210 protein-coding genes, 2 tRNA genes, 2 rRNA genes, 1 other RNA gene and 2 pseudogenes (2 of these 217 cut by a window edge) are annotated in these 230,686 nt (G+C 47.6%); 147 read left to right on the top strand and 70 right to left on the bottom strand.

Annotated features, from left to right (window positions below):
- The 5 genes from DESPODRAFT_RS20600 to DESPODRAFT_RS08725 all read right to left on the bottom strand — a co-directional run.
- Window positions 1-719, bottom strand: partial view of a formylglycine-generating enzyme family protein gene (locus DESPODRAFT_RS20600; RefSeq protein ID WP_216594051.1) — the beginning only. 1,921 nt of this gene lie to the left of the window's left edge; 719 of the gene's 2,640 nt are visible here — the first part of the coding sequence; its start codon is at window positions 717-719; its stop codon lies beyond the left edge, outside the window.
- A 188-nt stretch (window positions 720-907) separates the two neighbouring features.
- Entirely contained in the window at window positions 908-1,888 is a 981-nt protein-coding gene (locus DESPODRAFT_RS08740) for an AAA family ATPase (RefSeq protein ID WP_004072919.1), read from the bottom strand.
- A gap of 12 nt (window positions 1,889-1,900) precedes the next feature.
- The gene (locus DESPODRAFT_RS08735) at window positions 1,901-3,355 is read right to left on the bottom strand and encodes a toll/interleukin-1 receptor domain-containing protein (RefSeq protein WP_004072918.1); all 1,455 of its coding nucleotides are present in this window, start codon (window positions 3,353-3,355) and stop codon (window positions 1,901-1,903) included.
- 3 nt (window positions 3,356-3,358) lie between these two features.
- Window positions 3,359-3,847, bottom strand: a complete 489-nt coding sequence (locus DESPODRAFT_RS08730; RefSeq protein WP_004072917.1) for a hypothetical protein — start codon at window positions 3,845-3,847, stop codon at window positions 3,359-3,361.
- 160 nt (window positions 3,848-4,007) lie between these two features.
- The gene (locus DESPODRAFT_RS08725; RefSeq protein ID WP_004072916.1) at window positions 4,008-4,787 is read right to left on the bottom strand and encodes a carbonic anhydrase; all 780 of its coding nucleotides are present in this window, start codon (window positions 4,785-4,787) and stop codon (window positions 4,008-4,010) included.
- A gap of 313 nt (window positions 4,788-5,100) precedes the next feature.
- Here DESPODRAFT_RS08725 and DESPODRAFT_RS08720 point away from each other — a divergent pair, with 313 nt between their 5' ends.
- Complete coding sequence (locus DESPODRAFT_RS08720) at window positions 5,101-6,780, top strand: adenosylcobalamin-dependent ribonucleoside-diphosphate reductase (protein WP_004072915.1); 1,680 nt, start codon at window positions 5,101-5,103, stop codon at window positions 6,778-6,780.
- Window positions 6,781-6,797: 17 nt separating this feature from the next.
- Here the strand turns inward: DESPODRAFT_RS08720 and DESPODRAFT_RS08715 are convergent, their stop codons facing one another.
- From DESPODRAFT_RS08715 to DESPODRAFT_RS08700, 4 genes are all read right to left on the bottom strand, one after another.
- Window positions 6,798-7,625, bottom strand: a complete 828-nt coding sequence (locus DESPODRAFT_RS08715; RefSeq protein ID WP_004072914.1) for a YfiM family protein — start codon at window positions 7,623-7,625, stop codon at window positions 6,798-6,800.
- Between the two features lie 12 nt (window positions 7,626-7,637).
- Window positions 7,638-9,224, bottom strand: coding sequence for a phosphohexomutase domain-containing protein (locus tag DESPODRAFT_RS08710; protein WP_004072913.1), 1,587 nt, complete (start codon window positions 9,222-9,224; stop codon window positions 7,638-7,640).
- Between the two features lie 224 nt (window positions 9,225-9,448).
- The gene (nadB, locus tag DESPODRAFT_RS08705; protein ID WP_004072912.1) at window positions 9,449-11,065 is read right to left on the bottom strand and encodes an L-aspartate oxidase; all 1,617 of its coding nucleotides are present in this window, start codon (window positions 11,063-11,065) and stop codon (window positions 9,449-9,451) included.
- A 52-nt stretch (window positions 11,066-11,117) separates the two neighbouring features.
- The gene (locus DESPODRAFT_RS08700; protein WP_004072911.1) at window positions 11,118-11,729 is read right to left on the bottom strand and encodes a TIGR04211 family SH3 domain-containing protein; all 612 of its coding nucleotides are present in this window, start codon (window positions 11,727-11,729) and stop codon (window positions 11,118-11,120) included.
- A 313-nt stretch (window positions 11,730-12,042) separates the two neighbouring features.
- Here DESPODRAFT_RS08700 and DESPODRAFT_RS08690 point away from each other — a divergent pair, with 313 nt between their 5' ends.
- The 7 genes from DESPODRAFT_RS08690 (at window position 12,043) to aguB (ending at window position 18,637) form a co-directional block, all read left to right on the top strand.
- A complete protein-coding gene (locus tag DESPODRAFT_RS08690; RefSeq protein ID WP_004072910.1) occupies window positions 12,043-12,651 on the top strand; it encodes a TetR/AcrR family transcriptional regulator in 609 nt (202 codons plus the stop codon).
- 88 nt (window positions 12,652-12,739) lie between these two features.
- Window positions 12,740-13,768: an ABC transporter ATP-binding protein gene (locus DESPODRAFT_RS08685; protein ID WP_004072909.1), complete on the top strand. Its 1,029-nt coding sequence runs from the start codon at window positions 12,740-12,742 to the stop codon at window positions 13,766-13,768.
- 46 nt (window positions 13,769-13,814) lie between these two features.
- Window positions 13,815-14,729, top strand: coding sequence for an ABC transporter permease (locus tag DESPODRAFT_RS08680; protein WP_004072908.1), 915 nt, complete (start codon window positions 13,815-13,817; stop codon window positions 14,727-14,729).
- Window positions 14,729-15,523, top strand: coding sequence for an ABC transporter permease (locus DESPODRAFT_RS08675; RefSeq protein WP_004072907.1), 795 nt, complete (start codon window positions 14,729-14,731; stop codon window positions 15,521-15,523). The genes DESPODRAFT_RS08680 and DESPODRAFT_RS08675 overlap by 1 nt, the downstream gene beginning before the upstream one ends.
- Before the next feature lie 19 nt (window positions 15,524-15,542).
- The gene (locus DESPODRAFT_RS08670) at window positions 15,543-16,598 is read left to right on the top strand and encodes a polyamine ABC transporter substrate-binding protein (protein ID WP_004072906.1); all 1,056 of its coding nucleotides are present in this window, start codon (window positions 15,543-15,545) and stop codon (window positions 16,596-16,598) included.
- Window positions 16,599-16,652: 54 nt separating this feature from the next.
- The gene (locus tag DESPODRAFT_RS08665; RefSeq protein WP_004072905.1) at window positions 16,653-17,759 is read left to right on the top strand and encodes an agmatine deiminase family protein; all 1,107 of its coding nucleotides are present in this window, start codon (window positions 16,653-16,655) and stop codon (window positions 17,757-17,759) included.
- 11 nt (window positions 17,760-17,770) lie between these two features.
- Window positions 17,771-18,637, top strand: coding sequence for an N-carbamoylputrescine amidase (aguB, locus tag DESPODRAFT_RS08660; RefSeq protein ID WP_004072904.1), 867 nt, complete (start codon window positions 17,771-17,773; stop codon window positions 18,635-18,637).
- A gap of 43 nt (window positions 18,638-18,680) precedes the next feature.
- Here aguB and DESPODRAFT_RS08655 read toward each other — a convergent pair whose 3' ends face one another.
- The 8 genes from DESPODRAFT_RS08655 to cbiQ all read right to left on the bottom strand — a co-directional run bounded on the left by DESPODRAFT_RS08655 (window position 18,681) and on the right by cbiQ (window position 29,748).
- On the bottom strand, window positions 18,681-19,226 hold the full coding sequence (locus tag DESPODRAFT_RS08655) for a YcbK family protein (protein WP_004072903.1): 546 nt from the start codon (window positions 19,224-19,226) through the stop codon (window positions 18,681-18,683).
- A 248-nt stretch (window positions 19,227-19,474) separates the two neighbouring features.
- Window positions 19,475-21,142 carry a L,D-transpeptidase family protein gene (locus DESPODRAFT_RS08650; protein WP_157488452.1) on the bottom strand — a complete coding sequence of 556 codons (1,668 nt, stop codon included), beginning with the start codon at window positions 21,140-21,142 and terminating at the stop codon, window positions 19,475-19,477.
- 264 nt (window positions 21,143-21,406) lie between these two features.
- Window positions 21,407-24,361, bottom strand: a complete 2,955-nt coding sequence (locus DESPODRAFT_RS08645) for a transglycosylase domain-containing protein (protein ID WP_245532046.1) — start codon at window positions 24,359-24,361, stop codon at window positions 21,407-21,409.
- 102 nt (window positions 24,362-24,463) lie between these two features.
- Window positions 24,464-25,069, bottom strand: a complete 606-nt coding sequence (locus DESPODRAFT_RS18635; protein WP_004072900.1) for a septal ring lytic transglycosylase RlpA family protein — start codon at window positions 25,067-25,069, stop codon at window positions 24,464-24,466.
- A gap of 326 nt (window positions 25,070-25,395) precedes the next feature.
- A complete protein-coding gene (gene serA, locus DESPODRAFT_RS08635) occupies window positions 25,396-26,979 on the bottom strand; it encodes a phosphoglycerate dehydrogenase (protein WP_004072899.1) in 1,584 nt (527 codons plus the stop codon).
- On the bottom strand, window positions 26,979-28,067 hold the full coding sequence (serC, locus tag DESPODRAFT_RS08630) for a 3-phosphoserine/phosphohydroxythreonine transaminase (protein WP_004072898.1): 1,089 nt from the start codon (window positions 28,065-28,067) through the stop codon (window positions 26,979-26,981). Before serC ends, serA begins: the two co-directional genes overlap by 1 nt.
- Window positions 28,068-28,297: 230 nt before the next feature.
- The gene (locus DESPODRAFT_RS08625; RefSeq protein ID WP_004072897.1) at window positions 28,298-29,008 is read right to left on the bottom strand and encodes an energy-coupling factor ABC transporter ATP-binding protein; all 711 of its coding nucleotides are present in this window, start codon (window positions 29,006-29,008) and stop codon (window positions 28,298-28,300) included.
- On the bottom strand, window positions 28,969-29,748 hold the full coding sequence (gene cbiQ, locus DESPODRAFT_RS08620; RefSeq protein ID WP_004072896.1) for a cobalt ECF transporter T component CbiQ: 780 nt from the start codon (window positions 29,746-29,748) through the stop codon (window positions 28,969-28,971). The genes DESPODRAFT_RS08625 and cbiQ overlap by 40 nt, the downstream gene beginning before the upstream one ends.
- A gap of 234 nt (window positions 29,749-29,982) precedes the next feature.
- Here cbiQ and DESPODRAFT_RS08610 point away from each other — a divergent pair, with 234 nt between their 5' ends.
- The 4 genes from DESPODRAFT_RS08610 to DESPODRAFT_RS08600 all read left to right on the top strand — a co-directional run bounded on the left by DESPODRAFT_RS08610 (window position 29,983) and on the right by DESPODRAFT_RS08600 (window position 34,404).
- Window positions 29,983-31,740, top strand: a complete 1,758-nt coding sequence (locus DESPODRAFT_RS08610; protein ID WP_004072895.1) for a long-chain-fatty-acid--CoA ligase — start codon at window positions 29,983-29,985, stop codon at window positions 31,738-31,740.
- Between the two features lie 292 nt (window positions 31,741-32,032).
- On the top strand, window positions 32,033-32,953 hold the full coding sequence (locus DESPODRAFT_RS08605; protein ID WP_004072894.1) for a manganese-dependent inorganic pyrophosphatase: 921 nt from the start codon (window positions 32,033-32,035) through the stop codon (window positions 32,951-32,953).
- 294 nt (window positions 32,954-33,247) lie between these two features.
- Complete coding sequence (locus DESPODRAFT_RS20595; protein ID WP_216594050.1) at window positions 33,248-33,400, top strand: hypothetical protein; 153 nt, start codon at window positions 33,248-33,250, stop codon at window positions 33,398-33,400.
- Window positions 33,401-33,585: 185 nt separating this feature from the next.
- Window positions 33,586-34,404 (top strand): cytidylate kinase family protein, encoded by an 819-nt coding sequence (locus DESPODRAFT_RS08600; RefSeq protein WP_004072893.1) that lies wholly within the window; start codon window positions 33,586-33,588, stop codon window positions 34,402-34,404.
- 73 nt (window positions 34,405-34,477) lie between these two features.
- Here DESPODRAFT_RS08600 and DESPODRAFT_RS08595 read toward each other — a convergent pair.
- Window positions 34,478-34,553 (bottom strand) — tRNA-His (locus tag DESPODRAFT_RS08595).
- A 327-nt stretch (window positions 34,554-34,880) separates the two neighbouring features.
- On the opposite strand from DESPODRAFT_RS08595, the gene DESPODRAFT_RS20310 reads away from it, so the two are divergent.
- Both DESPODRAFT_RS20310 and selB read left to right on the top strand, forming a co-directional pair.
- Window positions 34,881-35,051: a hypothetical protein gene (locus DESPODRAFT_RS20310; RefSeq protein WP_216594066.1), complete on the top strand. Its 171-nt coding sequence runs from the start codon at window positions 34,881-34,883 to the stop codon at window positions 35,049-35,051.
- 13 nt (window positions 35,052-35,064) lie between these two features.
- The gene (gene selB / locus DESPODRAFT_RS08590) at window positions 35,065-36,984 is read left to right on the top strand and encodes a selenocysteine-specific translation elongation factor (protein ID WP_004072891.1); all 1,920 of its coding nucleotides are present in this window, start codon (window positions 35,065-35,067) and stop codon (window positions 36,982-36,984) included.
- A 3-nt stretch (window positions 36,985-36,987) separates the two neighbouring features.
- Here the strand turns inward: selB and hemW are convergent, their stop codons facing one another.
- Together hemW and DESPODRAFT_RS08580 are read right to left on the bottom strand one after the other, a co-directional pair.
- A complete protein-coding gene (gene hemW / locus DESPODRAFT_RS08585) occupies window positions 36,988-38,175 on the bottom strand; it encodes a radical SAM family heme chaperone HemW (RefSeq protein WP_004072890.1) in 1,188 nt (395 codons plus the stop codon).
- Window positions 38,176-38,309: 134 nt separating this feature from the next.
- The gene (locus DESPODRAFT_RS08580) at window positions 38,310-39,473 is read right to left on the bottom strand and encodes a radical SAM protein (RefSeq protein WP_004072889.1); all 1,164 of its coding nucleotides are present in this window, start codon (window positions 39,471-39,473) and stop codon (window positions 38,310-38,312) included.
- Between the two features lie 211 nt (window positions 39,474-39,684).
- On the opposite strand from DESPODRAFT_RS08580, the gene DESPODRAFT_RS08575 reads away from it, so the two are divergent.
- From DESPODRAFT_RS08575 to DESPODRAFT_RS08555, 5 genes are read left to right on the top strand one after another with little or no spacing between them, the layout of a single operon-like run.
- Complete coding sequence (locus tag DESPODRAFT_RS08575) at window positions 39,685-40,869, top strand: DegT/DnrJ/EryC1/StrS family aminotransferase (RefSeq protein WP_004072888.1); 1,185 nt, start codon at window positions 39,685-39,687, stop codon at window positions 40,867-40,869.
- A gap of 18 nt (window positions 40,870-40,887) precedes the next feature.
- Complete coding sequence (locus DESPODRAFT_RS08570) at window positions 40,888-41,955, top strand: iron-containing alcohol dehydrogenase family protein (RefSeq protein WP_004072887.1); 1,068 nt, start codon at window positions 40,888-40,890, stop codon at window positions 41,953-41,955.
- A gap of 2 nt (window positions 41,956-41,957) precedes the next feature.
- Complete coding sequence (gene kdsB / locus DESPODRAFT_RS08565) at window positions 41,958-42,686, top strand: 3-deoxy-manno-octulosonate cytidylyltransferase (RefSeq protein WP_004072886.1); 729 nt, start codon at window positions 41,958-41,960, stop codon at window positions 42,684-42,686.
- A 15-nt stretch (window positions 42,687-42,701) separates the two neighbouring features.
- Complete coding sequence (locus DESPODRAFT_RS08560; protein ID WP_004072885.1) at window positions 42,702-43,847, top strand: glycosyltransferase family 4 protein; 1,146 nt, start codon at window positions 42,702-42,704, stop codon at window positions 43,845-43,847.
- Window positions 43,848-43,865: 18 nt separating this feature from the next.
- Window positions 43,866-44,984, top strand: coding sequence for a glycosyltransferase family 4 protein (locus DESPODRAFT_RS08555; protein ID WP_004072884.1), 1,119 nt, complete (start codon window positions 43,866-43,868; stop codon window positions 44,982-44,984).
- A gap of 11 nt (window positions 44,985-44,995) precedes the next feature.
- On the opposite strand, the gene DESPODRAFT_RS08550 is transcribed toward DESPODRAFT_RS08555, so the two are convergent.
- On the bottom strand, window positions 44,996-45,844 hold the full coding sequence (locus tag DESPODRAFT_RS08550; protein ID WP_004072883.1) for a DUF6625 family protein: 849 nt from the start codon (window positions 45,842-45,844) through the stop codon (window positions 44,996-44,998).
- A gap of 355 nt (window positions 45,845-46,199) precedes the next feature.
- Here DESPODRAFT_RS08550 and DESPODRAFT_RS08545 point away from each other — a divergent pair, with 355 nt between their 5' ends.
- Complete coding sequence (locus tag DESPODRAFT_RS08545) at window positions 46,200-47,294, top strand: glycosyltransferase (RefSeq protein ID WP_004072882.1); 1,095 nt, start codon at window positions 46,200-46,202, stop codon at window positions 47,292-47,294.
- Window positions 47,295-47,439: 145 nt separating this feature from the next.
- Window positions 47,440-48,648 carry an O-antigen ligase family protein gene (locus DESPODRAFT_RS08540; RefSeq protein ID WP_004072881.1) on the top strand — a complete coding sequence of 403 codons (1,209 nt, stop codon included), beginning with the start codon at window positions 47,440-47,442 and terminating at the stop codon, window positions 48,646-48,648.
- A gap of 13 nt (window positions 48,649-48,661) precedes the next feature.
- Here DESPODRAFT_RS08540 and DESPODRAFT_RS08535 read toward each other — a convergent pair whose 3' ends face one another.
- Window positions 48,662-49,582 (bottom strand): glucosamine inositolphosphorylceramide transferase family protein, encoded by a 921-nt coding sequence (locus DESPODRAFT_RS08535; RefSeq protein ID WP_004072880.1) that lies wholly within the window; start codon window positions 49,580-49,582, stop codon window positions 48,662-48,664.
- A 438-nt stretch (window positions 49,583-50,020) separates the two neighbouring features.
- On the opposite strand from DESPODRAFT_RS08535, the gene DESPODRAFT_RS08530 reads away from it, so the two are divergent.
- Window positions 50,021-50,941: a glycosyltransferase family 2 protein gene (locus DESPODRAFT_RS08530; RefSeq protein ID WP_004072879.1), complete on the top strand. Its 921-nt coding sequence runs from the start codon at window positions 50,021-50,023 to the stop codon at window positions 50,939-50,941.
- A gap of 20 nt (window positions 50,942-50,961) precedes the next feature.
- Here DESPODRAFT_RS08530 and DESPODRAFT_RS08525 read toward each other — a convergent pair whose 3' ends face one another.
- From DESPODRAFT_RS08525 to lptF, 8 genes are all read right to left on the bottom strand, one after another.
- A complete protein-coding gene (locus DESPODRAFT_RS08525; protein WP_004072878.1) occupies window positions 50,962-51,768 on the bottom strand; it encodes a glycosyltransferase family 2 protein in 807 nt (268 codons plus the stop codon).
- Window positions 51,765-52,811 carry a glycosyltransferase family 9 protein gene (locus tag DESPODRAFT_RS08520; RefSeq protein WP_004072877.1) on the bottom strand — a complete coding sequence of 349 codons (1,047 nt, stop codon included), beginning with the start codon at window positions 52,809-52,811 and terminating at the stop codon, window positions 51,765-51,767. The genes DESPODRAFT_RS08525 and DESPODRAFT_RS08520 overlap by 4 nt, the downstream gene beginning before the upstream one ends.
- Window positions 52,804-53,871, bottom strand: a complete 1,068-nt coding sequence (gene waaF, locus DESPODRAFT_RS08515) for a lipopolysaccharide heptosyltransferase II (RefSeq protein ID WP_004072876.1) — start codon at window positions 53,869-53,871, stop codon at window positions 52,804-52,806. The genes DESPODRAFT_RS08520 and waaF overlap by 8 nt, the downstream gene beginning before the upstream one ends.
- The gene (locus DESPODRAFT_RS08510; protein WP_004072875.1) at window positions 53,864-54,766 is read right to left on the bottom strand and encodes a lysophospholipid acyltransferase family protein; all 903 of its coding nucleotides are present in this window, start codon (window positions 54,764-54,766) and stop codon (window positions 53,864-53,866) included. The genes waaF and DESPODRAFT_RS08510 overlap by 8 nt, the downstream gene beginning before the upstream one ends.
- A gap of 133 nt (window positions 54,767-54,899) precedes the next feature.
- Entirely contained in the window at window positions 54,900-56,078 is a 1,179-nt protein-coding gene (gene lpxK / locus DESPODRAFT_RS08505; protein ID WP_004072874.1) for a tetraacyldisaccharide 4'-kinase, read from the bottom strand.
- Window positions 56,071-57,369, bottom strand: a complete 1,299-nt coding sequence (locus DESPODRAFT_RS08500; RefSeq protein ID WP_004072873.1) for a 3-deoxy-D-manno-octulosonic acid transferase — start codon at window positions 57,367-57,369, stop codon at window positions 56,071-56,073. The genes lpxK and DESPODRAFT_RS08500 overlap by 8 nt, the downstream gene beginning before the upstream one ends.
- 10 nt (window positions 57,370-57,379) lie before the next feature.
- On the bottom strand, window positions 57,380-58,459 hold the full coding sequence (lptG, locus tag DESPODRAFT_RS08495) for an LPS export ABC transporter permease LptG (RefSeq protein WP_004072872.1): 1,080 nt from the start codon (window positions 58,457-58,459) through the stop codon (window positions 57,380-57,382).
- Window positions 58,456-59,646 carry an LPS export ABC transporter permease LptF gene (gene lptF, locus DESPODRAFT_RS08490; protein WP_004072871.1) on the bottom strand — a complete coding sequence of 397 codons (1,191 nt, stop codon included), beginning with the start codon at window positions 59,644-59,646 and terminating at the stop codon, window positions 58,456-58,458. Before lptF ends, lptG begins: the two co-directional genes overlap by 4 nt.
- A gap of 84 nt (window positions 59,647-59,730) precedes the next feature.
- Here lptF and DESPODRAFT_RS08485 point away from each other — a divergent pair, with 84 nt between their 5' ends.
- Entirely contained in the window at window positions 59,731-60,369 is a 639-nt protein-coding gene (locus DESPODRAFT_RS08485) for a thiamine diphosphokinase (RefSeq protein ID WP_004072870.1), read from the top strand.
- Window positions 60,370-60,380: 11 nt separating this feature from the next.
- Here DESPODRAFT_RS08485 and DESPODRAFT_RS08480 read toward each other — a convergent pair whose 3' ends face one another.
- A complete protein-coding gene (locus tag DESPODRAFT_RS08480) occupies window positions 60,381-61,277 on the bottom strand; it encodes a flagellar basal body-associated FliL family protein (protein ID WP_004072869.1) in 897 nt (298 codons plus the stop codon).
- Window positions 61,278-61,498: 221 nt separating this feature from the next.
- Between DESPODRAFT_RS08480 and DESPODRAFT_RS08475 the strand changes: the two genes are divergently transcribed.
- Complete coding sequence (locus tag DESPODRAFT_RS08475) at window positions 61,499-62,002, top strand: MarR family winged helix-turn-helix transcriptional regulator (RefSeq protein WP_004072868.1); 504 nt, start codon at window positions 61,499-61,501, stop codon at window positions 62,000-62,002.
- Between the two features lie 84 nt (window positions 62,003-62,086).
- Here the strand turns inward: DESPODRAFT_RS08475 and DESPODRAFT_RS22030 are convergent, their stop codons facing one another.
- A complete protein-coding gene (locus DESPODRAFT_RS22030) occupies window positions 62,087-62,284 on the bottom strand; it encodes a hypothetical protein (RefSeq protein ID WP_004072867.1) in 198 nt (65 codons plus the stop codon).
- A gap of 310 nt (window positions 62,285-62,594) precedes the next feature.
- On the opposite strand from DESPODRAFT_RS22030, the gene galE reads away from it, so the two are divergent.
- The 4 genes from galE to cutA all read left to right on the top strand — a co-directional run bounded on the left by galE (window position 62,595) and on the right by cutA (window position 65,098).
- A complete protein-coding gene (gene galE, locus DESPODRAFT_RS08465; protein WP_004072865.1) occupies window positions 62,595-63,611 on the top strand; it encodes a UDP-glucose 4-epimerase GalE in 1,017 nt (338 codons plus the stop codon).
- Window positions 63,612-63,622: 11 nt separating this feature from the next.
- On the top strand, window positions 63,623-64,300 hold the full coding sequence (locus DESPODRAFT_RS08460; protein ID WP_004072864.1) for a HEAT repeat domain-containing protein: 678 nt from the start codon (window positions 63,623-63,625) through the stop codon (window positions 64,298-64,300).
- A 133-nt stretch (window positions 64,301-64,433) separates the two neighbouring features.
- The gene (locus DESPODRAFT_RS08455; protein ID WP_157488451.1) at window positions 64,434-64,652 is read left to right on the top strand and encodes a hypothetical protein; all 219 of its coding nucleotides are present in this window, start codon (window positions 64,434-64,436) and stop codon (window positions 64,650-64,652) included.
- Window positions 64,653-64,741: 89 nt separating this feature from the next.
- Entirely contained in the window at window positions 64,742-65,098 is a 357-nt protein-coding gene (gene cutA, locus DESPODRAFT_RS08450; RefSeq protein WP_004072863.1) for a divalent-cation tolerance protein CutA, read from the top strand.
- Window positions 65,099-65,111: 13 nt separating this feature from the next.
- Here cutA and DESPODRAFT_RS08445 read toward each other — a convergent pair whose 3' ends face one another.
- The 4 genes from DESPODRAFT_RS08445 to DESPODRAFT_RS08430 form a co-directional block, all read right to left on the bottom strand.
- Window positions 65,112-65,654: a hypothetical protein gene (locus tag DESPODRAFT_RS08445; RefSeq protein WP_004072862.1), complete on the bottom strand. Its 543-nt coding sequence runs from the start codon at window positions 65,652-65,654 to the stop codon at window positions 65,112-65,114.
- Window positions 65,655-65,819: 165 nt separating this feature from the next.
- Window positions 65,820-68,381, bottom strand: coding sequence for an ABC transporter permease (locus tag DESPODRAFT_RS08440; RefSeq protein ID WP_004072861.1), 2,562 nt, complete (start codon window positions 68,379-68,381; stop codon window positions 65,820-65,822).
- Window positions 68,381-69,043 (bottom strand): ABC transporter ATP-binding protein, encoded by a 663-nt coding sequence (locus DESPODRAFT_RS08435; protein ID WP_004072860.1) that lies wholly within the window; start codon window positions 69,041-69,043, stop codon window positions 68,381-68,383. Before DESPODRAFT_RS08435 ends, DESPODRAFT_RS08440 begins: the two co-directional genes overlap by 1 nt.
- Complete coding sequence (locus DESPODRAFT_RS08430; protein ID WP_004072859.1) at window positions 69,043-69,687, bottom strand: arylesterase; 645 nt, start codon at window positions 69,685-69,687, stop codon at window positions 69,043-69,045. The genes DESPODRAFT_RS08435 and DESPODRAFT_RS08430 overlap by 1 nt, the downstream gene beginning before the upstream one ends.
- Before the next feature lie 228 nt (window positions 69,688-69,915).
- Between DESPODRAFT_RS08430 and DESPODRAFT_RS08425 the strand changes: the two genes are divergently transcribed.
- From DESPODRAFT_RS08425 to DESPODRAFT_RS08125, 65 genes and pseudogenes are all read left to right on the top strand, one after another.
- Window positions 69,916-70,752 carry a hypothetical protein gene (locus DESPODRAFT_RS08425; protein WP_004072858.1) on the top strand — a complete coding sequence of 279 codons (837 nt, stop codon included), beginning with the start codon at window positions 69,916-69,918 and terminating at the stop codon, window positions 70,750-70,752.
- Between the two features lie 14 nt (window positions 70,753-70,766).
- Window positions 70,767-72,080 (top strand): BREX system ATP-binding domain-containing protein, encoded by a 1,314-nt coding sequence (locus DESPODRAFT_RS08420; RefSeq protein ID WP_004072857.1) that lies wholly within the window; start codon window positions 70,767-70,769, stop codon window positions 72,078-72,080.
- A gap of 16 nt (window positions 72,081-72,096) precedes the next feature.
- Window positions 72,097-73,365, top strand: coding sequence for a BREX system ATP-binding domain-containing protein (locus DESPODRAFT_RS08415; protein WP_004072856.1), 1,269 nt, complete (start codon window positions 72,097-72,099; stop codon window positions 73,363-73,365).
- 5 nt (window positions 73,366-73,370) lie between these two features.
- Complete coding sequence (locus DESPODRAFT_RS08410; RefSeq protein WP_004072855.1) at window positions 73,371-79,199, top strand: DEAD/DEAH box helicase; 5,829 nt, start codon at window positions 73,371-73,373, stop codon at window positions 79,197-79,199.
- 221 nt (window positions 79,200-79,420) lie between these two features.
- The gene (locus DESPODRAFT_RS08400; protein ID WP_004072853.1) at window positions 79,421-80,590 is read left to right on the top strand and encodes a coiled-coil domain-containing protein; all 1,170 of its coding nucleotides are present in this window, start codon (window positions 79,421-79,423) and stop codon (window positions 80,588-80,590) included.
- Window positions 80,591-82,234 carry an AAA family ATPase gene (locus tag DESPODRAFT_RS08395; protein WP_004072852.1) on the top strand — a complete coding sequence of 548 codons (1,644 nt, stop codon included), beginning with the start codon at window positions 80,591-80,593 and terminating at the stop codon, window positions 82,232-82,234.
- Window positions 82,231-82,950 carry a CPBP family glutamic-type intramembrane protease gene (locus DESPODRAFT_RS08390; protein WP_157488450.1) on the top strand — a complete coding sequence of 240 codons (720 nt, stop codon included), beginning with the start codon at window positions 82,231-82,233 and terminating at the stop codon, window positions 82,948-82,950. Before DESPODRAFT_RS08395 ends, DESPODRAFT_RS08390 begins: the two co-directional genes overlap by 4 nt.
- Window positions 82,951-82,997: 47 nt before the next feature.
- Window positions 82,998-84,038, top strand: a complete 1,041-nt coding sequence (locus DESPODRAFT_RS08385; RefSeq protein WP_004072850.1) for an SDR family oxidoreductase — start codon at window positions 82,998-83,000, stop codon at window positions 84,036-84,038.
- A gap of 514 nt (window positions 84,039-84,552) precedes the next feature.
- On the top strand, window positions 84,553-86,181 hold the full coding sequence (locus DESPODRAFT_RS08380) for a GumC family protein (protein ID WP_004072849.1): 1,629 nt from the start codon (window positions 84,553-84,555) through the stop codon (window positions 86,179-86,181).
- Window positions 86,182-86,201: 20 nt separating this feature from the next.
- Window positions 86,202-87,056, top strand: coding sequence for a polysaccharide biosynthesis tyrosine autokinase (locus tag DESPODRAFT_RS08375; RefSeq protein ID WP_004072848.1), 855 nt, complete (start codon window positions 86,202-86,204; stop codon window positions 87,054-87,056).
- 91 nt (window positions 87,057-87,147) lie between these two features.
- On the top strand, window positions 87,148-88,473 hold the full coding sequence (locus DESPODRAFT_RS08370) for a TIGR03013 family XrtA/PEP-CTERM system glycosyltransferase (protein WP_245532045.1): 1,326 nt from the start codon (window positions 87,148-87,150) through the stop codon (window positions 88,471-88,473).
- Between the two features lie 167 nt (window positions 88,474-88,640).
- Window positions 88,641-89,237 carry a polysaccharide biosynthesis/export family protein gene (locus tag DESPODRAFT_RS08365; protein WP_004072846.1) on the top strand — a complete coding sequence of 199 codons (597 nt, stop codon included), beginning with the start codon at window positions 88,641-88,643 and terminating at the stop codon, window positions 89,235-89,237.
- A gap of 38 nt (window positions 89,238-89,275) precedes the next feature.
- Window positions 89,276-90,700 carry an outer membrane beta-barrel protein gene (locus DESPODRAFT_RS08360; protein WP_004072845.1) on the top strand — a complete coding sequence of 475 codons (1,425 nt, stop codon included), beginning with the start codon at window positions 89,276-89,278 and terminating at the stop codon, window positions 90,698-90,700.
- 3 nt (window positions 90,701-90,703) lie between these two features.
- Window positions 90,704-91,339 carry an exosortase C-terminal domain/associated protein EpsI gene (locus tag DESPODRAFT_RS08355; protein ID WP_004072844.1) on the top strand — a complete coding sequence of 212 codons (636 nt, stop codon included), beginning with the start codon at window positions 90,704-90,706 and terminating at the stop codon, window positions 91,337-91,339.
- A gap of 4 nt (window positions 91,340-91,343) precedes the next feature.
- Window positions 91,344-92,189: an exosortase/archaeosortase family protein gene (locus DESPODRAFT_RS08350; protein WP_004072843.1), complete on the top strand. Its 846-nt coding sequence runs from the start codon at window positions 91,344-91,346 to the stop codon at window positions 92,187-92,189.
- Window positions 92,155-93,039 carry an XrtA system polysaccharide deacetylase gene (locus DESPODRAFT_RS08345; RefSeq protein ID WP_004072842.1) on the top strand — a complete coding sequence of 295 codons (885 nt, stop codon included), beginning with the start codon at window positions 92,155-92,157 and terminating at the stop codon, window positions 93,037-93,039. The genes DESPODRAFT_RS08350 and DESPODRAFT_RS08345 overlap by 35 nt, the downstream gene beginning before the upstream one ends.
- The gene (locus DESPODRAFT_RS08340; RefSeq protein WP_004072841.1) at window positions 93,023-94,312 is read left to right on the top strand and encodes a nucleotide sugar dehydrogenase; all 1,290 of its coding nucleotides are present in this window, start codon (window positions 93,023-93,025) and stop codon (window positions 94,310-94,312) included. The genes DESPODRAFT_RS08345 and DESPODRAFT_RS08340 overlap by 17 nt, the downstream gene beginning before the upstream one ends.
- Window positions 94,313-94,322: 10 nt before the next feature.
- Window positions 94,323-95,423 (top strand): non-hydrolyzing UDP-N-acetylglucosamine 2-epimerase, encoded by a 1,101-nt coding sequence (wecB, locus tag DESPODRAFT_RS08335; protein ID WP_004072840.1) that lies wholly within the window; start codon window positions 94,323-94,325, stop codon window positions 95,421-95,423.
- A gap of 50 nt (window positions 95,424-95,473) precedes the next feature.
- A complete protein-coding gene (locus tag DESPODRAFT_RS08330) occupies window positions 95,474-95,770 on the top strand; it encodes a hypothetical protein (protein ID WP_004072839.1) in 297 nt (98 codons plus the stop codon).
- Window positions 95,757-96,137 (top strand): toxin-antitoxin system TumE family protein, encoded by a 381-nt coding sequence (locus tag DESPODRAFT_RS08325; RefSeq protein WP_004072838.1) that lies wholly within the window; start codon window positions 95,757-95,759, stop codon window positions 96,135-96,137. The genes DESPODRAFT_RS08330 and DESPODRAFT_RS08325 overlap by 14 nt, the downstream gene beginning before the upstream one ends.
- A gap of 55 nt (window positions 96,138-96,192) precedes the next feature.
- A pseudogene (locus DESPODRAFT_RS21580) lies at window positions 96,193-96,279 on the top strand (hypothetical protein); the annotation flags it as partial.
- Between the two features lies 1 nt (window position 96,280).
- Window positions 96,281-97,336 carry an ATP-binding protein gene (locus DESPODRAFT_RS08320; RefSeq protein WP_245532044.1) on the top strand — a complete coding sequence of 352 codons (1,056 nt, stop codon included), beginning with the start codon at window positions 96,281-96,283 and terminating at the stop codon, window positions 97,334-97,336.
- Window positions 97,337-97,377: 41 nt separating this feature from the next.
- Window positions 97,378-97,545: a nucleotidyltransferase domain-containing protein gene (locus DESPODRAFT_RS20585; RefSeq protein WP_004072836.1), complete on the top strand. Its 168-nt coding sequence runs from the start codon at window positions 97,378-97,380 to the stop codon at window positions 97,543-97,545.
- Window positions 97,546-97,667: 122 nt separating this feature from the next.
- The gene (locus DESPODRAFT_RS08315) at window positions 97,668-98,054 is read left to right on the top strand and encodes an HI0074 family nucleotidyltransferase substrate-binding subunit (protein ID WP_004072835.1); all 387 of its coding nucleotides are present in this window, start codon (window positions 97,668-97,670) and stop codon (window positions 98,052-98,054) included.
- A gap of 34 nt (window positions 98,055-98,088) precedes the next feature.
- Window positions 98,089-99,441 (top strand): RNA-binding domain-containing protein, encoded by a 1,353-nt coding sequence (locus tag DESPODRAFT_RS08310; RefSeq protein ID WP_004072834.1) that lies wholly within the window; start codon window positions 98,089-98,091, stop codon window positions 99,439-99,441.
- Window positions 99,442-99,485: 44 nt separating this feature from the next.
- The gene (locus DESPODRAFT_RS08305) at window positions 99,486-99,737 is read left to right on the top strand and encodes a nucleotidyltransferase substrate binding protein (RefSeq protein WP_052314679.1); all 252 of its coding nucleotides are present in this window, start codon (window positions 99,486-99,488) and stop codon (window positions 99,735-99,737) included.
- Complete coding sequence (locus DESPODRAFT_RS08300; protein WP_004072833.1) at window positions 99,727-100,005, top strand: nucleotidyltransferase domain-containing protein; 279 nt, start codon at window positions 99,727-99,729, stop codon at window positions 100,003-100,005. Before DESPODRAFT_RS08305 ends, DESPODRAFT_RS08300 begins: the two co-directional genes overlap by 11 nt.
- A gap of 124 nt (window positions 100,006-100,129) precedes the next feature.
- Window positions 100,130-100,513 carry a GxxExxY protein gene (locus DESPODRAFT_RS08295; RefSeq protein WP_004072832.1) on the top strand — a complete coding sequence of 128 codons (384 nt, stop codon included), beginning with the start codon at window positions 100,130-100,132 and terminating at the stop codon, window positions 100,511-100,513.
- A 477-nt stretch (window positions 100,514-100,990) separates the two neighbouring features.
- Window positions 100,991-101,221, top strand: a complete 231-nt coding sequence (locus DESPODRAFT_RS08290) for a hypothetical protein (RefSeq protein ID WP_004072830.1) — start codon at window positions 100,991-100,993, stop codon at window positions 101,219-101,221.
- Window positions 101,218-101,607 carry a type II toxin-antitoxin system VapC family toxin gene (locus DESPODRAFT_RS08285; protein ID WP_004072829.1) on the top strand — a complete coding sequence of 130 codons (390 nt, stop codon included), beginning with the start codon at window positions 101,218-101,220 and terminating at the stop codon, window positions 101,605-101,607. Before DESPODRAFT_RS08290 ends, DESPODRAFT_RS08285 begins: the two co-directional genes overlap by 4 nt.
- 236 nt (window positions 101,608-101,843) lie before the next feature.
- Entirely contained in the window at window positions 101,844-102,422 is a 579-nt protein-coding gene (locus DESPODRAFT_RS08280; protein WP_004072828.1) for a Uma2 family endonuclease, read from the top strand.
- Between the two features lie 202 nt (window positions 102,423-102,624).
- Complete coding sequence (locus DESPODRAFT_RS08275; protein WP_245532043.1) at window positions 102,625-103,176, top strand: ATP-binding protein; 552 nt, start codon at window positions 102,625-102,627, stop codon at window positions 103,174-103,176.
- A 44-nt stretch (window positions 103,177-103,220) separates the two neighbouring features.
- Entirely contained in the window at window positions 103,221-103,472 is a 252-nt protein-coding gene (locus tag DESPODRAFT_RS08270; protein WP_052314678.1) for a nucleotidyltransferase substrate binding protein, read from the top strand.
- Window positions 103,462-103,692, top strand: a complete 231-nt coding sequence (locus tag DESPODRAFT_RS21720; protein ID WP_172635743.1) for a nucleotidyltransferase domain-containing protein — start codon at window positions 103,462-103,464, stop codon at window positions 103,690-103,692. The genes DESPODRAFT_RS08270 and DESPODRAFT_RS21720 overlap by 11 nt, the downstream gene beginning before the upstream one ends.
- A gap of 9 nt (window positions 103,693-103,701) precedes the next feature.
- Window positions 103,702-104,085, top strand: coding sequence for a GxxExxY protein (locus DESPODRAFT_RS08265; protein ID WP_004072827.1), 384 nt, complete (start codon window positions 103,702-103,704; stop codon window positions 104,083-104,085).
- A gap of 49 nt (window positions 104,086-104,134) precedes the next feature.
- Window positions 104,135-105,193 (top strand): GNAT family N-acetyltransferase, encoded by a 1,059-nt coding sequence (locus tag DESPODRAFT_RS08260; protein WP_004072826.1) that lies wholly within the window; start codon window positions 104,135-104,137, stop codon window positions 105,191-105,193.
- 164 nt (window positions 105,194-105,357) lie between these two features.
- Window positions 105,358-105,879 (top strand): hypothetical protein, encoded by a 522-nt coding sequence (locus DESPODRAFT_RS21000; protein ID WP_052314674.1) that lies wholly within the window; start codon window positions 105,358-105,360, stop codon window positions 105,877-105,879.
- Window positions 105,864-106,718, top strand: coding sequence for an IS1380 family transposase (locus DESPODRAFT_RS20995; protein WP_052314677.1), 855 nt, complete (start codon window positions 105,864-105,866; stop codon window positions 106,716-106,718). Before DESPODRAFT_RS21000 ends, DESPODRAFT_RS20995 begins: the two co-directional genes overlap by 16 nt.
- Window positions 106,719-107,278: 560 nt before the next feature.
- Window positions 107,279-109,375, top strand: coding sequence for a TIGR04063 family PEP-CTERM/XrtA system glycosyltransferase (locus DESPODRAFT_RS19400; RefSeq protein ID WP_004072825.1), 2,097 nt, complete (start codon window positions 107,279-107,281; stop codon window positions 109,373-109,375).
- Complete coding sequence (locus tag DESPODRAFT_RS08245; RefSeq protein ID WP_004072823.1) at window positions 109,359-110,303, top strand: acyltransferase family protein; 945 nt, start codon at window positions 109,359-109,361, stop codon at window positions 110,301-110,303. Before DESPODRAFT_RS19400 ends, DESPODRAFT_RS08245 begins: the two co-directional genes overlap by 17 nt.
- A complete protein-coding gene (locus DESPODRAFT_RS08240; RefSeq protein WP_004072821.1) occupies window positions 110,300-112,165 on the top strand; it encodes an asparagine synthetase B family protein in 1,866 nt (621 codons plus the stop codon). Before DESPODRAFT_RS08245 ends, DESPODRAFT_RS08240 begins: the two co-directional genes overlap by 4 nt.
- 4 nt (window positions 112,166-112,169) lie before the next feature.
- Window positions 112,170-113,621, top strand: a complete 1,452-nt coding sequence (locus tag DESPODRAFT_RS08235) for a diaminopimelate decarboxylase family protein (protein WP_004072819.1) — start codon at window positions 112,170-112,172, stop codon at window positions 113,619-113,621.
- The gene (locus DESPODRAFT_RS08230; protein ID WP_004072817.1) at window positions 113,614-114,783 is read left to right on the top strand and encodes a hypothetical protein; all 1,170 of its coding nucleotides are present in this window, start codon (window positions 113,614-113,616) and stop codon (window positions 114,781-114,783) included. The genes DESPODRAFT_RS08235 and DESPODRAFT_RS08230 overlap by 8 nt, the downstream gene beginning before the upstream one ends.
- Complete coding sequence (locus DESPODRAFT_RS08225; RefSeq protein WP_004072814.1) at window positions 114,776-115,960, top strand: hypothetical protein; 1,185 nt, start codon at window positions 114,776-114,778, stop codon at window positions 115,958-115,960. Before DESPODRAFT_RS08230 ends, DESPODRAFT_RS08225 begins: the two co-directional genes overlap by 8 nt.
- Before the next feature lie 13 nt (window positions 115,961-115,973).
- Window positions 115,974-117,074 carry a GNAT family N-acetyltransferase gene (locus DESPODRAFT_RS08220; RefSeq protein ID WP_004072811.1) on the top strand — a complete coding sequence of 367 codons (1,101 nt, stop codon included), beginning with the start codon at window positions 115,974-115,976 and terminating at the stop codon, window positions 117,072-117,074.
- Complete coding sequence (locus DESPODRAFT_RS08215) at window positions 117,071-118,342, top strand: glycosyltransferase (RefSeq protein ID WP_004072808.1); 1,272 nt, start codon at window positions 117,071-117,073, stop codon at window positions 118,340-118,342. Before DESPODRAFT_RS08220 ends, DESPODRAFT_RS08215 begins: the two co-directional genes overlap by 4 nt.
- 158 nt (window positions 118,343-118,500) lie before the next feature.
- Window positions 118,501-119,985 (top strand): lipopolysaccharide biosynthesis protein, encoded by a 1,485-nt coding sequence (locus tag DESPODRAFT_RS08210; protein WP_004072807.1) that lies wholly within the window; start codon window positions 118,501-118,503, stop codon window positions 119,983-119,985.
- 177 nt (window positions 119,986-120,162) lie between these two features.
- Complete coding sequence (locus DESPODRAFT_RS08205; RefSeq protein WP_004072805.1) at window positions 120,163-121,098, top strand: polysaccharide pyruvyl transferase family protein; 936 nt, start codon at window positions 120,163-120,165, stop codon at window positions 121,096-121,098.
- 19 nt (window positions 121,099-121,117) lie between these two features.
- The gene (locus DESPODRAFT_RS08200) at window positions 121,118-122,017 is read left to right on the top strand and encodes a glycosyltransferase family A protein (protein ID WP_004072803.1); all 900 of its coding nucleotides are present in this window, start codon (window positions 121,118-121,120) and stop codon (window positions 122,015-122,017) included.
- A gap of 51 nt (window positions 122,018-122,068) precedes the next feature.
- Window positions 122,069-122,236, top strand: coding sequence for a hypothetical protein (locus tag DESPODRAFT_RS19960; RefSeq protein ID WP_157488449.1), 168 nt, complete (start codon window positions 122,069-122,071; stop codon window positions 122,234-122,236).
- Window positions 122,200-122,988 (top strand): sulfotransferase family protein, encoded by a 789-nt coding sequence (locus DESPODRAFT_RS18620; RefSeq protein WP_083843556.1) that lies wholly within the window; start codon window positions 122,200-122,202, stop codon window positions 122,986-122,988. The genes DESPODRAFT_RS19960 and DESPODRAFT_RS18620 overlap by 37 nt, the downstream gene beginning before the upstream one ends.
- Before the next feature lie 12 nt (window positions 122,989-123,000).
- Window positions 123,001-123,585 (top strand): hypothetical protein, encoded by a 585-nt coding sequence (locus DESPODRAFT_RS08190; protein ID WP_004072799.1) that lies wholly within the window; start codon window positions 123,001-123,003, stop codon window positions 123,583-123,585.
- A 14-nt stretch (window positions 123,586-123,599) separates the two neighbouring features.
- The gene (locus tag DESPODRAFT_RS08185; protein ID WP_004072797.1) at window positions 123,600-124,526 is read left to right on the top strand and encodes a polysaccharide deacetylase family protein; all 927 of its coding nucleotides are present in this window, start codon (window positions 123,600-123,602) and stop codon (window positions 124,524-124,526) included.
- Window position 124,527: 1 nt separating this feature from the next.
- Complete coding sequence (locus tag DESPODRAFT_RS08180) at window positions 124,528-125,709, top strand: glycosyltransferase family 4 protein (RefSeq protein WP_004072795.1); 1,182 nt, start codon at window positions 124,528-124,530, stop codon at window positions 125,707-125,709.
- Window positions 125,710-127,032, top strand: coding sequence for an O-antigen ligase family protein (locus DESPODRAFT_RS08175; protein ID WP_004072793.1), 1,323 nt, complete (start codon window positions 125,710-125,712; stop codon window positions 127,030-127,032).
- On the top strand, window positions 127,020-128,990 hold the full coding sequence (asnB, locus tag DESPODRAFT_RS08170; protein ID WP_004072791.1) for an asparagine synthase (glutamine-hydrolyzing): 1,971 nt from the start codon (window positions 127,020-127,022) through the stop codon (window positions 128,988-128,990). Before DESPODRAFT_RS08175 ends, asnB begins: the two co-directional genes overlap by 13 nt.
- Window positions 128,991-129,000: 10 nt before the next feature.
- Entirely contained in the window at window positions 129,001-133,146 is a 4,146-nt protein-coding gene (locus DESPODRAFT_RS08165; RefSeq protein WP_004072789.1) for a right-handed parallel beta-helix repeat-containing protein, read from the top strand.
- Window positions 133,147-133,180: 34 nt separating this feature from the next.
- Window positions 133,181-134,506 carry a right-handed parallel beta-helix repeat-containing protein gene (locus DESPODRAFT_RS08160; protein ID WP_004072787.1) on the top strand — a complete coding sequence of 442 codons (1,326 nt, stop codon included), beginning with the start codon at window positions 133,181-133,183 and terminating at the stop codon, window positions 134,504-134,506.
- Window positions 134,503-135,129, top strand: a complete 627-nt coding sequence (locus DESPODRAFT_RS08155; protein WP_004072785.1) for a hypothetical protein — start codon at window positions 134,503-134,505, stop codon at window positions 135,127-135,129. The genes DESPODRAFT_RS08160 and DESPODRAFT_RS08155 overlap by 4 nt, the downstream gene beginning before the upstream one ends.
- A gap of 21 nt (window positions 135,130-135,150) precedes the next feature.
- Window positions 135,151-135,759, top strand: coding sequence for a hypothetical protein (locus tag DESPODRAFT_RS08150; RefSeq protein WP_004072779.1), 609 nt, complete (start codon window positions 135,151-135,153; stop codon window positions 135,757-135,759).
- An 88-nt stretch (window positions 135,760-135,847) separates the two neighbouring features.
- Window positions 135,848-136,069, top strand: coding sequence for a hypothetical protein (locus DESPODRAFT_RS08145; protein WP_157488448.1), 222 nt, complete (start codon window positions 135,848-135,850; stop codon window positions 136,067-136,069).
- The gene (locus DESPODRAFT_RS08140) at window positions 136,060-136,899 is read left to right on the top strand and encodes a hypothetical protein (protein ID WP_004072777.1); all 840 of its coding nucleotides are present in this window, start codon (window positions 136,060-136,062) and stop codon (window positions 136,897-136,899) included. Before DESPODRAFT_RS08145 ends, DESPODRAFT_RS08140 begins: the two co-directional genes overlap by 10 nt.
- Window positions 136,844-137,419, top strand: coding sequence for a glycoside hydrolase domain-containing protein (locus tag DESPODRAFT_RS08135; RefSeq protein WP_004072775.1), 576 nt, complete (start codon window positions 136,844-136,846; stop codon window positions 137,417-137,419). Before DESPODRAFT_RS08140 ends, DESPODRAFT_RS08135 begins: the two co-directional genes overlap by 56 nt.
- Before the next feature lie 23 nt (window positions 137,420-137,442).
- A complete protein-coding gene (locus DESPODRAFT_RS08130) occupies window positions 137,443-138,096 on the top strand; it encodes a type IV toxin-antitoxin system AbiEi family antitoxin domain-containing protein (RefSeq protein ID WP_040015902.1) in 654 nt (217 codons plus the stop codon).
- The gene (locus DESPODRAFT_RS08125; protein ID WP_040015901.1) at window positions 138,089-138,937 is read left to right on the top strand and encodes a nucleotidyl transferase AbiEii/AbiGii toxin family protein; all 849 of its coding nucleotides are present in this window, start codon (window positions 138,089-138,091) and stop codon (window positions 138,935-138,937) included. Before DESPODRAFT_RS08130 ends, DESPODRAFT_RS08125 begins: the two co-directional genes overlap by 8 nt.
- Window positions 138,938-139,085: 148 nt before the next feature.
- Here DESPODRAFT_RS08125 and DESPODRAFT_RS08120 read toward each other — a convergent pair whose 3' ends face one another.
- Complete coding sequence (locus DESPODRAFT_RS08120) at window positions 139,086-139,499, bottom strand: helix-turn-helix domain-containing protein (RefSeq protein WP_004072768.1); 414 nt, start codon at window positions 139,497-139,499, stop codon at window positions 139,086-139,088.
- A 205-nt stretch (window positions 139,500-139,704) separates the two neighbouring features.
- Between DESPODRAFT_RS08120 and DESPODRAFT_RS08115 the strand changes: the two genes are divergently transcribed.
- The 4 genes from DESPODRAFT_RS08115 (at window position 139,705) to DESPODRAFT_RS08100 (ending at window position 141,197) form a co-directional block, all read left to right on the top strand.
- Window positions 139,705-139,962: a type II toxin-antitoxin system RelB/DinJ family antitoxin gene (locus DESPODRAFT_RS08115; RefSeq protein ID WP_004072767.1), complete on the top strand. Its 258-nt coding sequence runs from the start codon at window positions 139,705-139,707 to the stop codon at window positions 139,960-139,962.
- A complete protein-coding gene (locus DESPODRAFT_RS08110) occupies window positions 139,962-140,231 on the top strand; it encodes a type II toxin-antitoxin system YafQ family toxin (protein WP_004072766.1) in 270 nt (89 codons plus the stop codon). The genes DESPODRAFT_RS08115 and DESPODRAFT_RS08110 overlap by 1 nt, the downstream gene beginning before the upstream one ends.
- Window positions 140,232-140,290: 59 nt before the next feature.
- The gene (locus tag DESPODRAFT_RS08105; RefSeq protein WP_157488447.1) at window positions 140,291-140,569 is read left to right on the top strand and encodes a hypothetical protein; all 279 of its coding nucleotides are present in this window, start codon (window positions 140,291-140,293) and stop codon (window positions 140,567-140,569) included.
- Window positions 140,570-140,996: 427 nt separating this feature from the next.
- Window positions 140,997-141,197, top strand: coding sequence for a hypothetical protein (locus DESPODRAFT_RS08100; protein ID WP_157488446.1), 201 nt, complete (start codon window positions 140,997-140,999; stop codon window positions 141,195-141,197).
- A gap of 292 nt (window positions 141,198-141,489) precedes the next feature.
- Here DESPODRAFT_RS08100 and DESPODRAFT_RS19395 read toward each other — a convergent pair whose 3' ends face one another.
- Window positions 141,490-141,666, bottom strand: coding sequence for a type II toxin-antitoxin system VapB family antitoxin (locus DESPODRAFT_RS19395; RefSeq protein WP_004072762.1), 177 nt, complete (start codon window positions 141,664-141,666; stop codon window positions 141,490-141,492).
- 74 nt (window positions 141,667-141,740) lie between these two features.
- Here DESPODRAFT_RS19395 and DESPODRAFT_RS08095 point away from each other — a divergent pair, with 74 nt between their 5' ends.
- The 6 genes and pseudogenes from DESPODRAFT_RS08095 to DESPODRAFT_RS20990 form a co-directional block, all read left to right on the top strand.
- Window positions 141,741-142,820, top strand: a complete 1,080-nt coding sequence (locus tag DESPODRAFT_RS08095) for a glycosyltransferase (RefSeq protein WP_004072760.1) — start codon at window positions 141,741-141,743, stop codon at window positions 142,818-142,820.
- 29 nt (window positions 142,821-142,849) lie between these two features.
- Complete coding sequence (locus DESPODRAFT_RS08090) at window positions 142,850-144,400, top strand: hypothetical protein (protein ID WP_040015899.1); 1,551 nt, start codon at window positions 142,850-142,852, stop codon at window positions 144,398-144,400.
- A gap of 7 nt (window positions 144,401-144,407) precedes the next feature.
- Entirely contained in the window at window positions 144,408-145,385 is a 978-nt protein-coding gene (locus tag DESPODRAFT_RS08085; protein WP_040015898.1) for a hypothetical protein, read from the top strand.
- An 8-nt stretch (window positions 145,386-145,393) separates the two neighbouring features.
- A complete protein-coding gene (locus DESPODRAFT_RS08080; protein ID WP_040015897.1) occupies window positions 145,394-145,708 on the top strand; it encodes a hypothetical protein in 315 nt (104 codons plus the stop codon).
- A gap of 30 nt (window positions 145,709-145,738) precedes the next feature.
- Window positions 145,739-146,323: a hypothetical protein gene (locus tag DESPODRAFT_RS08075; protein WP_004072745.1), complete on the top strand. Its 585-nt coding sequence runs from the start codon at window positions 145,739-145,741 to the stop codon at window positions 146,321-146,323.
- Between the two features lie 12 nt (window positions 146,324-146,335).
- Window positions 146,336-146,692 (top strand): annotated as a pseudogene (locus DESPODRAFT_RS20990) (integrase core domain-containing protein); the annotation flags it as partial.
- Here DESPODRAFT_RS20990 and DESPODRAFT_RS08065 read toward each other — a convergent pair.
- From DESPODRAFT_RS08065 to mads1, 5 genes are all read right to left on the bottom strand, one after another.
- The gene (locus DESPODRAFT_RS08065; protein WP_157488444.1) at window positions 146,614-147,174 is read right to left on the bottom strand and encodes a BRO-N domain-containing protein; all 561 of its coding nucleotides are present in this window, start codon (window positions 147,172-147,174) and stop codon (window positions 146,614-146,616) included. The pseudogene DESPODRAFT_RS20990 and the gene DESPODRAFT_RS08065 overlap by 79 nt on opposite strands.
- A gap of 89 nt (window positions 147,175-147,263) precedes the next feature.
- Window positions 147,264-147,869, bottom strand: coding sequence for a protein adenylyltransferase Fic (gene fic / locus DESPODRAFT_RS08060; RefSeq protein ID WP_004072743.1), 606 nt, complete (start codon window positions 147,867-147,869; stop codon window positions 147,264-147,266).
- 91 nt (window positions 147,870-147,960) lie between these two features.
- Window positions 147,961-148,356 (bottom strand): GxxExxY protein, encoded by a 396-nt coding sequence (locus tag DESPODRAFT_RS08055; RefSeq protein WP_004072741.1) that lies wholly within the window; start codon window positions 148,354-148,356, stop codon window positions 147,961-147,963.
- On the bottom strand, window positions 148,353-149,102 hold the full coding sequence (locus DESPODRAFT_RS08050) for an N-6 DNA methylase (RefSeq protein WP_004072738.1): 750 nt from the start codon (window positions 149,100-149,102) through the stop codon (window positions 148,353-148,355). Before DESPODRAFT_RS08050 ends, DESPODRAFT_RS08055 begins: the two co-directional genes overlap by 4 nt.
- Before the next feature lie 19 nt (window positions 149,103-149,121).
- Window positions 149,122-149,331, bottom strand: a complete 210-nt coding sequence (gene mads1, locus DESPODRAFT_RS08045; protein ID WP_004072736.1) for a methylation-associated defense system helix-turn-helix domain-containing protein MAD1 — start codon at window positions 149,329-149,331, stop codon at window positions 149,122-149,124.
- Between the two features lie 304 nt (window positions 149,332-149,635).
- Between mads1 and DESPODRAFT_RS08040 the strand changes: the two genes are divergently transcribed.
- Window positions 149,636-149,827, top strand: coding sequence for a hypothetical protein (locus DESPODRAFT_RS08040; protein WP_004072735.1), 192 nt, complete (start codon window positions 149,636-149,638; stop codon window positions 149,825-149,827).
- A gap of 114 nt (window positions 149,828-149,941) precedes the next feature.
- Here the strand turns inward: DESPODRAFT_RS08040 and ssrA are convergent.
- The 4 genes from ssrA to DESPODRAFT_RS08025 all read right to left on the bottom strand — a co-directional run bounded on the left by ssrA (window position 149,942) and on the right by DESPODRAFT_RS08025 (window position 152,894).
- Window positions 149,942-150,295, bottom strand: a transfer-messenger RNA (tmRNA) gene (gene ssrA / locus DESPODRAFT_RS19385).
- A gap of 69 nt (window positions 150,296-150,364) precedes the next feature.
- Complete coding sequence (gene smpB, locus DESPODRAFT_RS08035) at window positions 150,365-150,826, bottom strand: SsrA-binding protein SmpB (RefSeq protein WP_004072733.1); 462 nt, start codon at window positions 150,824-150,826, stop codon at window positions 150,365-150,367.
- Between the two features lie 3 nt (window positions 150,827-150,829).
- Window positions 150,830-152,605, bottom strand: coding sequence for a phosphoenolpyruvate--protein phosphotransferase (gene ptsP / locus DESPODRAFT_RS08030; protein ID WP_004072732.1), 1,776 nt, complete (start codon window positions 152,603-152,605; stop codon window positions 150,830-150,832).
- The gene (locus DESPODRAFT_RS08025) at window positions 152,592-152,894 is read right to left on the bottom strand and encodes an HPr family phosphocarrier protein (RefSeq protein WP_004072729.1); all 303 of its coding nucleotides are present in this window, start codon (window positions 152,892-152,894) and stop codon (window positions 152,592-152,594) included. The genes ptsP and DESPODRAFT_RS08025 overlap by 14 nt, the downstream gene beginning before the upstream one ends.
- 267 nt (window positions 152,895-153,161) lie before the next feature.
- Between DESPODRAFT_RS08025 and DESPODRAFT_RS08020 the strand changes: the two genes are divergently transcribed.
- Entirely contained in the window at window positions 153,162-153,827 is a 666-nt protein-coding gene (locus DESPODRAFT_RS08020) for an LOG family protein (protein ID WP_004072727.1), read from the top strand.
- Window positions 153,828-153,859: 32 nt separating this feature from the next.
- Here the strand turns inward: DESPODRAFT_RS08020 and DESPODRAFT_RS08015 are convergent, their stop codons facing one another.
- Window positions 153,860-157,738 carry a class I adenylate cyclase domain-containing protein gene (locus DESPODRAFT_RS08015; protein ID WP_004072725.1) on the bottom strand — a complete coding sequence of 1,293 codons (3,879 nt, stop codon included), beginning with the start codon at window positions 157,736-157,738 and terminating at the stop codon, window positions 153,860-153,862.
- A 161-nt stretch (window positions 157,739-157,899) separates the two neighbouring features.
- On the opposite strand from DESPODRAFT_RS08015, the gene parE reads away from it, so the two are divergent.
- The 11 genes from parE to topA all read left to right on the top strand — a co-directional run bounded on the left by parE (window position 157,900) and on the right by topA (window position 173,305).
- Window positions 157,900-159,939: a DNA topoisomerase IV subunit B gene (gene parE / locus DESPODRAFT_RS08010; RefSeq protein ID WP_004072723.1), complete on the top strand. Its 2,040-nt coding sequence runs from the start codon at window positions 157,900-157,902 to the stop codon at window positions 159,937-159,939.
- Window positions 159,940-159,944: 5 nt separating this feature from the next.
- Complete coding sequence (gene parC / locus DESPODRAFT_RS08005) at window positions 159,945-162,227, top strand: DNA topoisomerase IV subunit A (protein ID WP_004072721.1); 2,283 nt, start codon at window positions 159,945-159,947, stop codon at window positions 162,225-162,227.
- A complete protein-coding gene (mltF, locus tag DESPODRAFT_RS08000) occupies window positions 162,227-163,618 on the top strand; it encodes a membrane-bound lytic murein transglycosylase MltF (RefSeq protein ID WP_004072720.1) in 1,392 nt (463 codons plus the stop codon). The genes parC and mltF overlap by 1 nt, the downstream gene beginning before the upstream one ends.
- 119 nt (window positions 163,619-163,737) lie before the next feature.
- Window positions 163,738-165,195: an Rne/Rng family ribonuclease gene (locus DESPODRAFT_RS07995; RefSeq protein WP_004072719.1), complete on the top strand. Its 1,458-nt coding sequence runs from the start codon at window positions 163,738-163,740 to the stop codon at window positions 165,193-165,195.
- An 82-nt stretch (window positions 165,196-165,277) separates the two neighbouring features.
- A complete protein-coding gene (locus DESPODRAFT_RS07990) occupies window positions 165,278-166,093 on the top strand; it encodes a hypothetical protein (RefSeq protein ID WP_004072718.1) in 816 nt (271 codons plus the stop codon).
- Window positions 166,094-166,143: 50 nt separating this feature from the next.
- Entirely contained in the window at window positions 166,144-166,491 is a 348-nt protein-coding gene (gene yajC / locus DESPODRAFT_RS07985; protein ID WP_004072717.1) for a preprotein translocase subunit YajC, read from the top strand.
- Between the two features lie 24 nt (window positions 166,492-166,515).
- Window positions 166,516-168,087: a protein translocase subunit SecD gene (gene secD, locus DESPODRAFT_RS07980; protein ID WP_004072716.1), complete on the top strand. Its 1,572-nt coding sequence runs from the start codon at window positions 166,516-166,518 to the stop codon at window positions 168,085-168,087.
- Between the two features lie 13 nt (window positions 168,088-168,100).
- Window positions 168,101-169,138: a protein translocase subunit SecF gene (gene secF, locus DESPODRAFT_RS07975; RefSeq protein WP_004072715.1), complete on the top strand. Its 1,038-nt coding sequence runs from the start codon at window positions 168,101-168,103 to the stop codon at window positions 169,136-169,138.
- 11 nt (window positions 169,139-169,149) lie between these two features.
- Entirely contained in the window at window positions 169,150-169,872 is a 723-nt protein-coding gene (ybgF, locus tag DESPODRAFT_RS18615) for a tol-pal system protein YbgF (RefSeq protein ID WP_004072713.1), read from the top strand.
- 8 nt (window positions 169,873-169,880) lie between these two features.
- Window positions 169,881-170,999 carry a DNA-processing protein DprA gene (gene dprA, locus DESPODRAFT_RS07965; RefSeq protein WP_004072707.1) on the top strand — a complete coding sequence of 373 codons (1,119 nt, stop codon included), beginning with the start codon at window positions 169,881-169,883 and terminating at the stop codon, window positions 170,997-170,999.
- 2 nt (window positions 171,000-171,001) lie between these two features.
- On the top strand, window positions 171,002-173,305 hold the full coding sequence (gene topA / locus DESPODRAFT_RS07960; protein ID WP_004072698.1) for a type I DNA topoisomerase: 2,304 nt from the start codon (window positions 171,002-171,004) through the stop codon (window positions 173,303-173,305).
- 26 nt (window positions 173,306-173,331) lie between these two features.
- On the opposite strand, the gene DESPODRAFT_RS07955 is transcribed toward topA, so the two are convergent.
- The 5 genes from DESPODRAFT_RS07955 to DESPODRAFT_RS07935 form a co-directional block, all read right to left on the bottom strand.
- Window positions 173,332-173,805, bottom strand: coding sequence for a PilZ domain-containing protein (locus DESPODRAFT_RS07955; RefSeq protein ID WP_004072697.1), 474 nt, complete (start codon window positions 173,803-173,805; stop codon window positions 173,332-173,334).
- The gene (locus DESPODRAFT_RS07950) at window positions 173,795-174,754 is read right to left on the bottom strand and encodes a tRNA glutamyl-Q synthetase (RefSeq protein ID WP_004072695.1); all 960 of its coding nucleotides are present in this window, start codon (window positions 174,752-174,754) and stop codon (window positions 173,795-173,797) included. Before DESPODRAFT_RS07950 ends, DESPODRAFT_RS07955 begins: the two co-directional genes overlap by 11 nt.
- 27 nt (window positions 174,755-174,781) lie before the next feature.
- Window positions 174,782-175,177, bottom strand: coding sequence for a universal stress protein (locus DESPODRAFT_RS07945; RefSeq protein ID WP_004072693.1), 396 nt, complete (start codon window positions 175,175-175,177; stop codon window positions 174,782-174,784).
- Window positions 175,178-175,266: 89 nt separating this feature from the next.
- Complete coding sequence (gene bamA / locus DESPODRAFT_RS07940; RefSeq protein WP_004072692.1) at window positions 175,267-178,050, bottom strand: outer membrane protein assembly factor BamA; 2,784 nt, start codon at window positions 178,048-178,050, stop codon at window positions 175,267-175,269.
- 2 nt (window positions 178,051-178,052) lie between these two features.
- On the bottom strand, window positions 178,053-181,715 hold the full coding sequence (locus DESPODRAFT_RS07935) for a translocation/assembly module TamB domain-containing protein (protein WP_245532068.1): 3,663 nt from the start codon (window positions 181,713-181,715) through the stop codon (window positions 178,053-178,055).
- Between the two features lie 496 nt (window positions 181,716-182,211).
- Between DESPODRAFT_RS07935 and DESPODRAFT_RS07930 the strand changes: the two genes are divergently transcribed.
- The gene (locus DESPODRAFT_RS07930; RefSeq protein WP_004072689.1) at window positions 182,212-182,775 is read left to right on the top strand and encodes a hypothetical protein; all 564 of its coding nucleotides are present in this window, start codon (window positions 182,212-182,214) and stop codon (window positions 182,773-182,775) included.
- Between the two features lie 96 nt (window positions 182,776-182,871).
- Here DESPODRAFT_RS07930 and DESPODRAFT_RS07925 read toward each other — a convergent pair whose 3' ends face one another.
- The 4 genes from DESPODRAFT_RS07925 to ftcD all read right to left on the bottom strand — a co-directional run bounded on the left by DESPODRAFT_RS07925 (window position 182,872) and on the right by ftcD (window position 186,360).
- Window positions 182,872-183,876, bottom strand: coding sequence for a cyclodeaminase/cyclohydrolase family protein (locus tag DESPODRAFT_RS07925; RefSeq protein ID WP_245532042.1), 1,005 nt, complete (start codon window positions 183,874-183,876; stop codon window positions 182,872-182,874).
- Between the two features lie 19 nt (window positions 183,877-183,895).
- Window positions 183,896-185,302, bottom strand: a complete 1,407-nt coding sequence (gene ltrA / locus DESPODRAFT_RS07920) for a group II intron reverse transcriptase/maturase (protein WP_004072687.1) — start codon at window positions 185,300-185,302, stop codon at window positions 183,896-183,898.
- Window positions 185,303-185,496: 194 nt separating this feature from the next.
- Complete coding sequence (locus DESPODRAFT_RS20290) at window positions 185,497-185,640, bottom strand: hypothetical protein (protein WP_172635710.1); 144 nt, start codon at window positions 185,638-185,640, stop codon at window positions 185,497-185,499.
- A gap of 3 nt (window positions 185,641-185,643) precedes the next feature.
- Window positions 185,644-186,360 carry a glutamate formimidoyltransferase gene (gene ftcD / locus DESPODRAFT_RS07915; protein WP_337833562.1) on the bottom strand — a complete coding sequence of 239 codons (717 nt, stop codon included), beginning with the start codon at window positions 186,358-186,360 and terminating at the stop codon, window positions 185,644-185,646.
- A gap of 520 nt (window positions 186,361-186,880) precedes the next feature.
- Here ftcD and DESPODRAFT_RS07910 point away from each other — a divergent pair.
- From DESPODRAFT_RS07910 to DESPODRAFT_RS07890, 4 genes are all read left to right on the top strand, one after another.
- Window positions 186,881-188,314 carry an FAD-binding oxidoreductase gene (locus tag DESPODRAFT_RS07910; protein WP_004072684.1) on the top strand — a complete coding sequence of 478 codons (1,434 nt, stop codon included), beginning with the start codon at window positions 186,881-186,883 and terminating at the stop codon, window positions 188,312-188,314.
- 24 nt (window positions 188,315-188,338) lie between these two features.
- Window positions 188,339-189,289, top strand: a complete 951-nt coding sequence (locus DESPODRAFT_RS07905) for a hydrogenase iron-sulfur subunit (RefSeq protein WP_004072682.1) — start codon at window positions 188,339-188,341, stop codon at window positions 189,287-189,289.
- A gap of 208 nt (window positions 189,290-189,497) precedes the next feature.
- Window positions 189,498-190,745, top strand: coding sequence for a lactate racemase domain-containing protein (locus DESPODRAFT_RS07900; protein ID WP_004072680.1), 1,248 nt, complete (start codon window positions 189,498-189,500; stop codon window positions 190,743-190,745).
- Between the two features lie 680 nt (window positions 190,746-191,425).
- Window positions 191,426-191,812 carry a TraR/DksA family transcriptional regulator gene (locus DESPODRAFT_RS07890; protein WP_004072679.1) on the top strand — a complete coding sequence of 129 codons (387 nt, stop codon included), beginning with the start codon at window positions 191,426-191,428 and terminating at the stop codon, window positions 191,810-191,812.
- A gap of 116 nt (window positions 191,813-191,928) precedes the next feature.
- Here DESPODRAFT_RS07890 and DESPODRAFT_RS07885 read toward each other — a convergent pair whose 3' ends face one another.
- Together DESPODRAFT_RS07885 and DESPODRAFT_RS07880 are read right to left on the bottom strand one after the other, a co-directional pair.
- A complete protein-coding gene (locus tag DESPODRAFT_RS07885) occupies window positions 191,929-192,519 on the bottom strand; it encodes a hypothetical protein (RefSeq protein ID WP_004072677.1) in 591 nt (196 codons plus the stop codon).
- A 6-nt stretch (window positions 192,520-192,525) separates the two neighbouring features.
- The gene (locus DESPODRAFT_RS07880; protein WP_004072675.1) at window positions 192,526-193,947 is read right to left on the bottom strand and encodes a sigma-54 interaction domain-containing protein; all 1,422 of its coding nucleotides are present in this window, start codon (window positions 193,945-193,947) and stop codon (window positions 192,526-192,528) included.
- 367 nt (window positions 193,948-194,314) lie between these two features.
- Between DESPODRAFT_RS07880 and DESPODRAFT_RS20285 the strand changes: the two genes are divergently transcribed.
- The 6 genes from DESPODRAFT_RS20285 (at window position 194,315) to DESPODRAFT_RS07855 (ending at window position 198,880) form a co-directional block, all read left to right on the top strand.
- Entirely contained in the window at window positions 194,315-194,476 is a 162-nt protein-coding gene (locus DESPODRAFT_RS20285) for a hypothetical protein (protein ID WP_004072673.1), read from the top strand.
- Between the two features lie 29 nt (window positions 194,477-194,505).
- A complete protein-coding gene (locus DESPODRAFT_RS19955; RefSeq protein ID WP_004072671.1) occupies window positions 194,506-194,667 on the top strand; it encodes a hypothetical protein in 162 nt (53 codons plus the stop codon).
- Window positions 194,668-194,677: 10 nt separating this feature from the next.
- Complete coding sequence (locus DESPODRAFT_RS07870) at window positions 194,678-195,634, top strand: GNAT family N-acetyltransferase (protein ID WP_004072668.1); 957 nt, start codon at window positions 194,678-194,680, stop codon at window positions 195,632-195,634.
- Window positions 195,567-196,904 carry an ATP-grasp domain-containing protein gene (locus tag DESPODRAFT_RS07865; protein WP_245532041.1) on the top strand — a complete coding sequence of 446 codons (1,338 nt, stop codon included), beginning with the start codon at window positions 195,567-195,569 and terminating at the stop codon, window positions 196,902-196,904. The genes DESPODRAFT_RS07870 and DESPODRAFT_RS07865 overlap by 68 nt, the downstream gene beginning before the upstream one ends.
- Before the next feature lie 2 nt (window positions 196,905-196,906).
- Window positions 196,907-198,172 carry a diaminopimelate decarboxylase family protein gene (locus tag DESPODRAFT_RS07860; protein ID WP_004072665.1) on the top strand — a complete coding sequence of 422 codons (1,266 nt, stop codon included), beginning with the start codon at window positions 196,907-196,909 and terminating at the stop codon, window positions 198,170-198,172.
- A 237-nt stretch (window positions 198,173-198,409) separates the two neighbouring features.
- Window positions 198,410-198,880: a universal stress protein gene (locus DESPODRAFT_RS07855; protein ID WP_004072664.1), complete on the top strand. Its 471-nt coding sequence runs from the start codon at window positions 198,410-198,412 to the stop codon at window positions 198,878-198,880.
- 162 nt (window positions 198,881-199,042) lie between these two features.
- Here the strand turns inward: DESPODRAFT_RS07855 and DESPODRAFT_RS07850 are convergent, their stop codons facing one another.
- Window positions 199,043-199,732: a Fe-Mn family superoxide dismutase gene (locus DESPODRAFT_RS07850; protein ID WP_004072662.1), complete on the bottom strand. Its 690-nt coding sequence runs from the start codon at window positions 199,730-199,732 to the stop codon at window positions 199,043-199,045.
- Between the two features lie 225 nt (window positions 199,733-199,957).
- Between DESPODRAFT_RS07850 and DESPODRAFT_RS07845 the strand changes: the two genes are divergently transcribed.
- From DESPODRAFT_RS07845 to DESPODRAFT_RS07775, 15 genes are all read left to right on the top strand, one after another.
- Window positions 199,958-201,826 carry a cation:proton antiporter gene (locus DESPODRAFT_RS07845; RefSeq protein WP_004072660.1) on the top strand — a complete coding sequence of 623 codons (1,869 nt, stop codon included), beginning with the start codon at window positions 199,958-199,960 and terminating at the stop codon, window positions 201,824-201,826.
- Window positions 201,827-202,073: 247 nt separating this feature from the next.
- Window positions 202,074-202,844 (top strand): DUF3450 domain-containing protein, encoded by a 771-nt coding sequence (locus DESPODRAFT_RS07840; RefSeq protein WP_004072658.1) that lies wholly within the window; start codon window positions 202,074-202,076, stop codon window positions 202,842-202,844.
- Window positions 202,841-204,286: a MotA/TolQ/ExbB proton channel family protein gene (locus DESPODRAFT_RS07835; protein ID WP_004072657.1), complete on the top strand. Its 1,446-nt coding sequence runs from the start codon at window positions 202,841-202,843 to the stop codon at window positions 204,284-204,286. The genes DESPODRAFT_RS07840 and DESPODRAFT_RS07835 overlap by 4 nt, the downstream gene beginning before the upstream one ends.
- On the top strand, window positions 204,286-204,897 hold the full coding sequence (locus tag DESPODRAFT_RS07830) for a MotA/TolQ/ExbB proton channel family protein (RefSeq protein WP_004072654.1): 612 nt from the start codon (window positions 204,286-204,288) through the stop codon (window positions 204,895-204,897). Before DESPODRAFT_RS07835 ends, DESPODRAFT_RS07830 begins: the two co-directional genes overlap by 1 nt.
- Before the next feature lie 11 nt (window positions 204,898-204,908).
- Complete coding sequence (locus DESPODRAFT_RS07825; protein WP_004072651.1) at window positions 204,909-205,328, top strand: ExbD/TolR family protein; 420 nt, start codon at window positions 204,909-204,911, stop codon at window positions 205,326-205,328.
- Window positions 205,325-206,008, top strand: coding sequence for an energy transducer TonB (locus DESPODRAFT_RS07820; RefSeq protein ID WP_004072649.1), 684 nt, complete (start codon window positions 205,325-205,327; stop codon window positions 206,006-206,008). The genes DESPODRAFT_RS07825 and DESPODRAFT_RS07820 overlap by 4 nt, the downstream gene beginning before the upstream one ends.
- 8 nt (window positions 206,009-206,016) lie before the next feature.
- Window positions 206,017-207,348, top strand: coding sequence for a tetratricopeptide repeat protein (locus DESPODRAFT_RS07815; protein WP_004072647.1), 1,332 nt, complete (start codon window positions 206,017-206,019; stop codon window positions 207,346-207,348).
- Window positions 207,349-207,405: 57 nt separating this feature from the next.
- On the top strand, window positions 207,406-209,562 hold the full coding sequence (locus DESPODRAFT_RS07810; RefSeq protein ID WP_004072645.1) for a TonB-dependent receptor: 2,157 nt from the start codon (window positions 207,406-207,408) through the stop codon (window positions 209,560-209,562).
- 11 nt (window positions 209,563-209,573) lie between these two features.
- Window positions 209,574-210,488 (top strand): class I SAM-dependent methyltransferase, encoded by a 915-nt coding sequence (locus tag DESPODRAFT_RS07805; RefSeq protein WP_004072643.1) that lies wholly within the window; start codon window positions 209,574-209,576, stop codon window positions 210,486-210,488.
- Window positions 210,478-212,082, top strand: coding sequence for an ABC transporter substrate-binding protein (locus DESPODRAFT_RS07800; RefSeq protein ID WP_004072641.1), 1,605 nt, complete (start codon window positions 210,478-210,480; stop codon window positions 212,080-212,082). Before DESPODRAFT_RS07805 ends, DESPODRAFT_RS07800 begins: the two co-directional genes overlap by 11 nt.
- A 1-nt stretch (window position 212,083) precedes the next feature.
- Window positions 212,084-213,115, top strand: a complete 1,032-nt coding sequence (locus tag DESPODRAFT_RS07795; RefSeq protein ID WP_004072639.1) for an ABC transporter permease — start codon at window positions 212,084-212,086, stop codon at window positions 213,113-213,115.
- Complete coding sequence (locus DESPODRAFT_RS07790; protein WP_004072635.1) at window positions 213,112-213,966, top strand: ABC transporter permease; 855 nt, start codon at window positions 213,112-213,114, stop codon at window positions 213,964-213,966. The genes DESPODRAFT_RS07795 and DESPODRAFT_RS07790 overlap by 4 nt, the downstream gene beginning before the upstream one ends.
- A 3-nt stretch (window positions 213,967-213,969) precedes the next feature.
- Entirely contained in the window at window positions 213,970-215,673 is a 1,704-nt protein-coding gene (locus DESPODRAFT_RS07785; protein ID WP_004072633.1) for an ABC transporter ATP-binding protein, read from the top strand.
- A gap of 373 nt (window positions 215,674-216,046) precedes the next feature.
- Window positions 216,047-216,808, top strand: coding sequence for an ABC transporter ATP-binding protein (locus tag DESPODRAFT_RS07780; RefSeq protein WP_004072632.1), 762 nt, complete (start codon window positions 216,047-216,049; stop codon window positions 216,806-216,808).
- On the top strand, window positions 216,789-217,709 hold the full coding sequence (locus tag DESPODRAFT_RS07775; RefSeq protein ID WP_004072630.1) for a SufB/SufD family protein: 921 nt from the start codon (window positions 216,789-216,791) through the stop codon (window positions 217,707-217,709). Before DESPODRAFT_RS07780 ends, DESPODRAFT_RS07775 begins: the two co-directional genes overlap by 20 nt.
- A gap of 150 nt (window positions 217,710-217,859) precedes the next feature.
- Here the strand turns inward: DESPODRAFT_RS07775 and DESPODRAFT_RS07770 are convergent, their stop codons facing one another.
- The 5 genes from DESPODRAFT_RS07770 to DESPODRAFT_RS07745 form a co-directional block, all read right to left on the bottom strand.
- Entirely contained in the window at window positions 217,860-218,558 is a 699-nt protein-coding gene (locus tag DESPODRAFT_RS07770; protein WP_004072628.1) for a cytidylate kinase-like family protein, read from the bottom strand.
- A 342-nt stretch (window positions 218,559-218,900) separates the two neighbouring features.
- Window positions 218,901-220,547, bottom strand: a complete 1,647-nt coding sequence (locus DESPODRAFT_RS07760; RefSeq protein WP_004072626.1) for a methyl-accepting chemotaxis protein — start codon at window positions 220,545-220,547, stop codon at window positions 218,901-218,903.
- On the bottom strand, window positions 220,544-221,476 hold the full coding sequence (locus DESPODRAFT_RS07755; RefSeq protein ID WP_004072624.1) for a hydrogenase small subunit: 933 nt from the start codon (window positions 221,474-221,476) through the stop codon (window positions 220,544-220,546). Before DESPODRAFT_RS07755 ends, DESPODRAFT_RS07760 begins: the two co-directional genes overlap by 4 nt.
- Window positions 221,477-221,531: 55 nt before the next feature.
- Window positions 221,532-223,043, bottom strand: coding sequence for a nickel-dependent hydrogenase large subunit (locus DESPODRAFT_RS07750; RefSeq protein ID WP_004072606.1), 1,512 nt, complete (start codon window positions 223,041-223,043; stop codon window positions 221,532-221,534).
- A gap of 105 nt (window positions 223,044-223,148) precedes the next feature.
- Window positions 223,149-223,589: an MlaD family protein gene (locus tag DESPODRAFT_RS07745; protein WP_004072604.1), complete on the bottom strand. Its 441-nt coding sequence runs from the start codon at window positions 223,587-223,589 to the stop codon at window positions 223,149-223,151.
- A gap of 223 nt (window positions 223,590-223,812) precedes the next feature.
- Here DESPODRAFT_RS07745 and DESPODRAFT_RS07740 point away from each other — a divergent pair, with 223 nt between their 5' ends.
- The 5 genes from DESPODRAFT_RS07740 (at window position 223,813) to DESPODRAFT_RS07720 (ending at window position 227,655) form a co-directional block, all read left to right on the top strand.
- A complete protein-coding gene (locus DESPODRAFT_RS07740) occupies window positions 223,813-224,238 on the top strand; it encodes a hotdog family protein (protein ID WP_004072602.1) in 426 nt (141 codons plus the stop codon).
- Window positions 224,239-224,300: 62 nt separating this feature from the next.
- Window positions 224,301-225,038 (top strand): 3-oxoacyl-ACP reductase FabG, encoded by a 738-nt coding sequence (gene fabG / locus DESPODRAFT_RS07735; protein ID WP_004072600.1) that lies wholly within the window; start codon window positions 224,301-224,303, stop codon window positions 225,036-225,038.
- Entirely contained in the window at window positions 225,038-225,664 is a 627-nt protein-coding gene (locus DESPODRAFT_RS07730) for an outer membrane lipoprotein carrier protein LolA (protein WP_004072598.1), read from the top strand. Before fabG ends, DESPODRAFT_RS07730 begins: the two co-directional genes overlap by 1 nt.
- Window positions 225,661-226,377 (top strand): hypothetical protein, encoded by a 717-nt coding sequence (locus DESPODRAFT_RS07725; protein WP_004072595.1) that lies wholly within the window; start codon window positions 225,661-225,663, stop codon window positions 226,375-226,377. Before DESPODRAFT_RS07730 ends, DESPODRAFT_RS07725 begins: the two co-directional genes overlap by 4 nt.
- 6 nt (window positions 226,378-226,383) lie before the next feature.
- The gene (locus DESPODRAFT_RS07720) at window positions 226,384-227,655 is read left to right on the top strand and encodes a B12-binding domain-containing radical SAM protein (protein ID WP_004072594.1); all 1,272 of its coding nucleotides are present in this window, start codon (window positions 226,384-226,386) and stop codon (window positions 227,653-227,655) included.
- A gap of 217 nt (window positions 227,656-227,872) precedes the next feature.
- Here the strand turns inward: DESPODRAFT_RS07720 and DESPODRAFT_RS07715 are convergent, their stop codons facing one another.
- The 5 genes from DESPODRAFT_RS07715 to DESPODRAFT_RS07695 form a co-directional block, all read right to left on the bottom strand.
- The gene (locus tag DESPODRAFT_RS07715; protein ID WP_004072592.1) at window positions 227,873-229,120 is read right to left on the bottom strand and encodes a beta-ketoacyl-[acyl-carrier-protein] synthase family protein; all 1,248 of its coding nucleotides are present in this window, start codon (window positions 229,118-229,120) and stop codon (window positions 227,873-227,875) included.
- A gap of 63 nt (window positions 229,121-229,183) precedes the next feature.
- Window positions 229,184-229,438 (bottom strand): acyl carrier protein, encoded by a 255-nt coding sequence (locus DESPODRAFT_RS07710; protein WP_004072590.1) that lies wholly within the window; start codon window positions 229,436-229,438, stop codon window positions 229,184-229,186.
- Window positions 229,439-229,720: 282 nt separating this feature from the next.
- Window positions 229,721-229,805, bottom strand: a tRNA-Leu gene (locus DESPODRAFT_RS07705).
- 151 nt (window positions 229,806-229,956) lie between these two features.
- Window positions 229,957-230,073: ribosomal RNA gene (gene rrf / locus DESPODRAFT_RS07700) — 5S ribosomal RNA — on the bottom strand.
- Window positions 230,074-230,161: 88 nt separating this feature from the next.
- A 23S ribosomal RNA gene (locus DESPODRAFT_RS07695) occupies window positions 230,162-230,686 on the bottom strand; it runs 2,459 nt beyond the window's last position.

The following is a 230,686-nucleotide window of genomic DNA, read 5'->3' as shown; positions in this document are numbered from 1 at the left end:
TCGCCGGCATAGATCAGATGCAGATTTTGCCGGACGATGGGGAATCCTTTGTGCATTGCCCCCTGGTACCAAAAGGTATTGGTTTTGGGGTCGGGGCAGGCCACAATGTGAAGCCGATTGCGAAACCATTGGTCCATGTTGAGGGCCAGGTCTCTGAAGTCATTGAAAAAGGGGCTTAAATGTTTTGAGAAATCAAGAACCAGGACCATATCCAGGGGCCAGGCCCTTTTCTTTTTCCACGGGATAATTTCAAGGGGTTTTTGCCTGACGGCGCTTTGGATTATCCTTTTGGTATCCAGTTGGCGGGTCTGTTTTAATTCAATGCCAAGCCGCTTCAGATATGGCCAGAGGACATTCCAGCCGGTCAGGGGGTCCGGCATTACCTCGTCGGCAACCGGCGGAAATTCAATCGCGCCCTCAAAAGGGATGAGACTTGCATATTCTGCCGGCATGGTTCTGGTATCTTCGACAATTTTCTCTTCAAGGGCATAAAGACAGGGGAACCGGAAGTGGGCTTTATCAGGGGGATAATTCGTGGGGCGTATGGCACTGGAACCCGGTTCCGGGGGCAACCCCTCGTCAATAATTTTCTGATCGGGTTCGGCAATTTCTCTGTCTTTCGGTTTTGGGGAATATTTCAGCCCCAGCAGTTCCGAAAACTCGCTAATGCTGATATTTTGCCCTTTCAACCGTTCAACAAGAGAAAAAAGGGTGGTCAATTCCCCCATCCGACCAGACGGAGTTTTTTTAGCGTTCGTCTTTTCCCCGGGCATCCAAGGGTGTTGAAATGGACGGGTTGTTTTAAGAGTTATTGGCGATAATTTCAGCGAATTAACCCAAGTTCGGCCTTTTTTAATTAATCCATTGATTTTATTTACAATAATATAAGCAACTTCAACACCCTTCATTAGGCACCGTTTTTCATGAACGTCAGTGCGGCCAGCAGTTCCATGGCTTCATCCAGGCCCAGACTTGGGGCGGTTTGTTTCATGCCGATAAGGGCCTCAAGATGATCCAGGTATTCGGCCTGGCCCGGAATAAACGATAATCCCTCATGTTTGGCTCTCATCCGTTTTTCATACAGCAGATCAGCCACTTTTTCGTAAGTTGTCTCACCATAATCACCGGGCATCCGGCCCTGAAACAAACTTTGGCCCCTTTTGGAAAGGATGTCGATGAAATCATCCCTATTGTCGTCATCCAGGACCAGGTCCAGGACCAGGCAGCGCCGGACAAAGGCCTGGGGCAGCTCCTGTTCCCGGTTGGTGGTAATGATGATCAAAGGATCGGGTTCGCCCTTGGGACGTTCCACCCGTTCACCGGTATAAGGCACCTCAAAGCTCAAATTCCCCAGGGGTTCCAGCAGGCTGTTGGGCACGGACCGGTCGGCCTTGTCGATTTCGTCAATCAGGAGAACGACCCCGTTTTGAAACTCCCTTTTCTGTCCGGATTCATCCGTGGTCACGGGCCTGCAGGGCCGGCTGCCTATACGACTTTCAGCACTGGTATGATTCAGGGCCCACCAGAGGGGGCCGGCGCTCAAATACTGGCTTTCATCTTTCACACACCTTTCCCCGGCATTGGCATCGGACAGTTTCCGAAGGGCATCGTACCGCCAGAGCAAGTCCTCGGGTTCTGTCCGTTCGTTGACCACCAGGCAGGCCAGAGGCATGGCAAACAACTGGGCCACGGCCCTGGCCAGCTGGGTTTTGCCGCATCCGGGCTCTCCCCTGACCAGCAGGGGGCGGCTCACGGCCAGGGCCGCCAAAACGGCCACGGCCTGTTTCCGGTCAAAATGATGGATGGCGGCTTTGGGCCAGCCTTTGCAGGGGTACAGGTTAACCGCATCTTCTGTAGGGAAGGAATCAAGTGTTATTTTATGGGTCATTGGCTATCCTCTTCAATTCTGAATTTCATTCAACCTCGAATAGATCGTGATAATTTCATCCTGAATCTCGGTTTCTGACTCTTCAAAACCAGGGATAAATAACTCCAGGATATTTTCCGGTTTCTGCTCATCCGTCAAGATCTGAACCAAGGCCGGGAATTGTTTTCCGATTTTATTGAACACGTTTTCACCACCAAAATCCCTATTCATCTTATCTTTTTCAACGGTAATGTAAAATTTTCCCAACTCCGCCATTATTTTGTTAATCCGCTGCCGCTTTTTTTCGTCATCGCCCACCAGTGGATTATTGAATTTCCCCCTCCGGGATATTTCCAGAACCTTATCCGTTAGCGGTGCAAATATGGTCATATATCCAGCCTCGTTTTTTAAAAATTTTTCAAATGCGCTTTCATCCATGCCCGTTTCAATCAGCTTTATTTCCCCCTCTCCCACCACCCGATTGTCTTCGATTGCATATACAGCGGACTTGTTGAACAGGGCGGAGACCAGGATCTGGTAAAAATCCATATATTCCCGGCTGAACACATTCCTGGCCCCATCACCGCACCCATTCAGTTCATGGATAAGCTGGTGAAGTTTTCCATCGTCCATGGCAGCGATCAAAAACAACCCCGTCAATTCTTCTATGCTTTCCTTAAATCGCTCCTTAAAAGAAAAATCCCCTGAAATTATCCGATCAAGGAATTTAGTGACACTTTCCAGTGAGGCCAGCAATGTTGCACCATTTTTCATTGATGCAAGAGAGTGTATCGGGTCTTTTTCTCCGTTTGAAAACTGTCCGGTCCCGATTAAAATTTTTTTTAATGGATAAAAATCACTTTTCTCTAACAAAGAGTTTAAAGCGTCCCTGATGGCAATCCGTCGACCGACGGCTGCCCGGTGATTATACCGGACCGGCTCTGTCTCTTTATTCAGCCATTGGATTATTTCATCGGCTGCCTGATCATAGTTTTTTTTGTCATCCTGCACAAGGACCAGCCGGTCCCGGTACTTAAACTCGGGTTTATACTTTCCAAACAACCAAGCCAGAATCACGGGAACAACCCCGGGATTTTCACAGCAGGTCGTCAGATCGACAGCATCTTTTTTTTCTCTATTGTTTTGAGAACTTTGTTCCTGTTCAACGTCGGGTAAAAAATTGTCCAGCATCATCACTGCCGGCTGAAGTTCACTGGCCTGTTTTTCATAAGCCAATAACAATTCATTCATACAGGACCTGGATTGAAAATAATTTTGAGACAAAAGAAAAACGATTCGATCCGCCTCACTGACCTTGGCCATGAATTTTGTGATAGACTCTCCTAACTGCAGCGAAGTTTCATCATAACAGATGCTGCAACCAGTGCCAGGCGCAGTTTTTATCAGGGCATCAATTAATCTTTTTGCGTGCCCGTCTTTTCTGCAATAGGAAACGTATATCTTTCGCTTTGTTTCGTTGCCACTCATCTTTTACAGCTCCTGCAAAGGCCCCTGCTCCAGCTTCTGGAAATCCTCCACCCCGGCCACTTTGGCCAGCATGGCCGCATATCCCCGGAGTACGTCCTGAATCTGTTCCAGTTCATGGCGGAAAGACGCTTTTTCCTCGGGCTTCTCCAGCATATTATCCGATACCCGCTTGTGCCATTTGGCCGTAAAGGGACGAATTTTCTGGTTCAGGATGACCACGGCAATCTTGGAAAACACCTCTGCCTTGCGCCCCTTTTGTTTGAGCAGTTCCCGGGTTACTTTGAACAGAGAAAAAATAGAACTCAAGGCAGCCGCCTCATCCCCCTGGTCCTTGCCAAGGGGCTGGGTGGCCACCCGGGTGATCAGTTCGATGTAAAGTTCCCAGGCCGCCTGTTCCTCTTCGGGCCTCGGCTGCCATTCCATCTGCATAAACCCGGCACTGATCTTCAGCCCGGTAATGCCCCAGTTTTCAAACCAGTCTTTAATTTTCACGGAATCCTCCAATGCGTTTTTGTAAAGTGAAGGATAATGGGAAGTTCTTCTTCCCGACTTTTAGAAAAGGGAACGTTGAATCTCGTTTGATTCAAACGGTTTCTTTCGACTTTTACGTCCAAACGTTTGGTTTTGTTTTGTATTGAATTTTAAGGCAAAATTATTCTGCCATTGCTTCCATGGCTCTTTTAGGATTCGCCTCAACTTTCTTTAGGATTTCAATAGTTCTTGCTTCGGGCAGCCAGTTGATTTTTCCGTTTGATACGTCATAGATCGCGCCCACAACTTTGGCTTTCCCCGCGTTCACGAGATTGCGGGAAGCAGGGCTTGCCATGAACAGATCCTCAATGCCTTTCCAGATATTTTCCTCAATGGCATAAGGTATTACATCCGCACCATGGGCATCTGGATTGTCTTCAATCGCTTTTTTCACTGCTGGAATGATGTTGTCAACCAGAGGGGGGATATTTCTTTCCAATGGGTGACCGTGACCCTGGACAGCCTTTGTCACTGCGGTGACTGCGCCACATTGCGTATGTCCAAGCACGACAAATACCGGGGTGTTTACATGGGCAAGGCCATATTCAACAGACCCTATCTCATCAACATCCAGAACATTACCGGCAACACGAATAACAAAAATATCCATAATACCGGCATCAAATAGAATTTCAACCGGAACTCTGGCGTCGGAGCAGGTGATGACCGTTGCATAGGCGTGATCTCCCTGATTTTCTTTGCCGGCAAGTGCAAGGCGGGCAACATCCGTATGCGGCTGAATTGCTTTGCCGCTTACAAAACGTTCATTACCTGCTTTCAGCATGGCGATTGCTTCATCCGGACTTGGTTTGGCTGCTTTGCCGTCACTGGCAAGAACAGGGCCGCAAGTTAGAGCTAAAAAACAGCCAACAGTTACAATAAATTTCAAAATGTTTTTCATGATTGTACGCCCTCCTTTAAAAGAATAGATTTTACGGCAAATGCCTGGCCTCCAATAGGCCAATTGACCTGCCACGAAAAAACTTGAAATACTCTAAAGTATAGGAGATTATCCTGACTGTTGCCAGGATGACAAGAAAAAAAGGATACCCGTTGGCAAAAATGGGGCTCTGTTTAGGAACCGGTCTTAAATAACTTGCCCATGTTGCTTTGTTTATGATTTGGACCTGAGATCAACCACGGCCTTGACGAAAAGATAGAGCCGATTTATCAATTACCAAACAAGCGCTAAGACAGCGCATGGAGATCCGGATATGGAAAACACCCATATGGAAACAGAATGCCCCACTTTGTCAGCCCTGGCCTGGACTGTCATCAAAAACCGCTACCTGGCCCGTAATTGCGCGGGAGATCTCATCGAGACACCCGCAGATATGTTTCACAGGGTCGCCGCATCGGTGGCCCGGGCAGACCGCTTGTTCGACACTGGTGCGGATCTGTCCAAAACCACAGAGCGCTTTGAAGCGGTTTTAGCATCCCTTGCCTTCCTGCCCAACTCCCCCTGCCTGATGAACGCGGGCACTCCCCTGGGCCAGCTGGCCGCCTGTTTTGTACTCCCGGTGGAAGACCGGCCCGAAGCCATGTGTCAAACCATGAAAGAGGCGGCCATCATCCATGGGGCTTGCGGCGGTATCGGCTTTTCGTTCAGCCGGCTGCGGCCCCGGGGGGATACCATTCTCCAGGCTTGCGGGGGAGCTGAAGGTCCCGTCGCCTTTATCCGGCAGTTGGATAGGGCAGCCGCTCGGACGGATCAGAACCGTCGTCGGCCGGCTGCAAATATGGCGGTCCTGGAGATCAGCCATCCGGATATTGAAGCCTTTATCAACGCAAAGCAGACAAGGGGAGAGTTACGCCATTTCAACCTCTCCGTTGCCGTGGATGACCAGTTTATGGAGTGCGTTAACAGCGGCCGGAACTACCCGCTGGTTCACCCCGGAACCGGCAAGGCAGTGGGGCGTAGAAACGCAGAAGAGATATTCGAGCGCATGGCCTCTTCAGCCTGGCAGACGGGTGATCCGGGTCTCCTTTTCATCGACCGTATCAACCGGGACAATCCCCTCCCCCGGATGGGGCGGATTTGCGCCACCAACCCCTGCGGTGAACAACCCCTGCTGCCCTATGAATCCTGCACTCTCGGCTCCATCAACCTGACCAAGGTGGTTGAAAACAAAGAAATCAACTTTGTCGAACTTGACAGACTGGCCCGGACGGCCGTCCATTTCCTGGACAACGTCATCGAAATCAACCACTATCCGCTGAGGCAGATCGAAGAGGCGAGCCGCAGCACCCGTAAGATCGGACTGGGGGTCATGGGCTTTGCCGACATGCTGATCCTGCTGAATATCCCGTACCAAAGTGACAGGGCTGTTGCCGTGGCCGGACGGATCATGTCCCGGATTCAACGCAGTGCCGAGGCCGAATCTGCGTCACTGGCACTGGTGCGCGGCAATTTCCCCTGTTTTGAGCACAGCATCTTTCCCAAACGGGGCGTCCGCCTGCGGCGCAACGCCACGCTGACCACCGTGGCCCCGACAGGGAGCATCAGCCTCATTGCCGGTGTCAGCAGCGGCATTGAACCCGTCTTTGCCTTCAGAGGGCGGCGGCGTATCAACGGAATTCTTTACGATGACATCCATCCCATTTATGCCCGCTATCAGAAGGATCAAAAACCGATCCCCAAAGAGGTGTTCCAGAGCGCCTGGGATGTGGCCCCCGAGTGGCACCTAAAGGTCCAGGCCGCATTTCAGCGCCACACGGAGAATGCGGTTTCCAAAACCGTCAATCTGCCGGGGTCCGCGACCCGGGAAGATGTCCGGCAGGTCTTCCTCAACGCCCACGCCATGGGGCTCAAAGGGATCACCATATACCGCGACACCTCCCATGGCGACCAGGTCCTCAATACCTGTACCGTCAACCGGGAGGACTGCGGTTAATCCCCGTTCAAACCTGACTAATTTTCATTGACATCATGTTTATATTGAAGATAAGTCCCTGGTATCTGAATATAATCCAGAACCACTGCTGTTTTTTTCCAGGAATATCGCCGAAATAAATCCGTCAAATTCAGGCCGATACCAAGATAAAAATTTCGTTCTTTTTTGTCTTTATCATCTGAAAAACCGCGGGCATAATACCCCATATACAATTCAAAATGTTTTAAAAACGTTTTATTTACGGACTCAAATCCGTTAAGTTTTACTGCAAGCAGATATTTTGAATTGTCATAATCTGTTAAAAAATCTGTGCCGTTAGGCTTAAATCCATATTCCCATCTTAAACTGAATTTGCCGGCAAGATCCGGATATTTATACAATAAATATCCAGCAGTGCATCCCAGAAAATTTGCAATCATATCTTCATAGGAAAATCCATATTCGCTGAAAGAGTCCCCAAACTCCATATACCCCATGATGGCAAATAATGAAAGCGAGCCGTATAATGCGGCATTCTCTTTTTCAAAACACCAGTGTTTATATAAGGATGACAGCGCGTGAGAGATCACATAACTTGAATAAAGATGTCCCAGTTTATCCGCCCCTCCCTCTTTGGTTGTATTTGCAAACCATCCTTCGGAACCCGAGTGAGGTGATTGAGAGAAATAATCCCATTGTAAAGCGCCCCAAATCGTAATCACTCCGATTCCTGCCAGGGAGACTGAAAGACTTCTTGTATTTTTCTCAGAAAAGGAAAGCTCTGACGTGCATTTGGTCAAACGGTCCTGGGCAGAGCCGGTCACGGCAATCAAGCAAAAAAATGTGCAACATAATAAGGATTTCATTATATGCACATTTTAGATGCGGAATATTAAATTAAGGGCTTCATCATGAATTTTTTTCCATAGATCCTCGCCACCAAAGCTTTCAATATAGAGTTTCATTTTCGGTTCAGTTCCCGAGGGTCTGATAGCAAACCATGACCCATCCGAGAGATTGACTTTTACACCGCCTATAGGGCTATTATTTCCCGTGGCTTTTGTCTGAATGCTAACGATTGATAACCCTGCCAACGATGTCGCCTTTATTGAATCCGGTGATGTTTGTGACAGTATTGTTTTTTGCTCATTTGTGATAGGTCCGTCAACCCTTCTATAATAAGGATTGCCAAATTCAGATACCAATGTCTCTCTATAAATTTCGGATGGCGTTTGCCCGGTTTTCGCCAGAATCTCAGCAGCAAGCAATGCCAGAACAAATCCATCTTTATCTGTCGTCCAAACAGCGCCATTTTTTCTTAAAAAAGTTGCGCCGGCACTCTCTTCACCACAAAAGGCGATTTTTCCTTCCATCAAACCGCTGACAAACCATTTGAATCCAACAGGCGTTTCAAAGATCGCCTTGTTGAACCCCATAACCACTTTATCAATCATGCTGCTGCTGACTAAGGTTTTTCCGATACTAAGGTTATTTCCCCATAAAGGCCTGTTTTGAAGCAGGTACCAAATGGCCACGGATAAATAATGGTTAGGATTCATTAAACCATCCGGACACACAATGCCATGTCTGTCAAAATCCGGATCATTTCCCCATGCAATATCGTATTTTTCTGCAAGCTTGATTAAGTTTGCCATGGCATGAGGTGAGGAGCAATCCATTCTTATTTTTCCATCATGGTCCGGGGGCATGAAGCTGAAAGTTTTATCAATTTTTGAATTAACAACGTTAATATCAAATCCATATTTATCAGCAATAGGATCCCAAAAATTTATACCCGCCCCCCCCATCGGATCTATGCCGATTTTGATTTTTGATTGATGAATCGTTTCCGTGTCTATCACATTGGATAAAGCATCTACATAAGGAGTGATAAAATCGCTTTCATGCGTAGACGGCGCTGAATAGGCTTTTTCGTAAGCAATCCTTTTAATCCCGGAATTCTTGGCATTTATCAGCTGGTTTGCTCTTTTTTCAATGAAATCTGTTATTTCAATATCGGCAGGCCCCCCATGAGGTGGATTATACTTAAATCCTCCGTCTTCCGGTGGATTATGAGATGGCGTAATAATAACACCATCTGCAAGCGCCTTTTTATTGGTCCGGTTGTACTCCAGAATCATAAACGAAATGACCGGGGTTGGCGTATATTCAGAATTTGCGTGAATGAAAACATCCACATCGTTTGCAGCAAAAACTTCCAATGCTGTTTTAAAAGCCGGTAAGGAAAGCGCGTGAGTATCGTAACCTAAAAACAGGGGGCCTGAAATTTTATTTTTTTTACGATAATCACAAAGTGCCTGAGAAATAGCTAGTATATGTTTCTCATTAAACGTACCGTCTAATGATGAGCCTCGATGTCCTGAAGTCCCGAAAGATACTTGCCCTTTTATCTCTGTTGAATAATAAGAAGATACTATTTTTTCAGTATTATTTCTCTTTTCCATTAAAACACCTATTGTTTTGTTAAAATTTTTCGGGCTTGGTCATAAGATCGGCCACGAGATGCCCATTCGTAAAGTTTTTTAAAAAAATACAGATAAAATTTGCCCGGTCTGTGAATAGATATTGTGACCAAACAAAAACCATTCACAGAAAGGATAAAGACACCCGGCATAACATTTACATACGCTACATTACGCCGGATTAACCATGGACGAATACTTTATGTTTAAAAAGTTTTCTGTACCAGGGTCGGCACCAGGCAATTGGCATCATCCTTGTCCGGATACCACAGATTGTAGTGCAGGCCGCGGCTCTCCTTGCGCATTAATGCGGACTTAATAATCAGTTCCGCCACCGTGGCAAGGTTGCGCAGTTCAATGAGATCTGCCGTAATTTTAAAATCCCAGTAATACTCTTCAATCTCATGCTGGATCATTTCAATACGGCGCTGGGCACGGTGAAGGCGCTTGTCCGAACGGACAATACCGACGTAATTCCACATCAGGCGCCGGATCTCATCCCAGTTGTGGGTGACCATGATGGCCTCGTCACTATCCAGGGTGTTGGTCTCATCCCAGGGATCCAGATCAACAGTGGATTTCTTCGCAGCCTGTTCAAACTCTTTTAATGAGGACTGGGCCGCATTATGGGCATAGACAAGGGCTTCGAGAAGGGAATTGGAAGCTAGGCGGTTGGCCCCGTGCAGGCCCGTGCATGCAGTTTCCCCCACGGCATAAAGACACTGGATGTCAGACCGTCCGTTAAGATCCGTGGCCACGCCGCCGCACATATAATGGGCTGCCGGTACCACGGGAATGGGCTGCTGGGTGATGTCAATGCCGAACTCCAGGCATTTGGCATAAATATTGGGAAACCGTTTCCGGATAAAATCAGGATCCTTATGGGTGATATCCAGAAACACGGAATCGGCACCGGTTTTTTTCAATTCACTGTCAATGGCCCGGGCCACAACGTCCCGGCAGGCAAGCTCCAGGTCCGGAGAGTATTTTCCCATGAACCGGTTACCCTGTTCATCAATAAGATACGCGCCCTCCCCTCTGACAGCCTCGGAGATCAGAAAATTCTTGGCTTCGGGGTGGAACAGACAGGTGGGATGGAACTGAACAAATTCCATATTTGCCACGGTGGCCCCTGCCCGGTATGCCATGGCAATGCCATCCCCTGTGGCAGTATCAGGGTTTGATGTATACAGATAAACCTTTGAACCACCACCTGTGGCAAGCAAAGTCACCTTAGCGGCAAAGGTTTCCACCTTTCCGGTGTCATTATCCAGGACATAAGCCCCGCAGCAGATGTTTTCATGCTGGGTTCTGACAAGACCGCTGCGGACACTTGTGGAATAGGTAATCAGGTTGACGGCAACATGGTTTTCCAAAATGGTTATATTTTCATGCTGTTCAACATTGTGTACCAGAACATCTTCAATTTCCTTACCGGTGAGGTCCCGGGCATGGATGATTCTGTTCTGGGAATGTCCGCCCTCCCGGCCTAGAGAAAAATCATACTTCCCGCCGCCCTCCCGGTTGAACCGTGCTCCCAAATCCACCAACTCCCGAATTCTTTCCGGGCCGTTTTCCACCACCATGCGCACCACATCTTCGGCGCAAAGTCCGTCTCCTGCAGCCAGGGTGTCTGCCACATGATTTTCAAAGGAATCTGTCTTGCTGAATACCGCAGCAACGCCGCCCTGGGCAAGTGCCGTATTGGTTTTATATATTTTTTTTTTGGTGATAATGACCACCCTGCCAAACTGTGCAACCTTCAAGGCATAGCTTAAACCGGCAACACCGCTGCCGATGACCAGAAAATCGGTTTCAATCATTTCTCAATACTTTAATATGTTAAAGGGTGTGTTAAAAAAAGTTAAGGATAAATCAGGATAAAAGGGAACCTCTTCTTTTCTTGCGGGTGCTCATTCCGAAAATCAGTCCCACGATAAAAACACCGGCCCCGGAAAGCAATGCAAATTTTACTTCACTTTTGATGCTTCGTTCAAGCCTTTGAATACGTTCTTCCTGTTCCCGGGACTGTTCCAAAAGCGCTTTATGTTTGATCTCCAGCTTCAGGTAACCTGTGGAAGCATCTTTGAGTTGCTTATATTTCTGCGCAATTTCCGTCAACTCCTTGTTCTGAACCTCCAAGGTTCTTGCAGTTTCTTCTACAGCGGAAAGCTTTGATGCCAGGCGTTCGTTTTCCTGTTTATACCGCTCAACCAAAAGGCTTTTGGGTGCTTCTTCCGTAAGAAATCGGGTCAGCACCCAGCCGGTTTTCCCGGTTGAATTTCTCACCATAGACCAGTCCTTGCGGTATTCCAGAATCTCCAGTTTGACCCCTGACGAGACCATATCCACAACTTTATGGCCGAGACCCGGCCCCGTGCGCATGGTGATCTGGTTTACCCCGGATACATAAAAAGTCTTTGCATAAATGCAAGTTGTTATAGAAAAAAAGAAAAAACAAGTAAGGATCAGATGTTTTGCTCTCATTTTTTATCCTCTTTCGTTAAGTTAGGTACCCTTACCATTGAAACGGCCAATTATCAAGGAAAACCCTTGCTTGGACGAAAAGTCACCCATCTGCGGCGTTATATCCGGGTAACTTTTCATTCAAACACGGTATCCGTTCAGGAACGCAACGGAGGACACACCGCTGTCATCCCCCGATTTGTTTTTTACTGACCATTCAGTAAATTTTATTGACAATACAATTTTGTCAATGTAAAGACACTTGATTTGTAATTTTTTAATATTACATAAAAAATCAAACGTAAAATAAAATCCCTATTGAGACTGACAGTTCATGGCAATTAGAAAAAATCGAAATGCTGAAACGCGGAAACCTGAAATTCTTGAAGGATATTATCAGGTTTTAATTGAGAACGGGTTTGAAGGCAGTTCCATTGGAAAGATTGCCCAGCACCTGAATCTCCATTCCACCCTGATCCTTCACTACTTCAAGAACAAGGACAACCTGCAGCGCGAGCTCATAGAATTTCTGATCACCAAGTACAAGGCTGAACACATGCTGGAGTTTGATTTGATAGAAGACAGCGCCCGACGGTTTGACGCAATGATGGATCTGATTTTCAGCTTTAAATGGAACCGGACCGTAGATCCGGGCGTTCATTTTGGCTTTTATTATAAAAGCTTCAGGGATGAAGGTATTCGAAAGGTTTTCAAAGACATGTTCCGCTGGCTTAGTGATTATCTGTATAACGCATTTATCTTATTTAATAAAGACAGTATTATTAAGGTCACGGACGAACGTAAGGCTGCTGAATATGTCCTCACCCTCATGAAAGGCTTGGAGTTTCATGCCCATTTCTTAAATGAGGGCCGGCCCTTTGAAGATTTTGCAAATACAGCCAAAACGGCAACCATAGCGATGTTAAAAAACGGCACATTTTAATTAACCCCCATAGTGACAGCGGTCAGAAAAAATCATTCCAGCTTATTCACTGACCTTTCAGTAAAATACAACAGACTCAGGTGACAACATGGATTATTGTTTGGAAGCGCTTGCTTTACACAAAAATTATGGCGAGGTGAAAGCCCTTGACAATGTAGATCTGCGCATAAACCAAGGAGAACTTTTTACTCTTCTTGGTCCGTCCGGCTGTGGCAAAACCACCCTTTTAAGGATTATTGCAGGTCTTGAAACCGCATCCGACGGCAAGTTGTTTTTAAACGGAAAGCCCATTCTTGATATTCCGGCCAATAAACGCCCGGTGAACACGATTTTTCAAAGTTATGCGCTTTTCCCGCATCTGAAGAATTACGACAATATTGCCTTTGGCCTGCGCTCACAAAAAGTGCCGGAAACACAAATTGCCCCCAGGGTGGCAAAGATGCTGGAGATGCTGGAGCTTGAAAAATTTGCAGACCGTTACCCGGACCAGCTCTCCGGCGGACAGCGCCAGCGGGTCTCCATGGCCCGGGCCCTGATCTGTGAGCCGGAAATTCTGCTGTTGGATGAGCCCATGTCTGCCCTGGACGCCAAGTTGCGGGTCCAGCTTCAGGAACAGCTCCGCCGGTTGCAGCTGCGGCTTAAAAAAAATTTCATTCTGGTCACCCATGACCAGGAAGAGGCGTTAACGGTTTCCGACCGTATTGCCGTCATGAAAGACGGACATATCCTGCAGTGCGGCACGCCTTCGGAAATTTACAACCACCCCAACTGCCGGTTTGTTGCCGAATTCATCGGCACTGCAAATATTTTTGACGTTGAACGCCAGGGCAATCTCCTTGAGTCAAAATTTGGTGAGTTTGTACCAAACACCATGCCTGAATGGAAAAAGGGCTCCCTGGTCATCCGGCCCGAAGGCATCAGACTGCGCCCGGAAAAACCGGCCCAGAACGGCATTCGGTCCCGTGTCATTGAAAAATACTACCGGGGTACTTATCAGAATATCACCCTTGAAACCGGCAACCTGCGCATGAGAACAGCCCCCCACCGCAAAATAGAAATCGGAGATCAGATCTGGGTGGAACTGCTTCAGGAATCCCTGGTCACCATAGATGATTGATCATTTTTGAATATGAATATATAAAAATTCAAGGAGTTACAGGTCGGTGAAAATCATAGATAAACCAGAAATACTCTACGGTGAACTGTCAACACCAAGAAAAATAAGAACCAGAGGACTTCTGCGCATTTCTCCGGGCATGTTGTGGATCATGCTTTTTCTTTCCATACCCGCATTGTCATTGATTGTAATCAGCTTTACCACCCGGGGCGCGTACGGAGAGATAGAATGGGTCTTTACCCTGGAAAACTACAAACGGCTGGCAGGATACAGCCTGTTCGGCTGGAGCCCGGATTACCTGAAGATTTTGCTGCGCTCAATCATTGCCGGATTGATCACCACAGTGGTCTGCATCATTTTGTCCTACCCTTTAGCATTTTTTATCTCAACCCGGGACAAGGCAACCCGGTATCTGTGGCTCACAGCCCTGATTATTCCCTTCTGGACCAACCTGGTGATCCGGACCTATGCCTGGCAGATTGTTCTTGCACCGGGTCTTCCCATTGCAAAGCTTGCGGCCCTGCTGCACCTTGTGCCGCCGGGAAGCCCTTTGTACCCCAGCCCCTTTGCGGTTTATATCGGCATGATCAGCGCATTTCTGCCCTTTGTGGCCCTGCCCCTGTATTCCAGCGTAGAAAAACTGGACTGGAGCCTGGTTGAGGCAGCCAATGACCTCTACTGCGGCAAATGGCGCGTCTTTCACCAGGCTATTTTACCCCAGACCCTGCCGGGACTTTCTGTGGGGGCTATTCTGACCTTTATACCGGCCATGGGCATGTTCCTGATCCCGGATCTTTTAGGCGGCGCCAAATATATGCTGGTGGGCAACCTGATCCAGCAACAGTTCGGTAAAAGCCGTGACTGGCCGTTTGGTGCGGCTGTCAGTCTTGCGCTCATGTCCTTAACCCTTATTGCCCTGGTCATTTTGAACCGCAAAGGCGGAAAAATGGAGATGTTATAATGTTCAAGCTGAATATGCGCTACAAAATTCTGGCCATTGCCACCTATCTGTTTCTTTACACACCGTTGCTGGCCGTCATGGTCTACTCTTTTAACAAGTCGCGTTTCGGCATCCATTGGGGCGGGTTCAGCCTGGACTGGTATGTCAAACTGCTCCATGATGACCTGGTCATCGAGGCCTGTATCAACACCGCTGTTTTGGCAGTGGTTTCCACCATAATCGCCACCATCCTCGGCACCACCCTTGCCATGGGTCTGGCGCGTTATCCATGGTCAAAAAAGGTGATGACCTTTTTTGACATCAACCTGTATCTGCCGGTCGTCACCCCGGAAATTGTTTTTGCCGGCGCCCTTGTTGTTGCATTTACCTGCCTGCGGTATATCTCTTCCATATTTGAACCCGGACTGGTGACCATGATCATCGGGCACGTCACCTTCCAGGTGGCCTTTGTGGCCCTGGTGGTCAGAAGCCGGCTTGCGTCTTTTAACAACGAAATTGAAGAGGCCTCAAGGGATCTGTATGCCTCCAACTGGTATACCTTCCGCCATGTGCTGCTGCCGCTGATGATGCCGGGCATCGTATCCGGGGCTATGCTGGCCTTAACCCTCTCCCTTGACGACTTTATCATCAGCTTTTTCACGGCCGGACCCACATCGGTCACCCTGCCCCTTTATATTTACGGTGAAGTGCATCGGGGTATTACGCCCAAAATCCATGCCCTGTCAACCGTGGGAATTTTTGTAACCATTGCGCTGGTTATCCTGTCACAACGGATCTCCAGCAAAGATAATTAAACACCAAAAGGAGAACAAAATGAAAAAAATAACCCTGACTCTGTTGCTGATGTTTGCCGTATTCCTCCAATTTCCGGTCGCATCGTTTGCTGCCAATGAACTTCGCGTTCTGATCTGGAGTGAATATATGCCCGAAGACTTTATGGACAACTTCACCAAAGATACCGGTATCAAAAGCCGGGTGGAACTCTACGAGTCCACCGAAGAGCTTGTGGCCAAACTGCAGGCCGGCGGTGTGAAGCAGTATGACGTGGTTGTCCCGTCCGACTACATCATCAACACCATGATCAAGCTGAACCTGCTCCAGAAGCTTGACCATTCCAAACTGCCCAACCTTGCCAACCTGGAAGACTCTTTCAAAAACACCGCATACGATCCGGGCAATGAGTACACCGCACCCTATCAGTGGGGTACCGTGGGCATGCTCTATAATAAAGAGAAACTGGGAGCCGATTATGTCGCGTCAACGGCTCTGTTCTTTGATCCGGCCTCCCGCAAGGGTCCTGTGGTCATGATTGACTCCATCCGGGAAATGCTGGGCATTGCCCTGAAATACATGGGCAAAAGTGTGAACACCATAGACAAAAGCGACCTCAAAGCCCTTGCCGATATGATGATCGAGACCAAGTCCAGCAAATACTTTGCCGGATTTGACGTGGGAACCGGCGGCCGCTCCAAAGTGGTTGCAGGCACGGCCATTGCCGCTCTGGTTTACAATGGTGATGCCATGCGTGCCGTGACTGAGGCCCCTGACAAATTTGTCTTTGCCAATCCCAAGGAAGGCGGCGTGATCTGGGCGGACAATATGGCCATTCCTGCCGGTGCCCCCCATGTGGACTATGCCCACACGTTCATCAACTGGGTGCTGGATGCCAATAATGGCGCCGCACTGTCCAACTGGACCCAGTATGCCACCCCAAACAAGGCCGCCAAAGAATTTATCACCCCTGAGGACCTGAGCAATCCGGCTATTTACCCCAGTCAAGAGACCATGAAGACCCTTGAGTTCATCACTGACCTTGGGAAAGATAACCGGTACTATGACGAGCTGTGGACAATGATCAAAACCAGATAGTGTCTGGACAAGATAAACACAACCGTCTAAAAACGTCAGGATACAAAAAGATACATGACACAACTGATACAGATTCAGGGGGAACATCCTTTGGCAGGTCCCCCTGCAAACGGATTTTTCTCCATTCCCGTGCGTACCCCCCAAAGTGACGGGCTGACCATGCCGGCAGAATGGGAGGAACATGATGCCTGCTGGATGGTGTGGCCCTGCTCCCGGGAGTGCTTCAAGGGTGTGCTCCCCGAAGCAAAACAAACCTATGCTGAAGTGGCCCGGGCCATTGCCGATTTTGAACCGGTTTATATGCTGGTCAACCCGGAACAATGGACAGAAGCCCGAAACCTTTTAGGCAGCGCTGTCACCCTGGTCAAGGCGACCTGCTTTGACTCCTGGGCCCGGGACAGTGCGCCCACCTTTGTGCGGGATAAAAAAGGCAAGGTGGCCGGCATCGACTGGGTCTTCACCGGATGGGGCCACTACCCCATTACAGGGCCCTGCGATGAGGGCATGGCCATTGAAATCCTGCGCCATTTGTCCATGCGACGGTACACCGCTCCCTTTATTCTGGAAGGCGGCTCCATCCATGTGGACGGAAAAGGCACGCTGATCACCACAGAACAGTGCCTGCTGGACCCCAAACGCAATGCGGGATATACCAAAGCGGATTTCGAAACCCTTTTTAAGACCTACCTGGGCATTGATACCGTGTTGTGGCTGGCCAACGGTCTTGAAGGGGATGAGACCACGGGGCATGTGGACATTCTGGCCACATTTGCCCGGCCGGGACTGATTCTGTTAAATAACTGCATTGACCCGGATGACGCCAATTTTGCCGTGACCCAGGATGCCAAACAACGGCTTGCAGGCGCGGTGGATGCCTGCGGAAAGGCCATTGAGATCGCGGAGATTCCCCAGCCGGCTCCTCAGAAGTGGAACGGTGAACGCATGGATCTCTCCTATATCAATTTTTACATACCCAATGGCGCCATCATCATGTCCTCATTTAACGATCCGGCAGATGATCAGGCAAAGGAGATCATGCAGCAGGTTTTCCCGAATCGCACCATTGTCCAGATCCCGAGTCTGCCTCTTTTTGCCGGCGGCGGCGGGATACACTGTATTACCCAGCAGCAGCCTTCCGGCACAGCCCTTCCACCCTTTTAACCGGAGTGAACATGGAAAAAGTAAACGTCGCTGTCACGCAGATGGCCTGCAGCAAAACCTATGAAACCAACGTAAACAAGGCGGAACGGCTTGTACGGGATGCGGCAGCCAGGGGCGCAAACATCATACTGCTGCAGGAGTTGTTTTCAGGCCCCTATTTCTGCAAGGTACAGGATTTTACCTATTTTTCCCTGGCCCGGAAAACTGCCGAAAGTGACTTGATAAAACGATTCAGTGCCCTGGCCAAAGAGCTGTGTGTAGTGCTGCCCATCAGCTTTTTTGAACGGGCCAACCAGGCATATTTCAACAGTGTGGCCATGATTGATGCCGACGGCACAGTCATGGGAATCTATCGCAAAACCCACATTCCCCAGGGACCGGGCTATGAAGAAAAATATTATTTCAGCCCGGGCGACACCGGTTTCAAAGTCTGGGACACACGGTTCGCCAAGGTGGGCGTGGGCATCTGCTGGGACCAGTGGTTTCCGGAAGCAGCCCGCAGCATGGCGCTGATGGGGGCGGATATCTTGCTGTACCCCACGGCCATCGGGTCAGAACCCAAAATGCCCGGGTATGATTCCCAGCCCCACTGGCAGCGGACCATGCAGGGCCATTCCGCCGCCAATGTGATTCCGGTGTGCGCATCCAACCGCATTGGCACGGAAAAGGACCAGGATATTGAAATGACCTTTTACGGCACCTCCTTTATCACCGGAAACACCGGAGAGATACTTGCCCAGTGTGACCGTAAAACCGAAGACCTCAGAATCATTTCTTTTAATTTCAAAGAAATTGAAACCATGCAGGCGGGCTGGGGCCTGTTCCGGGACCGGCGTCCATCTATGTACGGAACGCTGGGCTGCATGGACGGACAATAGGCTAAACCCGAAAAAAGGTCTTAGCCGTTTTCAAGCAAAACGGCTACCAGGTTCTGAAATTCCCGGTGTCCAAATGAACAAAGTCGGACTTGGGGTAATACCCCACCCCTCCAAAGCCTATGGCTGTGGCTATGTCCCGAATTTTTCTGGTTGGCACATCCGTAATGCGGATATCTATGGCCTGTCCTTTCATATGGAGGCTCTTTTTGGCCACGCCGTGATTTTTTCTACCCAGGTCCTGATTGGTCTTTTTTGACCGGTATCCGGAGATCACCTCAATAGTGCCCCGGCTGCGAGCAACCCGCTGAATGCTGGACAGGATATTCATAAGACCGGGGTCAATGGGGTGGATATCACCTGTCCGAAAATCCCGAAGAAACATGTTGAGCTCTCTTTGGACCGATGGCAGGAGGCGGCCTTTGGAGAGAGGGATCTCCAGCGATTCTCCCGTATGTGTATGAAAAAAGGAGAGCGGGTGTTTTTGTTTTTCCGATACCATTCCCCAGCTGTTGAATGGAGGGATGGTGAACCATCCCATGCTTGTCAGCGCCGAGGTTAAAAGGAATTGACGTCGATTCATTTTAGACATATACACTTCTATCTTTCCCGTTTTTGCCACAGGCAGCCTAAAAACCGTGAGGGCTGTGCCTCTGTTATAAGCAAGTCTGGGTAAGCTACTCAGATCTTTCAAGCTTTGTTTTGGGCTGTGCCTGGCAGTTGATATGTCAGGTCAGCCCATGGCTGTCATATGAAAGTCCCAATAAGATGTTAAATTACTTTCATTTCTTGCTGTAGGTTGAGCATAGGTGTTGATAGATCAGGTCAAGCCCATGGCTGTTATTTGTTGAACAAAGCTTTCATAAGCACTTCGTCCCGACCATAAACGTCCCTATTGAAATATATATTGCCCTTTTTGTCAACCCATACGGTTTGATAAGTGATATGGACGGGCAAGGGTATGGGGAGAGTTATGACTCGGCGATTTCCACTTTTTAGGATATCGTCTATTTTTTCAAGAGACCATTTTTCCGGCAAATCCTTAAGTACAAAGGCTGCCAAACCCGATGGGTTGCTGACCCGGATACAGCCATGACTGAAATCTCTTCTGGAACGGGAAAAAAGGCCTTTTCCCGGTGTGTCGTGCATGTACACGGCGTCGGGGTTGGAGAGAACAAATTTTATTTTTCCAAGGCTATTCCATGGACCGGGGTCCTGACGAAGCCGATATTGTGCCATCCGGGCCCGACTGACACCGGCCCAGTCAATAGCGGTAGAATCCAGTTCTCCGGCATTGTCCCCAGTGGAAAAAAGCCGGATATGCTTATTTACAAGATGATAAGGGTTTTTCTTCAGCTTTATAAGTTCTTCATTCACAGCAATGCTTTTGGGGATATTCCAGTAAGGGTTCAGATCAATATAAAGGATGTGATCACTGAAGACTGGAGTCTGATGTTTTAATCTGCCTACGATTACAGGCATCTGAAGGGATATATCTTCCTTGTCAAATGCGGACAGATTAAAATTTGGTATGTTTACCAGGATATATTTTTTTCCAAGATCGTGTTGTCTCAAACGCCAACGTTCCATGTTTACAATGATCTGTTGAATCAATCTGGACAGAGGAATGTTCATGGCAGCCAACATTTTTTGACCGATAAGGCCATCCGGTTCCAGTCCATACATAGTCTGAAACTGTAGGATGAAAGGAATGAGCGATCTGTCATAATAAGTTAGATCAGAAACTTTGGAGTCCAGATCGCAACTCCTGGCAAGACGATGGATGATGGCGGGAACACGGTCATCCAGATCCCCCGGCCTGATGGTTTTTCCGGCTGGTATTCGTGGCCATTCCCCATCTTTTTCAATGGCACGGTATATCTTTAATGCCGTTTTCAACTCGGTATAATGCCGGTGTGAAGGGGGAAGCCCTGCGAGGTAACCGGCAAGGTCCGGAACGCTGAGCGTCTGTTCTATGGGAGCAACAGGGTCAAACGCTTTGTTAACATCAGAAAGTCGACCACAACTGACATCATGAATATATTGGATAAGGTTGAAGGTCAAAAGGATATCAAGCTCGGCAAGGAGCTGGGGCTGACGTGCCCTCCAGAGATCGGAAATCCTTGTAACCCCATAGTCATTCGGGTCAAGGCCCTCGGTATTGGATTTGCTCAGATAAAGAAAAATAATTGCCGCTTTCTTACCTGGACCTTCGGGGGTTACCCAGAGGGGGCGCAAACCTGTCAGGTGGTAAATGTCAGCCAACCAAAGTCCTTGATGGTTTGAAGAGGATTGATGTTTGAAGGAGGCGGGCAGGCTTAGGGGATGAGATTCAAAATATTGCTTGATGGCCCCTGTCAATACGTCGATTCCGATTTCAGCATAACTGGCCGGCGGGGAGGACAGGCCTGCCACGGTAACCACAACAAACAAAATCCAAGCCTTGGCAAGTATCTTGATTTGTGTTGTTTTGCATAATTTTTGATTGGTTTGATTAGACCGTCTCAAAACATAATCCGTTAAAAAAGGTTAGAGCCAGCTCTAAATGAAAGCTTCCTTTTTGTCAACCAAATGTATGAACAATAAACAAAAACCTTAAATATGAAACGGTCGTAAAACCAAACATCCGATACCTGAAGACCCAAAACGAGTTTGGTTCCAACTTCGGCAGCAATACCTATGAATTTTGATGGATCATTTTCAACATATTGATATTTTGGCACTTCAACTGAAAAAAAATAAACACCGTTTTTTTGTTTACCGGGCCCGCTGCTACCCGCCGGGTGTCAACAGGGGCATCAACTTGGGTGCTGCGGCCTTTAGGACCTGTACCGCAAGCCCACTTGTGAAGTTATAGTCGTCGGAATCCTGGCCGGCCACATAGGCGGTGACGACGCCGTAAAACCGATCACCGATGAAAAAGACAAACACGGCGGTGCGGTTTATTGCCTTGGATGAAATGAGATGTCCGCCCAAACTGTAGATATTGTGGCGGTTGTCGCCAGTGCCTGTTTTACCGCCTACGGCCAAATAGGTGCCGTCGGAAAGCAAAAATGCGCTGCGAATCCGCTGGGCCGTACCGTTTTCTGCCACCCCTAAAAGCGCCTGGCGCAGCGCCTCGGCAACTTCCGGGTGCATCACCTGCTCTCCCTTGCTTTTTTGGTATACCACCCTGGTTTCATAGGGCGTTTTTGCGCCAAAACAAAGTTTCTGAATCTGAAGAGTGGGATACCACCTGCCCTTGTTCAAAATAATGCCCACAAGTTCCGCCAGGGAGTCGGGTCGATCTGCAGAACTGCCGATAGCGGTGGCATAGGATGGCACCAGGCTGTTAAACGGATATTTCAGACGCTTCCATTCCGAAAAAATTTCACTGAACGCTTCCACTTCGAGAAGGGATCGGATGCGCACATTCTGTTTGTTCTTTCTGGAGGTCTTAAACAGCCATGTATAAACCTCCTGACGTTCCGCCGTGCTGTTTTGAATCACTTCGCCTTGCGTGGCATCCGGGTGCCGGTTCAGATAGGCCAGCATCCACAGCTCCAGAGGGTGAACCCGGGTAATGTAGCCAAGATCCACAAGCGAATAGGCATCGGGGCCCAACCTTTCAAAAAGTTCTGACAGGATGTTGTCGGCAACCTGGGCGCTTTTCAAATGGCCGGCAAGGAACATCTTCAACTCGTTCAGTCCGGCATCCGGTTTGATATATCGAAAAACGGCAACCAGATTTTTCGGGTTTTTACGCATTCCCTCCGTCAGGATGTCAAAGGCCTCGTCAAAGGATTTTCCTCTGTATTTTCGGTAAAACCGCTGAAGAAAAATGCGCCCCTCCTGATCCGCAAATTTGGATAGATAGTCATGCCGCCGGGGGTCTTTGGCATCCGCCAGAAGCTGCCGAACACCGGGGATTTGATATTTGTAGTACTGGGTAATGTCTCGCATTAATCGAATAAATACCATGTTGATGGAGTGATTGAAGGCATCCTGCACGGAAAAGATTCGGGTATCATCCCGCTTGTCAAAGTTGGAAAAGGTGTGAACCCCGCCGCCTGTGAAAAACTGCTCTTTGGGACTTGCCAAATAGCGGCGCTGCATGGCGGCGGCCAGCATGGTGGAAAGGTCCCTGTTTCCTGCGCTGCTCAGGTAGGATATCACCCAGCGGCTCAGGTTGTCTGCTGCGTCCAGCTCCACTGCGGCCAATTCTGCCCGGGAGAGCGAATGGTATTGTTCATGAAGGGCAGCAATGATCTGAAGATAGTTTGCCAAAGTCCGGAATTTGGCCGATGAGCCCAGTTCCAGCTTGGTGCCTGAATTGATATTGAGCGGCTGATCAAGCGTGTCGGTCTGGAGGCGCATTAAATTGGCGCCTTCTGACCGCTCGTACAAAGTGAGGCTGTAGACAATATTGGCCGGATCGCCATTTCCGAGGAGATGATACCCGTAAAGACCGTTCTTCCGGGCCATTAAGGGGTCACTGAAGCTTTTGAGCAAGGTGGTCGTTTCCTGCTGTACGGACTGGTCCACCGTGCTGGTAACGGAGAGATCGAAACGGTCCAGCCGATAGAGCCGGTCAACATCCAGCAGGTTCAGCAACTGGATTCTGATCGCATTGAGTGCCTTTCGAGAGAGAAATGATTGGGTCCCTGGGGATACCACCCGCTCCTGAACAATGAGAGGTGCCACTATCGCCGCATCCCGCTCCCCTGGCCTGATAATACCGGCCTGGGCCAGCAGGCGAAGGTAACTGTCGGTTTTGGCTTCCAGGGCAGTATGGTCTTTCGACAGGAAATACGATGGACGGCGTTGGGCCACAAAAAGGCTGACGACCTCCTTCAGCGCCACGGCCCTGGCTTTTACTTCTGAACCGGTTAAATTTGAGGATCGCTCTGCCAACAGGCGAACTGTTTCGGTAAAGTCGGCGCCGTACCATGCATACAAACCGTCGCCAAGTCCCATGACTTCCCCGTACCCGCTAATTGCGCCCAGGGGCATGGAGTTGATAAAATCACATATAATACCGTATCGGGCCTTAAGGGTTTCCTGTCCGTCCAGATAGGCACGCATGCTGGCGGATATCATCTGTTGATATTTGTCCTTTACAGAGAGGGTCAGGCCTCGGGGCGAATGGCGGTATTTTTCGATCTGGGTCGCCAGGGTGCTTCCCCCCGGAACATTTCGACTGCTGTCCACCGCTTTGATCCCCAGCTCCAACGCGGCGGCGGCGAGACGTTTCCATTCCACGGCGGGATTTTTAAGAGGATAGCGTGAATCCAGAAGATCCCGATTTTCGATATAGAGCAAGATCTTTATGATGATATCCGGGATCTGGGTGCAATCTGAAAAAATGCGTTCTGGATGGGCAGTGGCATAGATAAGACGCCCCAATCGGTCTTCGATACGCAGACCGGCCTGGGATTTTTCCCGGTACGCGGGATAAAATCCAGCCCGGGTGTATTCAAGCAAAAATGGAGAAAAACGGGCCTGGGCTTCGATATCATAACCGGCTGTTTCAAGATTTCCAAGAAACGTCGGCAATTCTACATACCCAAGCCGCATATCATAGGGACCAGCCTTGGGGAACTGAATGGACGGACTTTTTCCGGGAAGAACCCGCACGCCCATCTTTGCAGCCAACCTACTGAGATAATGAGCTTGAAGTGCAGAGGTGCGAAGCTCATAAATCACGCCAAAAGTTACTGCCAGAATCAGCAGGAATGTGAAAATCATTAGAATGATTCGCCACACCTGTTTGCGTCTTGATCTGGCGTTCACTATACGCATTTCGATTCGGTCATGTAAATCTGGAATGATCTCCTCATTCGATCCATCTTATGACTGATCAGGAGCATAATCATTCAAACCAAGATCGTTTCTATCGATAATTTGAATTTCCACATCCAGGAGGCCATCCCTTGTATCTCCAATACGGCTAAAGGCAAACTTGCTTAGATCAATGATGCGTCCCCGTCCAAAGGGCCCCCTGTCATTGATGGTTACGATCACGCTTTTTTTGTTTTGTTTGTTGGTGACCTTTACCTTGGTTCCGAAGGGCAGTTGTTTATGGGCTGCAGTTTTTGCTTTCTGGTTAAAGGGTTCTCCGCTGGCGGTTTTCCTGGACTGTAATTTGTCTGCGTAAAAGGAGGCCTTGCCGATTTCATAATAAAGTGGTTGTCGGACAGGTTTTTGGCGCCGTTTAACAGACTCAGGGAAAAATTTTTGAACAAATTTCAGGCGTGTTTTTGATACAGGTACCAATGCTGTTTTTTCTTCCGGGTCATCAGAAATTTCAACCGGTACTTTTTTTGCCTTTATGCGACTCTTTTCAAGTATATAAACAGTCCGAGCGGGGCTGAGGGGGGTCACATGTCTGCACCCCAAAGACAAGAAGAGCATAGATGCGATCAAAAACAGCCGAAGACAGGTTATAACTGACATAACTTTCCTATTTGTATCAATTACTTCTCATTTACAGTTAGCCCTATACCGAGGAATCGATTTTATAAGTTTTGTAATCTAAGATACTTATAAGAATGTTTCAAGCCTTGTGTGTTCTTTCTGTTGTTTCATTTCAATGCCCGCAAATCTTTTGCGCCCCCAAAAAAATGGGGCGATATTTTAAAGGATTTCGAGGATTAAAATTTGCAACCAACCACGTAATCGGCAAAAAATACGGTTTTCGGTCGGGCACTATCATAGCTATCGGAATCGGAATATCCATTGTTTCCGATCCCGATAGCACTCTCACGAATAACTTAAGTTATCTAAAGCTCAAAGGTGGTCATACTGACCACAAGTTCAAGGTCTTCAATCTCCTTGACCACTTCAGGCGGTACCGGCGTTTCGGTTCTTAAGAATATAATATTTCTATCCCCGTCATCCTCGCGACCCACCATCATTCCTGAAATATTGATGTTGTGTTGGCCTAATTTCTGGCCAATGGAACCAATGGAACCGGGTTTATCCACATTGTGGATTATAGCCAGGTGGCCCTCTGGAATAACCTCTAAACGGAATTTATTAATTCTGACAATCCGGGCATCGTCCTTGCCGAAAATGGTACCTTCCAGGATATTGGTCTGGGTGTCCGTAACCACTGTAATCCGGACCAGGTTCAGAAAGTTGCCTGCCTCTATGGAGGTGGATTCGGTGATTTTTATTCCCATCTCATTGGCCAGGGAAATGGCATTAACCGAATTGACTTCGTCCCTGACAAATTCATTGAGAAGGCCCTTGATGCCGTTAATGGTCAGGGGTTTGAGATCAAGGTCAGGAAATTTACCGATGTATTCAATGTTGAGCTCACGAACGCCACCCTTGGTGATCTGGGCCTGCATTTTTCCCATTTTTTCCACCAGGTAGAGAAAGGGTTTAAGCTGCTTTAAAACATCCCCGGTCACCGACGGTACATTCACGGCATTTATAACGGTGTTGTTTAACAGATAGGCAACAATCTGGTTGGCAGCAGCCACGGAAACGTTGGTCTGGGCCTCCTTGGTGGATGCGCCTAAATGGGGGGTGGCAATCACCTGATCCAGCTGGAGCAGCGGATGGTCTCCACCCGGCGGTTCTGTGGCAAACACATCCAATGCCGCGCCTGCCACCTTTCCTGACTGAATGGCATCATACAGGGCCGCTTCGTTGACAATGCCGCCCCTGGCACAGTTGACGACCATAACGCCCGGCTTCATTTTTTCAAAGGCCTGGGCGTCGAGCAAATCAATGGTCGCATCCATTTTAGGCACATGGAGGGTGATATAATCCGAGCGGGCATAGAGTTCATCCAAAGTCACATATTCAAACCCGGCCTTTTCAATGTGTTCTGAAGAGATGTTGGGGTCATACACAATAACGTTCATGCGCAACCCTTTGGCAAGTCCGGCGACAATGGAGCCAATGTTCCCGAAACCCACGACACCCAGGGTCTTGTTGAAAAGTTCACGGCCCTGGAGCAGTTTTTTATCCCAGCGCCCGGCTTTCAGGGATGCGGTGCCCCTGGGAATATTCCGGGTTAAGGACATCATCATGGCAATGGCATGCTCGGCTGTGGTTATGGTGTTGCCGCCAGGGGTGTTCATGACGGCGACCCCTTTTTTGGTGGCCGCATCAATGTCCACATTATCCAGGCCAATGCCGGCCCGGGCAACAACTTTGAGGTTGGCGGCCGATTCAAGCAGGTCCGCAGTCACCTTGGTGGAACTCCGGATGGCCAGGGCATCGTATTCCCCGATGATCTTTTTGAGTTCTTCGGGTGAAAGCCCGGTCTTGACATCGACATCTATACCTTCCTGGTTTCTGAAAATATCAATGCCGGCTTCATCCATTTTATCACTGATCAGGACCTTCATTATTTGGCCTCCTTTTGAAACGTATCCATGAATGCCACCAGAGCTTTGATCCCTTCCATGGTGGCGGCATTATATATGGATGCTCTGCATCCGCCCACGGATCTGTGTCCTTTAAGACCGCCAAAACCTTTGGCGGTTGCCTCTTTTATAAATTTTTGTTCAAGTTCTTCACTGGGCAACCGGAAGGTGACGTTCATCAGGGATCTGGAATCCGGTCTGGCTGTGGCCCGGTAAAAATTGCTTGCATCAATAAAATCATACAAAAGGGCTGCTTTTTCCTTATTAAAGGCTGCGATCTTTTCAAGCCCGCCCATCTCTTCTTCGATCCATTTGAGGACCAAATCAATGGTATATATGCCGAAACAGGGCGGGGTATTGTACATGGAATTTTTTTCTGCAAAAGTGGAATATTTGAGCATGGAAGGCAGATCCGGATTCGCTGTTGCCAGAAGGTCCTTGCGCAAAATCACCATGCAGGTGCCGGACGGCCCTAAGTTTTTCTGGGCACCGGCATAGATCATGCTGAATTTTTGCATGGGAAGGGGACGTGAGAAAAAATCGGATGACATATCCGCAATAAGAGGAATATCACCGGTATCGGGGAATTCGGCAAACTGGGTTCCCTTAATGGTGTTGTTGGAGGTGATGTGGACATATTTTGCATCTTTGCTGAAAGAGATCTCTCTAGGGATGTATGAAAAGTCCTTGTCCTCGGAAGAGGCCACAACCACATGTTTTTTATTCTGAATTTTTGCCTCTTTAATGGCTTTTGTGGACCAGGTTCCGGTATTAACATAGTCAGCACTTTCATCCCCGGAAAGAAAATTCATGGGGATCATGGCAAACTGCAAAGACGCCCCGCCCTGGAGAAAAAGGACATGGTATTGGTCATCCAGACCTAAAAGACGTTTGGCCCGTTCCACGGCATCATTGATAACATCGTCAAAATAAGAAGATCTGTGGCTGATTTCTGTAATGGACATGCCTGAATTGTTAAAATTCAGGAAGGAGGCCTGAATTTCTTTAAGGACCGGCAGAGGCAGCGCCCCAGGTCCGGCATTGAAATTGTAAATTCTCTGGTCTGTCATTTTTTACCTTTCTGTTAGGGGTTATCTTTGTTTTCACGGTACATATATGTTCCATTGCCTCACAATCCAAGGCAATCAGATTTCAAACCCTATTCAATAACGCCGTCGCAGATGAAAATCAATAGTCTAACCGCCTTTATGTAAAAATCATTGCTGCCCGGTCCAGGGATTTGCGCTGCAACGGCACCCCATATAGAAATCATTTCATCACTTGCGGCATTTATGGATAATCAGCCTGCAGGCCTGAATTGATCTGATGTGCATTGAAAACGAATCTGTCCGTTCTTCATGGCAAATATGTCACGGGTGGTCTTTGCAAGGAAATAAAATTCATGGGACACCACTACATATCCGATATTGAGTTCATTGAGGAGATCCGCTATCCGCTTTACGGTCTGCTCGTCCAGGCCGGTAGTGGGCTCGTCCAACAACAGGACCTCAGGTTCCATAACCAGCACCGTGGCCAGAGAGACCAACTTTTTCTCCCCTCCGGAAAGCTTATATGTGATGCGGTCTTCAAATCCCTCAAGATCCAGGGCCCGGAGTATTTTTTTTGACAACGCCACCGCTTCTTTGGGTGTTTTGCCGCTATTCAGCAACCCAAAGGCGACATCTTCAATGACGGTGGGAGAAAACAACTGGTCATCCGCATTCTGGAATACGAACCCCAAACGCTTTCTTGCCTGTTTGAAATCCTTTTCACCTGCCATGGGCATCCCAAAGAGCCGAACAGAACCTGAATCAGGTTTGATCAGGCCCATCAGCAGATGCATAAAGGTGGATTTGCCGCTGCCATTGGGGCCGATCAGGCCCAGCCGTTCGCCTTTGCGCAATTGAAAGTTGAGACGATCCAGGAGCGGCCCTTGACCCGGATAAGAAAAACTGACGTTTTCCAGATCAATTAAAAACTCATCACATTGAAAGGCATTGGATTCAGCCATTCCATACTCCCCAGTACAATCAGAATTAATGTCAGGACAACCAATCCGATCCGGTCCAGGCCGGAAAAGGAAAATCCGTGGATGCAGTAAAATTTCCCTTTAAACCCCCGGCATAGCATGGACTGGTATACCCGGTCGGCCCTTGCTGTCGCACGAACCAGAAGCATCCCGAAAAGATAGGCATAGGTCCGGTAGGTATGCAGATTGGTTTTGGGTTCAAACCCCCTGACTTTTATGGCCGTCACCAGGCGTAGATACTCCTGCTCCAGCACAAACACGTACCGATAGGCAAGGAGCATCAGATATACAATTTTTTCGGGTATATGGATGCGGTTCAAGGCGTTTCCCAAAGTGGCGATGGTCATGGTGGCCACAAGTGAGAGAAAGATCAACAGGATGGCATTGGATTTAAGTGTTATCTGGACAGCCAGAATCAAACCCTGGACAGAACACGCCATAGGCCCGATAAGAAACAGGGGGGTCCCCTCAAACGTGATGGGCAGGAGTACAAAAAGCACCAGGTTGAACCCGTTGATCACCACCACTCTTTTTAAAACCTCTTTTAAGGGAATTTGGGATAACCCTATCATTACCATTGACAGTCCCAGTCCTGCCGTCATAGTGGGAAAAGATTTTGAAACGGCCAAAAGAAAGGAAAACAGTGTGGCAAACACGATCCGCAGCCTCGGATCAAGGCGATGAAGAATAGAATTTCCGCCGGCAAATGCTTCGCTCAGCATAGAAGAACCCTTAAATTTCTATGAATGGGCAAAGGCAGGAGCCATGAACAAAAAAGCCCCAAAAACGCAAAAGGTGCCCACCATAATTGTTTTCATTTCTCCCCTTAATGAAGTTCCGTATTTGAAGCCGTGATGCATAAAATATGAAAATTTCTTTATTATTACAAGTTTTAAAATATGCGCCCGGATGATATCCTTAAGCCTAAACACGACAACACATAGAGGAGCACCCCCATGGCAGATCAGACAAACCAGGCAAACACTGCATCCGGCACCTGGGACACCCCGTTTTGGCCCGAGGGTGTTGCCCGCAACGTCACCAACTACCACTATCCTGTTTTCAAACTGCTTGACGATTCGGCAGCCGCTTATCCCAACCAGGTTTTCACCATATTCAACGGGGCAAAAAAGACCTTCTCCCAAGTTAAGGAGACAGCAGACCGGATCGCCTGTTTTTTGGCAAAAAAAGGCATCAAAAAGGGGGACAAGGTGGCAATCGTCTTACCCAACCTGCCCCATTTTCCTGAAATCTTTTTTGGAATCATGAAGGCAGGGGCCATTGCCGTGAACTGCAACCCCATCTATACGCCCACAGAATTGAAATATCAACTTGCTGACTCCACTGCAAAAATGGTGTTCTGCATGGATCATCCCACCTTTTACCCCAATGTGGTCAAGGCCGCTATCGATACAGATGTTGAGACTATAGTGGCCTGTAATATTAAAAGCTATCTGCCGAAACTCCAGGGATTTTTGGGCGGCCTGCTAGGCAAGATCCCCAAAGCCGACCACCATGAACCCGGGCATATTATGTTTGACGACATGGTGGCCCGGTCCAAACCCGAGCCGCCGGATATCGACATTGACCCGGTGAACGATACGGCTGTCATGCTCTACACCGGCGGCACCACAGGTATTCCAAAAGGTGCGGAACTTGTGCATATCAACTTCACCTACCAAGTTGTCGCAATCATGGAATATCTAAGGCTCTCCCACGACCAAAACAAACCGTTGGAAAAGGCATACTACGGGGGATACCATTGTTTTTTAGGCATTTTGCCCTGGTATCACAGTTTCGGCATCTCCGTGGCCATGCTGTGCGCCGCAGGTTCCGGCAGCCGCCTGGTATGCATCCCGGACCCCAGAACAGGCAAGCCCCCTTTCACTGATGTCCTCAAGGCAGTTCAGAAATACCGCCCCACCCTCATGCCGGCCGTACCCACAATTTTTGTAGCCTTTGCAAATCATTCCAAGCTTGATGAGTATGATCTGTCCTCGCTGATGGGCTGCTTTTCAGGGGGAGCTCCCATGCCGCCGGATGTCTGCCGCCAGTTTGAAGAAAAAACCGGTGCGGTTATCTTTGAAGGATACGGGTTGACGGAAACCGCGCCGGTGCTGTCGGCCAATCCCACCAACCGGGAAATCAGAAAAATAGGTTCGGTTGGATTTCCATTACCCGACACAGATATAAAAATCCTGGATCTTGATGATCCCACAAAGGAACTGCCCAGGGGTGAAGATGGAGAAGTCGCCGCCTGCGGTCCCCAGGTTATGAAGGGATACTGGAACAGACCCGATGCCGATGCCGAATTTTTTGTCACTATTGACGGCAAACGCTATTTTTTAACCGGAGACATCGGGCACATTGACGAGGATGGGTATATCCTGATCACGGACAGAAAAAAAGACATGGTCCTGGTGGGCGGATTTAATGTATACCCCAGGGATGTAGAGGATATTTTATATACCCATCCCAAAGTTGAATTGTGCGCAGTGATCGGGGTAGCCAACAAACACAGAGATGAAACCGTAAAAGCTGTTATCAAATTAAAGAAAGGTCAGACAGCCACCCAGGAAGAATTCATGGCATTCTGCAAGGAAAACATGGCAGGATACAAACGTCCAAGGATCATTGAATTCAAAGATGATCTTCCGGTCTCCAACATCGGCAAAGTGCTGCGCAGGGAACTTCGGGATGCCCATTCCGACTAGCCCCGTCTTTATGCATCCCGTCCAATCGCAAACCCGGCAAGTTGGGTTCCGTCCGGTTTCATAGGGCATAAGACAGGTTGAAATCATCACGGAAAGCATATAAAAATCCCTGTTAAATGTGAATTTTGAAATATGACATTTTCTTTTTTCAGATTTTGCTTGAGCTTAAGTGCGATTAATTCTATAAGACCAGGTGGTATTAAAGTTAAAAACTTAAATGGATGGCTGCCGGCTATGGGGGTCATCCCTGAGGATTATAACCTGACAACACTTTTTATTTTTAGGAGGTTTTATGTCAACTCTCGTATTTGGTCACAAAAACCCGGATACCGACTCCGTAGTCGCAGCCATCGCGCTGGCCGATCTGAAAAAAAGCCTTGGTGAAGATATTGCACCGGCTATTCAGGGCGAACTGAACCCCGAATCCAAATTTGTCCTGAACAAATTCGGTCTGGCTGCACCTGCAGTGGTTACCAGCTATGCCGGTAAAGATGTTTACCTGGTGGATCACTCCGATCTGGCCCAGAGCCCTGACGACCTTGGCAAAGCCAATATCCTGGGTATTGTAGACCATCACAAACTCGGTGATGTAACCACCGGACAACCCCTGGAATGCTGGATCTGGCCTGTGGGCTGCACCTGCACCGTAATTGCTTCCATGTATGATTACTTCAATGTTGCGATCCCCAAGGGCATTGCCGGTGCCATGCTGTGCGCCATCCTCTCCGACACCGTAATCTTCAAATCCGCCACCTGCACAGACAAAGACAAAGAAATTTGCGCAAAACTGTCTGAAATCTGTGGCGAATCTGATCTTGACGCCCTGGGCATTGAAATGTTCAAGGTAAAATCCGCTGTTGAAGGCACCCCGATCCGTGAACTGGTTCTGCGCGACTACAAAGATTTCAAAATGGGTGGTGTTGGCGTTGGCTGCGGCCAGCTTGAACTGGTTGACCTCTCCATCGTTGACGGCATCAAGGCTGATCTTGAAAAAGACATCCGTGCGATGAAAGCAGAAAAAGGCAATCACACTGTACTTCTGATGCTCACCGACATCATGAAGGAAGGCACCGAGCTTCTCGTGGCTTCTGATGACGAATCTGTTGTTGAGAAAGCTTTTGGTGTAAAACCGGTTGACAGCAAATGCTGGCTGCCCGGTATCATGAGCCGTAAAAAACAGATCATCCCCTTCCTGGAAAAAGTATTCGGTTAATTAAGTAATTCAAGGGCTTTTGGTGTTTTGCCAAAAGCCCTTTCCTTCATCCCCACTCAATCTGTCTCCCACACTACCCCCACACCCAAGACCATTTTTTCACAAGAACGAGGGGTCACAACACTCGCAACTTCCATTGTTTGTTGTGTCCGTCAGGACATGGTCGTTTATTATGGGAAACCGGAAGATACAACAACAGAGAGATCGAAGAACTGCTTGCTCTTACCCATTCATCGGTCAGCAAAAGAGTGACCCCGGAGCAAGGGTCTCGTGAAAAGCAGGGAAAACCATCCTGTGAAAACAAATTATGATAAAATAAAGGCTCGCCCCCATTTTCTCATTTTCTATTTTTTTGGGGAATGCATGTACATCCAGGCTGCCTACATGATCCCGGACGAAAAGGTTCGGGAGCGTGAGTTCGGCAACCTTCTTGCTATTTCCAGATAACCGTCCCAAAAAAGTGGTGACCATGGATCCGATTATCGGCGGGACTTACAAAGGGATTGAACATGTCCACCTTGAACAATTTTTGCTTCTCCACTCATGAAGCGCAAAGGGGTTTTTTACCTTGAAATTTTAGCCCGATCATTTAGAATAAATAAGATAAATAATTTTAAAAAAAGGAGATTACAATGTCCGTTATAACCATCTCAAGAGGCTCTTACAGTCGCGGAAAGGAAGTTGCTGAAAAGGTAGCCTCCGAACTGGGATATGAATGCATTTCCCGTGATATTCTGCTGGAGGCATCGGAAGAATTCAATATCCCGGAGATCAGACTGATCAGGGCGCTGCACGATGCGCCGTCCGTTCTTGAAAGATACACCCACGGTAGGGACCGCTATGTAAGTTATATCCGCAAAGCACTTCTGCAGCATATCCGCAAAGACAATGTAGTTTACCACGGTCTGGCGGGTCACTATTTTTTGCCGAATCTTCCCCATGTCCTGAAAATCAGGATCATATCGGATATAGAAGAACGTGTGAAAGAAGAGGTCCGGCGGGAAAACATTTCCGAAGAAAAAGCACGTTATATTTTAAAAAAAGATGATGATGAGCGAAGAAAATGGGGCCTGAGGTTATACGGCATTGATACGTGGGACAGTAAACTTTATGATATGGTCATCCACATAAAAAGCCTCTCAGTTCAGGATGCTGCAGACCTGATCTGCGCGACGGTTCGAAAACCCAACTTTAAAACCACACCTGAATCGGAAAAAATCCTTGATGATGCCCTTCTTGCCGCGAAAGTTCATGCGGCTATTATAAAATTATCCCCGACAAGCATTGTCACGGCACATGACGGCGTCGTAACTATCGGCGACCCGGAAGCTTCCATGAAAAATCAAATAACAGAGATTGCTGAAACTATCGAAGGGGTTAAAAAGATTATTGTGAATGCGCATAGAAAAACAGACGACCAGAATGCCATTAATCCATTCCACAATATATAACGATAAGCCATAGCCTGGCCAACCGTTTCACCAATAAAAAAAGCAGCCATTCGGCTGCTTTTAAAATCTTAAGTGGGGTGAGTGACCGGGATTGAACCGGCGGCAACCAGGGCCACAACCTGGTGCTCTACCAACTGAGCTACACCCACCACAAAAAAACTTTGCATAATTATCAGAACTAATTTTATTTTTCAAGTCTTTTTTTCTTTTTTCTATTAATTTAGATTTGAGTCATTGTCTGAACGGGAATCCGTGTTTGGACGAAAAGTTGCCCAGATGCAAGGCGCAGAAAAATTTGTAACCGGAGCATACTACTGTATGTGAGGATTGCAAATTTTTCTGCAACGCGGCAGATGGGTGACTTTTCGTCCAAACACAAGTTACATATAAGGATTGACCTGCCCTGCCCCTTTGACTATTATTCTTGGAATATTTACTGATAAAAACACGCAAAAAAGGTGAATAGTGCAATGACTATGAATACGCTGATTATTTTTACCATACGTCTGATTATAGGTCTGGCATTCGGAATCATCCTTACCCGGCTGTTCAAACCGGACTGGGGCATCTACCATGGCGTTGTCACAGGAATCATTCTTGTGGCACTGGCCTATGGCATGAGCTATTATAGAAAATTCAAAGCGTAACAGGCAGGCATTTGTGGACAATATAATTCTGGGAACAGCCGGACACATTGATCATGGGAAAACCAGCCTGGTCAGGGCATTGACAGGCATTGAAACAGACCGCCTCAAAGAGGAGAAAGAACGCGGCATCACCATAGAGCTTGGGTTCGCCTACCTGAATCTTCCCAATGGTCGGCACATCGGCATTGTGGACATGCCCGGTCATGAAAAATTTGTAAAAAACATGGTGGCCGGCTCTTCAGGCATTGATGTGGTGGTCATGGTGATTGCGGCAGACGAAGGCGTCATGCCCCAGACCCGGGAACACATGGAGATCTGCAACCTCATGGGGATCCGACACGGCATGATTGCCCTGACCAAAACAGACCTGGTGGATGAAGATCTGCTGGAGCTGGCCATGGACGACATCCACGATTTTATTTCAGACACCTTCCTTGAAGACAAACCCATTGTACCGGTATCCTCTGCCACAGGCCAGGGGCTCGAGGAATTTTTAACCACCCTTGAAAATATATGTACACAAATTCCGCCCCGCAAATTTTCTTCCATTTTCCGTCTTCCCGTGGACCGGGTATTTTCCATGAAAGGGTTCGGCACGGTTATCACCGGGACCCTGATTTCAGGCCAGGTGAGTGTGGGCCAGGATATCATGGTGTTTCCAAGAAAAATCACATCAAAGGTCCGGGGGCTGCAGGTGCATTCCAGTTCGGTGGAAACAGCCATGGCCGGCACCCGCACCGCCATCAATTTCCAGGGCCTTGACCGGGAAGCCGTATTCAGAGGCGATGTGCTCTCCACCCCGGGGGCTTTGATTGAAAGCTATATGGTGGACGCCCAATTCCATTACCTGAAAAGCAATACCAAGCCGGCCAAGGCCCGGACACGGGTCCGGTTTCATTCGGGCACAAGTGAAATACAGGGTTATATGGTCCTGCTGGACCGGGAATCGCTTTTGCCCGGGGAGACGGCACCGGTTCAGTTCCGACTGGAATCTCCGGTCTGCTGCATCAAGGATGACCGGTACGTTATCCGATCTTATTCCCCCGTGAAAACCATCGGGGGCGGGGCTATCCTCAACCCGGTGTCCCAGAAATACAAACTTAAAGATGCGGCCATGATTGAAGGCCTTGCCGATCTTGTCCTATCGCCGGATGATGAAAAAACCATTGCCTATTTTCTGTCCATCAAGGGATATGCCGGGCTGGCCTTAAATGAATTACGGGTCATGACCAATGTGCCGGATAAAAAACTGACCGCCGCTTTACAGAAAATGCTTGCAAAACAAGAAGCGGTCCTCACGGACAAGGAGAAGCAAATCTATGTCCATGGGACTATTTTTGATGAATTTAAGGGAAAAGTACTGGAACGGCTGACCACTTATCACCAGGAAAACCCCTTAAAGGAAGGCATGCCGGCCCAGGAGCTGAAATCCAAATTTCAATATGTGGATGATGCCCGTTTTTTCAACATCCTGTTTAACCGCCTGGAAAAGGAAAACCTTATTGTTCTGGACAAAAACCTGGTGAAACTTTCGGGTTTCAAGGTGGCGCTTCAGGTGGACCAGCATGAAGTCAAGGAGAAAATTGCCGCCATTTACAAAACATCCGGCCTGACCCCGCCCTTTTTCCGTACCATATGCCAGGATCTTGACCTGGACCAGAAAACAGCCAGGGGCGTAATGCAGATGCTCATTGATGAAAAACAGGTGGTCAAGACAAAAGATGATCTGTTTTTTGATGCCGCTGCCGTCAGTGATCTGGAAACAAAACTCATTGATTTCCTCAAAGCCAATGAAAAGATCACCACACCGGAATTTAAGGATATGATCGGCATTTCCAGAAAATATGTCATTCCCCTGATTGAATACTTTGACGCCATACACCTGACCATACGGGTTGAGGATCACCGGCAGTTGAGAAAAAAAATAGCCTGACTATCAAATTCGTTCAACAAAAGAGGCGATGATACTGTCCAGGCGCATCCAGCCGTCAAGGGTCAAAACAAACCGTTGCCCGGCGTCCCGGGGTCGGGCAAATCCTTGATTTTCAAGATTTTCCATCAGGCTTTGAAACACGGTTAAAAACCGGTTCCGCCACAGGTTTTGCCCGGTTCTGATATCAAGGCCCATGGATGTTCTCAGCCCCACCATGACATACTCCATCTGCCGCTGTTCCAGGGTAAGGGTTTCATGGTCGGATGGGGGAATTTTTCCGCTCTTCAAGGCCCTGATATATCCATCCAGGTCCGGTGCATTCCAGAACCTTTTATACGCGGCCGATCCATCCGTGTCGAATTTTACGGCATAGGAATGGGCCGCCGGCCCGAACCCATGATAGGGAACCATCTGCCAGTAAGCACTGTTGTGCAGGGACCGAAGGGATGTATGCCTTGCAAAATTGGATACTTCATAATGATCCCATCCACAGGCTTTCAGATATTGGGCAGCGGCACAGAACAGATCCACCTGATCCGATTGTGCCATGGGTAAAAACATACCCCGTTCATGCATGGCATGCAGGCCTGTGCCCGGTTCCATGGTGAGCATGTAGCAGGAAAGATGCGCAGGATTAAGGCCCAAGGCCGCCTCAAGCTCCCGGATCAGGTGTTTTTCGGTCTGACCGGGAAGGCCGTACATCAGATCTATACTGATATTTTCAATACCGGCAGCACGAACCTTTTTAACGGCACACACGGCACCCTCTGCTGAATGAATGCGTCCTAAAAGGGAAAGCTGCGCCGGATCAAGCGACTGTACACCAAGGCTTACACGATTAACCCCCATATCTCGAAACGATTTCAAATGGATCTCGTCCAGGGTACCGGGATTGGCTTCAAGAGTGATTTCGGTCTGACGCCAGAGGCCAAAAGCGTTGTCCAGGGCCCGCAGAATGGATTCAAGCTGCCGTGGCCCAAGCAGAGAGGGGGTGCCGCCCCCGAAATAGACGGTTGCAGCGCCGCTTTTGGACCGGGAAGCGGTTAATTGTGAACGCAGCCGAATCTCCCGGACCAGCGCCGTCACATAATCAGGAATCAGGGATAGATCAGTTTCGGAATAAAAATCACAATACCTGCATTTTTTTATACAGAAAGGAACGTGAATATAAAGGTGTGCAGACTCAATCATCAAGTTTTTAGGGAATTTGTTCAAATTCAAGGCGGAAACAATTTTTAACCGGAGGAATATACGACATATTTTGAGGATTAAAAATTGTTTCCAACGCCGAAGTTGGGCAAATTAACAAAAACTTGGTCATTGAGTCAAACAAAACGCATCATTAACCGGTCAAGAATCTGATCCACGTTTTTCGGTGTGACCCCGTAATTTTCACAGGCAAGCCGAACCTTATCCATCTGGGGGCTTGTGTCCATATCTTCAAGCCCTTTGAAAAAACCCATGCGCCGGCCGATCTGATAAAGGATACGTTCTTTTGGGGGCAGTTCAAAAAACCGGTCAATGATCCCGATCATTTTTTCCTTGTCATGGGGCATCTTACCGGTAACCGTTTCAAACAGATTCAGAATGTGATCGCTTTTTATGCGGGACTGGATATTGTCCAGGGCCTCAAGCATGAGGCGCACTTCGGTGGCAATCATGGCATCACCCGGTTTTTCAAACATGCCCCGGAGCTGCCAGTGTGCAAGTTCTGTGGAAGGAGAAAGACCAAGGGTGCGAATTTTGATCACATCCGGATTAATTGCGTTCAACGCTTCAGCGGTCTCAAGGGCATGCTCAATGGAGAGGTCAACACCCCCTAAGCCCGGCATCACATACGCGTACAACTCAATGCCTGCCTGCCTGATCCGTTTAGCCGCCTCTATGTGCCCGGCTCTGTCAACCCCTTTACGCATACGGTTAAGCACTAAATTTGACCCGCTTTCAACCCCCACGTGAATCCGGTTAAGGCCAAGTTTATTCATCTGTTCCAGGGTATTGTCGGGTAATTGAAGGATGGTGCTGCTTCTGGCATAGGTGGCAATGGTTTTGATTCCCGGAAAACAGTCATTGATATGCCTGAAAATAAAAAGCAGCTCCTTGGGTTTCATCACCAGGGGGTTGGCGTCCTGGAGGAAAATGGTATCCATGCCTGCGGCATACCACTTGACGGCGTTGTTGAAAGCAACCCGGTCCCGGATCTCGAAACCGGTATAAATGGAATGAATCCGTTCCTGCTCAAAAGCAATGGGCTGGGCATTTTCCTGAAGCAGCCTGTCAATGTATGTGCGAATCAGATCGATATCTTTAATAATATCTTCCACAGGGCGTATGGAAAATTTCTGCTTTTTATATACCGGACAAAAGGAACAGCGGTTCCAGGGGCAGTTCCGGATCAGGCGCAACAGCAGGCTGTATGCGTCATTAATCGGATAAATGGGGCCCTGTTCATATCCCTGGTATGTCTGTGTCTGTTTCTCGTCTGCCATGACAAAAAAGCTGTAATTTTTTCCTTATGTTGAACCTTTACGATAGAAGGGTTATAAGCATTAGAAAAATGAAAGTCAATATTGGATCTGCCTTGAAAACATATACCGGATTTGATATTAATCCCTAATTTTTATAGTCAATTATCAAACTCTTTCCCAACCGGGGCAGAAAAATTTGTGCAACATAATTTGTTCAACATAAGGAGAGCCCATGCCTGGCTTTGAATTATTTTCAGATGAGGAACGTAAACATGTCAACGATGTACTGGAAACAGGCGTTTTATTCAGGTACGGATTTGAAGGGGCCAGAAACGGCCATTTTAAAGCCCTGGAATTTGAAAAAAAACTGGCTCAAATAACAGGCGCCGGGTTCAGCCATCTGTGTTCCAGCGGGACAGCAGCCCTTTGTACGGCCCTTGCAGCATGCGGCATCGGGGCCGGAGACGAGGTCATTATTCCGCCGTTTACCTTTGTGGCCACATTTGAAGCCGTAATCCAGGCCGGTGCCGTGCCTGTTTTTGCAGACATTGACCAGACCTTGTGCCTGGATCCGGACCGTCTGGAAGCGGCAGTAACCTCCCGGACCAAGGCTGTTGTGCCGGTGCATATGTGCGGGGCCATGGCAAGGATTGATGAGATCAAAGCTTTTTGCGACAAAAAGGGTCTGGTGCTTCTGGAAGACGCCTGCCAATCGTTAGGCGCAAATTTCAAGGGCAGTCATTTGGGCACATTCGGCAAGGCCGGCTGTTTCTCCTTTGACGCGGTGAAAACCGTCACCTGTGGTGAGGGCGGCGGCATTATCACAAATGACGAAGATATTTACACCCGGTGCCACCAGTATGCAGACCATGGCCATGACCACTTGGGCGGGCCGGACCGCGGGGCGGATGATCACCCCATCATCGGCACCAACTACAGGATATCCGAACTGAATGCCGCTGTGGGACTTGCCCAGTTAGGCAAACTTGACCGCATCCTTGAGATCCAGAAAAAAAACAAAGCCGCCATCAAAGATGCCATGAAAGAGATTAAAGGCGTGACCTTCCGCGCACTTCCCGATCCGGACGGGGATTCGGCCACCTTCCTGAACTTTTTTATGCCCACACAAGATCAGGCCGAAGAGGCGGCAAAAAAGCTTGCAGAAAACGGGGCTCCTTGTGCCTACTGGTATAACAATAACTGGCATTATTATAAGAAATGGCATCACCTCAAGGAGATGAAACGCGCAGCCAGACTCCCCTTTGAGTTGAGTGCCGATTTGCCGGATTATGCCGGCCTTGTTCTGGAACAAAGTGAAGAGATCATGAAGCGAACGTTGTCCATGCAGATCATGCTTTCCTGGACCCCAGACGATATGGATAAACGTATACAGGCGGTATTAACTGCCTTAAAATAAACTAAGGATTAAATATCAATGTTCAGAAATTTTAAGCTGGTTCCCAATATTCTTTTCGGCCGGGGCTGTTTTGCCCAGCTTGACGAGGTAGTGGCAGGCCGGCGCAAGTCCGGTGAAGAGTGGGCTGTTTTTGTTGTGGATGACGTATTTAAAGGCAAGGACCTTGAAAAACGCATCCCCTTGCATGACAACGATTTTCTCTTGTGGGTCAATGTAGCCGATGAACCCAAAACAGGCTATGTGGATAAGCTCACCCTGGAAGCAAAAAAATTTAACCCAGCGCTTCCCTGCGCAGTCATCGGCATTGGGGGCGGCTCCGCCATGGATCTTGCCAAATCCGTCTCTTTGATGCTCACCAACGAAGGTTCATCCACCGAGTACCAGGGATGGGACCTGATCAAAAACCCGGCCGTATGGCATGCAGCCGTACCCACCCTGTCCGGCACAGGTGCGGAAGTTTCCCGGACGGCCGTGCTCACCGGGCCCGAGAAAAAACTGGGACTGAACTCCGATTATACGGTATTTGACCAGGTGGTCCTGGACCCGCAACTGACCGCAGACGTGCCCAAGGCTCAGCACTTCTATACCGGCATGGACTGCTATATCCACTGCATTGAATCCTTGCAGGGCACCTATATCAATGAATTTTCCAAAGCTTACGGTGAAAAATCCCTGGATCTTTGCCGCCAGGTGTTTATCGATAACCACCCGGATTCGGCCGACAAGCTGATGATGGCCTCCTTTTTCGGCGGCATGAGCATTGCCTACTCCCAGGTGGGTGCCTGTCACGCCCTCTCCTATGGCCTCTCCTATGTGCTTGGCACCCATCACGGCGTGGGCTGCTGCATCACCTTTGACACCCTGGATGAATACTATCCCGACGGGGTAAGAGAGTTTCGAGCCATTATGGAAAAAACAGGGGTGGATATTCCCAGGGGAGTGACAAAGGACCTTACCGGGGATCAGATGGAGACCATGATCAGTGTGGCCCTGAACCTTGATCCTTTGTGGGAAAACTGCCTGGGTAAGGATTGGAAAGCGATCATGACCCGTGACAAGGCGCGCAGCCTTTTTGAAAAGATGTAGCCATGCCCATTGCAGTGATCCCCGCACGCTTCGGTTCCAGTCGGCTTGGCGGCAAACCCCTGGTCAACATTGCGGGCAAACCCATGATCCAGCGGGTATTTGAGCAATCCCAGAAATCATCCGTGGTGACAAGAACCATTGTTGCCACGGATGATGAACGCATTGTCAATGCCGTAAAGGCATTTGGCGGAGACGCGGTAATGACCTCGGACACCTGCCGGTCAGGTACGGACCGGGTTGCTGAAACCGCCAAGATGCTTGGTGCGGCCCCGGAAGATATCATCATCAATATCCAGGGGGATCAGCCTGTATTTAACCCGAAAAGCCTTGATGACTTGATCCGTCCCTTTGACGAAGATCCCGGCCTTGCCATGTCCACCCTGGCGTATAAGATCAAAAACCCCCGGGAGATTACAGATCCCAAGGACGTAAAGGTGGTGTTCAACCGCCAGGGCTTTGCCATGTATTTTTCCCGGGCCCAGATTCCCTTTCCCCGGGACGGCCAGACGGATGTGGACTATTATAAGCATCTGGGATTTTACGCGTATACCAAAGCTTTCCTGGACCAGATCGTCACCCTTGACACCGGCACCTGTGAACAGGTGGAAAAACTGGAGCAGCTTCGGGTGCTGGAATACGGATTCCCCATAAAAGTGGCTGTCACCCAATATGATTCACCTGAGATTGATTTGCCCGAAGATATTGAACGTGTTGAAGCTATGCTGCGCTAATACGGCTGATTATCCATGAAGACATTCTATAAGATCATCCATACCTCAAGCCGGATCCTGTGGGGCAACAGAGAAAAAAGGATTCTTTGCGAGTCATTGTGGATGAAAGAAAACGGCCACCAGGTAGCCATTGTTGCTTCGGGGGATAGTCCTTTGTTTGATAAAGCCAAACAAAACGGATTGACAGTCTATCCCATCTCCTTCAAATCATTGGCCAGAATCGGTGAGTATGGCCGGCTTAAACAGATATTTGACGGAGAACAGCCTTTTGTGGTCAATGCCCACGGCAAAGGCGATGCCAAACTTGCCTTAAAAGCAGCCCAGACCATGGGTGTTCCCTGCCGGATCATGTCCCGCCACAATGGAGAACGGGTTAAAGGCACCTGGCCCAACAAAAAAATTTATAAAACCCGGTGCCACTACGTTTTTACGAACTCAAAGGACACAACAGCCAATTTGAAGCAGACCTTCTCCCTGTCAGACATGCATATTTTCTCCATTCCCGACGGCATTGCCTTGCCTGATGGAGCCGCGAACCAGACAACAAAAACTGCAGCCCGACAGAAGTTGGCACACATCCTTGGGTTGGAAACAGATGCCCGGTTCATTGGTATTTTTGGTAAAATAGAGCGCCAAAGCCTATCAATGCTGTGCAAAACCGCTGATCAGCTGGGTCGCCGCTTCCCTTATCATCATCTGGTGATCGCCGGTAGTTCCGAAAAACAAGCCCCCATGGATGAAAAGATATATCCCCATGTGCATATGCTGCCACAAGCCGAAGAGAATAATGCCCGTTTATACCCGGCCCTGGACTGCTGTATCTATTTGCCCGACACCCGGAATTTTTACCAGGGGGTGCCCTTGGAGGTGACAGGGGCCATGGCCGGTTTTTGCCCGGTGATTGGTCCGGATACTCCCGGTATCAGGGATGTTCTGATTGACAATCAAACCGGCAGGGTCTTTGATCCCAGATACTCGGAATCTTTGCTCAAAATCATCAGTTGGACCCTGGATGCCCCCCAGGCTGTCCAGAATCTAACCCAGGCGGCCCGAACCCTGGTTGAACAACACTACACCATGGATGCCATGGGGAGGCATATCTTGCGCATTTACCGATTACGCCTGATAAAAATTAATCGAAAATTTCAAACAACCCTTTGAATAAAATAAAAAATCCCCATGAAACCACCCCCATATAGAATAATTCATACCACCTGCCACACCGACTGGGGGGGACTTGAAAAAAGAGTCCTGAACGAATCTTTATGGATGGCGGACAAAGGGCACCAGGTCGTCATTATTGCACCTGAAAATACCCCCTTGCTCCAGAAAGCAAAAGGGTGTGGGCTTAAACGATACCCCATATCTTTCAAACGCTTGTCTGCAATATCCGATTACAGCCGTCTTATTCATATTTTTAATCAAGAAAAGCCGCACATTGTCAACACCCATGGAAATACGGATTCAAAAATAGCATTGCCGGCGGCTAAAAAGGCCCATATCCCTTGCAGAATATTATCACGCCATATCAGTACGCCTGTTAACAATTCCTGGTATAATCGGTTGCTTTACAAGAAATTAAGCCATTATACATTCACCACGGCCGATTATACCAGGCGTCACCTTCAGGAGGTTTTCAACCTTTCCGATCAACAGGCTTTTTCAATTCCTTCCGGTATTGTTGAACCTGCGACGCTTAACCCAAAGGATGAGCAGAGACGTGCCATGGCAGCAAAACTCAACCTTGACCCGAATACGCGTTTTATCGGATTTGCCGGCCGGATATCCCAGGAAAAAGGCGTGGACACCCTTTTAAAAGGATTTCAAAAAGCAGCCGGACATATTCCCCACCACTTGGTCATTGCGGGGACCGGAGATTCATCTTTTCTCAGCCGGATGTCGGAACTTGCCCGGGATCTCAATATTGAAAACAGAGTACATTTTATTGGATTCCAGGAAAATGTATGGCCTTTTTACCGCGCCCTGGACTGCAAGATTCTGCCATCCGTCTTTGAAGGTATTCCCCAGGTCCTCATCGAAGCAATGTATGCCTTATGCCCGGTGATCGGCTCCAGGACCGGCGGGATTGCAGACATCATCACCCATGATGAAACCGGTCTGCTTTTTGAAGTGGGACAATCCTGCGAACTGTGTGAGATGATCATTAAAACAATTGACAATCCAGGGGCAACCATTGAACGGGCACAAAATGCGGAACAAAAAATGAAACGTCATCATACCATTGAAACCATGGGACAAAAAATTATCCGCATCTACCAGAACCATTTTAACTGTTAGGCGGGCAATGCCTATATCAATAACGAAAGATTCATTTTCGTTCTGTTCCAGCGAGATGTAAATCCGGTAATACCGAATTTAAAAACGCCCCAGCGGTCATGGTGCAAGGCATCCGCGTCAATGACAAAGCGTTTTTTGTCCTTGTATCGGGAAAAATGAAAAAAACCGGCCTCCAACCGGTTGAAATATATATCATAAATGGTCACCTTCCCTTTCTCCCAGATGGCGTAAACCTTTGTATTACTTACGCCCCTGGTCATTGTGGGCTGCAGCAGATCCACCCTGCAGTATGGCGGCAGGGTGCCGGAAACCACCTGCAGCAGTTCCTTTGATTCATTGAACGTCCTGTGCTCTTCGGGCTCCATGTGTTTTTTTATATATTTATACTCTTTAAGTGCATGCAGTTGTGAACGGTTGATCAACGTAAAGGGCCCGCATGGCCGGTCGTTATCAGCACTGATCATGGAATAGGAGTTCATATCTTCAGGCATGCACCCCAAAAGCCGTCCATACACAAGGTCCATATCCGTAAAGCCGATAAAATCATAACGATCCAGATTTTCTTTATCATGACGCAGAAAATAAAACATAAGCCGATAATCACAGACCCTTCGAAGAAAGCGTCCCGGTATGTTGATATCCAACCGCTGCTTAAAATCGGCAACCATCTGCTCGAACTGGTACGGAACGAGGGTAACTGCCGGATTAAGGGCTTTTGATTCCGTAATCCTGTCATTATAGACAAACCAGTGAAAATTAGGATGGTTGAACTCACATGATTTGGCCCAGAACGGGAAATAGGCGGGAAGTTCGCCAAAAAAGGGGACTAGAAAGGCACTTTTTAACTGAAGATCAAGCATTAAAAAATTCCTGTTGAAAAAAGGCAAACCACTATCGTTTGTATACAAAAATAACCTGGCATACTAAGGGATGATTTGCTTTTTAAGTTTAGTTAGTGCATTTATACCACTAATAACGACCATCTCCTGAGGGACACAACAAAAAATGAAAGTAACTTAACAACTTATTGAGACTTTCATATAAAACAAATTATGTAAGTTGCCAAGAACGCAATGTCAAAAACTTAAAGATTGAGTATATCTAACCATACAAGAACATGGGAAATACGTACCGGAAATCAATCTTCATGCCCTTTATACGTTTGTATGGTTTTAATTTAGAAACATCTTATCTTTATGACACTGGGGAAACAGTATGAATAAAACGGTTATATTTGTTACGGACAGCTTAGGCTCCGGAGGTGCGCAACAGGTTGTTGTTGAGTTAGCGAGGCTGTTTGATTCTTCAGGATATAGGGTTCATATTATTGCAATCAAAAATGAATGCAAACTTACAATCCCTAAATCCATAGATCTTATTTGTTTAAATTTTAAAAAAGGATTAGGCATTTATAGATGGCTCACCGACCTTTACTATTGTCAAAAATTAAGAAAAATTATTCGAAAAATCGAAAGACAAAATCATATTGCCGCTATTTTTGCTCATGAGATGTTCTCTTCTTTTCTTCTGGGAAATTTTAAATCTAAGTCCCCAGTTTTTCATACGATCCATACGAATTACTCCGAGGGGTATTTAAATGGGAAAAAATCAGGTCGAAGATTAAAAAAACTCAGGAAGTTATATAACCAAAAAAATATATTAACCGTGTCCGAAGGAATTGCAAATGATCTTTTAAACAATTTCAAAGTTTTTCCTAAGTTTATACAAACGATGTACAACCCTTTCGATTTTGAAAACATTAAAGAATTAAGTTTGAACCCTATCGATTTTAAGGAGGAAGAATTCATTTTAACTGTAGGAAGATTTTCAAAAGAAAAAAGGCATGACATACTACTGAAGGCTTATTGGGCTGCCAATATTTCTTTGCCTTTAGTGATTATAGGAGATGGCTCCATATATGAGAAAGAGCATCTTAAAAAAATGATTGAAACCTTGAACTTAACAGAAAAAGTTTATCTTGCCGGGTTTAAAAAGAATCCATATGCCTGGATGAGGCGTGCAAAATTGTTTGTCTTATCTTCTGATTTTGAAGGCCTTTCAAATGTATTAATTGAATCCTTGATTTGTGGTACCCCGGCTATTAGTACGAATTGTCCTTCAGGGCCTTCAGAGATCCTTATCAGTACTCCTGAGGCTTTATCCCCAGTTGGGGATGTCGAAAAATTATCCTACAATATTGTAAAATTTTCTAAAAATCCGCCTGAGATCAATCAAGCCGATTTGAGTCGTTTTGACTCTAAAACCATTTTCAAGCAGTATGAATCATATATTGCTCAGCTTTCCTTCTAATTTATGGGGTTTGTTTTCCTGTGAACTATTATGCCGAAATACCCAATGAACTGAGAGATATGCATAAAAACGATAATACTTTTTTATGAGCCGACCAATAAAACTTTTTTTACTCCCCGGACACAACTAAACAAATGCTGGCAAAATGATATCACACATAAATTTAAGCAAAGTCTGCAGTTCCGCACTGATTTTATTGGCAGCTACCATCCCTGTATCCACGGCCATGACCTATATGGTCTTAGGAATTTTCCTTTTGTTCTGGATTCTGGACAACTTCAAGAACCCGTTAAAAGAATTGACAGTTATCATAAAATCCAACCCTGTGGCGATGGCCGGCTGTACATTTTTCCTGATTCATATAGCAGGGCTTTCCTATACCGGTGCCGGGCAGGAAAAAATACTTGAGAGCCTGCAGAACGGCGGTAAGTTCCTATTCATAGCCATGGCCATGATCTATTTAAAGAAAGAAAAAAATACCCGGGCTGTTTTGATATCATTTATTGGTGCCATGGGAATAATTCTTCTTCTCTCGTATCTGATACGGGTCAGCATGGTGCCGGGCTTTATACCTGTAAAGGGCAACCCGTTTGACTGTTATGTTTTCCATGATCACATCAAACACAATACATTCATGGCATTTACTGTATTTGCTACGGCAGTGCTGGCCAGGTCGGCTAAAACACTTAAAGCACGACTTCTATGGACAGGATTCAGTTTCCTGGCCTTAATCAATGTATTATTCATGGTAAACGGGCGAACCGGCCATCTAATTAGCCTTGTCCTTTTTATGTACTATTTTTTTTCATGGAGCAACCGCAAAAGTATTGTAATCGCCTCTATCATCTGTCTTTGCATGGGGCTTTCTTTATGGGTCTATCCATCCAATCCTTTGTTAACAAGAGCCCGTATCGCAGTCAATGAAATAAGGGGATGGAATTACGGAAAACCGGCAAGTTGGACCTCATCTTCCGGTCTCCGCCTTGAATTCTACACAAATTCTCTTAAACTTATAAGAAAAAGCCCTTTCATCGGTACAGGCACAGGCAGCTTCCAAACATCCTACTCTAAATTGATAAAAGGAACCCAATTTCATCGATCAGACAATCCCCATAACGATTTTTTGATGACTGGTGCTCAGTTTGGCCTGGTCGGTATTTTGGTTCTTCTCTCTTTTTTCCTCACCCAATGGTGCTATGCGCGATTGTTACAAAAGAAAAAAAGGATACTGCTTGCCCGGGGTTTTGTCTTAACCATCATAACAGCCTGTATGGTCGCGTCTCCGCTCAAAGACAGTGCTGAAGGCTGGTTTTTTGCATTAATGAGTGCAACCCTGTTTGCACCGCAAAGTTAGTTTTCGCCTAACCTTAGACACTACTTCCCTTGCTCGATCCATATCCATCAACATAAGCCCGCCAGGAGCCATCCGGCAATTGGGTTGCGTCAACAGTATGCATGCCATGGCTGTTCCATCCAGCTCCGGAAGCCTCAAGGACAGGGGTTGTAATGGGTTCTTCACTATAAGCTTTAGTCGTCAATGTAGTGATCTTAAAGCCCCATACTTTACTCCCATATATGGGCAAGGTATCTTGGGCAAAACGAATCGGGTTATTTTGATACAAAATCACCCGTCCTGCAGGGCGTGCATAATGGGGATCTTTTTTGCGTATCGGACTTTTCTGATGCTGTTTGTAAGGACCTTTCAAATGCTGGGAAAAATATAGCCTAAGAGTCGAATTCCCCGAATCTGTAAACAACCACCAAATATCATTATAGAAAAAAAGACTATTGTCTGCAAAACGCTTGCCTTTCAGTAAGATGGTATCCAGTTCCCAGTGAAAAGGGAATGATACAGCACGATACAGTCGAATCTGCCGGAATTGTCTGGATTCAGGAATAAGGTAAAATTGATTTTCCCAAATAAATACATAAGGATAAGAAAGATGAAAAGGCTCGTTAAGGACAACCTTCTCATAATGCCATGTTGTCCCGTCCTCACTGCTTGCCAAGGCTATCTTTCCTCTATAACCGGTTTTAGTTTTCACCTCAGATTCAAAAAAAAGGTAGTGCTTATCTTCATACCGGACACCAAAAGGGTCTGCGACAAGTATTGACTGTCCATCGGATACGTCACAGGGGGATAGAATTGGGTTGGTTATATTGATAGGCGGTTGTAAGGTAAAAGGGGAAACACCCTCATAGATGCCGATGGACCATTGGCAATCAGGGGGTGGCGTTTGCGGAACCAATTTTTTCCTATAAAAAAATAAGTTGGGGAGCTTAATCATAAAGCGCTATATGTATCCTAACAACTAATATTATTAAAAAAAATATGAAATTCACTATGCTTATTAAATTGCAGCCGTCAATTAATAACATCTCTTTGCATCCAATAACATCTCTTTACATCGAATGCAATTGTCAGACCCCCATTGAGCAACGTTGGATGAATCCAGGATTCAAAAAAAATCAACCTATAAAACGACAAGCAGAGTGTGGAAAATCTGGGCTTCAAACACAATGACTATAGATGAACAATTTGATTTAGAACGATTTATTTTCACAATTTTGGCATTGTTTCCTGAGTTAATAGATATATTTTCCAATGGTCATATGATATATTGCTGTCAGGGTTTTTGCCCTGACGGAAACTGAAGAAGCATGGTTCAACCGTAACTTGCAAATTAGCAAAAAACAATAAAAGTATCCGGGGAAGAACACAATTCATGACAGATGTTACGATTATTATTTTAAGCTACAATACAAAAGAACTGCTTCTCAACTGCATTAAAAGCGTATTTGAAACCATAAAAGAGCTTTCTTTTGAAGTTGTGGTGGTTGACAACAACTCCCACGACGGCAGTCCCAAGGCAGTTCTTAAGGCTTTTCCCGATGTCCGTGTGATTGAAAACAGTGAAAATCTTGGATTTGCCAAAGCAAACAACATCGTACTCAGAGAGACGAAAAGCCCGTATGCGCTCCTGCTCAATTCAGACACAATCCTGACCCAGGGGGCTGTGAAGGCAATTTGCGATTTTATGGAAGAAAAAGATGATGCCGGCATATGCGCCGGTCAGCTGTTAAATGAAGATGGAACAAAACAAAACTCCTTTGCTTACTTTCCAGGTATTTTTACCCTCCTGTTTAATGAGAGCCTTATTAATACCATCTCTCCCTTTCGGAAAAACAAACATTCCATCACACACACCGAGGTAAAGGTGGACTCATGCATTGGCGCATGCATTCTCATGAAAATGGAAGCCGTGAGAAAAGCAGGCTTTTTTGACGAATCCTTTTTCTTTTTCTTTGAAGAGACCGATTTAGCCCTTACCATGCATCAAAATGGATGGTTTTCATATATCGTTCCCAGGGCAAAAATCTATCATTTAGGCGGACAAAGTGTCGGCCACAGTATTAAATCAAGGCTGCTTTTTTCCCAGTCCCGGCGAATTTATTATAAAAAACACTTTCCTTTGCTTTCCTGCGTATATATGCCGTTGATCATGGTAAGGCTGACGGCAGATTTGCTCATAAATCTAACGGTATGGACGCTGACTCTATTTTTTGCAACCGGGAAAAAAAACAAGGCCATGCTCTACTATGAACTTCTTATCTGGCATATGAAGGGATGCCCCGCCGTCCAGTGAGCCCTTAAAAAAATTAGGAATCAAACCTTTGGCAACGGATTGTGAATAAAAACGTCCAGTCCTTTTTGTTTTAAGTGAAGTTTAGCGTACTTATAGAACGTACTTTCAAAACTGCTAAGAGAAATAATAAATCCCGGCCAACCGTCCAGGCAGCCCAGTTTTAAAATATACATGCTGAACAAAGCCCACAAGCCATGGGCAAGAGCCTTGAACATCCCTGACTTTTGACCTGCCGCATTAAGCTTTTGGGCACCAAGGGTGGAATATCGGTTCATTTTTCTAAACATTTCTTCAAGATCCTTAAAAGGGATCTGAAAGATAAAGGACTTAAAGTAACCGCATTTCCTGTCACTGACCACCTCGTACCGTTCATGAACCGCGTCGTGCATAAACTTGAGTACACCTTTTCTGAACAACTGGGGCTGGCGGAAATCCGGATAATACCCTGCATGCCGGATCCATTTTCCCATAAAATAATTTCGACGGGGGACATAATATGCATCCAGGCTGTTGGGATCATTTATGATCTTAATAATTTCTTTTTTTGCAATTTCGGTACACCGCTCATCAGCATCCAAGCTAAACACCCAGTCGTGGCTGCACGCATTGATGGCATCTTCCCTGAGTTTGCCAAACCCTTCAAAGGGGAGCTGAATCACCCTGGCCCCGTGATCCTGCGCAATTTTTGCCGTATTATCGGTGCTGAAGGAATCGGCAACAACCACTTCGTCCGCCCAGGCCACACTTTTTAATGCAGCTTCAATTTTATCGGCTTCATTATACGCTATAATATAAACAGACAACTTCGGGGATGAAACTATAGTCATACGGTGGTTTCCTTCTTATTTTTTAATGCATACTGTATCTTTTCAAACACTTCAGGAACGGTCAGCTCTTCCATGCACCTGTAGTGTCTGCATGGGGTATGGGCGTAACAAGGGGAACACTCCAGGTCCTTTTGAATTACTGTGTGGATAAAACCATAGGGGCCGGTCCGAACCGGGTTGGCCGGTCCGAATATGGCAAAGACCGGAACATCCAGGGCCGCGGCAATATGCATGGGTCCGGTGTCGTTACAGATAAAATACCGCGACTTTGCAATGACCGGCAAAAGATCCTTCAGCCCTGTTTTCCCGGCAATGGACACGGCGTTTCCCTTTGATGATTGTTCCACCGCCAATGCAATATCCGCCTCCGATGCAGAGGCGATGACCACGGCAGGCAGGTCCAGCATGGATGCAAGCGCCCCGAATTTTGAGGCGTGCCACCGGTTGGCCGGTTTTCCGGCAGAGGGACAGATAATGGCATATTGATCCGGCAGTTGTTTCATAATATCAGGCACGGGGTTATACGGCGCAAACGGATATTTAACCTTGTCAACGCAACAGCCCATGAAACGGGCAATTTCAAGATACCGGTCAATGGCGTGAATGTTCATTGATCCATGAATTTTATGGGTATAAAAAAGGGGGCTGCCTTCATCCGACTCTTTAAATCCCAAACGGACAGGGGCCTTGGAAAACGCAGAAATCACACCGGAGCGAAACAGGCCTGACAAATCAATGCACACATCATAGTGCTGTTCCGCCAGCCTTCGTCTCAAATCGTTTATCTCCTTTAGTGTCAGCCTGAGCCGGGCCGGTTTTTTCCATTGGTCTTTGTTAATCACCCACAGACGGTTGATCATGGGGTGCCCCTCCAGAAAGGTATGAAGTCCATGGGCCACCACCCAATCGATCCTGGCCCATGGAAACCGCTGTTTCAATGCGTAAAGAAAGGGCATGGCGTGGACAATATCCCCCAGGGCACTGGGCTTGACAATTAAAATCCGGTTGACCCCGGCAAACAGATCCTTTTGGGCATCAGCCATTAAATCCCTCCTTTTCCAGAAAAGAGTTGCAGGCCGCCATCACCATATCCACGGTAATTTTATCCATGCATTTATGATCCGTGGGACACTGCTTTTTCAGGCAGGGACTGCAGGGAACCGCCTGCCTGACCATGACACTGTTTTTATTTGCAGGGGCTGTGGCAATATGGTCGGTGGAACCGATCACGGCCACCTGATTTACATTGAGGGCCGCGGCAACATGCATCAGGCCGGAATCATTAGTCACAAAAAGGTTTAACGCACTGATCAGGGCAAAGGCTTTGGAGAGGCTGGTCCTGCCCGCCATGTTGATGCAGGCCCCTTGGGCCATGGCGCAGATTTCATCCCCAAGCTCCCGATCTGCGGGCCCGCCGAAAATAATGACCCGGGTCCGGTGGCGCGCTGCCAGTCCTGAGGCAAGTTGCGCGTACCGTTCCGGAAACCAGCGTTTAGCCGTCCCCCCGGTGGCCCCGGGATTGATGCCCAGCACGGGACGACCCGGACCCGACAATGCCTGTTCATCAAGAAATCGCTGGGCCCATTCCCTGTCCCGGGGATCCGGGTAAAGCTCCAGCTCCCTGCCCGCAATGTCAAGGCCTGCCGAGCTTAAAATGGCCAGGTAATAATCAATGAGATGACCTTTCTTCAGGGAAGGATCCATCTTGATGCACCGGTTGAGCAGCATGGCCCGGGCATCGGTGTTGTAGCCCAAACGTTCGGGAATCCGGGCCAGGAATGCCAACAGTGCGGCCTCAAACGCATTTTGCATCAGAATGGCCAGATCAAACCTTTGAAACCGCATATCTTTGGCCAGCCTGAGGGTTCCTAAACCCATTTTGTGGCGTCCCTGATTTTCATACACCATAACATGGTCAACATGGGGGTTGTTCTGATACACCGGTACCACCCAGGGTTTGGCCAGCACCGTGATCCTGGCCCTGGGAAAATTTGAGCGCACAGCCCGGACCACCGGGGTAGTCATAACGGCATCTCCCACCCAATTGGCGGCCCGGATCAGGATGTGTGCCCGGCTGCTGTCTTTCAATCGGATTTTAGTCATCTGTTTTAGGCCAGGGGCAATAGTTTTTGGTTTTCCAGCGATTGTGGACCCAGAAATACTGATCCGGATATTTTCTGACCAGGGACTCAATCGCCGATGTATAGTTCTGGGTATTAATCTCAATATCTTTGATGGGGTCCCCGGTTTCCACCAAGGGAATTTCAGGCAGGAACTCCACAGTGAAATGCCGGTTTTTACGCACCGTATATATGGGTAACACAGGCGCCTTGGTTTTCAGTGCCAGCTTGGCAAAGCCCCTGTGGGTACAGGCCGGTGCCCCAAAAAAATCCACAAATGGGCCCATGTACCAGTCCACACTCTGATCCAGAAGGGACCCTACGATTTGACCTTGGTTCAATATGGCTTCAGCTGTTTTAGAGCTCTTTCCCTTGGGGATCACTTCCAGGTTAAACCGACTGCGATTTTCCCGGATCAGCCGGTCCAGGGGCTTAAAATCTAATTTTCTATAGATGGCATATCCCTTGACCCCCACCGGCTCTATGCCGGCGATAAGCATTTCAAAATTCCCCAGGTGACACAACAATCCGATCACCCCTTTGCCCCTGGCATGAGCCGCTTTGATATATTCCACCCCTTTGATGGTGAAATGGCTTAAAAATGTATCCCGGTCAAACTTCAGGGTCCATGCAAATTCGAACACAATGGTCACAATATTTTTAAACACCTGTTTGCCAAGTATTTTGATCTGGCCCGGTGTCATCTGATCGCCAAAGGCCCGGGTAAGATTTTCCAGGGTGATTTTTCGATGTCTTGCGTCAATTTTGAACCAGAGCAGGCCTAAAAAGTGGGCACAAGAATCAGCCAGCCAAATGGGCAGTCTGCCCAGGGCCAGCACCAGAAGACGCAACAACCGATAAATCTGATCATCATTCATATAACCCCCATGTCCTAGCGGACACAACAAACAATGAAAGATATGAGTTATGAGTAGTGAGTATTGAGAAAAACAGCTTGTTTTAAATCTCAATACTCAATACTCAATACTCAAAACTTTCATATAAAAACTATCATGGACAACCCTGACGTTGCGGCCTGCCAAACCTATTGTCCAAAATAAATTTTTCCAGGTCTTGGGAATTGGAAAAACGCAACCGAATGTCAATGACAGCAACCGTCACATCCCTGAAGTATGCCGGGTTTACCTTTACCCAATCTTTCCGGGTTGTCAGGATCAAATCCACATTCAACGCCCTAGCCCGGTCCAGAATCCGTTTAAAATCAGGCCCGTTATACCTGCAATGGTCGCAAAATTCAAGGTGGTCGGAAATGTTTACCCCCAGATCCCTCACGGAGTGTGCAAAGACCGCGTTCCGGGCCAGGCCTGAAAACAGAACAGCTCTCTTTCCTTTCAGCATCCATGATTGAAAGTTTTTTGTGTCATTATCGCTCCCCGCCGGAAATAATTGCGCCACAAAGGGTTCATTCGTGCAGAAAAAAACCGGCACAGACGGCAATTTTTCACTGATGTCGTTTGCCGCGGATTGACTCTCTGATCCGTGAAACGCGTCCAATTGAAATACATCCGGGGGAGACCGGGTGAACACAATGGCATCAATTCTATTCTTTGCCATACCAAGCGTTTCACGCAACCGGCCTGCCGGGAGCATGCGGCCGTTCCCCAAAGGCTGCCTGTAGTCCAGAAGCACCAGATTAAGGTCCCGGCGCAATTTCAGGTGCTGGAATCCGTCATCAAGAATGATCACATCCGGTGCAAAGGTTTCCAAAGCCATAAGGCCCGCCTTATACCGGTCTTTTCCCACCACCACGGGAAAGGCTTTTTCCATGGCCATCATATAAGGTTCATCACCGCAGGTTTTTGCATCCAAAAACACCTGCCGGCCGTCCGATACCACAGCAGCCTCTTTTTCAAGTGCCCCCCTGTAACCCCGGCTGATCACCACGGGACGCAACCCGTTTTCCACCAGCATCCTGGCCAGCCAGATTGCCATGGGTGTCTTACCCGATCCCCCCACAGCCAGGTTGCCGATGGAGATCACAGGGCAATCAAGGCCCCTGGATTTCAGAAAACCGGTCCCATACATGGTATAACGCAGTCTCACGCAGGCTTTGTACAGACTTGCACAGCCGGCCAGCACCTGATCAAAGCAACAAGGCGAAAAGGGACCAGGGTTTTCCATGGTCTGCAATACCCGTTTTTCTATCCGGTCAAGCCAGGCTTTAATCAAGAAACGCCTCCATCCGGCTTAAACAGGCATCTATCGCCCCTGCGTTGCCGTTAAAAATTTGCCGGGCATTGTGTCCGGTGTGGCGGCAATGGTCAGGATTGCGCAGCAATTGTTCCAGTTCACCGGCCAGGGCTTTTTCGTCTTCAACCAGGATGCCGCCTTTGCCCTGGATAAACAATTGGGTCATTTCACGAAAGTCCGTCATATGGGGCCCAAAAAGAACCGGTTTGCCGAACATGGCCGGTTCCAGAAGGTTATGCCCGCCCTGGGCCACCAGGGATCCACCCACAAAGGCAACGGTACAAAGCGCATAGGCGTTGGCCAGAATACCGATGGTGTTGAGAAATATAATATCTGCACCTTGCTTGCTTTCAAGCGGATCCAGGTAGCATGCAACCCTGAACCCGGCTATGGGCAATTCCCTGAACAAAGCGGTACACCTGCCCGGATCCCGGGGGGCAATAACAAGTTTAAGTTCAGGGGCTGTCCGTCTTGCCTGGATAAACGCCCGGACCACCATGGGTTCTTCACCGGGGTGGGTGGAACCGGCCACCATTATCCGGTCACCCGTGTGAAATCCCAGATTCCGGACCAGGGTTGAAACTTCTTCCCGGGATAAAATAGGACAGGGCTGATCAAACTTGATATTGCCGGTGACCTGAATACGCTTCCCGGACACACCAAGCTGTTCAAAGCCCAAAGCGTCCTGCCGGGTTTGGGCCAAAACACAGGAAAGCGTTGAAAAAAACAGTTTGGACAACGGCCCAATACACTGATACCCCTTTAAAGAGCGTGGGGACAATCGTGCATTCACAAGGACCACTGGAATTTTGCATTGATGCATGACAGACAAAAAACCGGGCCACAAATCCGTTTCCACCAGACAAACAAGGTCCGGTGAAATGCGTGAGGCCACCCGCATCACTGCAAACCAAATATCAAAGGGGAAATAACCCACCGCCGTAACCGGGGAGTCGGCCCGGCCCGGGTGCATCAGCGCAAGGGCCCGCTCAAATCCGGTTTTGGTGGATGCCGTAAAAATAATATGGTGGGTCGGATATTTTTTTTTAAACGCGGTTACCAGGGGCAGACTTGAGTTCACTTCTCCCACCGACAGGGCATGAACCCAGATTCTGTGCGTATTGGCTTCTTTCTTAGGAATCCGGGTAAACAAGCCCAGGCGTTGTAATAGATTGGCCCGCCGTTTGGCCGAAAACATCCATACAATCGGCAAAAAAGGCAGGCACAAAAAGAATAGACCCAGGGTGATGATATGGTAAAAAAAAATCATGAAACCGGCATTATTCCGTCTGAATCAGATAGATAGACCCCAGGCATAAAAAAACCAGGTTGCCCACCCAGGCGGCCACCACCGGCGGCAGGATCTTTGCGTAGCCCAAAGAGGCCGTAAACCCGAATACAAACCAGTACAGAAAACAAAATCCCATGCCCACGGCAATGCCCACGGGCAGATTGGTTTTCACAAAACGCCTCATGCCCGTGGCAGCCCCTGTCAACGCCATGATAACACAGATAAAGGGAAAGGCGAGCTTCCCGTGCATATCCACTTTATAAGTGGTGGCGTCATACCCTTCAGCCGTTACTTTTTCCACATACCCTCTAAGCTCGGTATAACTCATTTCGTTGGTCTTCTGGGCCACGCGGCCAAGGTCGTCAGGGTTCAGATCAAGGGTTATGACCTTGCTGGGCTTTGCGGTCACCTGATAGTCTTCGATTTTGGGGTCATACACCTGTTCAGTGACATCTTCCAGAATCCATTGGCCGTTGTCATAATACCCTTTTGCCGCATCAATACGCGAGGCGATCTTGAAGCCTGCGCCCATGGTGGTGCATGTGATGCCGGCCACCGTTTTTTGCGCCGGGTCAAAAAAATTAATATGCACCAGCATTTTACCCGAACGGATCCAGAAGTCTTTTCGACTATGAACCACCCCTTTGTTTTCAACCATCTCATGGTAACGAATGTGGTTGGAGCGGGCCATGGACACGGGAATCAGGGTTTCACCCAAAAACAGCATCAACAGGGCCGAAAGACATCCGACCCCAATAGCCGGCTTGACCAGAAAATAAACAGAGATCCCCGAAGACCTTAACGCCGTAAGCTCTTCATTCCGATTCATAATACCAAACACGGAAATAACGGCAAGAAGCAGCCCTGCCGGAGTGAACTGAACAAACATATACGGCAGCTTAAGCAGCACATACCAAAGGCCCCTGGCAAAAGACACATCGTATTCAAGCATTCTATCCATATGGGACAGGTAATCAATAAAAACAAACAGTATAATAACCAATGCCTGGATAATAATGAAAATCCTGATAAACTCTTTAAGCCAGTATTTGTGCAGGCATTTAATCACGATTTTCTCCTTTTCCTGAAACAGACCACGACAGTTGCCGCAAGATTTTGCATCCAACGGGGCAGATGTACGGGCTGCTCCTTGGCATTACGGATCAAAAGAAAAATGCCCGCCCCCCCCATAACCACATTGGGCAGCCACATGGCAATGACCGGCGGATAACGGCCGGCCTCCCCGCCGGACCAGCCAAAGGCCAGCAGGAGATAGTAAAGCAGGAAAAAACCGATTCCCATTCCAAATCCGCTTGATTTTCTTAAGGATATGGACTGAACACCCAAGGGAAATGCCAACACCCCCAAAGCAAGACAAGCAAAGGAAATGGAAAATTTTTCATGCAAAACCAGACGTGCTTCCCTATCCATTTCAGGTTTTTTAAAACCGATTTTGATACGCTGGAGCAGTTCATGAAGGCCCATTTCATCAAAATCCTTTGTCACTTCCGTGGACTTATGTTGTTGCATGGCAGTCAGGTCGACATTGATGTCATAGTGCCCGAAATTGATATTGGTTACGGAATGATTCTGAACATTAACCTGGTTGATCATGCCGTCATACAGACGGATGGTGTATACATCCTGGTCTCCCTGGCGCACCAGGCGTCCCCTGGGAGCGGTTGAGATAGAAACCATGTCGGCAGTCCTGCGGTCCTCAATGAATACGTCCGTCAAATCCCGGGTGCCCATATCCACATGGGCCACGTAAATCATGATTCCATTCAGCTGACTGTTGAACTGGCGCTCCTGCAGTGCTGCGTCAATACTGGACCTGGCAAGTTCTATGGTTTTCACCTTCAGGGCCAGTTTGCCATTGGGAATCCCGTAAACCGTCACCCACATGGTGATTAAAAGGGTAATCACACTGAAGAGAAGTACGGGCGGCAAAAGTTTGTACAAAGACATTCCCGCCCCTTTCAGGGCGATGATTTCATTGTCCCCTGACATGCGCATGATAGTCAAAAGCACCGAAATCATGACCGACATGGGAATGGTAAACTCCATGAACCGCGGCAGGGTATAGGATATCAAAAGCAGGATATCCGTGATACTGGAGTTGTAGTTAACCACCATATTCGTGATATCCGGAATCCGGGTCATCAAAAACACCGAGGTCAGAAAAAAGGTGCTTATGGCAAACGGCGGGATCAGCTCAAAAAAAAGATAGGTATGTATACGTTTGAAAACCTTCATTGGCTTGGAAAATATGAACTTCTGGACATTGTGTCAATTACTATTGTTTGCATTATATTATTTTTCTGGTATGAAAATAGAATTATGAAAACAGTCATTGTAGCAAACGGAACCCTGTCTGAGCCGGACGGGCTTTTACCCCGGATACAACAAGCGGATATGGTTATTGCCGCAGACGGCGGGGCAGTTCATCTTCACCACATGGGCATTATTCCCGGGATTATCATCGGCGACCTTGATTCCATTCCTACAGAGACCCTTTTATTTTATAAAGAAAAACAGGTTAAAATTTTAAAGCATCCGGTACGCAAAGACCAGACAGATATGGAATTGTGCATGACATATGCTATTGACCATGGATGCACCGAGCTTCTCATTATGGGTGCCACCAGCACCCGGCTTGACCATACCCTGGCAAATATTTTCCTTCTGCGCAGACTTGCAGACCAGGGGATCCCGACCACGATCTTAGATGCATATAATGATATTCATGTTGTTGTTTCCGACCTGACACTCATGGGCCGTCCCGGCGACCTGTTGTCCGTCATCCCGGTATCAGACCATGTTAAAGGGCTGACCCTGGAGGGACTGGAGTACCCCTTGACGGATCAAAACCTTTGCATGGGTTCGACCATGGGTATCAGCAATGTTTTCACACAGGATGAGGCCAAAATCAGTCTTAAGTCCGGCGCCGTACTGGTCATAAAACCAAAGGAAGAGTGATTGCCTGCCTGTCAGGATGCCTTTGGGTTCTCTTTTTCTGCGCCTTCTTCACCGGTCCCTGCCCCTTCTCCTTCAACCGGCCCTTCCTTGCTTGGTGCAGCCCTGTGTTCAATCATAAATTCCTCCACCTTGGCTGCGGAAACGGCGACAACCACATGATCAATGACGACTTCTTTAATCAACCCTTCCATATATGGGTTGAGTACATCCTTGACCTTTTCTTTCTGAATCTTGATGCGATCAAAATCAGAGACATCATCATAGGTCAAAGAAGACAGATAGATGATGGCGGCATCCCTGGCCCTGGGATGAAATTGGGGCACCGGCTGCTCCGGCATCAGTTCCATAAGTTCCAAATGCATGCTCAGACACAGGTAGCGGTCCTGAACATTGGATGAATGTTTGTCCAGATTAACAGCATACGGCGCCATGGAAACAATGGGATTAAGAGCACCTGAACCCTCTTTTCCCTTCTGGGGCACTGTTTTCTTCCATTCCTCCTTGCGGCCGTTTTCGCCCTCAAGGACCATGAGATGCTTGCTGAGTTCAAGCACCTTGTAAAAACGGGTGTCATTCTTTTTCCAGACATCTTCGATATCTGACGCCTCGACGGTAAAAATGAGCTGTCCTTCGTCCAAATGCCAGGTTCCGCCGGCCGTTCCCCTGGAATCAACAATTTTAGAGGTCACATCTGCAATTCTGACCGACGATGTCCATGTGCCTTTCATATCCATGGCGGTGAGAATATAGGTGCGGTTCCGGTAGTAAATCCAGTTACCGGGGACCAGATCCGTATCCTTCTTTTCTTTTGCTCCGCCGCACCCTGCAATACAGACAAGGACCATGACCATGACGGCGCAGACAGCAGCACATCTGTTCAAAATCACTTCTTTAACCTGTTGTTCCATGACATTTCCCCGAAAAATTAACATTGGAATACGTTAAATTTTTTCTTATGACCGCACAGGCTACCATGGTCGAGGTTTACGGGTCAACCAAGACAAAAACCATTGTGCTTGCCTCCTGCGTGAACAATGGTATACAATACCATATTTAAGCCTTAAAAACTGAATATCATCAATCCAAATTTTAATAATAAATAACACAGACACAAGATAAATAAATAATCATGGCCGTAACAGAACTCAGCAACCAAAGATGTCAAACCCTTTTGATATCAATTCGTAAAATCATCCAGGCGGTTGACATTCATTCCAGAAAACTGAACAAAGAATTTGGTCTAACAGGCCCCCAGCTTATTGTACTCAAGGAAATTTCCGCCCATGGCCAGATTTCCATTACCCCGTTATCCCGGGCCACAAGCTTAAGCCAGGCAACCGTAACAGATATCACCAAGCGCCTTGAGAGCCGTGGATACATTGCCAGAAAAAAAAGAGAGGATGACAGGCGGGCTGTCAGTCTTTTTCTCACGGAAAAAGGTCAGGATATCATCAAAAACCTGCCGCCTCTGCTCCAGGAGACATTCACACAGCAATTTTCCGATATTGAAGACTGGGAGCAGATGATGATCATAACCGCCTTTAAGCGGGTGGTGAGCCTTATGGCTGCAGACAAGTTGGAGGCGCCCCCCATCCTGCTTACAGGTCCCATCCGGCACAACACAAACGATTAGGAAAAATAAAAAGACTAAAAAGGCGTCTTTTGCTTTTTTCCGTGCAAAGACGCCTTTTTAATAACAGCCATGGCTTGGTCTGGTTTACCCGCAGGTTCCGCCTGAGCATCCCCCGCATTTGCCTCCCTGGCCCAGATCAAGGCCGGAATTAAGGCTGAAGCCCATACCATTGAAATCAATTTCAATCGTCTGTGCTCTTTCCATAAACTCTTTGTCTACTACGAATTTAAGCCCTTTAACGTCAAAGAGGTCGTCGCTGTCCTTAGGCTCATCCAGAGCCATTGCAAGAGACGGACCCGCTCAGCCGCCTGAGTTGAGAAAAATCCGGATGGGGGTGGGTTCTTTCCCCTCAAAATAGTTATCAATCTGCGTTTTTGCAGCATCTGAAAGTGCAATCATTAAAAATACTCCTTTTTTCAGTGTATGGATTACCAGGCTGTTGCCTGTATTGAAAAAGTTAACCACACATTATTGCGTGTCAATGCCTGGAACTTGCCTTTTTGATTCATTTGTAACATACTATGCTTTTGTCACATTCGCTTTGGACCTCAGATTTATTAAAGATAACGTTCAGATCTTATAAGGAATTCCAATGAAAATTCTTGTCACTGGCGGTGCCGGATATATCGGCAGCCATACCTGCGTTGAACTGTTGAACCAGGGCCATGACGTGGTGGTACTCGATAATCTTGTCAACTCCTCCGCCAAGGCTCTTGACCGGGTCAAAAATATTACGGGAAAAGATCTTGCATTTTTTCAAACAGATTTGCTGGATGAAACAGGGATTCATGCCGTGTTCAAGGCCCATCAAGATATTGAGGCCGTGATCCACTTTGCAGGGCTTAAGGCTGTGGGGGAATCGGTTTCGCAACCCCTGCGCTATTACCACAACAATATCACCGGCACCCTGAACCTGATTGCTGCCATGGAAAAATCGGGTGTAACCGCCATTGTCTTTTCCTCATCCGCCACGGTTTACGGCAACCCGGCACGCCTGCCCATTACCGAAGACTTTCCTTTGTCCGTAACCAACCCCTACGGCAGAACCAAACTGATGATTGAAGAAATTCTGTCCGATCTTTACACGGCCGACCCCAAATGGCACATTACCCTGCTGCGGTATTTCAACCCGGTGGGGGCACATTCGTCCGGAGATATTGGCGAAGATCCCAGGGAGATTCCCAACAATCTGATGCCTTATGTGGCCCGGGTGGCCATAGGGCAATTGCCCCGGGTCAATGTTTTCGGAGATGATTACGATACCCCGGACGGCACGGGTGTGCGGGATTTCATCCACGTCACCGACCTTGCCAAAGGACATATCTGCTGTCTTCCCAGACTCATGGAAACGCCGGGTGTGGGTATTTACAATCTTGGCACCGGCCGGGGGTATTCCGTGATTGAGATGATTAAAGGGTTTGAAAAGGCCTGCGGACAAAACATCCCGTACCAAATAGCCCCCCGCAGGCCGGGCGACATTGCCGCATGCTGGGCCGACCCGTCTAAAGCCGAGCGCGAACTTGGCTGGAAAGCCGTCCTGGACATTGAGGATATGTGCAAAGATGCATGGCACTGGCAACAAAAAAATCCCAAAGGATATGACTCATAAGGAGAATAGCTATGGCGTCATTTATGTCGGAATTTGAAAGGATACTCAAAACAGGGCAGATAAATTCAGATACCCTGTCACAGATTTTAAGCCTTGATGAAGACCAGCAGCAGGCCATGATTGAACGACTTGCCCCGGCCCCGGACAATGTTGCTTATGATATTTTATTCTTTCTTATGAACACCATGGAGCCCACGCACCCTCTTCGCCCACGTCTGTATCAACTCACCATGGACAGGGCACATATTAATTTTAAATTCTCCATGATCCTGATCAACCACACCAATCCGGATCATCCCGGCCCCATAACCCATTTAATCAAACATATTTTGAGCAAAGAGACAGACAAGGCACTGCTCAAGGACATTTTCCGGGCCGCCGGCAGACTTGGCATGGAATTTCTCGTTGATGACCTGGCGGAATTTGTTTTCTATGATGATTCTGAACTGCGCAGAGAAGCGGTTACGGCCATGGAACGTATCGGCACGAATAAAGCCTTGCATCGACTGGAAAAAATTGCACAAACCGATAAATGCGATTCGGACATCCTGAATGCCCTTACTTTTTTAAAGGGTAAACAAAAAATGCCTCCTGTGTCCCAGCCCCGGGAAAAGGCAAAAAAAATCGAATCCGGCACTAAAGTAAAAGACTTGATAACACCGGCACAAAATGCACAAAATGATTGTTAATTTATTTTTTTATTGATACAGAATTTATACTTGTTATTTATTGAGCAATTCATCGGTCTATGGAGTATACTCGCACAAGGATCCGCTATTCGAACAGATTTACTATATGCCGCTTCCACGGCCAGGTACACGATTGTTGAGGCCTCCGGACGGGATCTGGGCATCCCTTACGCAGATCTTGGAAATGGAGTTTTCCAAGCGCAGTGGGATCAAGCTGATCCTCGACCAGTATCGACACAGCTACATCGCCTATGCACGGCAAATTCCAAAGACATCCGCTGTTACCGATCGTTTACGAACCCAGGCCGGACGGATTTCGGACCCGATGCTTGTCCAGGCAATAACCCCGTAAGGACCGCAGATAAAATGTTGAAGAAACATGGGCAGCAGGATCAGGTCTTCAATTAGTTGGATACCGCCAATTACTAAATGGAGGAACGGATGGAAATCAGATTTGTATACATGACAGCCGAAAATATGGACGAAGCGTCACAAATAGCAAGAACATTGGTTCAACGGCGGTTGGCCGCCTGTGTAAACATCATTGACGGTATGCGTTCGGTTTATGAATGGAAGGGAACCCTTCAGGAAGAGCGCGAGGTGGTGATGATTGCAAAAACCCGTGCGGATTGTTTGCCTGACCTGGTGGAGGCGGTGAAGGGCATGCATAGCTATGATTGTCCCTGTATCGTTGGATTGGATGTACTTGACGGCAATAACGCATTTCTGGACTGGATCAGGGCACAAGTGGGCCCTGCGTCGGTAGCGGATAACGAATGGCATGCAAAACAAGATTGATACTTACAAAACACTACAATAGCCCGGCCTCTTCCTCATCCTTGAGCCACGCCTCCAGGTATTCATGAATAAAGGCGGTTTGTGCGTTCCCCCGGGGCGGCAGCCATACATAGCCCATGCAATCCAGCTGCCTTTCCAGCAGACTGAAAAAAGCCTGTTCAATCCCTGATTCATCCTCGGCAAGGCCCAGCCTGACGCACTCATCCACCACAGCCCGGGTAAGCTGGCCTTCGGGCAGGAACCCGTCGCATATCATGGCATTCCAGGGTTCCGGAAAATGGACAATCTTCCAGGCACAGATATCATCAGGACGCAGGATGTTTTTATTGTCCGGGTTGAACGGCGCCGGTGCAAAGAACATCTTCATACGGGAGAACTGCATCAGCTCTTTAATAATCGCCTGTTTATCCTGGCCAAATATCCACTCTTCGGGTTCCAGCAGCACAGGTGGATACTCCTTGCTTGTCAGTGCGTACCGAAAAGGACCTTGTTTTTTCCAGAACGTTTTAAAATCCTTAACATTGGGCAATATTTTTCTTACACATGCCGTCGTCATTTCTGATTATCCTTTTTATATGCAAGTAGTGAGTAGTGAGTTTTGAGTAGTGAGAATGAAAGCAAGTTGTTTTTCTCACTACTCATTACTCAAAACTCATATCTTTTGTTGTGTCCGCTAGGACATAGGGGTTATATGAAAGTTCCAACAAGTTACACATAGACACTATTTTGAGTACCCTTGACCCAGCAGCTCAACCGGCCGGCCCTTCATGACCTGCCATGCCGCCCCAAGGCCGGTAGCCATGCAGGTCACCGTTGAGAGACACAGGATCAGGAAAAGGGTTCCCCCGTCCAGCTGCCACAGGCTGTCAAAAAAATACCAGGAGATCCCAAAGGAGACCGCGACACTCAGGCACAAGGCCGTAATTCCTGCCGAAAACCCGATAAATCCGGACTCCAGCAGGGTAATGAGCCCCAGGGTGTTAAAATCCGTACCCAGGACCTTGAGCAGGTTGATCTGGTTCCGGTTTTTAAAGGCCTGATGCCGGGAAATAGAAAATATAGATAAAAGTCCTGCGGCAATAGCCAGCCAGGCCATGAATTTCACGGACAGGGAGAGGCGGTCGGTCACACCCAGGATGGTCTGGGCTGTCTGGGTCACATCAATGACGGAAATATTGGAAAACCGGTCTACAATTCTATTTTTTAATTCATGGCGGCGGGACTGGACCAGGTTGGAAATGCTGGCCACATAGGTTTTGGGCGCGTCGTTGAGCACCCCGTCCTGGAACAGCATGAAAAAATTGGGCTGGAAGCTGGCCCATTTTACCTGGCGCAGGTTGACCACTTTCCCGGTCAGGGAAATCCCCTGGATATCCACTTCCAGCGCGTCACCGATCTTTATTTCATGGCGGTCGGCAAAGGAGCGTTCCATGGAAATTTCAAATGGTGTGTTGCTGCCGAATTCCCATGGGGTTTGAGAGATGGGCCGTCCCTGGACCACCTTTTCGGACGCATCAAGGGTTTTGCGAAAAGAAAAAATAAACTCCAGCCGCCGGCCCCTGGCCCTTTTATCGGATCTATCATTGGGCCCGTAAAAGGGCTGTTGGTTCACGGTCTTGATTCGTCCCCGGACCATGGGGGAAATCCGGGCCAGCTCGCCCTCCTGCGTTTCCATGAACCGGATCAGGGGCGCTTTTTGCTCTTCCTGGATATCGGCCAGGAACAATACCGGGATTTTCAATCCTTTTGGCCGGATAATCTCGGTTTCCAGGCCTTTGCGGACCTGGGGGACAATGGCAATCAGGAACACGCCCATGGCAATGGTGACAAAACAGGACAGGGACGACCACTTGTTGCGGAACAGGTTCCGGAAAGCAATCTTCACCGGGATCTGCCGTGACGCAGCCGGAAAACGGCATCCCCAAAACACCAGGCCGCCGACCAGGGAAAACATGCCCAAAGCCAGAATAAACCCGCCGGCAAACAGGGTTCCGTCGGCCATGCTCCCGGACACCATCACTGACATCAGGAAAAGCGCTGCGATGACCGGCACAAATGACAATGCCTGCCACAGGATTTTGCGTTTTGAGAACCGGGCTGTCACGGAATTCTCCTGAAGCAGGGTCAGGGGACGGATACTGAAAATCGTGACAAACAGGGGCAGACAAAACACCAGACTGCCGGCTATACCCACAGCCAGGGCAGCAGCCAGGGTTTCAAAGGAGACCCTCAGGTTCAGATGAGCCGGAATCAGGTCCTTGAAAATCACGGGGAAAACCGGCAGAAGCAGCATGGAAATGATCACCGCCAGGATGGCTGAAACTATGCCCAGGAACATGAGTTGGCAGCTCACATAAAAATAAATATGTTTACGGACCGCCCCCACGGCCATCAAAATGGCCATTTCCTTTGATTTCAAAGTTAAAAATCCCCTGAAAAGATAGGCCGCCACCATGCCGGCCAGGAACAGTGCAATGATACTGACCAGGCCCATGTACCGGGTAAAATACCGGCTGAGACTGCCCAGCCGCTGGTTGACGTCCCGGGCATCATGGACATTAAGCCGGGGCTGATTCCGGACCGGATCATAAAAATGCTGTTTGATGTCACGGATTTTTCCTTCCAGATTTACTCCCGGTTCGAATCGATAGTAATACATATACCGGACCCGGCTGCCAAACCGGATCAACCCGGTCCCGGCCAGCTGGTCCAGGCCCATATAAACCTTGGGGGCCAATTCAAACCCGGTCAGGTTCTTGTCCGGATCATCCTTGAAAAAGTCCCGGATCAAAAAGTTTTTTTCTCCCAACTTCACCGCTTTTCCACGGTGGGCATCGGTCTTGATCCCAAGGGCCCGAGCCGTGTCCCGGGTCATAAACAGCCCGGGGTTGCCCTGGATATCTTTTGAACTGGTCTCTCCTTCAAACGTGAAGCCCCCGTACAGGGGGTAGGCTTCGTCCATGGCCATAACCCTGACCAACCTGGAGCGGTCATCTGCCCGGGCCATGGAAAAAAACGTGACCATCCGCGCCTTATCCAGGTATCCGGCAAGTATCCGCTCTGCCTGATGCATTTCCTGCGGTGTCAGGGAATCATAGGAAATCAGCACCAGGTCGGCGGTGAGAATTTCTTTGAGATTGTCATCCATGTGGCGATCCAGGGACTCCCGGAAGGACTGGATGGCGATAAACCCGGCCAGTCCCAGGGCCAGGTTCAGGATGAAAAACAGGGAAAACCCCTTGTGAGTGATCAATTCCCTGAACGCCGTGCGTATCCAAAACATCAGGACAGCACCCCGCGTTCAAGGGTGAATGTACTGCGGCAGCGGCCGGCCAGGGAAGGATTATGGGTCACCAGGATCAGGCTTTTGTTTTCGGTTTCCACCAGATTAAACAGCAGATCAGCCACTGTTTCGCCGGTGGCCGTATCCAGATTACCTGTGGGTTCGTCGGCCAGGATCAGGGAGGGTTTGATGATCAAGGCACGGGCAATGGCGACCCGCTGGCATTCTCCGCCGGACAAGGTGCCGGGCAGGTGGTGACGCCGGTGGGTGAGATCAACCATTTCCAGCATGGCACGGGTTTGTTTTTCAATGTCCGGGGCCTTGAGGATTTCCAAAGGCAGACTGATGTTCTCCTGTGCCGTCAAATGGGGCATAAGGTGAAACTGCTGGAAAATAATCCCGATTTTCTCTGCCCGGAACCGGGCCAGCCGGTCTTCATTCATGAAGGAGAGGTTTTCGCCGTCCAGGATGATATCACCGCTGTCCGGGCTGTCCAGACCGGCAATCAGGGACAAAAGGGTGGTCTTGCCGGAGCCGGACTGGCCCACGACAGCATAGGTCCGGCCGGGCCTGACCTGGAGGTTCACATCATTGAGAACCTGGATCATACCGGTTCCCGGAGAATAAAAAGACTTGCAAAGATGATTAATTTCCAGCCCCATCACGGCTCCTCAATCTGTTTTAAAATAAAAGGGAATACGGTTTTTGCGATCTGTTGATGGCCTTCCCGGTTGGGATGAATCCCGTCGGGCTGGTTCATATTCGCCCTGCCCCCTACCCCGTCCAGGAGAAAAGGAATCAGAACAACTCCGTGGAGATCGGCCAGTGTGATAAAAACCTGTTTGAAATCATCGGCATATTCCGGCCCGTAATTGGGGGGAATCTGCATGCCGGCCAGGATGACATCCATGTTGCTGTTTTTTGCAAATGAAATAGCCCTGCCCAGGTTCTCTTCCATATTTTCCACGGACAGGCCCCTTAAGCCGTCATTGGCCCCCAGGGCCAGTATCAGAACATCAGGAGATGCGTTCCGGAACCATTTAAGCCGGGAAAGGGCACTGGCCGTAGTCGAACCGCTGATGCTGCCGTTGATGATCTCAACATGATGAATCCCCAACGATTCAAGTTTCTGCCCCAACAAGGCCGGATAGGACTCCTCCTGAGCAACCCCGTATCCGGCGGTAATGGAATCCCCCAGGAACAGGATTTTTATTTTTGGACTTCCCCATGCTGACCGAAAAATACCCGGCATAAAACCACCCCAGACCATTAAAACCAGCAGGACTGTTACATATCGTTTTTTCATACTTACTTCCAAATTAAATTAAGCACTAAATTTTTTATTTTACCATGAAGAACATGAAGAGCATGAAGAATATATACAAAAAAAGCAATCTTCATGTCCTTCATGTTCTTCATGGTTTAATCAGAAATGATGTCATTAATTTTTGAACAGGCTTTTAACCATTGAAGTTTTTTCGGCACCAGTGTAGAAAATAGGCCAATTAAAATTTAAAAACAAACGAGGAGTCAAATGCCGGAAACCAATGAATTTCTTGAGGATGCTCAAAAGGATTTAAAAAAGATCCTCCAGCCCTTTCAGCGGGACCTGAACCAGAAACAGAAAAAAGCCGAGTTGATCAAACAGTGCATCCGGTGTGCGGAAAGAGATGACTTTCTCCAACTGGATGAACTGCTTAAAAGCAAACTGGCCGGCGATATATGCGAGGACGACACGTTGAAAAGCTGCGCCCCGGTATTTGAAACCCTGGGAGCCTATGCCGATGAAAAGGTTGAGCAGTACCGCATGGATCTTATCGAAGACCTGACCCGGCAATGCGAAGAAGCCGGTCTTGAAATGGAGATGAATTTTCCCAGATTCACGGTCTTAAAGGGCATCACCGGGGAGATTGATTTTGCCAGCCGCGCCACGAAAATCAACAAAAAGGTACTCAAATCCATTGATCCCAGGCGGATCATGGCCATGGTGGTCCGGCTCAAGAAGCAATTGTATGATACGCCCTATGATCCGCGGGAATTCATTGATTCCCTGTGCAGGGTCTACCTGAAACTCCTTGAAAAAGAAGATCTGTCCGCCGGCCGTCCCGTTCCCATGCAACAATTTTACCTGGCCTATGTGATCGATATGCAGTCCAAAACCTTTTTCCAGGATATGGACAAGGGAAAATTCAAAGGCTACAGCCTGGACCAATTTTCCGTGGACCTGTGGCGGTACTACCAGGCGGGCATCGGCGGCACGTCCCAAGGGTACGAACTTCAACTCACCCCGGGTCGGAACAAGGCCCTGTGGCTCCTGGACACCCAGGGGGAACTGCGCCAGATCACCGCCATCTCTTTTCATAAACCTTAAAGGATCTTCCGGCCATGATATCATTGGACGCCCTCAAAGAACTCGAACCCTTCCAGGCCAGATCCATTATCGAAGAGCTGCGCAAGGGCAGTGTGCCTGTGGAATATGTGCCGGTATTTACCGTGGGTCGGCAGAAATGGCTCTCTTATATCGAAGACGACCTGGAAAATTACATTGCTCAGGGCGGGGCCAAGGTGCGGTTCATCAGCGGGGATTACGGAGACGGTAAAACCCATTTCATGTCCGTGGTCCGGCATCTGGCCATGGAAAAAGGATTTGCCGTCTCTTTTGTGGTCCTGACCCGGGATGTGCCCATCCACAAATTTGAAACCGTTTACCAGTCCATTGTCCGGCAGCTCCAGGGCAATTTTGACGGCGTGGGCATCCGGAATCTGCTGACCGCCTGGCTGGACGCACTGTCACCGGAATTCCAAGGCGCCAAGGCAGACGCCGCCACAGAAAAATGTACGGCCCTGGCCGAAGAACTCAGGGATATCCCGGACATGGATATCAACTTTGCCAATGCACTGGCCGCCCTGGTGAGCAACCGGTTTGCCCCCATGGAAGAAGGGGAGAATGAGGAGACCCGAAAGGCAGACCGGGAAATTCTCATGCACTGGTTTGACGGCGGCAAAGTGACCAAACGCGAACTCAAGCCTTTCCAGGTTTATGAATACCTGACCAAGACCAATGCCCGGCAGCTGATGAATTCCCTGATCCTGTTTTTACGGCGGTTCGGGCACCAGGGCTTAATCCTGCTCATGGACGAAATGGAGACCGTGGTGGCCATGAGTGCATCGGTGCGCAATGCCGCCTACGAAAATGTCCGCCTTTTCATCGACAACAGCGAGACCGCCCAATACCTTCACATCTTTTTTTCCATCATCCCGGACGTCCTGGTATCGGAAAAAGGATTTAAATCCTACGATGCCCTGTGGAGCCGGGTGCGGTCCATCGGGGCATCCATGGGTGACGCCAAACGCCTCAACTACCGGGGCGTCCTTGTGGATATTCACCAGACACCGCTTCAAACCGAAGAACTGGTGGACCTGGGCCGGTGCCTGCTCTCTCTGCACGGCATCGCCTACCGCTGGTCACCCCAAGAATTGGTCACGGACAAGGTCATCGAAGATATCTGCATCAATCAAAAAAAAATGGGGGTCATCAGCGAGGTGCGGCTTTTTATTAAACAGCTCATCGGTGTTCTGGACCTGGCCGAACAGGGCCAGTCACCGGAGGAGATGGACATGGCCCGGCAAATGGTCGAGACCCGGAAAGAGATGGAAGCGGAAAAGATGAAACAGATGGAACCCACCTGGGATTCTTAAAATCGGGATGAACACCATGGATGAAAAGGCATTTAACGAGAAGATGAACGGCACTGAAAATTTCCATCTCCGCAGGGCCGTGGAGCGCCTCAGGGAGGGCCTGTTCGATCCCATGGGGGTTCAATGGCTCACCTCCGGGGAAGAAAAGCTCAACCAGCTCTTTGACCGGGGGGCTGCAGCCCTGAACAAGGGAACCTCTCACCACCTCTGCATCTGCGGCGCATACGGCCAGGGCAAATCACACAGCCTCACCTATTTAAAACAGCGGGCCCTGGAAAATAATTTTGTGGTCAGCTATATTAACCTGGACCCGCGGCAGATACCCTTCCACGACTTCAAAGCCGTTTACCGGGCCCTGATGGGGGCCATGGTCTTTCCCAATGGGGAAACCAGCCTGGCAACGCTGTGGAAGGAAACAGCCGCCCAATGGCTGGCCCGGCCGGAAAACAAAGATAAATCCATCAACGATTTTATTCCCGGCGACATGCCCCACCGATTCCGGGCCATCCTGGCGGCCATGGCCAACAAGAACATGGATATTCCGGCCAGCAAACAAAAACTGAAAAAACATGCCCGGTTTCAGCCCCGATCCTTTTCCTGGGCACTGAAAAATGCCCTCATGGGCAAAGAGATCCCGGCCCAGAAGCTTGGCGCGGTCTTCCATTACCGGGAAGTGGACTTTTACAAAGGCGGCTCCCTGGCCTGCCATGAACCCAAGGAATATCTGGGCATGATAAAAGGACTGGCGCGGTTGTTCAAGGATATGGGATACGGGGGATGGGTCCTGCTCTTTGACGAAGGGGAATCCATCGGCCAGACCCGCATCACCAGCCGCAGCAAAAGCTATGATCTGCTCCATGAGATCTTCTGCCCGGAAAACCCCGCACAGGGATTTTTCCCGGTATTTGCCTTTACCCATGATTTTTTCACCCTGGTTGAAACCGAACCCTGGGACCGGACCCGCAGACCCGGCGGACGCCGGAAAACCGACCAGCCGACCGACGACATCCCCTGCTTTGCCCGCAATTACCACAAGGCCTGGAAAGGGATCAATATCCATTCTCTCCAGGACTTGTCTTCAGGTGAATGGGAGACGCTATCGGACAAGCTTAAAATCCTCCACGCACGGGCCTACGGGTGGAAGCCGGAAGCTGCTGGACGATCCACTGAACTATCCAGGGAAATGATGCAGATTCTCTCCCAAAACAAAGGGGCCGAATCCAGGATGAAATTGAGGCTGTTGGTCAACCAGCTGGATCTGGAACAGCAAAAAACGCCCTGCTGATTCCCATGCTGCAGGTCACTGATCCGCCATCCGACCTCCTGCCCGATCCCCTTTTAAGGCTCCCCAACACCTTCCGACCTTTTTACGGGACCTTTGTCGGCCTGCGGCCGGTCCAGACGGAGGCCATCGCCCCCATCCTTGAAGGCCGGGACCTCATCGTCCAGGCAGCCACCGGCTCGGGCAAAAGCGAGGCCGTCCTGGCCCCGGCCCTGGAACGGGTCATCACCTCTGGTCGTGCCCACGGGGTTTTATACATTATTCCCACCCGGGCCCTGGCCAAGGACCTCATGCGCCGGTTTGAGCCCATCATCACCGAGCGGTTGAGCCTGATCCTGGCCATCCGCACCGGGGACATCAAAAAGGGGGGAACCCAGCGACCGGACATCATGTTCACCACCCCGGAATCCCTGGATGTGATGCTGGGCAGCGGCAATGCCGGCCTCAAAGCCTTTCTGGCCCGGGTAGGCACCGTGATCATCGACGAAGTCCATCCCCTGGTCCACCAGTACCGGGGCCGACACCTGGCCTATCTGTTCACCCGCCTGGAACGAAGAACCGGCACGCCCATACAGAAAATTGCCATGTCCGCCACCATTGCCGACATCCCAGAGGTCATGGATTTTTTCAATTTCAGGCCCGGCGCCACGGCCATCTCGGCCGGTGCGGACCGGCAGATTCAGGCCCGGCTTCTCCACCTGAGAAAAGAGGATACCGAGCTGCCCGCCCTGCTCAATGATCTGTACCGGGAATGGGCGTATCGAAAAATTCTTATGTTCTGCAACAGCCGGTCGGCCTGCGACCGGCTTTCCGGCATTGTCCGGCGCAGCGGGGTATTCAGGGAGGTCACCGAGCTGCACTATTCCAACCTCAAGGCAAAGGAAAGAAAAAAAGCGGAAGACCGATTCCGGAAAAATCCCCATGCCCTGTGCATTGCCACCTCCACCCTGGAGCTGGGCATTGATGTGGGGGATGTGGATGCGGTACTCCTTTACGAGCCCCCGGGCTCGGTGTCGGCCTTTCTCCAGCGCATCGGCCGGGCAAACCGCCGGGGGCAATCCATCAATTTCTGGGGTATCACCACCGGGGAATCCGCGGGCAACCAGGTAATCCGCTTTCTTGCCCTGCTGGAGCTGGGCCGCCGGGGAAAAATCGAGGCCCCGTCCCCCAAAGCCCTGCCCAGTGTGTTGAGCCAGCAGGTCATCTCCTGCCTATATGAAAAAAAAGAAATTTCCCTCAACGCCCTGAAGGCCCTGTTTCCGGACCGCAAGCACCTGCTGCCGGATATTTTCGAGGCCCTTGAAAAAAAGGGCTGGCTGAGACGAACCGATCAACGGACTGGGCGACCCGGCCTGATCCGGGGCGGATGGCAGTACCGGAACCATTTCATGGCGTATAAAATCTGGGGAAACTTTCCGGAAAGCGAAAAGGAATACATCCTTGAAGTGGAGATGGAATCCATTGCCGACATCCCCCAATCCATTGTTGACCAGATGGAGGTGGGGGATCGGGTTTATCTTTCGGGCCGGCGCCTTAAAATCCTGAAGATTGATGAAGGTGATCCCGGCAAGGTCACGGCCCGGCCGGCCATGAAAAAGGATGATAAGGCCCTGGTATGGGTAGGGCTGGGGGCACATGTCTCCTGGGAAACGGCCCAGGCTATGGGGCGCATCCTGGGCACCGGCACCCTGCCCCGGGACAGCGGCCTTATGGCCCGGACCCAGAAATTATTCCGCCGGGAATGCTCATATTTCGAGAACCGGGTGACGCTGGCCAACGGGATTGAGGTGGTTCCGGGGACCCGGGCAAGATTTCACTTTTGCACCTTTCTGGGGTCCGCCGGCAATCTGGTGTTGGAATGGGCCATCCGGGACCATTTCCAGGATGAGGACCTGGAGGTGGCCTCCAGCGAAACCGGAGTGGAATGCGACCGCTGGATTGACTTTCAAAAACTGAACCTGCCCGTTGAAAAAAAGGCCTTCCACACCTGGGTCTCCGCTCATTTCAAAGTGCTGCGCAGTCTGATTCCCCTGAGTATTTTCTGGCGGACCCTGCCCAGACCACAGATGGTGGAAGAGGTAGCGGATTTTCTCTTTGATCAACGGGTTGCCGATACCTTTGCCCGGTATCTTGAACTGGGTTCGGATATTGTTTCCGGGGATATGGCAGACCTGTGCCAACCTTTACCCATGGCCGTCGAGCAATCTCCAGACTTTGAGATGGAAGCCGGAGCAGCGCTTTTGTTCCAAGAAAAACAGACGGCAAAAACGCCGAAAGCATCACCCTTTTTATCCCCCGTATGGCAGGCTCCCGGCCTGGACCCAGACCGGGCCGACGCCCGCGCTCTGGCCGCCACCATGGTCAGTGATTATATTTTCCACGGCCAGTGTGATCGCAGATTCTGTCTCTCATACCTTGGCTTGGCCCATCCCGTACAAGAAGAGGACGATGTCATGGCCCTTGTCCGGGAACAGGGCGTCCGACATGAACAGGCCGTGCTGGTTGCCCTTAAACAACAGGGGAACCACCTGGCTGTGCCGGAACCTCCAGCCACCGGCCAGCCCCGGTGGCTCCCTTCGGTTAAGCTCCTAAAACAAACAATCCAGCAACTGGCCGGCAGTGATCCGGAAAACGCCCGGCCGATATGGCTGTCTCAGTGCTATCTCAAGACAGAAACGCCCATCCATCAATTCCCCCATATCAGAGGTATCGGCATCCCGGATCTTCTGAAACTTTCCCCGGGCAAAGACGGACAGGCAATCATTGAAGCCGGGGATATCAAACGCAGCCAAAAACCAGGATACCACCATAAATGGCAGGTGGCCTTTTATGCCCTGGCACTGGAACAAATTATTGACCGCTGCAACCTGCCTGCCCGGGTCTCCCGCAAAGGATTCATCATTACCCCGCCACCATTGGGTGACGTGCGGATAACAGAACCGTATCAGATCCATGAATTTGATTTAATCCCATACCTTGCGGCCCTGCCCACGCTCCTGCACCACCTTGGCCATGTGCTTTCCGGCCTGCCGCCCCATGCAGATTACAGGCTTCAAAGCCTTTGCACAGCCTGTTCCGGATTCCCCGGCTGCTACCACCATGCCCTGGCCCATGAGGAGATACGGTTCCTGCCCAAATTAACCAGAGGCGAACTGGCTGCCCTGCAGCAGATGGAGATCACCAGTCTTGAACAGCTGTCCGGTGCCCTTAAAAAAGAGACCCTTCGCCTCTCCCCGGGACAGCAGAAAAAATTATTGGGATGGTGTGATGCCTTTTTAACCGGCCGCATCTGCTGCCACAAAAAAAAGACCCACCGCTTCCCGGCCAACCTCTCCCGGGCAATTTTCATCCACCTGGAAAAAGATCCCCTGGACAACCTGCCCCGGGTCCTGGGATGGCAGGTTCTGGATACAAACGGCAGTACAATTGTTGAATCACATGTATGGCGCATGGAAACCAACCAGGAGCGCCAGGCAGTCCGACAAACCTTTTTAAGGCAATTGGCGCGGTTGTGGGAAGAGAGCATCCATGTCGGCCAGGGCCCCCATATTTTCCATTTCGGCCCCCAGACACCCGCAGCTCTGAATCAATGGCTCGGAGAGGCACAAAGAGCATCCTGTGAATTTCTCGACCAAACCCAACCCTCCTCCTGGACGGATATTCAAAAGGTCCTGACCGCTCATTTTTATATGCCCGCGCCGGGCACAGCATCTCTATATACCCTGGGCCGCATCTTCAAATGCAGGACCCTGCCTGCACCGCCACCTACCCTGTTTCACCACAACAGCGGATTCATCAGCGATATAAACCAGGCGGCAGCCGAAGTAAAAAATTGCCTGGCGCTCATGGCAGACCTTTACCAGACCGCCGTGTCCCGGCTGCAAAGCCGGTGGATCAGGGAATGGCCGTCCCGCAGTCATGGAGATAAAAAGGCCTGGCCGTATACAACATTTATCCAGGAGGAACAACGCCTGAAAGAGGCAGATATCATGATGCTCCAGGAACAGCCCCTGGAAGAACGGATGCTGCGGTTCAGGTCCCTGGGGTACCTGAAATTTCACCAGACCCGGCTGGACAGCTCCGGGCGCTTCATCAATATCTTCAGACCCACAGACCAGACCCGGCCGGCCAAATTCCGCCAGGGGGATTTCCTTAAACTGGTGCCCCATGGCATGACCGATCTGCAAAACGGCTTTCCCGTGGTCATGGTCGAATATGATACCCAAGCCGGTGACATCGGGCTGCTTTCCCGGTCCGGCAAGATAAATCTCAATAAAGCGTTGTACTACTCCCTTGAAGAAGATATGGATGACTGGAACCGGGAAAAACTGCGCCACGCATCTGAAACCCTGTTTTCAAAAAGCAGATATTTGCATCTCCAGCAGCTTCTGGCCGGGACAGCCCTGGAAAGGCAGATACCGGCATCTGCGACCTGGGTGGAAAAATGGCTGGCCCGGGAAAACCACAGCCTCAACCGCTCCCAGCAGCAGGCTTTAATGCTCCCCTTCCAATACCGTACCGCCATGATCCAGGGCCCGCCCGGCACGGGAAAAACCCATTTGCTGGGATGGATCATCATTGCCCTGATCCTTGAAGCCCATGAAGCCGGCAAGCCCCTGCGCATCGGCATCAGCGCCCTGACCCACCAGGCCATTGACACGGTATTAAAAAAAGTGGTCCAACTGGTCAACCAATATCTGCCGGGGCATTTTCCGGGCCACTGCGTGAAATGGGGGGAGGAAAACACGCCGGCATCCGGCACACCCGACCTTGACGATTCCACCGCCATGGAGGTGGAATTTACAAAGGACGCCCGGGATCTGCCAAACCGGTCCTGGCTGATTTTAGGTGCCACCGGATACGGATTTTATTCCCTGTTCAACAGCAAGGATAAAGGCTTTCCCATTGCCCTGGACTGGATCATTTTCGACGAAGCCTCCCAGGTTCCAGTTCCCCAGGCCCTGCTGAGTCTCATCTACGGCAGGGGAAATTTCCTCTTCCTGGGCGATGTCCACCAGCTTCCTCCCATTATCATGGGCAATTATGATTCCCATGAACCTGATGACAATGGAAACGCACTGCGCTTGAACCGCTCTATTCTCTCTAATATGCGGGATCTGTATCCTGAAGAGTGCCAGGTCACCCTGGACATCACCTACCGGATGAACAAGGAGCTCTGCGCATTTCCATCCAAAAGCTGGTACCACAACCGGCTTTGCCCAGACCCTTCGGTGGAAAATGCACGGCTCTACCTGGATTCTCTGGACGAAAAATACAATCCAACAGGGGACGACCCGATCCTCAGCGACATCCTGAATCCGGAACAACCTGTTACGCTGGTATTAACGGATCACCAGGGATGCGCCCAGCAATCGGATGTAGAGGCGGATCTGATGGCCGCCCTGACCGGGCGCCTGATCCTGGGCCACGGCCTCCCCCCGGACCGGATGGCTATCATCACCCCCCACCGGGCCCAGAACAACGCCATCCTCCAACGGCTGGGAAAAATCCTTGGACATCATTCCCCTGCCCCCCTCCCCCTTGTGGACACAGTGGAACGGATCCAGGGTGCCGAGCGGGACATTATCCTGTTCGGCCTCACCGCCTCGGACCCGGACCATCTGACCAGCGAGTTTTTAAACAGCCCAAACCGACTCAATGTAGCCATGACCCGGGCCAGAAAAAAATTGGTCATCGTGGGCAGCCGGGCCTTTTTCTCGGTCATTCCCGATTCAGACGCCCTGCTGGCAAGACACTGCTGCTTTAAACAACTACTGACCCATTGCCGGGAACAAAATGCGGTTTTTCATTTTTCCCAACAGATATCCGTCGAATAACAGCCAAAAGATCTTGCGGTTTTGTGCTTTTGAAGGTACTGTTTCATCTATTATTTCCAGATTTGAATCCTTACCTAACCTTATCAACAAGTGGAAGGAGAAAAATATGGGCACTAAAAGAGAAAACAATGTATTCAAAAAAGAAAGCTACTAGGATATCACCATTCCTTCGGCCGGCTGTTGATGCTGTCTGATGCAGCAGGGCAGTACATCTTGGCGCTATGAAATATTTTCCTTTTAAAGTTGTTGTATTCTGCCTGGTCATCACCCCGATTTTGTATACAATTACCCTTGCGGGCTGCCGGGACTATCTGGAAAAAAAATATCTTTCAAAAATAGAAAACGGGTTTATCGGAAATTCCAGTGACCTTTTAAACGGATCGGTACCCATTGAAGACCGGATAGCAAAAAATATCCAGACCATTTTAAACCGGGACACCCTGATCCGGATGGCACGATTTGACCTGGAAGTACAGGTGACAGACAGCCGGGGGAAAATTATTTATCCCATCTACGTGGGAACCGACGAATTTGAGGATGATTCACTGGGCTACTACGATGCCCAGGCGGTTGCAGATAAAAACTTTGCAATACTTAATTCCGGACTCAAGGTGAATACCGTTCTGCATCTGGATCACGGATCATTTCTTGCAAACTTTATCTTTGCCCTTTATTCCGGTATGTCTCTTTTAATCTTTTTTGTGTTTTATAGACAGGGCAGCAAAAGAGCTAAAGAGGAAAGAGACGCTAAAAACGCCTTGATCCACAACTTGAAACAGGATTTAAAAGAAGATGAAATACGCCATGAAAAGCTGGTGGAAGAACTGAACAGAGAACGGGTGGAACTGTTTAAGCATATAAAACAATTAGATAAAAAATACCAGTCGGAACAAAAAAAGGCAAAGATCAATGAAGATGAAATGTTTAACGAGATCGTCAGCCTTGAAGACCGGCTCAACACATATATTGAATTAAAGAAGCGACGGGACGTTGAGATCAATGAACTCAAATCAAGCCTTGAAAAATATGAACAAAGAAAAAGCGCTGCAAAGTCAGGACGAAGCGAGTTTGATTTTATATCCAAACGTTTCGGAACCCTGTACAAGAATGTTGACGTGAGCAGAAAAGCCTTAGACGGATTTATGAACCTGACCGAAGAGTTGCAGATAAAAGCGGAAGAAACAATTTACCAGCTAGACCGGGACCCGGGATCGGTAATTGTGAAACGGAAGGTGTTTTCTGGCAAAAAACACAAAGCCAGCTGTTTTGAAGTGTTGTTTGCATATACAGGCAGGCTTTATTTTATGAATCATCCCAACAAAACCCAGGTGGTGATGATCGGAACAAAACATACCCAGCCCAGGGATATGGAGTATCTCCATAATTTATAAATGTACAATGAATTTTACAATCTCAAGTTCGCCCCCTTCCAGATCAGCTGCGATCCCGCATTTATGTGGTTTGGGGAAAAGCACAAGGAAGCCCTTGCCACCCTTAAATACGGCATCCTGGACAACAAGGGGTTCCTGCTTTTAACCGGGGATGTGGGAACAGGCAAGACATCCCTGATCAACGCATTAATTCAGAGCCTGGAACAGGATATCATCTACACCGCTGTCCCGGATCCGAGCCTGATTAAACTTGATTTTTTTAATTATATTGCCGCATCCTTCGGCATAGACCGGGAATTTACATCCAAGGGTGCATTTCTTGCCCATTTTAAAAACTTTCTTCTCAGCGCCAGTGAAAAAAATAAAAAGGTGCTGCTCATCATTGACGAAGCCCAACTGCTCACCCAGGAAATGCTTGAAGAGATTCGCCTGCTGTCAAATATTGAAAAGCCGGATGCAAAACTGATAAATATTTTTTTCATCGGACAAAACGAATTCAATGAAATTTTGAACAGGCCCCAGAACAGGGCGGTACTCCAGCGAATGACCCTCAACTACAACCTGAACCCCTTGACCCCGGAGGAGGTGGATGAATATATCCGCCACCGGCTCAAGGTAGCAGGCACACAGGAACGGCTGTTTGACCGGGATGCGGTTCAGGAGATTTTTCTATATTCAGGCGGATTTCCAAGACGCATCAATATCTTATGCGATCATTCCCTGTTGTCCGGATTCGTCAGGGATCAACGGATCATTGATGCAGGCATTGTAAAGGAGTGCGCAAAAGAACTGAAAATTCCGGCCCATGTCAGCAACCGTGACATCAATGGGCCATTTGAGCCCGACACCTACCCTGGAAATAAAAACAATCCCCGGAAAAAGCTGTCTGCCAGGGCTTTTGAACACCATCCGCCTGTGCCGCCGCCGCCCCCCCAAGTTCCACAACCACAAAAACAGCGATTCCCAGGGGGAAATCTGGTAATATTAATCTGCTTTTTTATTTTTGCCTGGTACTTTATGTTCCCGGACCATTTTTTTTCCACGCTTTCCCAGGTAAAAGAGCAATTCAATAAAAACCAGGAACTGATACAAGAGCAAAAAACAGATCAAACTATCCAGCCGGAAAATCAGGCCGTTGTCCGGAATATTGAACACCCGGATAACCCGGATTCTCCCAATCCAAGGGCCGTCTTTGAAAAAAAAGTCCAGGGCCAGACTGAAAATCCCGAAGAACTCATGTTTGCCATTGCCCCCCCTGAAACAGAGCTATCACCTGAATCAAATAGTTCCCCGGCCCTACTTCCAAGGGAGAAAATTACCGTCCGCTTTAAGTATAACGGCAGTGACCTTATTGAAACAGACCTTAAAAAGCTTGAAGCGCTTTCAAAAGCCCTGGTTATTCATCCGAATTCAAAAATTCTCATTACCGGATATACAGATACTATGGAGAATGGCACGTATAATGTAAAATTATCCGAATTCAGGGCCAACATTGTGAGAAGTTTTCTTCTGGGGGTTGGGGTCAAAAGCTATCAGATGAAAATCCAGGGCAGAGGCGGACAGGATCCCATTGAAAACGATGATACGGCATGGGGCCGGATGATGAACCGCAGGGTTGAAATAGAGGTGATTGAATTCCAGTGAATACATCCAACACGGCCTGTTCCCGGGAAAAATGGAAAAACATGGATCTGCTGATTCCCTATGCAGCACCGTATTTCGCGTATGTGGCGCTTTCTTCCGTTCTGCATAACAAGCTGCCCGAAGAAATCATATATATAATGAAACTGGTGATTGTGCCCGGGCTTTTGATCTGGGCCTGGAAATGGTACGCGCCTTTAACCGGCCCTAAAAATAAATGGGCATCCTGTTTGTGGGGAATCCTTTTCGGAATCATTGGGCTGGTGGTGTGGTGCGGTTTATATGCCCCGTTTACGAACCCCAAGGATGGGGCGCCCTGGTCTGATCTCTCATTTTACCTAAGGCTTGTGACAGCGGGTTTTGTGGTACCGGTTTTTGAAGAGTTGTTCATGCGCGGATTCGTCTTCCGGGTTGCCCTGCAATGGGATCTTCTGCGCAGACAAAAAACGCCCAACGCCTTTTCTGCAGCGCTGGATAATGCCACTCTTTTTGATGTGGCACCCGGGCAGTGGAGTGTTTACGCCATTGTGATTTCAACGACTATTTTTGCTGCGGGCCATATAGTTGGCGAATGGCCTGCAGCGATCGCCTACGGCTTACTCATGGCCCTTTTGTGGATATTGAGAAAAGATCTGATCTCCTGCATTGTTGCCCACGGGGTAACCAATATCGGGCTGGCCCTTTATGTATATTACTTCGGGCATTGGGAGTTGTGGTAAATTTGGGGGTTGCGAGCAACACCTGTAAAACATATAGGAACATCCATATGCATTTCACATTAATACAACAGAATTTAAAAGAGAATCCTCGTTCCTGGCTGGTCACCGGATGCGCGGGCTTCATTGGCTCCAATCTTCTGGAAACCCTGCTTAATTTAGGGCAGACCGTGACCGGCCTGGATAATTTTTCCACAGGATTTCAGCATAATCTGGACCAGGTCAAAGAAGCAGTGGGTCCTGAGGCATGGCAGAAATTTTTTTTTATTGAAGGGGACATCACCCATGCCGGCACCTGCGCGACGGTTTGCAAAGGGCAGGATTATGTACTTCACCAGGCTGCTTTGGGCTCTGTTCCCCGGTCTGTTGCCGATCCCTTGACCACCAATGAAAATAATATTACAGGCTTTTTAAATATGCTGACCGCCGCCCGGGACGCAGGTGTAAAGCGGTTTGTATATGCTGCGTCAAGTTCCACCTATGGAGACCATCCAACACTTCCCAAAAAAGAGGAAAATATCGGCAATCCTCTTTCCCCCTATGCCGTGACAAAACTGGTCAATGAACTCTACGCCCGGGTGTTTGCTTCCACCTACGGGTTTAAAAGCATCGGGCTTCGGTATTTTAATGTATTCGGCCGCCGCCAGGACCCTAACGGGGCCTATGCCGCAGTAATTCCTTTATGGTTTGGTGCATTGATCCGTAAAAGCACGGTGTATATAAATGGGGACGGTGAAACCAGCCGGGATTTTTGTTTCATCGATAATTGTGTTCAGGCCAATCTGCTGGCGGCAACAGCCGGGGATGACGCCGCCGACCAGGTATACAATGTTGCATTTGGTCAGCGCACCACGTTAAATCAGCTGTTTTCTTTAATCCGTGACCGTGTGGCCGACGCACTGCCGGACCGCGCCGGTGTAATGCCGGAATACAGGGATTTCAGGCCGGGAGATGTTCGCCATTCCCTGGCAGATATATCCAAGGCCCGGGATCTTCTGGGATACAGCCCGCAGTACTCGGTTCATGCCGGTCTTGATATGGCAGCCCGCTGGTACATGAACCATTTGATGTTCTGGCCCGGGGAAAACTGACCTTGGCCGAATCTTATCTGGTCAGTCTGCCATATCTGTCCTGGAAACAGGTGCTTATTGGGGATCCTTTGTACCGGGTAAAAATAAAGAATCCGCCCTCCTGAGACGCCCGTATTGTATCCCCCTAAAAGGGTAATCAACTGGACTCAAACAGTTGGGTACGAAAAAATCATCCATAATTATTACTTTTTTTTCATATTTTATGACTTTTTTAATCATTTTAATTTGTGAATCCCCCTCCGTGGAAAATTTTAAAATTTAACAAGCTTTATTTTAGATGAAAAAAGAGTGTTTGATTTCAAGGCGTTTAAAATTTCCATAATTATTATTTTAGTAAAAAATTAAATGTGGCACCATAATTGCTTTTGCAATTGGTGTTTGTTCGTTGTTTAAAGGTTTCACTGTTATGAAAGGCTTTTATGCACAATAAAATATTGACAAAAAAACAGGACCTGATAAATATTGATTTTCCCTTTTATGATACAAATACTTTCAGTTTTACTCAGGAATGAATATGGCAGACCCATTTCAGTCGCAGACTCAAATTAAACCAGATTATATTATTGATGTCCTTATCCGGGGACGCTGGTTCTTGATTGTTCCTTTGTGCATTTCCTTGACATTGGGACTTGGGATGACACTGACTGCCAATAAAACCTACGAGGCCGGCACAATGATCCTTGTTCAGCCCCAGCGGGTTCCCATCAACTATATAAAATCTGTTGTCTCTTCGAGTATCGGCGAGCGGATCAGCACCATATCCCAGCAGGTTCTCAGCCGAAGCAATCTTGAGCAGATTATTGAACAGTTCGGGCTGTACGAAAATAGTAGCGGTATGTACCAGGAAGAGAAAATAGAGGCGTTGAGAAAACGGATAAAGGTTAAAATTGAACATTCCAGGGGAGGTTCAGAAGCCTTTTCCATCTCTTTCACCGGCAGTGAGCCACAGCGGGTAATGCGCATTGCCAATACGCTGGCCTCATATTTTATGGATGAGAACCTCAAAGTCCGGGAGGCCCAGGCCATAGGAACCAGTGAATTCCTTGACTCAGAGTTAGAGAAAACCAAAAAACGGCTTGAGGAAAAAGAGCAGAAACTTGCGGCGTTCAGGGCAAAGTATCTTGGCGGGTTACCTGATGAATTGGAATCTAATTTACGCACTTTGGATCGCATGCAAAAGCAGGTCACTGATAAAGCAATGCTTTTAAGGGAAGTGAATAATTCCATTAGTCAACTTGATTCCCAGATTTCATCCATGGCTGCGACAGGCGGTTCCGGCAGTGGTGGAGATGATTTTCTAAGTTTTGATTTTGATGACTCCCAGGAAGGCGATGATTCTGCTCTCCAGGCTGCTCAAGAAAAATACGATGCGCTTTTGCTTCGATATACTGAAAAGCATCCGGATGTCAAAAAATTAAAAAGAATTATAGAGAAATTAAAGCAAAATCTGGAAGCTGCAAAGGAAGAGGAGGAACTACCCTCAGCCGAGTCAGAGGAAGATATTCTGCCGGACATGGGAATGGATCCTGTGGCACCGTTGAAGGCGCAGCGCGCTCAACTTGTCGCGGAGGCGAATAATATTCAAGCTGAGGTCTCAGCAATTCAGGAAAAAATGAAAATTTATGCGCAGCGCGTTGAAGATACGCCCAAACGAGAACTGGAACTCCAATCACTTACACGCGACTACAGCAATATTCAGAACGTGTACAACTCTATTTTGGACAGAAAGCTGGAAGCCGAATTGTCCGTCAACATGGAAAAAAAACAAAAAGGGGAGCAGTTCCGGATACTGGATCATGCCCGCCTGCCGGAAAAGCCGATCTCTCCGAATGTTAAACTGATGTTTTTATTATCCATCGCCGGGGGCCTTGGATTGGGCGGAGGTATACTTTTTTTAAAGGAGTTGCTCACCTTCTCTGTCATCCGGCGGGATGATCAGATTGACACCCTGCTAGGGCTGCCTATTTTGGCATCAATTCCCCCGCTGGAAAAACCGAACGGCAGGACAAAGAAAAAAATTGAATGGGCCATGTTCATCTGTTGCTGCAGCTATAGTGCCGTGTTTCTGGCATTTTTTGCAATATTGAATCATAAAGGCCTGGACCGAACAATGAATTTTATAAAAACCACACTCAATTTATAATACCGGAGTATAATAAGGTTTTGGGAAAGATATTTAAGGCGCTGGAAAAAGCAGGAAATAAGGTAACAGCGGAAAAAGAATCTGAATTAAGAGATGACACAGCTTTGGTCTGTGATAATCCAGACAGCCAGGTTTATAAACAATCAGACGAGGTAACTCAATCCGGTTCCAGGCGGACAGATTCAGCTCTTGTCACAGCCTCCGACCCTCATTCGCCTGTTTCGGAACAATTCCGGCTGTTAAAAAACAATATTTTGTTCCCTGAAAAAGGAACCCCGCCTAAAACGATCATGGTGACAAGCGCCTCTCCACATGAAGGCAAATCCTTTGTGGCAGCCAATCTTGCCGTAAGCATAGCCCAAAGTATTGATGAATATGTTCTTCTCATGGACTGTGATCTCAGGTCACCGACGATTCATACATCTTTTGGCTATAGCGGTAAAGAGCAGGGCTTGAGCGATTACTTGGCAAAGAACATACCTTTGTCTTCGGTTCTTAAAAAATCGTCTGTAAACAAATTGACTATTCTGCCCGCAGGGCAGATTCCGCCTAATCCGTCAGAACTTTTGTCTTCTGACCAGATGCGCCGCCTGCTCCATGAGGTCAAACTGCGTTATAATGACAGATACATCATTATTGATACTTCGCCTCCTTATATCACATCAGAAACCAATGCCATTGCCCGGTTTGTAGATGGCATTATTTTAGTTATCCGCCATGGAAAAACACGAATCAAAGAGGTTTTAGACATTCTGGATATTTACGGCCGTGAAAAGGTATTGGGGGTTGTAACGAATTTCTCAAAAAAAACGATTGGATATGGTTATGGTTATCATAAAAGTGGTTATGGATACGGATATCATCAGCAGCGTTGATTAAACCGGGAGCTTCCTTAAAAAAATGCTCAGTATTTTGCGCCAATATTTCCCTATCAGAAACATGTTGTTTTTTTTTCTGGAAGGATGCGTGATTTTCAGTTGTTTTCTTTTATCAACAGCCATTTTAACCGTTTCCAATTCATACTGGTTTGATCTGATGTTGATTTTAAGAATATTTCTGATCACTGCTATTTTACAAACCTGCTTGTATTACAATGACCTTTATGATTTTGACATTGCTTCACAGATCCCGGAAATTATAATCCGCCTGCTACAATCACTGGGGGTTGCTTCTATCTTCCTGGCCGGCGTCTATTTTCTTTTCCCTCTGGTGATTATAGATCAGAAAATTTATATCTTAAGCGTATGTTTTCTGATTTTTTTCATCATATTCTGGCGGATCGGCTATCTTCATATTCTTAACAAAGGGATGTTTAACCATCGTATTATTATTCTTGGTTCCAGCAAGCTGGCCAAGGATATTTATAAAAAAATCACGAGAACCATAGACTGCGGCTATACAGTTTGTGCTGTTATTCCTGATGAACCTGACAAGGAAACAGATAGACTGCCTGAAAATTTGGTGGTGAAGCAAAAGGATAAAACGCTTGGCGAAATTTCAAAAATATATGGCATAAACAAAATTATTGTGGCATTTAAGGAAAAAAGAGGACGATTTCCAACCCAGGAGCTGATTAACTGTAGGACCGACGGTATTGATATCATTTCAGGCAGCGCTTTCTATGAAATGCTGACCGGAAAGGTCTTGGTTCGAGAGATAGAGCCCTCATGGTTGATTTTTTCCAAGGGGTTCCATAAATCACTGTTTAAAGCGGCTATGAAGCGGATGCAGGATATCATTTTGGCTTCACTCCTTCTGATACTTCTTTCTCCTTTGTTGATAATAGTGGCCATTCTGATCAAGATGGATTCAAAAGGGCCTGTTTTTTTTGCCCAGGACCGGGTTGGCGGTGGTAAAAAAGAATATATGATGCATAAATTCCGTTCCATGGTGCAGGATGCTGAAAAATTAACAGGTCCGGTATGGGCCGGTAATAACGATAACCGCATCACACGGGTGGGACGCGTCATACGGAAATACAGGATAGATGAACTGCCCCAGTTATGGGAGGTCCTCAGGGGCACCATGAGTCTTGTGGGGCCACGTCCCGAACGCAAATTTTTTACGGATCAGCTGGAAAAACAAATTCCTTTTTACGCCCAGCGATTTAATGTAAAGCCAGGGCTCACGGGCTGGGCTCAAGTCTGTTATGATTACGGAGCAACCGTTGAAGATGCCGTGGAAAAACTCAATTATGATCTTTTTTATATAAAAAATATGTCCTTTGCCCTGGATATGGTCATCCTTTTAAAAACCGTTAAGACCGTTCTTTTCGGCAAAGGTGCAAGGTAAGCAAGATTTACATAAAGCAAGATACAAGAGGGCGAAGCGCCTGCGGCGGCCATTTTAGCCGTGCATTGCTGGTGTCTTTAGTTTTAATGGGTCATAAAATTTAGCGAATCTGTGATATATACAGATTTCAAAAAGAGATTAATCGATGTAATCGAGGGGGCGGAGCTATGTTTAAAATTAATTCAATAAAATGGTTTTTGGGTTCCTTTTTTGTGTTGTGTACCGCCTGTGTTTGTCTGGCAGTAGCTGTTGCGGCAGACAGCACTCAGGTATCCACCAACAAAGATTATAAAATTGGCGTTGGAGATGTCCTGCGAGTCACAACATGGAAGGAAGCAGATTTGACATTTGAAAACGTATTTGTCCGCAATGACGGTAAAATCACCATTCCTCTGCTGGATGATATCCAGGCTGAAGGCCGCTCCACAATGGAATTGAAAAAAATAATTGAGACTCGGTTGGCTGAGTTTGTAGAAGCACCAACAGTCACCGTCACGCTGGCAGACCCGGGAAGCCAGAAATATTACATACTTGGTGAAGTAATGGGTGTAGGTGAATATCCTTTAGTTAAAAAGCTGACCGTTGTACAGGCGTTTGCTTTGGCCAAAGGATTTACTGAATGGGCATCCAAGGATGAGATCATCCTGGTACGCAGGGAAAACGGAAAGGAACAGATGATCAAAATTGATTACGACGATATTACGGACGGTGAGCTGGCAAATGATATTCAGCTCAAGGCCGACGATATCATTATCGTTCCCTGATCTTGCGATATTTTCAACAAAGCGGGAGGTATGATCTCATGAAATTGTCCATGATAACTCTCCATGCATGTTTTTGGGCTGCTGCGATCTGTCTTGTGGTGCAGGTTCCATTTGTCCAGGCCAGGATGGTTACCCAGATTGTACCGACGCTGACAGTCACAGAGGAGTATACGGACAACTATTTTCAAACCGGGAGCGACACGTTTGAAGAGTGGACCACGTCCTATGAGCTTGGATTTTCCGTGGGGTTTTTAAACAAAAGAAGCAAAATTTACCTGGAATACAATCCGGAGTATACGGATTATAAAAATCTGAATGAACGGGACGGCCTGGATCACAACGCCGGCTTGTCTGCTGCCTTTCAGGCCACAAAACATACGACTGCCACGGCAGATATCAGTTATGACGGGCATGACGAAAACAATACCGGAGAGTCCTGGGAGCATTCTGCAAGTGCATCTGTTGACAGCCAGTTAACAAAAACAGTTAAAACATCCCTTGCCTATGACTATTCAAACAGCTTTGACCAGCAGCTCAGAACCGGTGATTACAAGGAACACCAGACGCATACTACCAGTGCTTCCATCCGTAAGGCATTTGGCCCTCAGAACAGTATGGGGGCAGATTTCTCCTACGAAACAGATAATTATCAAAATTCGGACGCCGATGAATATGAAAGCTATGAACCCAGCGCCTTTTTAACTTACTGGTTTACCCGGAAGGACGGCGTTGGAACCAATCTGGAATATGAAGGCAAAAAGTTTGAGATGACTACCGGTAATGATTATGAGACTATTGCAGGGGATATTCGGTACATTCGAAAAATTACCCGGCATTTTGATGGCTATGTCAAATACCGCCATTACATGTCTGACAGGGAGGATGGAAATCATGTCATTTATCATCCTTCCGTGGGTGTTGACTGGGATATAACAGAGGACTCAGGCGTCTCAATAGGGGTCGGCATTCTTTTCAATGAATGGGATAACAACAATGAGGATTCAACAGACCCGTTTTTGGATCTCAATGTCTACAAAATTTTTAATTTCAGTCCAAAAGGGTCGCTGTACCTCACCGGCAGCAGTTCATATGAAGAATCTGATGAGGAGGCTGCAAGTCTGGGCTACAATATAAGCTACCAGGCAGGATTTTACTTAAGCTATATGCTTGCAAGGCGTCTCTCCTCCAATCTGTTTGGTTCTTACGAGCTTCAGCAGTTCAAGGACACCACAAACCGCCAGGACGACACCTACGAGATCGGCGGCGGCCTGACATGGAATCCGTTGAGATGGCTCCAGGTAAGTGCCGATGCCACTCACACAAATTTCAAAACAAATGATGCCTCAAGAGAGAATTACGAAGAAAATACCATCTCCGTTTTTGTTCGTTTTATTCCGGAACGGCCTATCCGACCGGATAAGGTGTTGTCCAGAATAAGCCTTGAAAAAGCAATATTTGATTAAAAAATGTCACCCAAACATACCGCCATTATCGTAATCCTTCTTATTTCGGCCGCCGGCCTGACAACGCTGTTTTCACACTCAGAGCGTATCAAACCGAACCGCCCCTTCAGTCAATTTCCCCTTGAGCTTGGCCCCTGGCTGGGTGTATCCAGTCAAATGGATGAAAAGGTGTACAATATCCTGGGGGTTGAAGACTATATCATGGCGAACTTCAGCAAAGGCCCGGGCCAGGCGGTGAATATTTATGTGGGATTCTATCAAAGCCAGAGTAAAGGCGATTTGATCCATTCACCCAAAAACTGCATGCCTGGTGCAGGGTGGAATATTGTCCAAAGCTCTGTTATTCCGATTGACTTACCCAAGAGCGGTAAAACAATAAAAATAGCCCGACTTCTGCTGAACAAAGATGGGCAAAAGCAGGTGGTATATTACTGGTTCCACTCCCGGGGGCGGATTATCAGTTCAGAATATATGCAGAAAATCTGGCTCGTGCTGGATTCAATCACAAAAAACCGCACGGACGGCTCTTTTGTGCGCCTGATTGCGCCGGTGATAAAAAATGAAACAGAGACCGAGGTGCTTTTGACGCAATTTGCAGATGAGGTTTACCCTACCCTCAATCAATTTATTCCAAATTAACTTCATGAAATCAAAGCACATAATTCAGATTCTGTTGATTGCCGCCACATTTACCTTCCTCTACTGGTCGACGTTAAAGGATCTCATAGGGGACTGGTTTATTGACCCCAATTTTTCCCATGGATTTCTCATTCCCTTTGTTGCCGGGTATATGGTCTGGTATCGCCAGAACCACCTGCGCCAGATCCCATGCAAATCGTCAATATCAGGTATTTTTATCATTATTTTCGGCATGATGGTATATATTGCGGGAAATCTTGGCGCAGAATTGTTTTTAATGCGGACATCCATGATCATCACTCTGGCCGGCATCATCGCGTTCAGCTTTGGGACGGCCATGCTCAAAGCGCTTATTGTCCCGCTGAGCTACCTGATCATGATGATCCCCATTCCAGCCATTATCTGGAATAAAATCGCTTTCCCCCTTCAACTTTTTGCTGCCCGAATTTCATCTGAAACCATCAGCATGGTGGGCATTCCGGTGTTCAGGGAGGGCAATATCCTTCACCTGGCCAATACCTCCCTGGAAGTGGTGGATGCCTGCTCGGGAATTCGGTCATTGACATCACTGCTGGCCCTGACCGGAGCATTTGCATTTTTATCCCATGTCAGCCAATGGAAAAAATGGGTGCTATTTTTATCTGCCGTTCCCATCGCCGTGGCCACGAATGTTGTCCGGTTGACCATTACCGGCATGCTGGCTGCCTGGGTGGGCCCGGAAGCCGCCCATGGATTTCTTCATGACATGTCCGGCTTAATCGTCTTTGGCACAGGCCTTGTTCTGGTTTATCTTCTATTTATTTTGTTGACGAAAATTGGCAAAAAAGCCCGCAATACTTCTGACAATTGATGTAGAAGAGTGGTTTCAGGTGGAAAATTTCAAGTCGTATATTGACTTTTCAACCTGGAATTCTTTGGAACCCCGGGTGGAAAAGAATACCCATCTGATCCTGGACCTGCTGGACACCTTTTCTTTTAAACCCAGAGCCACCTTTTTTATTCTTGGCTGGATTGCAGAAAGACTGCCTGCTTTGGTCAGACAGATCAGAGACAGAGGCCATGAGGTGGCCTCCCACGGAGACAACCACCACCTGTGTACGGCTCTAAATAAAAATCAGTTGACCCGGGATCTTTTGACCAGTAAAAAACGCCTCGAAGATATAACAGGCCAGGCTGTTTATGGATATCGCGCCCCAAGCTTTGCCGTTAACGACCAGATTCTGGAAAAGATCAAACAGGCCGGCTATTTGTACGATTCCAGTTATAACTCCTTTTCCGCCCATGGCAGATACGGCAGCATAGATCTGTCAAAATCCATAAAGCGCGGCGGAAGCTACCAACTGGCTACCCGTTTTTTCGAACTGCCGATCAGCAACCTGCATCTGGGCAGAACAACCCTTCCATTGGGTGGCGGCGGATACTTCAGATTGTATCCCACCTCTATTTTCAAGCAAGGCATAACCCGTGTCCTGAAAAAAAACAACGCTTTTGTTTTTTATGCCCATCCATGGGAATTTGATCCAAATCAGCCAAGAGTCCATCAGGCATCCCGGGGATTCAAATTCAGGCACTATATCAACCTGAACAGAACAGAAAGTAAATTAAAACGGATGATTTGCGCGTTCTCAGATGCTTATTTTCTTACCTGCAAAAATTATCTGGATACAATGAGGACAATACAAATTGATAAAAGACATTAAAATAGCAGTTGTTGGGTTAGGATATGTCGGCCTGCCCTTAGCCGTACATTTTGGTACAAAATACCAGACCATCGGGTTTGATTTAAAACAGTCCATTGTGGACAATAGCCTGGCCCACAAAGATCCCACCGGCGAAGTTTCAAAAGAAGAATTTGAAAATGCCGCATATTTTACACCAACGACGGACCCGGGGCGCATGTCAGAGGCCGATATCATTGTTGTGGCTGTTCCCACACCCATAGACAATGCAAGGCAGCCTGATCTTTACCCGGTTGAAAGTGCATCCCGTACAGTGGGAAAAGTGATGAAACAGGGCTGCATTGTCGTGTTTGAATCCACAGTATATCCAGGCGTCACTGAAGAGATCTGTGTGCCCATTCTGGAAAAAGAGTCCGGCATGACCTGGAAAAAGGATTTTCATGTGGGATATTCCCCGGAAAGAATAAATCCGGGTGATAAGGAACATACCCTGACAAAGATAGTTAAGGTGGTCTCCGGCGACGATGAAGATACCCTTGAAAAAGTGGCGGCCCTATATGAATCCATTGTAAAGGCCGGTGTACACCGGACAAAGACGATTAAGGAAGCCGAAGCCGCCAAAGTCATTGAAAATACCCAGCGGGATCTGAACATTGCATTGATGAATGAGTTGGCCCTGATATTCGACCGGTTGGGCATTGACACGAAAAATGTCCTGGAGGCTGCGGGTTCCAAATGGAACTTTCTCAAATTTTTTCCCGGTCTGGTTGGCGGGCACTGCATAGGCGTAGATCCCTATTACCTGACATACAAGGCCCAGAGTGAAGGATATCATCCCGAAGTCATCCTTGCAGGCAGAAGGATCAACGACAACATGGGCAAATTTGTAGTGGAAAAAACCATTAAAATGATGATTTCGGCTTCCCAGCCCGTTAAAGGCGCCAGGGTCGGGATCCTCGGACTTACCTTCAAGGAGGACTGTCCGGATTTAAGAAATACCCGGGTTATGGACATCATCAATGAGCTGAAATCATACGAATGTCAGATTCTGGTTCACGACCCCATGGCCAATCCGGAAGAAGCCAAGGCATACTACAATGTCGAGCTTAAGCCATGGGAGGAACTTACGGACCTGGGAGCATTAATACTGGCCGTTCCCCATAATTGTTACAGAAATAAGCCCTTAAATTCGTTTACCGATAAATTGAATTCAATGGGTGCCCTGATTGATGTTAAAAGCATGCTGGACGCCGACCAGGTTAAACAGGCCGGTATTCCGTTCTGGCGTCTGTAGGGTGGAATTTATGATAAAAGTGATGCTCATTGCCGGGGCCCGGCCTAATTTTATGAAAATAGCCCCGATTGCCCGGGCCTTTGACAGCCGGGCAGATCATATTGCCTATAAAATTGTCCATACAGGCCAGCATTATGACGCCAACATGAGCGACATCTTTTTTGAGGAGCTGGGCATCCGCAACCCTGATTACCATTTAGGGGCAGGCGGAGGTTCTCACGCCCGGCAAACCGCAAAAATAATGGTTGAATTCGAGGCCGTATGCGAACAGGAGAGGCCCGATCTTGTCATGGTCGTGGGCGATGTGAACTCCACGCTGGCCTGCTCCGTCGTAGCCAAAAAGATGCACATCAAAGTCGCCCATGTGGAGGCAGGTCTCCGCAGCTTTGACCTTGACATGCCCGAAGAGATTAACCGCATGGTTACCGATGCCATTTCAGATATCTTTTTCGTCACGGAAGAACAGGGTATGACCAATCTGAAAAAAGAGGGAAAGCCGGAATCCTGCATTCATTTTGTCGGCCATGTTATGATCGATAATCTCTTTTACCAGCTCTCTCAACTGGAAAAAATGGATTCAAGCGTCCTCAAGCACAACGACTATAAATCCGGCCACACCGAGTACGGTGTCGTAACGTTACACCGACCTTCCAACGTGGATGACAAACCAACCCTGATACGAATTTTCAAAACCCTTGACCAGATATCTAAAAGATTGCCTTTAATTTTCCCCATCCACCCAAGAACTCAAAAAAATATGGAAGCCTTTGGCATCCAGCCTCCTGAGACCATAACGCTGACACCGCCACTGTCATACATGGCGTTTCTAAACCTGTGGAAAGACGCAAAATTAGCCCTGACGGATTCCGGTGGACTTCAGGAAGAGACGACTGCTCTGGGGATTCCCTGTCTGACCATCCGGGAAAATACAGAACGTCCCATCACCATCACCCAAGGAACAAACGAGCTTGTCGGTACATCAGAGCATAAAATTTTTGATGCTTTTGAAAAAATTATGGCCGGCAACTGGCGAACCGGCCAAAAACCCGACCTCTGGGACGGCAGGGCATCAGATCGGATTACGGATATTCTTCTAGCTCATTACCATTGATCCGCAAGGTACTCAATAACAGCAATTCTAAATATGAAAAGGAAAAATCAATGGCGGAAATAATAGTCAAAACAGATTATCCTGAGGAGGCGCATGAGGTTTTATCTGAAACTTTAAAAATTGAAGCCTCCAGAATAAAGTATAGCCTCAGCCTTATACAAAAAAGACTTACAGCATTTGAAAAAAAGTATAATACCTCGTCCGAAAATTTTATTGAAAAGTGGACTGCTGAAGATCTGGAAGGCAAAGATATGGAATATATAACATGGGTCGGAGAATACAAACATTTTGCAAATTTAAAAAATCGCTTGAATACTATAAAAAGCATAACATATGCCTCTGTATGAATATATTGATCAATTTCAAAAGGCATTAGAAAGACTTCTCGATTTCGGTCTTACTGAATCCTTTGATTTCAAACAGGAGATTCGTCCTGGAAAGCAGGCTGCCATAAATGCTGAAGTGTTTTTGATCAATGAAACCATTTTGTATATCAGGGCATATATCACCGCAAAATATAAAATAAGTCTATTGAGTTATGCTTTCCAATATCAAAACAAAAATGGAAAGTTGATTTTCCGGTACGATAACGCGACACACAAACCACCCCTCGGATTTAAAGAACACAAACATCTGGGAAATGGTGAGATTATCGAAGCTTCATCACCTGAACCCAAACATCTGATTGATGAAATTATAGAGTCTTTTTGTTAGAATGAGGGCAAAATGATTCTAGTTTGAAAAACAGAATAATTTTTTTGGCATAATTATGATGGATCATAAAATCAAAGCACTGATTAATCAGGGAGAGAATCAGTTTATAGAATTTAAAGAACAAAAAGTTCATCCGGATTCCATTGCCAAAGAAATGGCTGCTTTTGCCAACACCCAGGGGGGGAACAATTCTAATCGGTGTCAGCGACCAGACAGAAATCTGTGGTGTGGACGATTCAAGAAACTGGGAAGAATGGGTAGCCAATATATCCAGACATAATATTATTCCTGCTATCCAGGCAGATTGTATCATTGTTGAGATTGAGGGCAAAAAGATCGTTGCTGTCGATATTCCCAAAGGGAACGATAAACCTTACCAGACAAATAAAAATTTATATCATATCCGGATCGGGTCTACCAGCCGGATAGCCTCACAGGCTGAATTAATGCGCATGTTTCAGCATGCAGGGATGTTTCATTATGACTTAACAGGGATTGAAAACACCTCTTTAAAGCATTTAAATATGACTGCCATTTCGTCGTATTTTCAAAGATATGATATTGATATTGATGATGAAAAGGATGTGACGTCATTATTAATCAATACCGACATACTCACAGAGAAAACAAATGTGACGGTTGCAGGACTTCTACTTTTTGGTACGTATCCCCAGAAGTTCTTAAAAAATTCGAGTATCAGTTATGCGCATTTTGCCGGAACAGGATTAAATGACGAGTTAATTGACCGCCAGGTCATTGAAGGGAATCTGCCTTTCCAGATTGATACGGCTCTGTCTGTCCTTAAACACAATATCATGGAAGCATCGAAAATAGAAAAAGCAAAGCGGGTGATTCAATCAACGCGATACCCGGATAAAGTATTCAGGGAACTTCTGGTAAATGCCTGTGTCCATCGAAATTATGCAATCCATGGTTCCAGAATAAGAATTTTACACTTTGATGACCGGATTGAGTTTATCAGCCCCGGCCGCCTGCCCAATACGGTTACCATTGAAAAATTGAAAAGCGGGGTAAGCTATGCCGTTAACCCCGTAATTGTAAAATTTATGGAAAATTTAAGGTACATCGATAAACTTGACAGAGGAATCCCCATGGTTTGCCATGAAGCCAGGCTGCTTGGGTTTGAACCGGTTTTCCAGGAAGCCGGCGAAGAGTTTCAGGCCATTCTTCCATTGTAAAACGTATAAACTTTGTGCCTTTGTGCCTTTGTGAGATCAGAATGAAAATAGAAGAAATACTGAAACAGGCAGGAAAAATAATCAGCAGTGAAATAGAGGGCAACTATCAATTGTTTCTATTCGGGTCCCGCGCAAGAGGAATCAACGATGAAAAATCCGATATCGATATCGGGATACTTACTGATTCACAGATTTCAGGAAAAAAATAGCTGAGCATCCAGGAGAAATTAGAGCAAATCCCTACACTATTAAAAATAGATCTTGTCGATTTCAATTCAGTGGATGAAGCGTTTAAAAAGGTCGCTTTAAAACACACAAAGGAAATCCAAGTATGAAATCAGGCAAATTGGAAAACAGTCTGATAAATTTGAGAAAAGCGACCGATCGTTTCGCAGAAGCGCTGCAGGAAGCGCAATCGTCCATTGTTATGGATGCCACAATCCAGTGGTTTGAATTTACATATGAATTGATGTGGAAAACACTGAAAATATTCTTAGAAGATATCCATGGAATCCGAGCCGTATCCCCGAGACTCGTCTTCAAGGAAGCCTATGCCCTTTCGATTATCGAACAGGAGGATATTTTTTTAGAAATGATTCAATCCAGAAATTTACTGTCACACACATATAATGAAGAACAGGCAGAACAAATCTATAAAAAATGTCCTTTATATTTGTCAGCGATAAATGATTTGTATCAGCGGATATCGGTGTCCTGAACCATAAAAACGCAACCTGATCCTAACTTTTTTGATGCAGCATATCCATCACATTAACCACATACTTGATGCCGGTGAGTCCGAGACTATTGAATTCAAAACGACCTTTGGCCGGGAAACCATCGAAACACTGGTTGCTTTTGCCAATACAAACGGCGGCACCGTGCTTGTTGGCGTAAAAGATCATGCAACGGTATGCGGTGTTGACATCGGCAAAGAAACACTCAATCAATGGCTGGGACAGATAAAATCAGCCACAAGCCCCTCAATCATTCCGGATATTGCCACTCATTCCATATCCGGAATGACGCTCGTTTTGATCCATATGAGTGAGTATCCGGTTAAACCCGTAAGTACACGCGGAAAATATTTCAAGCGAGTTGCAAGCTCCAACCAACAACTTACTTTAAAGGAAATAAACGAATTGTATATGCAGTCCCTGCAAGTCTCATGGGACGCACATGCCGCTGAAAGCATCTCCCTGGATGAACTGGATATCCCTAAGATCGAAAAATTTATTGAGACGGTTAATACCTGTGGCCGTTTCAGCCTGGATCTGGATCCTCTTCAAGCCCTGCAAAAATTAAAACTGATTACAGGTGATGCACCGACCTGGGCTGCATTACTTCTCTTTTCAGGACAACCACTGCGCCATCATATCCATATTGGCCGGTTTAAAACTCCTGTCACCATCATCGACGATCGGCAGATTACTGATACGCTTTTCGAGGCCGTCGAGCAGGCCATGAAATTCATTGTATCCCATCTTAAAGTGTCTTTTGAATTTGACGGCGCACTGCAGCGAAAAGAACGGTTTGCATATCCCCTGCCGGCACTGCGGGAGGCGTTGCTCAATGCTGTTGTACACCGGGATTACAGAAATTCTTCTGACATCCAGATCAAAATTTTTGATGATAAACTCACCATTTTCAACCCTGGGACTCTTTACGGCGGCCTGACCATAGAAGACCTTTTAACAGACACTTATCCTTCACAACTGCGCAACAAGCTGACAGCCGAAGCCTTTTACCTGACCCGGAATATCGAAAAATACGGCAGCGGCATGCTCCGTATTCGCAAAGAGCTTCGAGCCTACCCGGAACTGTCCTTTGAAATTGAAGAGGCGGGTGGAGGAATACGTGTTACATTTTCATTGCGTGAGGGAGTAAGTGAGGGAGTAAGTGAGGGAGTAAGTGAGGGAGTAAGTGAGGGAGTAAATTCTCTTTACCGATGTATCCAGCAGAATCCCGGCTTAAGACTTCCAGAATATTCAACCATGCTGAATATTCCGTTAAAAACACTTGAACGCTGGGTAAAAAAACTTCGGCAAGAACAAAAAATTATATTTAAGGGTTCGCCTAAGCAGGGCGGCTACTATAATACATAGCGACTTGGCTCCTTGACGCGATACCAAAATAAAACTGGAAAGTGATGAAGGACTATTTTCAATACCAGGGAAATACCCACATCACGGGATCAAGAGATGCAACCAGGGAATCTTTTCAGAATCAGCTGATTACAGATGGTGAAAGCTGGAAGGCTATGATCAACACACGGAACAGGGCAGTACACACATACGATGATGTCATGGTTGACGATATCATATTGAAGGTTGCAGACATCTACTACAACCTTTTTGTCGACTTTGAAAAGGTCATGGAAAAATTAGCCCATGGAAAATAAACTTTCCTGCTGGGGATTACCTTTAGAGACCATTCAAAAAATTCATAATGTGTTTAAATCCTATCCTGAAATTGAACAGGTTTGTATCTACGGCTCCCGTGCCAAAGGCAATTATTATCCCGGTTCTGATATTGATCTGGTAATCATGGACGACCTTATAAAGGATTCCCGATTGAGTAAACTGGAGATAGATCTTGATGATCTTTTGCTGCCCTATAAACTGGATCTTACAGTATTTCAAAAAAATTCAAAACCAGGACCTTATTGATCACATTAATCGGGTCGGTATTCTTTTTTATACCAAACTTATCTAAATTCAGCCTCGCACAAAGGCACAAAGCAGCAAATAAAAAACCACCCTTTGTGCCTTAGTGTCTTTGTGCGAGAAAAAAATGACAGAAAACGATATAGCAAAATTAATAGTAGACGCATCTATCCAAATCCATAAAGAACTTGGCCCGGGGCTTCTTGAAACCGTATATGAAGTCCTGCTGAAACACGAACTCGAATCAAGGGGCCTGAAAGTGGACCGGCAAATTCCCATTCCCATAAATTATAAAGGAATAAAATTCCAACAGGGCTTCAAGGCGGATCTCATTGTTGAGGATAAAGTCATCATAGAACTGAAATCCGTGGAAACCATTTCAAAAGCACACAAAAAACAGGTACTCACATACCTGAAACTGACTGATAAAAAACTTGGTTTTCTCCTCAACTTCGGTGAGGCACTAATGAAAGACGGAATTACCCGCCTAATCAACGGAACCATCCAATAAAACCCTTTGTGGCTTAGTGTCATTGTGAGAGCTTTAATTAATAAATTTTGTGTCCTATTGTCTTTGTACGATAATATGGAGAGTATATAAAATAAGGCACAGGGGAGAATAACATGGCAGAAATTGTATTAAAAAACAAACCAACCGGAAAAAGTCCATCAAACAGTATCTTGATTATTTTCGAAATTCAATTGAAAAATTTGAAGTCTTTGGACTTTCGGAAAAAACAGAGATCAAAGAGGAAATACGGCCAGGCAAACAGCCGGTTATTAACATCCATGTCAGCCTGATATCGCTAAACTTGTCGGTGAGATTATAGATAGTTTTTGAGGATATTTAACATCATTTTCCGAGATTTATCATCGGGTCGAATTCGAATAATTACTTTTCCTCACACAAAGCCACAAAGAAATAATCCCTTTGTGCCTTAGTGTCTTTGTGCGATAATAAAACAGACATTAAAAAAAGGGAGATAACATGTTTGCCAAAAAAATAATTACAGAGACGGATCACACAGGAAAGGTAAAAAACATGCCCTTGCTCCCCCCCAATAAGCAATTTGAGATTATTATTCTGGATCTAAATGAAACAAAAGCGATAAGGGGAAAAAATAAAAGAGAACCACATCCTGATTTAAAAGGTAAGGTAAAAATTTTAGGAGACGTAATCAATACCACATCACAAGATATGTGGGATCTACCTACATGATTGTTTTAGACACCCATATATGGTTGTGGTGGATAAATAATGACCTCAAACGGTTGAAACCAAATCAACATGACATTATCAACAATGCTGATATGGTTTCTGTATCAGCGATAAGTTGTTTTGAGGTTGCTTGGCTTGCTCAGCATGGCCGCATCAATCTGAATTGTAAAATTATTGATTGGTTTGATAAAGCCCTTGCCGGGTCTGGGATTGAAGTATTACCGATCACACCCGAAATTGCCACAAAAGCTGTTCAGTTACCGGGGCATCACAGTGATCCGCAAGATAGAATTATAATGGCCACAGCCATTTCTTCAAATGCAAAGCTTATGTCAGTAGACCAGAAGTTCAAAAAGTACGATGAGTTAAAAGAAATTTTGATATAATTCTTTTTATATGAAAGTATCGAGTTTTGAGTAGTGAGTAGTGAGATTTAAAACAAGCTGTTTTTCTCACTACTCAATACTCACATCTTTCATTGTTTGTTGTGTCCGCTAGGGCATGGGGGTTATAAAGAAATCTCTCTTTGTGCCTTAGTGGAAGATTAAAAAATCCTTTGTGTCTCCGTGTCTTTGTGCGATCATTTATCAGTGCCGTAGGTAAATAAAAAAAGAGCAGCAACATGAACCAATCACAAAAAAAACTCAAGATGACGACTGAAGAATACCTCAAGTTTGAAAGAGCTTCCGAAATCAGGCATGAGTATTATGATGGTGAAATTTTCGCCATGACGGGGGCAAAGGTGAATCACAACCGGATTGCCAGTAATATTAATCGATTTCTTGGAAACCAGTTGGCAGACAGGTCTTGTGATGTTTTCTTAAGCGACATGAGAGTCAAGATTCAGGGGGTTGATAAATATACCTATCCCGATGTAGTTGTTGTCTGTGGTGATCTTGAGTTGGAAGATGACAAATTTGATACCTTATTGAACCCGGTTATTATCATTGAGATCCTTTCAAATTCCAGTGAATTATATGATAGAGGTGAAAAATTTGCACATTATCGGCTCATCTCTTCTCTTCAGGAATATATCATAGTATCTCAATACCATTGTAAGGTTGAAAAATTTATTCGTGGAGATGATGGTATATGGCGTATATTTGATCCGTATACAAAAATTGACACAGAAATCAAACTTGAATCGATTGATTGCCGGCTATTACTTTCCGAGATTTATCATCGGGTCGAATTCGAATGATTAATTTTTCTCACACCGGCACCGGGTCAACCGCTGGAACCCCAACATGATGCTGTACTGGGCATTTTCAAAATTTGCTGCAGACCATCACTACCCCATGTTCGATTTCGGCCGGTCCACCCCGGGGGGAAGGCACCTACAGCTTTAAAAAACAGGGGGGCTATTAATATAAGGACCGCTTTAAATTACACAACGGACAAATGTGTATTTCGAGTGTTACTTTGGGAGAACTTGTTTTTGGAGCAATGCTGTTGTACACCTGGATTACAGAAATTCTTCTGACATCCAGATCAAAATTTTTGATGATAAACTCACCATTTTCAACCCTGGGACTCTTTACGGCGGCCTGACCATAGAAGACCTTTTAACAGACACGTATCCTTCACAACTGCGCAACAAGCTGACAGTCGAAGCCTTTTACCTGACCCGGAATATCGAAAAATACGGCAGCGGCATGCTCCGTATTCGCAAAGAGCTTCAAGCCTACCCGGAACTGTCCTTTGAAATTGAAGAGGCGGGTGGAGGAATACGTGTTACATTTTCATTGCGTGAGGGAATAAGTGAAGGGGTAAGTGAGGGAGTAAATTCTCTTTACCGATGTATCCAGCAGAATCCCGGCTTAAGACTTCCAGAATATTCAACCATGCTGAATATTCCGTTAAAAACACTTGAACGCTGGGTAAAAAAACTTCGGCAAGAACAAAAAATTATATTTAAGGGTTCGCCTAAGCAGGGTGGCTACTATAATACATAGCGACTTGGCTCCTTGACGCGATACCAAAATAAAACTGGAAAGTGATGAAGGACTATTTTCAATACCAGGGGAATACCCATATCACGGGATCAAAAGATGCGACCAGGGAGTCTTTTCAGAATCAGCTGATTACAGATGGTGAAAACTGGATGGGTATGATCACAACACGGGACAGGGCGGGATACACATACGATGATGCCATGGTTGACCGTATCATCTTGAAGGTTGCAGACGTCTATTACAACCTTTTTATCGATTTCGAAAAGGTTATGGAAAAATTAGACCATCGGAAATAAACTTCCCTGCTTCGGATTACCTTCAGAGACCATTCAAAAAATTCATGGTGTGTTTAAATCCTATCCTGAAATTAAACAGGTTTGCATTTACGGCTCCCGAGCCAAAGGCAATTATCATCCCGGTTCTGATTTATACCAAACTTATCTAAATTCAGCCTCGCACAAAGACACAACACCGCAAAGAAAAAATTACCCTTTGTGCCTTAGTGCCTTTGTGTGAGACAAACAAATGACAGAAAACGAAATAGCAAAATTAATCGTAGACGCATCAATACAAGTCCATAAAGAGACAGGCCCGGGTCTGCTCGAAACAGTTTACGAAGTTTTGCTGAAACACGAACTCGAATCAAAAGGTTTAACCGTAGACAGGCAAGTGCCAATCCCCATAGAATACAAAGGCATAAACTTCCAGCAGGGGTTTAAAGCCGATCTTATCGTAGAAAGTAGAGTAATCATAGAACTCAAGTCAGTAGAAACTATTTCCAAAGCACATAAAAAGCAGATGTTAACGTATTTGAAACTAAGCGGTAAAAAGCTCGGCTTCCTTCTGAATTTCGGCGAAGCGCTGATGAAAGACGGCATCACCCGAATAATAAATGGAACCCTTCAATAAAAAAGCTCTGTGCCTTAGTGTCTTTGTGCGATAATAAAAACTGAATACATTGATTGTAAAAACAGTATCCAATTTAGATAAAGAGGCCTGGGACAATTATGTCCTTTCTCACCCCGACGGCATTGCTTATCAGCTTTTTGCATGGCAGGAAGCGGTTAAAAAAGCCTATCGGTTTCAACCTCTTTATCTCATGGCACAATCAAAAAATCAGGTAAAAGGGGTGCTCCCGTTAATATACTTCAATATACCTTTTAAAAGGGAGCTTATTTCGCTTCCGTACTGCGATGCAGGGGGACCACTGGCAGATGATCCTGCCACTGAAACAATTTTGTTGAGACAGGCATTAAAGATAGCCCCCTCAGCAAAAGTGGTCATTCGATCAACCCGATCATTTGCCAATCTGTCGCCGGATAAAACGCTCTGTAAACAAAAGGTCAGGATGATTTTGTCTTTACCAAAGTCCTCTGATAAGCTGCTTAATTCATTTAAAGCCAAACTTCGAAGCCAGATTAATAAAGGTTATAAAAACGGTCTTACATCAATCATCGGTTCGACAAATCTACTAAATGATTTTTACTCCGTCTTTTCGGAAAATATGAGAGACTTGGGGTCTCCTGTTCACAGCAGGGAATGGATCTTCTCCATTTTAAAAGCATATGCAAACAGAGCACATGTCTCGGTCGTATATATGCCGGACGGCCAACCGGCTGCTGCCGGAATTATACTGTGTCATCCCAAAGTTGTTTCCATCCCTTGGGCATCCTCTTTACGCCGGTTTAATACGAGCAATCCCAATATGATGCTTTACTGGTCCTTTTTAAAATTTGCCGCAGATAAGGGCTATCCTGAATTTGATTTTGGTCGTTCCACACCAGGAGAAGGGACATTTCGTTTTAAAAAACAATGGGGAGCAGAACCGGAAGGCCTTCATTGGGCTGATTTTAGCGCTACAGAATTCCTTATGGGCCGTTTTAACAGAGCGGCCCCAGAGCCCCTAACACCAAATCACGTCAGAATAAGACCTTTAGCCGAATCCGTTATTCAGAAAATGCCGTTATCTTTTTCCAAAGCATTTGGAAATATGACAAGAAGATACGTTACACTATAAGTGAAAAATAAATAATGGTATAGAAATGCTTCGGTTTTTCCATCGCAAAGACATACCTGAGTTAGCGGCATAAAGATTGCTTTTTTAATTATAACATATTGAAATTTTAATATAAAATTAATACAATGGCATTAAAAAAACATTCACTTCGGAGGTGAAGACCGATGCCGACCACTATCAATGTAAAACATGGAAATGAAAACCTTGTCAGTCAAAGCGGATTGCTCCCTGTAGGTGCATTGCTTAAGTCGATTAATTTTGCCCAGCGGTTCAAAAATTTACCGGATGTACATTGTGTTGATCCTAATATTTCTCATGGAGAGATCCTTTCGTCCATGTTGGGACTTATTTGTGTTGGTAAGCCAGACTATATCGCTATTGAAATTTTCAGGCAGGATCCATTTTTCTTTACACAATCTCTGGGAATCAGCAATTGTCCTTCTCAATCAACATTGCGTGAACGCATTGACCTGATCGGGGAATCTGCCAATGAACTTATCAAGGAGGCTTCAGTTGAAATGATTCGAGGCAAAGCACCCGCCATTTCACCGGTTCAGACGAGTGTCGGCAATTATATTCCCTTAGATCTGGACGTTAGCCCTTTTGACAATTCAAAAACGAAAAAGAGGGAGTTTCCAGGACATACAAAGGCTGTGATGGCTATGCACCAATGTTCGGATATTTAGGAACTGAAGGATACTTAATCAATGTAGAGCTTAGAGAAGGCAGCCAGCATTGTCAAAAAAACACCCCGGAATTCATTCAAGAAATATTAAAATTAACCAGGCAGATTACCCAGGAACCTCTTCTTATCCGTCTTGATTCAGGAAATGACAGTCAGGATAATTTTGAAGTAATAAAAACATGCGAAGGTGTTGATGTCTTGGTTAAGCGCAATTTACGTAAAGAATCTTTGGATGGTTGGCTTATCCTGGCCCAGAATACTGAAAGCGTTAGATTGATTCGCTGTGGACACAAAAGTGTGTGGGTCGGGCAAACAACTGTTGACCCAAAAGGGCGGGCATTGCCACGTCCGATTGTCTTCAAAGTGACTGAACGATATGAAGAAAAAGGGGAGCCCCTGCTTTTTCCCACAATTGAAGTCGAGACCTATTGGGTTACCATCGCCGGGCTGAGCCCCCAAGAGGTCATCAATTTATACCATGATCATGGAACCAGTGAACAATTTCATTCAGAAATCAAAAGTGATCTTGGGTTAGAACGCTTCCCCAGTTGCCGTTTTAGCAGCAACAGCCTGATTCTCCATCTTGCTCTTTTGGCGTATAACATTCTTAGAATCATAGGCCAAATTAGCCTTGAGGAGCAGGATGAGAACAATCTTCCGATCAACCGTAGAAAAAAAGTCTCACGAAGGAGGTTAAGAACAGTTATGCAGGATTTAATGTATATGGCTGGCCGTTTAATATATAGTGGTCGGCGGTGGAGCATTTCATTTGGTAAGATCAACCCGTTTGCCCAATTGGCTGAGAACGTATTGTACCGGTTACGTTGTTCTCCAGGATAAGCACATTATTGGGTAAAAAATCGGGATGGAGAAGTTATGCGCAGAGCGCTAATGGTGAACTGTGCCTATCTGGCGTGATTTGACCATGGGTAATCAAGTATAGTTCAGTAAAAAAATGGATTAGCTAAGATTGCTGGCCAATAAGTCATCAAATATGATCTTGGGTCAGGGTTTGCAGAGGCCAAGCCTCAGCAGATTTTTATGTATCAGAGCGCAAGGGTTGGCTAAGCAAATTTTATGCCGGGAATCCAGGTAAGACCCCAAAACGCGACATGAGCCATAAGAAAATGCAAGGTTATACTGCCGTTACCATCGGAAAGACCACCTGTTAGCTCACATAAAAAATTTTGATGCTGTTGATGCCGTTCCGGTCACAAAAAAGGTCGCTTCTGTTTTCATCTGTTTGACCAGTAAAAACCTAATAACAAACTTGCTTACCACCAGGAGTTTGCCCCAAAAAATGCCGGGATTTTGCACAGGCTTTTTTCCTGGAATATTCTGGATGCCCCGGCTGCCCGTTTTTTGGCCAGCCGCATTCTTTTCTCCGGCAGGATTGTAAAATGAGTGACACCATATCCATGAAAAACCCGTCAACCGACATATCATTCATCATCCTGACCTGGAACTCCCGGGCCTATATCGAAAAATGTCTGGATTCCCTGTTGTCGGCCCTGGCACAGACAGATTTTCACTACCATATCTATATCACGGACAACGGGTCTACAGATGCCACCCCGGATATCCTGCAGAAATTGAAAAAAAAACTCCCGTCCGCTGTCACCCTTTTCCTTCTGGACCGCAACATGGGCACCACCTATTCCAGGAATCTGGGCCTGAAACAGGCGGACAGCCGCTACATCTGCATCATGGACTCTGATGTCGAGGTTATTCCGGGAACCATCGAGGCCCTTGCGGCCTTCCTTGAAAAAGACAACCATGCCGGACTGGCAGTCCCCAAAATCGTGTATTCAGACGGCAGGCTGCAAAAATCTACCGACCGGTTCCCCACCATGGGACGTAAAATCTACCGGTATTTCTTTTTAAAGAAAATGGAGGCGACCGAACGCCTGAAAGCGGCATCCCAAACCCCCATACCCGTTGATTATGCCATCTCCGCCTTCTGGCTGTTGAAAAAAAGTGTGACAGACCAGACCGGACTGCTGGATGAAAACATTTTCTACTCCCCGGAAGATGTGGACTACTGCCTCAGGATCTGGAAATCCGGTCATGCCATCATGTATCTTCACGAAGTCTGTGTCATTCACCACACCCAGGAAATATCCAGGGGTTTAAAATTCAACACCGCCTTTTTCAATCACATCAAAGGGCTGTGCTACTATTTTTCAAAACACCACTACTTTTTCTTTCCCCCGAATTATAAAAAAAAACGGAACGTTAACCATCAACCCTCACAGCTCACACCCATGAAAACTTTACATATCCTGAACCACAGTTTTCCCCTTCTGGACGGATATGCCTCCCGAAGCCAGAGCATTTTCAACGCCCAGAAAAATATGGGGTATTCCCCGGTGATCCTCACCTCTCCCAAACATGAGGAAGATTGGAAGCAGCCCTGCGCCAAAAAAGAGACCATTGAGGGATTTGATTTTTACCGCACCGGAAAAAACCCGTGCAAAGCCCGTCCTGTTCTTGGAGAACTTGTCCAGATGGCAATGGTTCTGTTCAAACTGGCCCGGGTCATCACCATCGAAAAACCGACCGTGCTTCATGCCCATTCCCCTGTGTTGAATGCCATTCCGGCATGGATTGCAGGGAAATGGTTCGGCCTGCCCGTGGTGTACGAGATCCGGGCCTTCTGGGAAGATGCGGGCGTGGACCAGGCCACCTATAAAAAACAATCAGCCAAATACAAGCTGGTAAAATATCTGGAAACATGGGTCTGCCGGCACGTGGACCATGTGGCGGTCCTCTGCGAAGGCATACGAAAGGACCTGGCCGGCAGGGGCATTGACAATCGAAAGATGACCCCGGTATTCAACGGCATCCATCCCAAAAACTTCACCCCGTGCCTGCCGGATCAGGACCTGATCGACACATGGCAGCTGTCCGACAAAAAGGTTATCGGGTTTATCGGTTCATTCTACCGGTACGAGGGCCTTGACCTGCTGATAAAAGCCTTTGCCGACATGGCACCCGCCCATCCGGACCTGGTATTGCTCCTGGTGGGCGGTGGTGAAATGGAAGCCCGGCTCAAACAGGATGTAACCCGGTACAACATCGGCAGCCAGGTGCTGATGCCCGGCAGGATCCCCCACCACCGTATCAAAGGCGTGTACGCCCTGATCGACATTCTGGTTTATCCCAGATATTCCGTACGCCTGACAGAGCTTGTCACCCCCCTAAAACCCCTTGAAGCCATGGCCATGGGCAAGGCAGTAATTGCCAGCGACATCGGCGGACACAGGGAACTGATTGCAGACAAAAAAACAGGCATGCTGTTCACGGCCGGCGATGCTGCCGCCCTTTCCGCCGCCATCCAGGCATTACTGGAAAACCCAGCCCTGATGGAAACCCTTGGCAAAAACGGCATCAACCATGTGATGAACCACAAAACCTGGCAGATCACCACTGCAGTATACAAAACCATCTATTCCATGTTGCCCAAAAGGACAAACAACAATGTCACCCCGGATTGATCAAAACACCAGCCGCATTTTCAACCTGCTCAAGGTGCTTTCCATATTCATGGTGATGATTGGACATTTTTTTAAAGAATATGGTCTGCTCTGGGTTCCTGTAGCTGTGGGCCTGTTGATATTCAGCTTTTCTTCCGGATATTTTACCGCCCTTAAATACACCGGTGATTTCAGCTGGAAAAACTACTGGAAAAAAAAGATAGAACGCCTTGGCATGAGCCTGCTGGTGGTCAATTTCGCACTGCTTATACTGTTTTTGATTCAGGGACGTTCCGGCATCTGGTCGTGGTATTCTATAGTCAACATCGCCGGGCTCAACGGTTTGTTAAACTGGTTCAGAATACCGGATCCCAGTCCTTTTGGTGAGAGAATGTGGTTTTTTACCCTGCTGCTCATCTTTTACCTGTGTTATCCATTTCTGGAAAAAATGAATCAGAAAACCTTCTCTGTTTTTACCGCGTTATTTATTGCTGCCGCTTTTTTATTAAGTTGCAACATCATTTACGGCCATGCATTATGGCTGACAGCCTGTGGATTTATCATCGGCGTTTGGGCCGCTAAAAATGCCATCCTGCTGCCACCGAATATCAGCAGAATTACCGCCATTGCAATATTTACAGCCATGACAGCCGTGAATTTCATATTCAATATAAAAACCCTTAATTTCTTTTTTATCCTGTTTTTCTCCATTTTTCTGATTTATGCCTGTCGGGATATCACTGTCAGAGACTGGGTGGACAAAGGGGCTGTATTTTTTTCAGGATGTATCCTGGAGATCTATTTGATCCACGGGTATTTTTTCATGACACCCACCCACAACCGGATAATCGATTTCTTATTGTCACTGTTAACGATCATTCTTATGGCAAAAATACTGAGTATGATTGCTTCAAAGTTGAACCATACATTCATTAAGGCAAGCACATGATACCCCATATCCCGAAAGGCGGTTTTTTTGCGGCAAAAAAACCATCCGCCGATATTCAGAACCTGGCGCCCATACTGGAACAAAACGGTTTTAAAACAATTGCCTTTGCTGAGGACAATGTCATTCTGGCTTCATCAGATGAGTTTGCCGGCCAGGGGCTTTGGCATTGCGAAGCCGGGGCTGTTGCCTATGACACAGACTTGACCAACCTTGCCCAGCTGGTATTGCTTCTGGACAATCACAAAAATCCCCGGGAGATCGGTGCTGTCCTGTGGGGGCTGTACCAGAAATTCGGCCCGGGCTTTATTGACAGATTGCGGGGCCCCTTTGGCTTTGCCCTCTGGGACACCCGGGAAAAAACAATGGTTGTGGTAACCGACCCCTTTGGCATCCGGCCGGTGGTGTACTCCCAAAAAAATACAGACTACCTGGCAGCCAGCCGGATTCGCACCCTGTGCCTGGACCCGGCCCTGACCCGGCAGATCTATCCGGAAGCCATCTACCACTACCTGTTTTTCCAGGCAGCGTGCACGCCTTTGACCATCTATAAAGAGATACACAAACTGCCCCCCGGCCAGGGCCACCGGATCACCCCGACTTCCTTTAAAGCATTCACCCACTATGATATCCAATACCACCCGGATGGATCCAAAACAGAAAATCAGTGGAAAAAAGAAATCTTTGATAACGTCCGGCAGGCGGTCGATGTTTTTCTGCCCCTGTCCCCTTATGAAAAAACCGGCTGTTTTCTGTCCGGCGGCACCGATTCCAGCACCATTGCCGGCATGTACACCAACCTGTCCGGCAAGCCTGCCAAAACCTTTTCCATCGGGTTTGATGACCCGGCCTACAATGAAATGGCATTTGCCGACCATGCGGTCAACGCCTTTGGCACAGAACAGCACCGGTATTTTGTCACCCCGTCCGACACCGTGAACCTGATCACCTCCCTGGCCGACATCTATGACGAACCCTTTGGCAATGCCTCTGTGATAGCAGCTTACTATTGTGCCCTCATGGCAAAAGAAAACAAGGTTGACTTCATGCTGGGCGGAGACGGGGGAGATGAGATCTTCGGGGGAAACGAACGGTATGTGACCAACCTGGTTTTTGAACGGTATTTCAAGATACCCTCCCCTTTGCGCAGATTTGTTCTGGAGCCGGCCCTGAAGATCCTGCCGGCAACCGGCATATTCCACAAAGCCTCCCGGTACATCCGCAGGGCCAACTTTCCCAACCCGGACCGATTTTACTCCTACAACCTGCTGGCGGAAACCGATAACCATGAGATCCTCACCCCTGGTTTCATGAACCAGGTCAACACCGACTGCTTTATCGACCTGGCCAGACAGCATTACCGCAAAGCAGCCCCGGCCCATGACACCGACCGGCTCCTGTACCTGGACATGAAATTCACCATCACAGACAATGACCTGAGAAAAGTCACCCAGATGGCGGAAGCTGCCGGCATCCAGGTACGGTATCCCTACCTGGACAGAGATCTCGTGGATTTTACCACCACCATTCCCCCGGATCTCAAGGTGAAATACGGCAAAAACCGGTATATCTTCAAACAGGCCATGACAGGATTTTTACCGGATGCCATTATCCACAAATCCAAACACGGCATGGGCCTGCCCATCTCCAACTGGTTCCGGACCGAAAAAATGCTGTCCGAACTGCTGATGGACCATCTGTATTCCGGAACTCCGGAAATCCACCAATACATCAAACCGCAGTTTCTGGATAAGACTCTTCAGGCGTTTAAACAAGATCAGACAACCGCCTATTATGGAGATACCCTCTGGGAATATCTGATACTGGAACTCTGGTTGAAACATACAAAGCACAACAGGCTGTAGCAAATTGAAACTTCTTGAATTTACAAAAACAGCTGTAAAAAGAACCGTTATCAGACGTCTTCTGCAACAGGATCAGCACCGGCGTAATGGATTACCAGAGACGTTTCAAGGCCTGCCGCCTGATTTATGGGGCAGTCATATCTCCGAAGAAGGCCACCTTTGTGTTCAAGACATCAGCACCATAACCCTGGCACAGGACTATGGTACCCCGCTTCATGTTGTAGATAAAAGCCGCTTGAAAAAAAATTATGATACCTTTGTCGGGGCATTCCGGGAGCATCTGCCGGCTGTAGAACTGGCAACGTCTTACAAAACCAATCCCCTGCCGGGCGTATTGACCGCCCTGCATCGGATGGGCACCTTTGCAGAGGTGATTTCTCATTTTGAACTCTGGCTTGCCTTGAAACTGGGCGTACCGCCGGAACGGATTATCGTAAACGGGCCAGGCAAAGGGAAAGACTGTATTGATCTTGCCGTGTCTCAAGGCGTGAGGCTCATCAATATTGACGGGAGAGAAGAGATCCCCTGGCTGGTTGATGCGGCACAAAAACACGGCCGGAAACCGGATGTGGGCCTTCGACTGGTGACATCCGTGGGATGGCAGGGACAGTTCGGCACCAATATTGCCACAAATGAATCCCTGGAAACCTTCAAAAAATTAAAACAGAACACACACCTGAATCCCTGTGCCCTGCATTTACATTTGGGAACAGGTATCAAAGATCCAGATATCTATTTGACGGCGATCACCGAAGTACTTGAGTTCGGGCTGAAACTTGATAAAGAACTGAACATCAGAATAAATACCTATGATTTTGGTGGCGGTTTCGGTGTTCCAACCGTCCGTACCCCTGACGAGTGGGACCTGAGAATGCCGGATCTTGGTTATGCCCCGAGAATGCCGCACCCTGACGATTGCCCCAAACCAGATGAGTATGCCCGGAAAATCGGTGAAAAATTCAGACAGATATATCCGGACTTTGAAAAACACCCGCCCCACATCTTTTTTGAACCGGGGCGGGCGATCACCAGCAGTGCGCAGACGCTGCTATTGCGGGTGATAACGGTCAAACAGACCCGACAGTCTATCCCGAAACTGATCCTGGATGGCGGCAAAAACATTACCATGCCGTTAGGGTATGAAACCCATCAGATTTTTCCGGCAAACAAAATGAAGGAACCTTACACCAGCCGGTTCGATATTTATGGCCCGTTGTGTCATCCAGGAGATATTGTGGCACGCTGCAAACCGTTCCCTGCTCTGCAGGCCGGTGATCTTGTTGCCGTAATGGATGCCGGCGCATATTTCATACCCAACCAGACCAATTTTTCGCTCCCACGGCCTGCCGCTGTAATGGTAGATGGCAATATGGTAGAAGAAATCCGGCGCCGGGAATCATTTTCAGATATTGTACAACTGGATACACTGATGCCGTTCGGAGTCAACTGTGCCTGATTGCCTTGTCGTTCTGGGAAACACCTTGTCTGCACTGGCTTTGACGCGTGTTGCAGCCCGTGCAGGATGGCGTGTCATTCTGGCATCTGACACAGAGGGTATTGCCGGCAAATCCAGGTTGGCTGAAAAACTGATCTTTCAAAAATCAGACCCTGAATACATACTGGCAAAGCTTGAACGTACCGTTGGAAAATCAACCGCTTTTTGCATCGCAGACAGTGACAGGTGGCTCAGATTCATTGCCGCCCATCGCAACCGCCTGGAAACAATTTTTTCCGACCTACTGCATCCGGACCAGAAAGTTTTGAACATCTGTCTGGATAAAAACAGATTCCTTGCCTGGTGCCGGCAAAACAGCATAACCGCACCGGTAGATTATACGGTCGATGCATCGGGAAAAATTACGCCTGATCCAATTTTCCCTTTACTGCTCCGCCCGGAACTGACCCAGCATGAAACATCAAAAGGTCTCCCTAAGGCGGTTGAGATTAGAGACATGGCGGATTTACAGGCCTGGCTGAAAAAGTTTAAAGCCCTTGATGTTACACCTGCCCTGAGCCAGTCCCTTCTGTTTCCGGATGTAAAACAGTATGCTGCCGGCTTTGTCCGTCGAAAAGATGGACAGACGCTGATAACCGTGGCCGAAAAACTGCGGTCTTTTCCAGAACAATGCGCCGGCGGCACCTATATGGTAGCCCGCCCTGACGCAGGGGTTGAAAATTTCACCCGGCGCATACTGGACAGCCTTGATTTTTACGGCATGGGTGAAGCGGAAATCATGTTTGATATTCATACCCGCACCCCTTACATCATTGAAATCAATGCCCGGCCCTGGGTCCAGTATTCACTGGCTGAAAAAATGCGGCCCGGTATGTTTGATTTTCTCACGGACAACGTGCCGCCTTCGACTAATATGGACAAAAAGGTTAATGAAACCGTCCGGTGGCTGCATTTCAATGCTGACCTGTTTGTATGTTTTTCCCGCAGTACCGGTGCGGTGCGCAACGGCCGCTGCAGCCTGATGTCATATATTGGGTCCGTTGCCCGCGCAAATACATTCGCGCTGTTTGACTTCAAAGACCCGGGACCGTTTTTTCACAATACCCGGGAGTTGATCACCATGATGTGGCACACTTTATTCAAAAGGAAAACCCATGCCTGAACCAAAATCCGATTCTGCGGCCCTGGTTGTCGGCCTCACCATACAGGGCCTGGCAGTGGCGCGCGCCCTTGCCCGAAAAGGGGTACAGGTCTATGCGGTGGACAGAAGCGACAAAGGCCCTGCAGCAAAGTCGAGGTACCTGACCATGTTTGCACGACAGGGGGTCAACCCAGAAGATCTGCCGGATACATTGATTGCATTGCGAAAACATATTCCATATCATCGGGTGGTGCTGTTTCCCTGCAGCGACAAAACCGTACGGGCAATTGCGGCAAACTGGGACAAGCTGTCAAAAAACTACCTTCTCAGCTGGGCGGATTGCACCGAACTGACGGCATCCTTTACCTATAAATCCGTGGTCTGCCGCCATGCGGAAAAAAACGGTGTGGCATATCCCAGGGCACGGATTATTGCCTCTCTCGATGATTGTAAAAAGGCCCAGGAGATGCAGTTCCCGCTGATAGTAAAGCCCGATCAGCCGCCTGCAGCCTTTAAAACCAGAAAGCTTACAACCCTCAGCCAACTGTACAATCTTGTCAAAGAATTTCCGGATTCTCTGCCATTTCTGGCCCAGGAATGTGTGGAAGGAGAGGATGACAGACTTCAGTTCTGCGCATTTTTTATGGACAAAGGTCTTCCTTTAGCCGACATCACCGGCAGAAAACAACGTTCCTTCCCAAAAGGACTTGGCAGGGGAACGATACTGGAGCTTTTTGAAGACGACCAGGTCCGGCAGCATGCATTACAGTTTCTCAAGGGGCTTCCCCTTTGCGGGCCGGTCGCCGTGGAGTTCAAACGAGACAATACCGGGCGTCTGTGGCTGATTGAACCTACGGTGGGTCGTACTGAATACTGCGTCGATGTCACAGTTCAGGGCGGTCTGAACCTTCCGTATATGGAATTTTGCTACACCTTGAGGCTGGCCCACGAGACGTTTGCCCCCGTCCTTTCCCACAATGTGGTTTGGTATGATACGGAAAAAGAGCCGTTGTGTTACCTGCTGGCTTGTGTCAGGCAGCGGACTTTGTCCCCCTGGGGAAAAAATCCGTATTTCCCCTATTATGGTCACAACGATATCCATCCGCTTCTATCAGCATTTAACAACCTGATGCTGCAAACATTTAAAAAGGGATATCCATGGATCATAAAAAGATTGAAATTCAAAACCAAACAATGAAATTTGACCTGTTATGAAAGATACCAGCAAACATAAAATAGATTCCAAAAACTATTGTTTTCCATTCTCAGCTCTGCCGGAAAATCTGAAAAAAAATTGGATTGAGCTCATTGAAAACAAGCGGTTGAATCCCACCCTTCACCCCGGGTGGGTAAAAATATCGCTTTCAAGCGGAAAAACAGAGATAGACCATACCCGGGTGTTTGTTCACTTTGATGCAGATAAACCCGCTGGTTTCCTTCCCTATAGAGTGGAAAAAAGATTCAAACTGGGAATGCCTTTTTCTATTGTGTTTTTATACGATTTTGTCACCTATCATTTAGAATGTGTCTGCCTTAGCAGTATCAGGGCTTTATTGGAAGCGTTCTTCTCCGACACTCCCAAATGGCACATTTTGATGATATCCAACATCATCGATGACGGACCCACGGCTGAATCTTTAAGACAGCTCTGCCATGAAAAGGATTTGGGTTTCCAGGAGTTTCCTGTGGATGTCTCCCCTTATCTAACGCTCAAAGGCACTTTTGATGATTTGCTGGCATCCAAAAACAGAAAATTTCGGTATAAATACCGAAAAAGAAATGAAATGCTGGCCAGTACGGAAGAGATGGAAATGGCCTGGTATCCTGCTGCATCTCAGGCCTCTGAATTTCTGGAGGCTTTTGTGGCTGTGGAAGCCAACAGCTGGAAAGCGGAATCTGGTGTTGCTGTGTCCTTTTCAAATCGGGAAGGCCGGTATTATGCACAGCTGCTGCCTTTTCTGGCTGAAAAAAACGCTTTGATGGCCAATGTGCTCTGGAATAAAAACAAACCGATTGCCTACAGCCTCTGCTGCCACTGGGGAGACTGGATTGGTCAATTGAAGACCGGGTTTGACTCTCGTTTCAAAGATCTGTCACCCGGCGCCCTGGTTATAGACGGATGCCTGGAAAAAGCGTTTGCTTCCGGAGCAAAAGAATTCGATTTCTTAGGCACTCCCGGTCAGATGGAGCCGGACCCCCACAAGCTTCACTGGACCAGACAAACCCGTCGGCATGTCCGGTTTGAAATTTATTCCAGCCAGGTTCGGTCAAAAATTTTTGGAACACTCAAAAAAATGAGGACAGCCCCGTGAATCAAACCAGACGACTGCTGATCATTGCCTTTCATTTTCCACCCATTCAGGGTGGCAGCGGGGTGCACCGTATGCTTTCCTATGCCCGCTATCTGCCTGAAATGGGATGGGATGTAAAGATTTTGACCGTAACCCCCGGGGCCTACGAATCTGTCAACACCTCAAATACCAGCACCATTCCGGAAACTATCGAAGTTATTCGTGCACCGGCTTTGGACACAGCCCGGCACCTGGCATGGCGGGGCCGGTATCTGCGGACACTGGCACTGCCGGACCGGTGGCAGTCATGGATATTGACCGGCACGGTAAAAGGAATACAGATTATCCGTAAATGGCGCCCCACTGCCATAATATCCACCTTTCCCATTGCTTCTGCCCACGTCATCGGTTTACATCTCTCCCGCTTATTTAAGATCCCATGGGTTGCGGATTTTCGCGATCCCATGGCAATGTCGGATTATCCGGATAATCCTATTGTAAGAAAATGCTATTGGTGGATTGAAAAACAGGTTATTGAACATGCCGCTGCGATCACAGTCACCACACCCGGCACCTGCCAGGTCTATAAAAACCGATATGGAGAAAAATCTTCACAAAAAATATCCGTTATCCCCAACGGGTTTGATGAGACCTTGTTTCCTCAAGACAAAATCTTTCCGCCCCAAAAAAAGGATAAGCATGGCCCATTGACAATTCTTCACAGCGGCCTTGTCTACAGTTATGAGCGGGATCCGACCCAGTTGTTTCATGCGATTGCGGAATTAAGAGATGAAGGACTCATAGATTCGGATAAAGTATGTTTTATTTTTCGGGCCAGTGGGTATTCAAATGAGTTTAAACAAAAGTTTTCGCATTTAAAGCTTGAAGGTCTTGTGAAGTTTGAAGATGAATCCATTCCTTACAAAGATGCCATTCAGGAATTGCTGGGTGCAGACGTGCTTCTGGTCCTTCAGGGAGCTGTGTGCAATATACAGATCCCTGCAAAAGTGTATGAGTATCTTGGAGCTGGACGTCCGATTCTGGCTCTCACAGACCCAGCCGGAGACACTGCAGGCATTTTAAAAACACTCGGTGGTTTTGATATAGTCAGGATAGACGAAAAGGAAGAAATAAAAAAAAAACTGCCCGGTTTTATAAAAAAAATAACTTCAGGGAATTTTCACCTCCCAGAAAGGGAAAAAATAATTGAATTATCAAGAGCTGCCAGAACAAAAGAATTAAATTCTCTGCTTGAAAATGGTGTTGAAAATTATGATGGCAAAAACTAATTTTCAATTTTTGAAAACAGAAGGGGTTCAATACTGGATTCGAAAATTACCGATTCGACCGGCAGATATGTAAAAAAAAAGAGTACAAGCCAAGGATTTTATCTTTAGCGTTAAATTTTTAAACCCATAACCCCAAATACCTAAAAAAGCAACACTCAATGTCTCTAAATACCCAAGTCGCCAAAAGTGTTTTATGGATGGTTTCCCTTAGAGCCTGTATCAGGATTATCGGGCTTATCAGTACCATCATTTTGGCGCGATTGCTCACACCGGAAGAATTTGGCCTGGTTGCCATAATTATGGCATTTTTTGCATTTATCGAAATATTTGGGAGTTTTGGTTTTGATACTGTTCTTATTCAAAAACAAAATGCAACTGCAGAACACTATAATACTGCCTGGTCGTTCAATTTCAGTTTTGCGATTATGGCTTTCGCCGTTGTTATGGGATTTTCAGGACTGCTCGCAGACTTTTACGGCAACCAGAAGCTGCAACCGATTATGTTTGTACTGTCATTTTCCTTTCTCGTCAATGGCCTGAGAAATATTGGTGTAGTTGATTTTCGAAAAAATCTTACATTTGACAAAGAATTTTCATACCAAATGCTTCCAAAAATTATCAGTTTTTTCTGTACCATTGGAATGGCATTCTGGCTGCGAAATTATTGGGCTCTGGTTATCGGTTCCCTTATCTGGCAAGGATGTACTACCATTAACAGTTATTTACTCCACAGTTTCCGCCCAAGGTTCACTTTTGCAGCATGGAGGGAGTTGTTTAATTTTTCAAAGTGGCTGATGTTCAACAATTTTTTATATTTCGCTAATACCCGTTCTCCTGAAATCATTATCGGCAAAATTCTCTCTCCCCAGGCAGCCGGTCTTTTTACAATCGCCAAGGAAATATCAACCCTTCCGACTACCGAACTGGCAAGCAATGTCAATCGCGCGACATATCCGGGCTATTCAAAAATATCGCATCATAAAGAAGAATTAAAAAAAATGTATCTCAATGTCATGGAATCCATCTCATTTATTGTAGTGCCGGCTGGTGTTGGAATAGCTTCTATTGCTGGAGTATTGGTACCTGTTGTGCTTGGTGAGAAATGGCTTGAATCAGTAACGCTCATTCAATATATTGCAATAGGTGGTACCCTGATGGCTCTAAACTCCAATACGGGGTACGTTTTTCTTGCAATGGGAAAACCCAAACTTTCCAGTCTGATAGGTTTGTTACGATTGATTATCTTTATACCAACTCTTTTCTGGTTGACTTTTATGCTCGGATTGGAAGGAACAGCAATTGCCGTGCTATTAACGACGATATTAATGTTTGTGTTATCAAACGCATTAATTTTTTACGAACTGAAAATTTCTATCCGCAGAATGGTATCCGTTCACTTTCGACCTGTTTTATCATCTCTCCTTATGTTTATTTGTGTTTATTACAGTCAATCAATATTAAATAATTATTTACAAAAAGATGGTATCATTTTATTACTCTTTGTTATTGGGACAGGGATATTCACCTATACATTTTTTATCATATCGTTTTGGACTCTGTTTAGATTTCCTGAAGGACCTGAAAAAAACATCACTAATATAGTTATTAAAAAATTCACTGGGTGTAAATCAAGACCGTTGTAGCAATTCAAGCAGAGATCGATAGTCATTCATTTCGTTACAGGGAATACAATCCTTGCTGCTGGCTGTTTTGATTTCAGTTTCATACAAAATAGCTGACGATAGTATACTGAGCCACAAACCAACAGCCTTGATTTACACCCAAATTCACTTAACCAAAGAAAAGCATGAGGTTATTTTATGAATTCTGAAAACAATAACCTGAAAACAATTTTTGAAAAATATTTTAACTACGATTTTATTTTTGTGGAACCCGGTGGAAATTACGGCGATTGCCTGATCTATTGGGGAGCTGAGTTTTTGGCGAGTGAAATTGGACTGACTTATAAAAGAATGAACAAAGATGAATTTTGTCATTACTCTCCCAAAAAAGAAGATATCGTCTATATTCATGGTGGCGGAGGATACAATAATTGGTGCTCAGGTTCTGTTTTGACTTGTTTAATTCATGCACTGAGTTCGAAAGCCTCAATTGTTATACAGGGACCATGTACCTTAGAAAAAGATCACATTTATATTTCTGAGAAAATGGTTCCCATCCTGGAAAGGTTTTCAGAAAAAGAAAAATATTTTTTTGCAAGAGAGAAAACTTCTTATGATTTAGCAGTCAAGTATTTTCAGCCTTTTTTTTCGGAAATATATATCGAAAAGGATACTGCCTTTTACTTAACAAAAGAAGAAGTGTTAAAAAGAGTGGGTAATGTCAAGCCGGGTTATCATTTGTATGCTTTTCGGCAAGACAATGAAGCCGGCCATTACAAAATTTTAACTAAAAAAAAAGGGGTACGGATAGATCCAGCCTTTTTTTGTAGAGATTTTAACCATTGGTTAAGGGTGCATGCCGGTGCAACTGATATTGTTACGAATAGAACCCATTCAAGTATTATAGGGGCTATTCTTGATAAAAATACGACGCTCTTCCCAAACCGTTACCACAAAAACAAAAGTATCTGGGAATATAGTTTGAAAAAACGTAATGTGTATTGGTCTGATGGAAAGCAGCTAACAGAAGGCCCATTTCGAAATGACATCATAGATTTTTTCCCTCTATTTTTGAAAAAAAGTTATAAATTCAAGCATTTTTTTCGATTTCTACAAGGTGTTCCTCTAAAATAAAATATGGGAGGGTCAATATATGCGTAGTCAAAAAATTTCAGTCATTATACCGACTTTAGCTGAAAAAAAAAGAGTAACCAGCGTCAAAAGATGTGTTCAGTCAGTCAGAAAATCTTCTACCTCAGATATAAAAATAATTGCAGTTGTTAATGGTAATCGGTTTGACAAAGAATTGTGTTCTTGGTTAAAATCTCAAAAAGATATTACGTTTAATTATGTTGCAAAGCCCTCTTTGCCAAATGCTATTCTAAAAGGCAGAGAAATGGTAAAAACACCTTTTTTTTCCATAATAGATGATGATGATGAGTTTTTGCCCAATGCCATGGATACCAGACTGACTTTAATTGAAGACAACGCACAAGTTGATCTTGTTGTTTGCAATGGTTATGTAAATAGAGGACAAATTGATAAGCTTGCTTTTAACAATTTAGAGGATGTTGAAAAAGATCCCTTAAAAAATTTACTGGAATCTAACTGGTTGGCAAGTTGCGGTGCCTTGTTTAGGAGTGATTCCTTTACTCCAGTTTTTTTCACAGATTATCATACCTTTGCAGAATGGACGTGGATAGCTTTTAAAATTGCTATGGAAAAAAAAAATATTGCCATACTTGATGAACCAACATTTCGGATCAATGACACTCCGGAATCATTGTCAAAATCCTTAGAATATAAAGCAGCATATTTCGACCTTTTTTTGCGGATGCTTGAAAAAAAACCACCTCATGAAATAATTAAAAAAATTAAAATGAAAATGTGTTCTGCCTATCATGCAAAGTCGGTAAGCCAATTAAAGGCTGGAAAATATCGAGATGCAGTAATCTTACATTTTAAAAGTATATTCTTGCCTGGAGGTTTGCGTTATTTAACCTATTCTCGAAAATTTTTAACACCCTGGAGGTTTTGGAATCAATCTCAGTAACCATTTTTAAGAATTATTATAACCTCAAAACAAGCAATAATAAAGTGATAAATGAAAAAAGTAGAAAAGGCTACCAATAATGTATGTAAGGAGTTTAATCCACTTCATAATCCTGTCTTTGGGCCATCACATACCTTTAAAAAAAATAAGGATAAGATAATAAATGCTCACAAAAAAAAAAAATATTTAAGTATAAAAAACGCCTGTTTCAATGGCTAAAATCGAATACTGATCAGTCTGTTCCGGTATTCATATGTGGCGAACAAAGATCAGGGACAAACTTACTCATCAATACTTTGAACAGGTCTTTTCATACTGAGTGTTTTTTAGAAGAGGATGAAGAAGCTTTTTCAAATTATGTGCTAAAAGAAAAAGAATTTATTGCCAAATTAATCGCCCGTTCAAATGCCAAAGTGGTTGCGTTCAAAGCAATATCTGACAGCCAGAACCTGATATCGCTTCTGGACTATTTTCCAACCGCCAAAGGAATTTGGATATTCAGGCACTTCAATGATGTGGTGAACTCATCTTTGCGAAATTTCACAGAACATAAAAGATATCTGTATATTATGCTCTTTGAACCTGAGAAAGCAGGATGGCGCCTGCAAAACGTCACGCAAGAGAATCTTGATTTGATAAAAAAATTTTATAAAGAAGGGATTGACGATGCATCTTCACGGGCCTTGATATGGTATTTACGCAATGTTTTATTTTTCCAGCAGAAACTGGATTTCAACCAAAAAGTCATTTTAACAAAATATGAAAATTTGGTTGCAGATCCAGAGATTGGTTTTGAATCAATCTTTCAATTTTTGAAAATAAATATGGACAAAAAAATTACAAATACGGTTTATGCAACATCGGTTCGTAAAAATACCCCGCCAGAAATCATTCCTGAGATCAAAGCGCTTTGTGAAAATCTGCATCAACAATTGATTTCACATACAAACGACGTAACACCTCATATATAAAGGGAGTTCGCTTTGCCTGAGATTTTTTTTATCCGAAAACTTCATTTTATAATCAGAAAGTGTAACACAATCTTGTTGCACAGTTGTATAATAATTGCAACTGGTATTATCGTTTCACCCCAGGTGAGTCTTGCAGATAAAAATATTAAATCGCAGGCTACTATGCAAGAAATAACCTCACTGATGTCAAGATGGCAACATCTGCCTGAGTATTGTCAGGTAAGGTTAACTGAAAGAGAAATTATCAATCAACACAGGAAATTACCAGATCAATTTAAAGTATTAAGAGACAAATGGTTAAACCGCGTGGGCAAATATTGGGCATTCAGCCATCATTTGTGCTGGGGTATAGAAGAGTTCCAGGAAGCAAGGTTGCTCGAATATCATCATCCTGACCGCAACCGCAAACTGGAACGGGTGCTTTCACAACTAAATTTTGTTCGCAATGCCATGAAAGGCAGAGGAGGTGGATATTACGGACTTTGGCCGGTACTTCTAAACTATCAGTATCAGACCTATCTGCTCATGGGTCAACATCATCTTGCACAAAAAACTTTACATGAAATCCAGCTTTACAAAAAATCACCAAAGAAATAAAAATACGATCTGTTATGAAAAAGACATTATGCATATTGGCTTTTCACAGGGTTCTTCCCAAAAAAAACAAACTTTTGCATGATATCATGTATGCAGAGCGTTTTGACAAATTATTAAACTTATTAAAAAAATATTTTAAAATTTTGCCAGTGCATGAAGCCATGCGTAATCTGAAAAGAAAAGGAGGACCCTCCAGAATATTATCGATAACTTTCGATGACGGATATAAAGACAACGCTATGGTTGCCCTCCCCATTCTTAACAAACACAAAGTCAAAGCAACCTTTTTTATAAGCTCAGGATTTCTGTATGGCCAATGGATGTGGAATGATGGTATTTTTGAGGTTATTTCAAATATTACAAAAAATCAGGTACAAACAAAATTTGATTTGTCAAAATTTGATTTGGGATCTTTTGATTTATCAACAATAGAAATGAAACGCAGGGCATTAGATTTGATTTTGGAGCAAGTGAAATATAAACCGGATAAAAACCGCAGGAAAGTAGCCAAAGACTTGCTATCTGCCTTCAATGTGCCCCCTCCGGAAAATCTTATGATGAGGGAAGATGATATAAAAACCCTTTATGATGCAGGTATGGAGATTGGAGGCCATACGATCAGCCATCCGATTCTATCAAAACTATCCTATCAGGATGCCCATAAGGAGATTTTTGGGTGCAAAATTCTTTTAGAAAACGTGATTCAGGCACCTGTTCGCACATTTGCATACCCCAATGGCAAACCAGTTGCTGACTATACTGAACATACAATCGAAATTGTAAAAAAAGCAGGGTATCAGTATGCAGTATCTACTGTCCCGGAAACTTTGACATCATCCATATCAGATCCTTATCAATTACCAAGATTTACGCCTTGGGACAGAAATCCCGTGAAATTTACCACAAGACTATTACTTAAAATGTTAGCAGGACAGAGGTAACATGCCCAAAATATTAATCCTGACATCTTTGTTTCCAAACACAAAAAAACCTGATTTAGGTATATTTATACAAAAAAGAATGTTTGCCTATGCCCGAAAAAAAGCATGTAAAATAGAAGTTGTTGCGCCTGTACCGTACTGCCCTGATTTAAAATTTTTGCGCCCTTATCAGTATTATTCCCAGGTCCCTTTTCATGAAACCATGGATGGCATAAATGTATATCATCCGAGATATTTTATGATCCCCAAGGCCAGCATGACGATTCATGGGAAACTTATATACTGGGGTATCAAAAATTTTGTTCAGGAGTTACATAAAAAATCTGCGTTTGATTTGATAGACGGCCATTTTATCTATCCTGACTGTCAGGCAGGTATATTATTGGGAGAACTTTTGCATTTACCAGTGGTCGTATCTGCAAGGGGCTCTGATATCAACCAGTATATGTCATATTCAACTATCAAGCCGCAAATTTCTGAAATATTGACAAAATCGTCTCATATCATTTCGGTTTGTGAGGCATTAAAACAAATGATGCTTGAAATATGTCCTGATGAAAAAAAGATAACCGTAATTCCCAATGGTATAGACAAAAAATATTTTCATCAAATAAATAAAAAAACCGCAAGGCTGAAATTGGGAATCAATAATGACAAACATATATTATTATCCATTGGGGCGCTTATCCCACGAAAAGGTCATGATTTGACAATTAAAGCAGCTGCACAGCTAATCAAATCAAAAACACCTTTACAGTTCTATATCATTGGCTCAGGCCCTGAAGAACAGCGGCTGAAGAAACTTGCTGAGCACCTGAAAATCCAATCAGATATTTTTTTTATGGGACAGATACCCAATGACCAGCTTATAGACTGGTACAATGCAGCAGATCTGTTTTGTTTATCAAGTGACAAAGAAGGATGGCCAAACGTTTTAACAGAATCTTTGGCCTGCGGAACTCCTGTGATAGCAACGAAAGTTTTCGGCGCTCCGGAAATTGTCAAAAATGAATCCATGGGCATTCTTGTGGAAAGACGATATGAAGATATTGCCGGGGGGATTGCAAAAGGATTGGCAAATAATTGGAATAGATCTGCCATATCGCAGGAAGTTTCCAGCCGTACCTGGGATGTGGTTGCTGAAGAATGCAGCCTTGTCTTCGATGAGGTCCTGGCCAGATAAATGCCTACTACCGTAATAGCATGGGTCCTTGTATTTGCAACCCTGTCATGGTTAAGTTTTTCACGGCATCCTGTCTGGGGTCTGGGGTGCTATCTGTTTGTCCTGTATGCCGCTCCGACTCACCACTGGTATGGTGCCTATATTCCCAATCTCAGATGGTCTTTACTTGCAGCACTTATCACCTTCATAAGTCTCTGGGTGAACAGGAATAGGGTGATCATGAAAAAACCATGGTTCAGTAATGGGGCAGCTAAAATATTAATTGCCTATACCATTTGGATGTGGATACAACTGCCATGGGCCCTTTCATTTGAAATGCATCTGGATGCAACAATTTTATTCACAAAATACATTGTTTTATTCTGTATGATTTATACCATTGTTGACAGTGATGCCAGGTTTTACCAGTTTATTATATTCAATATTATTGGTGGGTTATACTGGGGATATTTGATAAAAGGATATTCTGTCGGGGGCCGGGTGGAAAAGCTTGGTGGTCCGGGCATTAATGATTCAAATACCTTGGGGATGCACCTGGGGGTTATATTAATTTTTGCGGCATTGCTGCTGTTAAAAAAAAATACCATATTTCAAAACACATTCTTTTGGCGGCTTTCCCAGGGAACTATCTGTATTGCAGCCGTATTGATGGCCAACGGGATTGTCCAGACTGTCAGCCGGTCAGCCGCAGTTGGTGTAGTGGCAGCAGGTATGGTATTGTTTTTATTGAATCACAAGGCTTTCAGAAAAAAATTTGTTATATATGCCATGGTAGCAATAGCAGGGCTTGTATATTTCACTCCTGATAAATTCTGGGGCCGTATGGACACAGTAACGACCGCCATACAGGTAGAAACAGAAGAAATCGAGGGCAGCGCTTATTCAAGAATTGTCATAGCCTCAGCACAGTGGGAGATGTTTAAAGCAAATGTAATGGGGCACGGGCACAGAGGGACCTCCGTATTGAGCTCTTATTATCTGCCCCAAGAATATCTGACTGCCATACCTGGACGGCCTGGCCAGTATGGTCGCTCTTCCCATAATACTTTTTTGACCACTCTTGTGGAACAGGGAATCCCCGGGGCAATTCTCTATTTGTTATTAGCAGTATGGGGGATTAGAATAATACTTTCGTTCAACAAAGAAGATATTACCATCTATTTGTATGTCATGATGATGGCTGCCGGTCTTACAGCCATTTTCGTATCCGGCATTTTTGTGGATTATCTGAAAGTGGAAGTACAGATATTCTGTCTTGCTATGCTGGCCAGCCTGAAAGAGTATGAAAGAATAAAAAAGGAGCAATCAATTTGTGCGGAATAACCGGTCTGGTCCATTTTGACGGACGAAAAACAGATATTGAAACCCTGATCCGGATGAACCGGTCGCTGGCCCACAGGGGGCCGGATGAAGAAGGGTATTTTATTAATAAGGCAGCTGACGCTTCTTTACGTGAAAACGCTCAGGTTCCTCTCAGAACTTTGAACAATGGTTATGTCCGCGGCAGGAACCACAACAAAACAAGTGTTGGATTTGGCCACAGAAGGTTGAGCATTATCGACCTGGCCACCGGGCAGCAGCCCCTTTCCAATGAAGACGGCACCATATGGATTTCTTTTAACGGAGAGATATATAATTTTCAGGAAATAAAACAGGAGCTGCTGGCCAAAGGCCATGTCTTCCAGACCAATTCAGACACAGAAACCATTGTCCATGCCTATGAAGAATGGGGCACAAAATCAGTGGAACGTCTCAGGGGTATGTTTGCCTTTGCCATCTGGGATGAAAACCAACAGCAGTTGTTTCTGGCCCGGGACCGGGTGGGCAAAAAACCGTTGTATTATGCCCATGACGACAAGCAGTTTGTTTTTGGTTCAGAGATCAAAGCGGTGCTTGCGGCCAAAGATATGGACCGCAGCATTGATCTGACCGCTTTGTCCGACTATTTTTCTTTGCTGTATGTGCCGGCACCCAAAACTATTTTCAATTCCATTAAAAAACTGCCGGCAGCCCATTATGCCGTGGTTGATCACACCGGCATGACCGTTTCCCGTTATTGGGATCTGTGCTTTGAACCTGAACAGAATACGTCTGAAAACAAGATCATGGAAAATCTGGTGGAAATTCTGACGGAATCAACCCAAATGCGCATGATTAGTGAGGTGCCGCTGGGGGCGTTTTTATCCGGCGGGGTGGATTCTTCCGCCATTGTAGCGCTGATGTCCGGGGTCAGTCCGGAACCGGTAGTGACCAACTCCATCTCCTTCAGTGAAGCTGCTTACAATGAAGCAGAATATGCCAGACAGGTTGCCTCTTTGTTCAACACCAGCCACAATGAATTTCATGTAACCCCCGAAGCCATCCCCATTATCGAAAAACTGGCCTGGCATTATGATGAACCGTTTGCCGATTCTTCAGCTGTTCCCACCTATTATGTGTCCAAAATGGCCAGAGAGAAGGTGACGGTTTCCCTGTCCGGAGACGGGGGGGATGAGAACTTTGCCGGGTATCGTAGATATTACATGGATGCCCGGGAAAACCTGGTGCGCAACATGGTGCCGGAACTTTTTCGGCAGCCCTTGTTTGGGTTTCTGGGGAAGCTGTATCCAAAGGCGGATTACCTGCCGCAGATCTTTCGGGGCAAAGCGTTTTTGTCCAATGTGGCCAGAGATCCCCTGGAGGCGTATTATTTTTCCATGTGTGCGGTGCATGATATGGATAAACCTGATTATTTCAATACAGAGACCATGAAAGAATTGAAAGGATACCATACTGTAGATTTTTTCCGTGCCATTTATGACAATGCACCGGCACCTGATCACCTGTCCAGAATCCAGTATCTGGATATCCAGACCTATCTGTGCGATGATATTCTTACCAAAGTGGACCGGGCATCCATGGCCGTGTCCCTGGAAGTGCGCTGCCCTATACTGGACCATGTGTTCATGGAAAATGCGGCAAAAATACCGTCCCGATTAAAGTTAAAGGGTCTGGAAGGAAAACATATTTTTAAAAAAGCATTGAAAAAACACCTGCCGCATGACATTCTGTATCGTAAAAAAATGGGGTTCGGAGTGCCCATTCTTGAATGGCTCAGGAAGGATCTGAACACCTATTCAAAGAATCTGGTGCTTGGGGGCGATGCCAGCCAGCAATATTTGAATATCACCTATCTGGAAAAAATCTGGAATGAACATCAGAAAGGAATGCGGAACTGGTCCACCCAGTTGTGGGCCATCATGATGTTCAATCTCTGGTATCAGAAATTCAAAGGAATATAAGTTTTTTTATATGAAACGATTCATACTGATTATATTGATTAGTGTCTTCATGGGAACAGGATCAGCATTTGCCGCCCTTTCCCAGGGCATAATTGAATCAAAAGAAGACCTTGCCAGACTGGAGCCCGGGCACTGGTATAAGGTAAAAGACAGTGGTGACACGTTTTCGTATACCAATTGGCCCGGTGATTTTCCCTGCAATTCTCCTTATAACTCCAGAATTACAGAAATTACCGATTATTCCGGTGCGGTTGTCAGTCAGCAGGATCGGGCAATTTTGCTGCATGGAGGGGGACATGTCGCTACCGGATTTAATGGTATCCTTGCTTTTGATCTGGATACACTAAAGTGGAAATGTGTAGATTCAGGTACTATCGGCGGGGTAATGGATGAATGGGAATCAGGGAAACCTATATCACCGAGTACACGGTTAGCAGCTAACATTAATGACGTTTTATATGAATTTAAGGTAACATCTGTCTGGGACTCACATTGGAGCGCAAAAACCGGTCCAAATGAACCTGACTGGGCTACCGCCCCCAACATAGGCGACACTGTTATAGAAGATCATCAGGCATGGGGTGAATGGACCAACATGGGAATTATTGGGTGGCAGCCAAACCATGATTACATCAGAGGAAAAAGAATTCTGGGAGATGTAAAAACAAAGACACCTTCTCGTTCATTGTGGGGAGATGGCAAATCATCTCTCGACTTTTTCAAGTGTATTTCTGATAAAGGCTCCTCCGGATCAACTGAACCAGATTGGGCAAAGGCTGAAAAATTCGGGGAAACTGTTATTGATGGCGATCTCATATGGAAAAATATGGGAATGAGTCATTATCAAAATAATTATGCGTTACAGGAACATGGCGGATATCCCTGGGAAGACAAAAAAGGTTCTGTGCATTCATACAGTCATCTTGTGTTTTCAGAGACTATGAATGCCATGATTTGCCCCATATCCTTTACATGGCACCCTTCTGCTACAGGCTTCATAAATGACCACCCGTGGATCTTTGATATTGAAACCTCTATGTGGACAGAATGGGAAATTGACAGCAGGCTCAATGAGCTGGGTGTTGTCAATATCTCTACTATGGCCATCGACGGGAAACGGGATATTGTCTGGATGTATCGCCGGGGTGGAAAATCAGGGCCACGACTATGGTCTCTGGATCTTAACACCAAAACCTGGACGGCAAGAGATGCAGATGGAACCCCTCATGCCGGCAATGGTGGTTTTTTGGTGATAAACCCAAAACGCGACGAACTTATCTTGTATGGCAGTTCATCCAAAAGTGATGAAAAATATTGTATCTGGGAAATTAATCCTGATAATTTCAACAGCCAGGGGCATGCGCCGGTTAAAAAATTATACATCAAGGGGCAAACAGGGACTGCACCAACTGGAGACTGGGATTTCATTACATCTACAGGCTATCAGGAACACTATGGTGTATATGATACAACCCAGGATGTCATTGTTCAATATGCCGGAGCAAAAGAGGGTTCAAAAGATAGAAATGAAGCTGTTTACTTGTATTTTTCGGAAAATCATCATTGGGTAAAGGTGCCAGCCCATCCGAACAACAAAATAACGCCAGCAAATATATATCCCTACTTTTATGGCCGCTGGAACTACATTGAATTTTATAATGTTTACATATTTGTGGATAAAATTGATCGAGATGTATATATTTATAAATTGTCCCATGACAAAAAAGACACAAATGCACCCATTGTTGATTTTGACATACCTTTAACCAGTTTTTCAAAACAGATCCCGATTACAAAATTTAAAGTACAAGATGACCACCAATGGACAGTAAAATTTGCCGTTACAGAATCTGTTTCAGCACCGGCTCTGGATTCAGATCAATGGACATATAAAAAGCCTGAAACCTATACCACCAAATCCGGCAGCGGCCCGTTGACTTTATATGCCCATGCCATGGACATGTTCGGCAATATTTCCGCGCCTGTGAGCCGTACCGTTACCCTGAATGTGGATGACATTCCACCGGAGATTTCGAACTTCAAAATCCCCGCTGCATCTGCTTCTCTTCAGGTGGATGTAACCAATTTTTCCGCAGCCGACAATACAGAAGTCACCGGATATCTGATTACAGAATCTGCTGACATACCCTCTGCTGATGATCCGGGATGGGTCTCATCTCCCCCTGACAAATGGCAGCTTTCAGGAGGAGGAGATATAACCTTGTATGGCTGGACCAAAGATGCCGATTTTAACATTTCCCGGGCAGCGACAGCCCCGGTGCAGGTTGTTCTCTCCGAGCATCAATCTGGCGCGATTCGTGTTGGACCGCACCGCATATACAAAACCCTTGAAGAGGCAATTAATCATGTAAATCGCAGCGGACTGAAAGGCCAGTGCATCGAGATCGATGCCGGTACTGCATATGAAGAAACCTCGGCCTTGCCATATATTGCCGTGGATGACCTGGCCATTGTGGGGGTCTCCGGGGGGTTGGGACTCCGGGCTCATATTTATCCGGCCAACGGCATCGGAGGACGAAACGCCTTTTTGAGCAACACCACCAACGGCAGTTCCGCCGGGCTGACCCTGAAGTGGCTGGAGATATCGGATGTATACGGCACATCCAAAAACTCACCGGCTGTTCGGATGCACAATACCGATGTAGCCACCTCCCTGTTGATCGAGGACTGCAAAATTTATGACAGCTATAACGGCCTGCTGGTTGGTCACTGCCCCAACCTGGATGTGACCCTTCGCAGAACGGAAATTTACGGCGGCGGAACGGGAGGAGGCCAGGAACATAATATTTATGTGGGGACCGTGAACAAATTTTTAATGGAATATTGCTATACCCATGATTCCAAAGGGGGGCAGCTCATAAAAACCCGGGGGAAATACAACCGGATCCAGTATAACCGGATAACCGATGAAGGGGTGCTGCACAACTCAAACTATCCCATTGACATTCCATCTGGAGGAGAATCCTATGTTATCGGAAACCTGGTCCAGAAAGCAGAGGGTGCAACAGTTGACACCTTTGTAAATTACGGCAGAGAGGCAAAAATGCGGGTGTATTACCAGGATCCTACCACCACCCCGCCGGGGAGCACCCATTACGAAATCTACCGGAACGGACAACCCACCGGGGAGACCTTCTATGGGCAGTACCGTTACGGCAGCTATCTGTACTCCTGGAGTTCCGTTGCCAATACCGAGGCAGGGGCAGTTGATGTGCGGGAAGGGGATGAACTGGTCTGGAACGGCGGTGCAGACCGGCTGACAGTGGGGCCGCGATCCGGGTGGGACTGGAATACCGGGCCTCATGCCCGGCATCTGTATGTGGCAGGCAATACCTTTGTCAATGAAAAAGGCGGTGCTACCTATTTTATCCGGGCACATATCGATACGGAACATATTATGGTGATAAACAACCTGATCGTGGACCGGGCAGGCGGCCTGAAGTGGGATGCTGCCGGCGCAAGACCTGATACGGAATTCAACATCACAGACAAACAAAGCAATATCTGGACTACACAGGACCCCGGTCTCAAGGATATAGATGATTTTGATTATTCTTTGAAAGTCGGGGCTCACACTCTGATCGATGCAGGAGATTACTGGGGGGTGAGTGCTTCCGGGCAGTCTCTTGCACCCCGGCACAGCTACAAACATCCGCTTTCCTGTATATTGCGGAACGATGATGGCAAACCTGATATCGGGGCATATGCTTATCAGGAATCAGAGGCAGAAGCGGTGTGCGGTGAAACAGAACCGGATTGCGAACAGGTGATACTGTCGGACAGTGTGCCGGATATAACCGTCAATCCGGGCAGCCCTGTTTGTATATACGGCACTTCCGGCATCAACAATATTACGGTTCACAGCGGTGCTGCTGCCGAGCTTATCCATTTTCCCGGAAACAACTCCATTATTTTTTCATCCAGTGCTGCTCAGTTTTCCGTATCCCGCTCAGGCACCATGGTGTTGTTTGAAGGCTGGGACAATACCCGGGTAAAGGTTCCGGCCTCCCTGTCCACCCAGATAATTGTTTTTAATGACACTGCCCTACCCCTTTCTATCGATCACAATCAGGTGCTTTTGGGAAGACAGCAGGTTTTGTTGTCAAAACGATCCATTCAAACAATCGCATCATGAAAGACTTTTCCCGTAATACAACAATCAAGGGGCCATGAAGCCATTTTTATTGATTCCTGCTGTTGTTTCAGCTTTTTTGTGGCTGTCAGCTCCGGCGTTTTCCGCAGTATATGATGTCGGACCCGGTCGGGTGCATGAAGAACTGAACCAGGTGCCCTTTGATGATCTGGGACCCGGGGACCAGGTGCGGATACATTACAGAAAAGAACCCTACCGGTCCCGTATTGTGCTGCGCAGGTCCGGAACAAGGGCACAGCCCATTGTCATCATGGGGGTGCCCAATCAGGGCAGACGGCCGGTCATTGACGGCAGAAATGCCGTCGTGTTCCAGGAGTGGGCAGAATGGAATCCCGGCAGGTATCTGATCCGGATCGGATATGACACCACTGCGGATCATATCCATATCCGCAACCTGACCCTGCGACATGCCAACAACACGGAATGGACAATTGTAAACAACGAAAAGATAAATTACACTGCCAATGCAGCCGGTATTTGGATCATGAAGGGCAGGGATATCACCATAGCCAACTGCCTGATCTATTCGTGCGGAAACGGTATTCTGACCTGGCATGCGCCTGATGTGAGCCATCTGACCATAAAAAACAGTATTATTCTGAACAACGGCAACCATGCCGATCCGTCAAGCGATCAGGAGCACAACGTGTATCTGGGGGCGGCCAAAACCCTGGTGGAGGGGTGCTATTTCGGCAAGCCATATGCCAACGGGCAGAACCTGAAGGAACGGGGCATGGATACGGTGATCCGTTACAACTGGATAGAGGACGGCAACAACCGGCAGCTGGATCTGGTGGATTACAAGGGGTATAAGAAAGCAGATGCCTATGTATACGGGAATGTGCTGATCCAGGGGACCAGGGCACAGAATTACAACATGATCCACTGGGGCGGTGACGGCGGCCACAGCAGGTCCGGCACCCTGTATCTTTTCAACAACACCATTATCGGCCGGCACCCCAGGGCCAGGTACATTGATGTGCAATATGCCGACTGCCGGGTAGATATGAGAAACAATATTTTCATGGGAACCGGCACCCTTTGGAACAATGTTGGGACTATAAACGGATCAAACAACTGGTTTTCCAGCGGGATCGTCCTTCCAGACTGGATTTTTCTGGGAATCAAAGGCATGAATCCCGGTTTTCTCATGGGTATGGAAAAACAATACTGGTATCTGCCGTTACCCGGCTCAAGTGTTGTTAACGCAGGCATGGGCAACACCCCGCTGCCGGTGAAATATATGCCGAAGCTATCTGGTGGTAAGGTAAAAAGACCGGTTTTTCTGGGCATGGATATCGGGGCGTATGAATACAGCGCGAAGGCCAGGATTAAAGATTGAAAACCCCACTGCCGGGTGTGTCCTTTGTGAATGCAAACCTGAACCGGATGGTTAGTGCAGTATTTGCTTTTGTTGCAGCCGGCTTCTTGTGTTTCACGGCGGTTCAGGCCCCAGCTGGAGAGACAGAGTCCTCTGACACAGGGCAGTTCCTTTCCATTCCGGTAATCCGAGATACCGGGATATCCTCCATTGAAAAAGAGATCCATGCTAACACAGGCGGGGCAAGGAAAATCAAACTCAAAGGCTCCCAGGAATATATTCTGTGGGACATTGATCCTGCGCAGCTCAAAGGCCGGTTTATCAGGAAGGCAACACTGCATGTTTGTTCGGCATCAACCCGGAATGCGCCGTTGATGCGGGTCAGGGTCTCCTCTGTGGCTGGTGCCTGGCAGGAGGGCAGTTCGTTCTGGTATTTTCCCCAGGCCGGCAGTGCCTGCTTTGCCCAGGCAGCCTATAAAAAGCAGGACTGGGCTTTTGCCGACAGCCATCTGATGGATGTGGTGTTCGGCAGCGGACATACCCGATGGAAATTTGTCGATGCAGCAGCCCCGGATGCAGAGGGGTGGCAGGCTGTTGCCGTGGACCCGGATATTGTGGCGGCGAGAGCAGCCGGGCTGGGTTAGGGGTTCTGTCTGTGGGATGAGGTGGGCACCACCTGGTCATGTGATGATCAGGGGTTTCACCGGCAGTTGTTTCCCAACCGGTATGTTTACAGCTCAGAGAAAAAAAATCGGACACCCTGGCTGGAGGTAGTGGTTGAGGGGGAAGATGATCTCCCGCCGGAACCGCCGCAGGATCTGTCTTATGATAATGCCGGACTGAAGCCGGGGCAGCTCCGGGTCAGCTGGGTGACCCCGGAAGATCGGGGTGGTGGAAAAACCCTGGGGTTTCATGTGGGATATAAGGCAGGGGAGGTCTTTGTGCCGGTTCCCCGGTATCTGATTCCCATGGCTGGAGATGCAGGGGAGCAGGTTGTTATGGTACTCCTGGATCTGGGGTTTGGGCCGGGGAAGGCGGCCGTCATTCAAGTGCAGCCGGTGGATAGCGCGGAAAATGTCGGAGAAGCCAGGGACCTGGAGATCGTTACGGCACCGAAAGGAAAGATATTTGATCAAACGGTTGTGCCTGCCGAGCCGTTGGCCGCCCGGGCCGGGGCCTTGACGGTGGGGGGGCTGGAAATCGCTGTGCTGGACCTGCTGGACAAGGTCGATCCGGTGAGCGGGGAGATGATTCCCGGTCAGGAGCCGAGGTAACGCAACGGGAACCATTTGTTCCGTGGGGATAAAAAAAACAGGTCCGGCTGCATGGGGCGGGAAATGAAACCGTTTTTTCCAAGTGAATGTGGCAAGGACTGCCACAGGGGCTGAGATCCGGTATGGGTTTGCCGCGGATGCCGGACTGGTTACGTGGATCCATGCGTGTGAATACGTGGCGGTTGATGGGTCTGAAAAAGGGCCTGCCCGGCATCTGCCGGACCAAGTGGTGCCGCTGGCATCTGTATTTTCTTTGCCGGATCAGAATCCGGTGATGGCAAGGCAGCAGAATCTGTCTCTGTGTCTCTGATCTGTGACGTGTATGTACCCCATGGGGCTGCACCGGGGATGCAACAGGGCAAACTGACGGTCCAGGCGGGCGGTGAGGTCCTGGAGATCGATGTGGCCCTCGATATCTGGGATTTCACTCTGCCGGACAAGCTTTCTTTTGTGCCGGAAATGAACGCCTACGGCATGGTGAATCTTTTTGAGGGCTATGATTACTACAGGCTTGCCCACAGGCACCGGACCTGCATCAATCCCCTGCCCTACAACTGGAAGGGCAGCACTTCGTTTGCACCGGATATCCGGGCGGACAGCAACTTTGACTGGACCCGGTGGGACCGGGAGGTGGTGCCGCTGCTGGACGGGTCCGCGTTTGCGGACCTGCCCCGGGCCCATGAGCCGGTGGATGTGTTGTACCTGCCTTTCAATGAGAACTGGCCGGTGAACCTGTATGATCACTTCACCCCGTCATACTGGGCTGATGAGGCGTTTACAGCTGAGTATGCCCGGGCCCTGTCCCGGGCGTTTGCCGCGTTTGCCCGCCATGTGAATGAGCAGCAGTGGGATCAGCCTGTTTTTCAATTTTATCTGAACAACAAGATCTCTTACCGGGAGCATGGCCATACCAGTGCAGCGCCCTGGCTGTTTGACGAACCGGTGAACACCCAGGATTTCTGGGCGCTGCGCTGGTACGGGCTGTTATGGCAGGATGCAGTGAGCAAGGTTGACGGCCCGGCCCGGCTGTGGTACCGGGCGGACATCTCCTATCCCCAGTTTTCACGGGACCTGCTGTGGGGGGGTGACCAATATCGAATATTACGGGGGATCCAGCGATCAGCGCAGCCGGTTTGCTGAAAACAGGAAACTACTGCACGGGCCGTTTTATTTTGCCGAATACGGCAGTGCCAACCGGATTGATGCACCCAACACCGATATTGTGGACTGGTGCATGGATGCCTGGTTCCGGGGGGCCTTCGGGGCGCTGCCCTGGAACACCATCGGCACGCCGGAGAGCCGGCAGCGGGCGGAACAGACCACATTGTTTTATCCGGGGCCGGACGGGCCGTATCCGTCGATGCGGCTCAAGTCATTCACCGCAGCCCAGCAGATGATTGAATACCTGACCATGGCAGGCGTGCTGTATGATATGGACCGCTGGGATTTGAAACAGTGGTACGTACAGCTGGTCCAGGCGGCCGGCCAGGCGGGAAAAAATGGGGAAAACGTGGAAAGCCGGGTGACGGCACTGGGGCAGGCACGGCAGTTTTTGGGAAAAATGATTGCCGACAAAACCCCGGTATACAGGCGGTCCTGGGTGAGCTGGGAAACGCCTGGGCAGAATATGAATAAAATACCACAAACTTTCAAAAAATGAAAGTTTATGGTATTTTATCGCTCATGAAAAATATAGTGCAAATTATCATTGACAACAATCTGGCTAACCGGGTTATATCGGTTTCACAGCTGAATCGGCTGTTGAACGGCACAAAACAGAGCCGCTACAACCTGGTGAACCGCGCAATAAAAAAAAAAGAGTTGTTCAGGCTCCATCGCGGATTATACCTGCTCAACGATCGTTTCAGGGATTTCCCCTGCCATCCTTTCCACCTTGCCCAGATGTTAAGTCCTGGAAGCTATATCTCACTTGAGACGGCCCTTGCCTATCACGGCTGGATTCCGGAATCGGTGTATATAATAAAAAGTGTGGTTCCGGGAAGGAAATCAAAACAAGTCCATGATAAAAAAAATGGATTATTCACTTTTCATCCGCTTCCTGTTCACCGGCTTCATTTTTTGGAACAGGTGAAAAGATATCAAGAAAACAAACAAACCATGTTGATTGCAGGGCCGCTCCGGGCATTAATGGACTTGGTCTGCCTGAGAAAATTGTCATGGAATGGGATGGCGTGGCTTATAGAAGGAATCAGAATTGATCCTGATTTGTTATCTGCTGTCAGTCCGAAAGAGATACAGATACTCAAATTAGTATACAAACATCAGCGGGTGCAGCGGTTTTTAGATGCAATGCACAGGGAATTGGGCTTTGATTGACCTGATAAAAGAGAAACTGGAAGAATACAAGACAGAAGATCCGCTTCAAAAACAGTATGCTGTAAAAGAAATCCTTCAGGAAATCGCACTTTACGGTCTTTGGAGAACCGGCTTTTTTGAAAGTGCCGCTTTTCAAGGTGGCACCAGCCTGAGAATCCTGCATGGGATGCCCAGGTTTTCTGAAGACCTTGATTTTATATTAAAGCATCCTGATTCCGGGTTTGAATGGTCAGCCTATCTGGACGGCATGGTGGCCTGCTTCAAAGAATTCGGTTTGACAGTAGACGTTCTGGATAAAAGTCGGATGGACCAGCGGATCAAAAAGGCTTTGCTGAAAAATGATTCCACCGGCCTGCAGCTTAACCTGAAATTTTCAAGGGACCGACCACAAAGGATACAAAAAATCAAATTCGAAATTGATGTCAACCCGCCGGACCACTCCATTTTCGAGTATACGTACCTGGATTTTCCTTTGGACTTTGAAATCTGCAACCAGGATTTATCCAGCAATTTTGCCCTTAAACTGCATGCCATTCTTTGCCGGCCATACGTCAAAGGCAGAGACTGGTATGATTTCAACTGGTACATCAAAAAACACGTTCCACCCAACCTGCGTCACCTGGAAAGCGCTTTGGATCAATGGGGGCCTTGGAAAAATCAAGGCAAAAAGGTTGATAGCAAATGGCTGAAAAACGAATTGATAACAAAAACGGACACAATTGACTGGAAAGCAGCAGCAGAAGATGTCAGAGCTTTCATAAGACCTGTTGAACAACATAGCTTGAACCTGTGGACCGAAAAATATTTCAAATATAAAATAAACCAGCTTAAAACATCGTAAAGGATATCTTTTACCTTGGCAACAGCTTAGCCCAACGCCGAGAGGAATTGATTAATGCGGAGGGTTCAAATACTTCTGGGTGCAGGATTATATCTGCCTGAATCAATAGTACAAATTTTGATCTCTGAAACAAATGAGTGAAAGCTGATCACATCCCTTCAGACAGCCAGACTTCTTCTTGAACGGCAAATGCGCTAGCTTCATCTTCCATAGCCACAGAGACCTTTTGCTGAGAGCCATAGGAGGAGGCAACAAAGTGATTCAGGCCCGTCAATTCGAGGTAAAGACATATCGGTCGGATTCCGCATGGGCTGCATAAAGAAAATGAAAAATGAACCCCTAAAACCAGTCGATGAAGAAACGCCGTACCGACTGGACTTTCAAAAAATTCTATTACCTCAGGTGCAGCGTCTATGGCATTCTTTCGTTTTAACCAATGCCGTAGCGTTGATCGGGGAATGCCTAATTTCTCAACAATCTCACGCTGACTGTCAAGCGGATTATTTTCCATGACGATCTCGAACATTGATAAATCTTCGGTGGTTTGCAATCTTTTTTTCATAGTCGGTTGCTATAGCAAAACAACTATCTTCTATGCTATATTTTTTTTGCTTTGGACCAAACCATGATCAAGGCCAAAATATTATCGGAATATCATCAATAATTCACAGATAACTCAAATTTAGAATTGCTGGAAACAACAGTGATTGATTGACAAATAGAGTCATGCTGTATATCATTATGATATACACTTAGGAGATTAAACTATGGCTAAAACCGCAATGACGCATACACGCATAACACCCGAAATTAAAGCAGAGGCTGAGCGCATCATTAAAGGGTTAGGACTGTCAATATCCGCAGCTCATGAACTTTTCTATAGACAGATTATAACCCATAAAGGCCTGCCATTTGATTTACGTATTTTTAATGAGGATAGCATACAGGCCATGGATGAAGCCAGAAAAGGGGTTGGGAAAAAATACAACAATGTAACAGATATGTTTGATGATATTATCAACTAATGTTACCGATTCGACCTACAAACAGGTTCAGAAAAGACCTGAAGAAGGCTGTTGCACAGGATCGAAATATAAAAAAACTGGAAAAAATTTTAGAAATACTATCTATCCCCGAGCCTCTGCCTCCAGAATACCAAGATCATAAACTCAAAGGGTCTTGGCATGATTTCAGGGAATGCCATATAGAGCCGGACTGGCTTCTCATTTATGCAATTATCGACTTTGAACTCAGGCCTGCTCGGTTAGGAACACATTCCGAACTTTTCACATAGCGATGTCACGAATCGGTTTCTATGTTATATGGGTGCTTCTGGTAGTTTCCGGAGAAGTCTTGGGTCTGGAAGCATTCAGGGATAGCCCGGATCAGGTGCGGGCGTTATACAATGCAGACTGGGAAAAAGATGTTGACTGGTCTTTGCCCGGGCAGGACTCCAAAGAAGTCGCTGAATATTATGTCGATCGGCATACCGATCTGGTCAGCGGAAAAAAGCCTTATTTGCTGAGGCGGACTTACGTTCACCACCGCACACATCTAAACCACTGGGTGATCGAAACTTTTGTCCTGACCGATCTCTTCTCTTGGTGTCTTTGCGGCTCTGCGAGCGAATAGAAAAAACAGGCGGAAAACCTGGTGTACCTCTGTGGTTTGAAGGATAATGGATTGAATTTGAAGCGCATATTTTTATTTCTTATATGGGCTTTGACGTTTTGGGCAGACAGGGACGCCTGTGCCCGGATTTATGAGGTAGGTCCGGGTAAGGCGTTGGAACGGATCGGATCTGTTCCATTTGACAGATTTGAACCGGGATATTTGGTAAAAATTTAATAACACGGTTATCGGAAAACACCCGGTAACCCGGTACATTGATGTTCAGTATTCAGACTGCAAGATTGATCTGAGAAACAATGCGTTTATCGGGCAGGGCAAACTGTGGAATTACCGGGGTACCCTTAAAGGCCTTCATAACTGGTTGTCAAAAGATATTCAGTCCCCGCAAGAGAAATATCTGGGCATCAGTGGAGACAATCCAGGATTTATGATTGGATTTAAAATACCTTATTTCCCCTATTTAGGGTCGGCCCTGATCAACAATGGCATTTCACATCTCCCTTTGCCGGTGGAATATATGCCGCTTCCCCGCGGAGGCGGTTGGAAACGGTCGGTTGTCCAGGCAATGGATATTGGTGCCTATGAATTCAATCCGGTTATATTGAAAAAACATTTCGGTTCCAAATAACAGCCATGGGCTCACCTGGTCTATGCCCTGCTTCTGCAAAATGGGCTTGGTCATATTTTAGGCCATCCGAATTTTTGGTAGGTTGGGTTGAGGAACGAAACCCAACGCCGATAAGTTGTTGGGTTTCACTTCGTTCAACCCAACCTACGCTGTGGCCGATGTTATGACCAAGCCCTGCAAAAATTAACCCATATGTTTCTTCTGGATTTTTAGACACCCCAGTTAAGGTCCGTATAATTCAAATCCGACCACATTCTTTATCATGTTAAAATGGTTGTCTACGCTATAAATACTACAGCCATTCTGTATTCAAGTCTATAGCACCTTTATACTGCTTAATTTCTGAAATTTTCGATTTGCGAATTAACTCTTCGAGTGCTGTGATTATTACTTTAGTTTTTGTTTTAATTTCGGTAACTTTCATTGCTTCAATGAGCAAATCTTCCGGCAAGTCAAGTGTTGTTCTCATGGTGATTCCTCCTGATGCATACTGTCATATGAATTAATGCATACAATGTCAATATTCGCAACGAACATTTAAAAATGAAACAAAAATTTCGGATTGTTCATCTGCTCTTCTCCTTTTCAACCGGTGGGATGGAAAAGGGTATTGCCACCCTGGTACAGGCCACTCACCACGAAGTTGAACATATTATTGTTTGCACTACGCAGACAGGTCGATCTCAAGAATTACTGCCCGCCGGAACCCGGGTGATATCGATGGAAAAACCAGATGGCAATTCCATTGGTTTTCTTTTCCGGTTATCCGGTTTGCTGAAATCCCTTGATCCGGATGTGGTTCACACCCGAAACTGGGCAGGGCTTGATGGTGTGATTGCAGCCCGTCTTGCAGGGATCCGGGCGGTTGTCCATGGGGAGCATGGATGGGGGATGGCGGATCCGGATGGCTTGAACCGAAAACGGGTATGGATACGGCGGGTATTGTCTTTTCTGATTCGTGAATATACATGCGTTTCCCAGCAGATGGTGTCCTGGCTTAAGGAGGATATAGGCGTCAGGCAGCGGGTGACCCAAATTTATAACGGGGTGGATGATGAGGAGTACAGCCCCCGTAAAAGTAAGGGAGATAATAACGGGGTTGCCGTCTGCGTAGTTGGGAGACTGGACCCCATTAAAGATCATTTAACATTGTTCAAAGGATTTGCGGCACTCAGAAAACAGATTCCAGAGACCCAGTTGTATGTGATTGGAGACGGGCCGGAAAGAAAAAGACTTGAACAGGCATCAGGAGAGGGAACTATTTTTTTGGGGAACAGGCGGGATATTCCTGACCTTTTAAGAAAGATGGATTTGTTTGTCCTGCCGTCCATCAATGAAGGCATTTCTAATACGATTCTGGAGGCTATGGCTACCGGGTTGCCGGTTGCTGCAACCAAGGTGGGAGGAAACATAGAGCTTGTCCAGGACGGCATTAACGGCCGACTATTTGAAGTCGGGGACTGGGAACATCTTTCTGAGATTATGCTTGATTATTGCCTTAATAAAGAAAAAAGAACGGCCCATGGAAAAGCCTCCAGGAGAATTATCCAAAGCCGGTTTTCCATTGATCAAATGGTGGGGGCATATATGCAAGTATGGAAAAGGGTTGCAAGAAAATATTGACTCCTTTGGTTTGAAGCATGAGGCGTAATATGTCGTTTAAAAAGCAGGTCCTGATGGTGGGTCTGCTTTTTTTATTTTCAGGTATTTTAAATGACTCCCGGTGCGATACCAACTGGCCGCCCGAAGGTAAGGGAAAACGGTTTGAGGTGACAAGGGATACAGGTATTTCATCTGTGGGGAGGGAGAAAAACGGCAATTGTGGTGGTTCTTGGAAAGTAAAGCTGAAGGGGCAGCAGGAGTTTGTACTCTTTGACATTGACCCTAAAGATCTGAGGGGCAAAATTATTACGGGTGCGGTGTTGTATTTTAATACCTCTGCGTCCAAAAGCGCGGCTATTCTCAGGACTGGGGTATCCAGTGTTGCCGGTAGGTGGGAGGAGGGATTTTTATTTCGGTATCTTCCGTTGCCGGGGGCTTCCTGCTTTAATCAGGCCGGGTATAAAGTTCAAGACTGGGCTTATCCCGGCAGCAGCCTTATGGATGTGGTCTTTGGTCACGGGCATACGTTATGGGGCTTTGCCAATGCCTCCCGGCCGGATAGCAATGGGTGGCAGGAGATTGCCGTTTCCCCTGATGTGGTTGCGGCAAGGGTTGCCGGGCTTAGTTACGGCTTCTGCGCGGCTGATGAGGTTGGATCTGAATGGCAGTGGAAAAATCAGCAGTTTTCCTACTCCCTCTTTCCTAATCGGTATGTTTACAGCAGTGAACATTTCAATAAAAAACCGTGGATGAAAATCTGGACAAATGGTGAGGATCATATTCGACCGGACCGGGTATCTATTTTGGGCTATTCCAATGAAGGACTGCCGCCCGGGGAAGCCTTGGTGGAATGGGTAACTCCGACGGACAAGGGTGGGGGGAAAACGCTTGGATTTAATGTTATGTATAAAATTGGCGGGGCGGTCAAAGAAATGCCCCGGTATCTGATTCCCATGGCCGGGCTGGTTGGTGAAACCGTTTTGATGCATATTCAAGATCTTAATTTGCCACCGGGAAAGCAGATTGAGTTAGTTATTCGTGGCGTGGATAGTGCGGGGAATGAAGGTGACGCCTCTGTAGTTATGATTAAGACTGCCTTTTTAAAAAACAATTCTATTATGGAAGAGTTGCAATATGGCTCAATCTCAAACAAGCGGATTAATTCAGATCAAGGGAATGAGACGTATGCGATTGTTGATCTGTTGGACAAAATAAATCCTGTAACCGGTGAGCCCATTACCCCAAGGCCGAAAGGGTACCAGTGGGCTAACCATTTATTCAATAGGACAAAAAAAAAGATAAAACTTCAGTCAGCCCGAAATGAAACGGTCTGCTTCCAGGTCAATGCGAAAAAGCAGATTGATAGAACAAAAGCGGAGCTTATTTTTCCTGCTTTTCCTGGGCTTAAGACCAAGGTGCTTAAAGCCGTTTACGTGTATCCAAAGAATGGAAAGGCGCCCTGCCCGGTTCCGGACCCTTTGGTCCCTTTAAAAGGACAGGAATTCAATCTGCAAAAGAATGGGTCTTTTGTTTGTGAGCTTTTTGTACCTCATGATACCGGCTGGGATAAAATATGGAAAGCTGTCAATTTGGAACGGTGAAGAAACTATGGTGTTTGATGTAGAACTGGAGGTCTACAATTTTACATTGCCGGATAAGCTGTCTTTTGTGCCGGAAATGAATGCATACGGTACTGCAGATCCTTATAAAAGCTACGACTATTACAAACTGGCACATGAGCACAGAACATGTCTGAACCGGCTGCCTTATATTTGGACTGGGAAGCCTGCATTTGCACCGGATGTGAAAGATGGAGTGTTTGACTGGGAAAAATGGGATCAAAGAATCGGACCATTGCTGGATGGTTCAGCATTTAAAGATATGAAGCGGGCCAATGAACCGGTGGATGTGTTTTATCTGCCTTTTAACGAAAACTGGCCGGTTAGTGTTTTTCAGCATTTTAAACCCTCTTACTGGGCAGATGAGGCGTTCGGTATCGAATATGGTGAAAAACTGAAAGACGATTTCCAGGCGTTTGCTGATCATTTCAGGGAACAGAGATGGTTTGACACGATTTTTCAACTTTATCTGAACAATAAAATTACCTATCGGGGAAAAAACGATTCTTCGTCAGCTCCGTGGCACTTTGATGAGCCTGTTAATACTCAGGATTTTTGGGCCTTAAGGTGGTATGGCAAACTATGGAAAGACGCCCTGTCAAAGAAGCGCGATCCCCGTTTGAAAATGTGCTTCAGGGCAGATATCTCCTACAGTGAATTTGGACGAAATATTCTTTGGGGTATCACGGATATGGAATATATAGGGGGCAATAATCAACAGAAAACGAGAATGATACATGACAGACAGGTTTTGAACGGACCGGTCAGGTTTGCAGAATACGGTTCAGCAAACAGGATAGACCAATCCAATGCAATGACCCTTTTGTGGTGCTTATCCGCCTGGTTTAAAGGCGCTGACGGGGTATTGCCGTGGCAGACAATGGGAACCAAAGAAGTTGGAAAAAAGCTGATCAGAATGCGATTTTTTATCCTGGCCCTGAAGGGCCGATGCCTTCTCTCAGGTTAAAAGCGTTTATGGCAGGGCAGCAATTAATTGAATACTGCACTATTTTCTGTGATTTGTTTGGTGTTTCACGGCAGGAGTTAAAACAGATTTATGATAAGATGGTCAAAGATAACCATGGTATCGTCGATCCTGCTTTTGTATCGCGATTTCGGTCTAAACTGGCAGGGAAGATATCTGATCTGGCACCAGCTTACAGGCGGTCATGGTATGACTGGGGAAATATCCGATCAAAAAAAGGAAGGCCCATAAGATTGGAATATGTAACCCCTTCACCTGAAATAAAAAGTAATACACCTGAATGTAATGATTTCTCTCCGTTATAATTTTTCCCATTCAAGCCAGGTGATAATGAAATGAAAATAACAGAGCCCTTAAGGACGTTGAAAAATTATTTGTGCCGTCCCTCTGATAAGCGGGGCAAAAGAATGGTATTTCTGATTGAGTGTATTCTGAATCAGAATTCCCGAGATATTGGTGCTGCCAGTTTTAAAGCGATGAATTTTGAGGTGATAAACCTTTGCATGAAATATCATGTCGGTATGGTTCAAATTCCCTGTCCGGAAATGATCTGCCTGGGATTTGGCCGAAAAAGAAAGCCGGGTCAATCCATCCTGGATGTTTTGGATACGGACTCTGGTCGGCGTTGCTGTGCAGATTTGGCAGGTATTGTTGGTGGCCGGGTGAAAGAATATATTGACAGCGGGAACAAAGTAGTCGCTGTTTTAGGCGGAAATCCTGAGAGCCCGGGATGTGCAGTGCACTATAACGGGGCCACCAGGCGTAAGCTCTCAGGGCAATCAGGTATTTTTATGCAAGCCCTTTTTCAGGAGTTGTCCCGAATACAGATTGATGTTCCCTTTTTAGGCATCCGGGATTGCAGATCCGATTGGTTCGTGTCTGATTTACAATCGCTGGAGTTGATTTTTAGAAACCGCTGATATAATGATCAGCTGGCCAAACTTCAGGATTTGGGCGTGATACCATCCTTTAGCCGCCCTTCTATCAGTAATGATAATCCTTTTTCTCAATCATTATTCAAAACCCTGAAATACCGGCCTGAATATCCGGCCAAGCCATTTGATGCGATGCTGGAAGCCAGGGAATGGGTCCATACCTTCACATATTGGTACAATAACGTCCATTTGCACAGCGGTATTGGATTTGTCACCCCCGCTGACCGGCACAATGGCAATGATGTAGCCGTTCTTGCCAACAGACATCAAATTTATCAGAAAGCCAAATCGAAACATCCTGAAAGATGGTCTGGAAGGACAAGGAATTGGGAACCTGGAACAACGGTTACTTTGAAAAAATTTAAACAGCAAAAAGCTGAAAAGACGGCTGATAAGCAAGCTGCATAACCGTTTGAGTATGGCACGGTATAGCACAATTCTCTCATGGCCGAGAATGGGCCCCCAATTGCTCGTCGGAGGCCATGAGAGAATTGTGCGGTAGAGCTTGGAACTTCGTTTGAAAAAAAGGCGACAACTTGCTTGACACACACCGTGGATTGGATCAGGCGGAAAAGCTGCTCGGTATCGGCGCAATCGGTTTTTCGCATTTTGCCGTCAGCCGCCTGCATTTTGAAACCGTGACAATCTGTCACGGTTTGATTGCCCTCTTTTTTCAGGCGTTCTTTGAGTTTACGCCAATACGCTGTCGGGTTCACGCTGTCCGTTAATACGGCCACCACATCAACAATGGAAAAATACCATTCTTCCGTATCATCATCCCACAAGGTACGAACCTTGCGGTCTTCAAAAACTTGTATCGCCTCTTTTTTGCTCATGCTTTGCCCTCACACTTTTTAACCACGAATGAAGAGGAATTTTCACGAATGGGTTTTAATTGGTATGCATTCGTGGTTCCATTCTCATGCTACAGCTCCTCGGTTTTAAATTCGCTATAGCCTTCATAGAAATAGCTGACGTCGATGCCTTTCATGAACAGGGCGCGGTCATCGATCCGGTCGGTCAGCGCACTTTTCAGCAGCACCTTGATTTCCACATCTTTTACCGGGCTGCGCTCCATGGCGGACAGGTATTCCTCTTTATCGACCTGGTTCCAGTCGATGACCTTTCGGATCTCTTTTTTCAACATAAGATCCAGCCAGATGCGTGTGGCGCGGCCGTTGCCTTCCCGAAAGGGGTGGGCGATGTTCATCTCGACATATTTTTCGATGATTTCATCCACGTTGCTCTGCGGCATGGAATCGATGTGGTTCAGGGATGCTTCCAAATACATCACCGGTGCAAAACGAAAATTGCCCTTGGCAATATTCACCTCGCGGATTTTTCCCGCAAAATGATAAATCTCCCCAAACAGATAGCTATGAATGAAGGCCAGTCCTTCAAAGGTTCCGACCTTTACCCGATCAATGTCGCCCGTATCAAAAAGCTGGCGGGCTTTTTGTTTGCTTATTTTTTCTTCGACTTTAGCCAGTTCAACCTGATTGGTGATGCCCAGTTTATTTTCTAAAATCATATTTCACCCCGTTTTGTAACCACGAATGAACACGAATTTTCACTAATATTAATTTTTATTAATTCGTGTTTATTGGTGTCCATTCGTGGTTTCATAAAACAATTCTCTCCCATTCCAGTTTGGCATGCTTAAAGTTCAGTACCAGGCCGACTCTCAGGCCAGTGATTTTTAAGTAGTTTATAATTTGAGCTTTCTCATTGTTGCCGATCTTTTCAATCGCTTTTGTGTCCACGATGATTTTATCGAAAACAATCAAGTCGGGGATATACTCACCGACGTTCACCGATTTATATGTAACGGGAAATCGAGGTTGTTGAGCAAAAGGAATTCCTTGTTGTTGAAACTCAACCACCAGAGCATTTTCATACGGTTTTTCCAGCAAGCCATGACCCAGTGTATTCAATACTTCCATGGCACAGCCCACAACCTGAAACACCTCATCCTTCAGAAGTAATTCGTGTCTATTCGTGTGCATTCGTGGTTTCATCCCTCAATCTCCGCAACAATGGTATCAATGTCCGAGCGTAGCCGGTCAATCTTGGCAACGGTGGTTTTCAGCTCGACATTGAGCTTTGCAATATCAATCACCTCGGGGTTGTCTTTGGCTTCCACATAGCTGCTGACGGAAAGATTGTAGTCGTTGGCAGCTATCCGGTCGTTATCTATGGATTGGGCAAAGTGATCCACCTGCTCTTTACTGGAAAGATAACTGAGCGCGTGCAGCACAAAGGCAAAGTCGGCCTTGGATTTGGGGGCGAGTACACCGGCGGGTGCAAAGCGGTCATCGTTAATCAGCGTCGGGTCGTCTGCGCCTATCCACTTCACTGAATAGGGCGGGTTGGAGACGATGGCATCAAAGGGTTTTTCATCGCCAAACAGGTCAATATGGTTGCCTTGAAAATCACCGAAGTCCAGTCCGGCCAACCCCTTGATTACAGCAGCCAGACGGGTGTTCTTGTCGGTAACTGTGTTGCCGAGGCGGTTGCTGCTGGTGTCGAAATCGGCAAACAACCCTTTTATGTCCGGGGTGATAATGTCATCTGAAAGCTCGGCATAGTTGATGCTGTCATCGTCGGCTTCGATGTAGCTGGAAAAGTTTTCACTGATAAAGCGGTAAAACAGGGTGCCGAGTACATATTGCTTAAAATCCCAGCCATCCACTGCGCCTCGAACATCATTGGCGATCTGCCAGATCTGGCGCTGCAGTGCCGCGCGTTGTTGGTTACTTGTCATCTATAAACTCCTGATTGCGTTATTCGGCTTTGTTTGCATCATCTTGTTCATTGCCTGCAGCCGCACCGCCTGACCGTACCCATTGGTCCACTTCATCTTTCTTGAATTTCCAAAGACGGCCGATCTTATGGGCTGGCATGCCTTTTTCGCTTATCCATTTATAGACGGTATCTCGCTTGATCCCGAGATAGTCACCAATTTCATCCACGGACAACCATCTGTCTTCCATTTTCGACTCCATCATTCTTTGAGAGCCGTGCCATTTTTTAATGTGTGGCGGCTCGTCAAGTTGTTTAACCGGAAGGCATCCATAGGGGTACAATCCGGCTACATTAGGTTAAACAGGGTTAAAGATATATGATGAACTGAAAAAATCAAGTTTTCCTTCCCGATGTAACCGAGTTTGGCCGAATTTCTTACCTTCCCAGTACTGTTCGGAAGGATGTGTTCAAAGAAAATATTTCAATTGCCCGACAGGTTCTCTGTTTCTCCGGTATGTAAGGTGCAGAGAAACCCGAACACAGGAGAATCTGATGGATATTAATGATTTGTTTGACGGAATTGCCGAAGCGTTTCGGCAGTATCAGGCGGAAATGGCCGAGCAGGAGCAGGCTTCAGCCAACCCCAATACCGCTGGACTTGGGGCGGAAACAGAAGCTGAGAAAACGGAGAAGATAACGGCAACAGAGAAGAGAGTTGAACAAGATTTCCCGAAAAGGGAGTGAATGCAGAACATTTAGCAGAACGCGCTATTCGGCGTAAGTCGCTAATTTATAAAAATAAAAAAACCGACCCTGCGTGCCGGACTCGGCAACAGGATCGGTTTGTTTAAATATTAGTGGTGGAGGCGGCGGGAGTTGAACCCGCGTCCGAAAACAATCAATCCAGGCTTCTACATGCTTATCCTGAACTTTATAATTAGCCGGGAAGGCTCCTTCAGGAGGGATCCAATCCGGTATATCCTGAAAAATTCAACTTCGGGAACCCAGGAAATTCCAAAAGCGGTCTTGCAAAGTCGACGCCCTGATCTGAATCTGCAAGAAGGATGTCAGGAGGACGGAAGCCGCCTTAAGCGGCTACAGCGTAGTTATAATCGTCTGCGATTATATTTAAACTTGCCAAGTTTACGAGTTGACAAACACTCGACATGCTACCTTGGACGTCAAAATCTCCGTCGAAACCATTACGCCCCCAAATTGTAAAAGATCTAAAGAACTCTATCTAATATAGTACTAAAAGGGTTGAAGTCAACAATTTTATAATCAGGAATATTTTTTTATGTCACGATCCATATCCCGTTTCACATCCCGCTGCTTGATGGATTCCCTTTTGTCGTAAAGCTTTTTGCCTTTACCAAGGCCAAGGAGAATTTTTATTTTATCATTTTTAAAATATATTTTTAACGGCACCAGGGTATATCCCTGTTCTTTTATTTTTCCGACAAGTTTTCTAATTTCATAACTGTGCAATAAAAGTTTCCGGGTCCGCATGGCTTCATGGTTGGCATTGTATGAGAACTCATAGGGAGAAATATGAAGTTGGCGTAAAAAAACTTCTCCGCGTTTAATATCTGCGTAAGAGTCCTTGAAACTGACCCTGCCCTCTCTGATGGCTTTGACTTCTGAGCCCACCAACACAATGCCGGCTTCATATTCATCATCAATGTGGTAATTGTGCCGGGCTTTTTTATTGGTGGCAATCAGTTTGGTATATTTTTCGTTCATGGCTTATTCCTCGTTATCCTTGTAGGGCAGAAGTTCTCTGTATTCCCTTTGAATATAATCGACAATTTCCCGTACCGTTTGAAAACCGAGGATGATCTGGACATCCTTCCGTGCTTTAGAGACATTCATGGACCGAATCATTTTCTTTATGACAGGGATGGCACCGGCATTCATTGACAAATTGGTCAGGCCCAAACCAAGAAGCACAGGGATATTAATGGGGTCACCTGCCATTTCACCGCACATAACCAGCTCAATATCCTTTTCGGTTGCCGCATCCACAATGAGACGGATCATTTTCAGCACCGCAGGGTTTAACGCCTGGTAAAGGTGTGCCACCCTGCTATTACGCCGGTCAATGGCCATGGAGTACTGAATCAAATCATTGGTGCCGATACTGAAAAAATCAACGTATCCGGCAAGTTCCCGGGCCATCATCACGGCGGAAGGCACCTCAATCATAATACCCAACGGAATATCCTTATTAAATATTCTGTCTTCGGACTCAAGTTCAATCACCGCCTTGTCAATACATGATTTTACGCCAATAATTTCCTCAACACAGGAAATCATCGGAATCAGCAGTTTGATATTACCAAAAGCCGCGGCCCGCAAAATGGCTTTGATCTGGGCGATAAAAACAGCTTCATTTTCCAGACAAAACCTGACGGCTCTCAAACCTAATGCGGGGTTGGCCTCTTCCACCGGATCTATATAAGGATTAAATTTGTCCCCGTTAATATCCAGGGTCCGGATGGTCACCGGCGCCGGCTGCATTAGTTCCACCAACTCCTTGTATTTTTGAAGCATTTGGTCCTCGGTGGGAAGTCTGTTTAAGTCCAGACATAAAAATTCCGTTCTAAACAGTCCGATGCCGGCCGCTTTATTATCCTTGGCAGAGACCACCTCTTCGACAAGCTCTATATTGGCAAGAAGATTAATGGGTATCCCGTCGGCAGTGATTGCGGGCAGATGGCTATCCCGTTCAATATCGGCCCGGTAGGCTTCAAACCGTGCCATCTTATCTTCATACCGGAACAGGGTATCTTCATCCGGATTAATGATAACAATCCCGGCGGAACCGTCTACGATAAGGATCTCATCATTATTGATATTTGCCGTAACATTACCGAGCCCTATAACCGACGGAATTTTCAGGGATTTTGCCACGATACTGGTATGGGAGTCCTTACCGCCCCTGTCCGTTACAAATCCCTTGATATGTTCAAGCTGGATCTGACTGGTATCTGCGGGAGAAAGGTCGTGGGCGACAATGATGACGCGTTTGTTGATTTCGCTGATCCGGAGGTCAGCCTCCCCCACCAGATAATTCATTATCTTGTCCGAGACCTGGATAATATCATTTCCCCTGGCCCGAAGATACGGATCATTGATTTGATCAAACATCCGGCTGATACGCCTGGACACCCGGCGAAGTGCCCACTCCGCATTGATCTGGTCATTGGTAATGGTCTCAATGGTTTTGCCGTAAAGCATTTTATCCTTGAACAAAACCATATGGGTTTCAAGGATATTGAGATTTTCACTTAAATCATCCCCTAAAGCATCAATGGCCTTGGCATGATCTTTTTTGGCTTTATCCACTGCATTTTTAAACCGGTCTATTTCATTGGGGAGCATATCCGGGCTTACAGGATAACGCTTAATAAGATTAACACCCTCCCGGTCAACAAGATACGCCTTTCCAATACAGATACCGGGAGAACCGCTGATCCCCCTGAGAATGATTTGATCCTTAACGGTTCTATTTATTTTCATTTTCCCCGAATCCAACATCAAAAAAATTTTTAATCTTATCTGCCAGGGCTGAATCTTCTTCTTTTTCTGCAAAAATGGACACCTTTGTCCCTGTCACCGCACACAGGGATATCATTTCAATAATGCTTGCGGCATCCACAATGCTTTTTCCATCTGACAACCAGATGTTACCACCTGCGTCCTGGGCCATCCCGGCAATTACTGCCGCAGGCCGCGCATGCATTCCTAATGCATTGACAACCGTTGTCTGCCGGAATACTGAATATTGAAAATCCAAATTTATAGTCATTCCAAATAATTTATCTTTTTTTTGTTTTATAAGAAAGTCTGGGTAAGTTACTCAGATCTTTCCAACTTTGTTGTGGGCTATGCCTGGCAGTTGATATGTCAGGTCAGCCCATGGCTGTTATTAAAAAACAATAAATTTAAAGTGTTAACCGAACAACTTGATCAGTTACCCCAAATTGGATAGTATATACCACATTTATTATATTTTAGCCAGTTGAGTTGGTTGATCTGAACTTGCATTCGGAACCGTTTTAGTAAGGAGTTGAACATGAGAACGCCCCATCCCATTGAGTACCCCATTGATGATTTCAAGTCCGGTGAATCATGGCGCCTGTTTAAAATTATGGGCGAATTTGTTGAAGGTATAGATGAACTTCATGATTTAGGACCTGCCATATCTATTTTCGGCTCCTCAAGAACAGCCAAGGGGCATCCCGATTATGAAACCGCAAGGAAGACGGCAGCCTGTTTTGCAGCCGGCGGTTATGCGGTCATTACAGGAGGGGGGCCGGGAATAATGGAAGCGGCAAACATGGGGGCCTTAGAGCAGAACGGGGAGTCCGTAGGGTTAAAAATCACCCTGCCCTTTGAAGAAAAGAGCAATGCCTATATGACCCGGTCTTTGGACTTTAATTACTTTTTTATCCGAAAAGTCATGTTTGTAAAATATGCCCAAGCCTATATCATTATGCCCGGAGGACTTGGCACAATGGATGAAATGTTTGAGACCCTGACGCTGGTCCAGACCCGGCGCATCCGAAAAATGCCTGTCATTTTAATGAACAAAGAATTCTGGGCCGGACTTGTGGACTGGATTAAAAAGTCACTTGCCGCAACCGGATTAATCTCTGCCAAGGATATGGAACTGTTTTCATTGGTTGACACCCCGGAACAGGCCCTTAAAATAGTAAATAACTTTTACAACCGGTCTTAACCTGGGGGGCACCCACCTTGTTGCAACCAAAGTCAAAACATCATTGAAGACCCCCGTCTTGGGATATGGAAAACAGTCTTTTCGGGCAGCTGCTTTAGACCAAGCCCCATGCAGATCTGTTTTTTCACCGGTTCAAGATCCGCAGCCGGCACGCTAAGCCTTGCTGCGCGCAAAAACATCTCCTCCCAGGAATTCAGGTAGACCAGTGTAAAATCTGAAATTCTGCCGCTGGGTTTTTCCGCATAAAAATTGACGGAAACAAACAGACGGGTAATGGACGGCATCTTCCTCAATGCATCAAAGCTAACCGGTTTTGATAGTTCAGGGGTAAAAAAATCATGCATGGCCCTGTAAAGTTTTTCAATGCTGTCGTGGGAAACTTCCGTGGGATTAGGCGCCATGGTCAAAAAAGTATGGTCCGTATAAAGGTGGTTGTGAATCAGCCAGGCCCCGATCTCTTCCACAGAACTTGCCGTGAGGATCGTTTCTTCATCCATCTGGGCCTGGATAGATGGTTTATGGATCAATTTCCACTGGCCATATCTTTTCCCGGGCGTGTCCAGGTATCTGAGATAAAGCCTTGAAAAATGACGGTCACCACCTGAAATTAAAAGCAGTTTTTTAATTTTACCCGGCTTGTCCTGGAACTGGATATCCACCTTACGCTCAAGGACCATACGGTCCTGCTCGGAAATAGCCAGCCCGCCGGGATCATCCCTGAAGCGGCTTTTAAGGTCCGTGTACCGTGTCATCATATACTGTTCAATGGTTAAGGAAAGGCGGTGAATGGCGGTATAAGGCCAAGATCTGAACCGGCCGACCTCAAACACCGTTTCCAGGGTCCAGCCCCATTCCCGCAGGCACCTCTCCAAAAGATTGCGTCGCAGGCCAAAAACACTGAAGTCCAGCTCCGATTGTTTTGTAATCCCCAGTTTGAGAAAAAAACAGGTGAGCAAAAGCTTGATGGAATGTGTGTCCCCTGACTTCATATAAAACTGAATCATGGTATTGATCAAAATAATATAGGAATCGTTCTGTCCAGGCTTCAGATGGGTCCCTGAATTCATCCATTCATTTTTATACTCATTGCACAGCATGGGTTCCCGGCCATAGGTATTCATGTACTTTTCGAGTAAGGCCATCTTAATAACTGATTTAAAAGGACTTTTCAGCCATTTAAACATCTGCCAGACAGACGCGCCAAAATATTCATTAAGGGGTACGGCATGAATATCACCCAGGTCAATATACCGTTTAGTACCGGGCAAACGATTGATGCAGTCAAAAATCAGATTATAATAATTGCTGCTGATGCTGGTGGGAAGCGCCGTCCACAAGGGCAGTCTGCCTGCCACATGGATCATGGTCCGGTAAAACTCCTCCTTGAGCAGCCGGGCCTGGGCAGAGCCTGAACTTTCCTGGGAGGAACCGCCGAAATCATTATCCCGGGCCTTGAAAATATCCACAAGAAAAAAGGTGACCTGAATTTTAAACCGCTCCAGGGCCATGCTTTCCAGGGCATCAAGCTTCCGGCGCAAAAGATCGGTTGCCTGACGGCCCAACTGTTTTTCATCTATACAAATCCAGTAATCAATGTCAGACTCAGCAGTTTGGGCCAAAGACCCAACACTTCCCATGGAATACACCCCAAGGATCCGGGGATCCGGATGCCGGCGGACCAGGACATTGGCACCGCCCAGATAGTGCCGGCCAACCCGTTCAGTCTCCCTTGACGGCAGATAATCCGTTACACCACAAGGCGTTGATGGCAGGAGCTTGCTGGTTTCCGGCATGGCAATATTTTCATGGATCAGTAAAGGTAAAAGCTGAAAAAAATCCGCCTGCTCCGGTTTAAAAACATCAAAGGCCGCCAGAAGACTCAATTTATTCTGTTTGAAAAATTTTGCCTGCCCGAAATGAACAAATTCACAAAAAATGAGCATATTTATTTCATTGGCCACCCTGGGATCAATTCTTGGCAGGTCATTGAAGCTGAGTTGGTATTCCCTGTCATTATAATTGAGACCCCGGCTACGCAGATCCACGGCCGCATGTGATGCAAACCGGCAGAACCGGGCCCCGGCATGGGTAAAATCCGCCATGTGAAGGCAGGCATTGGTAAAGGAAAGACCGGATAGTCGTGCGTGTGCAAAAACAGCACAGGTCAGGTTGGTTTCATTAAATGAGCATTTTGACATTACAGCCCCAATAAACAGGGCATCGCTCATGTCTGCCCCGTTTAAATTGCAATTATAAAAAGAGGCATTCTGAAAACTGCACTGACTGAATTTTGTATTTTGGGCGGACACATTGACAAAAATGGCATTATCAAAGCAGGTCAAATCAAATATGGCCCCATCCAGATTCATATTGTAAAACAAGGTATTGCGGCATATACCGACGGACACATGAACACCGGTTAACAACGTATCCACAATCTGTGCATGGGTTAGATTAAGAACGGATCGGGTCAAATCCATTCCGGACCAATCCTGGTCCCGGATAACCGCCTTGTGAAAATCCAGATCCTGGGGGACAATCCGCTGCTTTAAATCATTCAGTTTCTTTTGGACCGGATCTTTGAGTATGGATTTAAAAAAGGTGGCTATGGACTTTTTTTCAGGCAGTTCCGTCTGGATATCCTTGAATTGAGCGGCAATGCTCTTACGTTCCTTGAGCAACAGGTTCTGGGTTTTTACCATGAGCCTGTCCACTTCTTTCCTGATCCGGTCCGAGCCGCAAATTTCTATATTCTCCTTTAAAATCCTGACCACCCGTTCCGGACGTTTTTTAATCATGCCGAAAATACATGCCAGGTTGATATCATAATTTTCACCCTGATAGACATCCTTGTTCAGGGCAATGTCCTGGAACGCAAAAAATGAGAGTCTGGACAGCTCTGAAATTTCCATATGGATGATGGGAATAATGGAAGGGTAGGTTTCCCGAACCATCTCCATAAGCTTATGAAAAGGGTGCCTGCCGGTCAAAACAAGGGCTTTAAAGGCGCAGACAGCCTCATTTGTCCTGGCATTTTTAAACTGCTCAAACACAGGCTCGAACAACTCCGGGTACTGCCCAAAGGACGAATTTTCAATCAGACTGTACACAGCCATCCTGACCTTTTTTACCGTTTCCCGGGTCAACACTTTTTTGAAAATCCGTAAAGGCACCCTTGATCGCATCATTGAAATGGCCTTAAGGCCGGCAATCCGATCTTGGGGATCCGGGGACAAAAGTTCATTGTCCTCTATGAGGGAAGGGTCCCGCAACGAGGCGTCGATATTGTTCAAACAAGGATCAACATCCCGTCCCCGGTCAAACAGGTCGGCATAGTACCAGGTTACAGCCCGGCGCTGTTTGACACCGGCAAGCACATAGCGAAACAGGCTTGCAAAACGCAGGCGAATGGCAGGGTCTGCCTGCAGATACTGGTCGGCAAAAGTCAACCGAAGCCGGTCATCCAGGTCCTTGATACATTTTTTTATGACGTCAGGGGAAACCCGTTCCAGGTAAATAGCCTTAAATGCAAAAAAAGCACCGATGCTGCCAATATTCATAAGCGCCTGGATAAGGGTGCTTTTATCTGAAAATGACATTTGCACAAAGATTTTGCGGTAAATCAGGGCCGCGCCCTGAAAGGCGTCGGCCTGAGCCTCTCTTAACGGTTTATCAACCAGCGGAGTTTCAATATTCTTCCGAATGACAAAAGTCATTGCGGTCAAACTTTTTCTTCCCGCTTCTCTTAGAGGGTAATGGGTCGAAAAAACACTGCTTAAAATAGGCAGAAGGCCAAGATAGACAGGCCATTGTGGTGCCCGAAGGAGCAAATTCTTACGCTGTTGTTCATCAAGGCCCTTCCAGTAATCATCAAAGGTCTGACGATCAAATCCAGGATTAGAGTCGTCCATACTGCTGTACCAATCCCCATCTTCCAGGTGGTTTCAAACGTTTTTATGTCATGCCGGACTATATTTTAATTGGAATTTGATATATAATATAAGTTTGATTTAATTTTTCGTTACAATCTTCAATATTGCTTCAATATTGTATATCATACCAGAAACACTTTATGAACTTATTTGATAACAGAACACAGGATAAGACCTCAGACCAAAGGTATGACGCCCGATCCATAGAGGTGCTCAAGGGCCTTGATCCGGTCAAGCGCAGACCCGGCATGTACACGGACACGTCAAGCCCGGACCACCTGGCCTTTGAGGTTATTGACAACAGTGTGGATGAGGCCATTGCAGGCTTTGCCACACGCATTGATGTCACCCTGACCCAGGACGACAGGATCATTGTATCGGACAACGGCCGGGGAATGCCCGTGGACATCCACCCGGAGGAAGGTATTTCCGGTGTTGAACTGATCATGACCAAGCTGCATGCAGGCGCCAAATTTTCAAACAAGGATTATGCGTTTTCAGGCGGGCTTCATGGGGTCGGCGTCTCTGTGGTCAATGCCTTATCCATTCATCTTCACATTGAGATTTGCCGGAACAGCAAACAGTACACGATTGAATTTCAAAACGGCACTAAAACAAAAGACCTGGAAGAGACCGGCACAGCCGCCAACTCCGGAACCACGCTGGGATTTAAGCCGAACCCGGCCTATTTTGATACGGATCAATTCAACCGGGACGCCATCCGGGCAGCGCTTAAATCCAAGGCCGTTCTGTGCCAGGGCCTGACCACCACCTTTACCCTTGAACAAACCGGTGAAACCGACACCTGGTATTACGACCAGGGCCTGGATCAATATCTTCAAGAGAGGATCAGCAGCGCCGAGACCATTTTCCCGGAACCGTTCACAGGATCTGCCGACAATGATGAATTCCAGGCCGTATGGGCGGTGAACTGGGGGCTGGAAGACCCTCTTGACCTTGAGGAAAGCTATGTCAACCTCATTCCCACAAAACTTGGGGGCACCCATGTCAACGGATTCAGATCAGGCTTGCTGGAGTCAGTCAAAGAGTTCTGCAAATTTCGAAACCTTCTGCCCAAAGGCGTGTTTCTTACCCCCGAGGATATCTGGCAGAATGTGGGATATGTACTGTCCATCAAACTTGTGGAAGCCCAATTTTCAAGTCAGACCAAAGAACGCCTCTCTTCACGCCACTGTGCAAGCCTGGTTAATCTTCAAGTCCGGGACGCTTTCAGCCTGTGGCTGAACCAAAACGTGGCGTTAGGCGAAGCCCTTGCCCTGGCAGCCATTGAAAACGCCAGACGCCGTGAAAGAAAACGCAAAAAAGTCTCCTTGAAAACCCGGACCAGCGGGGCCTCCTTGCCGGCCAAACTGTCGGACTGCTCCAGTGATGACCAAAGACAGCGGGAGCTTTTCTTTGTGGAGGGAGACTCTGCCGGCGGTTCGGCCAAGCAGGCCAGGGACAGACGTTTCCAGGCCATCATGCCCCTGCGGGGAAAAATTTTGAACACCTGGGATTTAACTTCTTCCGCCATCCTTGAATCCAAGGAAATTCAGGATATCTCCCAGGTACTCGGCGTAATCCCCGGATCAAAGGATATCTCCAAACTGCGCTATAACAAATTATGTATCCTGGCCGATGCCGACTCAGACGGCCTGCACATTGCAACCCTGTTGTGCGCACTTTTTCTAAAGCACTTTCCGGAAGTGGTCCGACAAGGCCATGTGTTTGTGGCCATGCCGCCCCTTTACCGGATCGACATGGGAAAAGAGGTATTTTACGCCCTTGATGATTCAGAAAGAAGCGCCATCATCAAACGCCTGAGCCGCAGAAAAAAACCATCAAAAATAAATATCCAGCGTTTCAAGGGGTTAGGGGAAATGAACCCGTCTCAGCTTCGAGAGACCACCATTGCCCCGGACTCCCGGCGTCTAGTCCAGCTGACAATCACCAATGAACCCGGTGCCGGAGAACAAAAAAGTGACTCGGCCCGGGAAAACGATGAATCGCCATCAGCCTCACCTGAAAGCCAAAGGTCCCCTGATTCCCCGAAAACAGATGATTTCCGGACATCAGAAAAAGAGGATGTGTTCCAGGTCATGGATATGCTTTTGAGCAAAAAAAGGGCCAGGGACCGGAAACACTGGATTGAAACCCATGGAATAATCAAAGAGATTTAATACGAATGCCCCAGACCCCGATTTCCAGTGTTGAAGAATTTGAACGAATGCCCTTCCAGGAGTTTACCCAAAACGCATATCTGAACTATTCCATGTATGTCATTCTGGACCGAGCCCTTCCCCATATCGGTGACGGGCTCAAACCTGTCCAGCGCCGAATCATATACTCCATGAGCCAGTTAGGACTTTCCTCCACGGCCAAATTCAAAAAATCAGCCAGAACCGTGGGCGATGTCCTGGGTAAATTTCACCCCCACGGGGATACCGCCTGCTACGAGGCCATGGTCCTGATGGCCCAGCCGTTTTCTTTAAGATACCCCCTGGTGGACGGACAGGGCAACTGGGGTGATCCCAATGACCCCAAATCCTTTGCAGCCATGAGGTATACTGAATCAAGGCTGTCCCGATATGCAAAAATTCTTTTGGATGAACTGGAACAGGGCACGGTGGGCTGGGTTCCCAATTTTGACGGGACCCTGGAAGAACCCTCCCTGATGCCGGCCCGTCTGCCCAATATCCTGCTCAACGGCACAACCGGGATCGCCGTGGGCATGGCCACCTCCATTCCGCCGCATAATTTAAGGGAAGTGGCAAAGGCTTTGATTTGTCTCATTGAAAACGAAAATGCCGACACCCAAGAGTTATGTAAATTCATCAAAGGCCCTGATTTTCCCACACAGGCGGAAATCATAACCCCTGCAAAAGAAATTGGCGATATCTATGAGAAAGGCATGGGGCGTGTAAAAATGCGGGCCCGTTATATCATAGAGGATGGGGAGCTGGTGTTCACCGCCCTTCCCTATCATGCCTCCACTGAAAAAATTTACGAGCAGATCGCAGCCCAGATCAGTGCAAAAAAACTGCCCATGGTGTCGGATCTGCGGGATGAATCCGACCACGAGAACCCCACACGGTTAGTGGTGATGCCACGATCAAACCGTGTGGATCTTAACGTCCTGGCAGACCATCTTTTTGCCACCACGGATCTTGAGAAATCCTTTCCGGTCAACATGAACATGATCGGCCTTGACGGCCGGCCAGGGGTAAAAAATTTAAAAACAATCCTGGACGAATGGCTTGAGTTCAGAAAAGCAACCATTGAAAAAAAATTTCGATTTCGTCTGGAAAAAATTGTCAGCCGACTACATATCCTGGACGGATTTAAAACCGTTTACCTCAACCTTGACCAGGTGATCGAAATCATACGCAGGGCAGATAATCCGGCCAAGGAACTGACGAACGCCTTTAAGCTGTCCGAAATCCAGATCAAGGCCATTTTGGAAATCCGGCTACGCCAGCTTGCCCGAATGGAAGAGATCAAAATCACCGACGAGATGGCCGAACTCTCCAGGGAAAAGGCGCACCTGGACAATCTTTTGAACTCGCCTGATGCATTTAAGGCGTTTATGATCAAAGAAATTGAAGAAGATGCCAAAAACTATGGGGACAAGCGCAGCTCTCCCATCAAAGAACGAAAGGACGCCGAAGCATTCTCGGTTACGGATGTTATCGAAGTGGAGCCTGTAACTATCATCCTCTCCGCCAATGGATGGATACGAACAGCAAAGGGCCACGATATAGATCCTGCCAATGTAAAATTCAGGACCGGAGATCATCTGCTGTGCCATCTGCGCACCCGATCCGACAAACCCATTGTGCTCATCGACACTTCGGGCCGGGCATATACCCTGTTCTCCCATGCCCTTCCCTCGGCCAGGGGAAACGGGGAACCCGTCACAGGCCATCTCACCCTTGCCCAGGATACCAGCATCTGCTATATGATTACCGGCGAAGATGAAGACCTGTTTATCAACGGTGCTGACAATGGTTATGGCTATATCATCAAATTCAGTGATTTTTTTACCAATTTCAAAAACGGAAAGGCAGTGATCACTTTATCCGAAAATGATCTGCCCATAGCCCCACTCCCCATCCCGGATGTGAATTCCGACAGCGTTGCCGCAATCACCACCGGCGGCAGAATGCTGATATTCCCGGTCAACCAGCTGCCGCACCTGAAAAAAGGCAAGGGAAATAAAATAATTCATATTCCGGTTTCCGGCAAAAGCAAAAATCACCCTGAAAAGCTTAAGTTTCTAAAAATATTGCCCTTAAGTTCAAACCTTGTTATATATTCGGGTAAACATCTCTTGCGGCTGACACCAGGCAACCAGCAGGATTACACAAGCACAAGGGGGCGACGGGGAAAGCTGCTTCCCCGTGGATATAGAAATGTTGATGACCTTGAAATTATCCCCACGCGGCCGGCGACAGATGATACTGATTAATGAAAGCATTTTTAACTAAATATTTTATATTTCTGTCCCTCCTTATTGTAACTTTAGGGCTTGTACGATTTTGTGTGCTCATACACCACCAGGAAGTCGGCAGCACCCTGACTACCGTTGAAAAAATACGCAAAAACGGCAAGTTGCGTCTGATTACCAGCAAGGCCATAAACACCTATTATCTGTACAATAACAAACCCGCGGGATTTGAATATGACCTGGCCCTGGAGTTTGCCAAATTCATGAATGTTGAGCTTGATGTCATAACACCCGGCTGGAACAACATGTTCGCGTATCTTAAACAGGGCAAAGGCGATTTTATTGCCGCAGGACTTCCCATTACTGCCCCCCGCCTGGAAGAAGCCGATTTTTCCATCCCTTACATGACCATACAGCAGCATATGATTCACCACAATCTCATCTTTGGCCCCAAGGACATTAAAGATATGGAATCTAAAATTTTTCATGTCCGGCGGGGAACAGCCTATCATGACAGAGTGGCAGAAATAAAAGCTTCGGGCGTCAATCTAAAATACGTACTCCATAATAACATTCCCACCGAAGAGCTCATCGGCATGGTCCATAACAGGGAGATTAAATTCACCATTGCCGATTCCAATATCGCCCTGCTCTGCCGACGTTTTTTTCCGGATATACACATCGGCATTCCCATCCAGGAACGTGAATCTCTGGCCTGGGCGGTCCGGAAAAATGACAGTGAGATGCTTAAACAGATCAACAAATTCTTTCTTTATGCCAACAACACGGGTATCCTGAAACGCATCACAACCAAATATTATGGTAATATGGACAATTTTGACGCCTATGAACTGAAAAAATTTCATGAGCGTATAAAAAAACGGCTGCCTGAATATAAAGACGTAATCAAGGAAGAATCCGCCAAACACGGCTTTGACTGGCACCTGATAGCAGCCGTTGTCTACCAGGAATCCCAATTTGACCCGGATGCAAAGAGTTTTACCAATGTTCGCGGACTGATGCAGGTCACTGAAAACACCGCAAAGGAAATGGGCATCAAAAATCGCCATGACCCTCAACAAAGCATCCGCGCAGGGATCAAATACCTGGCATTGATGTACAAACGATTTAACTATATTAAAGATGAATCCCAGCGGCTTTTGTTTGCTCTGGCAAGTTATAATATCGGATATGGCCACGTCAAAGACGCCATGGGCCTGGCAAAGCAAAAAGGGGACGACCCCAATACCTGGAAAGCACTGGAGGCAGCGCTTCCTCTATTGTGCAAAGCAAAATACTATAACCAAACAAAATACGGATATGCCCGGGGCTGGGAACCGGTTCTTTATGTGGAGCGTATCCAGACATATTTTGATATTCTCAAACAAAAAAAAGCGGCCATAACCCTATAATAAAAAGATATGGCCCGCTTTAAGACATATCCATCTGCAGTGCGCTTAAAATATTTCATTTAAATACATTGCAGATACATATCAAATTTAAACGATTATAATGATAAATGAGATCATGAATGACCAGAAAAATTCTAATTAATGCAGTGGATCCGGAAGAAAACCGTATAGCCATGGTTTTTGACAACAAACTGGATCAATTTCACATTGAAACAACCGCCAAAGCGGCAACCAAAGGTAATATATATAAAGGTATCGTCACCCGGGTGGAACCTAGTCTGCAGGCCGTGTTCGTGGATTACGGCGCAGGGAAAAATGGATTTTTGCAGAAAAATGAAATACACCCGGACTATTTCCAGGAAATCGAAAAAAATGACAGATCCCTGTTCAACTTAATTAAAAAAGGCCAGGAAATGATTGTCCAGGTCGCCAAAGACCCAATTAATCTCAAAGGGGCCATGCTCACCACCTATATTTCGCTTCCCGGGCGCTTTGGCGTACTTATGCCGGGCAACAACACCAGGGGGGTTTCCCGTAAAATTGTTGAGGAAGATGAACGAAAGCGGCTGGTTGGTATTCTCAAGGATCTGACAATTCCTGAAGGATTCGGAATGATTGTAAGAACCGCAGGCAAGGGCGCCACCAAAACCCTTCTGACATCAGACCTTCGATATTTGATGCGCGTATGGAAAAACATCGACAAACTGGCCATGGAAAATCAGGCACCCTGTCTTCTTTATAAGGAACAAAGTCTGGCCGTACGTTCTTTAAGGGACTACTTTACAACAGATATCACAGAGATCCTTATTGACAATCCCGACACCTACAAAGAAGTTCTGAACTTCATTGAGATGATTGCACCCAAACAGAAAAATATTGTCCGGCTGTTTAAAAGTGAAAAACCTATTTTTACAAAATACCAGCTTGAGGAGCAGATATCTTCCATTTATAAAAGAGAGGTGCCCCTTAAATCCGGTGGTTTTCTGGTGATCGAACAGACCGAAGCACTGGTTTCCATTGACGTTAACTCCGGCAAATCTACAAAAAAGAACAGCATTGAAGAGACAGCCTTTCACACCAATCTTGAAGCGGCCGAAGAAGTGGCGCGGCAGTTGAGGCTGCGGGATATGGGCGGGCTCATTGTGGTGGATTTCATTGACATGAAAGAACGCCGCCACAAGGCAGATATCACCAAAACCATGAAAAAATATTTAAAAACCGATAAGGCCAAAACCAAGGTAGGGGGAATCACCGCGTTCGGACTCCTTGAAATGTCCAGGCAAAGGATCCGTCACTCCATCACCTACGGGGCCTATGACACCTGCAAACATTGCAACGGCCGGGGTATGACGCCTTCTGTTGAAATCCAGGCACTGGCGCTGCTGCGACAATTAGCGCTAAAAACTCTGAAAGCGGAACCGGATCAAAAATTTATCTGCCGGGTTCCCGAAGATGTGGCCTACTACATGCTCAATACCAAAAGGGAAGAACTTCTTGAGCTTGAAACAAAACGTCAGGTCGTCATAAATATCGACATAGACCGGACCATGGTATCAGGCCAAAGCAGCATTACTTGATTTGTAAGTCAGGTCAACTTGACAATGTCTGACTTTTTATTGTATCTGAAACAACCTTAGGTGACTTTAGAAAGGAGGGGTTGTGGGTAGTTACAAACAAAAACAACGCCCAATGATGCCGATCATCGCCCTTGCCGTGGTTATTGCATCGGTCCTTATAGTGGTCTGGATTGTTATGGACAGGCAGTCCGGCAATAATGAGCGGACACAAGGAGAAGATTCCGAAGTCACCCAGGATAAGTCCGGGCCCCCAAAAACAGATTTCTTGCCGGGCGCAGTGGTCAAACAGATAAGCAAGCCCGCGGTCATTGATTATAATGAACTTGCAAAAAAAAGTATTACAAAGGACCTGATGGAATACCGCAAAAAGGATCTGGGTGTCAATGACAGTGTGGATCTGATTGTCAAGTCAAATGAATCCTTTACCGTGGGAGGAAATACGGTTTCCATGGAAAACGTGATAGAACAGGCATTTGCCGGAAAAGGCAGGGTGTTTGAAAAGGAACTTGACGAATCCGGTGCCCAAAAACCCCGGGGCTTGACTACCTACGGGGTTTACGTGGTCCAGTCGGGCGACAATATTTGGAACATCCACTTCAGGATGCTTAAAGACTACTATGCCCGTAAAGGTATTCGACTGGGAGAAACCGCTGATGAACCCAAAAGTTCAGGCATGAGTTCGGGTGTCGGCAGAATTTTAAAATTCTCGGAAGCCATGGTGATTATTTATAATCTAAAGGAAAAAAAGGTAACCGCGGATATAAATATTATAGAGCCCTTAAGCAAGGTGGTTATCTACAATATGGATGAGATATTTGCCCTGCTTGAACAAATTGATTTCAACAATGTTGACAGACTCCGGTTTGATGGAAGCAATATCTGGATACCGGTGCATTAGATTACATAGACACTAAAAATTTAATTTACCCTAATTGAAGAAGGAGGAACATGTTGATTAGCACTGCATACGCCATGGGCACCGCCGGTGGACAGGCCGGACAGGCCGGAGGACTGGCCGGTTTTTTACCCATTATTATTCTGTTCGCCATTTTTTACTTCCTGCTCATCAGACCCCAGCAAAAAAAAGCCAAAGAACATAAGGCAATGATCGACAATCTTAAAAAAGGCAACCGGGTTGTAACGTCCGGCGGAATTTTCGGCACAATTGTCTCTATGGACGACACCACCCTCGGTCTTGAGATTGCCGAAAAAGTTAAAATAAAAGTTGCCAGGGCAAACATTGCCGCACTGATCTCAGATAATGAAGCCGCGACAAAACCCAAAGAAAATAATTAACCAAATCCTTCAGGAGTGATGAGATTGAATTTCTTTACCATAAAGCGCGTATTGATTCTGGGGGTCATTGTTGCCGCAATTGTATGCCTGCTTCCCACATTCACCAATACCTGGCCCCATAAAAAAATCAACCTTGGCCTTGACTTGCAGGGCGGTATGCACCTGGTCCTTGAGGTACAAAGTGAAGAAGCGGTTAAGGCCGAGCTTGACCGCACCATCAGCCAGCTCAAACTGGACCTGAAAAACGAAAAAATACAGCATATGGGCATTGACAAGGGACCTGATCATAAAATAATCGCCCAAATATCAGGGGCGGAAAACAGATCCGCTGTGGAAAACCTGTTGTCTGATGAATATGCAGGCCTTGAGATTCCTTCGGTTAAAAATATTGACGGCGGGATTATCTTTACCCTTCGTCTACCTGACAAGGAGGCGGATTCCATCAAAAAAATGGCTACGGAGCAGGCACTGGAAACCATTCGAAACCGTATTGACGAATTTGGCGTCAGCGAACCGGATATCAGAATTCAGAGCGGCAACAGAATTCTCCTGCAGCTGCCGGGCATCAGTGATCCGCAACGCGCCAAAGGTCTGATTGGAAAAACTGCCCAGCTCACATTCCAGCTTGTGGATGAACAGGGAGATATCAATGCCGCGTTAGCCGGCAAGCCACCTGTTGGGGATGAAATTCTTTACCAGGTGAAAAAAAACGCCGATACAGGCCACCAGTCCAGAACGCCATTCCTGATCAAAAAACATGTGGAGCTTGACGGCAGCCATTTAACCAATGCCCGGGTGGAGTTTGACCAGTTCCAGCAGCCCCAGGTGGGTATTGAATTCAGTCGTAAAGGTGCCAGAATTTTTGAAGGGATCACCGGTGCCAATATTAACAAGCGGTTGGCCATTGTCCTGGATAAAAATGTATACTCCGCACCCAATATCCAGGACCGTATTTCCGGCGGAAAAGCTGTGATCACAGGGCATTTTACCATTGAAGAAGCCACTGACCTTGCCATTGCGCTGCGGGCCGGGTCTTTGCCTGCGCCGGTTAAAATCATTGAGGAACGAACAGTTGGCCCCACCCTGGGTAGAGACTCCGTGCGCATGGGTCTGACCTCCATGCTGATTGGCGGTGCCCTGGTTGTTCTTTTCATGCCCATTTATTACAAAGGGGCAGGCCTGGTCGCCGACATTGCCCTGGTTGTGAATATCCTTCTGATCGGTGGCGGACTGGCAATTTTCGGTGCCACTCTGACCTTGCCGGGTATTGCCGGTATCATCCTGACCATTGGTATGGCAGTCGATGCCAATGTTATTATCTTTGAGCGTATCCGGGAGGAACTTCTGGCCGGCCGGTCTCCCAAGGCTGCTGTGAATAGCGGATATGACCGCGCCACGCTGACCATCATGGACGCCAATGTCACCACGTTGATCGCAGCTGCTGTTCTGTTCCAGTTCGGCACAGGTCAGATCAAGGGTTTTGCCATAACCCTGGCTCTTGGTATCGTGGCCAGTCTGTTTACTGCTCTGATCCTGTCCAAGAGCATCCACGATCTGATTCTTGCAAACAAACAATCTGACACATTGAGCATATAAGGAACCTATCATCATGCAGTTTATCAAGCCGGGTACCCATATCGATTTTATGGGAATGCGGAAAATCGTTTTTATTTTTTCCCTGATCCTGATTCTGGCAAGTATCGTCTCCCTGATTATTCATAATGGCCTCAATTACGGAATAGATTTTGCCGGCGGGACCCTGGTACAGGTAAAATTTCCCCAGAAAGTTGATGTTTCCGACATCCGCAAAGGATTGGGCGGAATTGGCCTTAAAGATGTATCTGTCCAGGGATTTGGCGAACAGGAGGAACATGAATACCTGATCCGCACCTCCAGTGATGCCGACGCCCTGGGCAATCAGTTGTCTGACACCGTGTCAAAAGGATTGAAGGGTGCAACCTCCCTTGAACCTGATATCCGGCGTGTGGAGATAGTCGGCCCCCAGGTGGGAAATGACTTAAAGGAAAAAGCGCTTCTGGCGGTTTTCTATTCCCTGCTGCTTATCACCATTTACATATCCGGCCGGTTTGAACAAAAATGGACCATCGCCGGAATCACGGCAGGAGCATTGATGGCTGCAGTTTACTTTTTATCCGTCTTCAACCTGCCCATGCCTTTTTTGATTGCAGCAGCCCTGATTGTCTCGCTGGTGCTGTTCTGGTATCTTCAGCTTCAGTACGCCATTGGTGCCATTGTGGCCCTGATCCACGATGTTACAATCACCGTGGGCGTATTCTCCCTGCTCAACCTTGATTTCTCCCTGCAGATCATTGCAGCCCTTTTAACCATCATCGGGTATTCACTGAACGACACCATTATCGTGTTTGACCGAATCCGGGAAAATATCAAGGGAAATTCAGACCATTCCCTGGTACCGGACCTGTTTAACCGGAGTATCAATGAAACCCTGTCACGGACCATATTGACATCGGGCACCACATTGATTGTCCTGGTGGCACTTTTCCTGCTTGGCGGCGAAATCATTCACAACTTTGCCTTTGCCATGATCATCGGCATTGTGGTGGGCACCTATTCATCCATTTTCATTGCCTCCCCCATTGTGTTTATGGCCCATAGAAAAAAGTAAGGATACCGTCTATGCCCGCCGCATCCAAACAAAATGTTTTAAGGATTGCGCTGCCTTTTCTTATCCTTTTTTTGACAGCTTCCTGCGGGTTGCTGAAAACAGATGAACGGACTGCCGGTCAGGCACAGGGCACCAATGAGACTGTGCCTGAGGCGACATCCGTTCCAATAGATACATCGCTTGACCGGGATATCCGTACCAGGTATCTGGAAGAAAAAGTCAACCGGCTTGAAAATCGGGTTTCACTACTTGAAAAAAAATCCTGTTCACACCCCCAACCATCGCCGCCGCCAACGCAGCCCTACCCCGGGACCCCGGCTAAGCCAAGCCAGCCAGCATCCCCTGCACAAACCGGGGATTTAGACCCTGTAACGCTTTATAAAAAAGCTCGTGCACTGTTCATTGAACATGATATTCCTATGGCCCAGACACTGTTTTCAGATTTTATGAAAAATTTTCCCGACCATGAGCTGGCGGACAACGCCCTGTACTGGCTTGGGGAGTGCATCTACACCACAGGCGATTATGAAACGGCTGCAAACATTTTTAAACGGCTTGTCCAGACCTATCCCAAGGGTCAGAAAGTCCCGGATGCCCTGCTTAAAACCGGATATGCATATATGGCCATCGACGACGCAAGCCAGGCCGATCACTACTTCAAGCAAGTCATCACCCGCTACCCCTTTTCACCGGCAGCAGACAAGGCCGAGCAGAAACTATCCCAAACCCAATAGTTATTTAAATGATGCCCTGTCCGGACACATATCTACCCTGGTTTCTTTTAACGGAACTGCCAGGTCTAAGCCCCCGTTCAATCAAGCACCTGATTCAACATTTTAAAACACCCGAAGCCATTTTAACGGCATCTAAAACACAACTTGTGTCTGTGCCGGATATATCTTCCAGGGCCATAAAAACCCTTCTCGGACACAAAGAATGTGAACCGGAGGCGCAAAAACGCCTTGTCCAGGCCCAGGATGCCGGATACGGGGTTGTGGTGTTAACCGAACCTGAATACCCTGCCCTGCTCAAGGAAATTCCCGATCCCCCTGCCCTCTTATTTTATGACGGTACATTTGATCCCAATGCGCCCTGTATCTCCATTGTGGGATCACGAAATGCGACCCGATACGGCATAGATACGGCCCATTACCTTGCAGGACGCCTTGCGGCTTTTGGGTTTACCATTGTATCCGGCATGGCATTGGGAATTGATACCGCTGCCCACAAAGGTACACTTGAAAATGATACCGGGCAGACACTGGCTGTTCTTGGATCAGGACTTGACCATATCTACCCCAGACACAACCGGCCCTTGTACAGCCGGATCAGAAAACAGGGCGCCGTGATTTCCGAATTTTTTCCGGACACGGCCCCGTTGCCGGCCAATTTCCCCCGGCGCAACAGGATTATTGCAGGTTTGTCCTGCGGCACGGTTGTGGTGGAAGCCGCCCAGAAAAGCGGCTCTCTGATTACGGCTCGATTAGCCGGGGAGTACAACCGCGAGGTATTTGCCGTCCCCGGCAGCATCAAATCCTCCAAAAGCCGGGGAACCCACCACCTGATCAAACAAGGCGCGCATCTCATAGAAAACGAAATGGATATCATTGATGAACTGTCCCAGTTTATCCATGCCGCATATAAAGCGTCTTCATGTGAACCCACAAAAAACAAACCAGCCATGGACAAAATCCAGACCATGGTATATAAACACCTCGATCTTTACCCCGAACATATTGATCATATCACCGCATCAAGCGGTCTGACGAGCGCCCAGGTTTCTGCAGCTCTGCTTGACTTGGAATTGTCAGGGCTTATTGTTCGTCATCCTGGCAATAAATTTTCAATCCTGGAGGAATAAAATTGGCAAAGCCGCTTATTATTGTCGAATCGCCAACCAAAATCAAAACCCTGAAAAAGTATATTGGAAAGGACTATAATGTGGCTGCCAGTGCCGGCCACATCCGCGACCTTCCGGTAAAAAATCTGGGGATTGATGTAGACGACAATTTTAAGGCCCAATATGTCAATATAAAAGACAAATCGAAAATCATCTCCAATCTGAAAAAAACTGCCGGTGACACGGATGAAATATTCCTTGCCCCTGACCCTGACCGTGAAGGGGAAGCCATAGCCTTTCATATCATGGAAATTCTGAAAAAAAAGGACCGCAAATTTCACCGGGTCCTTATCCATGAATTAACAAAAAAAGGGATTACCGAGGCACTTTCCCATCCAACGCAACCGGATGCGGACAAGTATGACGCCCAGCAGGCCAGAAGAAAGCTGGACCGGCTTGTGGGCTACCAGATATCACCGCTTTTGTGGCAAAAAGTCCAAAGGGGACTGAGTGCCGGCCGGGTTCAGTCCGTGGCCGTAAAAATCATCTGTGACAGGGAGCGGGAAATCCGGGCGTTTAAGCCCGAGGAGTACTGGACCATTACGGCGGATCTTGAGGCGGCAAATCCGCCTGTTTTTAATGCGGCGTTGATAAAAATATCCGGAAAAAAAGCCAAGGTCACCAACGGAGAACAGGCCCATGCCATTGTGGCAGACCTTGAAAAGGCCCGGTTCATTGTCCTGGAGATCAAAAACAAAACCATCAAACGCAATCCGTTACCGCCTTTTATCACCAGTAAACTCCAGCAGGATGCCATTAACCGGCTGCGGTTCTCCGCCAAAAAAACCATGGTTGTGGCCCAGCAGCTCTATGAAGGCATTGAGATCGGCAGCGGTGGTCCCGAGGGTCTGATTACTTACATGCGTACAGACTCCACCCGTATTGCCCCGGAAGCTGCCCAGGAAGCTTTAGACCTGATCCGCCACTCCTTTGGAGATGCGTATGCCCTGGATGCACCCAGATTCTTTAAAAATAAGAACAAGGCCCAGGATGCCCACGAAGCCATCCGCCCCACATCGGTTTACAACACCCCGCAAAAACTGCAATCCTTTCTGTCTCCGGACCAGTTCAAACTCTATGATCTGATATGGAAACGGTTTGTGGCCTCCCAGATGGCCCAGGCCCTGATCGACCAGAAATCCATTCTGATTGAAGCAACAGCCAAGTACCTGTTTTCCGTTTCCGGATCTACAACCCGGTTCGACGGATTTATGCGATTGTATGAAACCCAGGAGAAATATGAAACCCAGGAAAAAAAGAGTGAAACAGATATCCAGTCCCTGCCGCCGGTGGAACCTAAAGAACAGCTGATAACCCGGAAGATCAATCCTGACCAGCATTTTACCAAACCACCGCCCAGGTTTTCTGAAGCATCCCTTGTCAAGGAGCTTGAAAAAAACGGGATCGGCAGGCCGTCCACCTATGCCTCCATCATAGCCGTTATCCAGGATAAAGGATATGTGGATCTGATCAACCGGTACTTTACCCCAAGCGAGCTTGGCTTTATCGTCAATGATCTTCTAGTCGGTGCCTTTCCCAATCTTTTAGACATCTCATTCACGGCCCAGATGGAGACCAATCTTGATGATGTGGAACAGGGGAAACTCAATGAAGTAGATCTGTTAAAAACTTTTTATTCTGAGTTTAAAAACACCCTGGATAACGCCAAAGACAATATGGTTTCCGTTAAAGGCGTAGGCATTGAAACGGATATCAAATGCCCTTTATGCGGAAAACCCGTTAATATCAAAATCGGCAAAAACGGCCATTTCCTGGCCTGTACCGGCTATCCCGAGTGCAGCTTTACCAGTAATTACACAAGGGATGAAAAAGGCAATATTGAAATTGTTGAAAAAATCCAGGACAGCGAACCGGTCAAAGACTGCCCTGAATGCGGCAAACCCATGGTGCTCAAAGACGGCCGATTTGGATTGTTTGTGGCCTGTACAGGATATCCCGAATGCAAACACACGGAATCCCTGGCCCAGGAGAATTCAAGCAAAGATACAGGCGTCCCCTGCCCTGAAAAAGGGTGCAACGGCACCATTGTGGAAAAACACTCAAAACGGGGAAAAATATTCTACGGGTGTTCCAAATATCCGGATTGTACATTTGCCACCTGGGACAAACCTGTCAATGAAAGCTGCCCGGAGTGCGGCAGCCCCTATCTATTGGAAAAAGAGACAAAACGGGACGGTAAAATCCTGAAATGCCCGAACCGTTCATGCGGATTTAAAAAGGGCATTTTGCCTGTTTCGGAAAAATAATTCGCCTGTTTTTTCACCACGAAGCGTCAAGATCTGCCCATAGACATCCTTTTGAGCAGATTATCCAGGTGATTGCGGACATAGGGTGTCATCTCGGAAAAACAGATCCCGATCCCGTCCGAATCTATTCTGGCCACAGTGCCGTTAAGCTTAAAAGGTTTGGCCTGGCCGGGCAGGGAAAAGACGATCTTTACCGATGTTCCGATATCAGGAGTCATTCTGGATTTAATAAACACACCGGAAGCACTCATGTTCCTGGAATTAGACTGTATAACTTTATCACCGATCAGAACATCCATTTCAATGAATTTATTCACCCGGGGATATGTTCTGGGCTCCTTTATATTGTTAATACACGCCAGAAGATCGGGATACGATCTGGATTCCTTGATATTGTTAATACACGCCAGAACATCCTTTTGAAGATCCTCGGTCAAAAAACGGATTTCCGATATTATCTTATCCAGAAGTGTTTTGTCTTCGGGAAAGCTATCCGTCACTTTTTAACTCCTTGTCTTTATAATTAATCATAATTGCTTGTTTCAGATCCTGTGCGGTAAGGATACCATTGTGTTTAAGCCCTAAAACCCGAGCCGCTTTTTTTACGGCGCCGACAAAAGAGCCCCCGGACTGTCTCAGGTCTTTGAGCGCATATGCGCCTCTTGACTTTGACAACTTTTCGCCATTATCCCCCAAAACAAGTCCATGGTGAATAAACCGGCATGCCGGAAATGAAGAGAAACCAAAACACCGGGCAAGATAAATCTGGGCAGCAGTGGAAAAAAGCAGGTCCCGCCCCCGGACTATAAAATTAATACACCCGTCTTCATCTTCCACAAGGCTTGCCAGATGATAACTGGGTTGATCATCCTTGCGCCAGAGGACAAAATCACCACATGTGTTGACCAGATCAATGTGCTGATTGTTTACCTGAATGCAGGCATCATTGTTTACCCTTAACCGGACAGCAGTAGACCCTGGTTCAAATGCAAGACCGGCATTTCGGCATGTGCCCGGATACAACCCATTTTGAGATACTTTTTTGATGGATGCCCGGCTGCATCGGCACACAAAGGTTTTTAGCCTCATTTTATCAAGCGCCTGTAACCTGCCCCGGTAATATTCCTTTTTTTTCTGCAAAGAAAAGTTTTTATAAAAATCATCCGGGCCCGCGGGTCCTGTATCCCAGTCCACCCCCAGCCAATCAAGGCTGGTAAAAATGTCTTCCAGCACATCGGGCCTGAAACGGATACCGTCCATATCATCAATGCGCAGATGAAGGCGCCCTTTACGGCTTCTGACAATGGCCCAGGTCACCAAAAAATTTACGGCATTGCCAAGGTGCAAAAAGCCGCTGGGGGTTGGCGCCAGGCGTGAGACCGGATTGATCGGCACAGTGGAAACACACAGAGGCGAACTGTTTTCAAAAATTATGGATTTTTCCTGCACTGCGTTTGACCTTTTTCAAAAGAAGGCCTATTTCATGGTAACCACCGGGCAGGGGGCATTGAGAACCACGGCCTGGGCTGTGGAACCCAGCAGCAGTTTTCCCACCTTGGTTCTGTTTTTCACACCGATAATGATTTCGTCTGCCTGGGTTTCCTTGGCAAAATTAATCAGATCATCCCCGGGGGCAATGCCGCGAATCAATAAATGAATTTCACAGGGAATATTTTTCTTGTCAAAATGGGTTTTGGCCTTTTCCAGCCCGGCTTGCGTATCACTGATCAGATCCTGATCCTTTTCCATACCCTGGGTCATTATGGTAACGATCAATACTGTTGCATTAAAAAGTTGAGCCCGTTTCAATGCAAGTTCAAGAAGATTTTCCGCCTGGTTTGTGCCACGTTTATAGCCCACTATAAGTTTCATCTACCATTCCTTAAATTTGTGCATATTTAATTGTTTAAAGAGTCTATCCTAAATTGACTTTAGGAACAATCCCATCCTTTAAAACCGAATTAAAAAGTATAGCCCATGGAAAAATAAAAACACCCCTTGCTTTCATCAGCCCGGGGATCCAATTTCCAGCCATACAGAAGACTTATGGGACCCACCGGTGTCTGACGGCGCAGACCAATACCGACACTGCTTCTGAATGATTCCGAAATATCCGGTTCCTGGATTTCGGTCAAGGCGCCGGTGTCAAAAAACAGGGCAAACTCATAATTTAAACCCAGATCATATCGGGCTTCCACAGAACCGAGCATCATGGACCGCCCCCCCACGGAACTATCGTCCTCATCATACTGCAGCATATTCTCATCAAACCCTCTCACGGTTGACGCGCCACCCAGAAAATAGAGCTGGTCGTCGGAAATATTAGAATTGCTTCCGTAAGTATTCATGTATCCGTACCGGCCTCTGATGGCGATAACCAGGTCGTCGCTGACCGAAAAATAATACCGCAGCTCCAGGCCGTATCTGTAAAAGTCATCCATACTGGAATCAGTACCTTTGAACACATCAAAGGTTGTGGATGCAAACAACCCGTTGCGGGGGCGGACAAAAGAATCTGTGGTGCGCCAGGTAAGACCTGTATTAACCTGGCCGACATGGCGAATCCGGTAATCGTCCTTTTCATCATCATCAAGCTCGCGATCCACCCTTAAATACTGGTCCCGGTATTCATAGCCCCCGCCTAAGGAAAAGCTGATCTTCTTATTGTTTAAATTGCGCAGAAAAGTCTGGGACAGGCCCCGGATTTTGATGCCGTAGTCCTTGTTGAACCCCTCATTTTCTTCTGTATAGACCTTGCTTTTGGAGATGAAGCGGGTAGAAAGAAACCTGGGTTCAGTTAAGGAAACATCCATGCCGTAACCCACCTGGCTCAGCTCTAAACCGGCTTCGGCATTCAGGTTATGGCCCCAAAAATTCTTATCCCCGATGCCGGTTTCCATGTACAGATGCCGGGAGGTATCATATCCGCCAGCCAGTTCGACATAATAGGGGTTTTTTTCAGATATCTCCACAATCAGGTCAGCCAGGCGCTGCCGGCTTTTAATGCCTATACTTCTGATTCTGACGGCATCCACGGCATTGAGGTCCTGGATCTTCCTGCGCGAGTCCACAATCTTGAGCATAGAAAACGGGTCTCCCGGGGCGACCGCCATTTCATCTTCAAGCTCTTCCTGTTTTATCCGCACCTCTCCGGCATAAAAAATCTTGCCCACCACCACCCTGGGGCCCTGGTCCACATGATAGGTGATCCGAATCCGGGTTTCGTCCTTTGATAACTTGGTCTCCGCTTTTACCTGGACATGGGGGTAGCCCTTTTCTGATACGGCCTGCTTCAGCACTGAAATATCGTCATCAATCACTGTACTATTATACCAGAACCCCTGTTTTATGGCCATGTCATGGGTGGCCTCTTCCAAAGAAATGGCGGAAAGCCCCTGGATATCAATCTGTTCAACCTTTGTTCTAGGTCCTTCCTTTATGATGATTTCAACGGCAACCTGTTTTTCGTTCTTGTCCGGGGCATCACTGATCTTAACTTTTTTCTTTAGCTTGATTTTTGTAAACCCTTGGGTCAAATAGAACGCCTTAACCGCTTTGATGTCGTCGTCCAGTTCCGTCTCATTGAAAACGCCTTTTTCCCGGGTCAGAATATTTTTTTCAAGCACCTTTAAATCCAGGGTGTCTGCACCACTGATTTTAAATTCAGACACCTTATACCTCAACCCTTCATCTATAACGATATTGACCTGCCGCACCCCCTGGGGGTGTGAATTATCTTTCTCTTCTTTTTTTTCGTCTTTAACCTTTACATCGGGAAACCCTTTTACTTCATAGCGCTTCCTGATACTTCTCATACTTTTTTTCAGGGCAAAATCATTTTTGTTCCCGGTCTCTTTGAGCAAGAGATCTTTTTCCAAAGTCCATGTGTAGAAGGCATCATTACCCTGAATATCAATTTGATACAGCGGGCCTTCTTCAATGGTAAAGATAACATCCACCGCGTCACTGCCCTCAACAGGCAAAGTTTTTGCCGTCACTTGAACATCTGCATACCCTTTCTTCCGATAAAGTTTGGTAATTTTCTTGATATCATCCTTCATCTTTTTGTCTGTAAACCGGTTACCTTGCCAGGGCAAAATGGATGTCCGCCAGGTCTTGCTCACCACTTTAAGACGGTGCCGGCCGGTATGATCATTGCCTTTAAACACAACCTTGCGAATATTGTGAAACGGACCCTTGTCAATATCCACATCAATAACGTATTTATCACCCTGTTTTACGGCAGATATATTAACCTTTGGCGCATAAAACCCATGGCGCTTGAAAAGTTTTTCCACCCGCTCGGTTTGCTCCGCCATCTTGGATTCCTGATAAACACCCCCGGACTTGATGGTCATTGCGTTCAGCACTTCCTGCTCAAACACGGGAAAGGCGTTTTTAATATGAATATTCCGTATCCTGAAAAATGGAGTCAATTCAAAGAAGAGCACCATACCCCGTGCCGTCTTTTCAGGATCCGGGACATGGATGATTTCAAAAAGCTGGGCTTCTGTTAATGTCTTGACGGCACGATCTATGGCTTCGATGGAATATTCATCACCGATGTTTACGGGAATAAAACTTGAAGCAATGGAGCGCCAGAGCGCCTGTTTGTCAGACGGACAATGAACCGTAATATTAATATCCGCCACCCTGTCGGCATCTGCCGCAGACACAGGCGCAGACACACCCAAAAGAAGACAGGCCGCAAAAACAAAAAAGCAAAAAACAGTGTTTGAACGCATCTTCACCTAAACTCCAGCCTGTATCTCAACTCACCGCCCAACTTGCCGCTGGTGTCCTGAAAACTGCTTAACAGCAGGTGTTCCAGAAGTTTGTAATAGGTCGTAACCGTCTGTACGGTCCCTCCGTCACTGATATCTATGCCGTAGGAGACACTGAGCTGACGGGAAAGATCTGCACCGAAACCGACATGCACACTGGTTTGGTCACCCTCATGATCCATGCTGAAACTGACGTCGCTTAACCCGGTGGTATCCTTTATTTTTTCACTTAAAGAATCCAATATCATCTTGGCAATGACCGCAGTGGACATTGAACCGTCGTCACTATCTGCACCGATTTCTTCCGTGGTTTTGCCAAATGCAATCAGGGAAAGAATGTCTGCATCCGTGGCATCAGGATCTGAAGAGAAATTGAGCGCCAGATCATCCGGCGTTCCGCTCACTGACAGGGTAATGGTATAGTCTGAAATCGTAGTTTTACTGACAAGGGTAATCTCGGGTTCAATTTTATAGGGGTTAATAAAATCAATGGATCCTTCTGTGATTTCAAACTCAGCTTCCTGGAAATTAATAACGCCCTCATCCACGACGGCCCGGCCATCCAGGGACGGCGCATACAGGGTTCCCCTGACACTGAGATTGGGGCTGATGGTCATGGTCGCCAGATTGTTGTCCACGGCAATGGCCTCCCTGCGGGTGACATAAATATTGAGCCCAATGGTTTTTAAAAAATCAGGTCCGGGTTCCCGTACTTTGGGGCGGGATTTTTGGGTTGTATGGGCCGCGATGCTTATCAGACTCAAATCCACATTCTTGTAATAGGTCCCTTCAAAGATGTCTATCGGACCTGTGATCTCTGAATTATCCATGGTGCCGGCCCAGGTCAGTTGACTGTTCAACGTCATCTCCAGGGTATCCGGGAGATCCACAGGAACCTGAACGGCGTCAAGATTCAGTTTAAACTTATCCGGCATGCCGTTTTTCAATTCGGCATGCCCGGCCAGGGTTATTTTACCATCGCCAAGATTAGCCGTGACATCCAGAATGTCAACTGCATCAGGGGTCAGTAAAATGTGGCCGGAAATTTTCTGCAAAGGCTCGTCCAACGCTTCAAGGTCCAGGGTCACGTTTGAAAATTCAACACTGCCCTTGAGATCAGGAGAAGCAGCGTTGCCTTTGGCTTGCAACGAAATCAGAAGATCCCCTTCTGCGGAATTTATCCCGTCTGTCAGGGGAACCAGTATAGAGACGGGCAGGCTGCCGGAGAGCTCTGCAGCCAGATCCCCTTTAATATCACCGGCGGCAGACAGGGTCAGCTGGCCCTTGTCCATGATACGGACCGGCACCGGATCAATCTTGAACCGGCCATCCTTGAGCAGGGCTGCGGCATTCTCAATGACAATCAACATCTGTCCCTGTTTGGCCAGTGCCAGCCGGGAGATATGAACAGATGCCTGCAGCGCGTCAGGGTTATCCAAAGGCCCGTTCACCTCTATGGCGGCATCGGCATTCGCCACCATGTCCGGGGCATTGGGAAGGCGCAGATCCACCGTTGTAATGTGCCCTGAAATATCCGGGGCAAGCAGACTGCCCCTGGCGGAAATATCCATGCCCAGGCGGCCCGAAGCAAGGGCAGCATCCGCAGCCGGGTCAATGGACTTAAGGTCGGTTTCAGGGATCACGGCCCGGATATCAAGGGTTTTGTCCGCTACATTGACCTGCCCGGTAATGTCCAACTGCGCTTTATTCTTCCGGAGGCGTGCCTGTTCAAAGGTCAGTATATTGTTGACCAGCTTAAGCTGTGCCTGGACGTTGTCCAGGGCATATGTTTGAAAGCCCGGATTCTCTCCTGAAAGCAGGACCATAATCTGCGGATTTTCCAGAGACCCGGTTCCGGTCACTTTACCGGAAAAATTGCCCCTGGCGCCCAGATCCGGCACCAGGTCGTCGAGTTCAAGCCGGTTAAACTCCACGGTCAGGCCCAGGGCATGCTCCCGGCCCTTTTTCCCACCCAACGCCAGGGTGCCCCGGGCATTGAGCGTCCCCTGCCTGCGTTTGAGGGTCAGATCCTGAACCTGGAGCACCCCCTTGTCCATTCGGGCCTTGCAAAGCACCTGATCGGCAGTGAACCTGTTTGAAGATAGATTGCCGGCAGTAATATCCAGGGTCAGATCCGGTGCGCTCAAAGCACCCTTAACAGCCACATGCACACCGGCACTGCCCGAAGCCTTTTGTCCCACAAGGCTCAGGGGAACGGATATGTCCGCCACATCCAGATCCAGATTTGCGGTCATTGTCATGGTCCGGGGATCAAACCCCGGCATGTTCAGCCGCAAAGCACCTGCACCGGTCATGCCGGGTCCGTCCAGGGTCAGGCCGGTAAGCGTCAGAGAATCCTTTTCCAGTTTGGCACCAGCCTTGAACTTCACCTTTGCCGGTCCGGACATCCCGGGCACGATCAGGTCACGGACCGTAACATCCAGATCTGCACGGGCAGACATCTGTCCGGGTGTTACACCCTGGCCCTGGACCCGGACCCGGGCCGCAACTTTCCCCTTTGGGGTGTTTTCTCCCAATTCAAGGGCATTCAGTGCCAGGCTGTCCGGATTAAGCAAAAAGGTATAGGCCAGGCTGTCCAGGCCGGCCATGGGGCCGGCAAACCCCTCTGGAAAAATTTTCGACAGATCCACATTTCCGCCGAAAGGTATGGTCCCGGCCGGCAGATCTATCCGGCACCCTTTAAGGGTCACATGCCGGTCCTCAAGCCCGGCGTAAACAGTTATGCCTGATATGGCCGTGTTGTTTATACTGCCCCGGCCAAATTCAACCTGAACTACGGCCCGGGGATTGTCGATACCGCCTTTAATGGTCAGATTGACCCGGCCGTTTCCCCGGACCAGATCCTCGGGTAGGCCCAGAGTCTTTGCGGCCAAAGGCGTTTCCACATCAAGGGTGGCAGTCAAATCCGGCGTCACTGCCCCCAAAAGTCCTGCAACAGATCCTTTGGCATTGAATCCAATACCCGGCATCCGGGCTTTAATATCAATATCTGAAACTTTGTCCTTGTCAATTCGGGCCTGGAGATCAAAGGAGTCAAGGGTAAAATCCCGCTCCCCAAATCCCAGATGCCCCCCGGCCAGGGTCACTTTAGCCGAAGCACAAAGGTCTGCCAGTTTAAATCCAGTCACCTCAACGGACAAATCTGCAATATCCGTATTAAATTGAGGGGTCGTGACTTTTATCCGAGCCTGATTCACCGTGAATTCACGAACCCAAAAATCAACTCCCGGGAATTTGGCAGCATCGGAAGCGCCGGTATCCGATGACGCCCCGGTGTCAGAAACCAGGGCCGACAAAATGTCGACCTCCCCCTGCGCCGACATGCCGATATCAAGAACAGGCTTGTCAATCAGGATTTGGTTTAATTCAATTTTGTGCCGGGTCAACGCGGACCAGTCAACCCTGGCTTCCACCAGGGAGATGCCGGCCACTTCCTTGCCGGAAGCATCCTTAAGGTGAATCCCGGAAATCTGAACCCTGCCCTCTCGAAGACCTAAACGAAACTGTTCCCATGACAGGGTACCGGGAATCACCTTATTGACCTGGTTTTGAATAAAGGCCTGGACCGGCTGGGTTTCAATGAAAAAAAGACCGCCTGCAACCATCCCGGCCACAAGGCAAACGCCCAGTAAGCATGTAAAAAAAATGACCCGGAACCAGCATCTTTGGAAAAATCTGCCGGAACTGCGGGGTGTTTTGGGAGGGGCTTGAAAATCTGTGGAGGCTGTCATATTGCCTATGCGATTAGGGTTTATCTATATTTTATTAGGTTGTAGGCCATGAACCAGGTCATGTCAAGATTTCTTCAATGGGCAGCAATTGCTTGCCGTGACGAACGGTTAGAACAGATATTCATTTTTCTTCAGGTCGATATACTTGAGTTTTCGGATTTTGTCGGGTTGAGCACAAAATAAATACGACAGCATGTAAAGCATAATTCGTGCCTGATTACAAAACCATACTAAAAACTTTTTTCATGATGTTGACCGTAACCCGACTTTCTTTCTTGACGAAGGGTTTTAATAACAGGTAGTGTGAACAAACATCTTGGCAGATTTTCAAAATCCCGGAATATAAAACCCCCCTATGTTTGGAAAAAAAATGAGAAGAGCAACCATACACCTGATCCTGCTTCTGATCTGGGCTGTTCCGACCCTGGCAAGCCTCTCCCTTGTCATAGAGACACAGCATGAGCACATGCAAACACCAGTGGACTCGAGGCCTGCCGTACTTTTCTGCCAGTTTATCCCATCAATTGCAGAACAGTTCATTGGTATGCCTGTGTTAGTCGGCGGACGCCCTAATCAGACAGGAAGCACGGATAATTCATGGCTATTCTACTCCATTTACGCCGGGGCTGCTACCAAAGCAGGGCTGGTATACAAGAACTTGATGCCCATGAACCTTTTATTAGACAACACCCACAGTATTAAAGCAGATGATGTTCAAAACGGCGACCTGATTGTGCTCAACAATGATCTTACCGCCATGGTTTACCAGGTGGATCCCAGCGGCCGGATGCATTTTATCTATGCATCAAAAAAAAGGGGGGAGGTCACGACGTTCAACAGCGATCATTTAGTTTATTATGCATACTGGCTGGAGAACTTGAAAGGTTTTTTCAGAATCAATGAACATATGCTCATGCCGGCCCGCCGCAAATGAACCTTTGACCTACATCTGGCACATGAAATTAAGTGCCTTACGCCTCAGTTTCTGTCACAAAAAACAAAAAATAGTTTCTGCGGCGCAGTAGCCGCCTTAAACAGATCTTTTCTCAAGAATATCAAGGATTTTTTGACAATTTTCGGCAGCCCTGTCCCTGATGACACCAGCCTTTTCCATAATTTTTTTGCGGTATTCGGGGTCATTGATATCGTCCATGTTGTTTATCAAAGTTCTATAAGCACCCCAGATACCCACCTCAAGGGCTCTGGCACCGAGCACCACATCTGACCGGGAAGCGATATTACCGTATTGCGCCACTCCCAGCATGGCGTCCCATGCCTTATCACCCAGAGTCATGATGGACAAGGGCACCTCAATAGCTTTCTTTAGGCCAAGCTCAAGCTGCGCCTTTCTGAAACGATTCTCTTTTTCCGTATTTTCCGGCAACCCCAGGGCTGCCACATAATCTGCAAAGGCATTGGTATCTGCATCAATCATGGGAATCAACGCCAAAGCTGCTTCATGCAGCGATGGAATCAGTTTTCTCATTTCAGCGTCAACCGCTTCAAACTTTCTGACCCCCAGGGTCAATTTACCCACCATGGCGCCAAGCCCTGCGCCCAGGGCTGCAATGACTGCCGATGCAGAACCGCCGCCAGGGGCTATACTCCTGTCGGCAACCTGTTCAATAAAGGCCCGGACACTCATACCGGCCAAAGGCTCATTTGGCGCCGTAGCAATGATGTACTCTATAATCTTGCTCTTGGGATCAAAAGGGGCAACGGAATTCAGGCCCAAACGTTCAACAGCCAGCCGGATCTTCTGGTCTTCATCCAGAATAAAGAGTCCTTCTTTTTCAATATAATACTCGGCTGCATGTAAAATTGCCTGAAGGGGGACAACGCCCACAATCTGTGAACCGGCCACTGCAATTTTGAGCTTGGCAGCCTCCTCTTTAACGGCTTCAAACAGGATATGGGGCGGTGTGACAAGATAGTTGTTCAGGTTCAGCGTAACCTGAGCCAGGTTATGTCGAGTAGCCCGAGGGAACCACCCCCTCAGGCCCTCACAGAACCGGACGTGAACGTCTCCGCTCATCCGGCTCCTATTGACCAGCCTATGCATAGAGTAGTCTCCAATGGGCAAACAAATTTGGCTGTCTTCGTGCAATTCGAGCCAGCCACTGACTTGCCCTTCGTCGATGTCCCCTAAAACGTTTGTATTTCCTTGTTGCCCAAATCACCAACCGGCGATCCAGGCACCTTAAGGCCGGGTAGAGTGCAGATTTATAAAACCTGCCATAGTAGTTAATCCAACCTTGAATGACAGGATTGAACATGTGGGCTAAATCTTCCAGGCTCTTGTCACTGCGCCTGGGCCAATTCCACTTTCGTGAGGTTTGCCGAATTGCTTTTGCTGCTTTATTGCTGACAGCAGGAGAAAAATTAATGAAGAATTTTCCCCATCGGTTCTTTGATTTCCGAGCACGAAATGTATAACCCAGAAAATCAAAACTTGTCAGGGCATAATCCTTTTGCCGGTCTGTATCCTTGCAGTAGACTATTTTCGTCTTCTCCGGATGTAATTCCAGTCCCACATTCTCCATTCGCTCATTCAGCTTTCTAAGCAAATATTCAGCCTGGGCAAGGCTTTTACAATGGCACACTGCATCATCCGCATAACGCTCAAACGGTGTGGCCGGGCACTGCCTTTCCATCCAGTTGTCAAATGCATAATGCAAAAAGAGATTGGCCAGCAAGGGACTGATAACACCTCCTTGCGGGGTTCCCTTCTTTGGATGGAATAGTGTGTGGTCTGTCATCATCACAGGGGCTTTCAGCCACCGTTCTATATACAGAAGCACCCATCTGTCATCCGTGTGATACCGAACTGCTTTCATCAAAAGATCATGGTCAATATTATCGAAAAATCCTTTAATATCAAGATCCAATACCCAGTCATATTTCCAGCAATTCTCCCGGGCTTTCCCAACTGCATCCAAAGCAGATTTCTCCGGTCGATAGCCATACGAATCCGGATGAAAATGTTTTTCCAATTCCGGCTCCAATTGCTGTTTGACTATCTGCTGAGCGATTCTGTCCGACACTGTCGGTATTCCCAACGGCCTCATTCGACCGTCTCCCTTGGGTATTTCCACCCTCATTACCGGAGGAGGGAAATAACTGCCGGAGGACATCCGATTCCAGAGCTTGTAAAGATTGTCCTTTAAGTTAGACTCAAACTCTTCGATTGACTGTCCGTCTACACCGGCAGCCCCTTTGTTGGCTTTAACCCGTTCATATGCCTCCATAACCTCAAGTTTAGGAATACAAAACGGCTTTGCTTGGTTCAATCCAATCCTCCTGTTTCCAGTTGTTTTCTTTACTTCAAGCTGGTCAATGCTTCCCCTTCGCTCCAATTCCATTACAGAATCTTCATCACTACTACGGGTCGCTCCGCCCCTGTGCCCTGCATCGGTACTCTCATACTTACGGGTCCTCCGCTTGTATTTCTCCCTTAGCATCAGGGCGACAGGTTCCCACGTTCCACACAAAAGCCTGTCCCAAGTTCACGCCACCTTTATGCCGGAGGCCGCCCGGCCAGTAAACAGGTAACCGCCGAACTTATCCCGGGTTAACGACTACCCCCCGGTTTTGACCTCATCCCTACGCTTTCGACACTTCAATAGTGATTCACTTGCGTTCGTCTCCTTGGAACCTACCTGACAAGATCTTGTCCTGCCTTTTCCGTAACGCTCACCACCCCGGCTCTTAACCGGCGCAGCTTACGGTGGTTTGAAGCCTCCACCTGCATGGCGGCTTCGAGGGGCCTTCCCTCATCTTTTGTGCAGCATGGCTGCACTGTTTATTGCAACAGTGTCTGCCTTCGTGGCACACAGTCATCGACATACCAACCCATCCCCTTCACCGCCTTGAAGCGGCCTGGCTGTTCAAGGCCTCTGCCTGCTTCACGCAGATTCAGTGCAATGCGGTGGGCCTGGTTGGGGGTACCCAATAAATTAACATTATATGCAATAAGAAAAAACCGGGCACCGGTTACTGTAGCCCCCCACTCGGGTACAAACCTGGCCGGACCGAAATCAGGCTTCCATTTTTCCTGGACAATACGTTGGGGAATGCCTTCATACTGCCCTTCCCGGATTTGGGGCAATTTTTTGCGGTAATCCAGGATGGCGGAGGCCTCGTACAGATAGACCGGGACATCAAGTTCTTCGGCCAGTCTTTTACCAAACTGTTTTGAAATTTCAATACACTCGTCCATGGTCACACCTGTCACCGGAATAAATGGGCAGACATCCAGGGCACCCATGCGGGGATGTTCCCCATGGTGTCGGCGCATGTCTATTTTTTCCCGGGCCACCCCTGATGCGGCCAAAGCCCCTTCGACCACACTATCAGGGTCTGCCACAAAGGTATACACAGTCCGGTTGGTTGACTTGCCCGGATCCACATCCAGCAGGCTGCATCCGGGTGTTTTGGCGATGGCATCAGCAATGGCATCAATGGTCTGCCGGTCCCGTCCTTCAGAAAAATTGGGCACACATTCAACAATTTTATTCATAAAACAACCTTTAGGTATGAAATCCAAAGCCTTCAGGCTTGGGTAACTGAGCACTGATTATCATAAAACCACAAACTAATATAACATGTCATTTGCCTGATTCCCATACACAAATATAGGGTAGGCCACCGGTATTGCTGACAATTAATTCCCCCCCCCGACAACCTCTTTCAAACTATTCAATTTAAGAAATCAAGCATCTTAATATATACGCGCGGATAAAACTTGCATTTTCTCCTACATTAAAGGTAGTATCATAGGGCATGAATTTAACGATACAGGCGACGACAGATCCAAAAAATTAAAAAATTTTAACAAAAAAAAGAGGTTAAAACATATTCTTCATCACAAAAAATTGAGTTTATAATTCAACTTTTTAAAAAAGCAAATACTTATTAATCCTGTAAAGGTAAAGGGGATTGAATTTTTAAAACAGTTGTGAAAATATTAGCGAATTAACTTGAATAGAGACTTTTTAGACCCACTGGTTTTAACAATTTTCATCAGGAAAGGATATCAAATGAATACGGTCGATATTCCCAGGCTCAGGGAAATAGTCGGGGGAAAAAACATAAAGACAGATCCGCTTGACTTGTATGTTTACGGCTCAGACGCATCTGTTTACCATGCCGCACCATGGGTTATTGTCAGACCTGACAATACCGGTCAGGTTCAAAAAGTACTGGCTTATGCCAATGATGCAAAAATACCGGTTGTCCCCAGGGGCGGTGGCTCGGGCATGTGCGGACAAACCGTGTCGTCCAAGGGCGGCATTCTTCTGGACATGAAGAACATGAACCGGATACTTGAAATCAACCTGCCAGATGTTTACTGCCGGGTGGAACCGGGTGTGGTGGATGATGATCTCAACGCCGCGCTTAAACCTTACGGGGTTTTCTATCCCCCGACACCGGCCTCTTCACGTATCGCCACCATCGGTGGTGAAATCGGCAACAATGCATCGGGAGTTCGTTCCGTTAAATACGGCGCTACCCGGGATGCTGTCCTGGGCATGAAAGTGGTGCTGGCCAATGGTGACCTAGTAACCCTGGGTTCCCATACCCGGGTGGAGGCGTCCGGTTATCAACTTGAAAAACTCATTGTGGGTTCGGAAGGCACCTTAGGTGTTGTGGTGGAAGCGACCATGAGTTTTGTACCCATCCCCGAATTCAGATGCCTGGGCGTTGCCAATTTTGACAGTCTCAGGGATGCAGGCAATGCCATCGCTGACATCATGGCCTCGGGCACCATCCCCTCCATGCTGGAGTTGGTGGATGACGTTGCAATCAAGGCAGTAAATAAAACCATGAACCTGGGCCTTAAGGAAGTGGCAGCCTCCCTGCTTTTTGAATCCGACGGAAAAGTTAAGGAAGCCGTGGATTACGAAGTTAAAAAAATGGAAGAGATCTGCAAAAAGAACAACGGTGCCGACCTCTGGTACAGCTTTGATGCCAAAGAGCGCGAACAGATCTTCATGGGCCGTAAGAAATTATTCCCTGCCCTGTCACAATTTGACGCCAGTATGGCTTCCACATCCCTGGCTGACGATATGGCAGTACCCTACTCCAAAATGGCGGATATGGCCGCCAAAATCCATGAAGCCGCCGAAAAGAACGGCATCATTATGACGGCATACGGCCATTGCGGATCCGGGTGCATGCACACCAAAATTATGATGGACACCAGTAAGAAAGAGCAATGGGAGGGCGCCCAGAGAGCCATTGCCGAGATCTATGAATATGTAAATTCCGTCCAAGGCACCACTTCTGCTGAACACGGTATCGGCATTTCCAAAGCCAAAGCCTTCAAGACAGAGAAACACGATTCCTTGAAAATGATGGCTGCCATCAAAGCGGCTCTGGACCCCAACAACATTCTCAATCCAGGCAAACTGCAGCAGGCGCCGGATAACTGGGTCACGGCTACTAACCTTAGATATGCTGTCAACAGCTGATAAAGGATCACAGGGACTATTGTTATGCAGACAGAAAAAATAAAATTTAAAAATCTAGAAAAATGGGAAGGCATGCTGTCCAAGTGCATCCGGTGCGGATACTGCTACGAGCACTGCCCCATGTTTAAATACACCCGGTGGGAATCCGATGCACCCCGGGCTAAAAACATTTTAGCCCACGGACTTTTAACCGGTGAGGTTGAATTGACACCCGAAATTGCGGAAAAATCGTTCAGTTGTTTTTTCTGCAAACGGTGTGAAGCAGCCTGTTCCTCCGGGGTTAAAATAACGGATATTATGCTGGACCTCAGAAGAGATCTGGTTGAATTGGGATATAATGGTCCGGGCACCACATCTATCACCGCCCGTTCCTGTGCCAGGTGCCTACAGTGCGTCAGGGCCTGTCCCCATGATGCCCGGGAATTTGTTGACGGTGAGGGTATTGTCGTGGATCCGGTAAAATGCCAGTCCTGCGGCATCTGTGTTGAAATTTGTCCCATTGAAGCGATCACCATCCCATTATCATTCGGCACCGACAAGGTTGAACTGGAGAGGAGAGCAGTTGAGTTCCTCCACTCCCGTGAATCCGCTAAGGTCATTATGTATGCCTGTAACTGGTCATACCATCCCGACATTCAGAACTCCAGATTGCCGGAATCGGAACTCGAAGAGAAGGAATATGAAATCCTGGTGAACTTGTGTGGCGGCCGTATTGATCAAAATCTTTTATTGACCCCGTTCCTTAATCAGGCATGGGGCGTTCTGGTGGGCGTTTGCCCGGATGACAAATGTAACCATAACGGCCCAGAAGCAGCCAAAAAACGGGTAAAAAGAATGAAGGAAACCCTTGAAAGTCTTGATATAAATCCCGAACGAATCCATCTGGTTCAGATTCCTGCTGGTGACAAACAGTTGTGCCAGGCAGAAATTGATACCTTTATGGAAAAGATAAATCAGATGGGCCCAATACGCTAAACTTCAAACCCACACATAGATGATCTTTTCGTCCAACTATGAGCTGACGCTCTTGTTGGAATCTGCGGCGGATAAGAATCTTAATCCCCGGAATATTTAATATATACCGAAGATTTTAATTTTTATCCGCCGTAAACGTAAACGAAAAGCCAATTATGATAAGAAATTGAATAAAAGATATTAAAATAACTCCAGGAAGGAGAAAATAATGGCAAAAGTACAGATACCGTATGGTAAAGAAAAAATTGAAATTGAAATTAATGATAATAACCTGCAAGGCGTATATTTTCCAAACGACGTAGAAAAACGAGAGTTTGCTGCTGAGTTCGCAAAAAACTTGGAAAACGCAAACTTTGCAAAATTTATGGAAGGTGATGAGAGAGTCGTCTTCATCGTCAATGACGGAACCCGCCCTACCCCTACAGCAAAAGTACTTAAAGTCATTTATGATGACATCAAGGATAAAGATATCTATTTCATCATCGCCACAGGTGCCCATAGAGCCCCGAATGATGAAGAATTTGAATACATTTTTGGAAAAGAGATTTATGAGGACCTGAAAGCAAAAGACAGAATCTGGTCACATGATGCCAAAAACGATGAGATGGTATACTTAGGCAAATCTACAAACGGTACTGAGATGTACCTGAATAAAATTGTAGCCGAAGCTAAAAAAACTATCGTGATCGGCTCTGTGGAACCCCACTATTTTGCCGGCTATACCGGCGGCAGAAAAGGCTTTTTACCTGGTGTAGCATCTTATGAGACCATAACGCAAAACCATAAATTAGCACTAAATAAAAGCGCAAAAGCGCTTGCATTGGATGGCAATCCCGTACATGAAGATATGATGGATGCCATGAATGTATTAAAAGATATTCAAGTGTTTTCCATTATGACTATTTTAGATAAAGACCATAATGTATATGAAACCACGTGTGGAGATCTTGTAGGCGCATTTTATGATGCCATAGACAGTGCAAAAAAAGTGTTTTGTGTTGACATAGAAGAAAAAACCGACATTGTAATCTCTGTGGCTCCTTATCCAATGGATATAGATCTTTACCAGTCTCAAAAGGCGATAGATAATGGTAAGCTCGCGCTCAAAGAAGGCGGCATATTAATATTTGTATCACAATGCAGAATGGGAATCGGCGGCAAAACATTCTTTGATCTGATGGCCTCTTGTGCCACCCCCCAAGAGGTTCTTGATAAAATAAAAGTTGAATACAAACTGGGTTATCATAAAGCCGGTAAAATGGCTGAGATCAATACCTGGGCACAGACCTGGGGCGTTACTGAACTACCGGAAGACGAGATAAAAGCGGTTCACATTAAACCCTTTGACAGTGTAGAGGCGGCTTTGGAAAAAGCATTTGAGCTAAAAGGCAAAGATGCCAAAGTAACCGTACTTCCATTGGGTTCTCTTTCAGTGCCTAATATATTAAACGACTAAGTCAACCACCCCTCCTCAATCAAAGATTCAGGAGGGGTTTGTAAAAGCTCTGTGAGCAAGGAGCGGTCGACCACGTTGTGAAGCCTGCTGAACATTGGCGAGGCACGAACCCTACCCCTCTTCGGAGGGTATGCATAACCGAAAGGGTTTTTATTAAAATTACACATGACCATTGACACCAACCCATAAAATAACCGTATGGATGAAAATTTGGATCTTCTTTCAGGCACAGGCAAATAAAACGGATACTGAAGGTCTCAAAAAAAGCGGAATATAGAGAAAGCGGAACTTATATATCCTATCCTGATTAAAATGGCACTGCAAGGGATGACAATAAAAGGCGTTTGATACCCCTTGCGGTGCTAATGAATCAGTCTTGACGAGGGTCTCTTTACCGGCATCGGCACTCCTGACAGCAGGGCTTTTCCGGAGGCAGGTGGCACGAACCGGACATTTTCAAAAATCATTTTCAAGCCTTGCAGACCCAAATAATTTTCTGAAAACAATTCTGCCAATATTTCTGGCACTGTTATTGCTTTATTTCGGCGTTCAGATGCCCGTATACACGGCCTTGATTGCTGCCGGGTGACCGCGGTTGCGACATCAAAATCTATTCGGGCTGTTTCCATCCCCTAAATCAACATATTAAGCGGCCTTTACCTACGCTTGGGAGCAAAAAGATGACCACTGAAGTAATTGACCCCCATATCACAAATGAAGATCTGGAGCGTTTTAAAGCGATGTTGAACACCTCCATGAAAGAGTTGCTGGAGCAAGCCGACTCTGCCGTTTCTGAACTGATACTGGAATCCAGCAGGGATACGGAGCTTATTGATTCCACGGCAGCCGATATCAACCGTACCATGAACCTGCACCTGCAGAGCCGGAAAAGCAGGTTGATCAAAAAAATCAAAGACGCGATTAAACGAATCGAAGAGGGCACCTATGGATATTGTGACATCTGTGGTGAAGAGATATCCCTTAAACGGCTTGAAGCCCGTCCTGTGACCTCCAAATGTATAGCGTGCAAGGAGGCCCAGGAGCGGATGGAAGCCCTTCTCTCCTGATTCGGACCTGGGATGTCCGGTAAAATCAAAAAACACCTTCACGCTCAATACAGAGCCTATAATCTTGGTCTATCTATCTTTAGACTATTGTTGCCGGTTTTGCCTGTGGAATTCACCTATGATGTCCGCCAGATTAAAAGACTCTCACGCATCTGCATCGGCCCCAGGCAGAACCGTTTTAACTGATCCTGCTCGACCCAGTCCCGCCTTATTTTCAGGTTGGGTGACCGACCGTCCCCGCCATCAATCAAACGGACCATTCCCTTCATACCGCGAATGGATTGCCTGCGATAGGAATCAAAGCAGTATATCCACTCGTCATCCATGGCCGTTACCATAAGATAATGTTCGTCACGGGGGGTTAAAAGGATATTGCACAGCACCACCCCACCACCTGACAGGCAGGATTCGATCTGGGCGCCCGGCACCATGGTAACCCGTTCTTTTTCCAAAAATTGTGTGGCAACGGAAAAAGACTTCCTCCGGTAAGCATTGAGCCAGTTGCCCACCAGACGTACGGCATATTTACTGGTACCGCCAAGACCGAACCGGGAATCGTGCCCCACCGTATCAAGACAGTAAAGATAAATATGCCGGATAACCATGGGGGGGATTTCTTTACGATGGAACAAAAAGGAAATGGCATTGGTAATGGCTGTGGGCACACAGTCATACTCAGAAATCTGGTAGTGAAAGGGCGAATACATCAACAACTATCCTTTGGCTTTAAACTCTGCTTTATCTATTCCCAGTTTTTTCATTTTGGCATACAGGCCCCTGGGATGAATGCCTGCAATTTTTGCGGTTTCTCCAATTTTCCCATGGGTTTTTTTCAGCACCATGGCCAGATACAACGCCTCCACCTGATCATACACGGCGTCCCGGACCTGTGGCAGGGTCATGGTTTCCCATTCCTGCGGCATGGAAAGTGCCGATATACTGCCGTCCATCCGGACGGGTTTGGTATTATGGAAAACCGACGGTAACTCTTCTAAGGTGATCATATCTGACTTGCACAGCAGGACGGCCCGTTCAATAACGTTCATCAGTTCCCGAATATTACCCGGCCAGTGGTAGTTGCACAGGGCCTCCATGGCCGGCTGGGAAAATCGTTTGAGATTTCTGCCGAATTTCTGCTGGTTCATGGTCAAAAAATGGTTGGTCAGTGAGGGGATGTCCTCTTTACGTTTTCTCAAAGGGGGAAGCGTTAATGAAATCACCCCGAGGCGGTAATAAAGATCTTTTCGGAAAGTACCCTTTTCAACCTCTTCTTCAAGATCTTTGTTGGTGGCTGCAATCACCCGGACATCCACCCATACCGATTTTTCACCGCCCACCGGCGTAAATTCGAGTTCCTGGAGTACCCGGAGCAGTTTGGTTTGCATCTGCAGGGGCATCTCACCGATTTCATCCAGAAAAATAGTTCCGCCATGGGCAAGTTCAAATGCCCCCCGCCGCGAACGCACAGCCCCGGTAAAAGCCCCCTGCTCATGCCCGAACAGTTCGCTTTCCATCAGTTGTTCCGGAATAGCTGCCATATTGATGGCAATAAAAGGACCTGTGGATCTGTGGCTGTCTGCATGGATGGCTTTGGACAGATGCTCCTTGCCCACACCTGTCTCACCGAGCAACAGTATGGTGGCATCACTGGATACCACCTGACGGGTTTCATCCAGAAACACTTGCATGTCCCGACTGTTGGAGGTAAAATCGTTAAGTCGGGGTAAAAAACGCCCCCGCCGGTCAAATCGTTCCGCATAATAGAACTGACGGCGGGATTCCAAGGTGGTTTCAAGGGCTTCTAAAAGACTGTCCATCGGGATACCGGAATAGAGCACCACATCAACCCCCGAGGCCAGAAGATTGGCATGCTCTTCCGAGGACTCCCGATTATGCAGTACGATGGTCATGGGCGATTCGGGCAGTTCATTGAGCAGAGAGATACTTGATTCAACAGGCTTGGGAATTGTGGGACTGCTGACGATGAACACATCGGCGCAACTTCTGGCAAGGGCCTGCCAGGAGAGTCTACTGGGTTTAAAAAACTGGAGTTGGACATCCTGTTGAGCCAGTCTGTTCTCAAGCTCGGTGCGTATTTTTGTCTCTTTAATGGCACATGCCAACCGAATCAGCATAAAAAGTGCATTCCATTTCCGGTAAAATATTGCTGTTTCACACAAAGTGCTGAAGTATATAAAAATTTCAAAAAACAAGCAACATACTTTTATAACGGATTTTAAATTTCAAAACACCATAATTATCAGATTAAAAATCGGCTAAAAAATACCAATTTAATCATGATAAAGCCATTTTTTCAAATTTAAGTAAACATTTGCGGAAAAAATCAGTATGTGGACCGCATTAAAAATATTAACCACCTGTTTTAATTAATATTATTTTTTTTCATACAAAGCTGGCACACAGATTGCTGAAGTGATGCTTGAATCAAACCCAACCCACCCGGACAAAACAGCCGGACAAAACCAAAGAGGAAAGGAAGTCATGACCAGGGAAAAGTTCAGCCGAAACAAAGGCAAGAGCCCAAGATTCAAAGAAAGCTACGATGAAGATTATGACTGGCAAGATCAGAAGGAAGACCAAAAACGCCGAAAAAAAATGAATAAAAAACCCAAACGCCCCACCGACACTATGGACAAATGGTAAGCAGTATCTCAAATTTAAAGGAGAAAAACATGACCGCTTTCAAAGCAATTAAAATAGACACCAGCCATCATGTATGGCGTATCTCCCCCACCATCGACACCTATGCTTACGACTCTGAAATGACCCGGGAATTTGTCCAAAAATTTTTTATCGGGAAAACTTCTCGGCTCAACATAACTTACAGACATTAGGTGAATATCGATGAAATCCATTATTATTACAGATCCGGAAAAGTGCCGGCAGGCCTGGGAAAAATACTGGCCGGTCCAGGACATATTTGATCTTTGGGCTGTCAGGCAATGTTTTAACGCCGCATTCAACAGACCTTTAAGCTTCCATCTTATCGAAGACAAGGGCCAGATTGTGGGATTTCTTCCCTTAAGCCGGATCGAAGAGACCGGCGAATATGTATTTTTTCCCGGAGAGACCTGGAAAGGCAAAACCTGGCTGGAGCAGAACCGGGTGCTTGCACACTCCCCGGAAGTATTTCAAGCATTGTGCGAATCAGTTCCCGGACCATTGAATTTGAGATATCTGCGTTTCAATCCCCTGTTTGATAAAATAGACCAGGCCGGACCCGACGAAACCGGCTATCTTTTCTACCCCCGGATGCATGATTTCTCCATGGAGAATTTCTGGCTGGCTTTTCCCGGAAAAACCAGAAAAAAACTCAAGGCCGATGTAAAAAAGATTGAGGAGCGGCAGCTTTCATGGCGCTACAATCACATGCCGGACATCACTGAATTATTTCGTTTGAACATGGCTGCCTTTACATCGGACTCCTACTTCAGCGATGCGCGGTTTTACCGTTCTTTTGAACGGTTTGCAGTCTATCTTCGGGATATGGGCATGCTCAGGATCACCACCGCCATTGTGGAGGGAAAAATTGCAGCCGTGGACATGGGGGCCTTTTTCAACAACACCTACACGGTTGTAGCCGGGGGCACCCACCCGGATTTTGCCGGCATTGCCAAAGTGATCAACCTGCACCACCTGGAATGGGCTTGCCACAACCGGATGGAAGCCGTGGATTTTCTGTGCGGCAGTTTTACCTGGAAAGAACGGTTTCGCTTAAGCCCCAGACCCTCATATGAAATTCATACCCAGCCGGAAACGGCTGTTTTCCATGGGGGCCATTATGGTCGAAAAGCAGTCTGAGCTTAAAAAAAATCAGGTGTTGGTGGTAGGTACCACATCTGATTACATTGAATGGATCAGAAAAATCCGTCCCGGACAGGCACTTTTTTTGACAGAGCCTAAGGTGCGTCAGAATGCCACCGAGCCATGTCCGGACAATGGAGAAGAAATTTTATGCCCCATCTGCGATATTGCCGCCGCAGTTAAGGCATTAAAACACCACCAAAAAACCTTCGGGGTGACCCTTTCCGGGATTACCTGTTTTGACTGCGAATCCATGGAAACGGCATCCATTCTGGCAGAAAAGATGGGGTTGCCCTACCCTGATATTGAGGCGGTCAGAAACAGCAGGGATAAATTTATCTCAAAACAGTTGTGGCGCAAACATCAGATTCCTTGCCCCCAAACCTGCCCGGTAAATACCGACATTGAAGTATTAAATTTCCTGGACCAGGTACCTGCGGGCATTGTACTCAAACCCTTCTGCGGTTCCGGCAGCGAACTTGTATTTAAATGTGTCACCCGAAAAGAGTGTGAGAATGCCTTCAATGCAGTGGCGGACGGGCTTGCTGCGCGGACCGGAAATCCATTGTTTAAACCCACGGATGCCGGCATATTTCAGATGCTGGCCGAGGAGTGGGTGGCCGGCCCTGAATTTTCCTGTGATTTTCTCATGGAAAAAGACCGGGCCGTTATCCTGCGTAAAACCCGGAAAATAAAGGTGGACAGCCGCCCCTTCGGCACCATTTCCGGGTATGCAATCTGGCCGGAAAACGGTGATGACCAAATGCCTGCCAATGACATGATTGCAGACCTGTTTTACAGGGCAGCCAGGGCATTGGGAATTGAGACCGGCGTCTGCATGGTGGATTTTATCCTTCGACATAAAACGCCTGTGCTTATAGAAATGACCCCGCGGCCCGGTGGAGACTGCCTGCCCTTTCTGATCAAGGAAGCGGGCAACATCGACATACTTGGGCTGACCCTGGATGCGGCAGAAGGCTTTGCCTGGAAAAATGAAAAAAAAGGGCCGTACACGCCCCTGGTGGCGTTCCGTATCCATGCCCGCAGAAATGGGGTAATAAAACGCATCAACACGGCGGCCGTGGAAAACGACAAACGGGTAAAAAAAATACACTTGATTCACACCCCGGGGCACAGGGTAACCATGCCGCCCCAAGACTACGATTCATGGCTTTTAGGACACATGATCATAGAACCGAACAGGCGCAGATTTTTCGAAACAGAGTGCCTTTTGCTCGCCAAACGTATTGATGTTGAAATGGATTAGAGATGCCGACAGCCAAGACACAAATACCGCCCCCCCCCCTTTTTCTGTCCAGGGAAAAAGTAGTTGAGTTTATAAATCCGTACCTAAAAAATAAGGGGGTATATCTGGATATAGCCAAGGCGTTCGGATCCCCCCTGTATGTTCTGGAAACCGATGTTCTGGCACGAAAAGCGGACCAGTTCAGAGCAGCATTCAGCCACCGTCTGCCCGAAACCGCATTTTTTTACGCCATGAAAAGCAACAATCTGCCCCATCTTTCAGGACATCTGCTCAAGCATGGATTCGGGCTGGATGTATCCAGCGGCGTGGAACTGTCCGTGGCCCTGGAACTGGGTGCGTCCTCAATTATTTTCAGCGGTCCGGGCAAAACCATCCAGGAGCTGGCACTTGCGGCCCGACACCCGGACCGGGTGGTGATTCTGCTGGACAGCATCGGAGAGGCGAAACGGCTGACATCCGTGCTTGAAGAAAGGCAGACCCGCATGCCCGTTGGGTTGCGCCTGAACAACAACCCCGAAGGGCTGTGGCGCAAATTCGGGGTGTTGCCCGAACACCTGTTATCTGCCTTCAAAGAGATCGAGACGCTTGGCCGGTTGGATTTCCAGGGACTGCAATTCCATTCCTCCTGGAATCTTAACCCGGACAGGCAGACCACATTTATCAAAAAATTGGGAGAGATCCTTTCCAGCATGCCAAAACAGTTTCTGGATGCGGTAAAATTCATTGATATTGGCGGCGGCTACTGGCCTGCCCAGGGGGAGTGGCTGTTATCGAATATGCCCCAGAACTATATTATTGACCCGGGTGTCTCCATTGACCTGTTTGCAAAAGAGTTGTCAAGTGCCATTAAAGCGCACATCCTGCCTTTGACCCAATGCCGGATCTGTTTTGAGCCGGGCCGCTGGATATGCAATGATGCCATGCACATTCTTATCCAGGTGGTGGACTGCAAGGAGAAGGACCTGGTCATCACCGATGCCGGGGGCAACACTGTGGGCTGGGAACGGTATGAAACCGATTACTGCCCTGTGCTCAATTTAACCAGGCCCAGCCTGTCCGAAAAAAAATGCCGTATTCTGGGCTCCCTTTGCACCCCCCACGATGTCTGGGGTTATGCCTATTTCGGTTCAGGAATCAAAGAGAATGACATCCTCATGATTCCGGCCCAGGGGGCTTACACCTATAGTCTTCGCCAGCAATTCATCAAACCCATTCCCCGGGTAGCGGTCAAGGAAAGCAGCAATCGCTATTTTCTTCTTCCCGAATAAAGATAAACATGAAAAACATAAGCCAAGTAATCTTTTTTGAAAAAAGCATTGCGCAAAAACATCCGGGTCTGATAACTTATACTTTATGATCAAGTTATAGTTAAGTATTTTGGGCCTTTTGAATTTGGTCGTTCAAAATATCAAAAAGCACTAAAATGCTCCCATTAGATTTCAAACGTCACATTTTTTTAAAAAAGCTTACGACTTTCGAGTAATTCTAAATAAGGAGAAAAGATCATGACTGCCAAAATCCTGATTCCCTTTGACGAAACTGAATGCGCTCAAAATACCGTTACCTATGTTGCAAAAAACCTGAACAAAGAGGATGAGGTCACACTGTTTCATGTAGTGCCGGATACTGCGGCAGCCTGTGGGCTCAACAGCCCCAGCCTCACGCCCTATTTTGAAGCAGAACGCAATTCGTTCTGCCGGATGGAGGAAAAGCGCGAGAAAATGATGCGGGAAAGCCTTGACACCGCAAGGTATAAATTAATCGATGCCGGGTTTGCCAAAGAGAAGGTTCATATAAAAACTCAGCCCCAGGGCAAAAAGATTTCCGATGACATTATACACGAGGCACAAAAAGGAAAATACAATACGGTTGCCATGGGACGAAGTTCGACATCAGGTCTAAAAGAATTTTTTATTGGCAGCAACGCTTCGCGGGTGATGCATTCCTTGAACATCCCAGTGATCATTGTTGACTGAACAAAAGAATGGAAGGATTATGCACCGCCTGAGTTTTGCCGGACCAATGATTTACAACGAACTCGACAGGGGTCAGGCGGCTAACAATCCTTAAAAATCAAACGGATTCGGGCCGGATTTCCAGGGCAATCGACTGTAATTACCGGCCGTTTAATCTATCTTCTATCCCACCAGATTGGTTTCTGCAAACGCCCAGTTGACCAGATGTTCCAGATATGCGTCGATATAGTCCGCTCTCCGGTTCTGGTAATCCAGGTAATATGCATGTTCCCATACATCAACGGTAAGGAGCGGAACCAGCCCCTGGGCAATCGGTGTATCGGCGTTTGATGTTTTGAGAATTTTCAGCGCATCACCATCTTTAACAAGCCATGCCCACCCACTGCCGAACTGGGAGAGCGCTGCGGATGCAAAGTCTTTTTTAAATGCATCATAACTGCCGAAGTCCGCATTGATTTTTTCGGAAATAACACCATCAGGCACACCGCCGCCACCCGGTTTCATGCTGTTCCAGTAAAAGGTGTGATTAAAGACCTGGGCGGCATTATTAAAAATACCGGTCTCACCTGCGCTGCCGTATGTTTTCTGAACAATTGCCTCAATACCCAGGCCGGCGTAAGCGGTTCCTTTGATCATCTGATTCAATTTTTTTACATACCCGGCATGGTGCTTCCCATAGTGAAAGCGAATTGTCTTTTCAGATATATACGGTTCAAGGGCATCTGCTTTGTAGGGTAGAGACTCCTGGATTACCAATCCACCTCCAGAGCCTGCACAGCTGACACCGGTTATCTGAAACAGTGCAAGGGCACCCGCACCGGCTGAAAGTTTTAAAAAGTTTCTTCTGTCCATGCCACCTCCTTTTTTGAAGTTTTGAAACAGGGATTCCGGTCTTTTTTGTGCTGTCTTTTTAAGCATACGTTCCGAAAAGACTGCGCATCGATTGTGCGCAACTGAGTCAGTTTAAGCCCTCAGCTTTGCCCTTGTCAATGAAAACATAGTCGGTTAACATTGGGCTGCAAACCATAGGGATTTCCAGATGTATACAAAAAGAACCGAAATAAAAACTGAAAATAAATGAATGAATACAAGCTCATACAAATTTCGGGGATACTGGTCGCCGCCACCGCTTGTCAGTGGCTGGCCTGGCGGGTAAAGATTCCGGGAATTGTTTTTCTTCTGATCACCGGTATCCTGGCCGGTCCAGTGCTGGGGTTTTTGAACCCTGAAAAGATGATGGGAGATCTTTTTTTCCCTTTTGTGTCCATGTCCGTGGCTCTGATTCTGTTTGAGGGCAGCCTGACCTTAAATTTTGCACAGATCCGGGGACTTCACATCGTAGTCCGGAACATGGTCTCCTACGGCATGCTGGTCACCTGGATCATCACGGCCCTGGCCGCCCGTCTGGGGTTGGGATTGTCCTGGCAGATCAGTGTACTTCTGGGGGCCATCACATCCGTAAGCGGCCCCACCGTAATCGTACCCATGCTGCGCACGGTCCGGCCCAACCACAACATAGCCAATATCCTCAGGTGGGAAGGCATCATTGTGGACCCCATCGGTGCGGCCATGGCGGTTCTGGCCTACGAATTCATCATGTCGGGATCGGCCCAGCAGGCCATGGGCCATACCATACTGGTGTTTGTCCGGCTGGTGGCTATCGGCGTAACCATTGGCGCGATCTGCGGCTATGGGTTTGGTATGGCCATCCGGAAACATTGGATTCCCGAATTCATGCACAACCTGTTTGCCATCTCCGTGGTTCTGGGCGCGTTTGTATTTTCCAATCATCTGCAGCATGAATCGGGCCTGGTAACAGTCACCGTCATGGGTATCTGGCTGGCCAACATGAAGGATGTGCCCATGGGGGATATTCTTGATTTCAAGGAGCACATCAGTATGTTGCTGATTTCCGTTCTTTTTATAATGCTGGCCGCCCGGCTGAATATTAATGAGCTGCTTGCCCTGGGCTGGGGCATGAGTTTTTTATTCATCGCCATTCAGTTTCTGGCCCGTTCCATGAATATCATGGTGTCCAGTATCGGCTCCAGCCTTACCTGGCCGGAACGGCATATGCTGGCCTGGATTGCTCCGCGCGGAATTGTGGCGGCAGCGATTTCAGCATTTTTCGCCACCCAGCTTGAGAAAGCAGGCTACCCCGATGCCGCGGTGCTGGTGCCCCTGACCTTTTTTATTATTATCTCCACGGTCCTGGTGCAAAGCGTTACAGCACGCCCCATTGCCCTGTGGCTTAAGGTGGCCGAGCCCATCCCCAACGGCTTTATAATCACCGGGGCCAATCGACTGGCGCGTGCCATTGGCAAAGCCTTGATGGATCTTGGGTTTCAGGTTCAGCTGGCCGATACCGGGTGGGATCAGGTCATGAAGGCAAAAAATGAGGGGCTGCCCACATATTTCGGCAATCCCGTGTCAGAACATGCAGATCGACATATTCAGCTGGTGGGCGTCCGGGGGGTGCTTGCCCTGTTTCCCCATGAAGCGGCCAACGTGGCGGTAGCCATTCACTATCGCCTGGAATTCGGGGCTGATGAAATTTATATTTTACCCTCCCGGCCGGAAGAGAACCGATTGACGGCGGACCGGATGTCCATCCAGAATCACGGAAAAATCCTGTTTGGAAAAACAGCCTCATATCCCGCCATGGCCACCGAGTTGGCCCGGGGCGGACAGATTATCACCACAAAACTGACGGAAAAGTTTACCCTGGAACAGTTCACCCACAAACACGGCCACAGGGCCATGCTGTTATTTGCCGTGGACAAAACCAACCGGCTTCATGTGTATGCCCACGACTGCCAGATCAATCCCGAGCCCGGCTGGTCCCTGGTCTATATGCTGAAAAATGGTGAGGATAATCATGTAGTGAAAGGGGAAGATAAACACATCATCAATCCTGACCGTTTAAAAAAGGGCTATAATGTCTGAATTCCAATATCAGTAAAAATCTCTTCCTATCACTCCTTGACAACAAAAAATTAATATGATTTAAAGGGCGGAATGCGTCAAGAAGGCGCATACGACAAATCGTTATTTAGTAAACATAAAGTAAACTAAAGCCAAGAAGGCCCGCGTATCGAAATTTTCGATGCGACCATCCTTTTTGGCTTTTTTTATTTTCTATTTAATTCGTTTTTACTGAAGATATTAGCTTGAATGAAAACAGGAGAAGGCCATGAACAAAGGCAAAATAGTCATACATGTTTTCCTATTACTGACAATGTCATGGTCCTATGATGCCCTGGCAGGGAATGTGAAAAAAGAGATCCAAGCCCCTGTTCATGAGGCTGTGGGAATTGAACAAAAAACTCAGGCTCGGGAGGTCAACTGGCACACTGAAAAAGAAAAAAAGACATTGGTGTTCGAAGCCCTGGAAAAAGAACTGGCCATGCTGGAAAAGGAACTGAACACTGAAGCTGCCCGGAGAACTGCCCTGATTTCAAGCATAATCCGAAAAACAAAGCAGATAGAGGACCTTGCAGAGATTGAGGGTCAAATGTCTCCATTTCTTTACGATTTATTAGACAAAATAAAAGAAATAAACGCCCGGGATCTACCCTTTTTACAGGAGGAGCGTCAAAAAAGGATTCAGGCACTTGAAAAATTAAACGCCAATCCCCAAGTCCCGGTAAGCGAAAAATTCAGAAAATTGATGGAAGCCCTTTTGGTGGAAACCGAATACGGCACAACCATTGAAGTCTACCAGCAGACGATTCCCCTTTCCGGAGAAGAGACCCTGGTCAACATCTTCAGACTTGGACGGCTGCGCCTTTTTTATCAGACCCTGGACAAACAGGAATGCGGTTTTTTCAACCCTGCACAAAAGGTATGGGAACCCTTGGGGAACACCCATCTTAAAACCATTCAGGCTGCCATAGACATGGGCTTAAAGCGCAAACCCGTTGAGATTTTAACCTTGCCTATAGGAAGGATCGTGGTCCAATGAAAAACAACCCCATATCCATATATATAATAATAGCTGCGGCGCTGGGTGCTCTGCTGCTTTTCGGCCAGTCGGCATGGGCAAAGGATATCCGGGAAGTTCGCATCGAAGCCCGGAAAATTGAAGAATCCATGAAACAAAAGGCAGCGGCGGAACTGTCTGCCGCCCAAAAGGCAGCCAGGGAAAGCCGCCAGCAAATTTTGGCAGACAGGTCCCGGCTAGACCGGGCCATTGCAGATTTAAAGCAGCGGATTGTAGTCGTTGATGTTGAACTTAAAGCCCTTAAATCTGAAAACCAAAGCCTGAGCACACAGGACAGCCAACTGGCCGCAAAACTGGATAAAGCCCAGGGCACGGTCCAGGAATTGTCCGGCGTCATCCGCATGAATGCCAAAGACATCCGTTCCCTTATGGATGACAGCTTTCTTACCGGGGTCTATCACCCGGACACCCAATTTTTATCTCCCATTACAGATAATTCCATTATTCCAGGGATGGACCGGATCAAAGCCATGTCTAACCTGCTTTTTGACCAGATTGACCAGGGCGGATCTGTCTGCCTGGAAACCGGCACAATAGTCAATCGCGAAGGAAAGGCCCAGGAGAGCCGGATCCTGATCATCGGCGCGTTCACAGCGGCATACCGGCTGGCCGGGGAAACCGGATTTCTCAACTACGCCCATGGAGAAAAAAAACTTTATGCTCTGTCCAAACTGCCGCCCACGGCCATGCAGGGAAAACTCACCCGGTACATGGATGGAAAAAGTGATGCCGTACCCATGGACATTTCCAGGGGCGGGGCATTGAATCAACTTATTCACGAATTAAGCCTGATGGAGCAGATTCCCAAAGGAGGTACCATTGTCTGGCCCATTCTGGCCATTCTGGGATTGGGTACCTTGATCTCTCTGGAACGAATTTTTTTCCTTTTGCGCCGGAAAATCAAACTTGAAACCGTGTGCAGCAGAATCGAAACCCAGGCTGAAGCTCGAAACTGGGATGCTTGTGCCGAAACCTGCGACCAGTACAGTAAAAATCCGGTTATCCGGGTCATCCGCTCGGGTGTTGACAACCGGGACCTTCCCAGGGAAGACCTGGAAAATGCGGTCCAGGAAGCCATTCTTAAAGAGATCCCGCCCATGGAACGGTTTTTGTCCACCATGGGTATGCTGGCAGCCATTGCACCCCTGTTAGGGCTGTTAGGGACGGTTACCGGTATGATCGATACCTTCCATGTCATCACCATGCACGGCACAGGTGATCCACGAATGATGTCCGGCGGCATTTCCGAAGCCCTGGTGACCACCATGTTAGGCCTGTCCGTCGCCATTCCGATTATGCTCTCCCACACCCTTTTGAGCCGGGCCGTGGAAAACTGTGTGGGGATGATGGAGGAAAAGGCCATGGCACTGATCAATATCGTCCAAAAATTCAAGGTGGCCTGATGCCGGAATTTCTTCGGGAGAACCTTGAACTCATGACGGAGCTGATCCGGACCGGCGGCGTGGTTATGGTACCCCTGGTCATCTTAAGTCTTGTCATGTGGCTGTTGATTATCGAACGGGTCTTTTTTTTCAGGCGGCTTTACAAAAAAAACATGAACAGCCGCACAGCCCTCTGCCTGGTTCGCGAGAACACCCTGCCTGACCCAAAAATGTACCGCGGAGCCGTCAGTCTTTTGGTCACGGAGTTCATTGGAAACCGTTCGGGTTCCCCCCAACTGGATCGCCACCTTCTGGATGCCGCAGTTGCCCGGATCAACCGACGTATGACCCGCTCCCTGGCGGTGATCGGGGTCCTGGCAGCCATGGCACCGCTTATGGGACTGCTTGGCACCGTCACCGGCATGATAAGCACCTTTGACGTTCTGGCTATATTCGGCACAGGAAATGCCAAAGCCATGGCCGGCGGCATCTCAGAATCCCTCATCACCACCCAGACCGGGCTTATTGTCGCCATTCCAGGGCTTTACATGAAGGTATTTCTGGACCGGCGGGCCGAACATTTAAGCTGGCGCATCCAGCGGATGGGCTTATACCTGAAACGACACCTTTAGAGGAACAACCCATGTTAAACGTTTTAGCAAGGAGAAAAGACAAAAAAAACGCGGTGGAGTTAAATATCGCACCGCTCATTGATATGGTATTTATTTTGTTGATTTTTTTCCTTGTCACCACAAGTTTTGTCAAGGAAACCGGTATTGATGTCACCCGGCCCACAGCATCAACAGCAACAATGCAATCCAAAGCCACCATCTTAATTGCCGTGGACAGCCAGAACCGGGTATTCATGGATCACCGGGAGATCGACATCCGGGCGGTCAGGGCCAATACCGAACGGGCCCTGGCGGAAAATCCCGACGGGGCCGTGGTGGTTGTGGCCGACCAGCAATCAGACACCGGCGTGGCCATCGAGGTCATGGACGGCTGCCGTCTGGCCGGAGCATCTAATGTATCTTTGGCTGCAGCACTTCCGGAGGGACAATGAAAACCATGGAGAAGCACCTTGGGCTGGCCGTTGGATGGCAGCCCTGGGCCGTGGCATTGGCCGGCACCCTGGCCCTGAATCTGTTGCTTTTTTCCGTTATTCCCAATCTGATAAAACCCCAGGAGACTGTCCCGCTGGTGACCCCGATGATTCAGCAGATCCAGCTCACCCGGCTACGGCGCGCAAGCATTGAACCGGAAAAGAAAAAAAAGACGCCTCCGCCCAAGGCTCAACTCAAAAAGCAATCGGGCAAACCCAGCATGAACCCGCAAATCACCAGATCTCTTTCCATGCCCTTTGAAATCAATCCCCGCTTGCCTCAGGGACCGACCACCATTGCCGTGCCTGAAGTCATATCAACATCCCTGGACACTCTATCCCTTGACACGCTTTTTGACACGGGAGAGCTGGATCACCCCCTGACGGTGATTTCCAGGGTTCCGCCGGTCTACCCCTTCCGGGCCAAGGCCAAGGCCATTGAAGGCTGGGTATCTGTGGAATTCACGGTGAATGAACAGGGGTGTGTGGAGGACATAAAAATCCTGGATGCAGAACCTGAAAAAATATTTGATGACAGCGTGATGCAGTGCGTTGCTGCTTGGCGATTCAAACCCGGCCGAGTCAACCGGGAAATTGTAAAGACCCGGGCTAGAACACGCATCCGTTTTAAATTAAATTGAGGTGTTTCATGAATCCGATTTTAAAAACCGTCATCGTCATTCTGGCTTTTGCCGCAGCGACCTTCTTTCAACTGGAAAAGAGCTTAGCCCAAGGTTATCAAAAAATGCCTGTTGGTATTCAGCGTCTGCTGATCAACGTCAGGAACGCCATGGATAAAAATGATTATGCTGCTGCCGTCAAGCTCATCCAGGCGGACCAGGCCAAATCCAAAAGCAATACCCCGTGCAGCCATCCAACTGTCTGCCTGGCCCTAGGCAATTGCTTTTTGATGCAAAAAGAAATGCCTCATGCAGAATCGGCATATCTGACGGCCTTGTCCCTGGATAAAAACTACCTGGATGCCCAGGTCAACCTGGCCAAGGTCTATACGGACACCAACCGGACCGCCAAAGCCGTCAAGGCATTTTGGGCCGCCTATCAACTATCTGACCCCAAAAATCCCAAATACCTGTACTACAGTGCAGTTATGGCGCTCACCGACGGCAAGCCCCAGACTGCAATCCGCAGATTTGACTCTTTATTTTCCGCCCATCCGGACCAGGTCACCCGGCAATGGCGGGAAAACTATGCCAATGCCCTGGTAACAGCCCAGCAATGGAAAAAAGCCGCGCCTGTGCTCAGGGATCTGATTGCCCAATCCAAGGGAGAATCTCGGATCAAATGGCAGGAGGCCCTGCTTCAGATTTACCTGACCATTAATGACACCGGCAAAGCCCTGGACCTTGCCGGTACCCTCAGCCGGCAGGCCCCGTCCGAAGCCAGGTGGTGGAAGGCCCTGGTCCACATCCATCTGACTAGGGGGGAGTATGCCAACGCCTTTGAAGATCTGATCATCTACAGTTTTGTAACTCCGTTGACACGGCAGGAAAAAAAACTGTTTGCAGATCTAAGTTTGCAGTTGAACATCCCTGCCCGGGCCGCCCGTATGTATGAAACCCTGATTACCGAATCGGCCGGAAAAAAGTCATCCCCAAGTCACAACAGACAGATGATAAACGGCCTCGTCTGTGCCTACCGCCAGATGGACCGGGGGGATAAGGCACTGGCAGTGCTCAACCGCCTTGATCCCCAAGCCGGTAATCCGGAACTTTTGCTGCTGAAAGGAGCTGTCCTGTACGAGACAAAAAATTATAAGGCTGCAGACAAGGCGTTCAGGACCGCAGCCCTAAAAAATTGTTCCCAAAAAGGACAGGCATGGCTGATGGCCGGGTATGCGGCCTGGCAGTATAACGATATTGTTGCCAGCCGCAGCGCGTTTGAACAGGCAGCGCAATATAAACACCAGCGCGAGGATGCCCTGGCAGCCATTGCCCAGCTTAACAGAAGCACCCAAATGTAACGTTAACCCATTAAACGACCGGTAATGTGCCGGCGAACAAAAAAGAAGGAGATGGTGTTGAAAACTCACTTACTGAAAGGCTGCATCTTTGCAGCCGGCCTGATGTTGTTCCTCTCTTGCATAAGTCCTTTACAGGCGGATGAAAATAAAACAGACAAAAACACGGTCAGCCCAAAAGTTCAGGAAATAGAAGAGATGGTTGTAGAAGACGAGGCCCGGGTCCAGGGGTATAAAACAACACCGTCCCAGACCACCATTGAACTTGAAGAGATCACATTCATCGGAGAGCCCATCTATGTTTTAGATGCGATCAAAACCAATGCCATGGTGGATTTTCGAGGGACATCAGACCTGGACCCCGGGGTGGACAGCATCTATCTGAACGGCTTCGATACCACACGATTTGTCACGGCCCTGGATGACGTGACCCTTCAGAAAACCGGCGGCCGCAAGTCAAGCAATGTTGTGGATTGGGCACAGCTGCCCGCATTTCTGCTCGAGTCCGTCGAAATCCTCCCCGGCCCCCATTCCGTTCTGTACGATGGCAAAAGCATCGGCGGGGTCTTAAACATGAAAACAAAGACCCCAAAGGAATACCGGACCCGGGTACCGCAGCTGACGTATACAACGGGATACCGGTCATATGATACCTTTTCCAATACAGCCGTTATTCAGGGTGGCGTTGAAAAATTTATCTACGACATTGCATACCAAAATTATATGACAGACGGGTATCTGCGCAACAGTGAGACCGAAACCAACATCGGGTTCGGACGCCTGGGATTTATACTGCCTGGCGATGGATATATCACCTTTTCCGCCTCATTATCAGATATTGACCGCAATTCACCGGTTAACAATCCCGGTACGGCGATAGACGGAACAACAGACGTTGACGCCTCCTACCCCGAGGTAACGGACAGTGTCTGGGATTCCTGGCAGAACCCCACCTGGGACAGCACGGCAGAGACCTACCGTCTCAACTACGCCCAGACATTAGGGCTCAACACAATCTTTGTCGGCGCTTATTACGGGGAAGAGACCCGTGACCGGGCCTACTTAGACTGGGTGGACGCGAAAGATAAATCCAAGGGAATCGTACCAACCTCCATGGAAACGGACTGGTGGCAGCAGGGTGGAAAAATTAAGGACGAAATCAAATGGGCCGGGGGTGAAACCACTGTAGGTGTCGACTTTACCCAGCTTTTTGATGAAAGTGTGGACGACAGTAAAACAGAGCGAATTCGCAAAAAAGGCGCATTTGTCCAGCATAAATTCGGCGTTATTCCCCATGTGGACATGACCCTGGGATTACGGTACGAGGATGTCAATATCTGTGTCAGCAACTGGTCCAACGGCAATCTGTATAACTCATATTACGACAAATATGTGAAGCGGGACTTTGACCAGATCATCCCAAAATCCATGACCACCTGGCATATGGACCATTTAGGTGCCTGGTTCCGGGACACCTCCCTTTCCGCCGGTGTCAGCAAAATCTGGCACGCCCCCGACTACCACGGTGATTACAACCCCCAGGGTCGACCTGCCGGTATTGCCCTGGAACCGGAACACGGCATGGGATATGACCTGATGATAAACCGCAGACTCTGGGGCAACATCAACCTGAAAGCCGGGTATGCGTTTTACGATATCAAGGATTTCATCGCCACCAACAGCAGCTTTGCCCAGTATTCAGGCGCCGGGGCCGGGGTGTTGCGATTCAGCGACTATAAAGTCAACCTGGAGGAGGTTTATCGCCACGGTACCACCCTCGAGTTGTCAGGAAATATCACTCCGGAACTCTCTTTTTATCTGAGCTGGGCCTGGCAAAAATTTGAAAACCAGGGAAACGAACCGGCCGGAGAGACCGAACTGGACCAGCGGGCCGAGCACCAGGTCGGGATTGGATTGCGCTATGCCTTTAACGAAAAAGCAACCCTGATGCTGGATTACACCTACCAGAGTGACGAATCCACCGAGGTCTCCGAAGAGATTGCCGATGACGTCTGGAATTTTCACGAGGTGGACATCCCGGCCCACAGTGTGGTGGACTTAGGTTTTGAGTACAAATGTTTTGAACAGCTTGGCTGGCTGAAAAACGGCACCGTGAACGTATATATTAAGAACTTGCTGGACCAAGACTATTATGACAGTACGGGGTATCCGGCCACGGATAGGACAGTAGGCATCACCTTCACCATTAAGATATAGGGAAAACGATTATGGAACTACAAGCAAACGCCCAAACATTCTGGGAAAATCAGTGGATGAAAACCATTGAACGATCCAAAGCTGAACAGCCGGCAAGGTCGGAAGCTCGCGGCCCCTGCGATATAAACAGATGGGACAACATGGCCAAGGATTTTGCCCAACGGACCAGCGGAGAAAAGGCGTCTGTCAAGCGGGATGCCACGCTTAAACAGCTTGTGGACAAAGGGATTTTGACCCCAAAAACACGGGTTCTGGATGTCGGTGCAGGCCCGGGCTCCTGGGCCCTGCCCATGGCCAAACTCTGCGCCCATGTCACTGCCCTTGAACCCTCGGGCGGCATGATCGACATCATGTCGAAACGGATCGAACAAGAAAAGGTTGACAATATTAGCATTGTTCAAAAAACCTGGCAGGAGACGGATCTGGCAGAACAGGGATGGGAAAAGGCCTTTGATCTGGTATTTGCCTCCATGACACCCGGCATTGACGGGCCTGATGCCGTCATGAAACTGATGGCGGCCTCCACCTATTATTGCTATATGAGCGCCTTTTCAGGTCCCGGCATGAATCAGCAGTTTGCACCCCTGTGGGAAAAATTTTTCGACCGGCCCATGCCCCAAAAACACACGGATATCATCTACCCGTTCAACCTGGTTTATGCCATGGGGTATCGTCCGGACATTACCTTTTCCTGGTGGAACAAAGAGATCGACTGGGACAGGGATCACACCATCCGCCATATCACTCGTTTTTTTCAGTCCCATATGGAGATCACCCGGGAGGCGGAACAAATCATCGCCGACTATGTGGAGACCCGGTGTGTTGACGGCGAATATGTGCCTGCCGCACCGGTCTGCCGGGGTACCATGACCTGGTCCGTTCACGAAGACCGCAAGACCAGATCGGGAGGGTCGGATGGCATATAAACCGGCGAGTTATGCACTGCGCCGGTGTATAGTGATCCTGGCGTTATGTCTGTTTTTTCTGGTGCCGACACTCAATGCCGGCACCTCGTCCGGTCAGGTGGAGGTCATCCGGCTGGCTGGCGGGGACTGGGGATACCCGAGCCCCTACGCCCACTATCCCCGGGGGCCCGGGGGGGTTAAAATGTGCATGATCTTCGACAGTCTCCTGGAACGTGGGGATCAGGGACTTATCCCCTGGCTGGCCACATCCTGGCAGGTTGAAGACCAGGGAAAGGCATACATATTCACCGTTCGTAAAGGAGTCAAGTGGCATGACGGTACACCCATGACACCCGAGGATGTGGCCTTTTCCCTGAATTACGCCGGCCGCTTTCCCATGACCTGGTCCTATGTATTTGACCGCATCGACCGGGTTGAAATCCTTGACGACGACCGGATCAAGGTAACCTTGAAGACGCCCACCGCATCAATGCTTTACAGCCTGGGCATCAGCCGTATCATCCCCAAACACATCTGGGAAAAGGTGGATAATCCCAAAACATTTACCACGCCGGAGGCGGTGATCGGCACAGGCCCATATCGGCTCACCGGCTACAGCCGGGAACACGGCACCTACCGGTTTGAGCGGTTTAAGGATTTCTGGGGACCGGCCGTTCGGGTCAACCGGCTGGAGTTCATCCCGGTAAGTGAATCCATTCTGGCCTACCAGAAGCACGAGATAGACATGATCCGGGTCTCCCCGGACCTTTTGCCCAAATTTCAAACTGATCCCGAACATAGGATACTCAAGAGTCCGGGGTTCTGGGGATACCGACTCCTGTTCAACCGGAACCTTCCCGGTCCGGCGCAAATCACTCAGGTCCGCCGGGCCTTTGCCCATGCCGTTGACCTTGACGAACTTGTGGCCAAGGTGGCCCGGGGAGCGGCCCTGCCCGGACGGGCAGGCATTCTGCCCCCGGACCATGTCATGGCCGCCCAAAACGTCAGAGCCTATGAGTTTAATCCCGAAAAGGCAGGCAGGCTTTTGGACCAGGCCGAATTTACCCTGAACGGGGGATCTGTGCGAACAGGAGCTGACGGCAAGCCCCTTGCCTTTGATCTGTTATGTGCCGGCGACGAAGTCCGGATGGCGCAAATTCTAAAACAGCGTCTGGCTGACGTGGGCGTGGAAATAAGCATCAAAAGTTGCAACGGTAAAACCCGGGACAGCCGGGTCAGAAACCAAAACTACGATCTGGCCATCATCGGCCACGGCGGATGGGGCGGTGACCCTGATTATCTGATCGCCCACTGTACCGGGGACATCAAGCAATCAAGTTCGCCATCAGCTTCGGGTGGTTCCGGGTTGGCCTCCCCGGCCCTGATGAAATTGTTGAACGCCCAGCGCTCCCAAACCGATCCTGAAAAGCGGCGGGACCTGGTTGTAAAAATCCAGCAGATGGCGGCAGAAGAGGTGCCTGAGATCCCGCTGTTTTATACCACGGGGTACACGGCGTTCCGGCCGGCCAAGTACGACGGGTGGATGTTTATGTTTGACCATCACAGTTTGGAGCACAGCAAACTGTCCTATTTAGACTGGAAAACATGGCGCTGATATGAAAACAAATCAAACCGCTGCAGGGGCATCCGGCCGGGTGATTTCATACCTGGTGACGGTGTGGGTAATCATTACCCTAAATTTCCTTTTGCCGCGCATGATGCCCGGAGACCCGTTTGTTCATCTGTCCGGGGACGAAGGTGAAGACCTGCCGGAATTCACTGAGGCTCAGAAAAATTATTATATGGATCAATACGGGTTTGATGATTCCGTACCGGTCCAGTATGCTCGGTATCTGGTCAAGCTTGCCCATGGAGACCTTGGGGAATCGGTCTATTTTAACAACGCCGTCGCGGGAATTCTGGCCCGACGGCTGCCCTGGACCCTGGGCCTGGTGACTGCAGCCGTAACGCTCTCCACGATCATCGGTACTTTTTTGGGCGTGGTGTCGGCGGCATTGCGCCACCAGTGGGCAGATCGGCTTTTATTTGTGGGGCTGATCCTTATTTCCGAGATTCCGGCATTTCTTATGGGGCTGGTGATTCTTTTTATCTTTGCTGCGGCCCTGGACCTGTTTCCCCTGTCCGGGGCCATGTCCCATTTCACTGGCCAAATGACGCTCATGGAAAAGGCAACAGACATTGCCGCGCATGCGGCCCTGCCCGTGGCAACGCTGACCCTGGCCCGTCTGGGCGGCATTTATCTTCTGGCCCGGAACAGCCTTGTGACGGTGTTGGAAAAGGATTTCATGGTCACGGCCCGGGCCAAGGGACTGACAAAAATCAGGATATTTTGGCGACATGCCCTGCGCAACGCCCTGTTGCCCATTGTCACCCGGGTGTTTATGAGCCTTGGGACGCTTGTGGGCGGAGCCGTCCTGGTGGAGAACGTGTTTAACTATCCGGGACTGGGCAAGCTCTTGCGTGAATCGGTCATGGTCCAGGACTATCCGTTGATCCAGGGCATATTCCTTTTGGTGACCCTGGCGGTTTTGTCTGCCAATTTTATGGCAGACCTTGTGTACCGGCGGCTGGACCCCAGGGTGAGTGAGCGAACACCGGTTCAAGGACAAAGGCTGGTGAAAGCATGAATTTATCTTCTCTTTCGAAGCTTTTGTCCGGAATGACGCCTTCGGGCCGGGCCGGATTATTTGTTCTGGGTGCCGTTATCTTCCTGGCCCTGGCAGCGCCCATGGTTTGTTCCCATTCGCACCGGCAGATGTCAGGTCCGGCCCTGATCCCGCCCGGCCCGCACCACATCATGGGGACGGACGAACTGGGGGTGGATTTGTGGGCCCAGATCTGCCACGGCGCAAGAATCAGCCTGCTTGTAGGCATGGGCACGGCACTGGCCGCAGGGTTGGGCGGCGGCATTGCCGGGATTGTGTCCGGATATACCGGTGGCATTGTCGACATGATCATCATGCGCATGGTGGATGTGTTTCTGGTGCTGCCGGACCTGCCGGTGATGATTGTGCTGGCCGCCTTTTTCGGTCCCAGCCTGACGGCCATTGTCCTGGTGCTCTCCTGTTTTTCATGGGTTCACACGGCCAGAATTGTCCGGTCTAGGGTGTTGGCCTTGAAACAGCGTCAGTACATCCGGGCCGCTGAGCTGAACGGCGCATCTGTGTTTTACCTGATCCGCCGCCATTTTTTGCCCGAGGTGTTTCCCCTGGCAGCCGTGAGCATGATCCGGCTCACCGGCCGGGCCATTGTGGCCGAGGCCGGGCTCTCTTTTTTAGGATTAGGGGATCCCTCCTCCGGATCCTGGGGTCTGATCCTTCACCATGCCACCTCTTTTCCCGGTATCTATTACACACGGTTCTGGCAGTGGTGGCTGGTGTTCCCCTGGTTTTCCCTGATCCTGATGGTGGTCAGCCTGGCCCTGGTCAGCCGGGACATGGAAAAAATTGCAGACCCCAGGCTGGGAAAAAGGAGTTGAGCATTGACGCTTGAACCACTTCTGGAAATCAATGATCTATGCCTTGAATACAGGCAGAACGACTTGGTAATCCCTGTTCTGGACCGGGTCAACCTCTCCCTGGCCCCGGGTAAAACCCTGGGACTGATCGGGGAATCCGGGTGCGGCAAAACCAGCCTTGCCATGGCGGTCATGGGCCTTGCCAAATCCGCCCGAATCACAGGCGATATCCGCTTCAACGGCGTTGAGCTGACCGGATTGAAAGAAAAGGAGCTTGCGAAATTCCGATGGAACCGCATTGCCCTGGTTTTCCAAAACAGCCAGGAAGTGTTCAATCCGGTTATTACGGTGGGAGAACAGGTAGCCGAAACCCTGATCCGTCACTTGGGCCTTAATCGGGCGGTAGCCAGTCAACAGACAGCCAGCCTCTTTAAGCAGGCCGGTCTGGAGCCGGTTTGGCAAAATGCATACGCCCACCAGTTATCCGGCGGCATGCGCCAGCGGGTACTCATTGCCATGGCCGTTGCCTGCAGTCCGGATCTGCTCATAGTAGACGAACCCTTCACTGCCCTGGATCCAGCCGCCGCATCTGCCATGGCGGATCTGATTGTTACACTCCAGCAGCACCTGGGGTTTGCCATGATTCTGATCTCCCATGCCATGCCGGCCATTGCCAGGATGACCGAAAATATTGTCACCCTGTATGCAGGCCAGGTTATTGAAGCCGGACCCACCCAGGCAGTGCTGGCCGACCCCTGCCACCCCTATACCCGGGGGCTGATTAATGCCTGTCCTGAATTTTACGGCTACAAAGATCTTTGGGGGATTGCCGGCACCCCGCCATCCCCCGGCAGCGTCTCCGGCTGCCCCTTTTGTCCGCGCTGTGTCCAGCACGGCCCGAACTGCAGCACCCGCCGGCCGCCCCTTGTTGAAGCAGGCAAAAGCAGGCAGGTGGCCTGCCATAAAGGCGGTATCACCACGGTACTCGAGGCCCGGGGACTTGAAAAAACATTTGACCTGAACGGCACTGCCGTCAAGGCGGTTCACCAGGCGGATATCACGATTAAATTCGGAGAGGTCGTGGCGCTTGTGGGCCCTTCAGGATCGGGAAAATCCACACTGGCCCATCTGCTGGTGGCCCTGGAAATACCGGATAAAGGCCGGGTGATCTTCCAGGGAACGCCCTTGACGGACAACCGTGCCACCTCATGCATGAACGGCATGCAGCTGGTATTCCAGGACCCGACCCAGGCCGTGAGTCCCAGGCTGACGGTCCTGGAGGCTGTCCGGGAACCGTTGGACATCATGGGGTGGAAAACCCAACAAGACAGGGATGAAAAGGCCCTTGCCGCCCTGCCCCTGGTACACCTGTCCCGGGATACAGGGTTTCTGAACCAGCCCTGCCATGCGTTAAGCGGAGGCCAGCGCCAGCGGGTCAGCGTGGCAAGAGCCCTGGTCACCGATCCTGTGCTGCTCATCGCCGATGAAATCACCGCCATGCTGGACCCGTCTGCCCAGGCCCATCTCTTGCGCATGCTCAAAGGCCTTCAGCACAAGCAAGGATTCTCCATGCTTTTTATTTCCCATGATATTCACCTGACGCGAAAAATTGCCGACCGGGCCTATGTGCTTGACCAGGGAAAAATTGTGGCCAAAGGTGCCGGATATGAGGTGTTTGAATCAACAGATCCATCTGAAATTACATTTAAGATCCAGCGAAGAGTTTGATTTTCAACAGGTTTCCCAATCTGATTGGGCAGTGTCGTTTCAAGGCCCTTCAATTCATTCCGCATGCGACGCTGGGCAATGGAATAAAGGGTCTTTGATAAATCGGAAGCCATTCTCAATGCCATATTTATTGGGAAAACAAAGCAGATTGGGATGATGCTTTGGGGGGAGGTGGTCAAATTCGACCAGCTTCCGAACCAAATCGAAATATAACATCAAAATTGATTCAAACAATAAATAATAGTTTATTAGGTAATTCAAATCAGTTATTATCAAACAACTATTTTAGCCTTTTTTTTAAAATTTCTGCATTACTTTTGATATGGTAAACGCATAAAATAGATTAACTAAATATCAGCAAGAGAGGGAAAAGATGCTGGAACTTAAAGATATATATTTTACCGTACCCGACGAAGAGGCGGGAAACGGATTGGCCCAAAAAACCATTCTTGACGGTATCAGCTTTACCTTTGAAAAAGGTAAGTTTTACGGCATTACCGGTCCCAACGGCGGAGGAAAGACCACCCTTGCCAAAACTATCATGGGGATTAACAAAAACACCCGGGGCCAGATCATATACAATGGCCAGGATATCACGGACATGACCATTACCGAGCGGGCCAGACAGGGAATCGCTTATGGATTTCAGCAATCAGCCCGGTTCAAGGGGGTGACGTTCAGGGATCTTCTATCCATTGCCGCCGGCACTGATGACGAAGGGAAACTGATGGATATCCTGGCCCGGGTGGGGTTCTGCTCCCTGGATTTTCTCGACAAGCCCGTAGATTCAAAACTTTCCGGCGGCGAGATAAAAAAGATCGAACTTGCCACCACCATTGCCCGAAATCCCGGCCTGGCGATCTATGATGAGCCGGACACGGGCATAGATCTTTGGACCATAGATCCCATGGTTCGACTGATAAAACGGCAGATCACCGACAACGGGACAACAACCATTGTCGTCAGTCACAATAAGGCGTTCCTTGCAGCAGCAGACTGCCTGCTGCTCATAAAGAAAGGTCAGATTGCATATACCGGGGATCTGGAAGGTGCCATGCCGCTGCTAAGCGATTTAAGTGTTTGCGGATACGCAAATCTATGTGAAGGAGATATCGATGCTAGATGCTATAGATAAAAATTTATTAAAGGCAGTGGCGGGCCTGGACGGCATTCCCAAAGGTGCATTCAATATCCGGAAAAACGGAAACCTTTTATCACGTGCGGTGTCGGAAAATATTAACATTGAACCCAATGAAGATGGTACCGGTATTGTGGTAACCGTCAAACCGGGCGTAATCAACGAATCGGTACACATCCCGGTAATACTCAACCAGGCCGGCCTGCATGACGTGGTATACAATACCTTTATCATTGGGGAAGGCGCCGATGTCACCATCGTTGCCGGATGCGGCATCCACTGCTCAGGAAACAGGCCAGAAGGCCACGAAGGCATCCATGAATTCCGGGTGGGTAAAAACGCCACCATCCGCTACCAGGAAAAACACGTTGCCACAGGTGAAGGAAAAGGTAAGCGAAGCCTGAATCCCACCACAAAGGTTTATCTGGACGAAAACGCCGTGGTGGAGATGGAACTGACCCAGATAGGCGGCGTGGACGAGGCAAAGCGGGTGAATGAAGCGGAACTGGGCGCAGGCAGCTCCCTTTTTGTCACCGAACGTATATTGACGGAAGGGCACCAGATAGCCATCTCTGAAAACAATATTATCCTCAAGGGTCATCACAGTAAGACAAACCTGGTATCCCGGTCCGTAATCAAAGAGAACTCCAAACAGGATTTCTACGCCAACGTGGAAGCAAGAGCCAAAAGCTTTGGCCATATCGAATGTGACGCCATCATTATGGGCAACGGCATGAATGAAACGGTGCCGGCCTTACGCGCCCTGCACCCGGACGCAGAGTTAACCCATGAAGCATCCATCGGGAAAATCGCCAATGATCAACTGATCAAACTGATGAGCTTAGGGCTCACTTACGATGAAGCCGTGGACAGAATCATCCGGGGTTTTCTGAAGTAACGGCTATGGCTGGCCGGTAGATGTTTGATTTTTTATCCTAAAAAAATAAAACCTACAAAAAACTCAAAGGGGATTGGAATTTTCCCAATCCCCTACATTAGAAACGCCGGTGCTTAGTGAATTTCTATGAACAATAACAAGAACAATAACTTAAGCCAAGGCCGCCTGGATAATGCTGACCGCCTTTTCCACGGATATCTTATCTGTGTTTAAAACCAGGTCGTAGTTGGCCGGATCCTGAGTATCAGCATTAAAATACCGCCTGATAAAGGCCCTCCTGTTGGCATCAATGCTGACCATCAGTTTCTTGGCATCATCCGCGCTCAGCCCCTTGTCCTTCTGTACCACCTTGCAGCGCATGTCATCAGAGGCAACGATTCTCACCCTTAAGGCGTTAGTGTCTTTTAAGACAAAATTGCCTCCCCTGCCCAGAATAACGGCATTGCCGTGACTGCCGATTGTATTGAGTACCCGAAGCAGAATTTTTGAATACTCGTCAGGCCATAGATGGTGTTTGTGGACCAATGCGGCAATCAGGTCATCCACAATACTCATTTTCTTCTCATCAAGGGTGTCAAGCAGAGTCTTGGCCCTATCAGTTTCAACTAGAGTCTTACTTCTATCAGAAGAATCCTTGGTCTCCTTGATCATACCTTCAACGATTTCATAGTCAAACAGGTCAAAGCCCAACGCTTTGGCAAGTGCTTCAGCCACCTCATGTCCACGGCTGCCACGTTGCCTTGAAATGGTAATCACATTGCAGGTATCCACCGGGCTTACGCCCTGCTTCTTTTGCATTTCCCACCGTTTAATCTGTTCATCGATCATCTTATGAATGGACCTGGTCATGAACCCCTCCTTTCCCGGGCATACCGGGGGTTAGATAAATTTACATTCGTGCCTGAAGGCCTACAAATTTTGATGGATCAACCTCAGCATGTTGATATTTTATCAAACTTCATCTCTCATTTTATGATAATGACTAATAGTGGGCGAAAATAGAACCAAGCCCCACTGCATTTTAATGAATGATGTAAATATCATAATCCTTGTTCACTATAAAATCAATTCCGGTTTTGCATGGGACCGGATTTGCGCGACAGGCCGGCTTAAGTGTATCTCATTACTCAGACGACATTATCTCATTTGGCGAAATATTATACAAACCCCCCAAAGCCCGGGCGAAAAAAATTAGGTTTTAAATTGATCCACCGATGTTTTCAGGGTTTTGGATATCTGACTGAGGCGGTCCGCACTTGCGTTTATTTCCGAACTTCTGTCCGACATGCCACGGGCTGCCTGGTGAACATCGTCAATATCACTTGCAATTTTCTGAACTTTTTTTGAACTTTCCATTACATTACGGGTAACCTCTTGAATTCCCAAGGCTGCCTGGCTGACATTGCCGGCAATTTCACGCGTAGTGCCCGACTGTTCTTCCACGCTGGTGGTGATGGTGTCGATCATGGCATTGACACTGTCAATGGCATTGCTGATTTCTAAAATTTCTGAAATCGCCTGATGGGTCGAGTCCTGGATACGGAGCACTTTTCCCTGAATTTCATGGGTGGCGTCTGCGGTTTGCTGTGCCAGGGTTTTAATTTCATTGGCTACCACGGCAAAGCCTTTGCCGCGTTCACCAGCGCGCGCAGCTTCAATGGTCGCATTCAAGGAGAGCAGCTTGGTTTGTTCGGAAATATCTTTAATGGTTTCAACCACATCTCCGATTTCATGGGCACTCAGCTCAAGATTTTTAATGCTGTCGGTTGCTTTCTGGGTTTTGGAGACGGCGTAGTGGCTGTTTTTGCGGGTTTCTTCAGTATTCTTGGCAATCTGGCCAATCATGGTACTCATCTCTTCAGCCGCAGAAGAGACCATTTCGATATTGTTGGAAGATTGTTCAGCCGCCGTTGCCGTTGAGGTCATGTTGTCGCTCACATCGACGGCCGCTGCTGCCACGGCATTAGACCTTTCGGTCATTATACCGGCGGCATCTGACATCTTTTTTGAAATTTCAAGAAGCTCGGCGGATGACCTATTCTGCTTTTCAGAATTGTTTGCGATATCCCGGATAATCCCCTGCAGTTTTTCAACAAAGGTATTGAAACACTTGGCAAGGCTGCCCAGTTCATCTGCAGAAGCGACGCTTAACCTCTTGGTCAGGTCACCGTCGCCTTCAGCCGCATCCTTCAATCCGCTGAGAACGTTAAAAATTGGTTTTTTGACCATTCTCTGGATGGCAATAAACACCATACAACTCATAATAAACAAAAGCATCACTGATCCGGCAGTGGTAAAATACTTGAGTTTGGAGATAACCGTATTTAAGGCGCTAAGATCGTATGCAAGCGAGAGAATGCCGCCGATTTCTCCTTTTTTCCACGTCGGATGACACCGGATACAGTCTGCAACAACGGGCTGGGGGCCGAAAATGACAAGCCGGCTGTCATGTTTTTGCACAACTTGCGCCTTTTCTTCCCGGATGCGGGACAATAATCCCTCCGGAAAAGGCTCTGCCTTGTCCAATGCATTGGACGACAAATTGACCGCGCCTTTCCGGTCATAAAGATTGACCTCTATCACCCCGTTGATTTCCTTTTGGTGGTGGAGCAGTTTTTGGAAGTTGTTCATCTGGCCCCGTTCAAGCGATCCTTTTACACCGTCTTCAAAGGCGTTGAACAAGGTCTGAAGGGACTGGGTGTAGGTCAGTCGCATCTGGTTTTCCACAAACCGATTTAAAAGCGCTACGGAAGCAGCAAGACAGATCAACAAGACAATAACCACCGTGAGAATGATTTTATAGGTAATGGAGAGTCGGGCGAACAAACGAATTTTCATGACTTTTCTCCTGGGATTCCAGGAATGACGATTTCAGCGTTACGGTAAAACGGAAAATCTTTTTTCCTTGCAAACATCGGCGATGCACAGCCGATACAAGGTGCATTGGCATCAATGCACCAGGTCTGTCCACTGTTCCACCAGCGGGTGGGGCAGTCTGCAAATGTGTCCGGCCCCAGACAGCCGATTTTAAAAAGACAGCCTTGATCTCCCAGTTTTTCAGCAAAAATCTCCTGCTGGAAGTCATGGTACCGGGGACACAATTCATGGACCTTCCGGCTGAAAAAAGCAGCCGGTCGGGTATCCGTAAGTTCCGGGAGTCCGATTTTCACCAGGTGAACAATGGTTTTCCAAACCCAGTCAGGATGCACCGGGCATCCTGGGATGGAGATCAGGAGCGGCTTTTTATTTATTGCTTTGTAAAAATCGTTCAGGCTGACAGCGCCGGTCAGGTTGCCTTCAGCAGCCGGAATACCTCCATAAGAACTGCAGGTGCCGATGGCAACGGCACCGCTCATGGTTCGGGCGGCAGCACTCAGGTAGTCTGCAATGGGTTTTCCGCCAATGACGCAGGCGTCAGGCATCCCCAAGGGAATGGACCCTTCCACAGCCAGAAAATAATCCCCGGCATTCCCGCTGATATAAGCGTTCATCAGATCCAGCACCTGTTTTCCGGATGCGGCCGACAGATCCTGATGGTAGACCAGCTTGGAGTACTGGGTAATCATGGAGACCGCACCGGGCGCTTCGGCCTGCAGCAGGGATACGGAACACCCGGTGCAAGATTGTGCCTGAAGATAGATCAGCTTGGGCACGGATTTGGGATCAATGGTTTTCAGGGCGGCTTTGACCGCGGAGGGGAACCCGGCAATCGGAAGGGAGGCACCGAGACAGGCAGCCAGTTTCAAAAAATCTCGTCTATTTATCATGGAATTTTTCCTCCGAACTTATCTGTATAACATGGGTGTGGGATGTTGTGTCATATCAGTGAACGGCACAGGCCAGACAGGGATCGAAAGAGTGTACAATCCGGTTGGCCTCGATTTGTTGGGCAGGATCTTCGACCCTGGTGCCGATGAGGGCGGACTCCAATGCACCGGGCCTGCCTGTGTCATCCCTGGGAGAACAGTTCCATGTGGTCGGCACCACACATTCATAATGATCAATTTTATAGTTTCTGATCCGGATATAATGAAGCAGGGCACCCCTTGATGCCTCGGTGAGGCCGAAGCCTTCCCCGGCTTCCGGTATTTTTATCTCAGGTATGAATGGCGCAGACGGATTGATTTGTTCGGTCTGGTCCAGAAGAAAATCGGCGATTACGACGGCAGACACGGCGCGGCACAGGTGGCGGCCCAGGACCGAATTGAGTTGTTCCGGCCTAATGTCCGCCATACCGGCGAACCGGTCCACCAGCTGCTTGACGGTTTCATTGCCGCCCTGTAAATAATCCACCAGTATCCTTGCCGCCGGTCCGACTTCCAGTACATGCCCGCCATACCGGGGCGCCTTTACCCAGGAATAGGCCCCTTCTTTGTGCGGAGCCGGTGTCAGGCGGCCCTGGGTGACTTTCAGACCGGATGGGGAGCTGTATTTGGCAAATTTAACATCTTCGGTAATGGCACCTGTTTTTACCGTTTCCACTTTCCCGTCAATAAGCACGCCGGGCGACAGGAGCCTGGGACTGTCCGGTTCGGGCCCAAATGGCAGCAGGCCGTAGGACATGAAGCCGCCCTTGCTTTGGCCGATATGCCAGTATTCCGGGAATGCGCCGGCAACTGCCAGAAGATCGGGCAGGTACTTGTGATGGATAAAATGCTTAACCTCATGAATCAGCGCCTGATAAGACGAGATGGCGTCAATGTCCGGCGGCCGGGTGCAGCCGCCGGGAAAAATCCCCGTGGCATGGGGAAACCTGCCGCCGAAAATGGCAGAGGCCCGGTTGGCTTTTTTCTGGATTTCAAGGGATTCCACATAATGCTTTAACGCGGTGATATTTATGTCCGCATCCGTTACATAAGTTCCGGACAGCCGGGGCAAAAAAGGCGCTGCCGGGTGGGAGTCTCCGCTGCCCAGTGCGTGGTTGACCCACTCTTTCAAGTGGGTCAGGTCACGGTCTTTGCCGGTATACCCCGTAATAGCGGTCACATCGATAAAATCAAGGGCAGAGAGCTGATAAAAATGTAAAAGATAGTCGTATAAATGGTTGGCGCCCTGGATAAGGTTATGAAGAATTCTGCCGTTTGGCGGTGTCCTGAGCCGGTAGGCCGCTTCCTGGGCATAAGAAGAGGCAATGGCATGGGCATACGGGCATACGCCGCAAATCCTCTGGGTAATCTGCTGAGCGTCAAGCGGATCTCGACCCAGAAGGAAAACTTCAAACCCTCTGAACATTTCCCCCATGCTTTTCGCATCGGTGATGATATTGTTTTCTACGGTTGTATTAATATTGAGGTGACCCTCAAGCCGGGTGACAGGGCCAATATCGATTTTCATGCTGCGCCTCTTTGTATATGAAAGCCCCAATAAGTTGTTAAATTACTTTCATATTTTGTTGTGGGTTGAGTCCGAGTCTTGAGAGGCCAGGTGGGCCCATGACCGTTATTTGAATGATTCTATTATCTTCTGAATTTCCTTTTGCGTTGCCGTTGAAAAGTCTTTCAGCGTATTTTTTGCTTTAAACCAGACAAGCTTTGTTTGCGATGCAAATCCCAGAATAAATGATTTTTCGGGCAGGGCCTGGGTATCGCTCTCTGAGACGTTTAGTAAAAGAGAATTGTCATCAGCATAAAAAACCGTGTCGGATTTAATTAAATCTTTATAATCGCTCTTTATGGCTATGGTTAAAATCAGTTTATTCTCTTTGCTAAGCTCGTGATCCAAAATCTTTCCGATTTCTATGCCTTTTGAATAAATCTTAGTATTTGTAACATTGGGATTATCTTCAAATACAACGTAATAGAAATTTTTAGGCGAAAACATCGCGCAGTTTAGAAAAAAAGGGAGTACCACCATCAAAATAAAAATCGATTTTCTATACATGAAGACCTCTTAAATTGTTTTGTTGGACAGAATCAAATTTGATTTATTTTTTATCCTACAAAATCAAATTAATAAAAACAACTAAAAAGGAAGAAAGGCCTTTTGATTGTGGATCAGGGCTGTTTTTGTAACTTTACACGGATATAAAAAGCCGGTATAATTATACTTTTTTTCAGATCAACAAAAGCTGTTTACCTTCGGACAAAGAAATACAGGACACAGGATGAATCCTAAGGAAATACCCATTAAAGATCTTCTTCCCCACAGGAACCGGATGCTCCTTATTGAACGTATTATTGAGGTGAATGACGCCTCAACCGTGTCTATTGCCGTGGTATCGGATGATTGGCCCCTTGTCTCTGCGGGATCGGTAAGCCCCATTGTCATGGTGGAACTGGCTGCACAAACCGCCGGGGTCAACAACAGTATCCACCGGTTGCAAATCCGGGGGAAAGAAGACGGCACCATGGGATGGATTGCCGGTGTTAAATCCGCCGTATTTCATATGGACAGCCTTCCTGTGGGTGCAACCCTCATCACCCGGACCCGGAACAGCTTCTCCTTTGAAGATTTCAGGGAGGTTACCGGAACCGTAACCTTGGATAAAACCGTTGCCGCGCAAATCACGTTGCAGCTCGTCTCGGCATAACAAAATTTTAAATGATCAATCATTAAACAAGAGAATCAATCATACGTTAGGATAGTCTTTCCATGTCTCAGAAAACAGATACAAAAACGGCCGTCATCACAGGCGCAAGCCGGGGGATCGGCCGGGCCGTCGCCATTGAACTTGCAAAGCAGGGGTATTACACCTTTATAAATTACCATTCGGACAAAGACGGGGCCGCCCACACCCTTGAGCAGGTCCGGGCAGCCGGTTCCCATGGAGAGATCATGCAGTTTGATGTGACGGACAGGGAACAATCCAAAGCCGCAATTGACAACATCGTGGACCGGTGCGAAACCATTGATGCACTGGTAAACAATGCAGGGATCGTTGATGACGGTCTGTTTATCATGATGAAGGAAGAAAGCTGGGACAAGGTGATCCGGACCAGCCTTGACGGCTTTTACAATATAACAAAACCGATCCTGAAAAAAATGGTGCGTCAGAAACGCGGGGTTGTTGTCTCCATCGCATCTTTGTCCGGCCTGACAGGAAACCGGGGACAGGCCAATTACAGTGCAGCAAAAGCAGGACTCATCGGCGCCAGCCGCAGCATTGCAGCCGAAGTGGCACGGCTTGGCATTCGAATCAATGTTGTGGCGCCAGGACTCATCGAAACCGATATGACCAAGGATTTGCCCCTGGCCAATGTCAAAACCATGATTCCCATGGCGCGGGTGGGACAGCCCGAGGAGGTGGCACGGGTGGTTAAATTCCTGTGTTCAGAGGATGCGTCCTACATCACCGGCCAGGTGATCTCGGTCAACGGCGGCATGTTCTAATGTTTATAAAAAAAAGACTTTTCCTGGGGGCGGCCACCGTACTGATGGCGGCCGTGATTTCAGTTGGTGCAAATGCAGCGTCCCTGGCGGATATCCAGGAGGCGGCCGGTACCATCCGGTCAATCAGTGCCGATTTTATCCAGGAAAAGCACATGAAAATCCTGGTAAAACCCCTGGTTTCCAAAGGAAGTATCCGTTTCCAGAGCCCGGACGCACTCAGATTTGAGTACCGGGAACCCATCAAAAATGTCCTTATCATGCAGGGAAAAAGCGTTTCTCGCTATATACAAAAAGAGAACACATTTATCCGGGACAATGCTTCGGCCATGGGTGCCATGACCGTTGTCATGGATGAAATCAGCCAATGGCTGAAGGGCGATTTCAACACAAAGGTTTTCGATGCGACTATTGAAGAGGCGCCGGAGCCCGGCAGAATCATCCTGGTTCCAAAGGAGAAAGCCATAAGCAGTTTTATCCAGGAGATCGTTTTGGTTCTGTCCGAACAGCCGGGCGTGTTTAAAGAGGTCATTATCCGGGAAAACCAAGATTCTTACACCCGTCTTCGATTTGAAAAAGCGACACTCAATGAAGACATTAACCCTGACGTATTTGCCGCCCCGAAATGAGACTTAAAACGGCGCTGGAATATCTCTTTGTATTTACTTTTTTAATTAGCGCAGGGTGTGCTGGTCTGCCGCCCATTGTATCCCCGGATAATTGTGCTGCCCTGGACAAAGAAAGCTTTTCACGCGAATTGAACACACTGTTCCCGACCGATTCGTTTCAGTTCGTCCATGCCATAGAGTTGACTATGGCGGGCAACCATTCGGCCATGCTCATGGGTGTTGTAAATATCCACCCCCGGCACCGCGCCATCCATTGTGTGATCATGACCCTGGAGGGACTGGTTCTTTTTGAAGCCGACCACACCGCTGAAGCGTTCACAATTCACCGGGGCATTCCCCCCTTTGACAGTCAGGCCCTTGCCCGGGGTCTGATATCGGACATTGAGCTTATCTTTTTCACCCCCCGGGGCCGACTTGATGCCTGGGGAAAGCTTGAAAATAAAAATACTATCTTAAGGTTTTCAGAACCTGACGGCGGGACAATAGACATTGTCATCTCCCCGGACAGGACCATTTGGACCCAGAACTTAAGGACCGGCAGCCATCGGATCAAACGCTGGGTTAAATATATATTTCCCAAAGCAACCACAAACCGCCGGTCCCCTGTTTTCCCAAAATCTATAACCTTGACCGCGGCATTTCCATCACGATACACTTTAACCATGACTCTGACAGACGCGAATTTAATCTCGAACACCCAACCCCTGCGGTGACAATAGATGAAACTGAAACTGATCTATCCCAGATGGACAAAACTTGACCGGCAGACCGAATTCCATCTGCCCCCCCATGGACCTGTTGTGTTTGCGGCAGCCCTGCCCGACTATATCGACGTCCAGTTTATTGATGAAAATGTCCAGACCATTGACTATGATGAACAGGTGGACGTGGTTGCACTCTCCATGATGCTTACCATCCAGATCAACCGCGGCATTGCCATTGCAAAAAAATTTAGGTCCAAAGGGATTCCGGTTATTGCCGGGGGCATTGCCACCATGCTCCATGCAGAACAGATGACAGGCCAGGTGGATGCCGTGTTTCTTGGAGAGGCTGAAGGCCGGATGGAGAAGCTTTTTGATGACTTAAAGAAAAACTGCCTGGCCCCGGTGTATGATTATCTTTCTTCACAGCCACCCATTGAAAGCGTGGGACCGGCCAGGAGGGATATTCTTGAACGGGACCTGTACAACTACAAAGGGGTGCAGATGGTGGATCTGGTCCATGCCTCCCGGGGATGCAGATTTAACTGCTACCCCTGCGCCGTGGCCTATTTAGGGGGACGAAAATTCAGACCCAGACCCATCGACAAAACCATTGAAGAGCTGGCCTCAATTGACAACAACCGGCTCTTTATTGTGGACAATTCCCTGGCCCAGGACAAGCAGTGGGAAATGGACCTTTTCCGGGAGATGATCCCGCTAAAGAAGAAATGGTGCTGCCACCCCATTGAAAACGACCCCAAGGTGCTGGACCTGGCAGCCCAGGCCGGCGCCTGGTATGTTTACCAGGCTGTATTCGACACCTCGGATTTAATCCGGGACAGGATCAAACGCTACCATGATTACGGCATCGGTGTAGAGGGGACCATCCTTCTAGGCCTTGACCACCACACAGAAGACTCCATCAAAAGACTCATTGATTTTCTTTTGGAAATTGATCTTGATCTGGCTGAATTTACGCTTCTGACGCCGTTCCCCCACACCCGGGCGTGGGAAGAGCTAAACAGCCAGAAAAGAATTCTATCCTATGACTGGGATGAGTATTCTGCGGACAAAGTGGTATTTCAGCCCAAAAACATGGCCCCGGAGCGCCTGCAGGAACTTCTCCAGTATTCCTGGGACGCCTTTTACCAGGATGAACCCCAAAATATCAAAATGTATAAACTGTTAAAAACGGTCATCCAAAAGGAAAAAGCGGATAATACCTATCAACCGAGAAACCGGAATCTCGTGCGCTCCGCGTTTGGGCGGCCCGCAGGTCAACAACGCTGATATCCGTTACATTATACTGCTGACCGCCGATATTAAGGGACTTGGCCGATCTCAATTTACCGTTAATGGTCCAATAGTAATATCCCACTGAGGAAGCTGGATAGAACGATCAAGGCGCTTTTCAAGTTCTGCTTTCTCCTTTGTGCATAGGGTGATTCCCTTCGAGTTGAGCGGCAAGCATAACACAAAATCGGAAATTCAAAAACGGCCAACTCCCTTACTTGTCGTTACGGGGAAATCGCTTAAGAATCAGGCTGGTGTTAATGCCGCCAAAGGCAAAATTCTGGACAGCGGCATACTGGATATTTGTTTCCATCAACTGTGGCGTATGGCGGATCATGGCGCAGCGGTCATCCACCTGATCCAGATTGAGCGTGGGAACAATAAATCCTTTTTCCATCATATAAAGGGTGAGAATGGTTTCGATCACACCGCAGGCTGCGATGGTGTGTCCCATGTAACTTTTCAATCCGCTGACCCATGGTTTGTTTCCATAGACATTGTTAATGGCCCGGGCCTCGATCACGTCCCCGATACGGGTCGCCGTGGCATGTGCACTGATAAAATCAATCTGGTCCGCATTGATCTGGGCATTTTCTAAGCCCATCTCAAGCACCTGGGTGACTCCGGCAAGATCAGGCATGATAAGGTTGCCGCCGTTATTATTGGTGGAGAACCCGATCACCTCCCCAAGAATTATCGCACCCCGTTTTCTGGCAGATTCAAATTCCTCCAGCATAACCGCGCCGGCGCCCTCGCCCACCACCAGCCCGTCTCGTTCGGCATCAAAGGGGCGGGGCGTTTTATGCGGGGTGTCATTATAATGGGTGGAACAGGCCAGCAGATTATCAAATACAGCCACCGTGGTGGTATCGTACTCTTCGGAACCGCCGCAGATCATTGCGTCCTGCACTCCGAATTTAATCATCTCATACCCGAACCCGATAGACTGGCTGCTGGTGGTGCAGGCTGACGGAGAACTGATGACCCGCCCTGTTATCCCAAACATCCGGGTAATGTTGACGGCGGTGGTATGGACCATTGATTTCAGATAATCTGCGGCCGAAAGGGAGAACATGTCAGTGGATTGCGCATTAAAGCAGGCCTGGTACACTTTTTTGAGAACAACGGTGGACCCGTGAGAAGACCCAAAGGAAACCCCGACTCTTCCCGAAGAAAGAAATGTCCTGTCAAGCCCTGACTGTTTGATGACATCATCCACAACCCTGCAGGCTGCAAGGGAGACCGGTCCCATAGTTTTGCGATATTTTCTTGGAAAGTCGTACGCCAGCTCCTCGTCCACCGTTCCAAACACGTTCGTATTCAGTTGCTCAACCAGAAGTTCATCGTCCCTGATCCGGCCAACACCAGATGTGCCGCTCTCAAGGTGTTTAAGGATATCCGCCTTGCTGCAGCCAATGGGCGTTATGCCTGAAGATCCGGTTATGACAACTCGTCTTTCCATAAATATTCAATCATCATTTCAAAATTTCAATGCATCAGGATATAATCAGACAATCAGGGGACCTTAAGCCCTTTCAGCCATGGCCTTTTCAATAAAATCAACGATCTCGTTGACGGTTCGTATGGTCATGGCGGCCTCTTCCTCATCTCGGGTCAGTTTGGTTTTCATCAATGTCTCAATTTCCCGGAGTAACTCTATGGCATCAATACTGTCAAAGCCGTGGACGGCATTAAGGTCATCGTCAAGTCCAACATCGGACATTTCAAAATTGGTTTCAATGAAATTAATAATGGTGGCCTGTATTTCTTCTCGATCCATTTTCTATCGTCCTTTGCTCTTCTGATGATTCTTCGAACGCTCCTGCCGAAGGTTGTTTTCATTCTAACAGTTCAGTTCCAAAGGATATAGTCATCACCATAAGTCATTGTGAATGAAAACATTATCCATGGTACTCTCAGAAAAATCGCATGCTATAGCTCATATCTATTTTAAATGCCTTTTGGAAGCACTCCATTCTTCCCCCCCCCGCTTAATTGTATCCAAAAAGAAAGGGGTTTCAATATGAGTCCTAAAACTCTTGAAACCCCCGTCCTTTCTATATGGTACCGAAGAAGGGACTTGAACCCCCACGCCTTGCGGCACTAGATCCTAAGTCTAGCGTGTCTACCAGTTCCACCACTTCGGCAAAGAAAAAACACAAAATTTAGATCGTTATCTATAATTAAAAAACTACCCTAATGTCAAGGCTGATATATAAAATAAAAATAAGTACAGGCTATAGTAAAAAAGGCCCTGAGAATCATACGTAATGATAATCAGCGCCTTTTTGAAAAATAATCCGGCGACGTTCTACTCTCCCACACAGTCTCCCATGCAGTACCATCGACGCTAAAGAGCTTAACTTCCGTGTTCGAGATGGGTACGGGTGTGACCTCTTTGCCATTGTCACCGGATTAAACTGGAATTATTTAATCTGTTGCAGTAAAAATCAAGCTTGCTATGTTGCTCTATCAAAGAGTCTAAATTTATTCGTGGAAAAAAGTGGCTAAGCCTCACGACCTATTAGTACTGGTAAGCTCAACATGTTGCCATGCTTACACACCCAGCCTATCAACCTTGTAGTCTTCAAGGGGTCTTCAGTCATAAAGATGGGATATCTAATCTTGAAGTTGGCTTCCCGCTTAGATGCTTTCAGCGGTTATCCTTACCCAACTTGGCTACCCAGCAATGCCGCTGGCACGACAACTGGAACACCATTGGTTGGTCCAATCCGGTCCTCTCGTACTAGGATCAGATCTCCTCAAATATCCTGCGCCCACGAAAGATAGGGACCAAACTGTCTCACGACGTTTTAAACCCAGCTCACGTACCACTTTAATTGGCGAACAGCCAAACCCTTGGGACCTGCTCCAGCCCCAGGATGTGATGAGCCGACATCGAGGTGCCAAACCGCCCCGTCGATGTGAACTCTTGGGGGCGATAAGCCTGTTATCCCCGGCGTACCTTTTATCCGTTGAGCGACGGCCCTTCCATTCAGAACCGCCGGATCACTAAGACCTACTTTCG

Source organism: Desulfobacter postgatei 2ac9 (assembly GCF_000233695.2).
In the GTDB taxonomy this organism is placed as follows: domain Bacteria; phylum Desulfobacterota; class Desulfobacteria; order Desulfobacterales; family Desulfobacteraceae; genus Desulfobacter; species Desulfobacter postgatei.
This window is presented reverse-complemented; position numbering and strand designations above follow the sequence as displayed.

Bases quoted from the DNA above. Each gene is read 5' to 3' on its own strand.
- DESPODRAFT_RS08285 (WP_004072829.1), top strand. From the start codon at position 101,218: ATGATTGTTTTAGACACCCATATATGGTTGTGGTGGATAAATAATGAC.
- DESPODRAFT_RS07855 (WP_004072664.1), top strand. From the start codon at position 198,410: ATGACTGCCAAAATCCTGATTCCCTTTGACGAAACTGAATGCGCTCAA.
- DESPODRAFT_RS08670 (WP_004072906.1), top strand. From the start codon at position 15,543: ATGAAAAAAATAACCCTGACTCTGTTGCTGATGTTTGCCGTATTCCTC.
- DESPODRAFT_RS07730 (WP_004072598.1), top strand. From the start codon at position 225,038: ATGTTTATAAAAAAAAGACTTTTCCTGGGGGCGGCCACCGTACTGATG.
- DESPODRAFT_RS08015 (WP_004072725.1), bottom strand. From the start codon at position 157,738: ATGGACGACTCTAATCCTGGATTTGATCGTCAGACCTTTGATGATTAC.
- wecB (WP_004072840.1), top strand. From the start codon at position 94,323: ATGATAAAAGTGATGCTCATTGCCGGGGCCCGGCCTAATTTTATGAAA.
- DESPODRAFT_RS08550 (WP_004072883.1), bottom strand. From the start codon at position 45,844: ATGCTTGATCTTCAGTTAAAAAGTGCCTTTCTAGTCCCCTTTTTTGGC.
- hemW (WP_004072890.1), bottom strand. From the start codon at position 38,175: ATGATTGAGTCTGCACACCTTTATATTCACGTTCCTTTCTGTATAAAA.
- DESPODRAFT_RS07715 (WP_004072592.1), bottom strand. From the start codon at position 229,120: ATGGAAAGACGAGTTGTCATAACCGGATCTTCAGGCATAACGCCCATT.
- DESPODRAFT_RS08610 (WP_004072895.1), top strand. From the start codon at position 29,983: ATGGCAGATCAGACAAACCAGGCAAACACTGCATCCGGCACCTGGGAC.
- DESPODRAFT_RS08580 (WP_004072889.1), bottom strand. From the start codon at position 39,473: ATGGCAGACGAGAAACAGACACAGACATACCAGGGATATGAACAGGGC.
- aguB (WP_004072904.1), top strand. From the start codon at position 17,771: ATGGAAAAAGTAAACGTCGCTGTCACGCAGATGGCCTGCAGCAAAACC.
- DESPODRAFT_RS08625 (WP_004072897.1), bottom strand. From the start codon at position 29,008: ATGGCTGAATCCAATGCCTTTCAATGTGATGAGTTTTTAATTGATCTG.
- DESPODRAFT_RS08290 (WP_004072830.1), top strand. From the start codon at position 100,991: ATGTTTGCCAAAAAAATAATTACAGAGACGGATCACACAGGAAAGGTA.
- DESPODRAFT_RS08445 (WP_004072862.1), bottom strand. From the start codon at position 65,654: ATGACGACGGCATGTGTAAGAAAAATATTGCCCAATGTTAAGGATTTT.
- DESPODRAFT_RS07910 (WP_004072684.1), top strand. From the start codon at position 186,881: ATGAATACGGTCGATATTCCCAGGCTCAGGGAAATAGTCGGGGGAAAA.
- DESPODRAFT_RS07865 (WP_245532041.1), top strand. From the start codon at position 195,567: ATGAAATTCATACCCAGCCGGAAACGGCTGTTTTCCATGGGGGCCATT.
- DESPODRAFT_RS08050 (WP_004072738.1), bottom strand. From the start codon at position 149,102: ATGACAAGTAACCAACAACGCGCGGCACTGCAGCGCCAGATCTGGCAG.
- DESPODRAFT_RS07845 (WP_004072660.1), top strand. From the start codon at position 199,958: ATGAATGAATACAAGCTCATACAAATTTCGGGGATACTGGTCGCCGCC.
- DESPODRAFT_RS08020 (WP_004072727.1), top strand. From the start codon at position 153,162: ATGAGAACGCCCCATCCCATTGAGTACCCCATTGATGATTTCAAGTCC.
- DESPODRAFT_RS07790 (WP_004072635.1), top strand. From the start codon at position 213,112: ATGAATTTATCTTCTCTTTCGAAGCTTTTGTCCGGAATGACGCCTTCG.
- DESPODRAFT_RS08120 (WP_004072768.1), bottom strand. From the start codon at position 139,499: ATGAAAAAAAGATTGCAAACCACCGAAGATTTATCAATGTTCGAGATC.
- DESPODRAFT_RS08510 (WP_004072875.1), bottom strand. From the start codon at position 54,766: ATGAATGATGATCAGATTTATCGGTTGTTGCGTCTTCTGGTGCTGGCC.
- DESPODRAFT_RS08025 (WP_004072729.1), bottom strand. From the start codon at position 152,894: ATGACTATAAATTTGGATTTTCAATATTCAGTATTCCGGCAGACAACG.
- DESPODRAFT_RS08460 (WP_004072864.1), top strand. From the start codon at position 63,623: ATGGCGTCATTTATGTCGGAATTTGAAAGGATACTCAAAACAGGGCAG.
- DESPODRAFT_RS08555 (WP_004072884.1), top strand. From the start codon at position 43,866: ATGAAACCACCCCCATATAGAATAATTCATACCACCTGCCACACCGAC.
- DESPODRAFT_RS08540 (WP_004072881.1), top strand. From the start codon at position 47,440: ATGATATCACACATAAATTTAAGCAAAGTCTGCAGTTCCGCACTGATT.
- DESPODRAFT_RS08480 (WP_004072869.1), bottom strand. From the start codon at position 61,277: ATGGAACAACAGGTTAAAGAAGTGATTTTGAACAGATGTGCTGCTGTC.
- DESPODRAFT_RS08110 (WP_004072766.1), top strand. From the start codon at position 139,962: ATGTTACCGATTCGACCTACAAACAGGTTCAGAAAAGACCTGAAGAAG.
- parE (WP_004072723.1), top strand. From the start codon at position 157,900: ATGAACTTATTTGATAACAGAACACAGGATAAGACCTCAGACCAAAGG.
- DESPODRAFT_RS07745 (WP_004072604.1), bottom strand. From the start codon at position 223,589: ATGTATAGAAAATCGATTTTTATTTTGATGGTGGTACTCCCTTTTTTT.
- DESPODRAFT_RS07890 (WP_004072679.1), top strand. From the start codon at position 191,426: ATGACCACTGAAGTAATTGACCCCCATATCACAAATGAAGATCTGGAG.
- DESPODRAFT_RS08220 (WP_004072811.1), top strand. From the start codon at position 115,974: ATGAAAGATACCAGCAAACATAAAATAGATTCCAAAAACTATTGTTTT.
- DESPODRAFT_RS08655 (WP_004072903.1), bottom strand. From the start codon at position 19,226: ATGTCTAAAATGAATCGACGTCAATTCCTTTTAACCTCGGCGCTGACA.
- DESPODRAFT_RS08500 (WP_004072873.1), bottom strand. From the start codon at position 57,369: ATGATTTTTTTTTACCATATCATCACCCTGGGTCTATTCTTTTTGTGC.
- DESPODRAFT_RS18635 (WP_004072900.1), bottom strand. From the start codon at position 25,069: ATGTCAGTTATAACCTGTCTTCGGCTGTTTTTGATCGCATCTATGCTC.
- DESPODRAFT_RS07800 (WP_004072641.1), top strand. From the start codon at position 210,478: ATGGCATATAAACCGGCGAGTTATGCACTGCGCCGGTGTATAGTGATC.
- DESPODRAFT_RS07830 (WP_004072654.1), top strand. From the start codon at position 204,286: ATGCCGGAATTTCTTCGGGAGAACCTTGAACTCATGACGGAGCTGATC.
- DESPODRAFT_RS08115 (WP_004072767.1), top strand. From the start codon at position 139,705: ATGGCTAAAACCGCAATGACGCATACACGCATAACACCCGAAATTAAA.
- DESPODRAFT_RS07755 (WP_004072624.1), bottom strand. From the start codon at position 221,476: ATGATAAATAGACGAGATTTTTTGAAACTGGCTGCCTGTCTCGGTGCC.
- DESPODRAFT_RS08380 (WP_004072849.1), top strand. From the start codon at position 84,553: ATGGCAGACCCATTTCAGTCGCAGACTCAAATTAAACCAGATTATATT.
- serA (WP_004072899.1), bottom strand. From the start codon at position 26,979: ATGAAGGTCCTGATCAGTGATAAAATGGATGAAGCCGGCATTGATATT.
- DESPODRAFT_RS07720 (WP_004072594.1), top strand. From the start codon at position 226,384: ATGAAACTGAAACTGATCTATCCCAGATGGACAAAACTTGACCGGCAG.
- DESPODRAFT_RS08435 (WP_004072860.1), bottom strand. From the start codon at position 69,043: ATGGGGCTGGAAATTAATCATCTTTGCAAGTCTTTTTATTCTCCGGGA.
- DESPODRAFT_RS20310 (WP_216594066.1), top strand. From the start codon at position 34,881: ATGAATACGCTGATTATTTTTACCATACGTCTGATTATAGGTCTGGCA.
- DESPODRAFT_RS08175 (WP_004072793.1), top strand. From the start codon at position 125,710: ATGCCTACTACCGTAATAGCATGGGTCCTTGTATTTGCAACCCTGTCA.
- yajC (WP_004072717.1), top strand. From the start codon at position 166,144: ATGTTGATTAGCACTGCATACGCCATGGGCACCGCCGGTGGACAGGCC.
- fic (WP_004072743.1), bottom strand. From the start codon at position 147,869: ATGATTTTAGAAAATAAACTGGGCATCACCAATCAGGTTGAACTGGCT.
- DESPODRAFT_RS08040 (WP_004072735.1), top strand. From the start codon at position 149,636: ATGGATATTAATGATTTGTTTGACGGAATTGCCGAAGCGTTTCGGCAG.
- DESPODRAFT_RS07850 (WP_004072662.1), bottom strand. From the start codon at position 199,732: ATGGACAGAAGAAACTTTTTAAAACTTTCAGCCGGTGCGGGTGCCCTT.
- mads1 (WP_004072736.1), bottom strand. From the start codon at position 149,331: ATGGAAGACAGATGGTTGTCCGTGGATGAAATTGGTGACTATCTCGGG.
- DESPODRAFT_RS08725 (WP_004072916.1), bottom strand. From the start codon at position 4,787: ATGAAAAACATTTTGAAATTTATTGTAACTGTTGGCTGTTTTTTAGCT.
- DESPODRAFT_RS08485 (WP_004072870.1), top strand. From the start codon at position 59,731: ATGAAAACAGTCATTGTAGCAAACGGAACCCTGTCTGAGCCGGACGGG.
- DESPODRAFT_RS07750 (WP_004072606.1), bottom strand. From the start codon at position 223,043: ATGAAAATCGATATTGGCCCTGTCACCCGGCTTGAGGGTCACCTCAAT.
- DESPODRAFT_RS07710 (WP_004072590.1), bottom strand. From the start codon at position 229,438: ATGGATCGAGAAGAAATACAGGCCACCATTATTAATTTCATTGAAACC.
- DESPODRAFT_RS07805 (WP_004072643.1), top strand. From the start codon at position 209,574: ATGGAACTACAAGCAAACGCCCAAACATTCTGGGAAAATCAGTGGATG.
- DESPODRAFT_RS08330 (WP_004072839.1), top strand. From the start codon at position 95,474: ATGGCGGAAATAATAGTCAAAACAGATTATCCTGAGGAGGCGCATGAG.
- DESPODRAFT_RS08130 (WP_040015902.1), top strand. From the start codon at position 137,443: ATGAAAAATATAGTGCAAATTATCATTGACAACAATCTGGCTAACCGG.
- DESPODRAFT_RS07880 (WP_004072675.1), bottom strand. From the start codon at position 193,947: ATGCTGATTCGGTTGGCATGTGCCATTAAAGAGACAAAAATACGCACC.
- ptsP (WP_004072732.1), bottom strand. From the start codon at position 152,605: ATGAAAATAAATAGAACCGTTAAGGATCAAATCATTCTCAGGGGGATC.
- DESPODRAFT_RS08280 (WP_004072828.1), top strand. From the start codon at position 101,844: ATGAACCAATCACAAAAAAAACTCAAGATGACGACTGAAGAATACCTC.
- DESPODRAFT_RS08425 (WP_004072858.1), top strand. From the start codon at position 69,916: ATGCCGGAAACCAATGAATTTCTTGAGGATGCTCAAAAGGATTTAAAA.
- DESPODRAFT_RS08720 (WP_004072915.1), top strand. From the start codon at position 5,101: ATGGAAAACACCCATATGGAAACAGAATGCCCCACTTTGTCAGCCCTG.
- galE (WP_004072865.1), top strand. From the start codon at position 62,595: ATGAAAATTCTTGTCACTGGCGGTGCCGGATATATCGGCAGCCATACC.
- DESPODRAFT_RS08315 (WP_004072835.1), top strand. From the start codon at position 97,668: ATGAAATCAGGCAAATTGGAAAACAGTCTGATAAATTTGAGAAAAGCG.
- DESPODRAFT_RS07740 (WP_004072602.1), top strand. From the start codon at position 223,813: ATGAATCCTAAGGAAATACCCATTAAAGATCTTCTTCCCCACAGGAAC.
- DESPODRAFT_RS07860 (WP_004072665.1), top strand. From the start codon at position 196,907: ATGCCGACAGCCAAGACACAAATACCGCCCCCCCCCCTTTTTCTGTCC.
- DESPODRAFT_RS08385 (WP_004072850.1), top strand. From the start codon at position 82,998: ATGCATTTCACATTAATACAACAGAATTTAAAAGAGAATCCTCGTTCC.
- DESPODRAFT_RS07870 (WP_004072668.1), top strand. From the start codon at position 194,678: ATGAAATCCATTATTATTACAGATCCGGAAAAGTGCCGGCAGGCCTGG.
- DESPODRAFT_RS20585 (WP_004072836.1), top strand. From the start codon at position 97,378: ATGAAAATAGAAGAAATACTGAAACAGGCAGGAAAAATAATCAGCAGT.
- DESPODRAFT_RS08530 (WP_004072879.1), top strand. From the start codon at position 50,021: ATGACAGATGTTACGATTATTATTTTAAGCTACAATACAAAAGAACTG.
- DESPODRAFT_RS08675 (WP_004072907.1), top strand. From the start codon at position 14,729: ATGTTCAAGCTGAATATGCGCTACAAAATTCTGGCCATTGCCACCTAT.
- DESPODRAFT_RS08365 (WP_004072846.1), top strand. From the start codon at position 88,641: ATGTTTAAAATTAATTCAATAAAATGGTTTTTGGGTTCCTTTTTTGTG.
- DESPODRAFT_RS08265 (WP_004072827.1), top strand. From the start codon at position 103,702: ATGACAGAAAACGAAATAGCAAAATTAATCGTAGACGCATCAATACAA.
- DESPODRAFT_RS07840 (WP_004072658.1), top strand. From the start codon at position 202,074: ATGAACAAAGGCAAAATAGTCATACATGTTTTCCTATTACTGACAATG.
- DESPODRAFT_RS08520 (WP_004072877.1), bottom strand. From the start codon at position 52,811: ATGGCTGATGCCCAAAAGGATCTGTTTGCCGGGGTCAACCGGATTTTA.
- DESPODRAFT_RS07825 (WP_004072651.1), top strand. From the start codon at position 204,909: ATGTTAAACGTTTTAGCAAGGAGAAAAGACAAAAAAAACGCGGTGGAG.
- DESPODRAFT_RS08185 (WP_004072797.1), top strand. From the start codon at position 123,600: ATGAAAAAGACATTATGCATATTGGCTTTTCACAGGGTTCTTCCCAAA.
- ltrA (WP_004072687.1), bottom strand. From the start codon at position 185,302: ATGCTAAGGGAGAAATACAAGCGGAGGACCCGTAAGTATGAGAGTACC.
- kdsB (WP_004072886.1), top strand. From the start codon at position 41,958: ATGCCCATTGCAGTGATCCCCGCACGCTTCGGTTCCAGTCGGCTTGGC.
- DESPODRAFT_RS07905 (WP_004072682.1), top strand. From the start codon at position 188,339: ATGCAGACAGAAAAAATAAAATTTAAAAATCTAGAAAAATGGGAAGGC.
- mltF (WP_004072720.1), top strand. From the start codon at position 162,227: ATGAAAGCATTTTTAACTAAATATTTTATATTTCTGTCCCTCCTTATT.
- DESPODRAFT_RS08690 (WP_004072910.1), top strand. From the start codon at position 12,043: ATGGCAATTAGAAAAAATCGAAATGCTGAAACGCGGAAACCTGAAATT.
- DESPODRAFT_RS08645 (WP_245532046.1), bottom strand. From the start codon at position 24,361: ATGATTTTCACATTCCTGCTGATTCTGGCAGTAACTTTTGGCGTGATT.
- DESPODRAFT_RS08325 (WP_004072838.1), top strand. From the start codon at position 95,757: ATGCCTCTGTATGAATATATTGATCAATTTCAAAAGGCATTAGAAAGA.
- waaF (WP_004072876.1), bottom strand. From the start codon at position 53,871: ATGACTAAAATCCGATTGAAAGACAGCAGCCGGGCACACATCCTGATC.
- DESPODRAFT_RS08430 (WP_004072859.1), bottom strand. From the start codon at position 69,687: ATGAAAAAACGATATGTAACAGTCCTGCTGGTTTTAATGGTCTGGGGT.
- DESPODRAFT_RS07925 (WP_245532042.1), bottom strand. From the start codon at position 183,876: ATGAGCGGAGACGTTCACGTCCGGTTCTGTGAGGGCCTGAGGGGGTGG.
- nadB (WP_004072912.1), bottom strand. From the start codon at position 11,065: ATGATTGAAACCGATTTTCTGGTCATCGGCAGCGGTGTTGCCGGTTTA.
- DESPODRAFT_RS08570 (WP_004072887.1), top strand. From the start codon at position 40,888: ATGTTCAGAAATTTTAAGCTGGTTCCCAATATTCTTTTCGGCCGGGGC.
- lptF (WP_004072871.1), bottom strand. From the start codon at position 59,646: ATGAAGGTTTTCAAACGTATACATACCTATCTTTTTTTTGAGCTGATC.
- DESPODRAFT_RS19955 (WP_004072671.1), top strand. From the start codon at position 194,506: ATGACCGCTTTCAAAGCAATTAAAATAGACACCAGCCATCATGTATGG.
- DESPODRAFT_RS08545 (WP_004072882.1), top strand. From the start codon at position 46,200: ATGAATAAAACGGTTATATTTGTTACGGACAGCTTAGGCTCCGGAGGT.
- DESPODRAFT_RS08525 (WP_004072878.1), bottom strand. From the start codon at position 51,768: ATGACTATAGTTTCATCCCCGAAGTTGTCTGTTTATATTATAGCGTAT.
- bamA (WP_004072692.1), bottom strand. From the start codon at position 178,050: ATGCGTTCAAACACTGTTTTTTGCTTTTTTGTTTTTGCGGCCTGTCTT.
- DESPODRAFT_RS08415 (WP_004072856.1), top strand. From the start codon at position 72,097: ATGGATGAAAAGGCATTTAACGAGAAGATGAACGGCACTGAAAATTTC.
- DESPODRAFT_RS08055 (WP_004072741.1), bottom strand. From the start codon at position 148,356: ATGAAACCACGAATGCACACGAATAGACACGAATTACTTCTGAAGGAT.
- DESPODRAFT_RS07945 (WP_004072693.1), bottom strand. From the start codon at position 175,177: ATGAAACTTATAGTGGGCTATAAACGTGGCACAAACCAGGCGGAAAAT.
- DESPODRAFT_RS08085 (WP_040015898.1), top strand. From the start codon at position 144,408: ATGGTGTTTGATGTAGAACTGGAGGTCTACAATTTTACATTGCCGGAT.
- ybgF (WP_004072713.1), top strand. From the start codon at position 169,150: ATGCCCGCCGCATCCAAACAAAATGTTTTAAGGATTGCGCTGCCTTTT.
- DESPODRAFT_RS19960 (WP_157488449.1), top strand. From the start codon at position 122,069: ATGAAAAAAGTAGAAAAGGCTACCAATAATGTATGTAAGGAGTTTAAT.
- DESPODRAFT_RS08710 (WP_004072913.1), bottom strand. From the start codon at position 9,224: ATGGAAAAGAGAAATAATACTGAAAAAATAGTATCTTCTTATTATTCA.
- DESPODRAFT_RS08685 (WP_004072909.1), top strand. From the start codon at position 12,740: ATGGATTATTGTTTGGAAGCGCTTGCTTTACACAAAAATTATGGCGAG.
- DESPODRAFT_RS08475 (WP_004072868.1), top strand. From the start codon at position 61,499: ATGGCCGTAACAGAACTCAGCAACCAAAGATGTCAAACCCTTTTGATA.
- parC (WP_004072721.1), top strand. From the start codon at position 159,945: ATGCCCCAGACCCCGATTTCCAGTGTTGAAGAATTTGAACGAATGCCC.
- DESPODRAFT_RS08065 (WP_157488444.1), bottom strand. From the start codon at position 147,174: ATGAGCAAAAAAGAGGCGATACAAGTTTTTGAAGACCGCAAGGTTCGT.
- DESPODRAFT_RS08605 (WP_004072894.1), top strand. From the start codon at position 32,033: ATGTCAACTCTCGTATTTGGTCACAAAAACCCGGATACCGACTCCGTA.
- DESPODRAFT_RS07775 (WP_004072630.1), top strand. From the start codon at position 216,789: ATGCTAGATGCTATAGATAAAAATTTATTAAAGGCAGTGGCGGGCCTG.
- DESPODRAFT_RS08410 (WP_004072855.1), top strand. From the start codon at position 73,371: ATGCTGCAGGTCACTGATCCGCCATCCGACCTCCTGCCCGATCCCCTT.
- DESPODRAFT_RS08735 (WP_004072918.1), bottom strand. From the start codon at position 3,355: ATGAGTGGCAACGAAACAAAGCGAAAGATATACGTTTCCTATTGCAGA.
- DESPODRAFT_RS08300 (WP_004072833.1), top strand. From the start codon at position 99,727: ATGGAAAATAAACTTTCCTGCTGGGGATTACCTTTAGAGACCATTCAA.
- DESPODRAFT_RS08205 (WP_004072805.1), top strand. From the start codon at position 120,163: ATGAATTCTGAAAACAATAACCTGAAAACAATTTTTGAAAAATATTTT.
- DESPODRAFT_RS08090 (WP_040015899.1), top strand. From the start codon at position 142,850: ATGTCGTTTAAAAAGCAGGTCCTGATGGTGGGTCTGCTTTTTTTATTT.
- DESPODRAFT_RS08740 (WP_004072919.1), bottom strand. From the start codon at position 1,888: ATGACCCATAAAATAACACTTGATTCCTTCCCTACAGAAGATGCGGTT.
- DESPODRAFT_RS08295 (WP_004072832.1), top strand. From the start codon at position 100,130: ATGACAGAAAACGATATAGCAAAATTAATAGTAGACGCATCTATCCAA.
- DESPODRAFT_RS08440 (WP_004072861.1), bottom strand. From the start codon at position 68,381: ATGTTTTGGATACGCACGGCGTTCAGGGAATTGATCACTCACAAGGGG.
- DESPODRAFT_RS08245 (WP_004072823.1), top strand. From the start codon at position 109,359: ATGTCACCCCGGATTGATCAAAACACCAGCCGCATTTTCAACCTGCTC.
- DESPODRAFT_RS08700 (WP_004072911.1), bottom strand. From the start codon at position 11,729: ATGAGAGCAAAACATCTGATCCTTACTTGTTTTTTCTTTTTTTCTATA.
- DESPODRAFT_RS07725 (WP_004072595.1), top strand. From the start codon at position 225,661: ATGAGACTTAAAACGGCGCTGGAATATCTCTTTGTATTTACTTTTTTA.
- DESPODRAFT_RS08575 (WP_004072888.1), top strand. From the start codon at position 39,685: ATGCCTGGCTTTGAATTATTTTCAGATGAGGAACGTAAACATGTCAAC.
- secF (WP_004072715.1), top strand. From the start codon at position 168,101: ATGCAGTTTATCAAGCCGGGTACCCATATCGATTTTATGGGAATGCGG.
- DESPODRAFT_RS21000 (WP_052314674.1), top strand. From the start codon at position 105,358: ATGCCGACCACTATCAATGTAAAACATGGAAATGAAAACCTTGTCAGT.
- DESPODRAFT_RS07815 (WP_004072647.1), top strand. From the start codon at position 206,017: ATGAATCCGATTTTAAAAACCGTCATCGTCATTCTGGCTTTTGCCGCA.
- DESPODRAFT_RS08180 (WP_004072795.1), top strand. From the start codon at position 124,528: ATGCCCAAAATATTAATCCTGACATCTTTGTTTCCAAACACAAAAAAA.
- DESPODRAFT_RS08665 (WP_004072905.1), top strand. From the start codon at position 16,653: ATGACACAACTGATACAGATTCAGGGGGAACATCCTTTGGCAGGTCCC.
- smpB (WP_004072733.1), bottom strand. From the start codon at position 150,826: ATGAACGAAAAATATACCAAACTGATTGCCACCAATAAAAAAGCCCGG.
- DESPODRAFT_RS07900 (WP_004072680.1), top strand. From the start codon at position 189,498: ATGGCAAAAGTACAGATACCGTATGGTAAAGAAAAAATTGAAATTGAA.
- DESPODRAFT_RS08400 (WP_004072853.1), top strand. From the start codon at position 79,421: ATGAAATATTTTCCTTTTAAAGTTGTTGTATTCTGCCTGGTCATCACC.
- DESPODRAFT_RS08225 (WP_004072814.1), top strand. From the start codon at position 114,776: ATGCCTGAACCAAAATCCGATTCTGCGGCCCTGGTTGTCGGCCTCACC.
- DESPODRAFT_RS08305 (WP_052314679.1), top strand. From the start codon at position 99,486: ATGAAGGACTATTTTCAATACCAGGGAAATACCCACATCACGGGATCA.
- DESPODRAFT_RS08310 (WP_004072834.1), top strand. From the start codon at position 98,089: ATGCAGCATATCCATCACATTAACCACATACTTGATGCCGGTGAGTCC.
- DESPODRAFT_RS19395 (WP_004072762.1), bottom strand. From the start codon at position 141,666: ATGAGAACAACACTTGACTTGCCGGAAGATTTGCTCATTGAAGCAATG.
- DESPODRAFT_RS08715 (WP_004072914.1), bottom strand. From the start codon at position 7,625: ATGAAATCCTTATTATGTTGCACATTTTTTTGCTTGATTGCCGTGACC.
- DESPODRAFT_RS08080 (WP_040015897.1), top strand. From the start codon at position 145,394: ATGGCAGGGCAGCAATTAATTGAATACTGCACTATTTTCTGTGATTTG.
- cutA (WP_004072863.1), top strand. From the start codon at position 64,742: ATGGAAATCAGATTTGTATACATGACAGCCGAAAATATGGACGAAGCG.
- DESPODRAFT_RS08350 (WP_004072843.1), top strand. From the start codon at position 91,344: ATGAAATCAAAGCACATAATTCAGATTCTGTTGATTGCCGCCACATTT.
- DESPODRAFT_RS07760 (WP_004072626.1), bottom strand. From the start codon at position 220,547: ATGAAAATTCGTTTGTTCGCCCGACTCTCCATTACCTATAAAATCATT.
- serC (WP_004072898.1), bottom strand. From the start codon at position 28,067: ATGACAGACCAGAGAATTTACAATTTCAATGCCGGACCTGGGGCGCTG.
- DESPODRAFT_RS07795 (WP_004072639.1), top strand. From the start codon at position 212,084: ATGAAAACAAATCAAACCGCTGCAGGGGCATCCGGCCGGGTGATTTCA.
- DESPODRAFT_RS07930 (WP_004072689.1), top strand. From the start codon at position 182,212: ATGAGAAGAGCAACCATACACCTGATCCTGCTTCTGATCTGGGCTGTT.
- DESPODRAFT_RS08210 (WP_004072807.1), top strand. From the start codon at position 118,501: ATGTCTCTAAATACCCAAGTCGCCAAAAGTGTTTTATGGATGGTTTCC.
- ftcD (WP_337833562.1), bottom strand. From the start codon at position 186,360: ATGAATAAAATTGTTGAATGTGTGCCCAATTTTTCTGAAGGACGGGAC.
- DESPODRAFT_RS08355 (WP_004072844.1), top strand. From the start codon at position 90,704: ATGTCACCCAAACATACCGCCATTATCGTAATCCTTCTTATTTCGGCC.
- DESPODRAFT_RS07770 (WP_004072628.1), bottom strand. From the start codon at position 218,558: ATGACCAGGTCCATTCATAAGATGATCGATGAACAGATTAAACGGTGG.
- DESPODRAFT_RS20285 (WP_004072673.1), top strand. From the start codon at position 194,315: ATGACCAGGGAAAAGTTCAGCCGAAACAAAGGCAAGAGCCCAAGATTC.
- DESPODRAFT_RS22030 (WP_004072867.1), bottom strand. From the start codon at position 62,284: ATGGCTCTGGATGAGCCTAAGGACAGCGACGACCTCTTTGACGTTAAA.
- DESPODRAFT_RS08395 (WP_004072852.1), top strand. From the start codon at position 80,591: ATGTACAATGAATTTTACAATCTCAAGTTCGCCCCCTTCCAGATCAGC.
- DESPODRAFT_RS07780 (WP_004072632.1), top strand. From the start codon at position 216,047: ATGCTGGAACTTAAAGATATATATTTTACCGTACCCGACGAAGAGGCG.
- DESPODRAFT_RS08360 (WP_004072845.1), top strand. From the start codon at position 89,276: ATGAAATTGTCCATGATAACTCTCCATGCATGTTTTTGGGCTGCTGCG.
- DESPODRAFT_RS19400 (WP_004072825.1), top strand. From the start codon at position 107,279: ATGAGTGACACCATATCCATGAAAAACCCGTCAACCGACATATCATTC.
- DESPODRAFT_RS07820 (WP_004072649.1), top strand. From the start codon at position 205,325: ATGAAAACCATGGAGAAGCACCTTGGGCTGGCCGTTGGATGGCAGCCC.
- DESPODRAFT_RS07835 (WP_004072657.1), top strand. From the start codon at position 202,841: ATGAAAAACAACCCCATATCCATATATATAATAATAGCTGCGGCGCTG.
- DESPODRAFT_RS08165 (WP_004072789.1), top strand. From the start codon at position 129,001: ATGAAACGATTCATACTGATTATATTGATTAGTGTCTTCATGGGAACA.
- DESPODRAFT_RS08560 (WP_004072885.1), top strand. From the start codon at position 42,702: ATGAAGACATTCTATAAGATCATCCATACCTCAAGCCGGATCCTGTGG.
- DESPODRAFT_RS08270 (WP_052314678.1), top strand. From the start codon at position 103,221: ATGAAGGACTATTTTCAATACCAGGGGAATACCCATATCACGGGATCA.
- fabG (WP_004072600.1), top strand. From the start codon at position 224,301: ATGTCTCAGAAAACAGATACAAAAACGGCCGTCATCACAGGCGCAAGC.
- DESPODRAFT_RS07935 (WP_245532068.1), bottom strand. From the start codon at position 181,715: ATGGTTGCAGGCGGTCTTTTTTTCATTGAAACCCAGCCGGTCCAGGCC.
- DESPODRAFT_RS08600 (WP_004072893.1), top strand. From the start codon at position 33,586: ATGTCCGTTATAACCATCTCAAGAGGCTCTTACAGTCGCGGAAAGGAA.
- DESPODRAFT_RS08240 (WP_004072821.1), top strand. From the start codon at position 110,300: ATGATACCCCATATCCCGAAAGGCGGTTTTTTTGCGGCAAAAAAACCA.
- DESPODRAFT_RS20995 (WP_052314677.1), top strand. From the start codon at position 105,864: ATGTTCGGATATTTAGGAACTGAAGGATACTTAATCAATGTAGAGCTT.
- cbiQ (WP_004072896.1), bottom strand. From the start codon at position 29,748: ATGCTGAGCGAAGCATTTGCCGGCGGAAATTCTATTCTTCATCGCCTT.
- DESPODRAFT_RS08420 (WP_004072857.1), top strand. From the start codon at position 70,767: ATGATATCATTGGACGCCCTCAAAGAACTCGAACCCTTCCAGGCCAGA.
- DESPODRAFT_RS08160 (WP_004072787.1), top strand. From the start codon at position 133,181: ATGAAGCCATTTTTATTGATTCCTGCTGTTGTTTCAGCTTTTTTGTGG.
- DESPODRAFT_RS07885 (WP_004072677.1), bottom strand. From the start codon at position 192,519: ATGTATTCGCCCTTTCACTACCAGATTTCTGAGTATGACTGTGTGCCC.
- DESPODRAFT_RS08075 (WP_004072745.1), top strand. From the start codon at position 145,739: ATGAAAATAACAGAGCCCTTAAGGACGTTGAAAAATTATTTGTGCCGT.
- DESPODRAFT_RS08095 (WP_004072760.1), top strand. From the start codon at position 141,741: ATGAAACAAAAATTTCGGATTGTTCATCTGCTCTTCTCCTTTTCAACC.
- DESPODRAFT_RS08200 (WP_004072803.1), top strand. From the start codon at position 121,118: ATGCGTAGTCAAAAAATTTCAGTCATTATACCGACTTTAGCTGAAAAA.
- DESPODRAFT_RS08100 (WP_157488446.1), top strand. From the start codon at position 140,997: ATGATTGGATTTAAAATACCTTATTTCCCCTATTTAGGGTCGGCCCTG.
- dprA (WP_004072707.1), top strand. From the start codon at position 169,881: ATGATGCCCTGTCCGGACACATATCTACCCTGGTTTCTTTTAACGGAA.
- DESPODRAFT_RS07995 (WP_004072719.1), top strand. From the start codon at position 163,738: ATGACCAGAAAAATTCTAATTAATGCAGTGGATCCGGAAGAAAACCGT.
- DESPODRAFT_RS08535 (WP_004072880.1), bottom strand. From the start codon at position 49,582: ATGATTAAGCTCCCCAACTTATTTTTTTATAGGAAAAAATTGGTTCCG.